General features: G+C 62.7%; 173 protein-coding genes, 5 tRNA genes and 1 pseudogene (1 of these 179 cut by a window edge). 78 read left to right on the top strand and 101 right to left on the bottom strand.

All coding sequences use genetic code 11. The features are described from left to right. Positions 1 to 121 precede the first annotated feature (121 nt). Positions 122 to 973 (top strand): pantoate--beta-alanine ligase, encoded by an 852-nt coding sequence (panC, locus tag EOA16_RS14105; RefSeq protein WP_127258797.1) that lies wholly within the window; start codon positions 122 to 124, stop codon positions 971 to 973. A 35-nt stretch (positions 974 to 1,008) separates the two neighbouring features. Here panC and EOA16_RS14100 read toward each other — a convergent pair whose 3' ends face one another. The 3 genes from EOA16_RS14100 to gatB form a co-directional block, all read right to left on the bottom strand. Continuing rightward, on the bottom strand, positions 1,009 to 1,353 hold the full coding sequence (locus EOA16_RS14100; protein ID WP_164754257.1) for a hypothetical protein: 345 nt from the start codon (positions 1,351 to 1,353) through the stop codon (positions 1,009 to 1,011). A gap of 83 nt (positions 1,354 to 1,436) precedes the next feature. Then, on the bottom strand, positions 1,437 to 1,925 hold the full coding sequence (locus EOA16_RS14095) for a GNAT family N-acetyltransferase (protein ID WP_127258795.1): 489 nt from the start codon (positions 1,923 to 1,925) through the stop codon (positions 1,437 to 1,439). Positions 1,926 to 1,929: 4 nt separating this feature from the next. Then, positions 1,930 to 3,429, bottom strand: coding sequence for an Asp-tRNA(Asn)/Glu-tRNA(Gln) amidotransferase subunit GatB (gene gatB / locus EOA16_RS14090; protein ID WP_127258793.1), 1,500 nt, complete (start codon positions 3,427 to 3,429; stop codon positions 1,930 to 1,932). Positions 3,430 to 3,710: 281 nt separating this feature from the next. Here gatB and EOA16_RS14080 point away from each other — a divergent pair, with 281 nt between their 5' ends. Next, positions 3,711 to 3,968: a YjhX family toxin gene (locus tag EOA16_RS14080; RefSeq protein ID WP_127258789.1), complete on the top strand. Its 258-nt coding sequence runs from the start codon at positions 3,711 to 3,713 to the stop codon at positions 3,966 to 3,968. A 46-nt stretch (positions 3,969 to 4,014) separates the two neighbouring features. Here the strand turns inward: EOA16_RS14080 and EOA16_RS14075 are convergent, their stop codons facing one another. Together EOA16_RS14075 and EOA16_RS14070 are read right to left on the bottom strand one after the other, a co-directional pair. Beyond that, complete coding sequence (locus EOA16_RS14075; RefSeq protein ID WP_127258787.1) at positions 4,015 to 4,446, bottom strand: CBS domain-containing protein; 432 nt, start codon at positions 4,444 to 4,446, stop codon at positions 4,015 to 4,017. Positions 4,447 to 4,533: 87 nt separating this feature from the next. After that, a complete protein-coding gene (locus EOA16_RS14070) occupies positions 4,534 to 5,295 on the bottom strand; it encodes a rhomboid family intramembrane serine protease (protein ID WP_127258785.1) in 762 nt (253 codons plus the stop codon). A gap of 389 nt (positions 5,296 to 5,684) precedes the next feature. Between EOA16_RS14070 and EOA16_RS14065 the strand changes: the two genes are divergently transcribed. The 3 genes from EOA16_RS14065 (at position 5,685) to EOA16_RS14055 (ending at position 7,992) form a co-directional block, all read left to right on the top strand. Then, complete coding sequence (locus EOA16_RS14065) at positions 5,685 to 6,317, top strand: PAS domain-containing protein (RefSeq protein WP_127258783.1); 633 nt, start codon at positions 5,685 to 5,687, stop codon at positions 6,315 to 6,317. A 182-nt stretch (positions 6,318 to 6,499) separates the two neighbouring features. Further along, a complete protein-coding gene (locus EOA16_RS14060; RefSeq protein WP_013531341.1) occupies positions 6,500 to 7,117 on the top strand; it encodes a PilZ domain-containing protein in 618 nt (205 codons plus the stop codon). A gap of 266 nt (positions 7,118 to 7,383) precedes the next feature. Further along, entirely contained in the window at positions 7,384 to 7,992 is a 609-nt protein-coding gene (locus EOA16_RS14055) for a transglutaminase-like cysteine peptidase (protein ID WP_127258781.1), read from the top strand. Positions 7,993 to 8,348: 356 nt separating this feature from the next. Here EOA16_RS14055 and EOA16_RS14050 read toward each other — a convergent pair whose 3' ends face one another. The 3 genes from EOA16_RS14050 to EOA16_RS14040 all read right to left on the bottom strand — a co-directional run bounded on the left by EOA16_RS14050 (position 8,349) and on the right by EOA16_RS14040 (position 10,721). Then, the gene (locus EOA16_RS14050; RefSeq protein WP_127258779.1) at positions 8,349 to 9,527 is read right to left on the bottom strand and encodes a hypothetical protein; all 1,179 of its coding nucleotides are present in this window, start codon (positions 9,525 to 9,527) and stop codon (positions 8,349 to 8,351) included. 305 nt (positions 9,528 to 9,832) lie between these two features. Then, complete coding sequence (locus tag EOA16_RS14045) at positions 9,833 to 10,360, bottom strand: gamma carbonic anhydrase family protein (protein ID WP_127258777.1); 528 nt, start codon at positions 10,358 to 10,360, stop codon at positions 9,833 to 9,835. A 19-nt stretch (positions 10,361 to 10,379) separates the two neighbouring features. Further along, positions 10,380 to 10,721, bottom strand: a complete 342-nt coding sequence (locus tag EOA16_RS14040) for a hypothetical protein (RefSeq protein WP_127258775.1) — start codon at positions 10,719 to 10,721, stop codon at positions 10,380 to 10,382. Between the two features lie 125 nt (positions 10,722 to 10,846). Here EOA16_RS14040 and EOA16_RS14035 point away from each other — a divergent pair, with 125 nt between their 5' ends. Beyond that, on the top strand, positions 10,847 to 11,572 hold the full coding sequence (locus EOA16_RS14035) for a hypothetical protein (protein ID WP_127258774.1): 726 nt from the start codon (positions 10,847 to 10,849) through the stop codon (positions 11,570 to 11,572). Positions 11,573 to 11,635: 63 nt separating this feature from the next. Here the strand turns inward: EOA16_RS14035 and EOA16_RS14030 are convergent, their stop codons facing one another. Both EOA16_RS14030 and cysE read right to left on the bottom strand, forming a co-directional pair. Further along, a complete protein-coding gene (locus EOA16_RS14030) occupies positions 11,636 to 11,839 on the bottom strand; it encodes a DUF3126 family protein (RefSeq protein ID WP_013531334.1) in 204 nt (67 codons plus the stop codon). Between the two features lie 149 nt (positions 11,840 to 11,988). Next, positions 11,989 to 12,837: a serine O-acetyltransferase gene (gene cysE / locus EOA16_RS14025; RefSeq protein WP_013531333.1), complete on the bottom strand. Its 849-nt coding sequence runs from the start codon at positions 12,835 to 12,837 to the stop codon at positions 11,989 to 11,991. A 147-nt stretch (positions 12,838 to 12,984) separates the two neighbouring features. Between cysE and EOA16_RS14020 the strand changes: the two genes are divergently transcribed. Beyond that, a complete protein-coding gene (locus tag EOA16_RS14020) occupies positions 12,985 to 13,602 on the top strand; it encodes a hypothetical protein (RefSeq protein ID WP_127258772.1) in 618 nt (205 codons plus the stop codon). Here the strand turns inward: EOA16_RS14020 and EOA16_RS14015 are convergent. The 4 genes from EOA16_RS14015 to EOA16_RS14000 are packed head-to-tail and all read right to left on the bottom strand — an operon-like array spanning position 13,595 to position 15,963. After that, positions 13,595 to 13,945, bottom strand: a complete 351-nt coding sequence (locus tag EOA16_RS14015) for a hypothetical protein (protein ID WP_127258770.1) — start codon at positions 13,943 to 13,945, stop codon at positions 13,595 to 13,597. The genes EOA16_RS14020 and EOA16_RS14015 overlap by 8 nt on opposite strands. Positions 13,946 to 13,992: 47 nt before the next feature. Continuing rightward, a complete protein-coding gene (locus EOA16_RS14010) occupies positions 13,993 to 14,760 on the bottom strand; it encodes an alpha/beta hydrolase (RefSeq protein WP_164754256.1) in 768 nt (255 codons plus the stop codon). Positions 14,761 to 14,780: 20 nt separating this feature from the next. Further along, the gene (locus EOA16_RS14005) at positions 14,781 to 15,341 is read right to left on the bottom strand and encodes a DUF192 domain-containing protein (RefSeq protein ID WP_127258766.1); all 561 of its coding nucleotides are present in this window, start codon (positions 15,339 to 15,341) and stop codon (positions 14,781 to 14,783) included. A gap of 25 nt (positions 15,342 to 15,366) precedes the next feature. Next, positions 15,367 to 15,963, bottom strand: a complete 597-nt coding sequence (locus tag EOA16_RS14000; RefSeq protein WP_127258764.1) for a cold-shock protein — start codon at positions 15,961 to 15,963, stop codon at positions 15,367 to 15,369. 216 nt (positions 15,964 to 16,179) lie between these two features. Here EOA16_RS14000 and EOA16_RS13995 point away from each other — a divergent pair, with 216 nt between their 5' ends. Together EOA16_RS13995 and EOA16_RS13990 are read left to right on the top strand one after the other, a co-directional pair. Then, positions 16,180 to 16,620, top strand: a complete 441-nt coding sequence (locus EOA16_RS13995) for a VOC family protein (RefSeq protein WP_127258762.1) — start codon at positions 16,180 to 16,182, stop codon at positions 16,618 to 16,620. 145 nt (positions 16,621 to 16,765) lie between these two features. After that, positions 16,766 to 17,059, top strand: coding sequence for a DUF2218 domain-containing protein (locus EOA16_RS13990; protein ID WP_127258760.1), 294 nt, complete (start codon positions 16,766 to 16,768; stop codon positions 17,057 to 17,059). An 8-nt stretch (positions 17,060 to 17,067) separates the two neighbouring features. Here the strand turns inward: EOA16_RS13990 and EOA16_RS13985 are convergent, their stop codons facing one another. Both EOA16_RS13985 and ilvA read right to left on the bottom strand, forming a co-directional pair. Next, positions 17,068 to 17,634: a DUF1697 domain-containing protein gene (locus tag EOA16_RS13985; RefSeq protein WP_127258758.1), complete on the bottom strand. Its 567-nt coding sequence runs from the start codon at positions 17,632 to 17,634 to the stop codon at positions 17,068 to 17,070. Further along, positions 17,631 to 18,887, bottom strand: a complete 1,257-nt coding sequence (gene ilvA, locus EOA16_RS13980) for a threonine ammonia-lyase IlvA (protein WP_127258756.1) — start codon at positions 18,885 to 18,887, stop codon at positions 17,631 to 17,633. Before ilvA ends, EOA16_RS13985 begins: the two co-directional genes overlap by 4 nt. Before the next feature lie 467 nt (positions 18,888 to 19,354). Between ilvA and EOA16_RS13975 the strand changes: the two genes are divergently transcribed. Further along, on the top strand, positions 19,355 to 20,428 hold the full coding sequence (locus EOA16_RS13975) for an alpha/beta hydrolase (protein WP_013531324.1): 1,074 nt from the start codon (positions 19,355 to 19,357) through the stop codon (positions 20,426 to 20,428). Positions 20,429 to 20,571: 143 nt separating this feature from the next. Beyond that, positions 20,572 to 21,735: an alpha/beta hydrolase gene (locus tag EOA16_RS13970; protein ID WP_127258754.1), complete on the top strand. Its 1,164-nt coding sequence runs from the start codon at positions 20,572 to 20,574 to the stop codon at positions 21,733 to 21,735. Between the two features lie 25 nt (positions 21,736 to 21,760). Here the strand turns inward: EOA16_RS13970 and ade are convergent, their stop codons facing one another. Further along, positions 21,761 to 23,578: an adenine deaminase gene (ade, locus tag EOA16_RS13965; RefSeq protein ID WP_127258752.1), complete on the bottom strand. Its 1,818-nt coding sequence runs from the start codon at positions 23,576 to 23,578 to the stop codon at positions 21,761 to 21,763. 147 nt (positions 23,579 to 23,725) lie between these two features. Between ade and EOA16_RS13960 the strand changes: the two genes are divergently transcribed. The 3 genes from EOA16_RS13960 to EOA16_RS13950 all read left to right on the top strand — a co-directional run bounded on the left by EOA16_RS13960 (position 23,726) and on the right by EOA16_RS13950 (position 25,704). Continuing rightward, a complete protein-coding gene (locus tag EOA16_RS13960) occupies positions 23,726 to 24,577 on the top strand; it encodes an alpha/beta hydrolase (RefSeq protein WP_127258750.1) in 852 nt (283 codons plus the stop codon). Positions 24,578 to 24,668: 91 nt separating this feature from the next. Further along, entirely contained in the window at positions 24,669 to 25,334 is a 666-nt protein-coding gene (locus EOA16_RS13955; protein ID WP_127258748.1) for an outer membrane protein, read from the top strand. A gap of 284 nt (positions 25,335 to 25,618) precedes the next feature. Beyond that, positions 25,619 to 25,704, top strand: a tRNA-Leu gene (locus EOA16_RS13950). Positions 25,705 to 25,812: 108 nt separating this feature from the next. On the opposite strand, the gene EOA16_RS33120 is transcribed toward EOA16_RS13950, so the two are convergent. Genes EOA16_RS33120 through EOA16_RS13935 form a run of 4 tightly spaced genes read right to left on the bottom strand, consistent with a single transcriptional unit; the run spans position 25,813 to position 28,986 of the window. Further along, positions 25,813 to 26,040 carry a hypothetical protein gene (locus EOA16_RS33120; protein WP_245455921.1) on the bottom strand — a complete coding sequence of 76 codons (228 nt, stop codon included), beginning with the start codon at positions 26,038 to 26,040 and terminating at the stop codon, positions 25,813 to 25,815. Beyond that, a complete protein-coding gene (locus EOA16_RS13945; protein ID WP_245455920.1) occupies positions 26,037 to 27,260 on the bottom strand; it encodes an aromatic amino acid lyase in 1,224 nt (407 codons plus the stop codon). The genes EOA16_RS33120 and EOA16_RS13945 overlap by 4 nt, the downstream gene beginning before the upstream one ends. A 26-nt stretch (positions 27,261 to 27,286) precedes the next feature. Beyond that, complete coding sequence (locus tag EOA16_RS13940; RefSeq protein WP_127258746.1) at positions 27,287 to 27,871, bottom strand: GDYXXLXY domain-containing protein; 585 nt, start codon at positions 27,869 to 27,871, stop codon at positions 27,287 to 27,289. Next, positions 27,868 to 28,986: a DUF2157 domain-containing protein gene (locus tag EOA16_RS13935; RefSeq protein WP_127258744.1), complete on the bottom strand. Its 1,119-nt coding sequence runs from the start codon at positions 28,984 to 28,986 to the stop codon at positions 27,868 to 27,870. The genes EOA16_RS13940 and EOA16_RS13935 overlap by 4 nt, the downstream gene beginning before the upstream one ends. 236 nt (positions 28,987 to 29,222) lie before the next feature. Between EOA16_RS13935 and EOA16_RS13930 the strand changes: the two genes are divergently transcribed. From EOA16_RS13930 to EOA16_RS13910, 5 genes are all read left to right on the top strand, one after another. Next, complete coding sequence (locus tag EOA16_RS13930) at positions 29,223 to 29,363, top strand: DUF1127 domain-containing protein (protein ID WP_013531315.1); 141 nt, start codon at positions 29,223 to 29,225, stop codon at positions 29,361 to 29,363. Positions 29,364 to 29,411: 48 nt separating this feature from the next. Further along, complete coding sequence (locus tag EOA16_RS13925) at positions 29,412 to 29,552, top strand: DUF1127 domain-containing protein (RefSeq protein ID WP_013531314.1); 141 nt, start codon at positions 29,412 to 29,414, stop codon at positions 29,550 to 29,552. A 388-nt stretch (positions 29,553 to 29,940) separates the two neighbouring features. After that, complete coding sequence (gene trmFO, locus EOA16_RS13920) at positions 29,941 to 31,353, top strand: methylenetetrahydrofolate--tRNA-(uracil(54)-C(5))-methyltransferase (FADH(2)-oxidizing) TrmFO (protein WP_127258742.1); 1,413 nt, start codon at positions 29,941 to 29,943, stop codon at positions 31,351 to 31,353. Between the two features lie 74 nt (positions 31,354 to 31,427). Continuing rightward, positions 31,428 to 31,730, top strand: coding sequence for a type II toxin-antitoxin system ParD family antitoxin (locus EOA16_RS13915; protein ID WP_127258740.1), 303 nt, complete (start codon positions 31,428 to 31,430; stop codon positions 31,728 to 31,730). Next, positions 31,702 to 31,935, top strand: coding sequence for a type II toxin-antitoxin system RelE/ParE family toxin (locus tag EOA16_RS13910; RefSeq protein ID WP_127258738.1), 234 nt, complete (start codon positions 31,702 to 31,704; stop codon positions 31,933 to 31,935). Before EOA16_RS13915 ends, EOA16_RS13910 begins: the two co-directional genes overlap by 29 nt. Positions 31,936 to 31,943: 8 nt before the next feature. Here the strand turns inward: EOA16_RS13910 and EOA16_RS13905 are convergent, their stop codons facing one another. From EOA16_RS13905 to yajC, 6 genes are all read right to left on the bottom strand, one after another. Continuing rightward, positions 31,944 to 32,894 carry a sterol desaturase family protein gene (locus EOA16_RS13905; RefSeq protein WP_206517336.1) on the bottom strand — a complete coding sequence of 317 codons (951 nt, stop codon included), beginning with the start codon at positions 32,892 to 32,894 and terminating at the stop codon, positions 31,944 to 31,946. Continuing rightward, on the bottom strand, positions 32,894 to 33,328 hold the full coding sequence (locus EOA16_RS13900) for a hypothetical protein (protein ID WP_127258834.1): 435 nt from the start codon (positions 33,326 to 33,328) through the stop codon (positions 32,894 to 32,896). Before EOA16_RS13900 ends, EOA16_RS13905 begins: the two co-directional genes overlap by 1 nt. Positions 33,329 to 33,404: 76 nt before the next feature. Beyond that, the gene (locus EOA16_RS13895; RefSeq protein ID WP_164754255.1) at positions 33,405 to 34,247 is read right to left on the bottom strand and encodes a phytoene/squalene synthase family protein; all 843 of its coding nucleotides are present in this window, start codon (positions 34,245 to 34,247) and stop codon (positions 33,405 to 33,407) included. 1 nt (position 34,248) lies between these two features. Then, the gene (locus EOA16_RS13890) at positions 34,249 to 34,692 is read right to left on the bottom strand and encodes an Mth938-like domain-containing protein (protein WP_164754254.1); all 444 of its coding nucleotides are present in this window, start codon (positions 34,690 to 34,692) and stop codon (positions 34,249 to 34,251) included. Next, on the bottom strand, positions 34,667 to 37,216 hold the full coding sequence (gene secDF / locus EOA16_RS13885; protein WP_127258732.1) for a protein translocase subunit SecDF: 2,550 nt from the start codon (positions 37,214 to 37,216) through the stop codon (positions 34,667 to 34,669). Before secDF ends, EOA16_RS13890 begins: the two co-directional genes overlap by 26 nt. Positions 37,217 to 37,267: 51 nt before the next feature. Beyond that, positions 37,268 to 37,606 carry a preprotein translocase subunit YajC gene (gene yajC / locus EOA16_RS13880; RefSeq protein WP_013531305.1) on the bottom strand — a complete coding sequence of 113 codons (339 nt, stop codon included), beginning with the start codon at positions 37,604 to 37,606 and terminating at the stop codon, positions 37,268 to 37,270. A gap of 277 nt (positions 37,607 to 37,883) precedes the next feature. Between yajC and EOA16_RS13875 the strand changes: the two genes are divergently transcribed. Next, positions 37,884 to 38,759 (top strand): ATP-binding protein, encoded by an 876-nt coding sequence (locus EOA16_RS13875; protein ID WP_127258730.1) that lies wholly within the window; start codon positions 37,884 to 37,886, stop codon positions 38,757 to 38,759. Positions 38,760 to 38,875: 116 nt separating this feature from the next. On the opposite strand, the gene EOA16_RS13870 is transcribed toward EOA16_RS13875, so the two are convergent. From EOA16_RS13870 to EOA16_RS13810, 13 genes are all read right to left on the bottom strand, one after another. Then, positions 38,876 to 40,384: a peptidoglycan DD-metalloendopeptidase family protein gene (locus tag EOA16_RS13870; protein WP_127258728.1), complete on the bottom strand. Its 1,509-nt coding sequence runs from the start codon at positions 40,382 to 40,384 to the stop codon at positions 38,876 to 38,878. A 197-nt stretch (positions 40,385 to 40,581) separates the two neighbouring features. Then, positions 40,582 to 41,235, bottom strand: a complete 654-nt coding sequence (locus EOA16_RS13865; RefSeq protein WP_127258726.1) for a protein-L-isoaspartate(D-aspartate) O-methyltransferase — start codon at positions 41,233 to 41,235, stop codon at positions 40,582 to 40,584. Then, positions 41,232 to 41,990, bottom strand: coding sequence for a 5'/3'-nucleotidase SurE (gene surE / locus EOA16_RS13860; protein ID WP_024503850.1), 759 nt, complete (start codon positions 41,988 to 41,990; stop codon positions 41,232 to 41,234). Before surE ends, EOA16_RS13865 begins: the two co-directional genes overlap by 4 nt. Next, complete coding sequence (gene serS / locus EOA16_RS13855) at positions 41,990 to 43,294, bottom strand: serine--tRNA ligase (RefSeq protein WP_127258724.1); 1,305 nt, start codon at positions 43,292 to 43,294, stop codon at positions 41,990 to 41,992. The genes surE and serS overlap by 1 nt, the downstream gene beginning before the upstream one ends. A 133-nt stretch (positions 43,295 to 43,427) precedes the next feature. Beyond that, entirely contained in the window at positions 43,428 to 44,294 is an 867-nt protein-coding gene (gene tatC / locus EOA16_RS13850) for a twin-arginine translocase subunit TatC (RefSeq protein ID WP_127258722.1), read from the bottom strand. Beyond that, positions 44,291 to 44,923 (bottom strand): Sec-independent protein translocase protein TatB, encoded by a 633-nt coding sequence (gene tatB, locus EOA16_RS13845; RefSeq protein ID WP_127258720.1) that lies wholly within the window; start codon positions 44,921 to 44,923, stop codon positions 44,291 to 44,293. Before tatB ends, tatC begins: the two co-directional genes overlap by 4 nt. Before the next feature lie 29 nt (positions 44,924 to 44,952). Next, positions 44,953 to 45,174, bottom strand: coding sequence for a twin-arginine translocase TatA/TatE family subunit (locus EOA16_RS13840; RefSeq protein ID WP_013531295.1), 222 nt, complete (start codon positions 45,172 to 45,174; stop codon positions 44,953 to 44,955). 169 nt (positions 45,175 to 45,343) lie between these two features. Next, positions 45,344 to 46,111, bottom strand: a complete 768-nt coding sequence (scpB, locus tag EOA16_RS13835; RefSeq protein WP_127258718.1) for an SMC-Scp complex subunit ScpB — start codon at positions 46,109 to 46,111, stop codon at positions 45,344 to 45,346. Beyond that, the gene (locus EOA16_RS13830) at positions 46,108 to 46,908 is read right to left on the bottom strand and encodes a ScpA family protein (RefSeq protein WP_050596706.1); all 801 of its coding nucleotides are present in this window, start codon (positions 46,906 to 46,908) and stop codon (positions 46,108 to 46,110) included. The genes scpB and EOA16_RS13830 overlap by 4 nt, the downstream gene beginning before the upstream one ends. 62 nt (positions 46,909 to 46,970) lie before the next feature. Next, positions 46,971 to 47,990, bottom strand: coding sequence for a beta-N-acetylhexosaminidase (gene nagZ, locus EOA16_RS13825; RefSeq protein ID WP_127258716.1), 1,020 nt, complete (start codon positions 47,988 to 47,990; stop codon positions 46,971 to 46,973). 131 nt (positions 47,991 to 48,121) lie between these two features. After that, positions 48,122 to 51,457 carry an SPOR domain-containing protein gene (locus EOA16_RS13820; RefSeq protein ID WP_127258715.1) on the bottom strand — a complete coding sequence of 1,112 codons (3,336 nt, stop codon included), beginning with the start codon at positions 51,455 to 51,457 and terminating at the stop codon, positions 48,122 to 48,124. 103 nt (positions 51,458 to 51,560) lie between these two features. Continuing rightward, the gene (gene argS, locus EOA16_RS13815; RefSeq protein ID WP_127258713.1) at positions 51,561 to 53,318 is read right to left on the bottom strand and encodes an arginine--tRNA ligase; all 1,758 of its coding nucleotides are present in this window, start codon (positions 53,316 to 53,318) and stop codon (positions 51,561 to 51,563) included. Positions 53,319 to 53,393: 75 nt separating this feature from the next. Next, positions 53,394 to 54,608 (bottom strand): deoxyguanosinetriphosphate triphosphohydrolase, encoded by a 1,215-nt coding sequence (locus EOA16_RS13810; protein WP_127258711.1) that lies wholly within the window; start codon positions 54,606 to 54,608, stop codon positions 53,394 to 53,396. Between the two features lie 90 nt (positions 54,609 to 54,698). Between EOA16_RS13810 and erpA the strand changes: the two genes are divergently transcribed. The 4 genes from erpA (at position 54,699) to EOA16_RS13790 (ending at position 56,642) form a co-directional block, all read left to right on the top strand. After that, positions 54,699 to 55,046 carry an iron-sulfur cluster insertion protein ErpA gene (gene erpA / locus EOA16_RS13805; protein ID WP_013531288.1) on the top strand — a complete coding sequence of 116 codons (348 nt, stop codon included), beginning with the start codon at positions 54,699 to 54,701 and terminating at the stop codon, positions 55,044 to 55,046. 1 nt (position 55,047) lies between these two features. Continuing rightward, positions 55,048 to 55,443: a VOC family protein gene (locus EOA16_RS13800; RefSeq protein WP_127258710.1), complete on the top strand. Its 396-nt coding sequence runs from the start codon at positions 55,048 to 55,050 to the stop codon at positions 55,441 to 55,443. Positions 55,444 to 55,459: 16 nt separating this feature from the next. Continuing rightward, entirely contained in the window at positions 55,460 to 56,254 is a 795-nt protein-coding gene (xth, locus tag EOA16_RS13795) for an exodeoxyribonuclease III (protein WP_127258708.1), read from the top strand. A gap of 70 nt (positions 56,255 to 56,324) precedes the next feature. After that, positions 56,325 to 56,642, top strand: coding sequence for a hypothetical protein (locus EOA16_RS13790; RefSeq protein WP_164754253.1), 318 nt, complete (start codon positions 56,325 to 56,327; stop codon positions 56,640 to 56,642). 49 nt (positions 56,643 to 56,691) lie between these two features. Here the strand turns inward: EOA16_RS13790 and EOA16_RS13785 are convergent, their stop codons facing one another. From EOA16_RS13785 to EOA16_RS13745, 9 genes are all read right to left on the bottom strand, one after another. Continuing rightward, positions 56,692 to 57,531, bottom strand: a complete 840-nt coding sequence (locus tag EOA16_RS13785) for a tetratricopeptide repeat protein (RefSeq protein WP_127258704.1) — start codon at positions 57,529 to 57,531, stop codon at positions 56,692 to 56,694. After that, positions 57,518 to 59,242, bottom strand: coding sequence for a dihydroxy-acid dehydratase (ilvD, locus tag EOA16_RS13780; protein WP_127258702.1), 1,725 nt, complete (start codon positions 59,240 to 59,242; stop codon positions 57,518 to 57,520). The genes EOA16_RS13785 and ilvD overlap by 14 nt, the downstream gene beginning before the upstream one ends. Before the next feature lie 305 nt (positions 59,243 to 59,547). Next, on the bottom strand, positions 59,548 to 60,798 hold the full coding sequence (locus tag EOA16_RS13775; protein ID WP_127258700.1) for an OmpP1/FadL family transporter: 1,251 nt from the start codon (positions 60,796 to 60,798) through the stop codon (positions 59,548 to 59,550). 357 nt (positions 60,799 to 61,155) lie between these two features. Next, a complete protein-coding gene (locus EOA16_RS13770; RefSeq protein ID WP_127258698.1) occupies positions 61,156 to 63,939 on the bottom strand; it encodes a valine--tRNA ligase in 2,784 nt (927 codons plus the stop codon). Between the two features lie 220 nt (positions 63,940 to 64,159). Further along, positions 64,160 to 64,981, bottom strand: a complete 822-nt coding sequence (locus EOA16_RS13765) for a PopZ family protein (protein ID WP_127258696.1) — start codon at positions 64,979 to 64,981, stop codon at positions 64,160 to 64,162. Positions 64,982 to 65,195: 214 nt separating this feature from the next. Then, the gene (locus EOA16_RS13760; RefSeq protein ID WP_127258694.1) at positions 65,196 to 66,587 is read right to left on the bottom strand and encodes a TolC family outer membrane protein; all 1,392 of its coding nucleotides are present in this window, start codon (positions 66,585 to 66,587) and stop codon (positions 65,196 to 65,198) included. A 182-nt stretch (positions 66,588 to 66,769) separates the two neighbouring features. Next, the gene (locus tag EOA16_RS13755; protein WP_127258692.1) at positions 66,770 to 67,438 is read right to left on the bottom strand and encodes a protein-L-isoaspartate O-methyltransferase; all 669 of its coding nucleotides are present in this window, start codon (positions 67,436 to 67,438) and stop codon (positions 66,770 to 66,772) included. 90 nt (positions 67,439 to 67,528) lie between these two features. Beyond that, positions 67,529 to 67,602: transfer RNA gene (locus EOA16_RS13750), tRNA-Cys, on the bottom strand. 446 nt (positions 67,603 to 68,048) lie between these two features. After that, entirely contained in the window at positions 68,049 to 68,306 is a 258-nt protein-coding gene (locus EOA16_RS13745) for a hypothetical protein (protein WP_127258690.1), read from the bottom strand. A 223-nt stretch (positions 68,307 to 68,529) separates the two neighbouring features. Here EOA16_RS13745 and EOA16_RS13740 point away from each other — a divergent pair. Both EOA16_RS13740 and EOA16_RS13735 read left to right on the top strand, forming a co-directional pair. Beyond that, positions 68,530 to 68,604 (top strand) — tRNA-Asn (locus EOA16_RS13740). A gap of 649 nt (positions 68,605 to 69,253) precedes the next feature. After that, complete coding sequence (locus EOA16_RS13735; RefSeq protein ID WP_127258688.1) at positions 69,254 to 69,499, top strand: hypothetical protein; 246 nt, start codon at positions 69,254 to 69,256, stop codon at positions 69,497 to 69,499. A 382-nt stretch (positions 69,500 to 69,881) separates the two neighbouring features. Here EOA16_RS13735 and EOA16_RS13730 read toward each other — a convergent pair whose 3' ends face one another. The 4 genes from EOA16_RS13730 to EOA16_RS13715 all read right to left on the bottom strand — a co-directional run bounded on the left by EOA16_RS13730 (position 69,882) and on the right by EOA16_RS13715 (position 71,691). After that, a complete protein-coding gene (locus EOA16_RS13730; protein WP_127258686.1) occupies positions 69,882 to 70,127 on the bottom strand; it encodes a hypothetical protein in 246 nt (81 codons plus the stop codon). Positions 70,128 to 70,334: 207 nt separating this feature from the next. Then, the gene (locus EOA16_RS13725; protein ID WP_127258684.1) at positions 70,335 to 70,634 is read right to left on the bottom strand and encodes a DUF982 domain-containing protein; all 300 of its coding nucleotides are present in this window, start codon (positions 70,632 to 70,634) and stop codon (positions 70,335 to 70,337) included. A gap of 43 nt (positions 70,635 to 70,677) precedes the next feature. Beyond that, positions 70,678 to 71,133 (bottom strand): hypothetical protein, encoded by a 456-nt coding sequence (locus EOA16_RS13720; protein WP_127258682.1) that lies wholly within the window; start codon positions 71,131 to 71,133, stop codon positions 70,678 to 70,680. A gap of 69 nt (positions 71,134 to 71,202) precedes the next feature. Continuing rightward, entirely contained in the window at positions 71,203 to 71,691 is a 489-nt protein-coding gene (locus EOA16_RS13715; RefSeq protein ID WP_127258831.1) for an Hsp20 family protein, read from the bottom strand. Positions 71,692 to 71,922: 231 nt separating this feature from the next. Between EOA16_RS13715 and EOA16_RS13710 the strand changes: the two genes are divergently transcribed. The 3 genes from EOA16_RS13710 (at position 71,923) to EOA16_RS13700 (ending at position 73,705) form a co-directional block, all read left to right on the top strand. After that, a complete protein-coding gene (locus EOA16_RS13710) occupies positions 71,923 to 72,354 on the top strand; it encodes a cupin domain-containing protein (protein ID WP_127258680.1) in 432 nt (143 codons plus the stop codon). 98 nt (positions 72,355 to 72,452) lie between these two features. Further along, a complete protein-coding gene (locus tag EOA16_RS13705; RefSeq protein WP_245455919.1) occupies positions 72,453 to 73,211 on the top strand; it encodes a copper homeostasis protein CutC in 759 nt (252 codons plus the stop codon). Further along, on the top strand, positions 73,208 to 73,705 hold the full coding sequence (locus tag EOA16_RS13700; RefSeq protein ID WP_127258678.1) for a GNAT family N-acetyltransferase: 498 nt from the start codon (positions 73,208 to 73,210) through the stop codon (positions 73,703 to 73,705). Before EOA16_RS13705 ends, EOA16_RS13700 begins: the two co-directional genes overlap by 4 nt. A 32-nt stretch (positions 73,706 to 73,737) precedes the next feature. On the opposite strand, the gene EOA16_RS13695 is transcribed toward EOA16_RS13700, so the two are convergent. The 4 genes from EOA16_RS13695 to EOA16_RS13680 all read right to left on the bottom strand — a co-directional run bounded on the left by EOA16_RS13695 (position 73,738) and on the right by EOA16_RS13680 (position 78,922). Continuing rightward, positions 73,738 to 74,760: an acyltransferase gene (locus EOA16_RS13695; RefSeq protein ID WP_127258676.1), complete on the bottom strand. Its 1,023-nt coding sequence runs from the start codon at positions 74,758 to 74,760 to the stop codon at positions 73,738 to 73,740. Positions 74,761 to 75,031: 271 nt separating this feature from the next. Then, positions 75,032 to 75,829: a xanthine dehydrogenase family protein subunit M gene (locus EOA16_RS13690; protein ID WP_127258674.1), complete on the bottom strand. Its 798-nt coding sequence runs from the start codon at positions 75,827 to 75,829 to the stop codon at positions 75,032 to 75,034. Between the two features lie 116 nt (positions 75,830 to 75,945). After that, complete coding sequence (locus EOA16_RS13685) at positions 75,946 to 78,294, bottom strand: xanthine dehydrogenase family protein molybdopterin-binding subunit (protein ID WP_127258672.1); 2,349 nt, start codon at positions 78,292 to 78,294, stop codon at positions 75,946 to 75,948. A 130-nt stretch (positions 78,295 to 78,424) separates the two neighbouring features. Then, positions 78,425 to 78,922, bottom strand: a complete 498-nt coding sequence (locus tag EOA16_RS13680) for a (2Fe-2S)-binding protein (protein WP_027039068.1) — start codon at positions 78,920 to 78,922, stop codon at positions 78,425 to 78,427. A gap of 263 nt (positions 78,923 to 79,185) precedes the next feature. Between EOA16_RS13680 and EOA16_RS13675 the strand changes: the two genes are divergently transcribed. Next, positions 79,186 to 80,370 (top strand): FIST signal transduction protein, encoded by a 1,185-nt coding sequence (locus tag EOA16_RS13675; protein WP_245455918.1) that lies wholly within the window; start codon positions 79,186 to 79,188, stop codon positions 80,368 to 80,370. A 15-nt stretch (positions 80,371 to 80,385) separates the two neighbouring features. Then, complete coding sequence (locus EOA16_RS13670) at positions 80,386 to 81,726, top strand: hybrid sensor histidine kinase/response regulator (RefSeq protein WP_127258669.1); 1,341 nt, start codon at positions 80,386 to 80,388, stop codon at positions 81,724 to 81,726. A 221-nt stretch (positions 81,727 to 81,947) separates the two neighbouring features. On the opposite strand, the gene EOA16_RS13665 is transcribed toward EOA16_RS13670, so the two are convergent. Both EOA16_RS13665 and EOA16_RS13660 read right to left on the bottom strand, forming a co-directional pair. Further along, positions 81,948 to 82,370, bottom strand: coding sequence for an SRPBCC family protein (locus EOA16_RS13665; RefSeq protein WP_127258667.1), 423 nt, complete (start codon positions 82,368 to 82,370; stop codon positions 81,948 to 81,950). A 660-nt stretch (positions 82,371 to 83,030) separates the two neighbouring features. Beyond that, positions 83,031 to 83,714: a response regulator transcription factor gene (locus EOA16_RS13660; protein WP_027039066.1), complete on the bottom strand. Its 684-nt coding sequence runs from the start codon at positions 83,712 to 83,714 to the stop codon at positions 83,031 to 83,033. A 175-nt stretch (positions 83,715 to 83,889) separates the two neighbouring features. Between EOA16_RS13660 and EOA16_RS13655 the strand changes: the two genes are divergently transcribed. The 3 genes from EOA16_RS13655 (at position 83,890) to EOA16_RS13645 (ending at position 86,395) form a co-directional block, all read left to right on the top strand. Next, on the top strand, positions 83,890 to 84,585 hold the full coding sequence (locus EOA16_RS13655) for a fumarylacetoacetate hydrolase family protein (RefSeq protein ID WP_127258665.1): 696 nt from the start codon (positions 83,890 to 83,892) through the stop codon (positions 84,583 to 84,585). A 4-nt stretch (positions 84,586 to 84,589) separates the two neighbouring features. Further along, positions 84,590 to 85,240: a maleylacetoacetate isomerase gene (gene maiA / locus EOA16_RS13650; protein ID WP_127258663.1), complete on the top strand. Its 651-nt coding sequence runs from the start codon at positions 84,590 to 84,592 to the stop codon at positions 85,238 to 85,240. 114 nt (positions 85,241 to 85,354) lie between these two features. Next, positions 85,355 to 86,395 carry a zinc-dependent alcohol dehydrogenase family protein gene (locus EOA16_RS13645; protein ID WP_127258661.1) on the top strand — a complete coding sequence of 347 codons (1,041 nt, stop codon included), beginning with the start codon at positions 85,355 to 85,357 and terminating at the stop codon, positions 86,393 to 86,395. Between the two features lie 18 nt (positions 86,396 to 86,413). Here the strand turns inward: EOA16_RS13645 and EOA16_RS13640 are convergent, their stop codons facing one another. Further along, positions 86,414 to 87,304 (bottom strand): DMT family transporter, encoded by an 891-nt coding sequence (locus EOA16_RS13640; protein WP_127258660.1) that lies wholly within the window; start codon positions 87,302 to 87,304, stop codon positions 86,414 to 86,416. A gap of 104 nt (positions 87,305 to 87,408) precedes the next feature. Between EOA16_RS13640 and EOA16_RS13635 the strand changes: the two genes are divergently transcribed. Both EOA16_RS13635 and cml read left to right on the top strand, forming a co-directional pair. Then, a complete protein-coding gene (locus EOA16_RS13635) occupies positions 87,409 to 88,812 on the top strand; it encodes a PLP-dependent aminotransferase family protein (RefSeq protein WP_127258658.1) in 1,404 nt (467 codons plus the stop codon). 234 nt (positions 88,813 to 89,046) lie between these two features. Continuing rightward, positions 89,047 to 90,243: a CmlA/FloR family chloramphenicol efflux MFS transporter gene (gene cml / locus EOA16_RS13630; RefSeq protein ID WP_127258656.1), complete on the top strand. Its 1,197-nt coding sequence runs from the start codon at positions 89,047 to 89,049 to the stop codon at positions 90,241 to 90,243. Positions 90,244 to 90,291: 48 nt separating this feature from the next. On the opposite strand, the gene EOA16_RS13625 is transcribed toward cml, so the two are convergent. Further along, positions 90,292 to 91,185 (bottom strand): LysR family transcriptional regulator, encoded by an 894-nt coding sequence (locus EOA16_RS13625; RefSeq protein ID WP_127258654.1) that lies wholly within the window; start codon positions 91,183 to 91,185, stop codon positions 90,292 to 90,294. A 128-nt stretch (positions 91,186 to 91,313) separates the two neighbouring features. Here EOA16_RS13625 and EOA16_RS13620 point away from each other — a divergent pair, with 128 nt between their 5' ends. Then, positions 91,314 to 92,786, top strand: coding sequence for an MFS transporter (locus EOA16_RS13620; RefSeq protein ID WP_127258652.1), 1,473 nt, complete (start codon positions 91,314 to 91,316; stop codon positions 92,784 to 92,786). Between the two features lie 24 nt (positions 92,787 to 92,810). Here EOA16_RS13620 and EOA16_RS13615 read toward each other — a convergent pair whose 3' ends face one another. From EOA16_RS13615 to EOA16_RS13605, 3 genes are all read right to left on the bottom strand, one after another. Next, a complete protein-coding gene (locus EOA16_RS13615; protein WP_127258650.1) occupies positions 92,811 to 93,308 on the bottom strand; it encodes a MaoC family dehydratase in 498 nt (165 codons plus the stop codon). Positions 93,309 to 93,489: 181 nt separating this feature from the next. Then, complete coding sequence (locus tag EOA16_RS13610; RefSeq protein ID WP_127258648.1) at positions 93,490 to 93,918, bottom strand: phasin family protein; 429 nt, start codon at positions 93,916 to 93,918, stop codon at positions 93,490 to 93,492. Between the two features lie 111 nt (positions 93,919 to 94,029). After that, positions 94,030 to 95,325: a DUF445 domain-containing protein gene (locus EOA16_RS13605; RefSeq protein WP_127258646.1), complete on the bottom strand. Its 1,296-nt coding sequence runs from the start codon at positions 95,323 to 95,325 to the stop codon at positions 94,030 to 94,032. A gap of 276 nt (positions 95,326 to 95,601) precedes the next feature. Between EOA16_RS13605 and rirA the strand changes: the two genes are divergently transcribed. Further along, positions 95,602 to 96,066 (top strand): iron-responsive transcriptional regulator RirA, encoded by a 465-nt coding sequence (gene rirA, locus EOA16_RS13600; RefSeq protein WP_109668725.1) that lies wholly within the window; start codon positions 95,602 to 95,604, stop codon positions 96,064 to 96,066. Positions 96,067 to 96,220: 154 nt separating this feature from the next. Here the strand turns inward: rirA and EOA16_RS13595 are convergent, their stop codons facing one another. The 5 genes from EOA16_RS13595 to hemP are packed head-to-tail and all read right to left on the bottom strand — an operon-like array spanning position 96,221 to position 100,357. Further along, the gene (locus tag EOA16_RS13595) at positions 96,221 to 97,012 is read right to left on the bottom strand and encodes a heme ABC transporter ATP-binding protein (protein WP_127258644.1); all 792 of its coding nucleotides are present in this window, start codon (positions 97,010 to 97,012) and stop codon (positions 96,221 to 96,223) included. Between the two features lie 6 nt (positions 97,013 to 97,018). After that, entirely contained in the window at positions 97,019 to 98,116 is a 1,098-nt protein-coding gene (locus EOA16_RS13590) for an iron ABC transporter permease (protein ID WP_127258643.1), read from the bottom strand. An 11-nt stretch (positions 98,117 to 98,127) separates the two neighbouring features. Beyond that, positions 98,128 to 99,036, bottom strand: a complete 909-nt coding sequence (locus EOA16_RS13585; RefSeq protein ID WP_127258641.1) for a hemin ABC transporter substrate-binding protein — start codon at positions 99,034 to 99,036, stop codon at positions 98,128 to 98,130. Positions 99,037 to 99,046: 10 nt separating this feature from the next. Next, positions 99,047 to 100,108, bottom strand: a complete 1,062-nt coding sequence (locus tag EOA16_RS13580) for a hemin-degrading factor (RefSeq protein ID WP_127258639.1) — start codon at positions 100,106 to 100,108, stop codon at positions 99,047 to 99,049. Between the two features lie 42 nt (positions 100,109 to 100,150). Beyond that, positions 100,151 to 100,357 (bottom strand): hemin uptake protein HemP, encoded by a 207-nt coding sequence (gene hemP, locus EOA16_RS13575; RefSeq protein ID WP_063172343.1) that lies wholly within the window; start codon positions 100,355 to 100,357, stop codon positions 100,151 to 100,153. A gap of 197 nt (positions 100,358 to 100,554) precedes the next feature. Between hemP and EOA16_RS13570 the strand changes: the two genes are divergently transcribed. The 4 genes from EOA16_RS13570 (at position 100,555) to EOA16_RS13555 (ending at position 104,682) form a co-directional block, all read left to right on the top strand. After that, positions 100,555 to 102,753: a TonB-dependent hemoglobin/transferrin/lactoferrin family receptor gene (locus tag EOA16_RS13570; RefSeq protein ID WP_127258637.1), complete on the top strand. Its 2,199-nt coding sequence runs from the start codon at positions 100,555 to 100,557 to the stop codon at positions 102,751 to 102,753. Positions 102,754 to 102,758: 5 nt separating this feature from the next. Then, the gene (locus EOA16_RS13565; protein ID WP_127258635.1) at positions 102,759 to 103,202 is read left to right on the top strand and encodes a hypothetical protein; all 444 of its coding nucleotides are present in this window, start codon (positions 102,759 to 102,761) and stop codon (positions 103,200 to 103,202) included. A gap of 85 nt (positions 103,203 to 103,287) precedes the next feature. Beyond that, on the top strand, positions 103,288 to 104,301 hold the full coding sequence (locus EOA16_RS13560) for a TonB family protein (protein WP_348630318.1): 1,014 nt from the start codon (positions 103,288 to 103,290) through the stop codon (positions 104,299 to 104,301). A gap of 66 nt (positions 104,302 to 104,367) precedes the next feature. Beyond that, positions 104,368 to 104,682 carry an antibiotic biosynthesis monooxygenase gene (locus tag EOA16_RS13555; RefSeq protein WP_023812250.1) on the top strand — a complete coding sequence of 105 codons (315 nt, stop codon included), beginning with the start codon at positions 104,368 to 104,370 and terminating at the stop codon, positions 104,680 to 104,682. 112 nt (positions 104,683 to 104,794) lie between these two features. Here EOA16_RS13555 and putA read toward each other — a convergent pair whose 3' ends face one another. Further along, positions 104,795 to 108,403, bottom strand: coding sequence for a bifunctional proline dehydrogenase/L-glutamate gamma-semialdehyde dehydrogenase PutA (gene putA / locus EOA16_RS13550; RefSeq protein WP_127258633.1), 3,609 nt, complete (start codon positions 108,401 to 108,403; stop codon positions 104,795 to 104,797). A gap of 163 nt (positions 108,404 to 108,566) precedes the next feature. Between putA and EOA16_RS13545 the strand changes: the two genes are divergently transcribed. Continuing rightward, a complete protein-coding gene (locus EOA16_RS13545) occupies positions 108,567 to 109,019 on the top strand; it encodes an Lrp/AsnC ligand binding domain-containing protein (protein ID WP_127258631.1) in 453 nt (150 codons plus the stop codon). Positions 109,020 to 109,022: 3 nt separating this feature from the next. Here EOA16_RS13545 and EOA16_RS13540 read toward each other — a convergent pair whose 3' ends face one another. Genes EOA16_RS13540 through EOA16_RS13525 form a run of 4 tightly spaced genes read right to left on the bottom strand, consistent with a single transcriptional unit; the run spans position 109,023 to position 111,369 of the window. Then, positions 109,023 to 109,337 (bottom strand): helix-turn-helix transcriptional regulator, encoded by a 315-nt coding sequence (locus EOA16_RS13540; protein ID WP_127258629.1) that lies wholly within the window; start codon positions 109,335 to 109,337, stop codon positions 109,023 to 109,025. Beyond that, a complete protein-coding gene (locus EOA16_RS13535; protein WP_127258627.1) occupies positions 109,334 to 109,657 on the bottom strand; it encodes a type II toxin-antitoxin system RelE/ParE family toxin in 324 nt (107 codons plus the stop codon). Before EOA16_RS13535 ends, EOA16_RS13540 begins: the two co-directional genes overlap by 4 nt. 55 nt (positions 109,658 to 109,712) lie before the next feature. Beyond that, on the bottom strand, positions 109,713 to 110,912 hold the full coding sequence (locus EOA16_RS13530; RefSeq protein ID WP_127258625.1) for a cytochrome c peroxidase: 1,200 nt from the start codon (positions 110,910 to 110,912) through the stop codon (positions 109,713 to 109,715). 7 nt (positions 110,913 to 110,919) lie between these two features. Further along, the gene (locus tag EOA16_RS13525; RefSeq protein WP_127258623.1) at positions 110,920 to 111,369 is read right to left on the bottom strand and encodes a FixH family protein; all 450 of its coding nucleotides are present in this window, start codon (positions 111,367 to 111,369) and stop codon (positions 110,920 to 110,922) included. Positions 111,370 to 111,520: 151 nt separating this feature from the next. Here EOA16_RS13525 and EOA16_RS13520 point away from each other — a divergent pair, with 151 nt between their 5' ends. Next, positions 111,521 to 112,441: a sugar kinase gene (locus EOA16_RS13520; RefSeq protein WP_127258621.1), complete on the top strand. Its 921-nt coding sequence runs from the start codon at positions 111,521 to 111,523 to the stop codon at positions 112,439 to 112,441. 110 nt (positions 112,442 to 112,551) lie between these two features. Here the strand turns inward: EOA16_RS13520 and EOA16_RS13515 are convergent, their stop codons facing one another. The 3 genes from EOA16_RS13515 to EOA16_RS13505 form a co-directional block, all read right to left on the bottom strand. Further along, positions 112,552 to 113,574, bottom strand: coding sequence for an aldose epimerase family protein (locus EOA16_RS13515; protein WP_127258619.1), 1,023 nt, complete (start codon positions 113,572 to 113,574; stop codon positions 112,552 to 112,554). Between the two features lie 92 nt (positions 113,575 to 113,666). Continuing rightward, positions 113,667 to 115,124 (bottom strand): NAD-dependent succinate-semialdehyde dehydrogenase, encoded by a 1,458-nt coding sequence (locus tag EOA16_RS13510; protein ID WP_027039039.1) that lies wholly within the window; start codon positions 115,122 to 115,124, stop codon positions 113,667 to 113,669. A 229-nt stretch (positions 115,125 to 115,353) separates the two neighbouring features. Continuing rightward, positions 115,354 to 116,301, bottom strand: coding sequence for an AEC family transporter (locus tag EOA16_RS13505; protein WP_127258617.1), 948 nt, complete (start codon positions 116,299 to 116,301; stop codon positions 115,354 to 115,356). A gap of 110 nt (positions 116,302 to 116,411) precedes the next feature. On the opposite strand from EOA16_RS13505, the gene EOA16_RS13500 reads away from it, so the two are divergent. The 10 genes from EOA16_RS13500 to EOA16_RS13455 all read left to right on the top strand — a co-directional run bounded on the left by EOA16_RS13500 (position 116,412) and on the right by EOA16_RS13455 (position 127,122). Beyond that, positions 116,412 to 119,432 carry a caspase domain-containing protein gene (locus EOA16_RS13500; RefSeq protein ID WP_127258615.1) on the top strand — a complete coding sequence of 1,007 codons (3,021 nt, stop codon included), beginning with the start codon at positions 116,412 to 116,414 and terminating at the stop codon, positions 119,430 to 119,432. 103 nt (positions 119,433 to 119,535) lie between these two features. Continuing rightward, on the top strand, positions 119,536 to 120,084 hold the full coding sequence (locus EOA16_RS13495) for a histidine phosphatase family protein (protein WP_127258613.1): 549 nt from the start codon (positions 119,536 to 119,538) through the stop codon (positions 120,082 to 120,084). A 226-nt stretch (positions 120,085 to 120,310) separates the two neighbouring features. Further along, positions 120,311 to 120,384 (top strand) — tRNA-OTHER (locus EOA16_RS13490). Between the two features lie 2 nt (positions 120,385 to 120,386). Then, positions 120,387 to 120,455, top strand: a tRNA-Leu gene (locus EOA16_RS13485). A 356-nt stretch (positions 120,456 to 120,811) separates the two neighbouring features. Then, positions 120,812 to 121,954 carry a slipin family protein gene (locus EOA16_RS13480; RefSeq protein ID WP_164754251.1) on the top strand — a complete coding sequence of 381 codons (1,143 nt, stop codon included), beginning with the start codon at positions 120,812 to 120,814 and terminating at the stop codon, positions 121,952 to 121,954. 235 nt (positions 121,955 to 122,189) lie between these two features. After that, positions 122,190 to 122,483 carry an acyl carrier protein gene (locus EOA16_RS13475; RefSeq protein WP_027029416.1) on the top strand — a complete coding sequence of 98 codons (294 nt, stop codon included), beginning with the start codon at positions 122,190 to 122,192 and terminating at the stop codon, positions 122,481 to 122,483. A gap of 56 nt (positions 122,484 to 122,539) precedes the next feature. Continuing rightward, the gene (locus tag EOA16_RS13470; RefSeq protein ID WP_127258611.1) at positions 122,540 to 123,730 is read left to right on the top strand and encodes a beta-ketoacyl-ACP synthase; all 1,191 of its coding nucleotides are present in this window, start codon (positions 122,540 to 122,542) and stop codon (positions 123,728 to 123,730) included. A 52-nt stretch (positions 123,731 to 123,782) separates the two neighbouring features. Beyond that, positions 123,783 to 125,060, top strand: coding sequence for a beta-ketoacyl-ACP synthase (locus EOA16_RS13465; protein ID WP_127258609.1), 1,278 nt, complete (start codon positions 123,783 to 123,785; stop codon positions 125,058 to 125,060). A 36-nt stretch (positions 125,061 to 125,096) separates the two neighbouring features. Further along, positions 125,097 to 126,125: a zinc-binding dehydrogenase gene (locus EOA16_RS13460; protein ID WP_127258607.1), complete on the top strand. Its 1,029-nt coding sequence runs from the start codon at positions 125,097 to 125,099 to the stop codon at positions 126,123 to 126,125. Positions 126,126 to 126,138: 13 nt separating this feature from the next. After that, positions 126,139 to 127,122 (top strand): lipid A biosynthesis lauroyl acyltransferase, encoded by a 984-nt coding sequence (locus EOA16_RS13455; RefSeq protein ID WP_164754265.1) that lies wholly within the window; start codon positions 126,139 to 126,141, stop codon positions 127,120 to 127,122. A gap of 61 nt (positions 127,123 to 127,183) precedes the next feature. On the opposite strand, the gene EOA16_RS13450 is transcribed toward EOA16_RS13455, so the two are convergent. Continuing rightward, positions 127,184 to 127,612: a L,D-transpeptidase gene (locus tag EOA16_RS13450; RefSeq protein ID WP_127258603.1), complete on the bottom strand. Its 429-nt coding sequence runs from the start codon at positions 127,610 to 127,612 to the stop codon at positions 127,184 to 127,186. A 40-nt stretch (positions 127,613 to 127,652) separates the two neighbouring features. Next, entirely contained in the window at positions 127,653 to 127,826 is a 174-nt protein-coding gene (locus tag EOA16_RS32625) for a hypothetical protein (RefSeq protein WP_164754250.1), read from the bottom strand. Positions 127,827 to 127,834: 8 nt separating this feature from the next. Between EOA16_RS32625 and EOA16_RS13445 the strand changes: the two genes are divergently transcribed. The 5 genes from EOA16_RS13445 (at position 127,835) to EOA16_RS13420 (ending at position 134,444) form a co-directional block, all read left to right on the top strand. Continuing rightward, positions 127,835 to 129,115: an acetylornithine deacetylase/succinyl-diaminopimelate desuccinylase family protein gene (locus EOA16_RS13445; RefSeq protein ID WP_127258601.1), complete on the top strand. Its 1,281-nt coding sequence runs from the start codon at positions 127,835 to 127,837 to the stop codon at positions 129,113 to 129,115. 162 nt (positions 129,116 to 129,277) lie between these two features. Next, positions 129,278 to 130,756 (top strand): ABC transporter substrate-binding protein, encoded by a 1,479-nt coding sequence (locus tag EOA16_RS13440; protein ID WP_127258599.1) that lies wholly within the window; start codon positions 129,278 to 129,280, stop codon positions 130,754 to 130,756. A gap of 255 nt (positions 130,757 to 131,011) precedes the next feature. Beyond that, a complete protein-coding gene (locus EOA16_RS13430) occupies positions 131,012 to 131,959 on the top strand; it encodes an ABC transporter permease (RefSeq protein ID WP_127258595.1) in 948 nt (315 codons plus the stop codon). Then, positions 131,956 to 132,825 carry an ABC transporter permease gene (locus tag EOA16_RS13425; protein WP_127258593.1) on the top strand — a complete coding sequence of 290 codons (870 nt, stop codon included), beginning with the start codon at positions 131,956 to 131,958 and terminating at the stop codon, positions 132,823 to 132,825. The genes EOA16_RS13430 and EOA16_RS13425 overlap by 4 nt, the downstream gene beginning before the upstream one ends. Next, complete coding sequence (locus tag EOA16_RS13420; protein WP_127258591.1) at positions 132,822 to 134,444, top strand: dipeptide ABC transporter ATP-binding protein; 1,623 nt, start codon at positions 132,822 to 132,824, stop codon at positions 134,442 to 134,444. The genes EOA16_RS13425 and EOA16_RS13420 overlap by 4 nt, the downstream gene beginning before the upstream one ends. Before the next feature lie 20 nt (positions 134,445 to 134,464). Here the strand turns inward: EOA16_RS13420 and EOA16_RS13415 are convergent, their stop codons facing one another. Beyond that, positions 134,465 to 134,896, bottom strand: a complete 432-nt coding sequence (locus EOA16_RS13415) for a TerB family tellurite resistance protein (protein WP_063172361.1) — start codon at positions 134,894 to 134,896, stop codon at positions 134,465 to 134,467. A 150-nt stretch (positions 134,897 to 135,046) separates the two neighbouring features. Between EOA16_RS13415 and EOA16_RS13410 the strand changes: the two genes are divergently transcribed. From EOA16_RS13410 to EOA16_RS13395, 4 genes and pseudogenes are all read left to right on the top strand, one after another. Further along, positions 135,047 to 135,832 (top strand): TSUP family transporter, encoded by a 786-nt coding sequence (locus tag EOA16_RS13410; RefSeq protein ID WP_127258589.1) that lies wholly within the window; start codon positions 135,047 to 135,049, stop codon positions 135,830 to 135,832. A gap of 52 nt (positions 135,833 to 135,884) precedes the next feature. Beyond that, positions 135,885 to 136,055: a hypothetical protein gene (locus EOA16_RS13405; protein WP_023812274.1), complete on the top strand. Its 171-nt coding sequence runs from the start codon at positions 135,885 to 135,887 to the stop codon at positions 136,053 to 136,055. A 101-nt stretch (positions 136,056 to 136,156) separates the two neighbouring features. Then, positions 136,157 to 136,987 (top strand): AraC family transcriptional regulator, encoded by an 831-nt coding sequence (locus EOA16_RS13400; RefSeq protein WP_127258587.1) that lies wholly within the window; start codon positions 136,157 to 136,159, stop codon positions 136,985 to 136,987. A gap of 71 nt (positions 136,988 to 137,058) precedes the next feature. Next, a pseudogene (locus EOA16_RS13395) lies at positions 137,059 to 137,477 on the top strand (VOC family protein). 18 nt (positions 137,478 to 137,495) lie between these two features. Here the strand turns inward: EOA16_RS13395 and EOA16_RS13390 are convergent. Further along, positions 137,496 to 138,968, bottom strand: a complete 1,473-nt coding sequence (locus EOA16_RS13390; RefSeq protein WP_127258585.1) for a cobyric acid synthase — start codon at positions 138,966 to 138,968, stop codon at positions 137,496 to 137,498. Further along, positions 138,968 to 139,582 (bottom strand): dimethylsulfonioproprionate lyase family protein, encoded by a 615-nt coding sequence (locus tag EOA16_RS13385; protein WP_127258584.1) that lies wholly within the window; start codon positions 139,580 to 139,582, stop codon positions 138,968 to 138,970. Before EOA16_RS13385 ends, EOA16_RS13390 begins: the two co-directional genes overlap by 1 nt. A 138-nt stretch (positions 139,583 to 139,720) precedes the next feature. Between EOA16_RS13385 and EOA16_RS13380 the strand changes: the two genes are divergently transcribed. Together EOA16_RS13380 and mmsB are read left to right on the top strand one after the other, a co-directional pair. Next, entirely contained in the window at positions 139,721 to 140,887 is a 1,167-nt protein-coding gene (locus EOA16_RS13380) for an isobutyryl-CoA dehydrogenase (RefSeq protein ID WP_127258582.1), read from the top strand. A gap of 25 nt (positions 140,888 to 140,912) precedes the next feature. After that, positions 140,913 to 141,797: a 3-hydroxyisobutyrate dehydrogenase gene (gene mmsB, locus EOA16_RS13375; protein ID WP_127258580.1), complete on the top strand. Its 885-nt coding sequence runs from the start codon at positions 140,913 to 140,915 to the stop codon at positions 141,795 to 141,797. Between the two features lie 329 nt (positions 141,798 to 142,126). Here mmsB and EOA16_RS13370 read toward each other — a convergent pair whose 3' ends face one another. From EOA16_RS13370 to EOA16_RS13335, 8 genes are all read right to left on the bottom strand, one after another. Next, the gene (locus tag EOA16_RS13370; protein WP_127258578.1) at positions 142,127 to 144,562 is read right to left on the bottom strand and encodes an FAD-dependent oxidoreductase; all 2,436 of its coding nucleotides are present in this window, start codon (positions 144,560 to 144,562) and stop codon (positions 142,127 to 142,129) included. 192 nt (positions 144,563 to 144,754) lie between these two features. Next, a complete protein-coding gene (locus EOA16_RS13365) occupies positions 144,755 to 145,399 on the bottom strand; it encodes a cytochrome c oxidase assembly factor Coa1 family protein (protein WP_127258576.1) in 645 nt (214 codons plus the stop codon). An 81-nt stretch (positions 145,400 to 145,480) separates the two neighbouring features. After that, the gene (locus EOA16_RS13360) at positions 145,481 to 145,786 is read right to left on the bottom strand and encodes a hypothetical protein (RefSeq protein ID WP_245455917.1); all 306 of its coding nucleotides are present in this window, start codon (positions 145,784 to 145,786) and stop codon (positions 145,481 to 145,483) included. A gap of 201 nt (positions 145,787 to 145,987) precedes the next feature. Continuing rightward, positions 145,988 to 147,367, bottom strand: a complete 1,380-nt coding sequence (locus EOA16_RS13355; protein WP_127258572.1) for an aspartate aminotransferase family protein — start codon at positions 147,365 to 147,367, stop codon at positions 145,988 to 145,990. A gap of 47 nt (positions 147,368 to 147,414) precedes the next feature. After that, positions 147,415 to 147,615: a hypothetical protein gene (locus tag EOA16_RS13350; RefSeq protein ID WP_245455916.1), complete on the bottom strand. Its 201-nt coding sequence runs from the start codon at positions 147,613 to 147,615 to the stop codon at positions 147,415 to 147,417. A 97-nt stretch (positions 147,616 to 147,712) separates the two neighbouring features. Continuing rightward, positions 147,713 to 149,785: a prolyl oligopeptidase family protein gene (locus EOA16_RS13345; protein WP_127258570.1), complete on the bottom strand. Its 2,073-nt coding sequence runs from the start codon at positions 149,783 to 149,785 to the stop codon at positions 147,713 to 147,715. Positions 149,786 to 149,853: 68 nt separating this feature from the next. After that, positions 149,854 to 151,026, bottom strand: coding sequence for an MFS transporter (locus EOA16_RS13340; protein WP_127258568.1), 1,173 nt, complete (start codon positions 151,024 to 151,026; stop codon positions 149,854 to 149,856). A gap of 112 nt (positions 151,027 to 151,138) precedes the next feature. Continuing rightward, positions 151,139 to 152,314, bottom strand: coding sequence for an MFS transporter (locus tag EOA16_RS13335; protein WP_127258823.1), 1,176 nt, complete (start codon positions 152,312 to 152,314; stop codon positions 151,139 to 151,141). Between the two features lie 342 nt (positions 152,315 to 152,656). Between EOA16_RS13335 and EOA16_RS13330 the strand changes: the two genes are divergently transcribed. The 4 genes from EOA16_RS13330 (at position 152,657) to EOA16_RS13315 (ending at position 158,787) form a co-directional block, all read left to right on the top strand. After that, on the top strand, positions 152,657 to 154,234 hold the full coding sequence (locus EOA16_RS13330) for a trimethylamine methyltransferase family protein (protein ID WP_127258566.1): 1,578 nt from the start codon (positions 152,657 to 152,659) through the stop codon (positions 154,232 to 154,234). Positions 154,235 to 154,369: 135 nt separating this feature from the next. Beyond that, positions 154,370 to 154,855 (top strand): DUF559 domain-containing protein, encoded by a 486-nt coding sequence (locus EOA16_RS13325; RefSeq protein WP_245455915.1) that lies wholly within the window; start codon positions 154,370 to 154,372, stop codon positions 154,853 to 154,855. Next, positions 154,852 to 157,422: an FAD-dependent oxidoreductase gene (locus EOA16_RS13320; RefSeq protein ID WP_127258564.1), complete on the top strand. Its 2,571-nt coding sequence runs from the start codon at positions 154,852 to 154,854 to the stop codon at positions 157,420 to 157,422. Before EOA16_RS13325 ends, EOA16_RS13320 begins: the two co-directional genes overlap by 4 nt. A 9-nt stretch (positions 157,423 to 157,431) precedes the next feature. Then, a complete protein-coding gene (locus tag EOA16_RS13315) occupies positions 157,432 to 158,787 on the top strand; it encodes a Xaa-Pro peptidase family protein (RefSeq protein ID WP_127258563.1) in 1,356 nt (451 codons plus the stop codon). Here EOA16_RS13315 and EOA16_RS13310 read toward each other — a convergent pair. Beyond that, positions 158,752 to 159,579, bottom strand: coding sequence for a PhnD/SsuA/transferrin family substrate-binding protein (locus EOA16_RS13310; RefSeq protein ID WP_127258561.1), 828 nt, complete (start codon positions 159,577 to 159,579; stop codon positions 158,752 to 158,754). The two genes, EOA16_RS13315 and EOA16_RS13310, sit on opposite strands and share 36 nt — an antisense overlap. Before the next feature lie 92 nt (positions 159,580 to 159,671). Beyond that, positions 159,672 to 160,682: a fatty acid desaturase gene (locus EOA16_RS13305; RefSeq protein ID WP_164754249.1), complete on the bottom strand. Its 1,011-nt coding sequence runs from the start codon at positions 160,680 to 160,682 to the stop codon at positions 159,672 to 159,674. Between the two features lie 230 nt (positions 160,683 to 160,912). Here EOA16_RS13305 and EOA16_RS13300 point away from each other — a divergent pair, with 230 nt between their 5' ends. Together EOA16_RS13300 and bmt are read left to right on the top strand one after the other, a co-directional pair. Beyond that, on the top strand, positions 160,913 to 161,770 hold the full coding sequence (locus EOA16_RS13300) for a helix-turn-helix transcriptional regulator (protein ID WP_023812292.1): 858 nt from the start codon (positions 160,913 to 160,915) through the stop codon (positions 161,768 to 161,770). 131 nt (positions 161,771 to 161,901) lie between these two features. Then, positions 161,902 to 162,924, top strand: a complete 1,023-nt coding sequence (bmt, locus tag EOA16_RS13295) for a betaine--homocysteine S-methyltransferase (protein WP_164754248.1) — start codon at positions 161,902 to 161,904, stop codon at positions 162,922 to 162,924. A gap of 16 nt (positions 162,925 to 162,940) precedes the next feature. Here the strand turns inward: bmt and EOA16_RS32620 are convergent, their stop codons facing one another. The 3 genes from EOA16_RS32620 to EOA16_RS13280 all read right to left on the bottom strand — a co-directional run bounded on the left by EOA16_RS32620 (position 162,941) and on the right by EOA16_RS13280 (position 166,136). Beyond that, positions 162,941 to 163,210, bottom strand: coding sequence for a hypothetical protein (locus EOA16_RS32620; RefSeq protein WP_164754247.1), 270 nt, complete (start codon positions 163,208 to 163,210; stop codon positions 162,941 to 162,943). 212 nt (positions 163,211 to 163,422) lie between these two features. Beyond that, positions 163,423 to 165,573 (bottom strand): VWA domain-containing protein, encoded by a 2,151-nt coding sequence (locus EOA16_RS13285; RefSeq protein ID WP_127258557.1) that lies wholly within the window; start codon positions 165,571 to 165,573, stop codon positions 163,423 to 163,425. A 2-nt stretch (positions 165,574 to 165,575) separates the two neighbouring features. Next, positions 165,576 to 166,136: an RNA polymerase sigma factor gene (locus EOA16_RS13280; RefSeq protein ID WP_127258555.1), complete on the bottom strand. Its 561-nt coding sequence runs from the start codon at positions 166,134 to 166,136 to the stop codon at positions 165,576 to 165,578. 155 nt (positions 166,137 to 166,291) lie between these two features. Here EOA16_RS13280 and EOA16_RS13275 point away from each other — a divergent pair, with 155 nt between their 5' ends. From EOA16_RS13275 to EOA16_RS13250, 6 genes are all read left to right on the top strand, one after another. Next, the gene (locus EOA16_RS13275) at positions 166,292 to 166,615 is read left to right on the top strand and encodes a metalloregulator ArsR/SmtB family transcription factor (protein WP_127258553.1); all 324 of its coding nucleotides are present in this window, start codon (positions 166,292 to 166,294) and stop codon (positions 166,613 to 166,615) included. Next, complete coding sequence (locus EOA16_RS13270) at positions 166,612 to 167,037, top strand: SRPBCC domain-containing protein (RefSeq protein WP_127258551.1); 426 nt, start codon at positions 166,612 to 166,614, stop codon at positions 167,035 to 167,037. The genes EOA16_RS13275 and EOA16_RS13270 overlap by 4 nt, the downstream gene beginning before the upstream one ends. Before the next feature lie 54 nt (positions 167,038 to 167,091). Further along, positions 167,092 to 167,313 (top strand): hypothetical protein, encoded by a 222-nt coding sequence (locus EOA16_RS13265; RefSeq protein ID WP_127258549.1) that lies wholly within the window; start codon positions 167,092 to 167,094, stop codon positions 167,311 to 167,313. 11 nt (positions 167,314 to 167,324) lie between these two features. Continuing rightward, positions 167,325 to 167,768 (top strand): DUF1801 domain-containing protein, encoded by a 444-nt coding sequence (locus EOA16_RS13260; RefSeq protein WP_127258547.1) that lies wholly within the window; start codon positions 167,325 to 167,327, stop codon positions 167,766 to 167,768. Positions 167,769 to 167,852: 84 nt separating this feature from the next. Then, positions 167,853 to 168,245 carry a VOC family protein gene (locus EOA16_RS13255; RefSeq protein ID WP_127258545.1) on the top strand — a complete coding sequence of 131 codons (393 nt, stop codon included), beginning with the start codon at positions 167,853 to 167,855 and terminating at the stop codon, positions 168,243 to 168,245. Positions 168,246 to 168,285: 40 nt separating this feature from the next. Continuing rightward, a complete protein-coding gene (locus tag EOA16_RS13250; protein ID WP_127258543.1) occupies positions 168,286 to 168,693 on the top strand; it encodes a DUF1801 domain-containing protein in 408 nt (135 codons plus the stop codon). Positions 168,694 to 168,695: 2 nt separating this feature from the next. Here EOA16_RS13250 and EOA16_RS13245 read toward each other — a convergent pair whose 3' ends face one another. The 6 genes from EOA16_RS13245 to EOA16_RS13220 all read right to left on the bottom strand — a co-directional run bounded on the left by EOA16_RS13245 (position 168,696) and on the right by EOA16_RS13220 (position 175,239). Then, positions 168,696 to 169,874: an NAD(P)/FAD-dependent oxidoreductase gene (locus EOA16_RS13245; protein WP_127258541.1), complete on the bottom strand. Its 1,179-nt coding sequence runs from the start codon at positions 169,872 to 169,874 to the stop codon at positions 168,696 to 168,698. A 109-nt stretch (positions 169,875 to 169,983) separates the two neighbouring features. Next, positions 169,984 to 170,721: a dienelactone hydrolase family protein gene (locus EOA16_RS13240; RefSeq protein ID WP_127258539.1), complete on the bottom strand. Its 738-nt coding sequence runs from the start codon at positions 170,719 to 170,721 to the stop codon at positions 169,984 to 169,986. A gap of 93 nt (positions 170,722 to 170,814) precedes the next feature. Next, positions 170,815 to 172,116, bottom strand: a complete 1,302-nt coding sequence (locus EOA16_RS13235) for an MFS transporter (RefSeq protein ID WP_127258537.1) — start codon at positions 172,114 to 172,116, stop codon at positions 170,815 to 170,817. Beyond that, positions 172,113 to 172,790 carry a FadR/GntR family transcriptional regulator gene (locus EOA16_RS13230; protein WP_127258535.1) on the bottom strand — a complete coding sequence of 226 codons (678 nt, stop codon included), beginning with the start codon at positions 172,788 to 172,790 and terminating at the stop codon, positions 172,113 to 172,115. The genes EOA16_RS13235 and EOA16_RS13230 overlap by 4 nt, the downstream gene beginning before the upstream one ends. A 74-nt stretch (positions 172,791 to 172,864) precedes the next feature. Then, positions 172,865 to 173,575 (bottom strand): 4Fe-4S dicluster domain-containing protein, encoded by a 711-nt coding sequence (locus EOA16_RS13225; RefSeq protein WP_127258533.1) that lies wholly within the window; start codon positions 173,573 to 173,575, stop codon positions 172,865 to 172,867. A gap of 89 nt (positions 173,576 to 173,664) precedes the next feature. Continuing rightward, positions 173,665 to 175,239, bottom strand: coding sequence for a trimethylamine methyltransferase family protein (locus EOA16_RS13220; RefSeq protein ID WP_127258531.1), 1,575 nt, complete (start codon positions 175,237 to 175,239; stop codon positions 173,665 to 173,667). A gap of 273 nt (positions 175,240 to 175,512) precedes the next feature. Between EOA16_RS13220 and EOA16_RS13215 the strand changes: the two genes are divergently transcribed. Continuing rightward, positions 175,513 to 175,713, top strand: partial view of a B12-binding domain-containing protein gene (locus tag EOA16_RS13215; RefSeq protein WP_126069400.1) — the 5' portion only. Its footprint extends 498 nt past the window's final position; 201 of the gene's 699 nt are visible here — the first part of the coding sequence; it begins with the start codon at positions 175,513 to 175,515; its stop codon lies beyond the right edge, outside the window.

The following is a 175,713-nucleotide window of genomic DNA, read 5'->3' as shown; positions in this document are numbered from 1 at the left end:
CAACGCCGCAGGTCTCATGCGGGCCCTCGAAGGGCGAGCACCACAGGCGGTCGTCACGGTGGCGCGGGACCAACGCCCAATCAGCTCTTAAACTGATTCAACGCAATCGTGAGGTTGCCTGATGAGCCAACCCGTCGTCGTCGACAGCGTTGCCGCACTTCGCGCGCAAGTCCGGGACTGGCGTCGCGACGGCCTTCGTGTCGCCATGGTGCCGACCATGGGCGCTTTGCATGACGGACACATCTCGCTGGTCAAGATCGCGCTCGAAAAAGCCGAGCGCTGCGTCGTGTCGATCTTCGTCAACCCGACGCAGTTCGCGCCGAGCGAAGACCTCGACAAGTACCCGCGCCAACTCGCCCGCGATCTCGACCGGCTCGGCGCGGCAAAGGCCGACCTTGCCTTCACACCGACGGTTGGCGAGATGTATCCCGCCGGCTTCGCCACGAAAATCTCGGTCGGCGGTCCCTCCGCCGGGCTCGAATCTGATTTTCGGCCGACCTTTTTCGAGGGCGTCGCCACGGTGGTGGCAAAGCTCCTCCTGCAGTCAACGCCCGACTGTGCGGTCTTCGGCGAGAAGGACTACCAGCAGCTTTGCGTGGTGAGGCAGCTCTGCGGCGATCTCGACCTGCCCGTCGAGATCATCGGCGCGCCAACGATACGCGACGCCCATGGTCTCGCCATGTCATCACGGAACGCCTATCTCGATGAGGCCGAACTGAAGATCGCCCGCCAGCTCAACGTGATATTGCGCAATACGGCTGCGGCCCTGGCGGCAGGCGCCGACCAGAACGATGCAACCGAAGAGGCCAGCCGCAACCTCATCGCCGCCGGCTTTCAAAAAGTCGACTATGTCCAGGCACGCGAAAGCCTGACGCTTGCGCCATGGCGTCGAAACCGCGAAGGGCGTCTTCTCGCGGCAGCATGGCTCGGCAAGACCAGGCTGATCGACAATGTGGGGGTTCCCGCTGCCTAGCGAGGCTCGATCCTCCCGGCGGATCGCTGCCGCGCCTAGCTCTGGCTCTTTTGTCCGCCGGCCCTGACGATCAGGTGTCCCGCGACGATCCCAACCACCCCGGCAAGGGCTTTCACCAATGCATCGATGAGGCGTGCATGGCGACCCGGATCAATGAGCTGAAGCAGTTCCAGCATGCCGGCGGTCACAGCCACGAAGATCACGACCTGATACAGTCGGTTGGGGAAGCCGACCGCCAGGGCGAAGCCCAACAGGACATAAGCCAGGGCACGCTCGACATTCGCTTCAGCAAGGTGCGGCCGCATCTGGATCGGCGACAAGGTCGCGAAAATGATGATGGCGAGCAGCGCCAGCGCTGTAATGCGGGACAGTTTGGTCATGCCCTTGCATATCCGTCGTTAGCCGGTACAGCAAACGCCGCGATGACGCATGGCCGGATCGCTCTATTCATCCCGATGGCAATCTATCCCAGCGGCTTCTCGAAGCTCATCGTCTTCATCCCCGAGGTCTCACTGGATTCCGCGGCGGTGCCGGCGGGCAAGAACCCTTTCGACCGATAGAAGGCGATGGCGCCGCCATTGGCCTCCTCGACCTCGACGCGCAGCGTTCGCGCTTCCGGAAAACTGGCCTCGACCTCGTCGAGCAGTGCCTGCCCGATCCCACGCCTTTGGCAGTCCGGATGGACGTAGAGCTGGTTCAACAAGATGACCTTCGCATCCGCGGTGGCGGCGGCGAAAGCCATGCCGCCGATCCGCTTGCCATTATCGGCCACCAGGAATTCCGAATTCGGCCGTGTCAGCCGCGAGCGGAGCGAAGCGATCGAGTGCCATTCATCGGTGATCTCGGTGACTTTGGCAGCGCCATAAATGGCGTCATAGGTCGCATGCCAGGTTTCCACCAGCAGCATCCGCACAGCGGCAAGGTCGCGTTCACCTGCGGTGCGGACAAACACAGTGCTACTCGATGCCCAGTTTGGCCTTGACGAGGTCGTTGACCGCCTGCGGGTTGGCCTTGCCGCCGGTCGCCTTCATCACCTGGCCGACGAACCAGCCGGCCATGCTCGGCTTGACGCGCGCCTGTTCGACCTTGTCGGGGTTGGCTGCGATCACCTCGTCGACAGCCTTCTCAATGGCGCCGGTGTCGGTGACCTGCTTCATGCCACGGCTTTCGACAAGCTGGCGCGGATCGCCACCCTCGTTCCAGACGATCTCGAACAGGTCCTTGGCGATCTTGCCGGAAATGGTGCCATCCTTGATCAGATCGATGACCGCACCAAGCTGCTCGGGTGAAACCGGAGCGTTCTCAATATCTTTTCCAGCCTTGTTCAATTGCCCGAGCAGATCGTTGATGACCCAGTTGGCGGCGAGCTTGCCGTCGCGGCCGGCGGCCACCTTCTCGAAATAGTCGGCGATCGGCTTTTCCGAAACCAGGATCGAGGCGTCATAGACGGACAGGCCGAGCGACGCGATCAGCCGCGCCTTCTTGTCGTCTGGCAGTTCCGGCAATTCCTTGGCCAGCGCATCGACATAGGCCTGGTCGAATTCCAGCGGCAAAAGGTCCGGATCGGGGAAGTAGCGGTAATCATGGGCTTCTTCCTTGGAGCGCATCGAGCGCGTCTCGCCCTTGACGGCGTCGAACAGCCGCGTCTCCTGGTCGATCTTGCCGCCATCTTCGAGAATGGCGATCTGCCGGCGCGCCTCGTAGTCGATGGCCTGGCCGATGAAACGAATCGAGTTGACGTTCTTGATCTCGCAGCGCGTGCCGAACTCGCCGCCCGGCTTGCGCACCGAAACGTTGACGTCGGCGCGCATCGAACCTTCGTCCATGTTGCCGTCGCAGGTGCCGAGATAGCGCACGATGGTGCGCAGCTTGGTGACATAGGCCTTGGCTTCGTCGGCCGAGCGCATGTCTGGCTTGGAGACGATCTCCATCAGCGCCACGCCGGAACGGTTGAGATCGACATAGGACATGGTCACATGCTGGTCGTGCATCGACTTGCCGGCATCCTGCTCCAGATGCAGCCGCTCGATGCCGACTTCGATGTCCTCGAATTCGCCCTGCCGGTCCGGGCCGACCGAAACGATCACGGTGCCCTCACCGACGATCGGCTGCTTGAACTGCGAGATCTGGTAGCCCTGTGGCAGGTCGGGATAGAAGTAATTTTTGCGGTCGAAGACCGACTTGTGGTTGATCTGCGCCTTCAGCCCAAGGCCGGTGCGGATCGCCTGCTTGACGCATTCCTCGTTGATGACGGGCAGCATGCCTGGCATCGCCGCATCGACGAGGCTGACATTGGCGTTGGGTGCCGCGCCGAAAGCCGTCGAAGCGCCGGAAAACAACTTTGCTTCCGAAGTGACCTGCGCATGGACCTCGAGGCCGATGATGATCTCCCAGTCGCCGGTGGCGCCCGGGATCAGGCGTTTCGCGTCGGGGGTGCGGGTATCGATGAGGGACATGGCGGCCTGCGAACTGGAATGATGGGAAGGTGCATTAATGCACATTCTGATGTGCAACTTCGCTAGTGCAAACCGCCAAAAGAGACAAGCGCAAAGCCACGGACTGGTCTTTTCAGCGGCTTTCGCCTAAAGGACGTCCTTTCCAATGGAGAGTGGATGTCCACTTACGCTCAGTCCCGGTAAGGCCCTGACCTCCTGGCGAGGCAGGGCAGAAAACCTGAAACCCCGTGCCGCGAAGCTTCGTGGCGGCGGTATTTTTTGTTTTCCCGGAAAACTCTCACATGGATATTTCGCGCACTGAACAGCGCATCCTGCACCTGCTCGCGCAGGGCGGACGCATTGAAATCGAAAAGAACGAGAAAAAACGGATCGCTTCCGCCAAATGCCTGACCCGCGATGGCTGGCATTATCCGGGCGTCGATCTCGACATGTTTCGAAAGCTGAAGCGGAAGAAGGCTGTTTCTTCGTCAGGTGGAGGACCCTACCGCATCACGCGGCGCGGGCTGGAACTCGTCCGCTCCGAACTTGACAACAGGTAAACCACGGCTCCGCCGGTCGGTTCTCCGGCCGGCGGTTTCTTCACGCTCAGGCGGTGGCGATGTAGGCCCTGATCTCCTCGGCCTCGCGCTCGACATCCTCGATCCGGCGCTTGACCACGTCACCGATGGACACGATGCCATCGAGCATGCCGTCCTTCTCCACCGGCAGATGACGGAATCTGCCTCGGGTCATGATCTCCATCACCTCGTTGACGGTGTGGTTTTCGTTGCAGATCTTCACTTTCGGTGTCATCGCCGAACGCACGGCGATATCCAGCGCGGCTCCACCTTCGCGGGCGACCACCCGGACGATGTCGCGCTCTGACAGGATGCCGACGATCTTGCGATCGCCATTGGTGATGACCAGCGCACCGATCTTGTGTTCTGCCAGGATGCGGATGGCTTCGCTCAGCTTTTCGTTCGGCCCGAGCGTCAACACGTCATGGCCTTTTCTCTCGAGAATTGCCTTAACCGTCATGGCGTCCTCCTCTGCTTTGTACGCCGGTTCCTGCCCTGACCGGCCTTCACGTAAGAGTGAACATCGTGCGCCGTGATCGGTTGCATTTCAAGTGCGGTGGTCGGTCGTCTCCCATTCGGGCGCCTGCCATCGCCTGTCGAACCAGCGCAGGCCGAAGAAGCCGGCGACGAAGCCGCCAATATGGGCCTCCCAGGCGATCTGGCCGTCTGCTCCCGGGGCAAAGCCGACAAGGCCGGTGGCGAGATTGATGATCATCCACATGGCGAGGAAGATCACGACACCGCGCAAGCGCAATACGAATCCGATCGGCAGCACAGGGCCGGCGAAGGCGGCCTTGCCGGCCGAACGGTCGGTGCGGAAGCCAAAACGCGCCGCAGCCCCCATCATGCCCGATATCGCGCCCGATGCGCCGACCAGCGGCGCCTCTCCGTACGGATGCACCGCCCAGAAAAGCGCGACCGAAGCCAGCCCGGTAACGGCAAAGAACAGCGCGAACCAGAGCGTGCCCAGGCGATTGGCCAATGGCGAGCCGAAGGCGGCGAGCCACACCATGTTGATGGCGATATGGGCAAGGCCGCCATGCATGAAGGCATAGGTGAAGGGCCGGGAAAACAGGAACCAGTCGAAGCCGTATTGGCCGGTGTAGAGAACAGGGATGAAGGCCCCGTCATACAGCAATGTCATCTGCTGGGATTCGCTCAACACATATTGCTGCAACAGATAGACGGCCACGCAGATGCCGATCACCGCCAGCACGACGGGCGGCAGGTTGAACACCGGCTCGCGCCGTCGGGGCTCGGGCGCGTCCTCGACCGGATCGACTTCCGAGGGAGTTACCGGTTCATTCATTTGAAAATGCACTCACTGCGGGATTTGGAATCCGAGCATCTAGATCACCGCGGACCGAACCGCAAACCGCGAATCGCTGGGCGCGAATCAAAAAAGAAGCCGTTCAAGGTTTCCCTTGAACGGCTGGTCGAGCCCCCTGCTCCCCTAAAACTCTTGACTGAAGTGCTGCCGATCGTCGCGAAACGACCGCTTCTGGAGTGGTTTTTATGTGCCATTGGGCTCGCTTCGATGCAATGTAAACCACTTGTTAACCTTAACGGCCCCGACCCGTGAACAAGTGTTAACGACGCTGGCACGCTTCCTGCTCCGCAACGCATGTAGGTCATCGGAGGGCGCCCTTCTGTTCACCGATGGGACATCAGACGACAGATTGCGCGGAGCAGCATAGTATGAACCAGAATGGATCGATCACGCTGTTCCAATATTGGAACCGCCTGCGTGATGGACGCCCTGCCCCGAAGCGTTCGGAGGTCGAACCAGCCGACATCAAGTCGCTGCTGGCCGACACCTTTATCCTGGAACGTGACACGCGTGGACAGGCGGTATTCCGGCTGGCCGGCACCAGGCTTTGCGCCTGCTACGGCCGCGAGCTCAAGGGGTTTTCCTTTCCATCGCTGTGGCGCGAGAAGGACCAGCGGCTCGTCTCGCGCCTGATCCATGGCGTCTTCGAGCAGAAATCGGTCGTGCTGATCAGCTATGAGGGCTTCAGCCGCAACGGGCGTTCCAACAAGTTCGAACTGCTTGCCCTGCCGCTGGACGGCGGCGTCGAAAATCCGCGCTGCCTGGGCGTCATCAGCGCCGTGGAGAAACCCTTCTGGCTGGGTGCCGATCCGATCACCGATGCGTTGATTGATTCGATACGTGTCATAGATCCGGAGAAGGAGCTTCTGAACAATCGCCCGGCGATCGATGTTCCCTCGCTCGTTCCCGATGAACTTGGGACACCCGAGACGATCTCGGCGCTCGGCCGGGCGCGCCGCATCCGCCATCTCGTCGTCTTCGATGGCGGGCGCGAGGAATAGTCCGCAATTTGCGGCCTGATGCACGTCGCCCAAAACTGCGCGGCCGTTTTGGCACAACGGCCTGCAAAAAAGGAAAACCCCTGAAGCGCCCGCTTTTCCCCTTTGTTAACCCGCTTTGTTGTACTTCTCTGATGAAGCTCCTCGCATCGGCGCGCGGGATGCCAAACGGGGTGTAGGCAGTCATGAGGTCAGCGGCGGTCGACTATGCGCCGTCCCAAGCTGAAAGGCGTAATTTTCAGCGTGTCCGGGTTAAAATTTACGGACGCTTCATGCTGGAAGACCGCACCGAACACCCCTGCCAGGTCGTCGACATGTCACCTGGCAATGTCGCGTTTCGCACCGACCGCATCGGCATGCCCGGCGAAAAAATCATCGCCTACATCGATCATATCGGCCGCATCGAAGGTGTCGTCACACGCACCTTGCAGGACGGTTTCGCGATGACCGTCATCGCGTCGGATCGCAAGAAGGACAAGCTGGCCGCGCAATTGACCTGGCTCGCCAACAAGCATGAACTCGACCTGCCGGAAGATCGCCGCCACGAGCGCGTCGCACCGCGCAATCCGACAAGCGTGCTGCAGCTCACCGACGGCCGCCAGTACCAGTGCCGTATCATCGACCTTTCGCTCTCCGGCGCCGCGGTCGAAATCGACGTCAAACCGGCAATCGGCATCCAGGTCATGCTTGGCACCATGCGCGGGCAGGTCGTGCGTCATTTCGAGGACGGCGTCGCCATCGAATTCGCTGTGATCCAGCGCCCTGAAACGCTCGATTCCGAATTCAACACACCACGCGCCTGAGCAGGCCCGACAGCAACACTCCAGGAACCGGCCCTTGCGGCCGGTTTTTTGTTTTCGACGTCATGACATGCTTCGGCCGCTCTTGGCGGGGGCCTGGGAGACTTCCGCGCCCGAGATGAGGGCACCAAGATCCAAACAATTTAATACTCAAATGATTCAAATTTTATGTTTATTCTACTGGAGTTTTACTCAATATCTACTTCGCGCTTTTGCGTCAAATAAATCCACATGTGGCAATGTCTCCGTCGAACGGGGAGACTACAACAATGAAGAAAACGAGGGGCAAGCTGTTGCTGGCGGCAATGGCGATGCAGCTTTCCGCTTGGGGATCAGCATATGCCGCGGGACCGGCCTATATGCACACCGGCGGACGCACCACCCAGCCTGTTGGTCATTATGAGTTCTGCCAGCGCATTGCTGGCGAATGCAGTGAACGGACCCCGAAGGGTCCGCCGGTCGAACTGACCCGCAAACTGTGGGCGACGATCGTCAACATCAACAATTCGGTCAACACCCGCATCAAGCCGCGCACCGACATGGAAAACTACGGTGTCGAGGAATATTGGGCCTATCCGGCCAATGGCTATGGCGATTGCGAGGATTACGCGCTGGAAAAGCGCCGCGAGTTGATGGATGCGGGCGTCCCCGCCGGCAATCTGCTGATGACGGTAGCGCGCCAGCCGAATGGCGACGGCCACGCGGTGCTGACCGTGCGCACGAGCCTCGGAGAATTCATCCTCGACAATCTGGAAACCAAGGTCCTGTCCTGGACGGATACCGACTATACCTATCTCAAGCGCCAGTCTGACCAGAATTCCGGCGTTTGGGTAACGATCAATGACGGCCGCTCCGACGCGGTCGCCAGCGTCCGCTGAGGACGCCGCCGCATGTCGCGGGGGATAGCGACATGTGCCTGGAACAGAGATCAAGCGCGTCGCAGCAGCGCGACACGCTTTACGAGAAACCCGGTCGAGTCCCCACCCTCCCCGTCCCCAACGACCGGGTTTAAGGAGCCGGCCCCGTCCCCGGGCCGGCTCCGCCATTTCTGGGATAAGACGAGGATATTCAAGAAATTTTCACGCACGCGAATCAAGCGGCCGGCGATGTCGGCAATATTAACCGGTCTTGTCGACAACTATTACACAAGAGAAAACATGTATTTTCCGCTCGACATCGAAATACCAATATATAAATTCTCTCGCCGGCACGGCGCATTGGGCGCCACGTAAATTTATTGAGCGCTTTTCCTTCGGACGCCCGTTAACAAGGCGCGAAGCGGAGCAGTTATACGCCAAGACCTGCTACTCAACAGCGCCCTCGCCTCACCGGTAGCCTGCTCAGCACGTGCGCTCTCAGCCGAAAGAGCTGTCCTAAGCTCTGCTATCTCAGCAACAGCCTGCGCAACGTGTGCACGTTCAGCCGAATTAGCTGTCCGAAGCTCCGCTATCTCACCGGCAGCCTGCGCGACGTGTGCACGTTCAGCCCAAAGAGCTGCCCGAAGCTCCGCTATCTCACCGGCAGCACCCGCGGTACGTGCGCTTTCAGCGGAAAGAGCTGCCTGGACCTCCGTTACCTTTCTTTCCGACTGCAAGGCGTCTTTTCGAACCCGCCCTAGCTCGCGCCGTAACGCGAGCATGTCTACCTCTTCAGGTCTCATCGATTGTGCCGCTCGGTGCGCTGATGCCGCATCAACGCGTCTTTCGTTTACGGTTGCCATCATTTCTTTGCCGACCCGTATCTTGGTGAGATCGGCTGTACGCGCATGCGCCTGGTAGGCCCGCTCGGCGGTTGTTCCATGTGGTAAGATGGGCCGGAGCGCATGGAGCAAATACTCCTTGTCCTCCACCATGCGCGGGAAAGCCAGAAAATGAACAGGCACCTCGGCTTCGGTTGCCCTCCACACCAAATTATGGAACGAAAAAGCGAGCAGCCGAGCCTGGTCGAGGGGATTAAGTGAATAGACCATGCCGCCAGGTGTTGTACCCCAAACCTCCCAGCTCCGGTCCATCTCCGCCATCCAGGGTGCGTGTTCGTGGATCGCACGCATTTCAAGTATCGCTCGACTGGCAGCAGCCTCCATCAAATCACGGACAGGAACCAAAATGGCGTCCACTGCAAGGCGCGGATTGCTCAGGATTTGCTCGATATGCTCCCCAATCCAAGGTGATTTCACGACATAGGGCAGCTCTGCCCCGCTGTAAGCAAGGTGTTCTTCCAAACCGGCACTTGCCAAATCGTCCCAGAAAGCTCCCGCCTCACCACGCCGCGATAGCGTGGTATCGAGCCCAAGTTCAGTCAAATAACGTACGAGGAAGCTGGTGCCGGCTCGACCCGTACCCGCGATCAACAGGTGGCGTGTCGACGGATGAACCGTTGCAGTTGGCGGTGTCCCGCCCCCTTGCTCCTCCATGTCTGGTTCTCCCGCCTGGATGGCCTGTTCTGCTAGTGTGACGATGAATGCGCCCGCTAGGTTTACCGCTGTACTGAAAAGGCTCCAACCGCGTCAAGCCAGCTTCATAATAGGCGGCGGGCAAATGGCGTCAGCGCAGACGGTATCGCGGCAGGATACAAGCTTGCTGCACACGCTGTTGCCTTAGAAGCCGCAATCCCGAGATTCGACACATTCTCAATATTCTTAGCCGCCTACGGTCTACGTGAATATCATGCGCCGATCTATTTGACCTCTGGGACAAATCGGCCATTTCTGGCGAGATCTCAGACCTTCTTCAGCCCCGCCTTGAAGCGCTTGCCATTGGCGACATAGTGCGCCGCCGAGCCGCGCAACCTGGCAATTGCCGCGTCGTCCAGCACCCTGATTGCCTTGGCCGGTGAGCCGACGATCAGCGAATTGTCCGGGAATTCCTTGCCTTCGGTAACCAGCGCGCCGGCGCCGACCAGGCAATTCCTGCCGATTTTCGCGCCGTTCAGCACGATGGCGCCCATGCCGATCAGGCTGTTGTCGCCGATCGTGCAACCATGCAGCAAGGCGCGGTGGCCGATCGTGCAGCCTTCACCGATCGTCAGCGGAAAGCCGGGATCGGTGTGCATGACCGTATGTTCCTGCACATTGGTGTCGGCACCGATGACGATAGGCTCGTTGTCGCCGCGGATGACGGCGCCGAACCAAAAGCCGGCATTGCGTCCGACCCTGACGTCGCCGATCAGCGTCGCATCGGGTGCGACCCAGTTCGAGTCCGCATCGGCGAAGCTGGGCTCTGTTCCATCGATCGCATAAAGCGGCATTTCTGGTCTCCGAATCGTCTCAAGCTGGCAATTCGGACCCTAGGAGACGGAGCGTCCATGAGGCAATGGCAAGCACGACGACGCCCAGCGCCAAGGTCCACGCAATTGCCGTGCAGCCGCAGGACATCAGCGCCAACGTTGAAATGCGGTGCTGACGCCGGGCATCGATGGCGTCGTTGACCAGCATGAAGGGTCCGGCACAGGCGGTGGCGAGCAGCGAGCGCAAGACATGTGACGGCGACACATAGGGTTCGGTGAAGGCGACCTTGCGGCCCGACACCAGTTCCATGGCCGATCCGGCAAGCCCGCAGGCCGTCAAGCCGACGGCAAAAGCAAAGAGTGTGAGTTCCAGCGGTCCCATCTTAACTTTCCGTTTACCATGAAATTGCACAGTCGTTCCATGCAGGCTGCAAGAGCCGTGCCGTGCGATGTGTGCCGCCAAGGGACACAGGAGACGGACAGGCGGCCCGAGATCCGAGGACTGAGATGAAGCAGGCAGCGCTCGCCAACGAACTCACCGTGGTCGATTCCAGGCTGATGAAGCGGGTGCTCTGCGGGTTCGCGGCGCTCGCCCTGTTGTCGGTGGCGATCAGCCTTGGCGGCAAATGGTTCGGTCATTCGATCGCCATGGCCGGATACACCGACGATGCAACGGTCTACCAGGTGGTGATCGGCAACAATGTCATCGCTGTCCCGGCCAACACTATCCGTTTCGCCCAGGCCCGGCGCGACGGCATTGCCTCACGGCTCGACCTCTATCTGCGCTATCCCCGGATGGACGGCTACAGCGAGGCGGCGCGGGACGATTTCAACCACACGGGCACCGTCAAGAACATCGTGTTCCTGTCCTTCGAACAGCAGATGATGTCGCGTGACATGAGTGGCCGCTTCACGCCGATCTACAGCGCGCTGATCACTCGACCCGGCACTGCCGGGCCTGGCGGCACGATGATCTATGGTTTCAACGAGAAATCAGGCTATTTGAACGAGGTGCTGGTTGTCGGCAATCGCCCCGGCAAGGAGCCGTTCGTGGCCCGCTGCCTGAGCGGGCAGAGTGCCGACCAATCGCTGGCGCCTTGCGAGCGCGACATCCAGGTCGGCGACGAACTCAGCCTCACCTATCGCTTCCCAAGGGAGTTTCTGGGCGATTGGCAGGCGCTCGATGCGGCAATCGCCACTGAAGCCGGGCGCGTTCTGAAGGCGGGACGCTAAGAACGCTTCAAGGGAACCGGCTGGCCGGCCGCATGGAGCCGACCGACCGCAAGATTTGCTGGCTCAGGCCAGATCGATGTCGAGGATCGCCATCGAAAAATTGTAGTCGCCGTCGTCCTCGTCCTTGAAGACGATGCCGAGGAATTCGTCGCCGACATAGACCTCGGCCGAATCGTCCTTGCGCGGCCGCGCCTTGACCTCGAGCTTGGGGTTTTGGAAGACGCGCTTGAAATAGGCGTCCAGCTTTCTGATTTCGTCCGGCTTCAACAGTCTTCTCCGATCATCGGGCTTGCTCGTTCGAACGCGCTTCTGGCACGTCGACAATGGCGATGTAAAGGCAAGCGGCCTGATAAGACGAGACAACCACCACTCATGCCGCGGCCGGAATCCGGCAGCAGGCAGCGGTCTCGCGAAAATCAGATGTCGAAGCTGACGACCTGATCCATCGTCTGCGACGGCAGAAGCTGGTCCATCTGGCGCGACGGCTGATCGCAGCCGGTCTCGCCGACGACGCGGGCCGGCACGCCGGCAACCGTCTTGTTGTGCGGCACTGGCGACAGCACCACCGAGCCTGCCGCGATCTTCGAGCAATGTCCGATTTCGATGTTGCCGAGGATCTTGGCGCCAGCACCGATCAGAACGCCGTAGCGGATCTTGGGATGCCGGTCGCCGCCGGCCTTGCCCGTACCGCCCAGCGTCACGCCATGCAGGATCGACACATCGTCCTCGATGACCGCGGTCTCGCCGACCACGAGGCCGGTTGCGTGGTCGATGAAGATGCCCTTGCCGATGCGGGCGGCCGGGTTGATGTCGGTCTGGAAGACCGAGGACGAGCGGCTCTGCAGATAGAGCGCAAAATCCTTGCGCCCCTGGTTCCACAGCCAATGCGCCAGCCGATGGGTCTGGATGGCGTGGAAACCCTTGAAATACAGCACAGGCATGATGAAGCGGTCGCAGGCCGGATCGCGATCGTAATAGGCCTGGATGTCGACACGCACCGTCGTCGGCCACTCCTTGTCGTCGGCCAGCATGGACTTGAACGTCTGGCGGATGAGATCGGAGCCGATGTCCTGGTGCGCCAGCCGCTCGGCCAACCGATGAATGACTGCTTCCTCCAGGCTGTCCTGGTTGAGGATGGTCGAATAGAGGAATGCAGCGAGCAGCGGGTCGCGGTTGACAGCCTCCATGGCCTCGTCGCGGATCGAACGCCAGATCGGATCGACCGGCTTCAATGCGCTGTGTCGGGAAATGCTGATGCTGTTCATCGCCGTCTCGTCCTGCGTCCTGCCTGGCTTGCCTGTCGTGCTTGCCTGTTGCCTGGCCGCACATATAAGCCAGATCATAGCACGATTGAACTCAATTTTCCTTAGTGCTTTGTCAAATGGATTTGGTTCGCGGGAATTCAAGCAGCCATGGAAAACGAACCCTTGATCGATGACGCGCTGAAAAGCGAGCTCTCAGGGCTCTACCGGGCACAGGGCCGCCACTACCACAACCTTGCCCATATCGAGGCGATGCTGGCGCTGGCAGGCGACTATCGAGAATTGCTCGGCGACCCCGGGGCGACCGAAGCGGCGATCTGGTTCCACGATGCCATCTATGACAGCAAGGCCAAGGACAATGAGGCGCAAAGTGCCGCCCTTGCCGAAAAAAAGCTGGCGGGCCGTTCAGATCCCTCACGCCTCAACCGCATCTCGGCAATGATCCTCGCCACCGCCACGCACCAGCTGCCGCCGTTCGACGACGCGGCGGCCACACGGGACGCAAGTCTTTTTCTGGATATGGACCTGTCGATCCTGGGTGCCGCGCCGGATGCCTTCGACGCCTATGAGCGCGCCGTGCGGCGCGAGCATCACTGGGTGGAGGAGCCGATGTGGCGGGCTGGACGCAGTGCGGTCCTGAAGAATTTCCTTGCCCGCCCGCATATCTTCCACACGCAAGAGTTTCGCCAACGCTTCGAACCGCAGGCTCGGCTGAACATAGCGCGGTCGCTGGCGGCCCTTTCTATCGGCCAAGGGACAATCACGTAAAAGCCCCTATTGTCGATGCCAGCATCGCCAGAATGGCTAGGCCCGCCATCACCGACAGCCCGTTGAGGATGATCCCCAGAACGCCAAGCGCGCGGCTGTCGTTCGAACGCACCAGCGCCATCACGCCGAAAACCGCGCCGGTGATGTGCGCCAGCGGAGCGGCGAGCAGAAACACCGCCATGAAGAAACCGGTGGCGATGTTCTGCGCAAGTGTCGAGGCGTCGTTTGGGATCGCCACCAGGATGGTTATTGCAAGTGCCCCTGCCGCGAACGCCGACAATGCCAGTATGACCGAACGTTGGCCGAGCCCGCCTTGCGCGACCGCGCCCGGCACGGCGGCCATGCTTCGTCCCCATTGTGGCATTATTGGCCGCTCCCCTCGCCGTCCGCTCAGAGCGGATTTTCGGCATAGAACTCCAGCACGCGCTGCTTGAAGGTCTTGTCCCCGACGGCCAGCATATGGTCACGGCCCTCGATGTGAAAGGCGCTCGCGTTCGGCATCAACGCTGCAAGCTCATTGGGCGAACCGCCAATGTCGTCCGTCGTGCCGACTGCGACCAGCGTCGGCTGGGCGATGCGGGCGATATCCTGCTCGCTCAGCAATTCTCGCGATTTGGCGATACAAGCGGCCAGCGCACGGCGATCGCTGCGGGTCTGGTCGGCGAAGGCGCGAAACGACCGGCCGCGCGGATGGCTGGTCGCGGCCGGATCATCCGCAAGAAGGGCCGCTGCAATAGGGTCCCAATCGCCAACGCCATCGATCATGCCGATGCCGAGACCGCCGAAGACCAGCGTCGCCACCTTGTCCGGATCGGACAGCGCCATGAATGCCGCGATGCGGGCGCCCATCGAATAGCCCATGACATGGGCGCGCTCGATGCCGAGATGGCCGAGCAAGGCAGCGGCATCGGAGGCCATCTTGACCGGCGTGTAGTCGGCCTCCTCATAGCTCTTCGACGACGAGCCGTGGCCACGGTTGTCGAAGGCGATGGCGCGGTAGCCGGCATCGTTCAGCGTCTTGAACCAGCCGGGCGACACCCAGTTGACATAATGGCTCGAGGCAAAGCCATGGATCATCAGCACCGGATCGCCCTCGCCCGATTCCGGCTGGCGGTCGAGGAAAGCAAGATCGAAGCCGTCATGGGTGAAAAACTGCATCAGCGACCCCGCTTGCGCACTCAACCGCCACCGCCACTGGGTGCATCGCCATTGTCGGCGGGCGGCATGCTCGGGCCGGACACCGTGCCCACCGCTGGATGGCGTAACAGGTCGCCATACTCGATGCCGTTCCTGGCTGCGGTGCCTGCCTTGAGTTCGAGCACGAAGCGCACCGGTACGCCTGGCGAAATGACGGCGTCTGATTGCGGCTCGCCGTGCTTGACCGCCCGGATCTTGCCATCCTGGCCGACAAAGATCAGATCAAGCGGCATCGGGGTGTTGTGCATCCAGAAGCCAACCTGCTGCTGGACGTCGAAGACGAACAGCATGCCGTGGTCGTCCGCCATGTCCTGGCGATACATCAAACCGGCCTCGCGCTCCGCGGCGGTGTCGGCGACTTCGATGGAAAAAGAGCGATCACCGCCTTTCGTCACCACGACCAGTGGCGCCGGATCGGCCGGAAGGATCATCGCCTGGCTGTCCGCCGAGGTCGGCTTTTCGGTATAGAAATAACCACCGGCGGCGGCGACGACAGCAATCGCGCACATCGCGCCCGCGGTCAGCCAGTTCCTGTAAGCCATTCGAGATCCTCGGCCGGAAATCGTCCTAGTGCGAGACCGGCAAGGTCCCCATATCGGGGTGAATTTCGGCGGCCATAAGGCCTTTGTCGCCGCGCCCGAAACGAACCAGCACGACCTGCCCCGGCCGAAGCTCGGTGATACCGTAACGGCGCAAGGTCTCCATATGGACGAAGATGTCCTCGGTCCCCTCGCCGCGGGTGAGAAAACCAAACCCCTTAGTGCGGTTGAACCATTTCACCAAGGCGCGTTCGAGACCGCTCTCCGGCGTCACCGCGACATGGGTGCGCTGCTCCTGCATCTCGGCCGGGTGCACCGCGGTGGTGACATCCATGGAGAGCACCCGGAAAGCCTGCAATCCGCGGTCGCCATGCTTGACGAGGCAGACCACGCGTGCGCCCTCCAGAGCCGTCTGGAAGCCGTCCCTTCGAAGACATGTCACATGGAGGAGGATGTCGCCCGAGATGCCGTCATCCGGCAGGATGAAACCGTAGCCCTTGGCCACATCGAACCACTTGATGGCCCCGGCCACTTCGAGCAGATCCGCGGCATCGCCGCCTTCGTCACGCTGCAAGGCGTCGCCGAGGGGTCCGTCCCGCCCCGTCAAAGAGGCCTTTTCCCCCATAAGAATGCCCCCTTTTTTCAAGAACACCGCAACTGATTCTTGCCAACAGATTAACACTGCGGCTTCCGGTGTGTGCAAGACCTGCCGTGCCTTTTTTCACGGTTCATTAGGGCAATACCGGATTTGTTCTTTGCCGGCATTGCGCGCACCGCACGATTGCCCTTTGACAGGCCCGACCCTATGTTGCGCCGCAACGCAATTTATCGAGGAAATCACATGCGCTATCTGCACACCATGATCCGCGTCGCCGACATCGATGCCTCGCTCGACTTCTACTGCAACAAGCTCGGCCTCAAGGAAGTGCGCCGCTACGAAAACGAGCAGGGCCGCTTCACGCTGATCTTCCTCGCGGCGTCCGAAGACGAGCAAAGCGGCATCGCCGACAAGGCACCGCTGGTCGAACTGACCTACAATTGGGATCCGGAAGACTACAAGGGCGGGCGCAATTTCGGCCACCTCGCCTATGAGGTCGACGACATCTACGGCACCTGCCAGCATCTGATGGACAATGGCGTCATCATCAACCGGCCGCCGCGCGACGGCAACATGGCTTTCGTCAAGTCGCCGGACGGCATTTCGATCGAGCTTCTGCAGAAGGGCCCGCCCAAGGCCAAGGCGGAGCCCTGGGCTTCGATGGCGAACACCGGAAGCTGGTAGCCGATCACGCTGTCTTGAGCGGACAATGCCAGACTGATGAGCCCGGTACCGTTTGGTTTTTCAGGGGCGGCGCCTATTTGTCTGGCTGAGGCGTCAGGCGTGGGCCGGCGCCCAGCCATGCAACAGGCGCTTGCCAGGAGAATTCATGCCGACCAGCCATGCCGACGTCGCCACCGAACATGCCAGCCGCTACCTGCAGCAGCTGTGCAAGCACTGGGCGCACAAATTCCCGGTCGAGTTCGATCCCACCCATGGCACCATCGATCTCTCAATGGGCCGTACCGTCATGGATGCCGATGCGGCGACGCTGCATATCACGGTGTCGACTGACGAAGCAGGATCGATCGAGCGCCTGGAAAGCGTTGTTGCCGATCACATCAAGCGCTTTGCTTTCCGCGAAGAACTGACCTTTGACTGGAAAACCGCTCCGGCAGCCTAGTTGGCGACTTACTTCTCAGCGGCCTGAGCGGCCATCTCCAGCAGCGCCTGCACGGAGCGCCAATTGCGCGCTGTGCCCGGCACTTTCAGCGTGCGCGGGATCAGCCCGGCAAACACCGATTTGCCCAGCCCGTCCGGTGCGCTGAGGTAGAGCACATCGCCCTTGATCTCGAAGCGTTCGGGGCCGGTGCACTTTTCGGTCAGCCGCGCCACCTCGTCCGCTGTCGGCTCGCGCTCCAGCACATAGGCGTGCAGCTTCGTGTGGTCCGCGGCAACTTCCGGGTACGGGTTTTCGTTCACCAGCCGCTCGAACCAGGAGAGATCGCGCACCATGATGCGCGAATGGAACCCCCATTTCTTCTCGAAGGCTGCTTCGAGCTGTTTCGCCAGTGCCGCCGCGTCGCCCTTCTTCGCCCGGAACACGGCATTGCCGCTCTGCACGTAGGTGGCGACGTCGGAAAAGCCGTGCCCCTCGAAGAACAACCGCAGCTCCGCCATCTTGACGATGCGGTTGCCGCCGACATTGATGCCGGAAAACAGCGCGACGAAGATTTTTTCTGCCTCCTTGCCGCTCATATGATGAACCCGGCCAGTGTCTCGTTGTCGGTGATGTCCTGATACTGGACGCCCTCGGCCTCGAACTTCGCCTTGAGCAGGTCGAAATTGCGGCGGTCCCTGGTTTCGATCCCGATCAGCACCGAACCGAAATTGCGCGCCGATTTCTTGAGATACTCGAAACGGGCGATGTCGTCGTCGGGCCCGAGCAGTTCGAGGAAGTCGCGCAGCGCGCCCGGCCGCTGCGGAAAACGGATGATGAAGTATTTCTTCAGGCCCTCGAAGCGCAACGCCCGTTCCTTGACGTCCGGCAGCCGCTCGAAATCGAAATTGCCGCCCGAAACCACGGCGACGATGGTCTTGCCCCTGATCTCCTTCTTGGAGAAATCCTTGAGCGCATCGATCGCCAGCGCGCCGGCCGGCTCGAGCACGACGCCTTCGACGTTGAGCATCTCGATCATGGTGGCGCAGAGCCGGTTTTCCGGGATCAGCCGCACCGCGTCGGCCGGAAAATCCTTGAGATGACGCAACGGCTCGCGGCCGATCTCGGCCACCGCGGCGCCATCGACGAAATTGTCGACCTTGGCGAGCTTGAGCCGTTTTCCCGCTGCGAGGCTCTCGCGCAGGCTCGGCGCGCCTGCCGGTTCGCAGAAGACGAAGCGTGCTTCCCTGCCCTGATCGGCGAAATAGTGGGTGACGCCCGCGGCAAGTCCGCCACCGCCGACCGGCAGCATGACGATATCGGGCATGCGGGCGCCCGGCATCTGGTCCGCGATCTCGTAGGCGACGGTTGCCTGGCCCTCGATGATGTCCTTGTGATCGAAGGGGGGCACCATATGGGCGCCGGAACTGTCGGTGAATTCCAGGGCAGCGCGATAGCAGTCGTCGAAGAAATCGCCGACCAGTCTGATCTCGATGAAATCGCCGCCGAACAGCTTGGTCTTGTCGATCTTCTGCTGCGGCGTCGTCACCGGCATGAACACGACGCCTCGCCTGCCGAAATGGCGGCAGACGAAAGCAAAGCCCTGCGCGTGGTTGCCGGCGGACGCGCAGACGAACAGTTCAGCCTCGTTGCCGGCCGCCAGTGTCTTGCGGAAGAAATTGAAGGCGCCGCGAATCTTGTAGGAGCGGACCGGCGACAGATCCTCGCGCTTCAACAGCACCCGCGCACCGGTCTTTTTCGACAGATAATCGTTTTCCTGCAGCGGCGTTTCGGGGAAGATCTGGCGGATCGCGGCGGCAGCGGCGGCAACGCGGGAAGAGAAGCTGTTCATCGGAAACCACCCTTGGGGAAAACCACCTTGCGTTGCATGCTGTCCACGGAGCTCTATCATTGATCGGGTTGCGGACGTTCGGTTGTTGAGCGCCGGGACCAGGTGCGGCGCGAGCCCGCCTATTGCATATCCGGCTACGCGGCGCCATCGTCCATCATGTGCGTCCTTCCGAGCGGAAATTTTACGGAATATTTTCAGCTACTTGTGGGTGCATTCTCATGTCCCCTCGCATCGGGCGGCTTGAAATGGCTATCTCTGCGGGAATTGGTAGACCGGCGGCGACGCCGCTCATTGCGCGCATCACGCAGGCGTTTCCCGCCATTTTGGCTTTCGCGCAACACTGCGATGGCCGCAGCGGGGCGCCGATCACATTTCGACTCGACAGGACTTAGTTCTGCCGCACTCTGCCTGTCCGGGAGGTATCGTAAGGATAGACAGGCCTTTCGGCCGGAGTTGGAAATTCAGGCGTGCCTTTGAAGAAGATTTTTACCGTTGTCCTGGCCTTGTTCGTCGCCGGCTGCGCCGGCCAGCAAACACAGGAATTGCTGGGCAGCGCCATGGTGTCCGCGCCGGTGACGGAGATCGCCGGAAACCACTCGATCTTCATCGCCACGACGCGCAAGAAATCCGACGATCCCAACAAGGTTTTCGACGGCGAACGGTCGGCGACGCTGAACTATGCCCGCGTCAACGTCACCGTTCCGGGGCTTCACAAGACCGGCCAGATCGAGCGCCGCTCGCGCGGCAAATCGGACGACCCGGCGAAGTACTTCATGGCGTCCGAAGTCGTCGGCTACGACACGCAGCCGAAATTCTCAAGCGCGCTCAACGCCGACATCGCGGCGCGCGGCGGCCGCGTCATGGTCTTCGTGCATGGCTACAACACCGGCTTCGATGCCGCCGTCTATCGCCTGACCCAGATCGTCCATGATTCCGGCTATCCCGGCACGCCCGTGCTGTTTTCCTGGGCATCGGGCGCCAGGACCACCGACTATGTCTATGACAAGGAAAGCGCCAGCGCTGCCCGCGACCAGCTGGAAGTGACGCTCAGGATGCTGGAGCAGTCCGGCGCGCGGCGCATCGACATCGTCGCGCATTCGCTCGGAACCTGGGTCACCATGGAAACGCTGCGCCAGATGGCCATCACCGGCGACCGCGATCTCGGCGGCAAGCTCGGCGACGTGGTGCTGGCCTCGCCCGACATCGATGTCGACGTGTTCAAGAGCCAGATGCGGCGCTATGGCAAACCCGACAAGCCGTTCATCCTGCTGTTGTCGGACGACGACCGCGCGCTGCGGCTCTCCGGCCTGATCGCCGGTTCACGGCCGCGCGTCGGCGACTACAAGGATGCCGCCGATCTTGCCTCCTATGGCGTGACGGTCGTCGACCTGTCCAAGGTCAAGGGATCGGACAGCTTCAACCATACGAAGTTCGCCGACAATCCGACGCTGGTGAAAATGATCGGCCAGCGGCTGCGCGAGGACGACGGCTTTGCCAGCGACCGTGACGTGACCGACCGCATCAGCCTGCTTGGCCAATAGGTGCGGTCCCGCGGTTTTCGCCGTGCCTGCCCGGCATCGCGGACGTGTGGGTTCACTTTGAACTGGACCGCGCCGGTCTCTGGCCTTATCGGAATAGCCAGCGACGTCACGCGTTTGACGTCCCCTTTTGCGGGAGCCTGCGTGTGACCGTGCGTTCGAAGAGCTACCTCGTCGTTGCATTGGCGCTCGCTCTCACCGGCTGCGCTGGCGGGAAAACGCACGACCTGCTCAACACGACGACGGTCTCGGTGCCCGCTTCCGACATCGCGGCCACGCATGAGATCTTCGTCGCCACCACCCGCCAGAGGGCAACCAAGGATCCGCGACAGGTGTACGACGGCGATCGCTCGCTGACCACCAGCTTTGCCCGTGTCGATGTCACCGTTCCGAAAAGCCATCAGGTCGGCGCCATCGAACGGGCCAAGGGATCCGCAAATAGCAATCCTGCCAAGGATTTTACCGCCAAGGACGTCACCTTCTACGAAGGCGCGCCACAGTTCGCCAAGGCGGTCGGCGCCGACGTTTCCATGCGCGGCGACCGTGCGCTGGTTTTCGTGCACGGCTTCAACAACGGTTTCGATGACGGCATCTACCGACTGACGCAGATCGCGCACGACACGAAATATCCCGGCACCCCGGTGCTGTTCTCATGGGCTTCGAGCGGCAAGACCACGGGTTACATCTACGACAAGGAAAGCGCCAACGCGGCGCGCGACGACCTCGAGGCGACGCTCCGGATGCTGGCCAAGACCAAGGTCAAAAGCATCGACGTTATTGCCCATTCGATGGGAACCTGGGTGACCATGGAGGCACTGCGCCAGCTCGCCATCACCGGCGACCGCGATCTCGGCGGCAAGCTCGGCTATGTCATCCTGGCCTCGCCCGACATCGATGTCGACGTCTTCAAGAAGCAGATGATCCGCTACGGCAAACCCGACAAGCCATTCGCCATCCTGCTCTCGGCGGATGACCGGGCTCTCAAGCTCTCGTCCCTGATCTCGGGCGACAAGCCGCGCGTCGGCGATTACGGCGATGCGGCCGACCTCGCCAGCTACGGCGTGTCGGTGGTCGATCTTTCCCAGGCCAAGGGCGGTGACCGCCTCAACCACGCCAAATTCGCCGACAACCCGATGCTGGTGCAACTGCTCGGCGACCGGCTGCGAGCACCGGCTGGCCTGGCCGCGGACGAACCCGACGCGACACAGCTCAACAATCTCGGCCAGGGCCTCGGCAAGGCCGTCGGCTCGGTCGCCGAGATCGTCATCACCACGCCGTTCAAGGTGCTGACCATCGCCACCGGCGGGTAAAGGAGCCGAGCGCCGACGGCTGATCTCAAACGAACAGATCGACCTTTTGGAAGGTCGTCACGTCGATCAAGCCGACGTCCGAAATCCTGAGTTCGGGAATGACGACCAGCGCCAGCAGCGAGTGCTGCATGTAGGCGTTGTTCAACGAACAGCCCATCTTGCGCATTGCCTCGGTCAGCTTCTCGGCCTTGGCCGCGACGATTTCCGCCCGCTCGTCCGACATCAGCCCGGCGATCGGCATTTCGACCAGCGCCAATTCCTTGCCCTTGGAGAACAGCACGACGCCGCCACCGACTTCGCCCAGGCGGTTTACCGCCAGCGCCATGTCCTGCTTGTTGGTGCCGACGCAGATGATGTGGTGGGCGTCATGCGCCACGCTGGACGCCATGGCGCAGTCGCCCATATAGCCGAAGCCGGAAACGAAGGCGTTGGTGACGCCGCCCGTGCCCCTGTGGCGCTCGACCAGCGCGATCTGGCAGATGTCGTTGCGGCGGTCCATGGCGACCAGCCCGTCCTCGACCGGCAGATCGGCCTCCAGCGCGCGCGTCGGCGCCTGGTTCTCGATGACGCCGATGACACGCACCCGCACCTCATTGGCGCCCTTGGGGGCGGCGATATCGAAGTCGTCGCCCTTCAGCTTCTTGCCGAGCTTGACGGTGTTCTTCGCCGTCTTCGGGTAATCATAGGCCGGAATGTCGATTTCGAGCTTGCCGCCCTTGGCCAGCCTGACGCCGCGTGCATAGACCTCGTCGATGGTCATTGCGGCGAGATCCGAGACGATCAGCAGGTCGGCCAACCGGCCCGGCGCGATCGAGCCGATCTCGCGCTCCAGTTTGAAATGCTGGGCGGTGTTGAGCGTCGCCATCTGGATCGCCGTCACCGGCTTCAACCCCTGTTGAATGGCGTGGCGCACCACGCGGTCCATATGGCCCTCCTGGACCAGCGTGCCGGAATGGCTGTCGTCGGTGCACAGGATGAAGTTGCGCGGATCGATGCCGCTCTCCGTCACCGCCTTGATCTGCGAGGCGACGTCGTACCAGGCTGAACCCAGCCGCAGCATCGCCTTCATGCCCTGGCGCACGCGGGCGATGGCATCCTCGGCGCGCGTGCCCTCATGATCGTCCTCGGGGCCGCCGGCGACATAGCCATGGAACGGCAGGCCGAGATCGCGCGAGGCATAGTGGCCGCCGACCGTCTTGCCTGCATTGACCGTCGCCGCGATCTCGCCCGACATGACAGGATCATTGGCGGCGACACCGGGAAAATTCATCACTTCGCCCAAGCCGATAATGTTCTCCCAGGTCATCGCTTCCGCGACATCGGCGACGGTCAGCTCGGCGCCGGCGTGTTCCAACCCTGGTGCCGAGGGCACGCAGGAGGGCATCTGCACATGCACGTTGATGGGCATGGCAACGGCCTCGTCATGCATCAACCGCACGCCGGGCAGGCCCAGCACATTGGCGATCTCGTGCGGGTCGATGAACATCGAGGTGGTGCCGTGCGGAATGACGGCACGGCAGAACTCGGTCACCGTCACCATGCCGCTTTCGACATGCATATGCGCGTCGCAGAGGCCGGGCACCAGATAGCGCCCGCCGGCGTCGACCACCTTGGTGCCCTGGCCGATGGCATGGCTGGCATTCGGCCCGCAATAAGCGAAGCGGCCGCCGGCAATGGCGATGTCGGTACCGGCGATGATCTCCCCCGAATGGACATTCACCCAGCGGCCGTTGCGCACGACCAGGTCAGCGGGCTTCCGCCCCATGGCGACATCGACCAGATGTGTCGCCATCTCGGTCCATGGTCTGGGTTTCGCGGGCCTTGCGGGCTTGGCTTTCGTCATTGGCGATTCCTCGATTGCGGCCAGTGTCGCAAATGTAGGCGGGCGCCGCCAGAGCCGTTGGTCCGACATCCGGCGGCAGGCCGGGCTTGTTGACTAATCCGGCTAAAACGCGATGCTGACCGCGGACCGAGCCATTTGAGGGAAAACATGACCCGTTTTTGGAAAGCGTTCGCCATCGTCATCTTATTCGCTGCGTCGACCACTTTTGCTGTCGCCGAGGAACGTTGGCAGACCTTGCCGGAGCCGGCGGCCATGCCCAAACCTGATCAGAGCGGATATGCGCCGGTGAACGGCATCCAGATGTACTACGCCGTTTTCGGCGCGGGCGACCCGGTACTGCTCATCCATGGCGGCCTCGGCCACGCCGATATCTGGGCCAGCCAGGTGGCCACGCTTTCCAAAACGCACAAGGTGATAGTCGCCGACAGCCGCGGCCACGGTCGCTCCACCCGCACCGAGCAGCCTTACGGCTACGACTTGATGGCGTCGGACTATCTGGCGCTGCTCGACTACCTGAAGATCGACAAGACCGCGCTTGTCGGCTGGAGCGATGGCGGCATTATCGGTATCGACATCGCACTGCATCATCCGGAGCGGCTGACAAGGCTCTTTGCCCAAGCCGCCAACGTAACCACCGATGGCCTCGATCCGGGCGTGATGACCAACAAGACCTTTGCCGCCTACATCGACCGTTCCGGCCGCGACTACAAGAAGATGTCGAAGACGCCGGACCAGTATGACGCCTTCGTGGCGCAGATGAGCCATATGTGGGAGAGCGAGCCGGCGTGGACCAAGGAACAGCTCGCTGAGATAACCACGCCGACGGCGATCGTGGCAGGCGACCATGATGAGGCGATCAAGCGCGAACACACCGAATACATCGCCTCCGTCATCCCGGGCGCGAAGCTGATCGTTCTGCCCAACGCCAGTCATTTCGCCATGCTGCAAGCGCCGGATGAATATAGCCAGGCTGTGCTGGACTTCATCGACGCCAAGTAGAGGATTCTGTGCGGCGACAGGGGGATTGCGATTGCGGCGAATGCGGTTATCCTTCTAGCGATCTTTCTGAATCATCATTTCGGGGAGTTCGATGCGTCGCCTGATGATCGCAAGTGCCGGTTTTCTTGCCGCTCTGGCCGCGCCGGCTTTTGCAGCCGACCCAACGGTCGGCTTGCCGATGACCGCGCCCGGCTTCGACTGGACAGGCTACTACGCCGGTCTGCAGGCCGGCTATGGCTGGGGCCAATCCGATATTTCAGTGACGGAAGGCGCGCCGTTTTCCATCACGCCCGACATTGACGGCGGTTTCATCGGCGGCCATGTCGCCGGCCTGTGGCAGTTCGACCAGGCGGTGCTCGGCGCCGAGGCGGACCTCAACTATTCCTCCATCGGCGGCACAGCGGAATCGGGCCTGGGAAGCCCATTTGGCACCGACATCAAGTGGTTCGGGTCGGTCAACGCCAAAGCTGGCTACGCCATGGATCGCCTGCTGGTTTACGGCATTGGCGGCGTTGCCTTTGCCGGCATCGAAACATCGCAAGTCGCAGGCCCGGCGTTCGCGAGCACGCGCACGAATGTCGGCTGGACCGTGGGTGCCGGCGTCGACTACGCGCTGACCGACAAGTTCGTCGTCGGCGCGCAGTATCGCTACTATGATTTCGGCTCCGAACACTACGAGGTGGCAGAACCTTTTAACGATCGCGATCAGAACGTGAAGCTGAATGCGGTCGGGATCAATTTGAGTTACAAGTTCTGAGCAGGGCCACAATCGCGACGCTGCCGGCCCAGGCAACCACCCAAGGGGCTCTTTCATGGAAGGGCGGCCGACGCTCCCAGTGGGCGGGGGGAATGGGTTGGGCCTGAGAGGCGCCGGCCTTGGCGGATGAAATCCACCACACAGGCATCCTACCACTACCCGCCGCGTCGATAATTCCGTGATCGCGCCAGTATCATCAAGTCGCCCGGTCTGTTTGCACGTTCGGCGCACGCTCAACAACACGACTTGACGGCCTGTGTCTGGCGTCTGAAAAGGGCTGGCCTGCGGACGTGGCGGAATTGGTAGACGCAAGGGACTTAAAATCCCTCGATCTCTGATCGTACGGGTTCGATTCCCGTCGTCCGCACCACCCTCCGCTCTTCGAGCTTCGGGTGGCGGGCCACCTGAAGCTCGGCAGGTTCGAACTTCATCCGTTCAGGCGCACCAATTTCACCGGCCACGCCTTGTTCCGGCATCTCTACGCCTCGAACACTTTCTCAGTGAACCATTCCGCCAACCTGGCAAGCTCCGGCCCCAGCACGCGATCGGCGCCGACAGGCGGCACGATAGCTCTGATTTGATCGACGAAGGAGCGCAGTGCCGGCGGCGGCGTGCGTTCGGTGACGTGCAGCGCCTGCGAGGCGATCATTGCCAGCATCGCCATGGCCGCATCGACGCAGCGGCCGGCGGTCGCTTCCTTGGTCATGCGAAGAACGCCGTCGTGGCGACGTCGTCCTGCCCCGCGCCGGCCGATTCCGTGCCCGGAATGAAGGTACGTTGCGCTGCCAGCTTGGCCTGTTCGAGATAGCCGGTGATCGCCATCGGCACATAGCCGACATTGCCATGGCCATCGCTGTCGGCTGAGTGACGTCCGGTCATCAGGAGATCCGGCAGCAGCGACACCTTGCCGTTGAGGAGTTTTGAGGCGTGGCGGTCGCAGAGCAGGCAGATATCGGCCCATATCGCCGCCAGATCGTCCAGCGCCGGCGTCGCCATGGCGTTGTGATAGCCGCCGGTGCTGATGCAACGGCCGAGCGGATGTGCATCGTCGGGCGGGATATAGACCGGATTGTCCGATATCGAGGCCAGCGACACATCGGCCGCCCGCTCGGCCAACGACAGCGCACGATGCGCCTGGCCGAGGACGCGCGGCACGATGCGGTAGCTGACCGGCGCCTGATAATTGCGTCGCCCATCGCCGGCGCCGACCAGAAATTCCCGCAAACCCTGCAGGGCTGCGGCCTCATGCTCATCGCCCCAGAGCGTGTCGAGGGAGGCGTCATAGTGTTCGAGCGGGGCACGAAACGCCTCGATCGACAGCGCGAACACCTGGTGCGCCATGCGAATGCGACGGCGCGCCGCGAGCGCTGCGTCGGCCACCAGAGCGGCAGCGCAAGGCGAGCCGTTGATGAGCGAGCCGCGTTCCTTGACCTCGAGGTCGAAGCGCGTCGAAAGTTCTGCAAACAAGGGGTAGAGCGCCAGGATCTCACCGGCGCCGCCCTGGCCGGAGGCCGGCACCGTCGGCATCGGCCCACCGTCGAGCATTGCGGCCACGGCAAGCGCGATGCGCGGCGTTGTGGCGGCGTTGCCCTCGATGAAGTTCGCCAGGCGGGCAAGCACGATCGCCCTGACCACGCGATCCGGCAAGGGATCGCCGAACGAGGTGGCGGCGGCAAACGCCTTGATGCGCGCATGGCGATCACGCTCGTCAGCTTCGAGCTTTCGGCTTGCCAATTCCCCCATGGCGGTTGTGACGCCGTAGATGACGGGTGGCGGATCGGATTCAATCAGCCTGAGAAACGAGGCGCGGCATTCGGCGATGCGCTGCAAGGCCTTCTCGCCGATCTCCACCGTGTCCTTCTTCCAGGCGACGCGGAAAACAGTGTCGAGGTTGATGTCATCACGCTTCGACAGGCAAACTGGCATGCTTCACACCACTGAAAATAAGGGACTTAGTAGAGTGGTTCCTCGAACAGCGTCTTGTCGCCGTCGACCAGCGCCTTGATCTGCGCGGTGCCGTCGCCGGCGAGCGCAAGACGGATGCCGAATGGCCGCACCCGCATGTCGTTCTGGATCGCCATCCCCTCGCCTTCCGGCAGATAGAAGCGCTCGATGCCGTAGTCCGGCGCGATGGTCGCCTCTTCGCCGCGAAGGTCCCAGCCCTCGGCGACGTGGCCTGATATATCGGCTTCGTCGGCCGCGGCCGGCGTTGGCGCCTTGCCGAACCAGGCGGCCGTCGGCTGCCAATAGCCGTCGGCGCCCTTCTTCAGGCGCACCACAATCGAGGTGTCGTCGCTTGAAAATTTGTCGGGCGGAATGTTGGCGATCATTTTCACCGGGATGCGCGAAATCTCGTAGCCCAGGATAATATAGTCGCCGCGCGGGAGGTCGCGCGGATCGACAGGTTCGATCTTCAGCAGCACTTCCTTGCCGTTGCGCAGGATCGCTGCCCGGCCCGCGATGATCCAGCTCAGGAAGCCGATCTGGACGAGCGCCAGCACCAGTGCCGAGATGACAAGCCTTTTCCCGGTGATCATGCCGTGGCTCCTTTGGCATCTGGGCCCTTCATGCGTTTTTCCACGCGGATGATGACGATCGCAAGGATGCCGAGCAGCACCGCGGCGGCCAGGAAGAAACCGGCCGTATCGAGTATCGATTGCAGGGTCACCACATAGATGATGGCAAGTTCGAAGGCGAAGCCAAGATAGGCAAGCCAGCGCAAACCGCGGCTCTCCCGTCCCGCCAGCACGATTGCGGCGACGATGCCGGCCAGCGCGATCACCGAAGCGAGGGCGAAACCGCTGTTGTAGGTGCTCTCGTCGGCGAGTTCGAACTGGATCATTGCGAGGCCGGTGAGGAAGCCGAGCAGTGCGTGCAAGGGCAAGCGGCCGCCGAGCTGCACGACCCGGTTGACCGGATCCGGCGCGAAGACCGAGGCCGCGAACAGCAGCGCCGAGACGACGACCAGCGGGATCGCCACCTGCAGCGTGTCGTGGTTGGTGACGAGCAGCACAAGATAGAACAGAACCGACAGGATGATCAGGTGGCGCGCCGCCTGGCTGCGGGTCCAGAACGAGACGGCAAACAGCACGATCGCCATGATCACGAAGGCATGCGGAAATTCGCTGCGGCTGTAGTAGTCGAAGCCTTTGAGGAACAGCCAGGCATCGGCGATACCGACCGAAGCGACCGTCAGCGGATTAGAACGCAGCGCAACCGCCGCCAGCGCCGTGCCGGCGCCCCAGGTGACCAGAGCCGAGGCCTCGTCGCCCGAGAGATGATACATCTGGCCGATCAGCGCGATCGAGCCCCCGAAAGCCGCAGCCGCCACGATCCACAGCGCTTCCCCGATCGCCGCATGGTTGCGCATCTTCAACAGCGCGCCGCCGACATAGCCGCCCAGGATGACGGCAAACAGTGCCAGAACGCGCGCCAGCCGCGGGATCGCGTCCCAATTGGCGGCGACGAAAATCAGGATGGCAGCGCCGAACAGCAAGGCAGCCATCATCGCCAGGATAGAGCCGAAGCTGAGCGACTTGCGCTCGTTGGCCTCGACGTCGCGCGAAAGCGAATCGGCAATGGCGGCGTCGATCAGCCCGGCCTGCAGCCAACGCGCAATATCCGCCCTGACCCGCGACGAATAGCTCGCCATGCTGCATCTCCCCCAGTTCGGTCTTTTTTTCAGCCGATCCGGTCAAACCGCTGACGCTACGGCATTTTCCGATTCGGGTTTCTTTGTGTCAGGTCCGTGAACGCTCGTTAATGCTGCATTGCACAATTTGCATTGCTGCCATGCAGCCATAGCGCTTTTAAATCGATATGGGTCCGCCTATTTATAGTTCGTACACAAACGGAATGATCCGCAAGAAAGACGAAACGAGAACTACCATGAACCTGATCCGCAACTACCGCAACTGGCGCCGCTACAGGGACACCGTGTCCGAGCTGAGCCGCCTGAGCAACCGTGAACTGACCGACCTCGGCATCAGCCGCAGCGACATTCCTTACGTCGCTCGCAAGGCGGTCTAATTCTTCGGACCGCGAATGGTCCGAACCAGTTTGAAAAAGAGAACGACAATGAACCTGATCCGCAACTATCGTAACTGGCGCGTTTATCGCGAGACGGTTACCGAGCTGGGTCGCCTTTCCAACCGCCAGCTGCATGATCTCGGTATCGTCCGCGACGAAATCAAGATCATCGCCCGCCAGGCGATCTAGACAGAATTTCGGCAAGGTCGACCTCCTCCCCGACCTTGACGGATACGGTCATCCCTTACCTCCTCCCAAGGGTTGACCACAAAAACGGCGCCCGCCGCACCTCCTCCCGCGGCGGGCGCTGTTTCCCCGGGCAAAGCGATTTTGCCCCAAAGGTTTCGCCCCTTTTCAAACGGCGAAAGGAATTTCGTCAAAGCCGACCTCCTCCCCGGCGATGACGAATACGGTCGGCCTTCACCTCCTCCCGAGGGTCGGCCCCAAAAACGACACCCGCCGGACCTCCTCCCCCGGCGGGTGTTGTTGTTTTCAGGGGGCGCTCCCATCAGCAGCTGTTTGCTCGCACCGCGCACGGCAATTGCAATCGCCGCACCAAGCGATTATTCCGGCGTTCATGAGCAAAAACCCAATCCACATCATCGGCGGCGGCCTCGCCGGTTCCGAAGCCGCATGGCAGGCAGCGCAGGCCGGCGTGCCCGTCATCCTGCATGAAATGCGGCCCGTTCGCGGCACCGATGCGCACAAGACCGACAGCCTGGCCGAGCTTGTCTGTTCCAATTCCTTCCGCTCCGACGATGCCGACAACAACGCCGTTGGCCTGCTGCACGCCGAAATGCGGCTGGCCGGCTCGTTGATCATGAGCGCAGGCGACGCCAACCAGGTTCCGGCCGGCGGTGCGCTTGCCGTCGATCGCGACGGATTCGCCGAGGCCGTGACGAAAAAAGTCGAAGCACACCCGCTGATCACCATCCGGCGCGAGGAAGTGCCAAGTCTGCCGCCGACGGATTGGGACCAGGCGATCGTTGCCACGGGTCCGTTGACCGCCCCCGGGCTTGCCCGGTCGATCGCGGAAGCGACCGGCGCCGATGCGCTCGCCTTCTTCGACGCCATTGCGCCGATCATCCATTTCGACACGATCGACATGAATACCTGCTGGTTCCAGTCGCGCTACGACAAGGTCGGGCCAGGCGGCACCGGCAAGGACTACATCAATTGTCCGATGGACAAGGACCAGTACCTTGCCTTCGTGCAAGCGCTGGTCGACGGCCAGAAAACCGAATTCAAGCAATGGGAAGGCACGCCCTATTTCGACGGCTGCCTGCCGATCGAAATCATGGCCGAGCGCGGTGTCGAGACGCTGCGCTACGGGCCGATGAAACCGATGGGACTGACCAACGCCCACAATCCTGATGTAAAAGCCTATGCCGTCGTCCAGCTGCGGCAAGACAATGCGCTGGGCACGCTCTACAACATGGTCGGTTTTCAGACCAAGTTGAAGCATGCCGAGCAGGTGCGCGTGTTCCGCACCATACCGGGTCTCGAAAACGCCGACTTCGCCCGCCTCGGCGGCCTGCACCGCAACACCTACATCAACTCGCCGACCTTGCTCGATGCTTCGCTGCAACTGAAGTCGCGTCCTGGCCTGCGTTTTGCCGGCCAGATCACCGGCTGCGAAGGGTATGTCGAGAGCGCTGCGATCGGCCTGCTCGCCGGCCGCTTCGCCGCCACTGAGCGGCTCGGCCATGCACCCTCGCTGCCACCGCTCACCACGGCTTTCGGCGCGCTGCTCAACCACATCACCGGTGGCCATATCGTCTCCGATGACGAACCGGGCAAGCGCTCGTTTCAGCCGATGAATGTCAATTTCGGCCTGTTCCCGCCCGTCGAGGCGCCGAAGACCGAGGGCAAACGCATGCGCGGCAAGGACAAGACCGTCGCCAAGCGGCACGCTATCACATCGCGCGCACGCGCCGATTGCCGGCAATGGTTGGGGTTGGCGGCGCAAGCGGCCGAAGCCGCGGAATAGACGGCTTCGCCTTCTGATTGGACCTCTGGCAGTAAGTAGGATACTATCCTACTTTATACATAAGAGAAGCATCCATGGAATCCGCCGAGAAACTGTCGGTCACCGTCACGCCCGCTATGGCGCGTATGATCCGCGAAAAAGTAGAGGACGGCTCCTTCGGTTCGGCCAGTGAAGTCATCCGTGCAGCGCTTCGCGCTTTCCAGCGCGAAGAGGAGGAACATGCCGAGCGCATGGCGTCGATCAGGGCGCGGGTGAAGGCATCGATCGAGGACACGAGGCCTGCTGTTCCGCTCGACGAGGCGATCGACCGTGTAAAGAGCCGGATTTCGCAACTGGCGAGAGAGAGCGATGATCCGGCGTCTCACCGTCGTTCTTAGCGAAAACGCGATCTCCGATCTGGACGCGATTGGCACCTACATCCTTGAGAACAGTGGCAGCGAAAACATCGCCAATGGTTTCGTGGATCGGATCAAGGAGCGTTGCCAGAGCGAGAGCGATGTCATTTGCATCGTCAACGTTTTCTACGGCGGTCGCGACTACGAAGCGCTGATGCGCGATGGCGGATCGAGCGAACCGTCCTGAGGCCATAGTTATTCGGCCGGTTCGACACTCGCCGCCGGCAGCCCCGGCTTGCCCGCCTCGCCGGGATTTCGCCTGACATAGGCGGCCTTCAGACTCTCCGAGGTTTCGCGCGAGCCGTCATGGCTCCAGCCTGGCGGCTTGATCAGATAATTCACGCGGTTGCTCAAGGTCAGACCCGGCGCAAAGGCGTCCCTGAACATGCCGATCCATTCATGGAATGCCACTTTCAGCGGATTGAAGGTGCCGAGATTCCTGACGATGCCATAGCGCGGCCGGTCTTCTTCCAGCTCCTCGACGAAGGTGCCGAACATGCGGTCCCAGATGATCAGCGTGCCGGCGTAGTTGGCGTCGAGATAGCGCGGATTGGTGGCGTGGTGGACGCGGTGGTGTGACGGCGTGTTGAAGACGAATTCGAACCAGCCCCACATTTTGCCGATCGTCTCGGTGTGGATCCAGAACTGCCAGACCAGGTTGAAGCCGAAGGTGAAGGCAATCACCGCGGGGTGGAATCCGAGCAGCACCGGCGGCTCCTGCAAAACGAACATGAAGGTGAACAGGCCGGTCCAGCTCTGCCGCAACGCCGTCGACAGATTGTAGTGCTGGCTGGAATGGTGGTTGACGTGCTCCGCCCACACCCAGCGCACCCGGTGCGCGATGCGATGATAGACGTAGTAGCGCAGATCATCGAGCAGGAAGGCGGCGAGGAACACCCAGACCGACAGGCCGAGATTGAAGACGCGGAATTGCCAGAGCCACAGCAGCGCCCAGTAGGACACGACGCCAAGCAGCAGCCCGGCAACGACATTGCCTGTGCCCATCATCAGGCTGGTCAAGGTGTCGCGCGTCTCGAACGAACCCTTGGCACGGCCGGTGCGCACCAGCCAAAGCTCGATCAGTATCGCGACAACGAAGAACGGGATGGCGAGCTGCGTGACTTGCGGGAAATCGTAGCTGTCCATCACGCGGCCTCCTTGGCGGAATTCGAATGTTGCGGCTCGAGCTTTTTCAGCAAGCCTTGCGCATCGGCTGCATCGGCAAAGCGGAAGCGGCCGCCCTTCCAGGTGAAATCGGCGAGCCGGAACAAGACCGTATTCACGTCTCCGGCGTTCAAAACCACGACATCTTGAGGCGTGACGATGCGGGTCAAGAAGCAGTCGCCGATGCAGTGAACGATACCGAAGCGCCCTCGCCCGATATCCAGAAACGCGGTCCCGGCATCTGTTGTCAGGCGGGCCGCCGCAACGATCTCGTCGGGAAAATCTTCGGCGAATCGGCTCACTGCGTGAGCGGCACTGCTGAGCGTCGCCGTCTTGCTGCCGCCGGTGAAATGCACCGCCGCAACCGACAGCGCGATGCCGAAGGTAACGATCGCTACCAATATGGGCAAGCTCATGAATCTCCTCCGGGCCGGCCTGTCGTTCTGCGGCAACAGTTTTGGCACGGAGACTTTAGCATGATTGACGTTTACGTCAAAGTGCGGGCCAGCCCTTGCTCGCGCGACGCAGCAGCAGCCAATGCCGGCGCAAGGCCGACAGCCGCGCCACGCCTTCGAGCGGCGAACCATTCTCCATTTTGCCGAGATAGGCACGTGACAGGGCGAGCGGCAGGAATGCAGGACGCAGCGAAACCGGCAGAGCCGGTGCGCCTTGCTCGAAGGCGGAAAGATGTTCCCGTGCCAGCGCCATCATCGCCGCCACCGCGCGTTTGGCGCCGGGTCCACCGTCGCCGGCAACGAATTCTTCCGGCGACGATCCCGCCGCCGCCAGAATATCGGCCGGGACAAAACATTGTCCGCGCCGGCGATGCAGCGGCAGCAGCAGCAGCAGGCCGGTCATCGCTTGCGCGCAGCCTGCCCTGCCCGCCAATTCGGCAAAGCGTGGCGCCTCGCCGGGATCGAGCACCATCGCCGCAAGCTGGATGAGTGCTGCGGCCGTCTCGCCGCAATAGCCCTCCAGATCGGTGCGCGACGGCACCGGGTCGTCGTAGAGGTCGAAGATGCGCGCATCGAGCATGTTCGCGAAGGCCGGCTTCGGCAGGCCGAATGTCGCTATGGTGGCATTCAAGGCTTCGGCTGTGGGATGGCCGGCGCCCGCCTCTCCGCCTGCGGCAATGACATCGCGCCACCATTGCAGCCGCACTTCGCCCGGCAGTGCCTCATGGATGCGATCGCGGATGCCTGATATCTCTGCATTGAAGGCGTAGAGCGAAAACAGCGCGTCGCGCTTGTCGTCCGGCGCGTAGAGCGCGGTCAGATAGCGGTCATGGTCGGCGACGCGCACCGCGTCCATGACGATTTCAGCGCTTCGAGACATGTCAATCGACGGCAATGAGCGCCGCAGCCACCGCGCGCTCTTCCGCCAGAAGGACATTGTAGGTCCGCACGGCGGCCCCCGTCGACATCGGGTCGGATGCAATGCCGGCGGCCTTCAGCGCGGCCCGCAATGCGGCGGGCAATGGCCTGAGATCCCTGCCCATGCCGACCAGCAGGATCTCGACCTTGTCGGCCTCGGCCAGCAGCCTGTCGAAATCCGCCACCGTCAGCACCAGAGGATCAGCCGGTTCCCAGCCATGGATGCCGGATGGCAGACAGAGCAGCGAGCCACGATGCGACATGTCGGCAAAACGGAACCCGCCATTGCCATAGGCTTCGATCGGTGCGCGGCCCGGAAAATGCGCCTCGCGGATGACGATGCCTTTGCTGGTCACCGTTATACCCCTTCGGGGCGACGCGTCAGGTCGCGACCGCCTTGCCGCCATTGACCGGCTTCTCCTCGTCGGCCGAAGCCTGCGGCCGCAGCTTGAACAGGATCAGCAGCGGTGCGGCGATGAAGATCGAGGAATAGGTGCCGAAGACGACGCCGAACAGCATGGCCATGGTGAACGAGCGGATCACCTCGCCGCCGAACAGCACCAGCGCCAGCAGCGCCAGGATCGTCGTCACCGATGTCAGCGTCGTTCTCGACAGCGTCTCGTTGATGGCGTTGTTCAGGAGTTGCGGCAGCGGCATGCGCTTGTATTTTCGCAGATCCTCTCGAACACGGTCATAGACCACGATCGTATCGTTCAGCGAATAGCCGATGATGGTCAGGATCGCCGCCAGCGATGACTGGTTGAACTCCAGCCCGGTGATGACGAAGAAGCCAAGAGTCATGACTACGTCGTGCACCGTCGCCACGATGGCGCCGACCGCGAACTGCCATTCGAAGCGAAACCAGACATAGACCAGGATGCCGAGCAGCGCGATCAGCATGGCGATCGTGCCTTGCTTGGCGAGTTCTCCGGAGACGGTCGGTCCCACCACTTCGACGCGGCGGAAGTCATAGGCGTCCTGCAGCTCGCCACGCACCTTGTCGATGACGGTCTGTTCGGCATTCTCGCCGCCATCCTGCGTCCCGACACGGATCAACACGTCATTCGGCGTACCGAACTGCTGGACCTGGACTTCACCGATGTTGAGTTCGGTCAGCCGCGCGCGGAGGTCGGCGAGGTCGGCATTGCCGCTCTTGGCCTGCACCTCGATCAGCGAACCGCCCTTGAAATCGATGCCGTAGTTGATGCCGACCGTCATGAACAACACAACCGACAGGATCGACAGCGCGCTTGACAGCGTGAACGTCCAGCGACGGATGCCCATGAATGGAATTTTCGTGCCGGGCGGGACGAAGGTCACCGGCGCGCGCGGCAGTTCCTTCGGGCGAGCCCGGCGCAGCCAGATCGAGACCAGCAGCCGGGTGAAGGTGAAAGCGGTGAAGACGGTCGTCAGGATACCGATGGCGTAGGTGATGGCAAAGCCCTTCACCGGTCCGGTACCGAGATAGAACAGCACCACGGTCGCGATCAGCGAGGTGATGTTGGAATCGACGATGGTCGCCAGCGCCTTGGTGAAACCGGTATCAATCGCCTGGATCACCGAGCGGCCGGCTCGTCGCTCCTCGCGGATGCGTTCGTAAATCAGCACGTTGGAATCGACCGCCATGCCGATGGTCAGCACGATACCGGCGATACCCGGCAAGGTCAGCGTCGCACCGAGCAGCGAGAGCACCCCGACGATCATCGCCACGTGCACCGCCAGCGCGATGTTGGCGAGGAAGCCGAGTAAACCGTAGGCGACGAACATGAACACGACGACAAGGATCGAGCCGATGATGCCGGCGACCTTGCCGGCATGGATGGAATCCTGGCCGAGGCCCGGACCAACGGTACGCTCTTCGATCACCGTCAGCGTCGCGGGCAACGCACCGGCGCGCAGCAGCACCGCAAGGTCATTGGCGCTCTGGGCGGTGAAATTGCCGGAAATCTGGCCGGTGCCGCCAAGAATCGGCTCACGGATCTGCGGCGCCGAAATTACCTGGTTGTCGAGGATGATGGCAAACAGCTTGCCGACATTCTGCGCAGTCGCCTGGCCAAAACGCGCCGCACCTTTCGAATCGAAGCGGAACGAAACCACCGGCTCGTTGTTCTGCGAATTGTATGTTGCCTGCGCATCGACGAGGTTTTCGCCCGAAACGATGACGCGGTTCTCGATCAGATACGGAACCGGCGGATCGTCCTGCGAATACAGCACCGACGAGCCGGCGGGCGGACGGCCGTTGAGCGCGTCCTGCACCGGCATCGACTGGTCGACCATCTGGAAGGTCAGCTTGGCGGTCTGGCCGAGGATTTCCTTCAGCCTTTGCGGGTCCTGAAGACCCGGCACCTGGACAAGGATACGGTCGTCGCCCTGCCGCTGCACGATCGGTTCGGTCGTGCCGAGTTCGTTGACGCGGCGTTCGACCACCTCGATCGACTGCGTCAGCGCGGTCGACGTGCGGTATTTGATGCCGGCATCGGTGACGTTGAACTTGAGCAGGCCGGGCTCGGAATCGTCGAGCGTCATTTCCTGGACGGAGCCGCCGGTGAACAGGCCGGCAGCGACCGGATCGGTCAGCGTCTTCAGCGCCGCCTTGGCGGCATCGAGCTGGGCGGGATCGGTGATGCGGACCTGCAGGGTCCGCCCCGTGCCGGCAAGGCCGGTATAGCCGATCTTGGCGTCGCGCAGCATTGTGCGGATTTCGTCGCGCGTCGTCTCCAGCCGGTCCTTGATCAGATCGTTCTGGTTCATCTCCAGCAGGATGTGCGAACCGCCCTGCAGATCGAGGCCGAGCGTCATCTGACGTTTCGGCACCCAACTGGGCAGTTGGGCCAAGGTGCTTGCGGGGATGAGATTGGGCGCGGCGAGGATCACCGTGATGGCCACGGCCACCCAGATCAGGATCATCTTGAAGCGCGAGAAATACAACATATGGCGTCGTCCGTCAGAGCGTGTCCGCGGATCGCTCCGCCTGAAATTGGATTATTTCTTGGCGTTCTGGTTGGCCACCGGCTCGCCCTTGACGCGCACATCGGCGATCGTCGAGCGCAGCGCCGTCACCTTCAAGCCATTGCCGAGGTCGACCTCGAGCTCGTTGTCGTCGATCACCTTGGTCACCTTGCCGACGAAGCCGCCGCCGGTGACGACCGTGTCGCCGCGACGGACGGCGGCCAGCATCTCGCCGCGCTTCTTCAGCTGCGTGCGCTGCGGCCGGATGATCAGGAAATACATGATCACGAAAATCAGGACAAACGGCAAAATGCTGATGAACATGTCGGGAGAAGCGCCGACGCCTTGGGCGTATGCCGGTGTCACGAACATCGAGGTACTCCTGAATTTTGAAAACAGCCGCCAATTTGGCGGCCCCTTGAAATTTGGCCGGAATATAGTCGGTAAAGTTGTCAATGCAACTGCGCGGCCGGCCAAATCGGCTGCTTTTCCGGCCTGTTGAGCCGTGTTAGAGCAGGATCGCGAAAAGCGCGAGCCGGTTTTTGGAAAAGATCACGCTCGAACAAAAGGTTGCAACCGGTTTTGTATCAGACGGAATCGGCCAGCTTCACGCCCCCACACGTCAAAAACGCGAAAACAAAAGACAACAATGACCGACAGCAGCATTGAAGCCTTGAACCAGAAACTCGACCGGCTGATCGAGGCGGTAAGTCGCCTTGCCCCGCCGCCGGCGCCCCAAACCGACCTCGGCGAGGCCGATTGTTTCGTCTGGCAGGCCGATCCGGGCTATCTGGAGCCGGTGCGCAAGGTCAATCGCGTCGACATCGGCCTGATCCGTGGCGTCGACCGCGTCCGCGACATCCTTGTCGACAACACCGAACGCTTCGCCGCCGGCTACGCGGCCAACAACGTATTGTTATGGGGGGCGCGCGGCATGGGCAAATCGTCGCTGGTCAAGGCCGTGCATGCGCAGATCAACGCCGAGGCCAAGTCCGACCTGCCGTTGAAGCTGATCGAAATCCACCGCGAGGACATCGACACGCTGCCGAAGCTGATGGGATTGCTGAAGGCGGCCCCCTTCCGCTTCATCCTGTTTTGCGACGACCTCTCCTTCGACCACGACGACACCTCCTACAAGTCGCTGAAGGCAGCGCTCGAAGGCGGCGTCGAGGGCCGCCCGGTCAATGTCATCTTCTATGCCACCTCGAACCGCCGCCATCTGTTGCCGCGCGACATGATCGACAATGAGCGCTCGACCGCCATCAACCCTTCCGAAGCGGTCGAGGAAAAAGTGTCGCTGTCCGACCGGTTCGGCCTGTGGCTCGGCTTCCACAAATGTTCACAGGACGAGTATCTCGACATGATCGACGGCTATATCAGCCACCATGGCCTAGTCATGGATTCTGAGCAGCTACGCGCCGAGGCGCTGGAATGGGCAACGACGCGCGGCAGCCGCTCGGGCCGCGTCGCCTGGCAGTTCACCCAAGACCTGGCCGGCCGGCTCGGCAAGCCACTCAAGGACTAAGTCGGGGAAAACAGCTGAAAAAGCCCGTTCCTTGCGGAACGGGCTGAGCCGGCGGGCGGACTGGAGGTCAGACATCCCGCAAATTGCTTTTTTTCTTCTATTCGAGAAACCCCCGACTATTCGAGATAGCCGGACGGATCGACCGGGGCCGAGTTCTTGCGCACTTCGAAGTGCAGCTTCGGCGAGTCCGTCGTGCCGCTCATGCCCGACAGCGCGATTTCCTGGCCGCGTTTGACCTTCTGGCCGCGCTGCACCTCGATCGAGCTGGCGTGGCCGTAGACGGTGACCAGCCCGTTCTCGTGGCGCACCAGAACCGTATTGCCGAATTCCTTGAGGCCGTCGCCGGCATAGATGACGACACCGTTCTCGGCTGCCTTGACCGGCGTTCCCGACGGCACGGCGATGTCGACGCCATCCTTGCCGGAGCCGAAACCGGAGATCACACGGCCGCGCACCGGCCAGCGCATCTTGCCGATGCCGGTGGCGTCGGGCGCGACGGCGTCGTCGTCTTCGGCCTGCTGGATGACCTTCGAATCCTTCTTCGGCGGCGTGTAGGACGCCAGCGTTTCCGACGGCGTGGTCTTTGCCGCGGGCTGCGTCGTGGCCGTCGTCACCGGATCGACCTTGGCCGGCTTGGCAGCGGCGACGGTCGCGGTTCCACCGGCCGGCACCTTCAGGGTCTGGCCGATCTTGAGCAAGCCATCCTGCATGCCGTTGGCCTGCTTGATGGCAACGACGCCGACACCGGTCTTCCTGGCAATCGAGGAAAGCGTGTCGCCCGACTGGACCGTATAGGTGCCAGCTGCATTGGTCGCCTTGGCCGCGGCCACCTGGGGCTTGGGCTCCTTGGGCTGGCTCGCGGCGGTCGACGTGTCGACCTGAGCGGCGGACTTGCCCTCCTTGAGCTTCGGCTGCTGCGGCAGGACGGCGACCTTGTCCGGCGCAGTGGCTGGCAGGTTGTGCTTGGTGTCTTTCGCCGGCTTGGCATCCGCGAGCTTCGGCTCGCTCTTGCTCGAATAGGCGTAGGCCGGGATGATCAGCTTCTGGCCGGTCTTCAGCCCCTTGGTCGCGCTCAGCCCGTTGACCTTCATGATCACGTCTGACGGCACCTTGTAGCGCTGCGCCAGGCCGCCGATCGTTTCGCCGTCCCTGACGACGATCTCGGTTGCATGCGGAGTGCCGGAAGCTGCCACGCGGGGTTCGTCAGGTTGCGAAACCTTGAAAGGCGACGCCGCCGGAGCGACGGTGCCGGTCGTGGTCCTGTCGACATGCGGTGCCGGGGCCAATGCGGTGCGCACAGGCTTCGATGCCGGCGCCTGCTGCGCCTGGGCAACGGGCGGCGGCAGCGGCCGCGTCGAAACCGGCTCGAGGCTGGAGCGGCTGACCGACTGTGTATGGCTGCCATCGAGTGGAGCGGCCGCGACATCGCCCGGATAGGGCTGCTGTACGGCATCCTGCTTGTTGATGATGGCGCGCTGATTGTTGGTCGAGGATGTAAAGACGTCGTCGACGCCATTGAACCGCGAAACCTGGGAACTGCACCCCGCAGCAGCACCCGCGACCATCAGTATGGCGCAGCCTCGCGCCAGATTGCGACCGTTTGTCTTCAAAACACTGAGTTGCATCGCACTACCCGCACATACCCGGTACAAACTAGGCATGATTAAAGCGCGTTAATGTTACTCGACGGTTAACCCCATGGAATCCGGCGCCATTTTTCTTAAAATATTAGAGAGCGAGCCGAGGGGAGATTTTCAGGTCAGGCCAGCCGGGGTCGAACACGGGCTCGCGGCGCGGCGCGGCCTGAACATCGACATCCGCGCTAGATGATAGCGGCGACACCGCGCAGGATCGGCTGCAGGCGAACGAGGCCGATGTCTTCACGCTCGAAACGGCTGCCGACCTTGGTCAGCTTGGCCAGCACCTGTTCGCCCTCTTCAGGGCCGATCGGAGCGATGACGATACCGCCGCTCGACAACTGGTCGAGCAGGAAGCGCGGCAGGCTGTCGAAGGCAGCCCAGGCGACGATGCGGTCAAATGGCCCTTCATTCGGCAGCCCGCCGGAACCATCGGCATGGCGCACGATCACATTGCCGATGCCGAGCGCCTCGAAGCGCTGCCGCGCCTGCTCGGCGAGCGTCTTGTAGCGATCGGTGGTGATGACCCGCGCGGCCAGCCGCGACATGACCGCCGAGGTGTAGCCCGAGCCGGTACCGACCTCGAGCACACGGTTGCCCTGCTCGATGGCAAGCGCCGCGATCACCGCCGCCTGCATGTCGGCGCCTTCGATCGCCTCGCCGCATTCGATCGGCAGCATGCGGTCCGACCAGGCGATGGAATGGAACTGAGCCGCGAGGAACCCGCGCCGCGGCGTCGCCTCGAAGGCCGCGATCAGCGCCTTCGGCACAGTACCCCGGCCGCGCAGGCGCAGCAGAAAGGCGGCAAAACCTTCGCGGTCATCGATCCCCTGGTTCATGCAAGCGCCTTGCTCAATTGGTCACGGATTTCATGCGCGGTCAGATCGAGCTGCAGCGGCGTCACCGACACCAGCCTGTTGCGCAGGGCGTAGAGGTCGGTGCCTTGCTTGCCTTCGACCGGCTCCCGGCCGAAACGCAGCCAGTAGTAAGGCAGGCCGCGCCCGTCGCGGCGCTCGTCGACCCACAGGCTGTGCACCAACTTGCCTTGCGAGGTGACCACCGTGCCGGCGACCTCCTCGGGCGTGCAGTTGGGAAAATTGACGTTGAGCAGCACGCCGTCCGGCAATGGCGTCGCGACAAGTTTCTTCAGCAGCGCCGGCGCCAGCGCCTCTGTCGTCTCGTAGGGCACGACGCGATCTTCGCCGACATAGCTGTAGCCCTGGCTGAGCGCGATCGAGCGGATGCCGAGCAGCGCGCCCTCCATGGCGCCGGCGACGGTGCCGGAATAGGTGACGTCGTCGGCGATGTTGGCGCCCGAATTGATGCCGGACAGGATCAGGTCGGGTGCGCCAGGCAGGATCTTCTTGACGCCCATGATGACGCAATCTGTCGGCGTGCCGCGCACGGCGAAATGCTTCTCGCCAATCTTGCGCAGCCGCAGCGGCTCCGAGATCGACAGCGAATGCGCATAGCCGGACTGGTCCTGCTCGGGCGCCACCACCCAGACATCGTCGGACAGCGTACGTGCGACGCGTTCGAGCGACGCCAGGCCCTCGGCATGAATGCCGTCGTCGTTGGTCAGGAGGATGCGCATTATTTCGCTTCGATCTTTTCCAGACCGCCCATGTAAGGTCGCAGCACTTCAGGAATGGTTACGCTGCCATCTTCATTCTGGTAGTTTTCGATGACGGCGATGAGCGCGCGGCCAACGGCTGTGCCCGAGCCGTTGAGCGTGTGCACGAAGCGGTTGCCCTTGCCGTCCCTGTCCTTGTAACGGGCGTCCATGCGGCGCGCCTGGAAATCGCCGCACACCGAGCAGGACGAGATTTCGCGATAGGCGTTCTGTCCCGGCAGCCATACCTCGATGTCATAGGTCTTGCGTGCGCCAAAGCCCATGTCGCCGGTGCATAGCGTCATGGTGCGGAACGGCAGGCCGAGCCGCTTCAGCACTTCCTCGGCGCATTGCGTCATCCGCTCATGCTCCGCGAGCGATGATTCTTGATCGGTGATCGAGACCAGCTCGACCTTGTAGAACTGATGCTGGCGCAGCATGCCGCGCGTATCGCGCCCGGCCGAACCCGCTTCCGAACGGAAGCACGGCGTTAGCGCGGTGTAGCGCAGCGGTAGCTTTTCATGCGCGGTGATTTCTTCACGCACAAGGTTTGTGAGTGGGACCTCGGCGGTGGGAATCAGGCCAAGCCTGCCCTCCCCGTGCGGCGTGAAGAACAGATCTTCCTCGAACTTCGGCAACTGGTTGGTGCCGAAGAGAACGTCGTCCTTGACCATCAGCGGCGGGATGACTTCTTCGTAGCCATGCTCGGTCGTGTGCAGGTCGAGCATGAATTGGCCCAGCGCGCGTTCCATCCGCGCCAGCCCGCTTTTCAGCACCGTAAAGCGCGAGCCCGACAGCTTTGCCGCGCGCTCGAAATCCATCATGCCGAGCGCTTCGCCGATCTCGAAATGCTCCTTCACCCAGTTCGGCCGCGTCGGCACCTGACCGACGATATGCTTGACGACATTGTCGTGCTCGTCCTTGCCGACAGGCACGTCGTCGAACGGCACGTTGGGCAGCACCGCTAGCGCATCGTTCAGCGCCTTGTCGAGCTCGCGTTCGCGCGCCTCGCCGTTCTGGATGAAGACCTTGATCTCGCCGACTTCGGCTTTCAGCGTCTCGGCCAAGGCGGCATCGCCCGAACGCATGGCGTTGCCGATCTCCTTCGACGCGGCATTGCGGCGCTCCTGCCTGGTCTGCAGCTCGGTGACGTGTTCGCGCCGCGCCTCGTCCGAGGCGATCAGCCCGTCGACCATGGACTGCGCCTCACCGGCCGACCACGAGCGCTTCACCAGCGCCTCGACAAGGGCCTTCGGGTTGTCGCGAATCCATTTGATGTCAAGCATGGTTTATCCGTCCTCAAGCTAGGCCAGAGGGCGTAAACCGCATCCACGATCGATGCAAGATGGACGGGGCGGCGACTGTCTTTTTCCGCCGCTGCTGGACATGGAGGCTGGCGTCGGCGTTCCTTGGCGCAACCTATGTCGAGGACGCGTCCGCCGGCTTCTTCTCGGCGACGTCTTCCGCCGCGTCCTGCTTCTCGCGCGCCACACGCTGCTTTTCCTGATCGCGCTCGATCAGCCGGGCAGCCCAGATGGAGACCTCGTAGAGAAGGATGGTCGGAATGGCCAGGCCGATCTGGCTCATCGGATCGGGCGGTGTCAGCACGGCCGCGACGACGAAGGCGATGACGATCGCCCATTTGCGCTTCTCGGCCAGCCCCTTGGACGACAGCATGCCGACACGCGTCATCAGGCTGGTCACCACCGGAAGCTGGAACACGAGGCCGAAGGAGAAGATCAGCGTCATGATCAGGCTGAGATATTCCGACACTTTCGGCAGCAGCGAGATCTGCACCTGATCGTCGGTGCCAGCCTGCTGCATGGCGAGGAAGAACCACATCACCATCGGCGTGAAGAAGAAATAGACCAGCGACGCACCCATCAGGAACAGGATCGGCGACGCGATCAGGAACGGCAGGAAGGCGTTGCGCTCGTTCTTGTAGAGGCCGGGCGCGATGAATTTGTAAATTTGCGTGGCAATCAGCGGAAAGGCAATCACCATGCCGCCGAACATGGCGAGCTTGACCTGGGTGAAGAAGAATTCCTGCGGCGCCGTGTAGATCAGCTCGACCTTGTGCGGATCGAGCCCTGCCCACTGCGTCGCCCATTTGAACGGGACGACCAGCAGGTTGAACAGCTTCTTGGCGAAGAAGAAACAGACCAGGAAGGCAACGAAGAAGCCGCCCAGCGACCAGATCAGCCGCCTGCGCAGCTCTATCAGGTGCTCCATCAGCGGCGCCGACGATTTCTCGATCTCGTCCTTTTCGGTGTCCGAAACGCTCACTTGGCGGCTCCCGCCGTCTTCTTGGCCGCCGGCTTCTTCGCCGCTGAAAGCTTCGGTTCGGCTTTCGCCACCGTCTTGGTCGCGATCGCCTTTGCCGGCGCAGGCTTGGCTGTTTTCTTCGCCGCAGACGCCTTCGGCGCCGCAACAGGTGCCGCCAGCACTGATGACGTCACCACCGATTCGTCGGTCATTGCCGGGAAAATCGGCGCTGCTGGCGCTGCTTCCGGCCCGTTGACGCCAGGCATGGTCGTTGCACCGTTCTTCAATGGCTCGGCCGCCTGCGGGGTCGAAGCGGCAGGTGTTGCCGGATCATCCGCAGGCTTCGGCTTCATCGCCGCATCGACGCCGGAGCGAACGTCGGCCGCGGCCTGTTCGAACGGATTGAGCTGCTTCCTGATCTCGGCCATCGGGCTGAGGCCCCTGAGTTCGTCGACTGACTTCTTGACGTCGTCGAGCTCAGCTTCCTTCAGCGCCTCGTTGAACTGTTTCTGGAAGTCGGACGCCATGGCGCGCAGCTTCGCCGTCGTGCGGCCGAAGGTGCGCAGCATATTGGGCAAATCCTTGGGTCCGACGACCACGATCATGACGATCGCGATGACCAGCATTTCGGTCCAGCCGACTTCAAACATGGCACTCTGTTCCGACTAGAACCTTGGGCTCAGCTCTTGCTGGCTTTTTCCTTCGCGGCCGCAACGGTCTCGTCGGCGCGATGTTCGACGGTGCGCTTGTCTTCGGCAACATCGTCGTCGGCCATGCCCTTCTTGAAGCTCTTGATGCCCTTGGCCATGTCGCCCATCAGCTCGGGAATCTTGCCGCGGCCGAACACCAAAAGCACGATCACCAGCACGATCATCCAGTGCCAAATCGAAAATGAACCCATAGCAAATCTCTCTCGAATGTTTTCCCTGGCGATGATCTATGCGTTTTCGCGTTGGGATTCAAACACAACTGCGACAGAGTTTATGAAAGGGTGGCGGATGTCACGCATTTTCGACGCGAAGGCCCGCTACGAATCCGCGCATCCTTATCAAGTTGGCCGCCAATGCCAGTCAATCTTCCGTGACGCGGGGCGTCAGCAGGCCGAGTTCCTCGAGATCGATATCGGTCAGCGCATCCTCGTCGTCGGTCAATGCGTCGGGATCGGCCGGCGGCTGCGGAATGGAGAAATTCGACGGCATGCGGCCCGAAAGCAGTCCGGCGCCCTTCAGTTCCTCCATGCCGGGAAGATCGCGGATCTCTTCCAGCGCGAAATGGTCGAGGAAGGTCTCCGTCGTGCCGTAGGTGACCGGGCGTCCGGGCGTCTTTCGCCGACCGCGCATGCGCACCCATTCCGTTTCCAGCAGCGTGTCGAGCGTGCCTTTCGAGGTTTCGACGCCGCGGATGTCCTCGATCTCGGCCCGTGTCACCGGCTGGTGATAGGCGATGATCGCCAGCACTTCGAGGGCCGCGCGGGAGAGCTTCCTTTGCTGGACGGTATCGCGGCTCATCAGGAAAGCCAGGTCGCCGGCGGTGCGGAACGCCCAGGCGTCGCCGACACGCACCAGATTGACGCCGCGCCGCGCATAGATCTGCTGCAGCTCGGCCATGGCCAGGACGATGTTGATGCCGTCAGGGAGGCGTGCCGCAAGCTGCTTTTCGCTGACGGGTTCGGCGCTGGCGAACACGATCGCCTCGGCCATGCGCACGGCCTCGGCCAGATGCAGCCGCTCGGCCGGGTTTTGTAGCTGCTGCTCGGCCGGATCCTGGGAAAGCGACTCCTCTTCGGGTTCATCGCCGACCTTGAACGGGACAACCGAAGCGTTGGCGCGTTCGCTCATGATGCCACCTCGACTGCCTTGATTGCCTGCGTGCGGCCGCGCAGGTAGATCGGCGCGAACGTCTGATCCTGCCGCACGTCCATCGTGCCGTCGCGCACCAGCTCCAGCGTGGCCGCAAACGAGCTGGCGATCGCCGTGCGCCGCTCCTCGGGGCTGGTCATGTATGCGATTAGAAAACTTTCCAGCGCCGTCCAGTCGCTTGCAGCCCCGACCAGGCGAGTCAGGATGTCGCGCGCGTCCTTGAGCGACCAGACGCCACGCCTGGCGATCGTCACATTGTTGATCGCCTGCTTCTGCCGCTGCTGGGCATAGGCGGTCAAGAGATCGTAGAGCGAGGCCGAATAGGCGTTACGCTTTTCGACGATGACCATTTCCGGCATGCCGCGCGCGAACACGTCGCGGCCGAGCCGGTTGCGGTTGACCAGGCGCGCCGAGGCGTCGCGCATGGCTTCCAGCCGCTTCAGACGGAACTGCAGCACCGCCGCCAGTTCCTCGCCGCTTTCGCCCTCGTCGCCGGGCTGCTTGGGGATCAGGAGCTTCGACTTGAGGAAGGCCAGCCACGCCGCCATCACCAGATAGTCGGCGGCAAGCTCCAGCCTGAGCGCCCTCGCCGTCTCGACAAAGGTCAGATATTGCTCGACCAGTGCCAGGATCGAAATGCGCGCCAGATCGACCTTCTGGGTACGGGCAAGATGCAGCAGAAGATCGAGCGGACCTTCGAAGCCGGCCACGTCGACGACCAGAGACGGGTCGCCGGTGACGCGTGAATCGTCATTCTCGGCCCACAGACGGTCCATCGGTGCGGCCTTTGCGGCCTTGCTTTCCAATGTTTCCGCCACTGCCTCTCACTTTCCCTTTGCTATGCCACCGCATCGAAGAAGGTGGCGAATTCGGCACGAATTTCGGTTTCTTCAACCGTGTCACGGTTGTTTATATAGGTCAGCGCCCGCTTTGCGCGCTCCAGCGACGTGCCCTCAAGCCCGGTGGTGCGCGATGCGATGCCGGCCATCTCCTCGAAAACGCCGTTGCAGTGAAGGACCAGATCGCAGCCCGCCGCAAGGATCGAGGCCGCCTTTGTCGGGAAATCCCCAGAAAGTGCCTTCATCGAGGTGTCGTCGCTCATCAGCAGTCCGTCGAAGCCGATTTCGCGCCGGATGATCTCGTCGATGACCTTGCCGGAGGTGGTCGCCGGATTGTTGGGGTCTATCGCGCTGTAGACGACATGGGCTGTCATCGCCATCGGCAGATGGCTAAGCTCCTTGAACGGGGCGAAATCATGCCGCTGCAGATCACTGAGCGATGCATTGACCACTGGCAGTTCGAAATGCGTGTCGGCAAAGGCACGTCCATGACCCGGAATATGCTTCATGACCGGCAGCACGCCGCCCGACATCAGCCCTTCCGCGGCTGCGCGGCCGAGCTCGATCACCGGCCGCGGGTCCTTGCCATAGGCGCGCGCGCCAATGACATCGCTCGCGCCTTCGATCGGCACGTCGAGCACCGGCAGGCAATCGGCTGTGATGCCGTAGCGCAGCAGGTCGAAAGCATGCAGCCGCGCCATCAGCCAGGCCGCCCGGGCGCCGGCATCATGATCGTCGCGCCACAGCGCGCCGAGCGCGCCGCCGGCGGGATAGTTCGGCGCCAGCGGCGGTCGCAAGCGCTGCACACGGCCGCCTTCCTGATCGATGAACACCAGCGCGTCCGGACGCCCAATGCAGTCCCGCATCTCGGCGACCAGATCGCGGATCTGTTCGGTCTCGCCGATGTTGCGCGCAAACAGGATGAAGGCCCACGGGCATTCATTGCGATAGAAATTGATTTCTTCGCGGGTGAGCGATTTCCCGGCACAGCCGAGGATCATGGATTTTGATTCGGTCATGTCGGCAGTTTAGGGCTTTGTGCAATCAAAGGGAATCGTCAGGGATTTATCCAGGGCAACGCCGGATCTGCTTTCCCCATGAAAAAGCCGGCGCGGTGGACCGCGCCGGCTTTAATTGGTTGGCTCCGGCTTTAGCGCGAGACGAAGCAGTTGCCGCCGGCGGCCTTGTAGCTGGTGCACAAATTGATGGCGTCATTGCGGGACTGGGCCGGAACGCGCACGCGGTAGAACGTGCCTTTGCCGGCGATCTCGGCCTTGACGATGTTGGCGGTGCGCCCGGCAAGCACGCTGCCATAGCGGCGCTGCAGATCCTGATAGCTGGACTGGGCGCTTTCGACGGTCGGCTGCGAGGCGATCTGCATCGACCACGAGCCACCGCCGGCCGCGGTCGATGCCGGATCGATGGACGCAACCTGATCGGGCTTGACCTCGCCCACGACGTCGACCGGCTGGTCGGACGGACGCTGCGGCGCGAGCGGAACCTTTGCCGGCGTGTTGGCCGATTGGGCCTTGGCCTCGGCCTTCGGCTTGGCCACCGGCTTGAGGGCCGGCTCGTCGTCCGTCTGGGCGGCGGCAGGCGCCACGGTGCCGGTCTGGTCCGCATCGGCTTGCGCCGCCGGGGCAACATGCTGCGGCGCCGGATCGACCGGCTCGGTAGCGGCCACTTGTGGAGCGGCTGGCGCCGCCGGATCTTCACGCGGCACCAGCGAACCGTCCGACTTGACCACCATGGTCCTCACCTTGCGCGGCGCAACGGCGACGACATCGGCATTTGTGCCCTTGTCGGCATCCTGCAGCACCTGCGCGATGCGGTCCTCGGACTTGGGCGCTGGCGCCGTATTGTCGGCCGAAGCGGCGCCGGCCATCGGCGCGGCATTGCCGACATCGGTTCCAGCGGTGGCTGCATTCTGGTCCGGCGAAAGATCGATGGCGCGGGCCGGGTCCTTCGCCTGCACGTCCACCGGCTCTTCGGTGTTGGTGACCAGCTTTTCCTGGACCGGCTCGGCCGGCTTTGCGCCCCTGACAGCATCATAGACCTTGTTGTCCTGGTTGGGCACCACAGCGCCGCCCGGATTCTCCGGCTTGACCTTGATCGGCGCGTTGTCGGCCTTGACGATGACAGGCGCTTCGCTGCCGCCCTTGCCGCCAAAGGACAGCGCAAAGGCACCGAGACCGCCCGCGACCGCGACCGCACCGACAATCGCGGCGATGAACAGGCCGCGTCCGCGCGACGGCCTCGCGGCCTCACGCTCGCCGAGCCCCGGAACAGCCATAGCCTCGTCAAGTTCGGGATCGTAGTCGAGTTCGTCGACGGTGAAATCGTCGGCTTGGGAAACCGGCTGGCTCCCTGGCAGACTGTCGAGGTCGAAGCCAGAGGCGTCGGCATAACCCGTGGGCGCCGCCGCGCGGGCAGACATGTCCATCGGCCGCGCCGCATAGGTCCGCGCTTCCGGCTCATAGCCCGACTTGATCCCATCATAGCCCGACTTGGCACCGTCATAGCCTGGCTTGAGGCTGTCATAGCCCGGCTTGAAGCCCGCGGCATAGGAGTCATCATCGTAAGATGCGCCGGCCACGTTGCCTGTGGGGGCGGCAGCAACCTCCACCGCGTTCATCTCGGAGAGAAGGCTGGAGAACTCGGCATCGAGATCGTCGTAGCCAGGCGACGCCGGCTGGTCTTCCTCGAAGTGCAGCTCGGGAATATCGAGATCGTCCGCCAGCGCCACGACACGCTCGGGCACATCGACCGTCTCGACATCGGGCATGTCTTCGTAACGCTCCGGCTGGCGCGATTGCGGCGCCGATACTGGGGCAGCGGGAGCCACGGCCTCGACAGGCTCGGACGAACGATAGGACGTCATGGCGGCGACGGCCGGCGCTGCGGCCATGGATGCCATCGAAGCGGCCGGCTGAGCGCTAAACGCAGGTTGTGCGCTGAATGACGGCTGCTGCGGAACCGGCGTCACGCGGCTCCACGAACGCGTCGGCTCTGTCGGTTGGGAACGCTCCGCAAGCCAATCGAGAGAATCCGCCGAATCGTCCCGGGGAGCGGCTTCGTCACGCGGATCAAGACCCTGGGCCAAAGCCGCGTCCAACGCATCATCGTCGAAATCGACATCGCCAATGGTGTCCGAATTCGGATCTTGGAGTTCATCAAGCATAAGATCGTCAATATCCGCGTCGGCCGCTTGCGCCGTGCCAACACGTCGATTCTGCTCAGGCGTGGATTCGTCAAGATCCCAGTCGAGGTCGCCGACAAGGTCGGCCGGTTCCTCAGCGGGCTCGGCAACAGGCGGCAAGGCAGCGACAGCCGGCTGAGCCGTGACAGGCTCGCTGGCCACCGGCGCCGTGCGGGAAGTCATGGCACCCAGCAGCGCATTCAACTCGTCTTCCAGGCTCCGTTCGTCCGCGATCGAGGCGTGCACCGCCGGCTCCGGCTGGACCGTAGCGGCAGCAACCTCGGCGATCGGCTCTTCGGCCGTCTCGGCAAGCGCGTCGTCCAAATTCAGGTCGAAAGCATCGTCCGACAGGCCTTCAGGGTTGGAAATCTCGCCTGTTGAGTCCGCAGCATCGGCAAGCACTTCATGCGCTTCCGGCTCGTCGAAGGCGGTCGGCTCATCCGCGCGAACGTCGAAATCCATATCGACATCGGCCATGCCATCGTCGAAATGGCCGGCAAAGCTCTCGTCGGAGATTGCCTTGCCGTCAAGCGCCGCCGCCCGCTCCGGCATGTCATGCTCGACGGGATCGGCCGCCATGAATGACTGTTCCGCCGCCGAATGGTCGTCGAGCATCAGCTCGTCTTCAAGCGACACTGCCACCGCATCGTCGAATTCGTCATCGGAGGCAACTGGCTCGACAGAAGCGGGCGTGTCGGCAACGGCGTACTGGGCTTCTTCGGTTCCCTCATCGATCCGAAGGTCCTGGTCGAGCGAGGCGGCAAGCTCGTCCGCCATCGACTGATCGTCCTCGAAGGGGGACACGTCCTCAAGCGAACCGGCGACGGCATCACTGAAATCAGACGCGAAAGCCGGCTCGACGGACGGCGCGGCTTCAGTTGCGACCGCATGGCTGGCGCCGGCGACGTGGTCGTCGATCTCAGCCATGTCCAGTTGGAAATCGTCGTCGAGCGACACCGAAAGCTCATCGTCCATCCCGCTGGCGTCAGCCGCTTCGAATGCCGGCTCATGCACGAAGCTCGGCTCATGAGTCTGCTGAGTCTGCACAACCGGAGCGGCGTCGCTGTCGTCAGCGCCGAACTCGCCCATCATTTCTTTCTCGAGATCGATATCGAAATCGCCCTCTTCGAGCCCGTGACCGGCGGCTGGGGCCTGCGGCTGGGCGGGCGACTGCGGCCTGACCGGCTGGCGCGGGTCGAATCCCATGATCCTGGTCAGTTCCGCGAACGGATCATCGTCAGCGATGTCGTTGTTGTCGGCTACTCTCAGGTGGGTTCTGTCTGCCATTATTGTTCCCGAACTCGCACTCATTCGGACGCCATGGACGTCGCGTAGGGTTGGCCCTTACCAGCGCAATGTGGGCAAAAGGTGACAGGTTATTTAGTCAAACCTAACGCATTTCGGTGGGCGCGGCGGCTCCGATCAACGTCAGGCCGGACGTCACAACGTCCGAAACAGCCTGCACCAGCCCTAGTCTGGCATGCGTCAATTGTCGGTCGTTAACCTTAACAAAACGTAAGTCCGGATTATCCGTGCCACGGTTCCAGTGTCCGTGGAAGCTGGAAGCCAGATCATAGAGGTAGAATGCCAGCCTGTGCGGCTCGAGCGCAAGGGCGGCGGACTCGATGAGACGCGGGTACTCGGCAAGCTTGCGGATCAGGCCGATCTCGCCCTCGTCGGTCAGCAATGCCGCCGCCGAGGCCAGGCTGTTGCGGTCGAAATTGGCTTCGCCCAGTTGCTCGCTCGCCTGCCGGAACACCGAATGGCAGCGCGCAGAAGCGTACTGCACATAGAACACCGGGTTGTCCTTGGACTGCTCGGTCACCTTGGCGAAATCGAAATCCAGCGGCGCATCGTTCTTGCGATAGAGCATCATGAAGCGGATCGCGTCGCGGCCCACCTCCTCCACCACTTCGCGCAACGTCACGAAATCGCCCGACCGCTTCGACATGCGCACCGGTTCGCCCTCGCGAAACAGCTTGACCAGATTGCACAGCAGGACAGTGAGCTTCACCTCGTCGCCGGCAATCGCCCGCGCCAGGGCTTCCAGCCGTTTGACATAGCCGCCATGGTCGGCGCCGAGCACATAGATCAGGTCGACGAAGCCGCGATCGACCTTGTCCTTGAGATAAGCGACGTCGGCGGCGAAATAGGTGAACGAACCATCGGACTTGACCAGCGCCCGGTCCATGTCGTCGCCCACCGCGGTCGAGCGGAACAGCGTCTGCTCGCGGTCCTCCCAATCGTCAGGTTTTTCGCCCTTGGGCGGCGGCAGCTTGCCCTTGTAGATATGGCCCTTCAGCGTCAGATCGTTGATCGCGGAGCGGATCTTCCTGGCATTGTCGGCGTGCAGCGTGCGCTCGGAGAAGAACACGTTGTGATGCACGTTGAGCATCGCCAGGTCCTCGCGGATCATCGCCATCATCGCATCGATGGTGCGGTCCTTGACGATGGCGAGCGCCTCGTCATCGGGCATCTGCAGAAGCGAGCGGCCGAATTCCTGGACCAGCGCCTGGCCGACTGGCACCAGGTAATCGCCGGGATAGAGACCGGCGGGTATTTCACCGATATCGTCGCCCAGCGCTTCGCGGTAACGCAGGAATGCGGAACGGCCGAGCACGTCGATCTGCGAGCCGGCGTCGTTGATGACATATTCCTTGGTCACGTCGTAACCGGCGAAGGCCATCAGATTGGCGAGCGCGTCGCCGACGACAGCACCCCGGCAATGGCCGACATGCATCGGCCCGGTCGGATTGGCCGAGACATATTCGACATTGGTCTTCCTGCCGCCGCCAACTGTCGAGCGGCCATAGCTGCGGCCCTCGCCGAGCAGTGCGGTCAGATGTGCCTGCCAGAAGCCGTCCTTCAGCCTGAGATTGACGAAACCGGGGCCGGCCACCTCTGTTGCCGCGACATCCTTGTCGTCGCGCAGCGCCTGCGCCAGCCTTTCGGCCAGCGCGCGCGGGTTCTGGCCGGTCGGCTTGGCCAGCACCATCGCCGCATTGGTCGCCAGGTCACCATGGCTGGCGTCGCGCGGCGGCTCGACGGCAATGCGGGAAAGGTCAGGCGAAACGCCATCTTTGTCTTTCAGATCAAGCGCTTCGACGGCTTTTATGATTCGCGCGGTGAAATCGGCGAAGATGTTCATTTGTGTGACTCTGAGGTCTGGCTCTTGCGGCTTTGCAGCGAATCCGGCTCGTTGGCCGGCAAAATCGAGCCCGCCCTAGCCCAATTCAGGCGTATGGTCAAACAAACGCCGGTGCTCCTTGAGCGCGTAGGTGTCGGTCATACCCGCCAGGAAGTCGGCGACGCTGCGCGCCTTGATGCGATCATCGGCCCGATCCAGCCCCTCGCGCCAGCCATCCGGCATGGCGCGCGGATCGGCGAAATAGGCGTCGAACAGATCCTTGACGATCTGCTCGGCATCCGCGCGCACCCGCATAACCTCCGCGTGCCGATAAAGATGCTTGTACAGAAAGGCCTTCAGTTCTTTCTCCAAGGCAGCCATTTCGGCCGAGAAAACCACCATCGTCTCGCCAGCTGCCCTCACCGCATCGGCGCTCCGCGGCCTGATGCGATCGAGATTGGCGGTCGTCGACTTGATCACGTCCTCGACCATGGCGGTGATCTGCCGCCGCATCAGCTCGTGGCCGGTGCGCACGGCATCGAGGGAGGGATAGCGTGCACGAACGCCTTTCAGGATGGTTCCCGGCAGCAAAACCGTCTCCAGCATGTCCAGCGTCAGCAGCCCTGCCCTCAAGCCGTCGTCGATGTCATGCGTGTTGTAGGCGATATCGTCGGCGATCGCCGCGCACTGCGCCTCGATGCCGGCGAACCGGTCGAGTTCGAGATCGTGCAGTTCGGAATAATCACGGATCGCCTGTGGCACCGGCCCTTTCAGACCCTTACCGTTGGCATCCGTCAGCGGCCCATTGTGCTTGACCAGGCCTTCCAGCGTTTCCCAGGTCAGGTTCAGCCCGTCGAATTCGGCGTAGCGCGCCTCCAGCCTTGTCACGATGCGCAGCGATTGTGCGTTGTGGTCGAAACCGCCCCAGGTGGCCATCTTCTCGTTCAGCGCGTCCTCGCCGGTGTGGCCGAAGGGCGTGTGGCCGAAATCATGCACCAGCGCCACCGCCTCGGCCAGATCCTCGTCGCCGCGCAGCGCACGTGCCAGGGCGCGCGCAATCTGCGCCACTTCGATCGAATGGGTAAGGCGGGTGCGGTAGTGATCGCCTTCATGGGCGATGAAGACCTGCGTCTTGTGCTTCAGCCGGCGGAAGGCCGTCGAATGGATGATGCGGTCACGGTCACGCTGGAATGGCGTGCGGGTCGGGCTTTCCACCTCGTCGAACAGCCGTCCGCGCGAGTTTGCCGGATCGCAGGCATAGGCGGCGCGTGGCCGATAGCCGAATCCGATGTCGCCCAACTCATTGGTCATGGCTGCTGCTGCCGCGTTTGACTTAGCCAGGTTGACTTGGCCCCTCGCGCTTCATACCTATCATGTGAAACCGAAAGCAAGGTGACGCCCATGGGCGCTGATGCCAAGACTGCCATGAAAGTCGATATGACCGAGGCCGCCGCCAAGCGGATCGCTAGGATTGTCTCGAACGAGGCCGGCAAGACGGCGCTGCGCGTTTCGGTCGAAGGCGGCGGCTGCTCGGGCTTCTCCTACAAGTTCGATCTGGTCGATACGCGCAACGACGACGACGTCGCCATCGAGAAGGACGGTGCCACGGTGCTGATCGACGATCTGTCGCTGGTCTATATGGGCGGCTCAGTGATCGATTTCGTCGACGATCTGATGGGTCAGTCGTTCCAGATCCGCAATCCGAACGCCGTCGCCTCCTGCGGCTGCGGCACGAGTTTCTCCATATAGAATGCCTGTTATCGGCGCGGTCCGTCAGATCGCGCTGTCGGCTGGCCGTGACCTCGACGTGACGCTGGCTTTCTGGCGCGACGTACTCGGCATGGCCGTCCATGCACGCTTCGATCCGCCGGGCATCGCCTTCATCATGGCTGGAGAAATCAGGCTGCTGTTCACCGACGGCGTACCGGCCGGAACCGTCTATCTCGACATATCGGGCCTCGATGACTTCCATGCTTCGGCGGTCGCGGCAGGCGTGCCCTTCACCGCGCCACCGACGCTTGTCCATCGCGACACGGAGGGCCAGTTCGGTCCAGCGGGAGAAAGCGAGTGGATGGCCTTCCTAAAGGACCCCGCTGGCAATACGATCGGTCTGGTCGAACGCCATCCGCCGCCAGAACCCAGCTAACAGCATCGAGACCGACATGAAAATCGTCACCTGGAACATCAACGGTGTCCGCGCCCGCATCGGCAACCTCACCCATTGGCTGACGGAGAGCGCGCCCGACATCGTCTGCCTGCAGGAGATCAAGTCGGTCGACGAGCAATTCCCGCGCGCCGAGATCGAGGCGCTTGGCTACAATGTCGAAACCCACGGCCAAAAGGGTTTCAACGGCGTCGCCCTGCTGTCGAAGCTGCGCTTCGACGAGGTGATCAGGGGCCTGCCCGGCGACGATGCCGATGAACAGGCGCGTTTCATCGAAGGCGTTTTCTCAACCGACAAGGGCGCCTTGCGCGTCGCCTCGCTCTATCTGCCGAACGGCAATCCCATCGATGACGAGAAGAAGTTTCCTTACAAGCTGTCCTGGATGGCGCGGCTCGAGCGCTGGGCCGAAGAGCGGCTGAGACTGGAGGAGGCTCTGGTGCTCGCCGGCGACTACAACGTCATTCCCGAGCCGATCGACGCGCGATTTCCGGAGAACTGGCTGGGCGACGCCCTGTTCCAGCCGCAGACGCGACAATCCTTCCGGAGGCTGCTCAACCTTGGTTTCACCGAGGCGGTGCGCGCGGTCACCGACGCGCCCGACACCTACACATTCTGGGACTATCAGGCCGGCGCCTGGCAGAAGAACAACGGCATCCGCATCGACCATCTGCTTTTGTCGCCGGAAGCCGCCAACCGGTTCTCATCGGCCTCGATCGAAAAGCATGTGCGTGCCTGGGAAAAGCCGTCCGATCACGTCCCGGTGGCGATCGATCTCGCGCTTCAGCCGGCCTGAGAGAACCCTCGCCGGGCACGTCTGCGCTGGACCTCATATAGCCACATTCCGGCGCTTGATGGGGATCAGCATGGCGGCAGGGGTTCCCATGACCATTCGATTTTCTCTTTGTCCGATCGGCCTGGCATTTGCCGTGGCCGCTCCTGCGGCGGCACTTGCCGACCAGGAATGCCTGGCCAACGGAAAATCCTACCAGCTTGGCCAGGTCGCCTGCCTGACGGTTGCCGACCGGAGCCATCTGGCCCGCTGCGACATGGTGCTCAACAACACCTCGTGGACGAAGATCGGGGATAGCTGCCCGGAAAACACGCTGGCGCCACACCCCCATGTCACGCCGATCTCGACGCCGGTGCCCAGCATGGTGCCGACAGAGCCGATCGAGAACTGATCACGATCGAAAATCGAGTGCTGCTGGTGAAGCTGACGCGGCCGCGAGACTACTGATCCGCGTTGTTGCCCTTGGTGAGGATATCATCGGCCAGCGAGATGGCGGTGCGTCGGTCGGCCTCGCCGGCGGTGGCAAATGCCTCTTCCTGCATGCCGCGGATCCAGGGCCGGTCAGCCGGCGGAGCGCGTTCGAGCGCTGCCGTCATCATCGCCAGGCCGCGAACGATCTTGCCGCTCTGGAACAACAGATGGCCCAGTGTCGCCTGTGCACCGGCATGGCCTTTCTCGGCGGCGAGTTGGAACCAGCGCCCGGCCTGCTTGACGCTGGCCTTCACGCCGCCCTCGCCCTTCAGGAACATCTGCCCCATCTCGAACTGCGCGTTCGGGTTGCGGTAGTTGGCGGCGGCGCGCATGTAATACTCCTGGGCCGCCACCTCGTTCTCGGTGACCGGGCTGCCGGGAATGCCCGTGCGCAAATAGTCGCCAAGCGCCACCAGCGCGTCGGAGACATAGCTTTCCTCAGGCGAGCCGGGCTCGACATCCTGGTCGACGATCTCGGAGAAGAACTTGAACGCCTCGTAGTCGTCGCGCGCCACGCCGTCGCCCTCGGCATACATGCGGGCAAGCTTCCAGGTGGCGCCGATCTGGCCGTTTTCGGCGGCGTATTTGTAGGCCTCGGCGGCCTGTTCCTTGTGGCCGTTCTTGTAGGCGGAGAAGCCGAACTGGAACACCGCCCAGGGGCTCGATTGCGGCTTCACCCCGGTCTTGTCGTCGAACACCTTGTCGTCGAAGGCCATGGCCTGGCCCACGGCGCCAAAGGTCGCGCCAAACGTGGCGGCTACGACCAGTGCCGAAAAGACAGACGACCTCAACAACTCAGATGTCCGCATAACAGTGTGTTTCTTTCGCACCGCCTGGATGGGTCACCGCGCCATCGCGCGCCGGCCCTACCGTCTGTGCATATTTCCATATCGCGCCCGACTGATAATCGGTCGCGCGCGCCTTCCATGTCTTTGCCCTCGCCGCCAGTTCGCTATCGGACAACGCCACGTCGATCGTGCCGTTCACCGCGTCGATCGAGATCACGTCACCATCCCTGAGCAGTCCGATCGGGCCGCCCACGGCCGCTTCGGGGCCGACATGGCCGATGCAGAAACCGCGTGTCGCACCCGAGAAGCGCCCGTCGGTGATCAGCGCCACCTTGCCGCCCATGCCCTGACCGTAAAGCGCTGCCGTCGTCGACAGCATCTCGCGCATGCCGGGGCCGCCGCGCGGTCCTTCGTAGCGAATGACGAGAACCTCGCCTTCCTTGTAGTTGCGATGCGTCACCGCCTCGAAACATTCCTCTTCCGAATCGAAGCAGCGTGCCGGGCCGGAGAACTTCAACTCCGCCATGCCCGCGACCTTCACGATCGCGCCTTCGGGGGCAAGGTTTCCCTTCAAGCCCACGACACCGCCGGTTTGGGTAATGGGTGTGTTGGCCGGGCGGACCACATCCTGATGCTCATTCCAGACAACGTGCTGCATGTTTTCGGCCAAAGTGCGGCCAGTCACGGTCATGCAGTCGCCATGCAGATAGCCGTGGTCGAGCAGCGTCTTCATCAGCAGCGGAATGCCGCCGGCCTCGAACATGTCCTTGGCGACATATTTGCCGCCCGGCTTGAGGTCGGCGATGTAAGGCGTCTTCTCGAATATCTTGGCCACGTCGAACAGGTCGAACTTGATGCCGGCCTCATGGGCGATCGCCGGCAGATGTAGTGCCGCGTTGGTCGAACCGCCGGTGGCCGAGACCACGGTCGCCGCATTCTCCAGCGCCTTCAGCGTGACGATGTCGCGCGGCCGGATATTTTTCGCAATCAGTTCCATGATCTTTTCGCCCGAGGCGAAATTGAACCGGTCGCGCATTTCATAGGGTGCCGGGGCGCCGCAGGAATAGGGCAGCGCCAGGCCGATCGCCTCGGCAACGGTGGCCATGGTGTTGGCGGTGAATTGGGCGCCGCAGGAGCCGGCCGACGGGCAGGCCGCCTGCTCGATTTCGAGAAGTTCGGCATCATCGATGGTGCCTACCGAGTGCTGGCCAACCGCCTCGAACACATCCTGCACGGTGATCTGGCGACCGCGATGGCTGCCGGGCAGGATCGAACCGCCATAGATGAAGATCGACGGCACGTTGAGCCGCACCATGGCCATCATCATGCCGGGCAGCGACTTGTCGCAACCGGCCAGCCCGACCAGCGCATCGTAGCAATGGCCGCGCATGGTGAGTTCGACCGAATCGGCGATGACCTCGCGCGACACCAGCGACGACTTCATGCCCTGGTGACCCATGGCGATGCCATCGGTGACGGTGATGGTGCAGAATTCGCGCGGCGTGCCGCTGGCGGCAGCGACGCCCTTCTTGACCACCTGTGCCTGGCGCATCAGCGAGATGTTGCAGGGCGCCGCCTCGTTCCAGCAGGAGGCGACCCCGACCAGCGGCTGCGCAATCTCGGCCGCCGACAAACCCATCGCATAGAGATAAGAACGATGCGGCGCACGCGCCGGACCGACGGTCACATGGCGACTGGGGAGCTTAGCCTTGGAGATGACTTTGGCGTCCATACTCTTCCTTGCCCCATCTTCCCTGCAAATGGGGCGGAGCGGCCTGCCCCTCGCCGAGCCTTTTGGCGCGTGTCCCGAGACAAGATCGAGGTGCGCCGGGTTTATGGCGGGAAATGGGCAATTTCCTCAGCCCGGCTTCCAGCGCAGGGGTTGTTCAGAAAGTGTTGCCAAAACGTCACAATAGCACGAGGTGGCCCCAGTGCGGCTTATATGCAACGCAGCTTGGATACCGTAAGCACCGGGAATACGCACTCAAACGAAAAAGGCCGGGCAATGCCCGGCCTTTTGTTATAATTTTCAAAGACTTAAAACTTGATCTTGATACCACCCGAAATTGCCGTGACCAGATCGTTGCCGAAGTCATAGCTGACTTCATTGCCGGCGATATAGCCTTTCTCGCCAATCACCGTCCCTGAGTGGCCACTGGTCAGCACACCGACCGCACCCGCCAGACGAACCTCAATGTTTGGCTTGGGTGTGAAGGCGACGCCGCCGCCCAATGTCCAGGTATCGGTCTGCGAGCCATAGCCATGCGAAGTGCCGCGATCCCAGGAAAGCTGGCCGGCGGCGCTCCACTGATCGTTGAACTTGTGGCCGATGCCGCCGGTAACGGTCCAACCGTCACGATACATCAAGTCGAGCGAAGTGACCTGAGCTGAACCAGAACCAGCACCGCCTGTAAAGCAAGCCGCGGCGGGAGTACCTACGACACAAATCGGAACACTCTGCAGCAGGCTCCAATTGACCCACTTGAGCGAACCAAAGGCAAGCCAGCCAGGCGCAATGCCTGACTGCAATTTCAATTCGACCGTATCCGGCATATATTCCGTCGCGCCATAGATCGGCAGCACCACGCTGCCAACATGCGTCAAATCCAGCGTGCCGGAGATGTTGTCGAGCTTGACCCGCGAATTGTAGACGAGACTCGCGCGCAGCGCGATCTCGGGGATTTCATAGGCGAGGCCGGCGCGCCAGCCCCAGCCGGTGCCTTTGAGATCCACCCGACCGGTTCCCTGGAAATCCGGCACCAGCGGCGATATCAGGTCTTGCTTGAAGCCATAGACTTCCTGGTAGTAGACGCCGCCGATGAAGCGAACCTGGCCTTTGCCGGCGTCCATCTTGTAGGAGCAGGTTGTGGCGTAGTTGTTGCTTTTGATGTCGGTTTCCATGTTGGACTGGGCACCGGCCCAAAGACCCGGATTTGTGTGCGCACCCCAAGGCTGGGAATAGTCGAACATACAGTCGACACCTTGGACGATCTGGGCCTTGACGCCGATCCGCGGCACCCAATAGCTCTCGCTGTCCTTCGCCGTGCTGCCCAGTGGAGTCAAATTGCCGTCGAGCGGGTTGGTGTCCACCGCATTCTTGAGCTTGCGTTGCGGCATCACATAGGTCGATTCCGCTTCGGTGGCGAACGGCGCCGGATCGAACAGAAGGTCGATGTCGTAGCCGCCGCGCTCGATGCCGCCGGCATGTGCCGCGTTCATCGCCGTCCCGATCAAAGCCAGCGAAAAGCACCCCGCCCCCAGCAGCGCTTTCAGTCGCAGAATAGTCATGAAATGTCCTCCCCGAATTCGAGTGCATCAAGCTAGAACCAATTCAGGTTAACGGTGCAACAACGAATTCAAGGACGTACATGTACACATTCGCCAGGCGCATTTTCGAGGAAATGCAACGGTATGCGGCAAGGTCGAAAAACGGTCCATGATGGCGGATCCGCTATCAAAAACAGAGCAAACCCGTCCAAAAAGGTTCGAAAACAGCGTTTTTTAAGCTCCGGGAGCCCCATTGTTACATTATGGCAACAATGGGGCTAAAACTTCCGTTTACGTCAACATTAACGCAGCGGAATGCTGATTTTCAAGGCGGAAAACCAGCAATTTAGAGAGGGCTAAAGTCTCGCGAATCTACCCTCAGCCGGCGTCGCGAACCCTGACCAACGCGACCGACAGCTTGTCCTGCGCATCGCGGTATTCGGCGAGCTTTTCACGCTCGGCATCGACGATCTCGGCCGGCGCGCTGGCGACGAACCTTTCGTTCGACAGCTTCTTGTGCAGGCGCGCGATCTCTTCGGTCACCTTGGCCAGCTCCTTCTGCAGCCGTGCAGCCTCGGCGGCGAGGTCGATCAGGCTGCCAAGCGGCAGGCAGATCGTCGCCTCGTTGAGCACGATCTGCGCCGAACCCTTGGGCGCGACATCGGCAAGCGAGATGTCGCCGACCCGCGCCAGCCGCTTGATCGCCGAATCCTCGCGAACGAGGCGCTCGCGTGTCACATCGTTGGCGCCCACCACGACGAGCGGTGCAATGGCTGCCGGCGGCACGTTCATCTCCGAACGCACCGAGCGGATGCCGGAGACGAGGTCGACCAGCCAATTGATGTCTGCTGCGGCCTCGGCGTCTTCGAAATCCGGCGACGGCCACGCGGCATGGCACAGCAGCGAAGGGCGTTGCTTGCCTTCGCCAGCGGTCTGCGCCCACAGTTCCTCGGTCATGAACGGCATCATCGGATGCAGCAGCTTGTAGATCTCGTCGAGCACGAAGGCGACGCAGGCTCGGCTTTCGGCCTTGGCCGCCTCGTCGGTGCCCATGAACACCGGCTTCAGCAGTTCCAGGTACCAGTCGCAGAACAGGTTCCAGACGAAGCGGTAGGCAGCGCCCGCCGCCTCGTTGAAGCGGTATGAGGTAATGCCGTCGGTGATCTCGCGCGCCGCCCGTGTCAGCTCGGTGAGGATCCAGCGGTTGACCGCCAGCTTGGCGTCGTTCAGCCAGAAATCATCATTGCGCGCCACCTCGTTCATCTCGGCAAAGCGCGTGGCGTTCCACAGCTTGGTGCCGAAATTGCGATAGCCGGCGATGCGCGCCGGGTCGAGCTTCACGTCGCGGCCCTGCGCCGCCATCACCGTCAGCGTGAAGCGCAGTGCATCGGCCCCGTATTCGTCGATGAGATCGAGCGGATCGATGACGTTGCCTTTCGACTTCGACATCTTCTGCCCGTTCTTGTCACGCACCAGCGCATGGACATAGACGGTGTGGAACGGCTCCTCGTCCATGAAGTGCAGGCCCATCATCATCATGCGGGCGACCCAAAAGAAGATGATGTCGAAGCCGGTCACCAGCACGTCGGTCTGGTAATAGGTCTTCAGCTCGGGCGTCTCATCCGGCCAACCCAGCGTCGAGAACGGCCACAGCGCCGACGAGAACCAGGTGTCCAGCACGTCCTCGTCACGGGTCAGGATCTCGCCCGGCTTGAAGTTCTCCAGCTTGTCCTCGACCCAGGCCTTCCACGGTCCTTCCAGCGCCAGATAGAATTCGATCGCAGCGCTCAGCGCCTCTTCCTCGGTCTTCTCGACGAAGACGCGCCCGTCCGGCCCGTACCAGGCCGGAATCTGATGACCCCACCAGAGCTGGCGCGAGATGCACCAGGGCTGGATGTTCTCCATCCAGTCGAAATAGGTCTTTTCCCAGTTCTTCGGCACGAAGTTCGTGCGTCCTTCGCGCACTGAAGCGATTGCCGGCTTGGCCAGTTCCGCCGCATTGGCATACCATTGCTCGGTCAGGAACGGCTCGATCGGCACGCCTCCGCGATCGCCATGCGGCACGGCGTGGCGATGCGGCTCGACCTTTTCGAGGAAGCCGCCCTCTTCCATCAACTCGACGATCTTCTTGCGCGCGACGAAGCGATCGAGGCCGTCGAGCTCGTCCCAGACAAGCTGGCGCTCCGGCGTCACCTCGATGCCGGCAAGGAAATCCTCATTATCCCTGAGGCTTACTGCCGCCTCCGTGGTCAGGATATTGATCGCCGGCAGCTTGTGGCGCTTGCCGACCTCGAAGTCGTTGAAATCGTGCGCCGGCGTGATCTTGACCGCGCCCGAACCCTTTTCCGGATCGGAATACTCGTCCGCCACCACGGGAATCCTGCGGCCAACGATCGGCAGGACGATGTTCTTGCCGACCAGATGCCGGAAGCGCTCGTCGTCGGGGTGCACGGCGACGGCGGTATCGCCCAGCATCGTCTCGGGACGAGTCGTCGCCACGGTGATGAAGGTTTTCGGGTTCTCCGGGTCGAAGGTTTCGCCCTCGATGGGATAGCGGAAGTGCCAGAGATTGCCGTTGACCTCCTGCTGCTCGACCTCGAGATCGGAGATCGCGGTGAGCAGCTTGGGGTCCCAGTTCACAAGGCGCTTGTCCTTGTAGATCAGCCCTTCCTTGTAGAGCGTGACGAACACTTCGAGCACGGCCTTGGACAGGCCTTCGTCCATGGTGAAGCGTTCGCGTGACCAGTCGGCCGAGGCGCCGAGCCGCTTCAACTGGTTGAAGATCGCGCCGCCGGATTCGGCCTTCCACTCCCACACTTTCTCGATGAACTGTTCGCGGGTCAGGTCGCGGCGATGGATCTGCTTTTCCATCAGCTGCCGCTCGACCACCATCTGCGTGGCAATACCGGCATGGTCCATGCCCGGCTGCCACAGGACATTCTTGCCGCGCATGCGCTCGAAGCGCACCAATATATCCTGCAGCGTGTTGTTGAGCGCGTGGCCCATATGCAGCGAGCCGGTGACATTCGGCGGCGGGATGACGATCGCGAAGGCTTCCGCCCCCTCCTCGGCCCCGGCACCGGCGCGAAACGCGTCGGCCTCTTCCCAGACTTTGGCGATCTTCGGCTCGACGGTTTTGGCGTCGTAGGTCTTTTCAAGCATGGGAAAATGGTCCGCGCTGTCGGGAGTTTTGCTGGTCCGGTGTAAATCGGAAGGTTTTGGCCAAGTCAACCGCAAGGGCTGTCTCGGACCCTCACAACCAGATAGGCGCGACCTTGGTCATTTCAACGGAAAGCGATCCGTCGTCCTGCCAACAAACGACTTCACCAAAAGAAACGGCGCCACGAAGGCGCCGTTTCTCCTGGGCGATGGGTATGGAGAACTACTGCGCCCCGCGCGCCACGCGCTCGATCTCCTCGCGCACCAGTCTTTCGACCAGTGTCGGCAGATTGTTGTCGAGCCAATCCTGCAGCATCGGCCGCAGCATCTCTTCGGCCATCTCGTCGAATGTCTTCTTGCTGCGGCTGGCAAACGCGTCGGAAAGCTCGCCAAAGGCGGCGGCGACCTGCCGGCCGGTGTGCTCGGAAACGATCGCCGGACGCGGCGCGTCGCTGGCCGCCACCGGCCGCACCACGCTTGCATCCGGACGAGGCGGCTCGACGACCGGTTCCGCGGCCGGCTCGTCCCCGAGATTGTCCACCGGCGGCTGGGCAACCGCCTTGGGGGCCTCGCCCCTGTCCGGCACCGCCGCCCTCGCCTGCTCGCCAACCGCGGCGATCTCGCGCCGCCAGTCGGCGACGTCGGCAGCAGGAACAGGACGCGATGCTGGTGCGTCGACCGCAGCCGGCTCGGCTGCAACGCGGGCGCTGACCTCGGCGAGTGTCATCGATGGCCTTGCCGAGGCGGGATCGGGGCGTACCGGCGTTTCCATGCGCGCAATCACCGGCTCGGCCGCCGGCAACTGTGCCTGGACTTCCGCCAGCGTGACCGGCTTCCTGACCTCGGGGGCAGCATGCAGGTCGGCACGGAATGCTTCCACATCGGGGGTCGCATAGGCGCTCGACGCGCGCTCCAGATCCTGGCTGAGCTCATCGGCGTCGCCCGGCTGCTTGCGGCCGCCGTCGCTGTCCTCAATGATCCGCCTGATGGAAGCCAGTATCTCTTCCATGGAAGGTTCGCGCTGTGCGCTGCTTGCCGTTGCCATCGTCACATCCGCCGCCCTTGTGACCCCTGTTGGGTTTTCCGCTCCGGCAGAGCCGGATCGAATCATGGCGACAGCGTAACCGACGGATCGCCGCACGAGAATCCCCAATCTGGGGACTTGTGGGATTTCAACAGATTAGCGCGATCTGAACTCGAGAGCCGCAGTGCGAAAGATCCTGCTCAAACGAGCAACACGGCCAGTCCTGGCCGACGCCTCAGCGGCCGTCCGGCGTGCGCAGGCCGTACCACTTGTCCTTGACCGCGTTGTAGTGCTCTTCGGGCTTGTATTTCGCTACCTGCAAGCCAAGGCGGTCGACGGACAGACGGCCGGTCGCCTGCAGGATGGCGTAGCTCGCCACCACCACATCATGTTCGTAACCGGCCTGGTTGATCTGGGCGGTGATGACCGTCGCCTGCGCGTTGAGGACGTCGAGCGTGGTGCGCTGACCGACATTGCGCTCTTCGATGACACCGTTCAGTGCCAGCTTCGCGGCCTCGATCACCTGCCTGTTGGCCGTCAGCTGCTGCTGCGCGGCGGTATACTCGGTCCAGGCGGCGGTGACGGCCTGGCGCACCTGGTCGCGGCTGACGTCGACCTGGATGCGGGCCTGGCTGAGCGATTCCTTGTCCTGGCGCACGATCGCCGAGGTGCGGCCACCCGAATAGATCGGGATGGTCAGCGTTGCCCCGACACTGGCCGAATTGGTCGTGCCATCCTGCGAACCGACGCCCGGCAAAGGCGAGGTATTGCGATAGGCGCTCGAAACGCCGGCGGAAGCCGACAGCTGCGGCAGCAGCGCGCCTTCGGCCGACTTCACCGAAAACGCCGCGGCGTCGACCAGATGCTGCGTGGCAAGGATGGCCGGATGCTCGTTCGAGGCCACCCCGACAGCGGCGGCGAGGCTCGACGGCAACAGCTTTGCCACCGGCGAAGCGCCTTTGAGCTTGCCCGGCTCGTCACCAACGATCTGGCGATATAGCGCCGCACTTGCCAGCGCCTGCGCCCGGGCAGCACTCAGCGACGCCACGGCGGCGGCGCGTGAAGCGTCGGCCTGGGCGACATCAGTGCGCGTGCCTTCGCCAACTTCGAAACGCGAACGCGCCGCGCGCGCCGTTTCGGTCAGGAACTGCAGGTTCTGCTCGGTCAGCACAGCGACCTGGCGGTCGCGAATCACGTTCATGTAGGCTTGGGCCGCACTGAACAGGATGCCCTCTTCGGTGTTGCGCAGGCTTTCGACGGAAGCGCGGACCTGCGCTTCGGCGGCAGCAACGTTGTTCCTGGTCTGAAAGCCATCGAACAGCATCTGGTTTATCTGGACACCAAAATTACCGGTGGTCAGCCGCACGCTTGAGTTGGTGCCGTTGAGATGGCTGCTCGAATAATCAATATCCGCCGAGCCGGTGACAATCGGGCGGTAGCCCGACTTGGCGATGGCGACACCCTCGTCGGTGACGCGAACGCCCGCGCGGGATGCATTCAGCGAAGAATTGTACTGATAGGCCTTTGCGAGCGCGCCGGAGATGCTTTCGGCCGAAGCGGCCAATGGGGACAGCATGGTCGCCGAAACGAGGACGGCGGTGAAAAGTGACTTGCGTAAAGACGGCACGGTTAAACCCTCATTCGTTTTCCATGGGAACCGCGCCGCGCCTGCTTCTCTCATTGATCAGCCGGCGCCGCGTGTTCGATGTTCCCTGCTGCTCACCCCCAAAGTGCCCCCAGTTTGGCATCAGCAGCGATCGTTCAAATGCAAGCGACCATGACAAAGCCTCTCCTGCAAGGCCAAATCATTCAGAATTCGAATGCACGAATGCGTTCAAACCCCGGTAGTGGCTTAATTGCCGCATTAAATGCACGTCTTCCGGTTACAACCCCCCCGGCCTTGAAAAAGAGACGAGCCACGCCGGAATTGCCCTGCCCTTCGACGGCGACAAGGCGGCCGCCTTCGGCGAGCTGGTCCAGCAGCGTCACCGGCACTTCCGCGACGCTGCCGCCGACAAAGATGACATCATAAGGCGCCTGGGCGGCATGCCCCTGCGGCAATGCGCCCTGAACGACGGTCACATTGCCGCAGCCCAGCGACGAAAGCGTCGACCTGGCGGTTTCCGCCAGCGCCGAATCACTTTCAAGCGCCACCACGGACCCGGCGAGCCGCGACAGGATGGCCGAGGCGTAGCCCGTTCCGCAGCCGACATCCAGCGCCGAATCGGTCGGGTTGATCTCGGCCAGTTGGATAAGCTTGGCCAACGGCGACGCTTCCATCAGGTAGCGCGCGCCGTCCGCGCCGGCGGCAATGCGAATGTCCTCGTCGATATAGGCGAGATCGCGCTGGGCGGCGCCGACAAACATCTCTCTTGGGACGACAAGCATTGCATCGAGCAGCGGGGCGCTGGTCACATCGGTGGTGCGGACCTGGCCGTCGACCATCTTGACGCGTAGTTCGGAGAAATCAGCGCTCATGTCCCAACCAGTCCGCTTGCCGCGCCAGAACCGCGGTCCATTGTGTCAGGAACTTCAGGCCCCTGCGCTGCCGCGCGGGGGCCCGGGCATTGGAGGCCTCGCCCGGAATCGAACCGGGGTGCAAGGATTTGCAGTCCTCTGCGTAACCACTCCGCCACGAGGCCTCATTGCTCCCGGCGTTCCACCCGGTTCCAATAGGTTGCGGCGAAAATGCCGTCAAGCGGCCACCGTGCATTCCGAACGGTTTCCTCGCGTCAGTCCGGACGGCATCCGGCGAATCAGCGGACCGGCCTGACCGCTCCATTAGCGGACAATCAAAGGTAGCCCGCCGGGAGAAGAAACTCATCGGCGGCCCCTGCGTTGGACATGGCAGGAGGAAGACCCATGCGCCGGACAATGGCAGCAAACACGAGTGCCTCGTCCGCCTGTCCCTGCCACAATGCGGAGAGCTTCTGCACTCCGCCATCGACGCCTGTCGATCGAAGGCGCGGGCAGCCTGTCGCCGCACGACAGGGCAAGGCTTGCCTCAGCCGCAGCGATTCTCAAGCAGGCCCGTGAGGCTCTGGAAGAGCACGCCGCCCGCCGAAACGCCACCTTGCGCTCTCGGTGGTCAATCGGGCCGGCGACGCCGTTCCCACCAGACGACAAAGCGGCGCCGGTGACGGCGAACCATGGCGAACTCATAGGACAGCACCAGCAATCCGAGCGGAACCATCCAGAAGCCGAGGATCGGCAGGAAACCGAGGATGCCGCCGATTGTCAGCAGGACACCGATGGTGATTCTGAGCCAGCGCGAGCGCGGCATCTTGAACTCACGCCCGAAAACCGAGATTTTCCGCGCCGGCATCTGGTTGTCTTGTGCTGTCATCGTCTCGAAAAACTGACCCGTTTGATTGTTCGCAAGCATACTGGAACCAAAGCCGCCGCCGCGCTTTCGGTTCCATACGCCTGCCAAGACGGCTAATATGAGGGCATCCGTCAGCGATTGCGAGAAACGCCTGCGCGAAAAAGCCTCGGAAAAATGTGAAAAGCTCCTTTGCAAAGCCGAAAAGGGCAGCTATAGGCTGCGCCACTCACATAAGAGCCCCCGTTCCCCGGTAGCTCAGTGGTAGAGCAACCGGCTGTTAACCGGTTGGTCGCTGGTTCGAATCCGGCCCGGGGAGCCAATTTCTGCTCATAACCAATTGAAATTGCCAGGAATCGCCACACGACTTGCGGGCTTTCCTAACCATTTTCCCATTCTGGCGCCGCGCAACGTGGGCCTTGCCGTCTTTATCGGCATTCATTGAAATTAGCTCGCAGCCACTATCGCAGTAGCCGCGCTGCTCCAGCGAATCGAGGATCTGGAATTAAGTCCGGCCAGCCATACCAGGTGATTGGCGCCTTGCTTCGGCAGTGCGGCCTGCATGAAACGGCCGAAGGCACTCGCGCACTCGATTACTTTTCGCGGATGTCTCTCAGTTCCAAGGGCTTGTAGAAGCGTTTGATGTTGCAATGGCCGCATCGGATGCGTGCCACCTGCCCCGCATTATGGGCATGCATTAACGTCCAAGGGCGCCCCCTTCTTGTCGCCGTTCGGATTGGGTGCCGGTGCCTCTCGCACGTCTCGCGGCGGCGGGTCGACATGTTCAAGCTCTGGCGGGGCTTCCTTGTCCCGACGTCGGATAGGTACCTTCTCCGGTTCGGGCTTCGATGGCGGTTCTTTGATCTTGCTCGGCATAATCGAGTTAACCGCACTGCTGGTCCCTTGTTCCCGTGGCAAGCCGAAAACCTGAATGCGTGGGGAACCGGGAACATCGAAGAGCGTTTTATCGCATGCTCAAGAAGATCGCCCTCGCCGCCGTGCTGGTTCAGGTTGCCGCGTTTTCGGCTCTCATCACTCAGACGGTGCTCTTCGCGTCCACGGCCACACAGGCCGCCAACGCGCAGCCCGATGACGCAGTCGCTGTCACCGCCGAGAAGGAACGGGACAAGCCGGCGCAGCCTGGTGCCGACCAATGCCCAACGCGGGTTGTGGCGAGCAAGGTTTTCACGAGGAACGTAATTACGGCGCAACGATAGTTCGCCGTCGATGCCGCCTATCCGTCGATCTCCCCAATTTAAGTCAGGGCAATGTGCTTGAAAGCGCAATGATTCCTGCTACTTGCGGCGTCGGGCGAGTGCGTTTGGGTTGGGCAAGAATTGGTAATAATCTCATCGAATATAGAATGCCTGCGCTGTCACGGCAGCGGCAGGGTTTTCGACTGCTCCAAATGGCATGCCTCAAACGGGCACTGCTGCCCGCAGGGAACCCATCGCGGTGGCTGCCCCGGAAAGACGAGCGCCTGCACGGAATGCGACGGCTTGGGGACGATGGCGGAGCCTCCGCTTAGAGCCGTGGCGTAATCTACGAGAGCGGCACATGCCGCCGATGGCGGCGCGGACGCGCCCGAACGAGAATATCTTACTCAGTTGGTGTTTCTGCGGGTGGCGGGGTCAAAACCGTGATGTCCATCCTGGCGATCTTGGATGCCGCGCGGCCTTGCGCACCGGCGTCCATATCGCCGCCTGCGGCAACCATGATTTTGGCCAGATGTCCCACGGCGTCCGCGCTGCGGCCCGGCGAAAATCCTTCGCCGGTTTGCGGCTTCCCCACTGCCGTTTGTTTTTCCGGCACATGCGCGTGTTGACTTACAATCACAAAAACCATTGAACCTCCTATGGTGACGCTTCGAACATTATATTAGCGTTGACTGTTGCGAGGCTGACCTTGCCAGCCCAAAACCCACACTCGGAGGGCTCGAACAAACGACCGAGCCCCGCCAAAGGTGAGCTGGTAGGGCAGCTCACCTTGTAGCGATGCGAAAACGGCAGCCATGCAGCCGGGCCACTCCGATAGCGCCGCCCCTCATCAAGGCTAAGCGGTTACCCCACCGTGACCTGACTTTGTGCCGTCCATCCAAGGGAATTGAGCAAGCGGGTCCTGCAAGATTCTGACGGATCTTGCGAAGCCGGCCACCGCATCGCGCGCCACCGTCATCGGAACCTGGCCGTTGTAAGCACGCTGGCAGGCTCGAAAGGCCGTTTCGAAAATCGGACCCCGCCTTTCCCTTGGCCACTCGTCGAAGAAGTCGAAGGCGTCGTCGAGGCACCCTATTTCTTGAATGAACTCGCCATTCTTAACCAGGACCGGTCGGTCGAACGTCCTGTCGCTCATGTAATCCTCCATTCTGCACGGTGGGTTGTTGCTGGTTCGGTCATCATGCGATTGCATGCTCCGGTTCGGCCAATATGCCGCCACCTCCACGCCCGGGCGGCACCGTTGCAAAGGCCGGGATTGGCGGCGGATCATCGTCGTCATCTCGCCAGGGGTGCCGCATCCAACCGAGGCGGCTCTTCCTGCGGCGCCGGTCGAAAGACAGGCTGACGGTGCCCGGCACCTTTGAAATACGCGATTCCCGCCCGGATTCGTCCAGGAAGCGGAGGGCGCGAAGTATCTCGCTGACTTCCACGATCGCGCCGTTGTCCAATTGCCGCAACGCGGGATTGTCAGGAACCGCATGAATGTCGGAAGCCCAGAAAGCGAGCAAAGCCCGCTTTGCGCCGACCGTCATCGTCTCCTCGCTCAGAACATCATCCGGTGTCCGCAACCCAGCGGGTTCCGCGGCAGAATTTTTCGGTTCGGGTTGGTGAAAACTGTGAGCTTCGGTTCTCATCTCCATTCTCCGCGATCTGTGCCTCCCGGCAGAACCGGGAGGCGGACCGTAGATTTAGGTTTCAGGGAATCAGGCGACCTCGCGTTGAGGCTCCGCATGCCAATCGACCGACTGCTTCTTGTCGGATTGCTCGAGCGAAACCGCTTTGGCTTCGGACCCTATCTCTATGCGCCGAGGCTTGAGTTCCTCGGGCACTTCGCGGATCAGGTCCACCGACAGCAAGCCATTCTCGAGGTTGGCCACCTTGACCTTTACGTGGTCGGCAAGTTTGAACACCTGCTTGAAGTTGCCCGTCGCCAAGCCGCGATGAAGGACCTCCCGATTTTCCTGATCGGGTTTCCTTTGGCCGATGACAGACAATTCGGGGCCGTTCTGCATGAGTTCGACCTCATCGAGCGCGAAGCCGGCGATAGCCATCGTAATGCGATAGTCGTTCTCGCCAATCTTCTCGATATTGTAGGGAGGCCAGTCAGAGCGCACGCTTTTTTCGAGCATATCGAAGAGACGGTCGAAGCCGACCGTCGTGCGGTAAAGAGGGGTATAATCAGAGCTTCTCATAGCCATATCCTCCGTGAGCAACATGGGTTACGAGGCCGTCGCAGCGTCGCCGCGACGCCAATATGTCGAGCCGAAGCCTCGACGGAAAACGATCTGGTAATCGTGTTTTTTTCCGTCAAGAGGGACGTCTAAATTTTTTTGGCCGGCAGGCAGATCCAGCGAGCTTGCCAAGGCGCTGCCTTGCGTGCTGGTGGCCACTGCGCGATGTTGACGCTAGGGGTGGAGCGAATCATGCGAAAAATTTTGACGTCCGGACTGCTGCTGGCGGCGGCCTTTTCCGCGAACCCGGTCCACGCGCTGGACAGCAGCGGCACGCCTGTCGTCGTGACCCCTCTTGCGTCGCGCACGACGACCGCGTCCGGCCAGCCGATCACGCTGCCGCAGAAGAACGTGCAGGTGCTGGTCTCGACCTACGACATCGCGCCGGGCGCGACCTTGCCTGTCCACAGGCACCCCTTTCCGCGCTATGCCTATGTCCAGGCCGGCACGCTGAAGGTCACCAATGTGGAGACCGGCAACAGCAACACCTACAAGGCTGGCGATTTCATCATCGAAATGATCGGCCAGTGGCATCAGGCCACCAATATCGGTGATATCGAGGTGAAGCTCCTGGTGATCGATCAGGTCGAGCAAGGCGCCAAGAATACGGAATTGCGTCAATAACCGCCAAGTCTGTGCCCGAAGGTGGAAGGCTGTTCGCGCTTTCGCAGCAACCGGCCCGGTGGTAGGGCTGGCTGAGAAACCATGGACTGGATCGCCCCTTGACCAAAGCTCTCCGCCTGCCGCTGATCGAAATCTGTGTCGAAGGCATTGACGGCCTTCTCGCGGCGCAAGCCGCCGGCGCCGACCGGGTCGAACTATGCGCCAGCCTTATCGAAGGCGGCATCACGCCGAGTCTCGGCACGGTCCGCGCCGCCATCGAGCAGGCAAGCGTGCCGTTTCACGTCATGGTGCGGCCGCGCGGCGGCGATTTTCTCTACAGTGAGACGGAATACGCCTCGATGCTGGCCGATGTCTCGGCACTGCGCGAACTCGGCGTGCCCGGCGTGGTGTTTGGCTGCCTGAACGCCGATGGCACCATGGACGAGGCGCGCATGAGCGAACTGACGCAGGCGGCTGGCCCCTTGAATGTCACCTGCCATCGCGCCTTCGACATGACGCGCGACCCGGCCGAGGCGCTCGAATCGCTGATCCGCAGCAAGGTCGGCCGCGTGCTGACCAGCGGCCAGCGTGACACTGCCATCGAAGGCTTGCCGCTGTTGGCGGATCTGGTGCGGCAGGCCGGCGACCGCATCGTCATCCTCGGCTGCGGCGGCCTGGATTTGCACAACATCGCCGAAGTGCGCAGCAAAACCGGCCTGTCCGAAATGCATTTTGCCGCCCTCAAGGATGTGCCGAGTGCCATGGACTACCGCAATCCCCATGTCGGCATGGGTGGCTCCGATCTCGATCGCGAGTACCGCAACACGCTCACCGACACACCGCTGGTGGCGGCAACGATCGCGGCAGCCAAGGCATGATCTCGACCCCTGCCCCGATAGCCCGTGTATCGGCCGCAGACGAAGCGGCGATCCTGGCGCTCAACAACGAGCATGCCGCAGAACTGTCGTGGCTGGAGGCTGAGCGGCTGTCCTTCCTGCTTGGCGAAGCGTTTTACACCAGGCGCATCGGCGATCTCGAAGCCTTCATCATGACCTTCGACCAGGACGCCCACTACGACAGCCCGAATTTCCTGTGGTTCCGCGAGCGCTATGAGCGCTTCGTCTATGTCGACCGGGTGGTCGTGGCGGCACGTGCGCGCGGCCGAGGCCATGCCCGCCAGCTTTATGAGGACCTGTTCGACCATGTCGCGCGCGCCGGCCACACGCTGGTCACCTGCGAGGTCAACACCGACCCGCCAAACCCCGCCTCGGATGCCTTTCACGCAGCCCTTGGCTTCACTGAGGCCGGCGATGCCGTCATCCATGGCGGCAAGAAAGCGGTGCGCTATTACGTCAGGTCATCGCAGGCATAGAAGGCGAGCGCCGCAAGACCGCCCTCTATTCATCACCAGTTGCGGTTGAGCCATTCGCGCGCCGGGCGCTCGATGAGGTAATAGCTGCACAGCGCGCAGACGAAGACGCCGGCGAGCATCGGGATCGGCGCGCTGCCTTGCTCATAGACGAATTTGTAAAACGGCTGTTGCCACAGATAGAGCGAATACGACCACAGCCCCAGCGTCGCCATCGGCCAGGAGGACAGCAATCCGGAAAAATACCGCGGGCTGAAATCGAGTGCGTTGACGGCCAGAGCCAGCAGCGGCACCGCGAAGAGATAGTGGATCGGCGTCGACACCTGATCCAGGAACAGGACAACGGCACAGAACGTTGCCACCAGGGCTACATGCTTGCCTCTCAAAAACGCCGGCAGCCTCCCATCGGCCTTGAGCAGGCAGATCGAAGCCGACAGCAGGATCGACGCGATGTGCACGTCGGTGCGCCAATAGGTGGTTTCGTAGTCCATCCCGAAGACCCAGTACGAAACCGCGCCGTTGGCCATGGCCAGCAAGGCCAGCGCCAGGAGCAGCACGACCACGCGAGAGCGGCTTGAGACGATGACGCTGATCAGCGCCAGGATGATGTAGGCGTGCTCCTCGATGCAGAGCGACCAGATATGGTCGAGCGCCCCCGCCCGCGTCACGAGAATGCCGGCATAATTGTAGGTGAATGTCAGCGCCGTCAGCGCCGCCTTCCATTTGAAGGCGATGAATGTGCCGGACAGCGCAATCATCGCGACGACTACGAATACCAGAAGAGCCGGATAGATGCGGGAGAAGCGGCGTTTGAAGAATTTTTTCAGCGGGTAGCGTTCGATGAACAGGATCTCGCCCATCAGCCGGCCGCTGAGCACGAAGAAGAATTCGACGCCCAGCACGCCAAGATTGATTCCGGGGACGGGAAAGAAATGGCCGATCAGCACCAGCGCGATCGAAAGCCCGCGCCAGCCGTCGAGATAGGCCAGTCTTGTTCTGGTTGATCTGATGGCGGCGGATCGGGACGGAACGACATGCGTCGCGGAAATGTCGGTCATGCCGATCCTCTCGCAATAGGTATGCGAAGGGTACGACGGTATATTCCGAACCCAGCTCGCATTCCCGCCCCAAATCCATATTGCAGTGCAATATGGATTTGTGCAAGTGCGAGGTTGCCGCCGGTGCGGTTCCAGGAAAGCAACGCCCGGATCTGCTTCAAACAAAGGATTGGCGCGCGGCGGCGATTCCATCAGGAACCGGACAATTGCGGGTTTCCGCACACGAAAAGGGGCCGCATTGGCCCCTTCTCCCTGTCCACAACTGAGCGTATCAGGCGTTGGCGGCAGCCACCGCGCGCTTGGCCATCACCGCGATCAGATTGGCGCGGTAATCGGCCGAGGCGTGGATGTCGGTCATCAAATTCTTGGCCGGCACTTTCACGCCGTCGAGTGCCGAGGTCGTGAAATTCCCGGCCAATGCTGCTTCGATCTCCTTCGAACGAAAAACGCCGTCGTCGCCGGCGCCGGTGACGGCGACGCTGACGCCATCCTTGCCCTTGGCCACGAACACACCGACGATGGCGTAGCGCGATGCCGGATTGCGGAATTTCTCATAGGCCGCCTTGGCCGGCGCGGTGAAGGTGACGGCGGTGACGATCTCGCCATCCTTCAACGACGTTTCGAACAGGCCCTTGAAGAACTTGTCGGCAGCGATCTCGCGCTTGTTGGTGATGATGGTGGCGCCCAACGCCAGCAGCGCCGCCGGATAATCGGCCGCCGGGTCGTTGTTGGCGATCGAACCGCCGATCGTCCCCTTGTGGCGCACCGCCGGATCACCGATCAGCGATGCCAGATGGGAAAGCGCCGGACAGGCCTTCTTCAGCTTCTCGTCATTGGCAACAGCGTGATGCGTGGTGGCGGCGCCGATGGTGACGGTCTTACCCGACACCCTGACACCCTGCAGCTCCGTGATCCGCGACAGGTCGACCAGGTCGGACGGCGCGGCAAGCCGCGTCTTCATCGCCGGGATCAGCGTCATACCGCCCGAAAGCAGCTTGGCGTCGCCGGTCTTGATCAGCTTGGCGGCATCGGCGACCGAGGCGGCGCGGTGATAGTTGACTGCGTACATCTGTCTTTCTCCCCTGGGTGAAAGAGCGAATAGAGAGTAGCGAATAGCGAATAGGATCTGTCCCGTCGCACCGCCTTCTCTGCCCTATTCGCTACTCCCTATTCGCTATTCGCTTTTCAGTGTTTCGTCGCGCGGATCGCGGCCCACACGGTGGACGGCGACGCCGGCATGGCGAGATCGTTGCTGCCTATGGCGTCGGTGATGGCGTTGATCACCGCCGGCGGCGAGCCGATGGCGCCAGCCTCGCCACAGCCCTTGATCCCCAACGGATTGCCCGGGCATGGCGTATTCGAGGTCGAAATCTTGAACGACGGCAGATCACCGGCGCGCGGCATGGTGTAATCCATGTAGCTCGCGGTCAAAAGCTGGCCACTATTGTCATAGTAGGCGCCTTCGAGCAGCGCCTGACCGATGCCTTGCGCCAGCCCGCCATGTACCTGGCCCTCGACGATCATCGGGTTGATGATGTTGCCGAAATCGTCGGCAGCGACGAACTGGACGATCTCGGTGACGCCTGTTTCCGGGTCGACCTCGACCTCGCAGATGTAGCAGCCCGCCGGAAAGGTGAAGTTCGACGGATCGTAGAACGCCGTCTCCTTCAATCCCGGCTCCATGCCGCCCGGCAGGTTGTGGGCGGTGTAGGCGGCGAGCGCCATCTGGAACCACGGCACGTTCTTGTCGGTGCCGGCGACCTTCAGCGCGCCGTTCTCGATGATGATGTCGCCTTCGTCGGCCTCGAGCAGGTGTGCCGCGATCTTCTTGGCCTTGGCCTCGACCTTGTCGAGCGCCTTGACGATGGCCGACATGCCGACCGCACCCGAGCGCGAGCCGTAGGTGCCCATGCCCATCTGCACCTTGTCGGTGTCGCCATGGACGATCGAGACGGAATCGAGCGGAACGCCGAAGCGCTCGTTGACCAGTTGCGCGAAGGTCGTCTCATGACCCTGGCCGTGGCTGTGCGAGCCGGTAAGCACCTCGATCGTGCCGACGGCATTGACGCGTACCTCGGCACTTTCCCAAAGGCCGACGCCCGCTCCAAGGCTGCCGACCGCCGCGGACGGCGCGATGCCGCAGGCCTCGATGTAGCAGCTCATGCCGATGCCGCGCAGCAGCCCCTTCTTGGCGGCGGCGGCTTTGCGCTTGGCAAAGCCGGCATAGTCCGACGCCTTCATCGCCGCGTCGAGCGAAGCCGCATAATCGCCGGCGTCATAGCACATGATGACCGGCGTCTGGTGCGGGAACGAGGTGACGAAGTTCTTGCGGCGCAACTCGGCGGGCGAGACGCCGAACTGGCGCGCGGCGGTCTCCATCATGCGTTCCATGACGAAGGTCGCTTCCGGCCGCCCTGCCCCGCGATAGGCATCGACGGGCGCGGTGTTGGTGTAGATCGCCTTCACATTAGCGTGGATGGCCGGGATGTTGTACTGGCCCGACAGCAGCGTCGCATAAAGATAGGTCGGCGTCGCCGATGAGAACAGCGACATGTAGGCGCCGAGATTGGCTTGGGTTTCCACTTTCAGGCCGAGGATCCTGTGGTCCTTGTCGAAAGCCATTTCAGCATGGGTGTGATGGTCGCGCCCATGCGCGTCGGTCAGAAAACTCTCGGTCCGGTCGGCCACCCATTTGACCGGCACGCCGGTCTTCTTCGACGCCCACAGGCAGACGATCTCTTCGGGATAGATGTAGATCTTCGAGCCGAAGCCGCCGCCGACATCGGGCGCAATTACGCGCAGCTTGTTTTCCGGCGCGACGTTGTAGAAGGCGCTCATCACCAGCCGCGCCACATGCGGGTTCTGCGAGGTCGTCCAGCAGGTGTAGTGATCCTCGGCCTTGTCGTAGTGGCCAAGGGCCGCGCGCGGCTCCATGGCGTTGGGCACCAGCCGGTTGTTGATGATGTCCATCTTGACGACATGGGCTGCCTTGTTGAAGGCGGCGGCCGTATCGTCGGCATTGCCGATGTCCCAGTCGAAGATCAGATTGTTGTCGGCTTCCGGGTGGACCTGCGGAGCGCCCTTGTCCATCGCCTTGGAGGCATCGACGACGGCCTTCAGCTCCTTGTAGGTGATCTCGACCGCCTCGGCGGCATCGCGAGCCTGGCCCTTGGTCTCGGCCACGACGATGACGACGGCATCGCCGACATAACGGACCCGGTCGAAAGCGAGTGGCGACCACGCCCCCATCTTCATCGGCGAGCCATCCTTGGAGTGGATCATCCAGCCGCAGATGAGGTTGCCGATGCCATCGGCCTTGAGTTCCTTGCCGGTCAGCACGCCGATCACGCCGGGCATGCCTTGGGCCTTCTTCACATCGATCTTCTTGATCTGCGCATGCGCGTGCGGACTGCGCACGAAGGCGGCGTGCTTCATGCCGGGAACCACCATGTCGTCGACATAACGGCCGGCACCCGTGATGAATCGTTTGTCTTCCTTGCGCGCGACCCGAGCGCCAACACCTTCAATGCCCATCAGAAATCCCTCCCGAAATGCTGAAATAGCGAATAGTGAGTAGCGAATAGGGAGCAGTGAAGATCGAGAGCCGCGTTCAGTCAGTGGAATACTGACTATTCGCTACTCCCTATTCGCTACTCACTTCATCTCACGCAGCCTGTTTCGCCTTACCCTTCGACCCCTTCATCGTCTTCGATGCGGCGAGGATCGCCTTGACGATGTTGTGGTAGCCGGTGCAGCGACAGATGTTGCCGTCGAGCTCGGCACGCACCGTGGCCTCGTCGAGCCCTTCGGGGTGGCGGCTGATCATGTCGGTCGCCGTCATGATCATGCCCGGCGTGCAGAAGCCGCACTGCAGCCCGTGATGTTCCTTGAAGGCGGCCTGCACCGGATGCAGGTCGGCGCCATTGGCCAGGCCCTCGATCGTCAACACGGTCGAGCCGGAGGCCTGCACCGCGAGCATCGTACAGGATTTGACCGCCTTGCCGTCGACGTGGACGACGCAGGCACCGCATTGCGAGGTGTCGCAACCGACATGCGTGCCGGTAAGACCGAGATTTTCCCGCAGGAAGTGAACCAGAAGTGTTCGGTCCTCGGCAGCGCCGCTGACCCGCTTTCCGTTCACCATCAACGAAACGTCCGACATGGTCCCTCCCTGGGTATCAACCTTGGTCATCACGTTGCCAACGCGACGTTGGCGCATCGGCCATGCGTTATTGGTACACCGCACATCGGACAAAAAACAGCACGTCGCAAACGCGGCACATTGTACTTTCGGTCATGGCCGCGCCCAAGCATGCGGTGCCGGTGGCCCCATTGCCAAACCGCCGATTGAAGGCAACAATGTCGGTCGACGCCCGCGCACCAGAAGCATGTAAAAACAGCCGCACAAAAAAAGCGTCGGAGGAAATGCGGAGAACATCGCTGGCCAATTCACGGACGCGCTATGCATGCGGCCTGTCGGCGCTCACCACGGACGAGCCCGACATGGAGGCGTTTGCCAAGGCGATCGCGCTGGAAGCAGCCGCCATCGACGCAGGCTTTGCCCTGCTGTTCTTTTCCCAGAGCCTGGTCGAAGCCAGCGCCCTTTCCCAGGCGCTCATGACCCACGCGCCGGCGCTCCACCACGCAGGTTGCTCGACTGCCGGCGAGATCACGCCGCAAGGTCTCGAGGACGGTCATGTGCTGGCCATGCTGCTTCCGTCCACCGCCTTCACCGCCGTTAGCGTGATGGTCGAAAATCTGTCCTCGTCGGGTATGGACAGGATCACCGGCGAGGTAGAGACCCTGCGGCGATCGCTGCGCGCGCACCTCGGTTGCGATCGGACCAAAGGCACTTTCGCGCTCTGCTTCATCGACGGGCTCTCCTATGCCGAGGAAGCGGTGAGTTCAGCCATCCACTGGGGCCTCGACGACATACCGCTGCTTGGCGGCTCCGCCGGCGACGATCTGAAATTCGAGACGACGCGCCTGATCTCGAACGGCAAGGTCACCTCCGACAGCGCCATCATCGTGCTGATATCGACCGAAATTCCCTTCCATGTCTTCAAGACCGACAATTTCGTTCCCACCGATGAAAAACTGGTGGTGACGGCTTCCGATCCCGATCACCGCATCGTGCGCGAGTTCAACGCCACCAATGCGGCGCAGGAGTATGCCGCGTCCGTCGGCATCGTCGCGCAGATGCTGACGCCACTGACCTTCGCCTCGCATCCCGTGGTGGTGAAGGTGGGCGGCCAATATTATTGCCGGTCGATCCAGAAGATGCATGCCGACGGCTCGCTGTCGTTCTTCTGCGCCATAGACGATGGCGTCGTGCTGTCGATCGCCCAACCAAAGGACATGGTCGAATCGACGCGCGCCGCCCTGCGCGACGTCGAGGAGAGGCTTGGCGGCATCGACATGATCCTGGGCTTCGACTGCGTGCTGCGCCGGCTGGACGCGCGCAATCGGCAGGTGTTTCGCGACATCTCGGAACTCTACCGGGTCAACAATGTCATCGGCTTCGGCACCTATGGCGAACAGTACCGGTCGATGCATCTGAATCAGACTTTTACCGGCATCGCCTTCGGCGAGCGCCAGGCGGCGGAATAGGACGGCGGAACAAAGATGCCGCTGAGGGACATAAACGATCTTGAAAAGCTGAAGAAGATCAACGCGGCACTGGTCAGCCGCGTCGAGCGCTCTATGGACCAGCAAGGCAACGCCTTTTCGCTGTTTCAGACCGCGATCTCGCTGGAAAACCGGGTGCGCACCCGCACCGAGGAACTGCACTCGACCTTGCGCCGGCTGGAGCAGTCGAACATCGACCTCAGCGCCGCCAAGGAAAACGCCGAACTGGCGAACCTGTCAAAAACCCGTTTCCTCGCCGCAGCCAGCCACGACGTGCTGCAGCCGCTGAACGCGGCCCATCTCTCGATTTCGGCGCTCGCCGAAGTTCAGACCAGCGACGAGGGCAAGAAACTGGTGCGGCAGGTCGAGCGCTCGCTGGAGACGATGGAGGATCTGCTGCGAACCCTGCTCGACATCTCCAAGCTCGATGCCGGCGTGGTGCAGCCCGACATAAGCGACGTCAGCCTGGAGGCGCTGTTCTCGTCGCTCCGCTCGGATTTCCTGCCGGTGGCGGAGATGAAAGGCCTGTCGCTGAAATTCCGGCCGGTCAATGCGGTGGTCCGCTCCGACCGCACACTGCTGCGCCGCATCCTGCAGAACATTCTCTCCAACGCGCTGGGCTATACCCGCTCGGGCGGCGTGCTTGTCGGTACCAGGCATCGCGGCGACACCATCCGCATCGACGTCGCCGATACGGGCTGCGGCATTCCCGACGACCAGCGCGAGGCGGTGTTCGAGGAATTCCACCGCGGCACCTCGCCGGCCAATGCCGAACTGGACGGCGGCGGTCTCGGGCTCGGGCTGGCCATCGTGCGCCGCATGGCCAGCGCGCTCGGCCATCCCGTGACATTTTCATCGAAGGTCGGGCGCGGCACGATCTTCCACATCGACGTTCCCGTCGGCATCGGCGCCCCGGCCGACGCCATCGCCAGCCTTGCCGACATGGAACGGCCACGCGGCTACGGCCTGTTCGGCACCAAGGTGCTGCTGGTCGAGAACGATGTCGAGGTGCTGCAGGCCATGACCTTCCTGCTCGAACGCTGGCAATGCCTGGTGCGGGCCGCGACCTCGACCGACGATGCGCTCGACATGCTCGGCGACACCGACTGGGTGCCCGACATCGTCATTGCCGACCAGCATCTCGACGGCGGCGATCTCGGCACCACGACCATCGCCGAAGTCCGCGACTATCTCGGCCGCGCCGTGCCGGCGCTGATCGTCACCGCCGACAGTTCCGAAGCCGTCGCCAAGGCGGCCCGCGCCGGCGGCATAGAACTGATGCGCAAGCCGCTAAAGCCGGCACAATTGCGGGCGCTGCTGGCGCATCTGCTGGCTTAGAGCCCCCTCACGCGCTATTTCGATCGTCTTGAAAGAGCGCGTTCTCCCGCAAATAAGTCTGTGGATATTCCTGATGTGACGGCTTGGTGTCGTATCTGCCAAGTGAAGGAGGAATATCTGTAATATATTGGATCGGGGGATTTCATGAACCGCTTGCTTCTTGGCGCGGATTTTCTTGCCGCTGGTGTATTCGGCGCAGATACATCTTTCATATCTTATGTTCAATGAGCTTTGAGCACCTGGGCGAGGTTCGCAATCATTTTCTCCCAAAGCTGTTGCGCGTCAGGCGGTCCGGCGCCGCTTGCCTGGAAATCCAAGTGAGAGCCTGACGCCCTGGGTGTGACCGTTACATCGATCTGCGCCAGACCGGCGAAGTGTTGGGGCACTGCCAACGTGAACGACAGGCGTGTTGGCGCCTCGCAAATCGCGTACCGACCATCATGCGTGATGATCTCACTACTCTCGTGTTCGACAATTGAAAAAGCGCCTCCCGCCCGAGGGTCGGTTTGTGCTTCGAGCGTATTCGTCGGCGATTTGAACAGCCAGCGCTCCATCATCGACGGATCTACCCACGCGGCAAATACCGCTTGGGGATCTGCGTCGAGATTGAGCGCAACCTTGGCTTTGACCTCCGCTGTCGACATTTTACAGCCTTCTCTAGAGTCTTAGAAAGCCCGGGCTTCGGGATTTGTTCCCCTGCGGGAACGCCTGACAGTGGGCCGCTTAAGGAACCATGTCCACAGGGTCCGCATTTGATGGACGGGGAAGATATCTCAATATAAGCAACTAGTTACGAGCAATATAAGCAACTAGTTACGAGGTGGTGTGTGCAAAAATCGCACACGAAAGGTCTGCTTCCCTTCTTTTTTCGTTCCCACGACGGGGCCGCCGACAGTCCTATCGGGACGCTCTTCTGCCGACGATATTGACCCGTTCCACCGCAGACGTTCGCTGCGGTACCCGTACCCCTTGTTGTCCAAAACGGCGTACTGGAAGCTTTTCGAACTTTCTGTTCGGTCGAACTGGCTCTCTTCAAAGCGACGCGCGTTCCAGGTTTGTGATCGGTGAAAGCAACAGGATCGCTGCTCATCACGGATAGCGTTGCGGGATACCGGCGATATTGTCGGCCATTCGGAGCTTCCGTGCTGTTTTGGGCGACCGCAGCGGTCAAGCGGCGGTGCCCGAGCACGTTGGCGTAAGGACGAGGGAATTACGGTGACAGTGCACTTTTTGCCCCATTCGCTCGATCATCGTTGAGCGTGGCGCCTGCGGAGTTACCCTCCCGTCGATGGGGAGGGTAAAACTCAAAACCCCGCCTGATCGCGAAACAGTTCCGCATTGTCCAGCTTCGAAACCTCGATCACCGCCTGCGTGCGGCTGTACACATTGAGCTTGCGCAGTATCTCCGAGACATGCGCCTTCACGGTGGTCTCTCCCACCTGCAGCTCGTAGGCGATCTGCTTGTTGAGCAGGCCCTGGCGCAGCATCTGCAGCACGCGCAGCTGTTGCGGCGTCAGCGTCGACAGGCGCTGCACCATGTCGGCGCGGTCGACGCTTTCGGCGTCCGGTGTGCGGCCCTCGTAGGTTTCCGGCACATAGATCGCGCCTTCCATCACCGAGCGTATGGCGGCGGCGAGGTCGCTCTTGCGCGCCGATTTCGGGATGAAGCCGGCAGCGCCATAGGACAGCGCCTCGGAAATGATCTTCGGCTCCTCATAGCCAGAGACGATCACCACGGGCAGGCGCGGATAGCGGGTCCGGAGTTGCAGCAGGCCGTCAAAACCGTGCACGTCGGGCATCGAGAGGTCGAGCAGCGCGAGGTCGAACGGCTTGGCATCGGCCAGAAGATCGAGCGCCTCGGTGATCGAGCGCGCCTCCACCGTGTCGACTTCCGGATAGGCCATCTGCACGGCGCTGTGCAGCGCCTCGCGAAACAGCGGATGGTCGTCGATGATCAGGAACCGGGCGCGATCGTGGGTTGCGGTCATGGGGTTCATTTCAGTTCGTGAGCGATTAGAATAACCTCGTCACCATGGTCAGATTATTGCCAAATAGTATATCGCCACCTCCGGCGGAAAGTGCCGCAGGCACTTTCTCGACCAAATCGCCTTGCCCGGGCGCCTAAATCGGTCGAATGTTCCGGCAACCAAGCAGAGACCCTTGATGACAGACTTCGTCCTTCCCCTGCCCGCAATCCCGTCTGTGGCCGTTGCGGACTCGTCCGAGCGTTTCGCGGTGCGCCGCATCTTCTGTGTCGGCCGCAACTACGCCGCGCATGCCCGCGAATTCGGCAATGACGAGCGCGATCCGCCCTTCTTCTTCACCAAGCCGGCCGACGCGGTGGTCGATTCCGGCACCGCTATCCCCTACCCGCCGCTGACGGCCAATCTGCACCACGAGATCGAACTGGTGGCTGCGATCGGCAAAGCCGGCTTCCGCATTCCCCGCGACAAGGCGCTGGACCATGTCTGGGGCTATGGCGTCGGCATCGACTTCACCCGCCGCGACCTGCAGGATGAGGCCAAGAAGGCCGCCCGACCCTGGGACTGGTCGAAGGCCTTCGACCGCTCCGCCCCTTGCGGCCCGCTGGTGCAAGCGCAGGATTCCGGCCACCCACAGAAGGGCCGCATCTGGCTCGCCGTCAACGGCAAGGTCAGGCAGGATGCCGACCTCGCCGAGCTGATCTGGCCGATATCGGACATCGTGTCGATCTGCAGCGAGGCGATGGAGCTGGAGCCGGGCGACCTGATCTTCACCGGCACGCCGGCAGGCGTCGGCGCGGTTGGCCCCGGCGACACGATGACCGGCGGCGTCGACGGCATCGGCACGATCGAAGTGACCATCGGCCAACCGAAGTGAGCGCATGAGCGAACTCGTCCTGCACAACTACTATCGCTCCTCCACCTCCTACCGGGTGCGGATCGCGCTGGAGATGAAGGGGCTGAGCTACGACTACGTCCCGCATCATTTGCGCCATGGCGAGCATCTGGAGCCCGCCTATCTCGCGGTCAATCCGCAAGGGCTGGTGCCGGCGCTGATCCTCGGCGATGGCACGCTGCTGACGCAATCGCTGGCGGTCATCGAATTCCTCGACGAGAGCAGCCCGGAACCACCGCTGCTGCCGAAGGGCCCGGCCGGACGGGCACGGGTCAGAATGCTGGCGCAGATGATCGCCTGCGACATCCACCCGGTGAACAATCTGCGCGTGCTGACCTCGCTGCGCACCCTGTTCGGCGCCGGCGACGAGGACGTCGTCAACTGGTTCCGCCACTGGGTGAACGAGGGTTTTCAGCCGCTTGAGAAGATCCTGGCCTCGTCGGCGGAGACCGGAACATTCTGCCATGGCGACGCGCCGGGTCTGGCTGACATCTGCCTCGCCGCACAGATTGCCAGCAATGCCCGCTTTGGCGTCGATCTGACGCCCTACCCGACGATCGCGCGCATCAACGCCGCCTGCATGGCGCTGCCGGCCTTCCAGAAAGCCGCACCCCAGAACCAGATCGATGCCGAGTAGGCTTCATCGGCCCACGCGTGGCGTCGGCGCCGGAGATCTGGCGGAATCGATTTCCGCTTGGCCGGACAGGGAATCGGCTATCGTTTCCCCAGCTGCAGCAGTGTGGAGTGACCGATGAAAGCCGTCGTCTTCGAAAAATTCGGCGAAGCGCCGACGATCCAGACCGTTCCCGATCCGAAGCCGGCCGCCGATGGCGTCGTCATCAAGGTCGAGGCGACCGGCCTGTGCCGCAGCGACTGGCATGGCTGGATGGGTCATGACGACGGCATCACGCTGCCGCATGTGCCGGGCCATGAACTTGCCGGCATCGTCGTCGCCGCAGGCAAGCAAGTTACACGCTGGAAGGCCGGCGAGCGCGTCACCGTGCCGTTCGCCGTCGGCTGCGGCCGCTGCTTCGAGTGCAATTCGGGCAATCACCAGGTCTGCGAGCACCAGACCCAGCCTGGCTTCACCGGCTGGGGTTCGTTCGCCGAATATGTCGCCATCGAACACGCCGACACCAACTTGGTGCGCTTGCCCGACGAGATGGAATTCGCCACCGCCGCCAGCCTCGGCTGCCGCTTCGTCACCTCGTTTCGCGCCATTGTCGACCAGGGCCGGGTGACGCCGGGCGAATGGGTCGCGGTCCATGGCTGCGGCGGCGTCGGCCTGTCGGCGATCATGATCGCCAGCGCCATGGGCGCCAATGTCATCGCCATCGATCTCACCGACGAGAAACTGGATTTCGCCAAAAAGATCGGCGCCGTCGCCACCATCAATGCATCTACGACGCCGAACGTGGTCAAGGCGGTCAAGCAGATCACCAATGGCGGCGCGCACATGTCGATGGACGCGCTCGGCCACCCTACCACCTCGTTCAATTCGATATCCAATCTGCGCCGGCGCGGCCGCCATGTCCAGGTCGGTCTGATGCTGGGCGAGCATGCCCGGCCGCAAGTGCCGATGGACAAGGTGATCGCCTTCGAACTCGAAATCCTCGGCAGCCACGGCATGCAGGCCTACCGCTACCAGGCGATGATGGACATGATCCGCAACGGCAAGCTGAAGCCCGAGCTGCTGGTCGGCAAGAGGATCAGCCTCGACGAGGCGCCCGCGGCCCTGATGGCGATGGGCGGCTTCGAGGGCATTGGTATTGGGGTGGTCACGAAGTTTTAGGCGAGGACGGCACCGTCGTCAGGCGATCGCGCGTCGTGGCAATTCCTGCTTCGCGAAGCGCTTGGCGCCGACGACGCAAAGCACCACGCCAAGCGTGACGACGACCATCAGCGAACTGACCTGCTCGTGCAGCAGCGTCGCCGCCAGCGCGAGACCGAAGAAGGGCTGCAGCAGCTGCAACTGTCCGACGGCGGCGATGCCGCCTTGCGCCAGGCCGCGATACCAGAACACGAAGCCGATCAGCATGCTGAACAGCGAGACATAGGCAAGCCCGATCCACGCACTGACGCCGACGCCGTCGAACGACGGCGGCATGGTCATCAGCGTCAGCACCAGCATGATCGGCAGCGACAGCACCAGCGCCCAGCAGATCACCTGCCAGCCGCCGAGCCTGCGCGACAACGCGGCGCCCTCGGCGTAGCCCAGACCGCAGGCGATGATGGCGGCAAGCATCAGGCCATCGCCGACCGGCGAGGCCGTCACGCCCTGCGTCAGGGCAAAACCCGCGACAAGCGCACTGCCGATGCATGAAAACAGCCAGAAGGCCGGGCGCGGACGGTCGCCGCCGCGCAGCACGCCGAAGATTGCGGTTGCCAGCGGCAGCAGGCCGACGAAGATGATGGAATGGGCCGTGGTGACGTGCTTCAGCGCCAGAGCGGTCAGCAAGGGAAAGCCGACAACCACGCCAAGGGCGACGATCACCAGCGACAGCAGATCGCCGCGCTCCGGACGTTTCTGCCGGAACAGGAGCAGCAGCGCCAAGCCAAGCAGTCCGGCAATCGCCGCCCGGGCCGAGGTCAGGAATGTCGGATCGAAATCCCTGACCGCCACGCGCGTTGCCGGCAGCGAGCCGCTGAAGATCAACACGCCGATGAATCCATTCATCCAGCCGCTCGCGGTCTTGTCCATCGTATGCTCCGTTTGTCGGCTCCGTATCGCGCGGAGCCGGTAGTATCGCCAGAGACAATGCGGTACAATTATGCAAAACTGTCATGGTCAGCAGAGCAGTACGGATGGACAAACAGACCACAGGAAGCGAGAGCAGCGGTACGCTGGTCGAAGGCGTCATGGCGACGATCCGCCAGCGGATCGCAGCGCGCAGCCTCACGCCGGGAGCGCAATTGCCGTCCATCCGCGCCTTTGCCAGATCCATGCGGGTGTCCAAATCCACCGTGGTCGAAGCTTATGAACGGCTTGCAGCCGAAGGCGCGATCCGCTCGCGGCCGGGCTCTGGCTTCTATGCCGCAGGATCGCTTGCGCCGCTGTCGCTGGCCGAGATTGGTCCCCGCCTCGACCGCGCGGTCGATCCACTCTGGATCTCGCGCCAGTCGCTGGAGGCCGGCGACGACATGCTGAAACCCGGCTGCGGCTGGCTGCCGGCCTCGTGGATGCCGCAGGCAGGCCTGCGCCGGGCACTGCGCACGGTGGCGCGTGCCGACGATGTCGCACTGGCCGATTACGGCACGCCGCTCGGCCTGCCGCCGCTGCGGCAATTGCTGGCGCGGCGCATGGCCGGGTACGGGATCGAAGCCTCGCCGGAGCAGATCATGCTGACGGAGTCGGGCACGCAGGCCATCGACCTTTTGTGCCGGTTCCTGATCGAACCCGGCGATACGGTGCTGGTCGATGACCCCTGCTATTTCAATTTTCATGCTCTGCTGCGCGCCCACAGGGCCAAGGTCGTCGGCGTCCCCTACACGCCGTCGGGGCCGGATATCGAGCTGTTCGCGCAGGCGCTCACCGAGCACCGGCCACGCCTCTACATCACCAATTCCGCCATCCACAACCCGACCGGCGCGGTGCTGTCGCCGGTCACCGCACACCGGCTGCTCAAGCTCGCCGACCAGTCGAATCTGACCATCGTCGAGGACGATATCTTCGCCGATTTCGAACATGCGCCGGCCCCAAGGCTCGCGGCCTTCGATGGTCTCAGCCGCGTTGTCCACATCGGCAGCTTCTCCAAGACGCTTTCGGCGTCGGTTCGCTGCGGCTTCATCGCCGCACCGCGCGACTGGATCGAGCCGCTGACCGACCTCAAGATCGCCACGACCTTCGGCGGCGGCCGGCTGGGGGCCGAACTGGTGCTGACGCTGCTCAAGGACGGCAGCTACCGCAAGCATATGGATTTGCTGCGGACCAGGCTTGCGCGCGCCATGGGCGAGACGAGCGCCCGCCTGAAGGCGATCGGCGTCACGCCCTGGATCGACCAGCCGGCCGGCCTGTTCCTGTGGTGCAGCCTGCCGGATGGCGTCGATGCGGCCGAAGTGGCCCGCCGCGCTCTGGCCGACAACATCGTGCTGGCGCCCGGCAACGCTTTCAGCCTGTCCGGATCGGCCAGCCGCTTCCTGCGCTTCAACGTTGCCCAATGCGCGGACGAGCGGATTTTCAAGGTGATCGAGGCGGCGATGGCGCGTTGACGCGACCAAGTTGATCCTGTTGCCTGGGCAATCTGTGGCTGCTAGTGAACGGCCAGCGCACTCGAGAGAATGTCCGCGCCATCATTTTTCCGGGATAGCGGTTATGGGAACCAGCAAGTCAGCAGACAAGTAAGCCGCAACAGCCCTTCGTTGTTGCGGCGGCCCGTCATTTCCCATCTTCAGTGAGAACGGCAGATCGCCGCCAAATGTACCCATTTGAGCGGACGTTTAATCATGCCTTGTCCAAAAAATCCGACATGGACCACTTCCCTGCCAGCAGCCATGGTGCTGATGGCGCCCTTCGATATCCTGGCCTCGCTGGCCATGGATATCTACCTCCCGATCGTCCCCGCGATGCCGGGAATCCTCAAGACATCGCCTGATGTCATCCAGCTGACGCTGAGCCTGTACATGATCTGCCTTGGACTTGGTCAGATCGTTTTCGGTCCGATTTCCGACAGGATCGGCAGACGTCCGGTGCTGATTGGCGGCGCGCTGCTGTTCGCAGGCGCTTCCTTCCTGCTCGCCGGCACCTCGCTGGCTACTGTCTTCGTTGTCCTGCGCATCGTGCAGGCCATCGGTGCATCCGCCGTTCTCGTTGCGACCTTTGCAACGGTTCGCGACGTCTATGCGCAGAGGCCTGAAAGCGCCGTCATCTACGGCCTGTTCAGCTCGATGCTGGCCTTCGTGCCTGCGCTGGGGCCGATTGCCGGTGCATTGATTGCCGACAATCTCGGCTGGCGCGCGATCTTCCTGACGCTCGGCGGTCTGGCCACGGCCGCCATATCAAACGCATGGCCGCAATGGCATGAAACACGCCCTTCGAATGGCGACGGCAGGCGCATGGCGTTTCGCCCCATTCTCTCCAGCTTAGCCTTCTGGACCTATACGCTCGGCTTCAGCGCCGCCATGGGCGCCTTCTTCGTGTTCTTTTCGACAGCGCCACGGGTGCTCATGGATCGCGCCGGCTTTTCACAACTCGGTTTCAGCCTTGCCTTTGCCACCGCGGCACTGGTGATGATCGTGACCACCCGCTTCGCCAAAAAACTCATTGCACACTGCGGCATCGCGGGCAGCGTCGTGCGCGGCATGGCGATGTTGCTGCTCGGCGCGGCACTGCTGGCATTCGGACAGATATTCGCGGCACCGTCCTTCGTGACATTCGTCGGCCCGATGTGGGTCATCGCCGTGGGCATCGTCTTCACTGTTTCGGTCACCGCGAACGGTGCACTCGAGGCTTTCGGCGATGTCGCGGGAACCGCCGTCGCGCTCTACTTCTGCATCCAGAGCCTTGTCGTCGGCATCCTCGGCACGCTGTTCGTCATCCTGCTCGGCGGAGACACGGCGTGGCCATTGGTGGGCTACTGTTCGGTCATGGCGACGCTCACACTAAGTGCGCTGAGGCATTTGCGGAAACGCCAAACCGAATAGGCGGGACGGATGGGAAGCCTGGGCCGCCGGCCGGGGCTTCCCATCACCTCACCGAGACGTCGCACAGACCTCCCGCACGCAGCCGCGCAACCAGCGTTGCGCCGGATCGGCATCGAGGCGCGGGTGCCACAGCATGGAGATGGTGACCTCCGCTGTGGCAACCGGTAGGGGAAAACTGTGCATGCCGGCGCGTGCGCCCTCGGTATGACGCTCGGGCACGCTGGCGATCAGGTCCGACGTGCGGGCCATGGCAAGGGCTGCCGAGAAACCGGAAACCATGCACACGACTGTCCGCTGCAGCCCGCGCAGGTTCAAAGCCTCGTCGATCGGCCCTTTCTCGCGGCCACGCCGTGAAACGCTGATGTGCCGGCCTGCGGCATAGCGCTCCGGCGTCACCGCGCCCTCGGTCAAGGGATGGCCCGTTCGCACGGCGCCAATGAAGCGGTCTCGAAGCAACGCCTGAATGCGCACCTCCGGTCCGGTCTCGCCGGCGACGCCTATGTCCAGGTCGATCGCCGCGTCGCGCAACGACATGACGTCCTTGTCGGACTTCGGTGCAAAGCGCAGCCGCACGCCGGGCGCATCGGCCTGGATACGAGCAACGAGGCGAGGTGCGAACTCTTCGACGAAGCTCTCATTGGTGCGCAGCGTAAAGACCCTGTCCAGGCTCGGGAGATCGAGCAAGGTGGCAGGGCGCAGGAGCGCCTCCGCATCCTGGACGACACGACCAGCCTGCTGTCGCAGTTCTTCCGCACGCGGCGTCGCCACAAGGCCGCGACCGGCGCGAACCAGCAACGGATCGCCCGTAGCCTCGCGCAGCCGCGCCAAAGTGCGGCTCATCGCCGAGGGGCTGAGCCGCAGGCGGCTGGCGGCGCGCGCCACGCTGCCTTCGGTCAGCAGGATATCGAGAGCGAACAGCAAATTGAGATCTGGGGATGTCATCCACAGATGATGGCATGATATGGCGCCAAACGCACGAATAAGATGCAAATGCTGCGCCTTCCGCCACATAGGCCAAGGGAATAGATCTCCAGCAGTTCCGGTTGTGGGACTGATGGAAGGAGATCGCCGTGGCAATCGCTGAGCAAAATCGGAATGAGTACGTGTCGGCGCAGCCACAAACCCAATCTGCCCGCTGGGCGCTGGCAAGCCTGTCGCTCGCCACGCTGCTGTCGTCGCTGGGAACCAGCATTGCCAGCGTCGGGCTGCCGTCGCTGATGCAGAATTTCAGCGCGACGTTCCAGGCCGTGCAATGGGTTGTTCTGGCCTATCTCCTCGCCATCACCACACTGATCGTCAGCGCCGGTCGGCTGGCCGACATGTTCGGGCGCCGATCCTTGCTGCTTGGCGGCATCGCGCTGTTCACATCTGCATCGGTGCTCTGCGGCCTGGCGCCGACGCTGTGGCTGCTGATTGCCGCGCGCGCCGTGCAGGGACTTGGCGCAGCGCTGATGATGGCGCTGACGCTGGCCTTCGTCGCCGAAACCGTGACCAAAGACAGAATCGGCGGTGCCATGGGTCTGCTCGGCGCCATGTCCGCGATCGGCACGACGCTTGGTCCCTCGCTCGGCGGCCTTTTGATCGCCGGCTTCGGCTGGCGGGCGATCTTCCTCGTCAATGTCCCGCTGGGTGTGCTCACCTTCGCTCTTGCCTGGCGTGCCTTGCCGGCACACAGCAAGACAGCGCAGCAGGTCGACCGAGGCGCGTTCGACGTCGTCGGCACCGCCCTGCTGGCCCTGACGCTGGCAGCCTATGCGCTGGCCATGACGCTGGGCAGAGGCAATTTCGGCACGCTCAACATCGGCCTGCTGATCGCTGCCGGCACCGGCGTTCTTCTTTTCGCTGCCGTGCAGGCGAGGGTGAACAACCCCTTGATCCGGCTTGCCAGCTTCCGCGACCTCCCGCTCAGCACCAGTCTGGTCATGAGCCTGATCGTCGCCACGGTGATGATGGCGACCCTGGTGGTGGCTCCGTTCTACCTCTCCCGCGGGCTTGGGCTGGATACCGCAATGGTCGGCCTCGTGCTGTCGACCGGGCCACTCGTCTCGACCCTGTCGGCGCTGGCGGCCGGACGCCTGACCGACCGCTTCGGCGCCCACGCGATGATGGTCGCAGGCCTGCTCAGCCTCACGACAGGCACGTTCCTGCTGTCGCTCGCCATGACCAAACTCGGCATTGCCGGCTATGTCGTTGCGATCACTGTCACCTGCGTCGGCTACGCCCTGTTCCAGACGTCGAACAATGCAGCCGTGATGACCGGTGTTGACGCCGGCCAGCGCGGCGTCGTCTCCGGCCTGCTCAACCTTTCGCGCAATCTCGGGCTGATCACGGGCGCATCGGTGATGGGCGCCATATTCGCCGTCGCATCGGCCGAAGGGCACGAAGGCATTGGTCTTCGGAGCTCGGAGGCCGCCGCCCGGGGAATGCAGGTCACCTTTCAGGCGGCGACGGTGCTTGCGCTGGTCGCGCTGTTCCTCGCGCTGCTCTCGGCCCGCGCCGAGTTCAAGCGGCAGAGGCTGGTGGAAGTATCACAAGACCTCTGATTTGCGCTTCCGGTGAACAGCCTCTCAGGCGCCTGCCCGCTTGCGGCGCTCATAGAGCATGACCAGCGTTTCCGCCGTCAAAGCAGGCTTTTCCTCGCCTTCGATCTCGACCGTGTTGGCGGCCTTCATCAGATACTGGCCGGGGCCCCTGTCCTCCATGGACAGCAGCGTGATGCGCAGTCTGATGCGGGCACCGACCCTGACCGGCGCCAGGAATCGTACCTTGTCGAAGCCATAATTGAAGGCGGCCTGCGTATTCTCGGGCACGATACCCATGCCGAGCGCCAGTGCGCCGATGATCGACAGCGTCAGATAGCCATGCGCGATCGTCGTGCGGAACGGGCTTTGCCGCCGCGCCCTTTCAGGATCGACATGGATCCATTGATGGTCGCCGGTGCATTCGGCGAACTGGTCGATGCGGTTCTGGTCGACCGTCGTCCAATCCGACACACCGAGTTCCTGCCCGGCCATCGTCCTCAACTGGTCGAAGGTCGGCGGCGTTTCAGGCCGTATTTCGTTCATTCCTGGTTTCCCGATCGCTTCCAGAGCCTCCGGACCACGAACTGACGGCCTCTGTCAATTCGCTCTGCGCGAATCCGTTCCGTCGATTTCGGCCACGCCGCCGGCGCAGTCGCAGGTCAAATCGGGCTTTCCGGGCTTCAGGGCGCTGCCGGCAGCAATGAGCCGGCCCCTGCCACATCGGCTACTTCTTCTCGTAGCCGGCGCGGATTTCCTCCATCGCCTCCTTGATGCGGCTGCGCAGGATGTCGACCGATTCGGTGCCGGATTTCTTGACCAGTTCAGCCACTTCGCCGGCATTCTTCAACGCGGCCTCGAAGGACTTTCTGGCAAACTCCGTCTGTTTTGCCATAAGTTCCTGCGGATTGCCCGGCGCCCTGTAGCTTTGCGCCATATCGGTGACCTCGCGCAGCGTATCCTGCAGCATCTCGCGCTGCCTAGACAACAGCGAGGTGGCGCCGGCGGCACCCGCTCGTGCCGATTTCTCCAGCGCTTCGAGGTTCTTGCGATGATGGGCGAGGATCGCCTCGACATCGACATTCGGCACCTTCAGGTCGCGGCCGAACCTGCCGAACATGTCCATGAAGGAATCGGATTCCGGTTGTTTTGCCATGCTTGTCTGCTCCCCTTTGCCGCGGATGCGGGCACCCTCGGATGGAGAATAACACTCGCGTGCCGTGAGTCCATTCGGACGCGGAGGAATGAGCGCCAGACTGGCCGCGCATCAATTCACGAGGAATAGCCGCTCGGCCAAATAGAGCACGACACCGGCGAGCCCGCCGATGATCATGCCGTTGAAGCGGATGTACTGCAGGTCCCGGCCGATGTTCATCTCGATCAGCCGCGTCAGTTGCGCAAGGTCCCAGCGTTTGACCTGGTCGGCGATGAATGTCGACACGCCGGCCTTCTGGCTCTCCACGAACGACGCCAGCGCCACCACGAACCCCTGGTTCATGTCGGCCCGGATCTGCGCATCGCCGGCAAGGTGGCGGCCGACTTCGACGAACATGTTGGCAAGATGTGCACGGATGACCGAATTCGGCGCCTTGGCATCCTGCTCGATGAACTGGCTGAGACTTGCCCACATGTCGCCGGCCAATCCCTTGACCTCCGGACGGGCCAGGAAGTCGCGCTTCAGCTTCTCGGCGCGCTTGGCGTATTGCTTCGATGTCCTCAGCTTTTCGATGAAGCTCTGCGCGAAACGGTCGAATTCGGCACGCATCGGGTGGTCGGGATCGGCCCTCACCTCATCGAGCAGCGAGCCCGCCGAAGCGACGATCTTCTTCAGGAGATAGGCGTCGGCGCGGAACAGGTTGAACAGCGACGGCAGTTCCTCGCGGATCTTTTCGCGCATCGTCGCCAGCGCCTGCTCGTCGTTAAGGAATCGGCCGATCACCTTGGTGAACTCGTCGAACAGTTTCTGGTGGCGGCGGTCGTCGGTCAGGGCCGAGAGCAGCTCGGCGGCCAACGGTGCCAGCGGCACCTTTTCGATCTGTTCGAGCATGCGGCTGGTGACGAAGCCGCGCAGGCCGGATTGTTCGACGGCGGCCAATGTCTGCGGCACCAGCCGCACGACGAAACGCGACAGGCCGGCGGCGCGCTCGGTATCGGCCAGCCAGTCGGCGACCAACGCCGAAAAATCGACCTCGGCGAGCTTTTCACGCACCGGTTCGGGCGCCAGGAAGTTGACCTGGATGAAGCGGCCGAGATTGTCGGCGATGCGGTTCTGGTTCTCGGGGATGATGGCGGTGTGCGGGATCGGCAGCCCCAGCGGTCGCCTGAACAGCGCCACCACCGCGTACCAGTCGGCCAGCCCGCCGATGGTCGCCGCCTCGGCAAAGGCAGCGACGAAGCCGAGCCACGGATGGATGTGCTCGAACGATTTGGCGACCGCAAACACCAGCACGCAAAGCGCCAGCGCGGCCGCCGCGAGGAATTTCGTCCGCCGCAACGCGGAAAGCTTGGCATCCGCTTCGGCATCGAAACGGACCGGCGCCAGGGGCGAAGCCGATTGTGACATGGGTGAGCCGCTCCTCGTCGATCTCAGCCTATTTAGTGTTCCGACGGCCGAAATACCCGCTACAGCGGGGTTTGCCCGGAATCTTCCCCGGCTGCGCACACAAAGTTGAGGAGAAAATTCATCTATTGCGTGAAGCCAGTCTGGAATTATTCCAAGGTATAGGCCATATTCCGCCGAGGCCAATGTGGCGAATCCGGAAATTCGGGTCAAAGCCGCATCAGCAAAAATTTCCAGATCTGGCGTGGTTGCACCGCACCAGTGCCTTGTGAGGACAAAATGCGGCTTACGCGCCAGACCAACTATGCCATGCGCATCTTGATGTATTGCGCGGCAAATGATGACCGATTGAGCCGTATTCCCGAGATCGCGGCCGCCTATTCGGTGTCGGAGCTTTTCCTGTTCAAGATCCTGCAGCCGCTGGTCGAGCACGGCCTCGTCCAGACCGTGCGTGGCAGGAATGGTGGCGTCAAGCTTGGCCGGGCGGCTGAAGCCATCAGCCTCTTCGATGTCGTGCGCGTGACGGAAGAGAGCTTCGCCATGGCCGAATGCTTCGAGAACGACGCCGCCGAATGCCCGCTGGTCGACAGCTGCGCATTGAATTCGGCCCTGCGCGAGGCGCTGAATGCGTTCTTCGCCGTGCTGTCGCGCTACACCATCGCCGATCTGGTGGCGGCGAGGCCGAATGTGCGCAACCTGCTCGGCATCGACATGCTGATGGAGCGCCGCGCCCCGGCTGCCTGAGCAAGTCTCACGGCGTTTGAGTTGGTCTGTTGAGATTCAGGTCAGGCCGAGTCGAGAATGATGGGTTCCGAGAACCGGAACGGAGCGTACGTTTGGGTACGTGAGTACCCGAAGCGCAGGAAACCGCCATTCGCAGGCCGGCCTCACCTGAATATCAATAGACCGCTGATTGCGGCAGGACGAACGGCACGTTGCCTGCCGGCAGCACGCCGACCCTGAGCCGGCAGTCGAACACTTTTTCGATCAGATCATCGCTCAGCACGTCCTGCGGCGACCCGGTGGCGGCCAGCCTGCCACGATGCATGACGAAGATCCGCTCGGCATACATGGCTGTCAGATTGAGGTCGTGCAGGATGGCGACCACGCCGCCGCCCCTTCTGGCGAAGTCGCGGGCAATGTTCATGATGATCAGCTGGTGCTTGATGTCGAGACTGGAAACCGGCTCGTCGAGGAACAGAAAGCGCGGCTTGCCGTCAAGCACCGGCGCCCAGACCTGGCACAGCACGCGCGCGAGCTGAACGCGCTGTTGCTCGCCGCCGGAAAGCTCCTGGTAGAAACGGCCGGCAAAGCCGTCGAGATCGACACGCGCCAATGCCCGTTCCGGCAACCGCGCATCCTCGCCCGGCAAGGCGCCCGAACGGCCGCCGACAAGACCAAGCTTGACCACTTCCCGCACGGTGAACGGGAACGACAGCGTCGTCGCCTGCGGCAGCACCGCGCGATGGACGGCCACCTCTACCGGCTTCATCGTCGAGAGATCTCGGCCGTTGAAGGCGACACGTCCGGTATAGGCGAGTTCGCCGGAGAGTGCTTTGAGAAAGGTCGTCTTGCCCGACCCATTGGGGCCGACGATGGCGGCGATCTCGCCGGGCCGTGCGTGGAAATCGACACCACTGACGATAGGCTTGCCGGCGATATCAACCGAAACATCCTTGGCCTCGATCATCAAGCCTCACAAATCAACCACGCCGCGCTTGCGCAGCAGGATCCAAAGGAAAAACGGCGCGCCCGCTATCGCGGTGACGATGCCTATCGGCAGTTCGGCCGGCGCAACGATGGTGCGTGCGACGGCATCGGCCAGAAGCAGCAGCGAGGCGCCGAGCAGCGCCGACGCCGGCAGCAGATAACGATTGTCCGGACCAATCAGCAGGCGCAGCAGATGCGGTACCACGATGCCGACGAAGCCGATGCCGCCGCTGACGGCGACGGATGCGCCGACCGCAGCGGAGACGCCGACGATAGCCGTGTATTTCAGCCGCTGCACCGGAATGCCGAGATGACCGGCGGTCGCCTCGCCCAGCGCTAGCGCGTTGAGGCCGCGTGCCAGGAACGGCATCGCCGCCAGCGCCAGCACGATGATCGGCCCTACCGACGCGATCTTCGCCCAGGTCGCGCCACCGAGCGATCCGAGTTGCCAGAAGGTCAGGTCGCGCAACTGGCGATCGTCGGCCATGAAGATGAGGATGCCGGTCAGCGCCATGGCGAGCGCCGCGAGCGCGATGCCGGCGAGCAGCATTGTGGCAACCGAGGTTTGCCCCCGCCGCGTCGCGACCTGATAAAGCACCAGCGTGGTGGCGAGCCCGCCACAGAAGGCCGCCAGCGGCAGTGCAAGCGTGCCGAGCAAGGATGTCACCGGAGCCAATATCGTCGCGCCGAGCACGATGACGGCAACCGCTCCAAGGCTCGACCCGGCCGAAACGCCGATCAGGCCGGGATCGGCGAGCGGATTGCGGAACAGCCCCTGCATGACCGCGCCGGAGACTGCCAGCGCCGCGCCGACCAGCATGCCGAGGATGATACGCGGCAGGCGGATATCGTAGACGATCAGGCTGTCGCGGGCACTCAATGCGGCATTCTGGGGCACGATGCCGAACAGCCAGCCGCCGATGACGTTGACGGCCGATGCGTCCGACGCCCCCGACGTCAGCGACAGAAAAACGGCAGCCGCGAGCCCCAGGCACAGCAGAAGGATGACGATTCGGGCGCGGCCCGACCGGTCGCCTTCGGACACGCTTGCCATCACCGGGCCGGCGATCGATTGATCGACCATGATCCGCCCGTTCAGTCCGTGACCTGCCCGCCATAAAGCGAGACAGCGAGGTCGTGGATGGCATCAGCCGTGCGCGGCCCGAAGCCGAGCAGATAGGCGCCGTCGACGCGGATCAGCTTGCGCGCCTTTCCGGCCGGCGTGGAGGCGATCGATGGATTGCCGAACAGTTCGTCGTCCGAGACCGGAGGCCCGGCATTGCTCATCATCAGGATCACGTCAGGCCTGGCGGTTATGATCGCCTCGTCGGACATCTGCTTGTAGCCGGAAAAGCCCTCGACCGCGTTGACGCCGCCAGCCAGCTTGACCATTCCGTCGGCCGCGGTCTCGTTGCCGGCCGCCAGGATCTTGCCGCCCTGTACCGACAGCACGAACAGGATGCGCTTGCGCTCCTTGATCGACGCCGTCTGCTTCTCGGCGGCCGTGAGCTTGGCATCAAGCTCCTTGGCCAGCACCTCGGCCTTAGCGTCGACGCCGAGCGCCTTGCCGATGATGCGGACCTTCTCGAGGATGCCTTCGTGGCTATAGTGCTCGGGCACTTCGATGAACGGCACGCTCGTCTTCTTCAAGACATCGACGGCTTCCTTGGGACCGCTGCCATGCAGCGCCAGGATGCCTGTCGGATTGACCGACAGCACGCCTTCCGGCGACAGCGCGCGCATGTAGCCGACATCGGGCAGCTCAAGCGCCGCTTTTGGGTACCGGCTGGTGGAATCGCGCGCCACCAGATGCTTCTCCTCGCCGAGCGCATAGACAATCTCGGTGATCGAGCCGCCAATGGCCGCTATCTTGGAGGGATCGGCAAACACGGCCGTGCCTTCAGTGGCGCCGACAGGTTGCAGCGCGACAAAAGCCAGAGAAACACCGGCCATCGACCCAAGGATCGATCCGCGCACAGCCGACAGTCCGGGGAAAAAACGCATCTTACTTTCCTCAGGCTACGGTCGGGCTTGGTATGCGCGGCAGGTTTTCCGCCAGGAAGCGCCAGTCGTCACGCTCGCTTTCGCCTTCATGGCGCTTGCCGAAGAACTGGATGATCATCTTGCCGTCGGAATCATAGACCTCGAGCGAGGTGACATGACCGTCCTTGGTCGGCTTGCGCACCGCCCAGATCTCTTGAATGTGGTCGGTGCGCAGATGCAGGTGGAAGGTTTCGTCCAGCACGTTGATCCACGGTCCCATCGGCTTGATCGATTTGATCGGCCCCGAATGGATCTGGATGCAGCCGCGGTTTCCCACAAAGCACATGATCGGCATCTCGCCCTCCGCAGCGTGATGGAACATGGCCCGGACGGCATCATTGTCGAGTTGCCAGGCATAGTCCTGCCCGACCAGGCGCACCGCCTGCTGGCGGCTCAGCTTCAGCGTCTTCAGCATGCCGAAGAACTGGTGCACATCGGTCAGCCGGCTCCAGCGGTCGCGCAGATCGCTAGGATTGGCGGCCGATTCGTCGCCATGGATCTCGTCATCGGGGAGTGGTCCGGAAATGTCGACAGTCGGTTCCTGGTTGGACGATTCGAGCGCGGCGACCAGCTTCTGATAGGCATAGAGGCTGGAGGCCGGCCGCAGATGCACCTTGTGCACGGCCTCACCTGCCGCGTCGAAGAACTGCAGGCTGCGGCGGATCTCGTCGCCGTCGCGCTTTTCGACGGCAAAGCCGTGCGCCCAGACTTTCGGGAAGATGCGCAGGTCGATGTTTTCGCCAAGCACCATGGCATTGTGGTTGCCGGTGACGACCTTGTCATAGACGCCGATCTTTTCGTGCACCGCGCTCTCATTGCGGGTCAGCGCCATGACCTCGCCGACGGCTTCGAGGCCGGTCAGAAGGTCGTTGACGCGCGGCTCGACGCGCACGACGCCGTCGCCGCAATGCGCGGCGACCAGTTCGGCTTCCGAAATGCCGAGCTGGGCGGCCAGATCACGCTCGCGCGTTTTCGGATTGTCTGTCCGTGCCCGCCGGATTTCATGCGGGGCGGGTTTTACGCGCTGGTCCATGTGTCGTCCCTGTTGCCATGCCTTGCTTGTTGAAAATGGGCCTTACTTGTTGAGAATGAGCTTGCCCTGGCGGGTGATCTTCAGCCGGTAGAGCGCGCCATGATGCTCGATGCCGATCTCGTGCTCGCCCTGGAACAGGGTGTTGCTGGAAAGGGTTCGTACCGCCAGCGGAACCCGGTCGAAACGGGGGGAGGCATCGTCGGAACGGCGGACGCGATAGCGAAAATCGTTGGGATTGTGGGTGTTCATCTGGATCGATCCCTTTCCTGTGCCGGGCGTCTGGCTGGGCGTTGCGTAATCCGATTCATTTCTTGACTTGAATAATCATGTTTACTAGTCAGTGCATACCGGATTAAATGAGTCAACATTTAAGACGCCGTACATGATCAAAAATGCCAGCCAGCCCCGTGCCAGCCAGCATGAAACCTGGACTTTGGAGTTGGGGCATGGGGTTGGTGACTTGGGAATGGCGTGGCCGGTCGGCGGCGAACGGCGCGGCGGCTTTGCTGGCAAGCGTGGCGGCGATTGCCTTGTCGGCGCAATTGGCCAACGCCCAGCAGACGGCGCAGCCGACAGATCAAACGAAGAAGGCTGAAGAGGAAGAGGCCGCACCGGGGGGAGCGACACTGCTCGACAAGATCCTCGTTATCAGCCGCACCGGCGAGACGGCAATCGAATCGCTGGCATCGGCCAGCCATGTCGGCCAGGAACAGCTCGACCGCCGAATGGCGACGACGCCCAACGAGATGCTGCTCGGCGTGCCCGGTGTCGCCGCCCAGGCCGACGCCAGGCGCGTCAGCACCAGCATCAACATCCGCGGCTTGCAGGATTTCGGTCGCGTCGCGGTCATCGTCGACGGCGCCCGTCAGAACTTCCAGCGTTCCGACCACGGCACGCAGTCGACCTTCTACATCGACCCCGAACTCGTCAAATCCGTGGATGTTATCCGCGGTCCTGTCGCCAACACCTACGGCTCGGGCGCCATCGGCGGCGTCGTCTTCTTCGACACCAAGGACGCCGGGGATTTCCTCAAGCCGGAAGAAACATGGGCCGGCTCCGTCACGGGACGCTATGAGAGCAACGGCAAGGGCTGGACATCAAGCGCATCCAGTGCCTACGGCCTCAACGAGAACTGGGATGTGCTCGGCAACATCGTCTACCGCAACTATGACGACTACAAGGATGGCGGTGGCGACACCGTCAAGGGCACCGGCTTCGATGTGCTTAGCGGCCTGCTCAAGACCACCATCCGGCCGACCGACAACAGTGAACTGAAGCTCGGCTGGGTCGGCTCAAGCGACGGCTGGAACGAGATCAGCGGCGGCGTGCCGGTTAACGACGTCGACCTGAAGTCGAACACCTTCACGGCGCGCTACAATATTACCGATGAGGACAAGAGCTGGCTCGATCTCCACATCAACACCTCCTACAACAAGACCAACCTCGATCTGACCAGCCTTGTCCCGCAAAACCGCTTTGATCCGGTCACCGGCCTTCCCGTTGTCTTGCCGGCGGGATCGCAGTCGACATTCGACGTTGGCACCACCGGCATCGACATCTGGAACACGTCCCGGTTCGAGACCGGCAATGTCGCACATGAATTGACCTATGGCGGCGACTGGGCTGGCGACAATGTCAAGACAGGCGGCACCGCCGGCGGCGACAGCTTCTACACGCCGTCGGGCAAGCGCAACGTCTCCGGCTCCTATGTCCAGGACAAGCTCGCCTGGGAGTGGCTCGAAGTCATTGCCGGGCTGCGTTACGACAATTACAGCCTCAAAGATGACACCCACGACATTTCTGGCGACAGGGTATCGCCGCGCATCACCGTCGGCGTCTCCCCGTTCGAATCCGCGAGCCTTGCCGGCCTTCAGTTTTATGGCACCTACGCCGAGGGCTATCGCTCGCCATCGATTACCGAGACGCTGATCAGCGGCAATCATCCGGCAGGCGTCAGCTTTCCGTTCCTGCCCAATCCCAATCTGCGGCCTGAGACCGGCAAGACGACCGAATTCGGCATCAACTACAAGCAGAACGATATCCTCGAGGCCGGCGACGCGTTCCGTCTCAAGGCGGCCTATTTCGACAATGATGTCGATGACTACATCGATGGCGTGACGCTGTCGGCATTCGACCCGACGAGCGGCTGCCCGTTCGGCCCCGGCATCCCGATCTGCTTCCAGTATCAGAATTTCGCCAAGGCCAAGATCAACGGCTTCGAACTGGAGGGCGTTTACGACGCGGCATGGGGCTATGCCGGACTTTCAGCCTCCATCATCAATGGTCATACGATATCGTATGAAGGCGACCGGGCGGATCTCGCCACGATCCCCTCATCCCAGGTCACCGCGCAGCTCGGCTTGCGCTTCCTCGAGGACAAGCTGACTGTCGGCGGCGAAGTGCAATACAATGGCAAGCCGAAGGGCAATCCGATCGCCGAGGACTATACGCTGGTCAATGCCTTTGCCAGCTACCAGGCGACGGACAATTTGAAGATTGATTTCCGCGCCGACAATCTGTTCGACGTCAAATACGCCAACCCGCTCAACGTCACGACCGCCGGCCAGCCGCCGCAGCCGGTCTTCGCGGCCTACGAGCCCGGCATAACGCTGAAGCTAGCGGCAACGATGCGGTTTGGAGGCTGATTGCCATGACGAGCTTGACGACATCCCTTCGTCTGCTGACCTCAACGCTGGCGATGTCGCTTGCGATGATTCCGGCGTGGGCGCAAGGGTCCGCGCCGGTCCCCGCGCTCAGCCTCGAACTCAATGGTGCGCAACCTTCCGACAAGGGTTGCCGCCTGACGTTCGTGGTCAACAACAATCTCGGCGCCGACCTGTCCAAGGCGGCGTTCGAGATCGCCTTGTTCAACGAGGCCGGCGTCGTCGACCGGCTGACCGTGCTCGACTTCAAGGAACTGCCGGTGGGCAAGACCAAGGTGACACGTTTCGATCTGGCCGGCACCGAATGTTCGAAAGTCAGCCGCGTGCTGATCAACAGCGCGACCGAATGCACCGGTACCGGCGTCGAACCGAACGCCTGCATGCGAAAGCTGAAGACAGGCACCAAGACCGGGATCGCTTTCGGAGTCTGATGTGGGACTGCATCCTGCATTCCCGCGAAACACCGTGGCGTGGCCGATTGCCCGCCACGGCCGGTTGCCGGCGAACGATCTTGATTTGACAATTCTGCTCTTGTCGCTGCAGGTCTCGCGGCGAGACATGCAGGATATCAACCCCCTCCCCGCAGCCAGCGTCGAGCTGCCGATAACGCCAATCGAGCCGCTCGCGCTGCCGCGGCCATCGGCCTGGAACCGCAAATGGACGGCGGCGGTCGTCGTCTCCTGTCTGCTCCATGCCGCGGTGGCGGCGGCTTTTCTGATCTCGCCTACGGGGATTTCCAACTTCCAAGATGCCGAGCAGCCGGAAGGCAGTGAACAGTCGGGCACCAACGTGGTCGGCAGCGCGCTGGACAAGGACCCGGCGGCAATAAGCGTTGCACTGGTGCCGAACCCGCAACCGGCCAAACCACAGCGAGCAACGCCGCCCAAGCCAACGCCGCCAACAGAGCCTTCTCGACCAGCCGGGGAAGCGGCAAAGCCGCCGACCAAGCCTTTACCGGAACCTGTTAAACAGCCAGCGGTGACGCCGGACATATTGGTGACCGGCGCCCCTCGCCCCGATGACCAGAGCGTGGCTCCCAAGGCCGAAACACCGGCGCAGCCGACCGTTCAGCCCGAGAGCACCGAAGTGCCCGTCGCGGTTCCAGAACAGCCGCCGATCCCCAGCGCCAGGCCAGATCCGGCGGTTGCCCCTTCAAAGACGGCGGGTGAGAAGCGAGGCACGGCGGATGGTCAGGACCGGTTGGCGCAGGCCGCCAGCAAGGGCAACAAGCAGAAAGAGGCAGGCAGTGCCGCGGAAGACAACTACCGCAGCGACGTCATCAGAAAGCTCAGCCGCGTCAATCGTGCGGTGCCGCCTTCGGTGCAATTGACCGCCCGCAACAATGCCGTCGTGACATTCGTCATCGGCAGCCGTGGCGGCATTGACGAGCTGCGCATTCTGCAAAGCTCCGGATCGCCAAATTTCGATCAGGTCGTGCTCGGCATCGTGCGCAAGGCGGCACCCTTCCCACCCATTCCGCCGAAGGTCGGCGACAGTCTTGTGTTCACCGGCGCGATCGGTCCGTTTTGAGAGCCCCGCCTCGCCGCTCGAACATCCGTCAATCATCACAGTTCACCAACATTGAAAGGAACCGCCATGTACATCGCCATGAACCGCTTCAAGGTGCAGACCGGCTCGGAGAACGATTTCGAAGCCGTGTGGAAGAACCGCGATTCCAGCCTCGCGGAGATGAAGGGTTTTCGGGAATTCCATTTGCTGCGTGGCCCTGTCAACGAGACCGAAGGCTACACGCTGTTTGCATCGCACACGGTGTGGGCAAGCCACGAGGATTTCATCGCCTGGACCAAGTCGGAGAATTTCCGCGCCGCCCATCGAAATGTCGGCACGACAAAAGTCCACTATCTCGGCCACCCTCAGTTCGAGGGTTTTTCGGTCGTCGAAGGCGCGTAATGCATGTCGCCCAAAAGTGGTCCCGGTTTTGAGACAACGACATGCATAAAAAGAGTTAGAACCATTCATCGTTTCCACGAAACGGTGAATGGCGCGTAACGACTGGTCGGGGTCAAGCCCCGGCCAGCAGGCTCGCATTGCCGCCGGCGGCGGTGGTGTCGACGCAGACAGCACGCTCATGCGCATAGGCCGCCGGGTTCAGCACTTCGCTGACCAGCGGCACGATCGGGCCTGAGCGGTCGGCGATGACCTTGCGCACGATGCGCGCGGCCTCGAGCGTACCGGAAAAAGCGACGACGTCGACGCGCAGCGAGCGCGCCTCGACCGGATCCGGCCGACCATCGATGGCGGCCAGCGGCAGGCCCTTGCCGGTCAGCGCGGAAAGGGCAGCCGGTGCGCCGGGCGCCACCGCCAGCACCGCATTGCCGGCGGCGAGTGCCTGGATCGTCTGCGCGAGCAGCGTGTCGCCATCAGGACCAAGGCACAGCACCCGTCCGCGTGGCGACAGCGACAGCGTGTTGGCCTCGCCGGTCGGTCCGGGCAGGTCGACCTGGCCGAAGTCGATGCCGGCGGCGGCACCAATGGCAGCGGCACCCTTGCCGCGCAGATGCTTCCTCAGAATGGCGATCCGGTCGGGCCGTGTCGACCAGCCGCCAAGCGTCGGATCGGGCAGATTGTCGGCAAGTTCGGTCGCCGTGACCTTATGGCCATCCTGCAAATGGGTGCCGGCCTCCGGGCCCTTGCGGAAGCGTCGGAGATAGTGCGGACCGCCGGCCTTGGGTCCGGTGCCGGAAAGCCCCTCGCCGCCAAAGGGCTGCGACCCGACGACGGCGCCGATCTGGTTGCGGTTGACATAGATGTTGCCGGCATGGATGCCGTCGACGAAATGCTGCACGCGGCCCTCGATGCGGGTGTGCAGCCCGAAGGTCAGCCCATAGCCCTTTCGGTTGATGGCGGCGATGACCGCGTCGATCTGATCGGCATCGAAGGTGGCGACATGCAGCACCGGCCCGAACACCTCGCGCTCCATGTCCTCGATACCCTTGACCCGGAAAACATGCGGCGCGACGAAGCGACCTTCTTTCGGTGCCTCGAGCTTGGCGATCAGCCGGCCCTGCAGACCCATCTTCGTGCAGTACTCGCGGATCGAGCTCTGTGCCTCGTCGTCGATGACCGGGCCGACATCGGTCGAAATCCGCCAGGGATCGCCGACATTGAGCGCCTCCATGGCGCCCTTCAGCATCTCCAGCATCTTCTTCTCGACGTCCTTCTGCACATAAAGCACGCGCAGCGCCGAGCAGCGCTGGCCAGCACTCTGGAAGGCCGAGGCCAGGATGTCGCGCACCGCCTGTTCGGGCAGCGCGGTGGAATCGACGATCATGGCGTTGAGGCCGCCGGTCTCGGCGATCAGCATGGCGTCGGGCGCGGCCGTCTCGGCCAATTGCTTCTCGATCAGCTTGGCAACCTCGGTCGAGCCGGTAAAGCAAACGCCGGCAATGCGCGGATCTGATGTCAGCGGCCCGCCGACCGATGGGCCGTCGCCCGGCAGAAGCTGGATGACATCTTCCGGCACGCCTGCCTCGCGCAGCAGTTCGACAGCGCGGAAGGCGATCAGCGGCGTCTGCTCGGCCGGCTTGGCGATCACCGAATTGCCGGTGACAAGTGCTGCGGCGATTTGGCCGGTGAAAATGGCGAGCGGGAAATTCCACGGCGAAATGCAGACGATGGCGCCGCGCGCTTGCGTGCCCGCCTCGGCATTGGCCGCCTCGGTAACGTAGTAGCGCAGGAAGTCGACAGCCTCGCGCACTTCGGCCACACCGTCGGCCAGCGATTTGCCGGCCTCGCGGGTAGCGAGTGCAAAGAACTCGACGGCATTGGCCTCATAGAGATCGGCGGCGCGGTTGAGGATGGCAGCGCGCTCGGCGACGGGGCGTTTTGCCCAGGCTGGCTGCGCTTCCACCGCAAAGCGCACGGCGGTCGCGACCTGCTTGGCAGCCGCTTCGCTGACCGTACCGACCATTTCGGAAGGCTTTGCCGGATTGACGATCGGACGCTGCTTGCCGTAGCCGGCAGCCCGCGTGATCGGCTTGGCGTGCCAGCGGTCGGGTCCCGCGAAGGCCGCCCTGGCCTTGTCGATCGCCGCCAGCGTCACCGTGTCGGTGATGTCGAATCCTCTCGAATTGCGACGGCCGGCTCCAAAAATCTGGGAAGGCCGGGCAATCGCCGGATTGGCTGCTGGACCCTGGTTCTCGACCGTTTCGAGCGGATCGCGCGCAATGTCCTCCGGCTCGACATCCTCGTCGGTCAACTGGTGCACGAAGGAGGAGTTGGCGCCGTTCTCCAGCAGCCGGCGGACCAGATAGGCCAGCAGATCGGAATGCGCGCCGACCGGTGCATAGATGCGGCAGCGTGTGCCTTCGGACCGGCGCACCGTCTCGTGCAGCGCCTCGCCCATGCCGTGCAGGCGCTGGAACTCGAAAGAGTCGCGATTGTCAGTCATCGACAGTATGGCGGCGACCGTATGCGCGTTGTGGGTGGCGAATTGCGGATAGATGCGGTCGGTCATGCCAAGCAGTTTCTTGGCGCAAGCCATGTAGGAGACGTCGGTGTTGGCCTTGCGGGTGAAGACGGGATAGCCGGTAAGTCCGAGCGTCTGCGCCCGCTTGATCTCGGTGTCCCAATAGGCGCCCTTGACCAGCCGCACCATGATGTTGCGGTCATATTTCTTGGCCAGCGCATAGAGCCAGTCGATGGCAAAGGCCGCGCGCGGCCCATAGGCCTGGACGACGACGCCAAAGCCGTTCCAGCCGGCGAGCTCCGGCTCAGCCAGCACCCGCTCGATGACATCGAGCGACAGATCGAGGCGATCGGCCTCCTCGGCATCGATGTTGAGACCCATGCGCGAATGGCGCGCGGCAAGCGCCAGCGACAAAAGCCGCTCGGCCATGACCGGCAGCATCTCTTCCTTCTGCGCCACCTCATAACGCGGATGCAGCGCCGAAAGCTTGACCGAGATGCCGTGGTTCTGCCTGATATCGGGACCGTTGGAGCCGGAATCGAGCGACGAAATCGCGTCGGCATAGGCCTTGTGATAGCGCAAGGCGTCGGCCTCGGTGCGGGCCGCTTCGCCCAACATGTCGAAGGAATAGAGATAGCCCTTCTGCGTCATCGGCCGGCCGCGCTTGACGGCTTCAGTGATGGTGCGGCCGAGCACGAACTGCTCGCCCATCTCGCGCATGGCGGCGGCCACCGCCTTGCGGATGACCGGCTCGCCCAGCCGCCGCACCATCGAGCGCAGCGTGCCCTCGATGCCGCCCTCGCCCTCATCGAGGACGCGGCCGGTCAGCATCAGCGCCCAGGTCGAGGCGTTGACGAAGATGGAGCTCGAACCGCCCGAATGGGCCGACCAGTCGTGTGGCGCGATCTTGTCGGCGATGAGGTCGTCCATCGTCTCGGTATCGGGCACGCGTAACAGTGCCTCGGCTAGGCACATCAGCGCGACGCCTTCCTTGGTGGAGAGACCATACGCCGAGAGGAAGACTTCCATCAGCCTTGGATCGGACGAACCGCGCACCGCCCGCACCAGATCGGCGGCCCGGGCCGAAATCGCGTCACGGTCTCTCCGGGAAAGCCCCGTCGCTTCAGCCAGCCGCTTCACGGCCTCGTCTTCGTCGGGCAGATAGTTGGCGCGGATCTGCTGACGGATGGTATCGAGCGGCATGGCGGTCCCATGGATCGAGCAAAAGGGAGCGGGCCGGCGGTCACCGGACCGAATGGCGCAAGCTAGCACAGCTGCGAAATTTCGACCGGTCCAAAGAAATCGACATTGAAGGTCATTCGATCTATCTTAATGGCTCAGAATTGACATGTAGACTGCATTTTCGATGACAGAAGACCAATTGGACCGCATCGACAGGAACATCCTGTCGGCGCTGGCAAGCGATGGCCGGCTTTCCATGTCCGAACTGGCGACAAAGGTCGGCCTGTCGAAGACGCCGGTGCAGGCGCGGGTGAAGCGGCTTGAGAAGGACGGCTATATCAGAGGCTACCAGGCGATCATCGACCGCGAGCGGATGGGCGAAGGCCATGTCGCATTCGTCCAGGTGAAATTGTCCGACACCAGATCCGCTGCGCTCGACGCCTTCAACCGATCCGTGCAGGCCGTGCCGGAGATCGAGCAGTGCCACATGATGGCGTCGAGCTTCGATTATCTGCTGAAGGTGCGTACCCGGGATATCGCCGCCTACCGTCGCGTTCTGGGCGAGCGCATCTCGGCTCTGCCCCATGTCGCACAGACCTCGACCTTCGTGGCAATGGAGACGGTGAAGGATCGGTAGAGGTCAATGACCGGTGCGCGACTTCGGCTCCGCTGGTTCGAAGCTGATGCGGAGTTTTGAACCAGTCGCCTTGGCGAAGCGCTGCAAGGTCCGGGTCGAAGGCATGTTTCGACCACTCTCCAAACGAGCAATTACGGCCTGTGTCGTCCCCATCGCGGTGGCGACCTCTTCTTGCGTCATGTCAGCCTCGCCTCGGGCCTTGATCAACGCTTCGGCGATTGCGAACTCCTCTTCCAAGGCTTCGTACTCGGCAACGAATTCCGGGTCCTTGAACCATTCCTTGGCGACGTCCTCAACGGGGATTGTTTTCCGGCTCATAGAACCTCCTTCGCTCGCTTAAGAGCCAACTCGATCTCGCTTCTTGGCGTCTTCTGGGTCTTCTTGGCGAACACTCGCACCACAACCACACGGCGCTCGGCCGCAGTCACATAGACTGCCCGGGCAATGCCATCTCGGCCCTTCATGCGCATCTCCCAAAGCCTACCTTCCAAGTGCTTGATGTATGGCTCGTGGACTTTCTGCAGCCCGTGCGCCTCGATCAAACGCGATATTCGCAGAAAGCTGGCCAAGATATCTTTCGGTTGATCCTCAAGCTCCCGTTTCACCTCAATATTGAGAAATACGACCGACCAGCTCATCGTATTATATATACCTTTTTTGCAATATTCCTTCAACCATTGATCGCTGGCTAAGTCATTCCGAAAGCGTCTTCAGGAAAACCACCAGCGCCGCACGCTCACGATCCGACAGTTCGAGCGGATGAACCTCGGATGTCCCCTCGACGCTGGGCACCGCCTTGGCATAGTGCGCCACCACCTCGTCAAGCGATGAAAACTGCCCTGCGTGCATATAGGGCGGCCGCGTTGCCGCTCCGCGCAGCGACGGCGTCTTGTAAGCGCGAACAAGCTCCGGCGCGTCCCTGACCATGAAGCGCAACTCGCCGCAGGCTGCGGCGGCGCCGTCGCGAAAAGCGCCGAAGCAGTTGAACGGGTCGGCATCGACTTGGCGCACGGCATCGATTCGGCCACGATCCGGCGGCAAATCCGCAACGGGCGGCACACCGGTGTTGTGAAAGCCGCTGTCGGTGAAGCGCGGGCCTTCATGGCAGGTCACGCAATTGGCCTTGCCGATGAACAGTTTCAGGCCAAGGATTTCTTCCCTGGAAAAGACCGCGTCGCCTTTCGTTTCGGCGCCGGTCGCCAGATCCAGCGCGAAGCGATCGAAGCGGGTCTGCGCCGGCTCGATCGAGCGTTCGAAAGCCGCGATCGCCTTGCCGATATTGGCGAAAACACGGTTGACGTCCTCGGCCTCGTCGTCGGGCATAGCATTCCATGCCGCCTTCTCGGCATCGGTGCCGAGCGGACTGGCATTGGCAGGTACCGTCGACAGGTCAGGCAGCGGTCCGAAGATGCGCTCATAGCGCTCACCGAAGCGCGCCTTGATGTAATGCGCGTAAGCGGTGCGGTTTCCCGCCTGCTCCAGTGGGTTTTCGAGCGGCGTCAGCGCTTGCGCCCACAGGCTGTCGCGGCGGCCGTCCCAGAAGAACCAGGGATCGCGCGCCACGCCGGCCAGCGGCATGGTACGCCGGTTGGTGTGGCCGACGCCGACCGCTTGCGGCAGGTCGTCCTGGAACTGGCGGTCGATCTTGTGGCAGGTCGAGCAGGACACTGTGCCGTCACGGCTCATGCCCTGATCGAAGAACAGCGTCGAGCCGAGTGCGGCGGCGGCCGGCACGTCGGCAAAACGGTTGGTGGTGTCGGGTTTCAGCGGCGGCAATGCCGACAGCGCCAGCGAGGCGATGGTCTTCTTCTCGGCGTCGGAAAAGTCAGGCTTGCCGCAACCGGCAAGGACAACGGCAACCATCAGCGCCAGAAAACGTGAAAGCCACCTCATTTCTTGCTCACAGAACCACGTTGAACAGCACCGTGTCGGAGCCGGCGGTGGCCGAAATGGCGAAATGCACCTGCCACCAGCCGCTCATGGTGAATTTCACCCCTTCGATCCGGTAGCGCCCGTCGCCGAGATAGTCGGTCGCCTGCGGGCTGGTTGGCAGGCCGTGACTGTGAAGCGGCATGCCGCCGGAAATCGCGATGGCGGCACCTTCCACCGGAACTCCTGCCTTTGTCTTCAAGGTCAGCAGCCAGGATTGCAGTTCGCCCTGCCGCACGACACCTCGCTCCGGCGCGAAGCTTGCCACGAACAGCGCGTTGGCGGTGTTCTTCGTCCGCGAGACATCAGGGCCGGCTGGCAGCGACGACCGCGGCGCCGTCAGGAAGACGACCGCGAGAATGCCGACCAGCAAGGCAGCCAGACCAAGACCCGCCAGAAGATAACGCCATATCGATGCCAAACCGGTTCCTCTTCTGCAGACAACGCTCTGCCGAACGGATCGCATCCCGCCAGCCTGTGGGAAAACGCTGTGGCGGAAAAAACCCTGCTTGCCAAGCATGGCGCTGCCGATGGCAAAAAGCTACAGCACCGAGATCACTGGAGGACTGTAGATGGCGGGAACCGGCGTCGCCTCGATCGGCGAATGCATGCTCGAACTGTCGGGCCAGACGGGACCGAACTGGCGCATGGGCTTTGCCGGCGACACGTTCAACACGCTGTGGGCGCTGCATGCGTTGAGCACCGAGCGGCCGGCAACCTATGTCTCGGCCTTCGGTGACGATCCCTTCTCGCAAGGCCAGATCGATTTCCTGGCCGAGAACGGCATCGGCATCGGCTCCAGCCCGGTCATAGCGGGCGCGCGGCCCGGCCTCTATGCCATCACGCTGACCGGGGCCGAGCGTTCCTTCACCTACTGGCGTTCCGATGCCGCTGCGCGGAAGCTCGCCTCAGACCCAGTTGCATTGTCGAAAAACCTGGGAAATCAGGCGCTTGTCTATTTTTCCGGAATCACTTTGGCAATTCTGGACGAGGCCGCGCGCGCGGTTTTGCTGGCGGCTGTCGCCAAGGCACGCTCGGCGGGTTCACTTGTCGCCTTCGACCCCAACTACCGGCCACGGCTCTGGCGCAATCGCGAAGATGCGCAGGCAGCGATCGTCGAAGCCCTTGCCGTCACCGACATCGCATTGCCGACCTTCCCCGACGAGCAGATGCTGTTCGGCGATGCAACACCGCAAGCCACAGCGAAGCGGCTCGGGCAACTCGTCAGCGAGGTCGTCGTCAAGAACGGCGAAGCGCCGGCACTGATTGCCCAAGCAGGAACGCTGCGCGAAGTCCCGGCGATCCATGTCGCCGCTCCCGCCGATACGACCGGCGCCGGCGATTCCTTCAACGGCGGCTATCTTGCAGCACGTCTTGCCGGGCACGACCCGCAGGAAGCCGCCAGCCGTGCCCATCGCGTCGCCGCCGCCGTGGTGCAGGTGCGCGGCGCGCTGGCGCCGTTCGAGATATTGCGAGCGGCATTCGAAGGCTAAGGTCTGAAAAACTAGCAATTCCAGGAAAAGTGTGAACGGTTTTCCGTCCGGAATTGCGTCAAAACAAAGAGTTGGAGCAGTTCACCGTTTCCGTGAAACGGTGAACTGCTCTAAGGCAGTCGGAACCTGTATTCCGTCACATGGTGGTAGATCGCGCCCGGCCACAGCGTCGCCTGTGGGAAATAGGGCCGGTTCGGCGCATCCGGCCACACCTGCGGCTCCAGGCAGAAACCGCAAAAGGCCTTATAATTTCGCCCTTCCAGCCCGGTTCGCGGGGTCACATACTGGCCGGTATAGAGCTGAACGCCGGGCTCGGTGGTCCAAACCTCCATCTCGACACCGGAACTGGCGCCTTGCGACCATGCCGCTTGCTTGAGCGGCCCGCGTGCCGAAGCGAGGCAGAAATTCTGGTCGTAGGGCAGCTGTTCGCCCTCGGTCTCCATGCGCAGCGGCCGCGCCTGGCGGAAATCGAACGGCGTGCCGTCAACCGGCTTGACCACGCCTGTGGGGATCATGTCGCCGTCGACCGGCAGATAGGCGCCGGCATTCAGCATCATCCTGTGGTCGAGAATGTCGCCGGCACCGCCGTCATCCAGGTTGAAATAGGAATGCTGGGTGAGATTGCACAGCGTCGGCTCCTCGCAGGTGGCCGTCAGCTCGACGCTGAGCGTGCCGGGGATCTTCAGCCGGTAGGTGCAGGTGACATCAAGCGCGCCGGGAAAACCCATCGTGCCGTCCGGGTCGTGCAGCGTCAGCGTGACGAAATCCCTGCCATGCAAGGAAACCGTCCACGGCCGGTGGGAATAACCTTGCGAGCCGCCATGCAGCGTATGCTTGTCGAGAAAGTTTTGCTCGGTCTGGTAGCGGCTGCCGCCAATGGTGAAGCGGCCGTCGCGGATGCGGTTGGCGTAGCGGCCGACGACCGCACCGAAGAAGGCCGTATCCGTCTCGTAGCCTTCCAGACTGTCATAGCCGAGCACCAGCGGCGCATCGTGCCCGGTCAGGCGCAGATCCTGGATGATCGCGCCCAGGCCGATGATGTTGGCTGTGATGCCGCCGCCCCTGATCGTGAAGCGACGCACCTGCTCGCCAGCCTGCGTCGTGCCGAAAACCTCGCCGTCCTTCATCGCCATGCCCGTAAATGCCAGTTGATCCAGAAGACTTCGGCTGGTTTTCCCGTGAGAGATGGGCAGGCCATTGGCCTCTCCATCTCAGGGATAGCCTATCAGAGGCCGAGGCCGCCGATGCAGACATATTTGGTGTCGAGATAATCCTCGATGCCCTGATGTCCGCCTTCCTTGCCGAGACCCGATTCCTTGACGCCGCCGAACGGCGCCTCCGGCGTGGTGATGAGGCCTTCATTGACGCCCACCATGCCGTATTTCAGCCCTTCCATAACGCGGAAGGCGCGGCCGAGATCGCCTGTGTAGAAGTAGCAGGCGAGGCCGAATTCGGTGTCGTTGGCGAGCGCGACGGCTTCCTCTTCGGTCTCGAACTTGAACACCGGTGCGACCGGGCCAAAGATCTCTTCCTTCATGAAGCGCATCTTGGGTGTCGCGTTGGCGATGACCGTCGGCTGGAAGAACGAACCGCCGAGCGCATGGCGCTTGCCGCCGGCGACGATCTTGCCGCCCTTGGATGTGGCGTCGGCGATCAGTTCCTCGACCTTCTCGACCGCCTTCTCGTCGATCAGCGGCCCCTGCTGCACGCCGTCCTCGAGGCCAGAGCCGACCTTCAGCCCGTTGCTGGCGGCAGCGAGCTTCTCGACGAACTTGTCATAGACACCTGCCTGGACAAGGAAGCGGTTCGTGCAGACGCAGGTCTGGCCGGAATTGCGATATTTGGCGGTGATCGCACCGGCAACGGCACGCTCGAGGTCGGCGTCGTCGAAGACGATGAACGGTGCGTTGCCCCCGAGCTCCATCGACACCTTCTTGACGGTGACCGACGACTTCTGGATGAGAAGCTTGCCGACCTCGGTCGATCCGGTGAAGGTGATCTTCGACACCAGCGGATTGGCGCAGATCTCGTCGCCGATCTCGCTGGCCGAACCGGTCAGGATGTTGACGACGCCCTTGGGGAAGCCGACTTCCTCGGCGAGCGCGCCCCAGGCGAGACCTGAATACGGTGTCTGCGACGCAGGCTTGACCACGGCGGTGCAGCCGGCGGCGAGCGCCGGGCCGAGCTTGCGGGCCAGCATAGAAGACGGGAAATTCCACGGCGTGATGGCGGCGATGACGCCGACCGGCTCCTTGGTCACCAGGATACGGCGATCCGCCCACGGCGACGGCACGACGTCGCCATAGGTGCGGCGGCCTTCCTCGGCGAACCACAATATGTATGCCGCGGCGGAGCCGATCTCGCCCTTCGATTCGAACAGCGACTTGCCCTGCTCGATGGTCAGCAGTTCGGCCAGCACGTCCTGATTGTCCATCATCGCGTCGTGCAGCTTGCGCAGCAGTTTCGAGCGCTCAAGCGCAGTCGTCTTGCGCCAGGTCTTGAAAGCTTCCGCGGCGGCTTCGATGGCGCGACGGGTCTCGGCTTTGCCCGACTTCGGCACGGTGCCGATCTTGAGGCCGGTGGCCGGGTTGTTGACGTCGACCGTCTGGCCGCTGTCGGCCTGCACCCATTCGCCATTGATGAGATTGGCCTGCCGCATGAAATGGCTGGTTTTCTGAAGCATGGTCTATCCTCCGTTTCGGCGCCCTGACGGGCCGGTCTGTGAATTCTTTGGCGAGCGTGCGCAATGGACTGAAGCCGGCATGCCGGAGCCACTGCTCTTTACCGAGGGCAAGGCCCGCAAGCAATCGCAAGATGGCATATAGGGGTTGGACCAGCCCGAGGCGAGAGCAGGCCAGACATATGCCATGCCGATCGCGGGGCGGCACTCATCTGAATATCGACATACCCTATCAGAAAACGTGGAGCACCACCGTCAGCCAGAAGGCGGTTGTAACAACCGCACTCGCCGTGGCGATGGTCATCTGGTTCGACGCCAGCGCCTGGCCGGTGTTGAACTGTACGGCGATGAGATAGGAATTGATGCCGGATGGCAGCGCCGCCACCACCACCGCCACCTTGGCCGTCAATGGCGGCAGGCCAAGCAGCCAGACCAGACCTAGAACCAGAGCCGGCATCAGGAACAGTTTCAGCACCGACAGCGCCAGCGCCGGTCGGATGTTACCGGAAATGCCGAATCGGCGCAGGCTGAGCCCCATGGCGAACAACGCCACTGGCCCGGCAGTGTCAGCCAGCGCATCGATCAGCCGCGTGGCAAGGTTCGGCAGCGGCGTGCCGGTTAGGCGCCATGCCAGCCCGGCCAGAATACCGATGATCAGGGGGTTGGTGAACAGTCTCCTCAGAAAGCTCTGGATGATGCGCAGCGGGTGTACGGGCTCACTGTCACCGCGGCCAAATATCTCGAACATGATGATCGAAGCCATCATCATGGTCGGCAGATGCACCGAAACGAGCAGCGACAGCACTTCGAATCCACTGGGCCCGAATACGCCGAGAACGAAGGGAATGCCCAGCAACACCACATTCGAGAAGGACGACGACACTCCACCGACGATGCCTGTGCGTGCGTCCCGCCCGAAGATCCGCGTCGTCACCAGATGGCCCGCAGCCCATGTCATGGCAACCGCGGTGAAGTAAGCGCCCCACAGCGACCAGGGCGCCACGCCATGGAAATCGGAATTCACCATCGTCCGAAACAGCAGCAGCGGCATCGCCACGTTGATGGCGAATTCGGAGATGCCGTCCCCGCTGGCCGGTTTCAGATAGCCGGTGAGCCCGGTGAGATAGCCGAGCGCGACGAGGCTGAAGACGAAAAGAACGGTTTCGGTGAGCGGCGACATTTTTCAGGGATAGGCGAGCCACGACCGCAGCGCAATCGCGCCCGAATTTGATCATGGTCCACTGGCAGCGTTATAGAGGTTTGGATCATCAGGGCGGGCACGAACGACAAATGACCTTTGTCGAAACCACAAAGCTTAATCTTTTGCGGCAGGCGTGGCTGACGGCTTTCGTCACGGCACTGCTTTGCCTGGCCACGACCGCGCTCGCAGTTGCCGAGACGAAAAGCCTGAAGGGCGTGGCGCTGATCATCGGCCAGTCGAATTACCTGCACATCGCCGCCCTGCCCAACCCCGCCAACGACGCCCGCGACATGGCCAAGATGCTGACCGACCTCGGCTTCGACGCCCGCAGCGTCACCGACCGCGACGCTGCAAAGCTGAATCGCGACCTGGAGCGGTTCACGGAAGATGCCGACGGCGCCGATGTCGCCTTCATCTATTATTCCGGTCATGGCATCGAGGCCGGCGGCGAAAACTATCTGGTTCCAGTCGATGCCGACGTCTCGTCGCTGAAGGATGCCGGCACCAGCCTTGTGCCGGTATCCGCCGTCATGGAGGCATTGAAAAAGACAGTGCCGGTGACGATCGTGCTGCTCGACGCCTGCCGCACCAATCCATTCCCCGCGGATGCAGTGGTACGGCGCTCACCGACTGCTTCCGCCTCGCCTATCGGTGCCGGCGGGCTGGAACCGGTGCGCGGCGCCAAGGCGCTCGGCAATGCGCCGGCGGCCGACGCGAGCCTGGGCACGGTGGTCGGCTTTGCCGCCGAACCGGGTCGTCCGGCGCTCGATGGCGCCGCCGGCGAAAACAGCCCTTACGCATCCGCCCTGCTGCGCCACCTCGCGGCGATGAAGGGCACCGAGTTCGGCTCGGTCATGCGCATGGTGACCGAGGAGGTCTATCTCGACACAAAGGCAAAACAGCGCCCCTGGGTCAATGAAAGCCTGCGCCGGCTGCTCTATTTCGGCGTCGCGCCGGCGGAGCCGACCGGCGACGACGGGCTGATCACAGGCGAAAGGCGCCAGCTCCTGCTGACGATTTCCGACCTGCCCGACACCAAACGGGCGCAGGTGGAATTGGCCTCGCTGCAGGAAGGCGTGCCGCTCGACGCGCTTTATGGCGTGCTGAAAGCGCTCGGCACGGAAAAAATCCCGGAAGATCCGACCGACCTGCAAAAGGTCCTCGACGCCCAGGCCGAGCGTCTGAAGAAGATGATGTCCGAGCGCGCCGCACTGCGCACCGACGATCCGGAGATCAAACGCCTTGTCGCCTCGGCCGACAAGGCGATCGGCCAGGGCGCCATCGTGACGGCGCGCAGATTCCTCGACGATGCCGTCGGCCGGGTCGAGCAGACCAACGATGCGGTCGATGAGGCCGAAGATCTCGTCAAGCAGAAGCGTTTTGCCGATGCCGCGATCTATGCCAGGCGCGCCGATGCCTCTGGCCTGGTGTTCGACTACAAATCCGCCGCCGGCGACTACGCCAAGGCGTTTTCGCTGGCCGAAAAATGGGACGACAGGCTGCGCTGGAACTACAAGAACCAGGAAGCCGAGGCGTTGAACGCCTACGGCTACGCCACCGGCGACCTCAATGCGCTGCAGCACTCCATCGAGGCCTATCGCACCATCCTGAACTTCATTCCCAATGGCGAACAGAATCGCGACTGGGCGATCACCCGCAACAACATGGCGGTGGTGCTGCAGACCATCGGCGAGCGCGAGACAGAGACCGCGCGCCTTGAAGAGGCAGCGCGGATCTTTCGCGATTCCCTTGTCGTGTTCGAGCGCGAGAAGGACGATCTCAACTGGGCCGCCGCGCAGAACAATCTGGCCAATGTGCTGTTGAAGATCGGCGAACGCGAGAGCGACCCGAAGCGCCTGAACGAGGCGGTGGTGGCGATGCGCGCGACGCTCCAGAAACGCCCGCGCGAAAAAGTGCCGCTCGACTGGGCCGCTTCGCAGAACAATCTCGGCCTAGCGCTGTACGCGCTTTCCGAGCGCGAGGCCGCCGGCGAACATCTGACGCAAGCCGAGGCGGCCTACCGGCTGGCACTTGAGGAGTACACGCGCGAAAAGGCGCCCGTTGAATGGGCAATGGTCGAGAACAATCTCGGCAACACGCTGGTGTCGCTCGGCATCCAACTCAACGACAAGGCGAAGATAAACGAGGCGGCCGACGCGTTCCGTGCCGCGCTCGAGGTGCGAACCCGTGAAACCTTCCCGGTTTCGTGGGCAACCAGCCGGCTCAACCTCGGCAACGCGCTGAGCGGTGTCGCCCGCTTCGATATGGGCACCGCCGCGCTGGAAGAGGCAGCTGCCGCCTATGACGATGCGCTGACGGTGTTTACCCGGCAGCGTTTCCCGATGGACTGGGCGTCGGCGCAGAACAATCTCGGTTCGATCTACCAGACACTTGGCCAGCGCACCCGCGACGCGGCCAAGCTGGAGCAGTCGGCGGCGGCGTTCCGGACCGCGCGGCAGGTCTATGTCAGACGGAAATTCCCGCAGGACTGGGCAATGAGCCACTACAATCTCGGCAACACGCTGCAGCTTCTCGGCGGCGTCACCGACAAGCCTGAACATTACGGTGAGGCCATTGCCGCCTACCGCGATGCGTTGCGCGAGTACAAGCGCGGGACGAACCCGCGCCAATGGGCGCTGGCCCAGGCCGGCCTCGGCTCGACGCTGCACTGGCTGAGCATGAGCAATGCCGACCCCAGGATTTTGCTGGAGTCCATCGCGGCCCGCCGGGCAGCCCTCGAAGTGCTCACCGTGGACGCGGCACCGGTCGACTGGGCCAACGCCCAGAACGGCATCGGCATGAGCCTGCTCAACCTCGGCAATCTCGAACGCACCGACAAATATCTCGGTGATGCCGAGGCGGCCTTCGCGGCGACGCTGAAGGTATTCACCAGGGAAAGCCTGCCCATGCAATGGGCCTTCGCGCAGAACAATCTCGGTGACGTCAGCTGGAATCGGGCCGGCTATGGTGGCGGCAAGGCCGAATATCAAAAGGCGATCGGATTCTTCGAGAACGCCAAGCAAGGCTTTACCGAAGCCGGCTACACGATCCCCATCCCGCTCACCGACCAGAAAATCGATCTGGTGAAGAAGCAGATGGCGAAGAAGTAGGTCTGCGCTTCCCGCCGACCGCGCCTTGTCTTTCGGCCGGCTTTACCGTCCCTATATGTCGTGCCACCGGAACCCATTGCCGGGAACCGGAGAAGGATAGCGGATGATTCGATTTGCCTTGGCGTTGTTCCTGCTTGTTGTTCCCGGCGTGGCGCACGCCACGGATGCAGGCTGGGCGCTGCTGCGCGATGGCGGGCATGTCGTGCTGCTTCGCCACGCCATGGTCACCGGCGCCACCGATCCGGCCAATTTCGACATCGGCAACTGTGCCACGCAGGTCAATTTGTCTGCGCGCGGCAAGCAGCAGGCGAGCAAGATCGGCGCCTTGTTCGCCGCCCGGGCGGCACCGATCGAGCGCGTGCTGTCCAGCCGCTATTGCCGCTGCCTCGACACTGCCCGTATCGCCTTCGAGGCCGAGCCGGAGCTGTTTGCACCGCTCGATCTCATGAAGGGCGACGAGACGCAGAAGGCCGCGCAGGTCGCCGCGATCATGAAGGAGATCCGCGCCTATTCCGGTTCCGACAATCTGGTCATGGTCACCCACCTGGAAAATATCGTGGCACTGACCGGTGTTTCGCCGCGCGAAGGCGAGGCCGTGGTCGTCGAACCGCAGGGCGACGGCCTGCGCGTACTCGGCCGCGTCACCTTCTGAGGCTTCCCACGCACCTTCGGCATTGGACCGGTGTTGCCGAAATGTCACCACTGAAAGAAGCCGCGAATTCGCCATGACGATGCCGCTTGCGACAACCCGTCGCAGGCGCTATAGGCGCGCTCCCGGTCACGAGAACCGAAGTGAGCACAGCGGTTGGAGCTTTCGTCTCCGCCCGTGCAGGCGGCATTGCCGCCCTGTATACGGCGCCGCTTTGGGGATTGGGATCGCGGATGTAGCTCAGCGGGAGAGCGCCGGATTTGGGTCCGGAGGTCGGGGGTTCAATTCCCTTCATCTGCACCACGGATAGCTCAGTTGGGTAGAGCATCAGATCGAGAATCTGACTGTCGAAGGTTCAAATCCTTCTCCATTGGCCTGATAAGCCAGCACCCTGCCAGGTGTTATCTGAAAAACGGTCCGGGGACTGGAATGCGAAGACTGGACGGATGAACCCGAGCCCTCGGGCGCGGATCATCCCAGCGTCTTTCGCCATCGGCTCGCGGCCAGGCCCGCGGTGACGATCAAGGCGCAGCGTCGCCGGCAAGGGAGGCCAAGGCTTCCGGCGCCCGCTTCGCTGCCACGCGATCCGCTCCCGAAGGCCCGCCACGGTTCGATGCCACCAGTCCCCGGATCATTCGTGCCCGGACTACGACGTGAAACGAGAAACGAAGGGAAGATCGACGCATGACGTGACGCCTCGCATGGGGCCATGCCCGACAGGAGTAAGACAATGACCATTCTCGACAAGGTTCTTGGGCGCGAGCGCGTCCTCGTAAGGGAAAACGAACGTGCCCTCACCCTCCACAAGGGGGAGATCAAGGCTGTCCTGCTGCCGGGTGAGCACTGGCTCGCCAACCGGCGCGGCAGCCTCGAAGTGTCTCGGCACGATCTGAAGAACCCGGAATTCGTTTCGGCATACGAGAAGGCGTTGTTCGACAAGCTCCCGGATGTGGCCGCGCGTCATTTCACCGTCGTTCGCACCGGGCGCACGGATGTCGCCGTCATCGAGCGTGATGGCAATCTGCACGCCGTGCTGGCGCCGGACCGCAAGCTGGTGCTGTGGACGGATGCCGGTCCGTGGAAGGTGACGCTGATCGACACGTCAGTCGATCTCGCCATCGATGCGGCGGTCATGCGCCGGCTGGGCCAGGCCCGGAAGGCGGAATTGATGTCCGTCCATCCGGTCGTCGATGGTCAGGCCGGACTGCTGTTCATCGACGGTGTCCTGGTTAGGACGCTGACGGCGGGCGTGCATGGCTTCTGGAACGTCGGACGCACGGTGCAGATCAAGGTCGTCGACCTCAAGCGCCAGTCGCTCGACGTTGCCGGGCAGGAAGTGCTGACCAAGGATCGCGTGACGATCCGAGTCAACATCGCAGCCGAATACCGGGTCGTCGATCCGGTCAAGGCGGTCAGCATGGTGAAGGACTTCTCCGAAGCCCTCTACCGCGCCCTGCAATATGCCTTCCGCAAGACACTTGGCGCGCTGACACTCGATCAGATCCTCGAAAAGAAGGTGACGATCGACGAAGAAGCGGCAGCCAAGGTCCGCGCCGACATGGCCGAGATCGGCGTGGAGGTCAGCGATATCGCCCTCAAGGATGTCATCCTGCCGGGCGAGATGCGCGAGATCCTCAACCAGGTGGTGTCGGCCGAAAAGCAGGCCGAGGCCAACATCATCCGTCGCCGCGAGGAGACGAACGCGACGCGTTCCCTCCTCAACACGGCCAGGGTGATGGCGGAAAACCCGGTGATGCTGCGGCTGAAGGAGCTCGAGGCGCTGGAGACCATCGCCGGCAAGGTCGAGCGGCTGACCGTTCACAACGGAACGGGCGGGCTGCTCAACGACCTGGTCAAGCTCCGCGATAGCTGATGCATGTCGCCCAAAAGTGGTTCCGGTTTGGGAAAACGACATGCATCGAAATAAGGCCTGACGTGGCGTCAACAGAAGGGCCGCCGGGTAAAACCGGCGACCCTTCTTGCGTTTCCTGGACACCCTACCCATCTGCGCCCGGCGTATCAGGCCTTTTCCTGCCGGGAAAAACCGATTAGACAGCGCCCAAACAAGATGCGGACAGATTCCGCCCGCAACCGAAGGAAAAGCCCCGTTGTCCACCACGAATTCCACCACGTTCGACAAAGTCGCCAAGATCATTGCCGACACCAGCGAGATCGATATCGACACCATCACACCCGAAAGCCACACGATCGACGATCTCGGCATAGACAGCCTCGATTTCCTCGACATCGTCTTCGCCATCGACAAGGAATTCGGCATCAAGGTGCCGCTGGAAAAGTGGACCCAGGAGGTCAATGACGGCAAGGCTTCGACCGACGATTACTTCGTCATGAAGAACCTGTGCGCCAAAATCGACGCACTGGTCGCCGCCAAGACCGCCTGACGTCAGTTGATCGCACGATCTTGACGCGCTCTGCCGCCTGACCCACAAAGCCGCCTATGAGCAGCCCCCGCGACGTCGTCATCACTGGTATCGGCCTTGTCTCCTCACTGGGGGAAGGTCCTGACGCCCATTGGCAGAAGCTGGCCCAGCCGGGCCCGCAGCCGGTGCTCGAAGCGACGCGCTTTGCGCCCTATACCGTTCATCCGCTGCCTGAGATCGACTGGAACCTTCAGATTGCCAAGCGTGGCGACCAGCGCCAGATGGAAACCTGGCAGAGGCTCGGCACCTATGCTGCCGGCCTTGCGCTGGACGACGCCGGCATCAAGGGCAATGACGAACTCTGCGCGACCATGGACATGGTTGTGGCCGCAGGCGGTGGCGAGCGCGACGAGGCGGTCGATGCCGCCATTCTCGCCGCTTCGGAAAGCCGCAATGACCGCGATGTGCTGCTCAACGAGAAATTGACCACCGAATTGCGGCCGACACTGTTCCTGGCCCAGCTTTCCAATCTGCTCGCCGGCAACATCTCCATCGTCCACAAGGTCACCGGTTCGTCCAGGACCTTCATGGGCGAGGAAGGTGCCGGCGTCGCCGCAGTTGAAACGGCCGCCGCACGCATCCGCTCGGGCCAGTCGACGCACATCCTGGTCGGCGGTGCCTTCCAGACCGAACATTCCGACATGCTGCTCGGCTATGAACTCGCCGGCTATCTGCATCGTGGCCCGTGGAAGCCGGTCTGGCAAAGACAGGGTGCCGAGGGCGGTGGCGTCGTGACCGGCTCCGGCGGCGCCTTCCTGGTGCTGGAACAGCGCGAACACGCGACAAGCCGTGGCCGAAAGATCTATGCCGAGCTTGGGCCGGTCGTCTCCGGCCGCGCCAGGCGCTCGCGCGGAGAGCTCGATGCCGAGATCGCCGCGCTGCTCAAGCAGGCGGCGCTGCCGAACGGCAAATTGCTGGCGCTGTCTGGTGCGTCGGGCGCGCATGCGGCGACATCAGCCGAGAAGGCAGCGCTCGATGCCAATCCGGCGATCGCCGCGCGCGGTTTCTCGACGCTGACCGGGCACATGAAGGAAGCACAGTTTCCTTTCGCCGTGGCGCTGGCGGCACTCGCTGTCGACCGCAAGGCCGCCTATCCTGTTTTTGATGCCGCAGCCGAGACGCCGTTCGAAGGCGTTCCCGCAGCCGTCCTTGCAACGGCGATCGGCTATCACCAATTCGAGGGCATGGCGCTGGTCAATGCCGCCTGAGGCGGTGTTTTCACGATCCATGCTGCAACGATAAAAGGTCGAGGGCTACCGGATGGCCAATCTGAACGATCATATGGGCAGGCCGATCGTCGCCGTCACAGGCATCGGCGTGGTGACCTCGCTTGGCGTCGGCAAGACGGACAATTGGGCGGCGCTGACCTCCGGCAAGTCGGGCATTCACCCGATCACCCGCTTTCCCATCGATCAACTGAACACCCGCATCTCCGGCATGGTCGATTTCCTGCCGTCGAGTTCGAAAGGTGCCAGCCCACTGACCTATGAGCTAGCCGAGCTTGCTGGCCTTGAGGCGGTGACCGAAGCCGGTCTAGATTCCAGCGACTTCGGCGGACCGCTCTTCCTCGCATCGCCGCCAGTCGAGCTCGACTGGGCCGAGCGCTTCTCGCTCTACAATTCTGACAAGGGCAAGGATGACACTGCCGCCGAACGACTGCTTCGGGTCGCGCGTAGCTTGAAAGAGCTGGATATTTTCGAGACCACCCAGTTCGGTTCGATCGCCGACCGCCTTGCCGACCGCCTTGGCACACGTGGTCTGCCGATCACTCTGTCGACGGCTTGCGCTTCAGGTGCCACCGCGATCCAGCTCGGTGTCGAGGCGATCCGACGCGGCGAATGCGACCGTGCGCTATCGATCGGCGCGGACGGTTCCGCGACCGCCGAGGCATTGATCCGTTTCTCATTGCTTTCAGCGCTCTCCACACACAACGACATTCCCGAAAAGGCATCGAAGCCCTTCTCCAGGGATCGCGACGGCTTCGTGTTGGCCGAGGGATCCGGGGCGCTCGTGTTGGAATCGCTTGAGACGGCATTGGCTCGCGGCGCGACTATTCTGGGCGTCCTCGGCGGTTGCGGCGAGAAGGCCGACGACTTCCACCGCACCCGCTCCAAGCCGGACGCTTCACCGGCCATCGCCGCGGTTCGCGCCGCTCTCGCCGATGCCGGCCTGAGTGAAGACGAGATCGACCACGTCAATGCCCATGGCACTTCGACGCCGGAAAACGACAAGATGGAGCATCTGGCGCTGTCGACGGTGTTCGGCGAGCGGATCGGCTCGATGCCGGTCTCGTCGAACAAATCGATGATCGGCCACACGCTGTCGGCGGCGGGCGCTGTCGAGGCGGCTTTCTCGCTGATGACGATGCGCGAAAGCGTCATTCCGCCGACCATCAACTATGACAATCCCGACCCCGCGATCGTGCTCGACGTGGTGCCGAACAAGAAGCGCAACGCCGAGGTCCGCACCGTTCTGTCGAACTCCTTCGGCTTCGGCGGCCAGAACACTTGCCTTGTCATGGCGCGGGAACCGGTCTAAGCGACCTTTTTCAGCCAGACTGAACCGACAGGCCCCATGCGCGCATTGCAACTTATAGAGGACCGCCGTCTTGAGACGGTGGACCTGCCGCCTCCTCCACCGCCGGCACTCGGCGAAGTCACGCTGCGCATCAAGGCGGTGGCGCTGAACCATATCGACGTCTGGGGCTGGCGCGGCATGGCCTTCGCCAAGCGCAAGCTGCCGCTGGTCGTCGGCGCGGAAGCCTCCGGCGAGGTCGAGGCGGTCGGTCCCGGCGTTTCCAGCCTGCTGCTCGGACAATTGGTGTCGATCTATGGCGCGCGCACCTGCGGCCTTTGCCGAGCATGTCGCGAAGGCCGCGATAATCTCTGCGAGCACGTTTCAGGCGTTCACGGCTTCCATCTCGACGGCTTCGCGCAGGAGAAGATCAACCTGCCGGCCCGCCTGCTGGTTCCTGCTCCGCCCGGCGTGACCGACATTGGTGCAGCGGTGGCGCCGGTCACCTTCGGCACAGTCGAGCACATGCTCTTCGACAATGCCAGGCTGCAGCCCGGCGAGACCATCCTCATCCATGCCGGCGGATCCGGCATCGGCTCGGCGGCCATCCAGCTGGCCAAGCGGATGGGCTGCACGATCATCACCACGGTCGGCTCAAACGACAAGATCGACAAGGCCAAGGCGCTCGGCGCCGACCATGTCATCAACTACCGCGACGACCGTTTCGAGGGCGTCGTGCGCAAGCTGACCAAGAAGAAGGGCGTCGACGTCGTCTTCGAACATGTCGGCGCCGACACCTTTGCCGCCTCGATGCTGTGCCTGAAGCGCGGCGGCCGCCTGGTGACCTGCGGTTCGACTTCCGGCGTGTCGACGCAGATCAATTTGATGCAGCTGTTCCAGCAGCAATTGAAGCTGCTTGGCTCCTTTGGCTGCCGCATGGAAAATATGGCCAACGCCATGCAGAAAATGGCGGCGGGACAGGTCGCACCCGTCATCGACACCGAAGTCGGCTTCGACGGTATCGATGCCGCGCTGAAACGCATGGAAGGCCGCGACGTGTTTGGCAAGATCATCCTGCGCGTCGGCTAGAGCCTTGACCTCTGTGTTCAAGAAGTTCCGCCGGGATCTCAAATTTCGCTACGGCAGGCAGCTGCGCCAGTTGAACTACTGGCTGGTGGCGCGGGCGGCGATGATGATCATCTCGGTCCTGCGCCTGCTGCCGGCCGACAGTGCGCTGAAATTCGCCGACCGCGTCGCACGCATGGTTGGCCCCCGGGTGGGACGCCATCAGGTTGCCGTCGACAATCTGCGCAAGGCCTATCCGGAAAAGAGCGAATCCGAGATCCAGGCGATCGCCTCCGACATGTGGGGCAACATGGCCCGTCTTGCCGCGGAATACATCTTTCTCGACGTCCTCTTCGACTATGACCCCACAGCCAGCAAGCCCGGCCGGGTCGAGGTCAAGGGAGCTGACCACTTCGTCGAAATCGCTGGCGAAGAGAGGCCGCATATCGTCTTCACCGGCCATCTCGGCAATTTCGAATTGCTGCCGGTGGCGGCGGCGACCTTCGGCATGAACATCACGGCGCTGTTTCGGCCGCCTAACAATCCCTATCTTGCCGACTACATCCTCTCGACGCGCCGCTCGACCATGGGCTCGTTGCTGCCATCCATGGCGGGCGCCTCATTCGCCCTGGCCGGTGTCCTGGAGAATGGCGGCAACATCGGCGTCCTTGTCGACCAGAAATTCACCAACGGCCTGGAGACGACCTTCTTCGGCCGGCCCTGCCAGAGCAATCGGGTGCTGGCCACCCTTGCCCGTCACTACGAGTGCGACGTCTACCCGGCGCGCTGCGTCAGGTTGCCAGGCAACCGCTTCCGGCTCGAAATCGAGGACAAGCTGACATTGCCGCGCACCGCTGACGGCAGCGTCGATGTCCACGCCACCACCCAGCGTCTCAACGACGTCGTCGAACGCTGGGTGCGAGAAGATCCCGGCCAGTGGATGTGGTTCCACAAAAGGTGGGAGATCAGCGGTGGGCGTCGAAAGCGACCGCAGCAGGCAAAAGCGGTCCCAAACGTTTGAGCAGAGCTGCTGGCGTGGGTGTTAGCCTTGCGCCAGCAGATAACAGCGAACCTGAATCGCCTCAGTTGGTGACGACAATGCGTGTGTTGCCGAAGCCCACTTCCCGCACCATCGAATAGAACGTTGCGGCATTGGCCGTGTGCAGCCTCACGCAGCCATGCGACGCGGGGCGGCCGAGCTGCCGGACGGCGCCGGTTCCATGGATGGCATAGCCGCCATGGAAGAACACCGAATAGGGCATCGGCGACATGTGGTATTTGCGTGAATACCACATCCTGGCCGTGCGCTGCGGCCGATAGGTGCCGCGCGGCGTGAAATAGCCGGTGCGGGCGGTGGAGACACTCCACCGGTAAACCGACGCGCCATATCTGACGGTCATCGTCTGCGACGACACGTCTATATTTGCAACGAGGCTGGCTGCCCAGCCCTGCCCCGAAGCACCGAACAGCATCGCAACAAACATGGCTGCCATGAGAACTGTCTTTTTCATGCGATCAAACCCCTTTGATTGCCCCTAACCTGCCTGCCCTCTAATTGTTTTTCATCTTTTTAATGGCAGATGCACGGGCTAACACACACACCTTGACCAATTCGCCAATCCAAAGCAGCGAATTTGAACGATTTCCCGCAATAGTTGCCGCAACGACACGCCGCACCGGCTTGACCGCCTGCGGGCTTGCAAAATCGCTGAGATCGCTGCTCAACTCTGCGCATGAACCAGCGACTCCTCCAGGCAATCGATGACAGGCGCGACGATGTCGTCGCGCTGACCGCCGAGCTGATCCGTTTTCCGACCATCAATCCACCTGGCGAGGCCTATCGGCCATGCGCCGAATATCTCGGCGCGCGGCTGAAGAAGAGCGGTTTCGAGACCGAGTTCATCCGCGCCGAAGGCACGCCCGGCGACACCGACCGCTATCCGCGCGTCAATGTGGTTGCCCGTTTCGACGGGAGATCATCAGGCGCCTGCGTCCATTTCAACTCGCATATCGACGTCGTCGAAGCGGGCGACGGCTGGACCGTCGATCCCTTCGCGGGCATCGTCAAGGACGGCAAGGTCTATGGCCGCGGCGCCTGCGACATGAAGGGCGGTCTTGCCGCCTCGATCATCGCCGTCGAAGCCTTCCTGGAAGTCTTCCCCGATTTTCCAGGCGCCATCGAAATATCCGGCACCGTCGACGAAGAGTCCGGCGGCTTCGGCGGCGTCGCCCATTTGGCCAGGCTTGGCTATTTCTCAAAACCCAGGGTCGACCATGTCATCATTCCCGAGCCGTTGAACAAGGACCGCATCTGCCTCGGTCATCGTGGCGTCTGGTGGGCGGAGATCGAGACCAAGGGCGAGATCGCGCACGGCTCGATGCCGTTTCTCGGCGACAACGCGGTGCGCCATATGGGCGCCGTGCTGCGGGCTTTCGAGGACGAACTGTTCCCCGCGCTCGACCGCAAGATGACGCGCATGCCGGTCGTGCCCGAAGAGGCAAAACGCTCGACCATGAACATCAATTCGATCCATGGCGGCCAGACCGAGGATTTCCGACCCGGCCTGCCCTCGCCCAACGTGCCCGATTCCTGCCGGCTGACCATCGACCGTCGCTTCCTCCTCGAGGAAGATCTCGACACCGTCAAAGGCGAAGTGACCGGTATTCTCGATCGACTGAAGCGCGAGCGGACAAAATTCGACTACGAAATACGCGACCTGATGGAAGTCTTGCCCCTGATGACCGAGCGCGACGCGCCGGTGGTCAAGGCGGTTGCGCAAGGCATCATGGCGATCTTCGACCGCGAACCCGACTATGTCATTTCGCCCGGCACCTACGACCAGAAGCACATAGCCCGCATCGGCCATATCTATGATTGCATCGCCTATGGGCCGGGCATTCTCGACCTCGCCCACCGGCCGGACGAATGGGTCGGCATATCGGACATGGTGGAATCGGCCAAGGTGATGGCGATAGGGCTCAACGTGCTGCTGCGCGGCACAGCCAAGGGATAAGGTGCGCACAGCGACAAGCTTCGACCCGCCGACGAGGCCGCCAGGACAAAAACATTCCCGGCCACGCCAACGGGCAGAACGAAACGCAATTTACTCCGTGGCGAAATCACGCTTCTATCGCCCGGGTTTGAGCACCTGTCTGAACGCATGGGGAGTTGCACGATGAAATTGTGGAAAACCATTCTGGCGGCCGCGGTGCTGTCGCTGGCCGCCGGCACCTCTGCGTTTGCCGCGCGAACCGATCTGGTCATCGGCATTCCCCTCGAACCCCCGCATCTCGATCCGACCGCCGGTGCCGCCGCGGCGATCGACGAGGTTCTCTACGCCAATGTGTTCGAAGGCCTGACGCGCATCGGGTCGAAGGGCGAGGTGCTGCCGGATCTGGCCGAAAGCTGGACCATTTCCGATGACGGCAAGGTCTACACTTTCAAGCTGCACACCGGCGTGAAATTCCACGACGGTACCGACTTCGACGCCAGCGACGTGAAATTCTCGCTCGATCGTGCCCGCGCAGACAATTCGGTCAACGCGCAAAAGGGCCTGTTCGCAGCCATCGACACGGTCGATGTGGTCGACGCGGCAACCGTCAAGGTCACGCTGAAGAACCCGCAGGGCTCGTTCCTCTACAATATGGGCTGGGGCGACGCGGTGATCGTGGCGCCCGAATCGGCCGACACCAACAAGGAAAAGCCTGTTGGTACCGGCCCGTTCAAGTTCCAGAACTGGGCCAAGGGATCGTCGATCACCCTGGTCAAATCAGACAATTACTGGGGCACACCGGCGTCCCTCGACAAGGCCGAATTTCGCATCGTGCCGGATGCCGCGGCCTATGTGCCGGCGCTGCTCTCGGGCGATATCCAGGCTTTCCCGTTCTTCGATGCCGACAGCGTCGCCCAGGTCAAGGACGACCCGCGCTTCAAGATTGTGATCGGCGCGACCGAGGGTGAGACCATCCTGTCGATCAACAACAAGAAGCCGCCTTTCGACAAATTGCAGGTGAGGCAGGCGATCTCCTACGCACTCGACCGCAAAGCGATCATCGACGGCGCCTCCGCCGGCCTCGGCGTGCCGATCGGCTCGCACATGTCGCCCGCCAACAAGGATTATGTCGACCTCACCGGCCGCTACCCGCATGATGTTGCCAAGGCAAAGGAATTGCTGAAGGAAGCGGGGCTGGAGAACGGCTTCAAGGCGACGCTGAAGCTGCCGCCACCCACCTATGCCAGGCTCGGCGGCGAGATCATCGCCTCGCAGCTTCGCGACGTCGGCATCGATCTCGAAATCATTCCGGTCGAATGGGCGCAGTGGCTGGATCAGGTGTTCACCAAGAAGGACTACGACCTGACCATCGTCTCGCACACCGAACCCAACGACATCGATATCTATTCGCGCAAGGATTATTACTTCAACTACGACAACCCGGCCTTCGACAAGGTGATTGCCGATCTCGGCGTCACCTCCGACGAAGCCAAGCGCAAGGAATTGCTGGGGCAAGCGCAGAAGATCCTGGCGGACGATGCCGTGGTCGGCTTTCTCTACGAACTCCCCAAGGTCGGCGTCTGGGACGCCAAGCTGCAAGGGTTGTGGGAGAACGCCCCGATCCAGGCCAATGATTTGACCAAGGTGAAGTGGAGCGAGTGAGGTCGGTCGGTCAAAGGCGCAAGGTGCACTCCGTCCCACCCCCCTCTGCCCTGCCGGGCATCTCCCCCTCAAGGGGGGAGATTGCGCTCTCGCCGCTGCTTTCGCCAATCATCTACGCAGTATTTGTGCCGCCGGCGCCGAAACTGCCAATCTCCCTCCTTGAGGGGGAGATGTCCGGCAGGACAGAGGGGGCGCCGTAGAACGATACGGCAGCCCGATCTTTGTGACAGACAACGCAGTGGTTCTTTCGCCCCCATGACCGCCTATCTCCTAAAACGCCTCGCTATCGCCATCGCCACGCTGGTGCTGGCTTCGATAGTGGTGTTCGCCGTGCTGGAGATCCTGCCCGGCGACCCGGCGCGGCTGATGCTGGGTCTGAACGCCAGCGCCGACCAGGTCGAATTGCTGCGCAACCAGATGGGCCTCAACGCGCCGCTGGCCTTGCGCTATCTGCACTGGGCCGGCGGCCTGCTTAGCCTCGATTTCGGCCGCTCCTACACCTATTCGGTGCCGGTCATCGATCTGGTGCGCGAGCGGCTGGCCGTCTCGCTGCCGCTGGCGCTGATTGCGCTCGCGCTTTCCACCATCATCGCGATTCCCGTTGGCCTGTTTTCCGCCAGCCGGCGAGGACGCGCCGGTGATACTGTGGCGATGGGCGCCGCACAGCTTGGCGTTGCCGTACCCAATTTCTGGTTCGCGCTGATGCTGATCTATGTCTTCGCCGTCTGGCTGCGTCTGGTTCCTGCCGGAGGCTTTCCCGGCTGGAGTGCCGGCGTCTGGCCAGCCTTGAAATCGCTGCTGCTGCCGGCGGTGGCGCTTGCCTTGCCGCAAGCCGCGATCCTGGCGCGCGTCACCCGCTCTGCGCTGATCGAGGTGCTGAACGAGGACTATATCCGCACCGCCCGCGCCAAGGGCTTGCCCCACCGAGCCGTGCTGTGGCGGCATGCACTGCGCAACGCCATGATCCCGGTGCTGACCATTCTGGGCCTGCAGTTCGCCTTTCTGCTTGCCGGCACCATCATCATCGAGAATGTCTTTTATCTGCCCGGCCTCGGCCGGCTGGTGTTCCAGGCCATCACCCAGCGCGACCTGATCGTCGTCGAAAGCGTCGTCATGCTGCTGGTCGCCGCCGTCATCGCCGTCAACCTTCTCGTCGACCTTTCCTATGCGGTGGTCGATCCGCGCCTGAGAAGCCGGCAATGACGCTGCACATCGACATCCCTGAGGAGACGTTCGGCAGCATCCTGGCCAAGGCATTTGGGAATACCGCCTTCGTTGCCGGTTTCGTCATCACCCTGCTGATCCTGGCAATGGCTGCAGTCTCTTATGCCTGGACGCCCTACGACGTCACAAAACTGGTGATATCGGACAAGACGCAGGCACCCTCGCTGGCGCACTGGTTCGGCACCGATCATTTCGGCCGCGACATCCTGTCGATGGTCATGGTCGGCGCCCGCAATTCGATTGCCGTGGCGCTGGTTGCGGTCGGCATCGGCATGGGCGTCGGCGTGCCGCTCGGCGCCTTTGCAGCGGCACGCGGCGGCCTCGTCGACGAAGCGCTGATGCGGCTGAACGATCTCGTCTTCGCCTTCCCGGCTTTGCTGTCGGCGATCATGATCACCGCCATCTTCGGGCCGGGTGCCGTCAACGCCATCATCGCCATCGGTATCTTCAACATCCCGGTCTTCGCGCGTGTCGCCCGGGCCGGCGCGCTGGCGATCTGGCCGCGCGAGTTCATTCTCGCCGCACGCGCCGCCGGCAAGAGCAGCGCGCAGATCACAATCGAACATGTGCTGCCCAACATCGCCACGCTGCTCCTGGTGCAAGGCACCATCCAGTTCGCTCTGGGCATCCTGGCCGAGGCCGGGCTTTCCTATCTGGGCCTGGGTGCGCAACCGCCAATGCCGAGCTGGGGCCGCATGCTGTTCGACGCGCAGACCCGCATGGTGGTGGCGCCATGGATGGCGATCTTTCCGGGCATGGCGATCGTTGTCGCCGTGCTGGGGCTGAACCTCCTGGGCGACGGCATCGCCGACATCCTCGATCCGAAATCGCGGCGGCAGCGATGAGCCTGCTCGACATCGAGAACCTGTCGCTGACCATCGGCGACACGCAGATCCTCAAGGGTGTGGAGCTTTCCGTCGCGCCCGGTGAGGTGATGGGGCTGGTCGGCGAATCCGGTTCCGGCAAATCGATGACCGCGCTGGCGGTGATGCAGCTTCTGCCCCATGCCGCGCGCGCCACCGGACGCGTCACATTCGACGGCATCGACATCCTCGCGGCAACCGAGGACCAGATGTGCGCGCTGCGCGGCGACGACATCGGCATGGTGTTCCAGGAGCCGATGACGGCGCTCAATCCGGTCAAGACCATCGGCGAACAGGTTGCCGAAGGCATACGCTGGCACACCAGGGCCAGCCGCGCCGAGGCCGAAGACCGGGCGCGAAAAATGCTCGACCGTGTCGGCTTGCCCGAAGCGAAATTCCCGATGTCGCGCTACCCGCACGAACTGTCAGGCGGCCAGCGCCAGCGCGTCGTCATCGCCATTGCTTGCGCGCTGAAGCCGAAGCTGCTGATCGCTGATGAACCGACGACGGCGCTCGACGTGGTGCTGCAGGCACAAATCCTCGACCTGCTGCGCGACCTCGTCGCCGAAAGCCGCATGGGCCTGCTCCTGATCTCGCACGACCTCGCCGTGGTCATCGAGATGGCCGACCGCATCACCATCCTGCGCCACGGCGAGGTGATGGAGGCCGGCGACACGGCGCGCACGCTGTCCGAACAGCTCCACCCCTACACGCGCCAGTTGGCGCAGGCCTCGATGCATGTGCCGGCGCGCGCCAGGCCGCATGGCATCGAGACGGCCCGACCTTTGCTCGAGGTCGAGGGCGTGACCCGCGACTACCCAGGCCGGCGCACCTCGCTGTTCAAACGGGCGCCAACGATCCGCGCTGTCGACGACGTCTCCCTGTCGATGGCGCCGGGCCAATCGGTGGCGCTGGTCGGGCGCTCCGGCTGCGGCAAGTCAACGCTCGCCCGCATGATCCTGGCGCTGGACCGGCCAAGCTCGGGCACGATCCGGTTTCGAGACGAGACCATCACCGGCAAGAGCGAAGCCGAACTGAAGCCGGCCCGGCGTGACATGCAGGTCGTCTTCCAGGATCCCTATGGCTCGTTCGACCCGCGTCAGAAGGTCGAAAAACTGGTCGCCGAACCCCTGCATGTGCTGGAGAAAAAGCCGACAAGCGCCGAGCGCCGCGAAATGGTGGCGCATGCGCTGCACGAAGTCGGCCTCGGCATCAGCGACTTGGACAAGTACCCGCATGAGTTTTCCGGCGGCCAGCGCCAGCGCCTGTCGATCGCCCGCGCCATCATCACCCGTCCGAAACTGGTCGTCGCCGACGAGCCGGTCTCGGCGCTCGACGTCTCGATCCGCGCCCAGATCCTCGATTTGTTCGCCGAGCTCAACCAGAAGCTCGGCATCGCCTATCTCTTCATCACCCACGATCTGACCGTGGCCCGCGCCATCACGGACGAGGTGCTGGTCATGCATGACGGCAAGATCGTCGAGCGCGGCAAGACGAGCGAGGTGCTCGACCACCCGCAGTCCGAGGCTGCCAAGGCGCTTGTCACCGCCGCCCCTGATTTGCACCGGGCAATCGCGAAGCGGCTGCGAGAGCAAGGCTGATCAGGAGAGAAGGCGCCCAATCACTCCTGCGGCTTCACCACATCGACCGGGCTGATATCGAGCAGGTCGAGCGTGCGGCGCAGCAGTCGGATCTCGCTCTCGGCCAGTTGCGAATCCGCCTTGGCGATCTCCGCCATATGTTTGGCCAATTGCCGGCGCCGTTCGACGTCGAGGTCGCGGAACAGTGCGATCGCCTGTGAGCCATTGGTCTCGTAGCCGAACTCATTGAGATATTCGATGACGCTGTCGATGCTGCTTTCCTGAATGCCGAAGGCGTCCTTGCAGATGCGCCGGAAGGCAACCATCTCGCTCTCGCTGACCGACCCGTCGGCCAGGATCATGCGAAACAGCATCAGCAGTTCCGCCGACAGGACCGGATCGTCCGCCACCTTGCGCACGCCGGGGTCGCCGTCGAAGATCTGACGTATCTGGTCCAGCAATGCGAATGCCATCAGGAGCCTCTTTCCGGGTTGACTACACACAAACACAAATCCAAGCGCGATGCGCTTGGATAGAAGTAGCGCGGAATCGATCTTGCGCAAACAGGGCGGCCGTGGTCGAACGCTCGATATTTGAGCCGGCCGGACACCTCCATACCCCAGATGATCGACCTTAGTATCCAGACCGTCGCCATGCTCGCCTTCGCCGCCTTTGCCGCGGGCTTTGTCGATTCGATCGCCGGCGGCGGCGGGCTGATCACCGTGCCGGCGCTGCTGCTTGCCGGCTTCACGCCGGTCCAGGCGCTCGCCACCAACAAACTACAAGGGATGTTCGGCTCGGGCTCGGCGACCATCCACTATGCATCGAAGGGTCATGTCGACCTCCGCCGGCAATTGCCGTCGGCGCTTCTGGCCCTTGTCGGAAGCGCCGTCGGCGCCTTGCTGGCAACGATCGTGCCGGGTGACATTCTGCGGGCCGCGCTGCCCATCGTGCTGATCGCCATCGCGCTCTACTTCGCGTTCAAGCCCAATATGAACGATGTCGACCGGGCCGAGCGCCTGTCGCCGTTCCTGTTTGGACTGACCCTGGTGCCTGCGATCGGCTTCTACGATGGCTTGTTCGGACCAGGTGCCGGCTCCTTTTACATGCTGGCTTTCGTGGCACTTGCCGGCTACGGCGTGCTCAAGGCGACGGCCCATACCAAGCTGCTCAACTTCGCCTCCAACATCGGCGGCTTCATCGTCTTCGCGGCCTTCGGTGTCGTCTATTGGAAGATCGGCCTGATGATGGGCATTGCCCAGTTCATCGGCGCCCGCGTCGGCGCCAGTCTGGCCATGCGCATCGGCGCAAAACTGATCAAGCCGCTGCTGGTGATCGTGTGCCTGGCGCTTGCTATGAAGCTGCTGGCCGACCCGGCGAACCCGCTGCGGGCCCTGATTGGTGTGTGATCACGTGCCCTGATAGAATGCTGCTGTTCGAATCATGTTGGAGGAGCCACACATGAATCTTAGCGCACCTACGCAGATCGTTTTTATCATTTCCGTTGTTATCGCCATCATCGGCGTCCTCGCCGCGCTTGGCGTTCTTGCATTCATTCCACTCGCATCGGTGTGGATCGTGCTTATTGCTTTCATCGTGCTTGCCGGCGGCTGCTTGATGCGCGGCGCCTGACCATTTCCCTTGAAGTGGGGACGAGGAGCGCCCGGCCAAAAGCCGGGCGCTTTTGATTCCGGCCCCGGGTCTGCTAGATTTGACCGGCGCAAGGATGGCCGATGCCAGTCGAGATGCAACCCCGGGAAGAGCAGGACCGGTCCGCCGCTGGGCGGTTCGAGATGCGCCGACGCCTGCCCGATCCTCGACTTCAGGGCATTGTGTCGGACATTTGCGGCTATCGCGAAATGGCCCCCGGCCATATGCGCAACGTCGAATACGCTTCGCTCACCGTACCGCTGGTCATCAGCTTCGCCGAACCCTTCGCCATCGGCCTCGGCAAGGCGCCCGGCGACAATGACCGCTTCGCCAGTTTCGCCGCCGGCCTTTTTGCCGGACCGGTGGTGATCGAATCCTTCGGCGGCGCCTGCTGCATCCAGGTCAACTTCACGCCGCTTGGAGCACGCCGTTTCTTCCGCCTGCCGATGAGCGAACTGACAGACAGCATGGTCGTCCTCGACGACGTGCTTGGCGCGCAAGGCATGGCGCTGCGTGAACGGCTCGGCAACGCACCGGACTGGACGACGCGTTTCGACATAGCCGAAGCCTTCGTCACCGCCCGTCTCGAGAATGCTGCAGAAACACCGCTCGAAATCGCCTGGGCCTATGACCGCATCATCACATCCGGCGGCCGGACCCGCATTGCATCGCTTGCTGAAAGACTGGGCTGGAGCCGCAAACATCTCGCCGGCAGTTTTTCCAACGCCATCGGCATGGGCCCCAAGACACTGTCGCGCATCGTCCGCTTCAACCGGGCGCTCGGCCTGTCGAGGCAGATCATCGCCAACTGGGCCGATATCGCAGCCGGTTGCGGCTATGCCGACCAGGCACATCTGGTGCGCGAATTCCGCGACCTCGCCGGCGAGACGCCAACCGCGCTTTCAGTCAGGTAACATTTCTTCAAGACCCTGGAACGGCCTTCGATCACAGTGGGATATCGACCAACCCCATTGAAGGAGTTCCCATGCCCACCACCACTGAAGCGCCCCGCCTCTATCCCGCTTTGCGCTACAAGAACGCGGCAAAGATGATCGACTGGCTGAGCGAAGCCTTTGGCTTCAGCGTCCATGCCCGCTATGGCGAAGGCGATGTCGTGCACCATGCCGAATTGGTCTTCGGCTCCTCGATGATCATGCTGGGCACGGTGCGCGACGACGACTACGGCAAGATGGTCGGCGAACCCGGCTCAGGCGGCGGCAAGTCGATCTACATTGCCGTCGATGATGCGGATGCCGCCTATGCCAAGGCCGGGAAGGCCGGCGCCACGATCATCCAGGAATTGACCAACCGCGACTAGGCAGCCGCGAGTTCATCTGCCGCGACCCGGAAGGCAACGTCTGGTCCTTCGGCACCTACTGGCCGAAGGTTGGCGAGAAGGCCTAAGCCAATCTGTGCCGGGAATTACCGCGCCAGCCCAAAAATCGCATCGCAGTCGAGATGGGTCTCCAACTCGGCTGCGACCTCGTCCAGCGCCCGCTCGACTTCGGCCCGATAGTCGATGCCGCCGCCCTTGATGCCTAGGCTTTCGAGGAATTTGCCGCGAAAGCCGTCAGCGCCGAACAGGCCATGCATATAGGTACCCAACACCTTACCGTCGGCCGACACCGCCCCGTCCTCGATGCCATCGATGACGGCGGAAGGCCGCAGCGTATCCGGTCCGGTGGTGCGGCCGAGATGGATCTCGTAGCCTTCGAGCGGCAGGTCGTATTGTACCGAACGGGCGCTGACGTTGCGCACCGTCTTTTCCGGTTCCATCACCGTTTCGACGTCGAGCAGGCCGAGCCCTTCGGCTTCGGTAATGCTGCCTTCGATGCCGTCGGGATCGCGCACCATACGGCCGAGCATCTGGAAGCCGCCGCAAATGCCGACGACATGGCCGCCGCGCTTGCGGTGCGCGAGCAGGTCGCGATCCCAGCCGTTCTCGCGGAACTTCAGAAGATCGCCGATGGTCGACTTCGAGCCTGGAATGACCACCAGACCGGCAGCGGCGGGCAGCGGCTTTCCCGGCGGCACGAACACCACCTCGACCTGCGGTTCGGCCTTGAGCGGGTCGAGATCGTCGAAATTGGCGATGCGGCCAAGCATCGGCACGGCCACCTTCAGCGCGCGCGCTTCGCCGGACGCCAGCCGTTCCAGCACCACCGAATCCTCTGAAGGCAACCGCCCTGCTGCCTTCAGCCACGGTACGATCCCAAAACAGCGCCATCCCGTAAATGTCTCGATCGACTTCAGGCCGTCGTCGAACAGCGAAACGTCGCCGCGGAACTTGTTGATGAGGTAGCCGACGATCATGCGCCGGTCCTCTTCCGGCAGGATCAGATGCGTGCCGGCGACCGAAGCGATGACGCCGCCGCGATCGATGTCGCCGACCAGCACCACAGGCACATCGGCGCGCGTGGCAAAGCCCATATTGGCGATGTCGCGGCTGCGCAGGTTGATCTCGGCCGGCGAGCCGGCGCCCTCGACGATCACGAGATCGGCGCCCTCGCAGACCTTGCCCCAGGAGTCCAGCACGGCATCCATCAGCCGGCCCTTCATGGCCTGGTAGTCGCGCGCCCGCGCTTCGCCGAACATTTTGCCCTGCACGATGACCTGCGCGCCGACATCGGTCTGCGGCTTCAGCAGCACCGGGTTCATGTGAACCGATGGCGCGACACCGCAAGCGATCGCCTGCAGCCATTGCGCGCGGCCGATCTCGCCGCCGCCGGCTTTATCGCCGGGGATATCGGCAACGGCGGCGTTGTTCGACATGTTCTGCGGCTTGAACGGCCGCACCTTCAACCCACGCTTCTTTGCCGCACGGCAGAGGCCGGCGACCAGCACCGTCTTGCCGACATCGGAACCCGTGCCTTGCAGCATGATCGCTTTGGCCATCAGCCCCTGCCCTGCGCCACGGTTCCGGTGATGTCGGATTTCTGCGCCAGCGGCCCGCCACGCCAAATGTAGAGCGCCAGCAATGGGTCTTTGCCTGTACGCATGGCGTGATTGACGTTGGACGCGTGGTGGACGACCTCGCCGGCCGTGCGCATGCAAAAGCCGCTCTCGCCCATGCGCCATTCGGTGCCGCCGGTCAGCGGAATGTAGATTTCTTCAGCGACGTGATGGTGATCGGGATAGACGATATCGGGTCCAAGGATCAGCAGGCCGGCGGCGACCGCATCATTGGCGAAGTGGCCTCGGGTGCCGAACACTTCCAGCCAGCCGTAATTATCGATGAACTCTTTTCCGAAGTCCGCCTCGTCATAGGTCTGCCCCCAGCGGAAATCATTCCGACGCTCGGCAAGCAGTTGCACCAGCGGCTTGGCATCCGGCGGCGCCAGTTCGGCGGCGCGACCGAGATGGCGCAGGCAGGCGAGCGGATGCGGCTCCAGCGTGCTGGCCGGCATGTCCCAGCCTATCCGCGCCACGGCATCGCGCACCAAGGCGTGATCCACGGACGCAAGGTATGCGCGGAACCGATCCAGCAGTTCATCGAATTTTGTCGTCACATCGTGCTCCGGACATGCATTGATGCACAGCCGCTCCGCAGAGGGTCGGGTTGCGCGGCGGCATCATTGGTCTAGATTGGTGCGCGCGCAAAGCCAAAAACGACAGGCCAACAGGTCGAAGATATTAGGGAGCACGCCATGGACGCCGCGGTCGATGCGAGCACCAGCCAGTTCGAACTCAACGAGGAGCAGCGCGCCATCCAGGAGATGGCGCAGGCCTTCGCCGCCGACCGAGTCGCGCCGAACGCGCTCGACTGGGACCGCAACAAGCATTTCCCGGCCGACGTGATCCGCGAGACCGGGCCGCTCGGGCTCGGCGGCATCTATATCAGGGACGATGTCGGCGGTTCGGCACTTGGCCGGCTCGATGCCGTGCTGATCTTCGAGGCGCTTTCGCACGCCGATCCGGCCTTTTCGTCCTTCATCTCGATCCACAACATGGTGGCCTCGATGATCGACCGTTTCGGCAATGACGAACAGCGCCAGCGCTTCCTGCCAAAGCTGACCTCGATGGAATGGCTGGCGAGCTACTGCCTGACCGAGCCAGGCTCCGGCTCCGACGCCGCGGCGCTCAAGACCCGCGCGGTGAAGAGCGGCGGCGACTATGTCCTCAACGGCACCAAGCAATTCATCTCGGGCGCCGGCGACAGCGATCTCTACGCCGTCATGGTGCGCACCGGTGCCGACGGGCCGAAAGGCATTTCCACCATCGTCGTGCCCAGAGATGCGCCAGGCCTCTCCTTCGGCGCCAACGAACACAAGATGGGCTGGCACATGCAGTCGACCCGCCAGGTCATCTTCGAGGATTGCAAGGTGCCGGCGGAAAACCTTTTGTCCGGCGAAGGCACCGGCTTCGGCATTGCCATGGCCGGTCTAGACGGCGGCCGGCTGAACATATCAGCCTGTTCGCTGGGCGGCGCGCAGTCAGCACTCGACAAGGCACTTTCACACACCGCCGAGCGCAAGGCCTTCGGCTCGAAGATCAACCAGTTTCAGGCTTTGCAATTCAGGCTGGCCGACATGGAGACCGAGCTGCAGGCAGCGCGTATCTTCCTTTATGCCGCCGCCTCGAAACTCGACCGCAAGGCGCCGGATGCCGGCAAATGGTCGGCGATGGCCAAGCGCTTCGTCACCGACACCGGCTTCAACGTCGCCAACGATGCGCTGCAACTACTCGGCGGCTACGGCTACCTGCATGACTACGGCATCGAGAAGCTGGTGCGGGACCTGCGCGTGCACCAGATCCTCGAAGGCACCAACGAGATCATGCGCGTCATCATCGCTCGGGCGCTGATTGGCCGCTGAGATCACCAAAATTCGGAGAGAGACAATGACGACGATCGCCTTCATCGGCCTCGGGAACATGGGCAATCCGATGGCTGCCAATCTTGTCAAGGCGGGGCATGCGGTGAACGGTTTCGACCTCATGCCGGAAAACCTCACCGTCGCCAAGGAACATGGCGTGACGATCATGGCGAATGCCTTGGCCGCGGTGAAGGATGCCGACGTGGTGATCACCATGCTGCCTGCGGGCAAGCATGTGCTGTCGGTCTATGTGGACATCGCGTCCAAGGCGAAAAAAGGCGCGCTGTTCATCGACTCCTCGACCATCGACGTCGAATCGGCGCGCAAGGCGCATGCCATTGCCGCCAGGCACGGCCTACTGTCCATCGATGCGCCCGTCTCGGGCGGCACCGGGGGCGCCGCGGCCGGCACGCTGACCTTCATGGCGGGAGGCTCCGATGACGCCTTTGCAACTGGCGAGCCGATCCTGAAGCCGATGGCCGGCCGCATCGTCCATTGCGGCGGCGACGGCGCCGGCCAGGCGGCAAAGATCTGCAACAACATGATCCTCGGCATTTCGATGATCGGTGTCGCCGAAGCCTTCGTTCTGGCCGAAAAACTGGGCCTGTCGCATCAGGCGCTGTTCGACGTCGCCTCGACCTCCTCCGGCCAATGCTGGTCCTTGACCACCTACTGCCCGGTGCCCGGGCCGGTGCCGACTTCGCCCGCAAACAGGGACTACAACCCAGGATTTGCCGCAGCACTAATGCTGAAAGACCTGAGGTTGTCCCAGGAAGCCGCGCAAGGTGCGGGTGCTGTAACGCCGCTTGGTGCCGAAGCAGCTCAGCTCTATGCCTTGTTCAACGCCCAGGGACATGGCGGCGTCGATTTCTCCGGCATAATTAATTTTCTCAGGGGTAACCCAGCGTAACCCACGGATTTGGCGGGTTTTTCCGGTTTCCGTCGGTGAAAAAAATGCAAATTTAGATTTGCTTAAGCTCTCGATAACTCCGCGGTAACGATGTCCCTATAAAACGGATTGCGAGGCGGACATATCTCATCCGCCCGGCGCTCCGGATCAGGTCTCGCGTACCGGAGCCCGTAAGTTTCGACAAGTGCCATAAGTTTCGCAAAGTGTTTGTGTAGCGAAGCGCCATGCGTATCTGGCAAAACCGCGTTCCCGATGGAGCGCGGTTTTTGCGTTTTGCCCTGCAGCACGTTTCGAGACATCGACCTACCCGGATTGAACTTCGGGATGCCTCACATGCGCCCGCGGGCGCCTTCCGGATCATAGGGCGAGTCGGCGATCACCTTTGCCGCGCGGCGCTCGCCGAGGATCGAAACCTCGAGCTCGATACCGGGCAATACAAGGTCCAGCGGCAGCAGCGCGAGTGCGATGTCGTGACCAAAAGTATAGGAGTAGCCTGCCGACGTGACGTGGCCGACGAGTTCGCCTTCGCGGTAGACGCCCTCGAAGGCGAACGCGCTCGCATCGTCCGTATCAATCGACAGCGTGGCGATCCGGCGTGTGACCTGCTTCTGTTTTGCGACCAGTGCCGCCCGGCCGATGAAGTCCCCCTTGTCGAGACTGACGAAGCGCTCGAGGCCGCTTTCCCAGGCAGATAGTTCGAGATTCATATCGCGATACATGGCGCGGTAGGATTTATCGAGACGAAGCGATTCCAGCGCTTGAAGTCCGACCAGCCTCAGCCCGTGTGCCTCTCCCGATGCCAGGAGCGCATCCAGCAAATGCCGCTGATAGCAGAGCGGATGATAGAGTTCCCATCCCAGTTCGCCCGAATAGTTGACGCGCAGCAGCCGCACGTCGCTGGCCATGCCGACGGTGCCGGATTGCACGCTGAACCATGGGAAGGCCTCGTTGGAGAGGTCGATCTCCGTCAGCGGCTGCAATATGTCGCGCGCTTTCGGCCCAACCACCGTGAAGCTGCCGCGATCCTCGGTGACGTTGCGCAGCTGCACGCTGCCGTCTTTCGGCAACACCCGGCCGAGATCGTCAAGGTTCCAGCGCTCGGCGCGCGGCGTCGATATGAGGTAGAACAGGTCGCGCTGCAGCCGCGCCACCACATACTCGGCCTGCACGCCGCCGGCCGGCGTCAGGTGATGGGCAAGAGCGACACGACCGGGACGCGGCAGCCTGTTGGCCAGGATTCCGTCGAGCCAGTCCCTTGCGCCCGGCCCGCTGACCTCGAACTTGGTCATGGGTGTCATCTCGACCAAGCCAGCGGCCTGGCGGACAGCCTGGACCTCTGCGGCGACGTGGTTCCCCTTTGGGGTCCAGCGCCAGCTGTAGACGTTGCGCGCTTCGATACCGGCAGGCGCAAACCAGCTCGGCATCTCCCAGCCGTTCAACACATCCCATACCGCACCGAGCTGGTTTAGACGGTCATAGGACGGGGCCGTTTTCTGCGGTCGCGCCGCCGGCATGTCCTGGCCAGGATAGTGCTGTGCGGCGTGGGTGCCCCAGGCTTCCCGGACCTTGGCCCGGGTCCAGTTCTTGTTGGCATAGTGGCCGAACCGGCGGGGATCCAGTTCCGCCGTGTCGATGCTGCTGCCACCCTCCACGATCCGTTCGGAGAGGTAATAGCCAATCGCACCGCCCCAAAGGATGCCCCCAGGCACCCCTTCGGCGAGCCAGACATTCTCCAGGCCCCACGCCTGCCCCATCAGCGGCAGTTCATCGGCCGTCATCTGGAACGGGCCTCGCACATTCCGCTTGATGCCGGCGCGTCCGAGCGCGGGAACCAGTTCGGTCGCGCGTTCCCAGTTCCAGGACACAGCGTCGAAGTCTTCATCGAGCAGATCGGCACCGAACCATTCCGGAACGCCGTTTTCGGCGAACAGCTTGAGCTGTTCGGTGCGCTCATAGGGACCGAACATCAGCCCGTCCCCCTCTTCGCGCAGATAGCCCTCGTAACCCTCGTCCCTGAGGATCGGCATCTCCGGAAGACCAAGCCGTTTGCGTTCCACAATTTCGGGAACCGCCTCGGTGATCCAGTACTGATGCAGGATCGGGATCGCGGGAATGTCCAGGCCCAGCATGGCGCCTGTCTGGCGTGCGTAATTGCCGGTCGCAAGGATGACATGTTCGCAAACGATATCACCGCGCGAGGTCTTGACCTTCCACTCGCCGCTCGGCATCCGCTCGAAACCCACGACCTCGGTATCAAGATGGATCTTCGCGCCGAGGTCGCGTGCACCCTTGGCCATCGCCTGGGTGACATCGGCCGGTGCAATGTGGCCGTCATCGGGATGGTAAAGCGCGCCCAGCATGCTGTTGTTGTCGAGCAGCGGCCAGATCTCCCGCGCTTCCGCGGGCGATACGATCCGGGCTCGCACACCCTGGACTTCGGCGACGTCCATATAGCTTCTGTACTCGTCCAGCCTGTCGCGCGTGTTGGCAATGCGCAGTTGCCCGCATTTGTGCCAGCCGACGTTCTGGCTCGTTTCGGCCTCCAGGCCCTCATAGATTTCGATCGACCTGGCGATCATGCGGCCGACATTGCGGCTGCGCGCGTAAGAGGGGATGAGCCCCGCGGCATGCCATGTCGACCCGGCCGTAAGCTGTGTTCGCTCCAGCAGCGCCACATCGGTCCAGCCGCGCTTTGCCAGGCCGTAGAGAATGCCGGCACCCACACAGCCGCCACCGATCACGACCGCACGAACAGAACTCACCATATGCGCGTGCCCTTGTATGAAATTGCCACCGGTCCACATGAACGCATCCGCATACTGTCAGACAGCATCCGGCTTTTCAGCACATTTCCTTGTCTGAAGCGCAGCAGAGGTCACCCGCCTGTTGGGCCACAAGGCCAGCCGAACCGTCAGCCGTCACGCCGCCTATAGGCTGCGATTTTGCGTTTTTCCCAGCTATATTCCGATTGCCGCATTCGGGATCGGGACATGATCTTCGTTGATCAGCACGATCGGTGCATCGGCTCCTTCGACCCTGACGACCAGCAGGCGCAGGCTCCATGTGCCGGCTGTCCGGACAGCGGTCGAATAGGCCGTGCCCTTGCCCTTGGCGCCGTGGACGGGAATGCCGAACTGGGCGTCACCAGCCCCATTCGCATTGACGTTGAGTTGGCCGCCGACCCAGAAACTGTCGGTCAAATCATAACCCAACGCCCCCTTGACGCGGTCGTCGGCGCGAAGCCTGTCCATCGTCATGTGATAGGCATCGCTGCCTTTCAGGACGTAGGGAATGCTGCCCACCATCGTCGCGCAGCCGCCGATCCCGACCACCCAGACGGCAAGGCCGGCGATTGCCCAGTTGCGTTGCGTCTTGCGAAACTGTTCCGCGTCACGCCAGGCGCGGTTCTGCCAGGCCCAGCGGCTGCCGCGTGCGCCCAGCACGATGATCATGACGATGTTGACGACCGGGATCAGCGCCAGCAGCGCGATGAAGGTGCTGTTGCCGATGCCCCAGATCCAGTTGAGGAAGAAGGCGCCCCAGTTCCAGCGGTCGAGTTCGGCTGGAATTTCAGCCGGCTGGTTGAGCGGTTGTCCGGCCATCGTGTCCCCCATCGGTAACGTACCGACCGATTCTAGCGCATACGCTCCTCGATGCGCAAAATCAAAGTTCTGCAGCCTCGGTCAGGTCTTGTTGGACAGCCGCCGAAAATTTGCTTTCACAGCACGGCTTGCCGGCTTCAGCGCGGCGCTGATCGAGCGCTCCGCCGCGACACCGTTGAACAGCGATGGCGTGCGGCCGGAAAAGAGTTCCGGCCAGAACCGCGATGCCGATTGCAGGAAAGACATTTGTGCCGCAAACGCGCCTTCGGCCATAGCGGCGGTCTTCTCGTTTACTGCACACGCGGTCTCCGTGCTCCATGGCTGGCTGCTCCCGCCATCCATGGCCATCAACGGCAGCCGCATCATCGCCACCAGCGGCGCCAGCATCAGGTCGCCGCCGATGCTGGCCGCTTCTTGCGTCCGTCGGCTCTTGCCGGTCTTTCTCATGGAAATAACCCCTTGTGGCGGCCGAATCAGCCGCTGCCCCACACACTACGCGCTTGTGATGGAATTCGTTCCCTCGCCCCTTCAGCATGGTCTCACGGCTGGGCGCTCCCGCCGAGGAGCGCCCAGCCGAGGGGTCGAGTTCTACCGCTTGCGAAGATCGGCTTGCGCCAGATCCAGCGCCTTCGAGATGCGGTCGCAGGCCATATCGATCGTATCGCGGGTCCAGATCAGCGGCGGCGACAGGATCATCGTGTCGCCGGTGGCGCGCAGCATCATGCCATTCGCGATGGCGTGGTCGCGCACAGTTACCGCCGCACTCCCAGCCGGAAGGAACCGTTCCTTGGTCGCCTTGTCCTTGACGATCTCGATCGCGCCCATCAGTCCGATCGAACGTACCTCGCCGACCAGATCATGTCCGGCAATGCGTTCCTGCAACGCCTTGGCGAAATAAGGACCGGTATCGTTCCGGACGCGCTCGACCAGCCCTTCCCGCTCGATGATCTCGAGGTTCTTCAGCGCCACGGCACAGGCCACCGGGTGCCCGGAATAGGTATAGCCGTGATTGAACTCGCCGCCCTTTTCGACCAGCGTCGAGGCGATGCGGTCGCCAACCAGCAATGCCGACAGCGGCTGATAGCCCGAGGTCAGCGCCTTGGCGGTGGTGATCGTGTCGGGCTCGATGCCGAGCGTCTGGGCGGCGAACCACTCGCCGGTGCGGCCATAGCCGGTGATGACCTCGTCCAGCATCAGCAGGACATCGTATTTGCGGCAGATGCGCTGCACTTCCGGCCAGTAGCCGACCGGCGGTATCTTCACGCCGCCCGCCCCCATGACCGGCTCGCCGATAAAGGCGGCAACCTTGTCGGCTCCGGCTTCGAGGATGGCATCCTCGACGGCCTTGGCCGCGCGCAGGCCGAAATCATGATCGCTCTCGCCAGTCAGCGCCAGCTCATAGGCATAGGGCATCATCACATGGACGATGTTGGGCACCGCACCGTTGAGCTGCTTGTGCATACCATCCATGCCGCCGAGCGAGGTGCCGGCAACGGTCGAGCCGTGATAGGCCATCTTGCGCGAGATGATGCGGTTCTTCTCCGGCTGGCCTTCCAGCACCCAATAGTGGCGCACGAGACGTAGCGCCGTGTCGTTGGCCTCCGAGCCCGACGAACCATAGAACACCTGGTTGACGTGCTTCGGCGCGATCTCCGCCAGCTTCTTGGACAGCAGCACTGGCGTCGGCGTCGAGCATTTGAAGAAGGAGTTGTAGTAAGGCAGTTCCTTCATCTGGGCATAGGCGGCCTCGGCCAGCTCGTCACGGCCATAGCCGATGTTGACGCACCACAGCCCGGCCATGCCGTCGAGGATTTCAGCCCCCTCGGAATCGTAGATGAAAGGGCCGTTGGCATGGGTGATGATGCGCGACCCGGCCCCGCGCATTTCCTTGTGGTCGGTGAACGGATGCAGATGATGCGCGGCGTCGATCTGCTGAAGCTGCTTCAGCGAATAATTCTGATAGGTCATGTCTGATCTTCCCTCTGGATTCTATCCGGCAAGCCGGGGCGAATGCTTCAGAGGCGGAGAGGTGGCGAATAGCCGATGCGGGCACACAGCCGCAAAAGCTCGGCGCGCAGCGTGCGCGGTGACGGTGTCACCGCGACCCGCAATGCGCGAGCCTCAAATGCGTCAACCAACATCCTGACGAGAGCCATGGCTGGCACCTTAAGCAATTCCAGGAAAAGTGTGAAACGGTTTTCCTGGGAAAAGCGCATAGCGCTTTCCCCTTAGGGAATTGCGTCAAAACAACAGAGCGAGCAAAGGATCATCGAGGTGAACCACCCTTTGCGCCGGCAACGCTTGGCCTGCCGGTTATGCCGTCCCGCCCAGCGCCCTCTGCAGGAAGACATATTTCATCGCCGTCTGCGCCGCCTGCGGCCGGCGGTCGCCACGCCCGCCATGACCGCCCTCGGTCTCCTCGAAGAACAGCGTCCTGGCATGACCGGCTTCCTGCAGGCGGGCGGCCATCTTGCGCGCATGACCGGGATGGACCCGGTCGTCCGCGGTCGAGGTGGTCAACAGCACCGGCGGATAGGCGGTAGCGGCGTCGACATGCTGGTAGGGCGAGTAGGCGGAAAGCCACTTCGCGTCTTCCGGTTTCGACGGATCGCCATATTCGGCCATCCACGAGGCGCCGGGCGGCAATTCGGTGTAGCGCAGCATGTCGAGCAGCGGCACCTCGATGATGACGGCGCCGAAAAGCTCGGGATGCTGCGTCAAGGAAACGCCGGTCAGCAAGCCGCCATTCGAACCACCCTGGATGCCGAGTGAGCTTGCTGTCGCGATGCCGCGCTTGACGACATCCTGCGCGACCGCTGCGAAATCGTCGAATCCGTTCTGGCGATTGCCCTTCAGCGCCGCCTGATGCCAGGCCGGGCCGAACTCGCCGCCGCCGCGGATGCAGGCCTGCACATAGGCATTGCCCTTTTCCAGCCACAGCCTGCCGCGCACGCCGGCATAGCCGGGCAGCAGCGGCACTTCGAAGCCGCCATAGCCGTAGAGCAGCGTCGGCACCGGACCCTTCTGGCCCCGCCGCCTGACGACGAAATAGGGGATCATCGTGCCGTCCTTCGACCGCGCCTCGAACTGTTCCGAGATCAGCGGCGAGGCATCGAAACGCGCCGGCTGCGACTTCACGGTGGCGAGCGTCTCGCCATTGTCGTCAGACCAGATGATCGAGCTCGGCGTCAGGAAATCGGTGAAGGAGAAGGAGACGGTCGAGCCGAAATGCTCGGCATGGCTGATGCCGACATTGCCGTTCTCGGGCAGCGCAACCGGTTTCAGCGACCAGCTACCATCCTTGCGCTCGCAGACGATGACCTTGCCGCGCACATTGTCCATCAGGTTGATGAACAGGCGGTCTTGCGTACGGGCCATGCCGGCGATCGACACGCGATAGGCCGGCTCGAACAAGGTTTCCACAGGTCCGAGCGCGCCGGTCTCGGCCCAATGCGCGATATCGAGCGAATAAAGGCCGTCGGGCTTGCACAATGTGCCGTCGGGCGCCGTCCATGGGCTGCGCACGCCGAACACGAGCTGATCCCTGAATATTGCCGTATCGGTCATGTCATCCGGCAGCGGCAGCTGTTTGTTTTCGCCGGAAGGCAGCCGCAGGAAGATGTGCGAGGCGAAGAAATTCAGCGTCCGGGCCAGGATCAGATAGCGTCTGTCGCCATCGAACTCGACGGCGGCGCCAACGGCGAGATCCTCTTTCTGCGCCTCGAAGATCGGCGTCGCCTCTTCAAGCTTGGTGCCGCGTTTCCAGAGCTTGATCACGCGCGGATAACCGGAGTCGGTCTTGTCGGACTCTTCGAACGCGGCGGAAACAATCACGGTGTCTTTGTCCAGCCAGCTGAAGCCCGACTTCGACGCCCGCGCGTGAAACCCATCTTCTACGAACGATTTAGTTTCGATGTCGAATTCACGCATCTCGCTGGCGTCGCCGCCATCCGGCGACATCGAGACCAGGCAGAGATTGAAGTCCGGATAGAGCCGGCTGGCGCCGCCAAAAACCCATTTTATCCCCTCCTTCGCCGCAAGCTGGTCGAAGTCGAGGATCGTTTCCCATTCCGGCTTCTCAGTCTTGTAGGAAGCGACCGTCGTGCGGCGCCAGAGGCCGAGCACATTGGTCTTGTCCTGCCAGAAATTATAGACATGGCCGGCAATGGCGGCGCCAACCGCGATGTTGTCCTCGGCCGTCATCAGGTCGAGCGCGGTCTGGAACGACGCCTGATAGGACGGATCACCCTGCAGCTCGCCAACGGTGACCTCGTTCTGGCGATGCACCCAGTCGAGCGACTGGGTGGCTGTCCTGTCCTCCAGCCAGAGGAAGGGATCGTCGATCATGGGGGCGGAATTCGGCGTCTGGGTGGCAGGCTTGGTCATGAGATCTCCGATAAACGCGTTGCTTTGAAAAAGCCAACGCTGATAGGCCGTATCGATATTCACAATATTCAGCGCACAATTGAGGCTTTCCGCCGACCAGCAAGGCTCGCAATTGCCAGCGCCAGGCACAGCACCCCAAGCGTGATCGGCAGCCCGCCGGCGCCCAGAATATCCATGGCGCCGCCCGCCAGCGGCGGCACGGCGATGCCGCCGACGCCCCACATCAGCGAGAAGGCGGCATTGCCGGCAACCAGTGTCGAGCCGGTAAAGCGCTCGCCGAGCTCGATGATCGACATCGTGTAGATGCCGTAGGAAACCGCGCCCCAGACAAAGATCATCGGCCAGATCAGGGGCGACTCGATGAGAAGCGGAAGCAGGACGCAGCCGAGCACCGTGATCGCGACGCAGGCAAGCCGCACCAGGCGCGCGGAAAGCCTTTCCGCCAAAAGGCCGAGTGGCACCTGCATGGCGATGTTGCCAGCAATCATCACCGACAGCAGCGCCGACATGCGGGTTTCGGTGATGCCGTGATGGGTGCCATAGACCGGCAGCAACGCCAGCGCGCCCTGTTCGAAGCCGGCAGCGACTATGACGGCAAATAAAAGCAGCCACGCCAGCGGCACGAAACCCAGGACGGAAACCTGATGCCCGGCCTCGTCGACCTTGGGCAAACGCGGCAGCACCAAGCCCAGGCAGATGCCGCACAGCACGAAGGCGGAGACGCCGACGAGGAAGGGCGGCCAGCCCTCAGTGCCGACTGCAAGCAGGCACAGTGGCCCGGCCGCGAAACCGGCCGAGATGATCGTCGAATAGACACCCATGACGCGCCCTCGCCGGGCCGGCGGCGCCAGCGCGATGACCCAGATCTCGCTCAGCACATAGAGCGGGTTGGTCACCACGCCGATCAGGAAGCGCAGGGGAAACCACAGATAGACATTTTGCGTCCAGCCGATCAGCGCCAGCACGACAGCCGAAAAGGCCGCACAGGTAAGCGCCGTGCGCCCTGCCCCGAACCGCCGCGCCAGCGCCGGGATCAATGGCGACGACAGGATGAAACCAATCGGCGTCATGGCGGCCGACAAGCCGATCATCGCTGGCGAAACGCCCTGGCGCTGCAGGATGAAACTCAGCAGCGGATAGGACAACCCTTGCGCGATGGCGAACACCGAGACGGTCACGATCACACCGGTGATACCAGCCCATTGCATCGTCTCGTTCTTGTTCGATTCAACCAAATTCATTGTGCGCACCGCTATCGAGGCTGCAGGATTAGCGATTGAGCAACGTGGTGGTAAGCCCCTGGCGGGCGAAAACCGCTTGCTCCAGACAGTGCCTGTCAGGAGCTTGGGCTTGTCAGGAAGTTCGGCGCACGGACGACCGGTACAGCGCGAACATCACCAGCACCGCGTCGAGGCCGGCGATCACGACCGGCAGGCCGAGCGGGCCGATGCCTTGCATGAGCAGGCCCGCGCCGGGCGGGCCGACGATACCGCCGACGCCCCACATCAGCGCAAAGGCCGCGTTGCCAGCGACCAGCACAGAGCCCTTGAACCGGCTGCCGAGCTCGACCAGCGCCATTGTGTAGACGCCGTAGCCGACTGCGCCCATCACCAGCAGCACCACCCAGATCAGCGGCGTCATGATCAGCAACGGCAGCAGGGCCGCGCAGGTGGCGGTCGCCAGAGCGCAGACGATGATCATGGCGCGGCCGCCAAAACGCTCCGCCAGAAGGCCGAGCGGAATCTGCAGCAGGATGTTGCCCAGTGACAGCGCCATCACCAGCGAGGCCAGCACGGCTTCGGCCAGACCATAGCTGGCGCCGAAGACCGGGACCAGCGCATACGTGCTCTGCTGCACCGCCGCCGAGACCAGCACGGCAAGCAGCAGCGCCGGTGCCATTTTGGCAAAGCCGACAAGGCCGCTGGCAGGCTGGCCGTCATCCTCGAAACCGGTGAGCTTTGACGAGACGGCGTGCAGGATCACCGCGCAGAGCGTGAAGCCGGCGACACCGACAAGGAAGGGCGCCCAGCCCGACGTGCCCAGCAGGGTCAACGCGAATGGCCCGGCCGCGTAGCCGGCGCCCATCAGCGTGTTGAACACGCCCATCACCCGGCCGCGCCGCGACGGCGGCGCCAGCGATAGCGCCCACACCTCGCCAAGGATGTAGAGCGGGTTGATGACCACGCCGATGATGAAGCGGATGACGAACCAGGCCACCCAATCCTGCAGATAGCCGATCGCGAGGAAGCAGAGCGCGCCGATCAGCGAGGAGCCGACCGCCAAATTGCGTGCACTGACCAGCCGCACCGCCGCCGGCACGAACGAAGCCGACAGAATCAGCCCGAGCGGCATCATCGCCGCCGACAGGCCGATCAGTGCCGGCGACATGCCTTGCTTCTGCATCAGCAGCGTGAACAGCGGCGAGCTCAGCCCTTGCGCCGCGCCGAACATGGCCAGCGCCGCGGTGACGCCGGCAAGCGCTGCCCACTGCGTTCCCGCTTCGCCTTCGCTCGAGCCGGTCGCGACCATGCTGATGCGGTCATCCATATCAAGTGCTGGCCGTCAGGCCGGCAAGCCCGATTAATAAGGTGTGTTGAGATTCAGGTCAGGCCGAGTCGAGAACCACTGTTCGCAGGCCGGCATCACCTGAATATCAGCACACCTTAGCTACCGGTTCGATCCGGAGACAGGAAGGGCCGGATGACGAAATCCGCTTGCGCCAACGGGCCAACGCAATCAAGCCGATGTCGCAGCCGCGCGCCTGCCGTTCCGGCATGTCGCTTCCCTCGCCCTAGTGGTCGCCGCCTCCGCAATGGCTGGACAGCCGCCGGTCCATTATGCCGCCCGTTATCGCATCGTACGAGGACCATCATGACCGCCGCCCTACAACCCCTGGAACCGGCATTGGCCGGCGATCGCGCCCGTCGCGGCGGCCGCGCCGGAAAGCGCGCCAGCGGCTCGGCCGCGTTCGAGCAGCCGGCTTTCCGCCAGCTGAAGAACCCGCTGACGCCGACCAGGCTGGTCTCGGACGACGAGCTGGAATCGATCCACCTCGCTTCCTTGCGCGTGCTGCGCGAAATCGGCGTCGACGTGCTGCATGACGAAGCCCGAAGTATCATGAAGGCGCATGGCGCCGACGTGCGCGACGGCTCAGAGCGGGTGCGCTTCGACAGCGACATGATCCTCGAACTGGTGTCGCACTGCCCGTCGGAGTTCACCATCCATGCCCGCAACCCGGCTCACAATGTGGGCTTCGGCGGCAACAATGTGATCATTTCGATGATGGCGTCGGCGCCCAATTGCTCCGACATCGATCGCGGCCGCCGGCCCGGCAACCAGCAGGACTACCGCAACTTCTTAAAACTCGCGCAGATGCACAACATCCTGAACTGCACGGGCGGCTACCCGGTCGAGCCGACCGATATCCATCCGTCCGTCCGCCACCTCGAATGCATCCGCGATCTCAGCGTGCTCACCGACAAGGTGTTCCACATCTATTCGCTCGGCAAGGAACGCAATGTCGACGGCATCGAGATCGCCAGGATCGCGCGCGGCGTCAGCCACGAACAGATGCTGGAAGAGCCGTCCGTCTTCACCATCATCAACACCAATTCGCCGCTCAAGCTCGACGTGCCGATGATGGAAGGCATCATCCAGATGTCGAGCAAGGGCCAGGTCGTCGTCGTGACGCCGTTCACGCTTTCGGGGGCCATGGCGCCGGTCACCATCGCCGGCGCGCTGGTGCAGCAGAACGCCGAAGCGCTGTCCGGCATCGCCTTCGCCCAGATGGTGCGCAAGGGCGCCCCCGTCGGCTATGGCGGCTTCACCTCCAATGTCGACATGAAGTCCGGTTCACCGGCCTTCGGCACACCGGAATACATGAAGGCGCAGCTCGTTGGCGGCCAGCTTGCCCGCCGCTACAACATCCCCTACCGCACCTCCAACACCTGCGCCGCCAACACGGTCGACGCGCAGGCGGCATACGAGAGCGTGTTCTCCCTGTGGGGTGCCATCCAGGGCGGCGGCAATCTGATGATGCATGCCGCCGGCTGGCTCGAGGGCGGCCTGCGCTGCTCCTACGAGAAGACCATTCTGGACATCGACCTGCTGCAGATGGTGGCCGAATTCCTGACCCCGCTCGACCTTTCCGAAGAGGCGCTCGGCTTCGACGCCATCCAGTCGGTTGGTCCGGGCGGCCATTTCTTCGGCACCCAGCACACGCAGGACCGCTACAAGACCGCCTTCTACTCGCCGATCCTCTCCGACTGGCGCAATTACGAGACCTGGGCGGAAGCCGGCTCACCGACAGCGCTCGAAAAGGCCAACAAAGTCTGGAAGGAGCGACTTGCGTCCTATGAAGAGCCCTATATGGACCCGGCCATCCGCGAGGAACTTAACGCCTTTGTCGACAAGCGCCGGTCCGAGGGCGGCGCGCCGACCGATTTCTGATCAATGTTGTTGATGAACAGTCGACCCCCACTCAGTCGTCCTGCACTCGACACCTCTCCCCCGATCGACGGGGGAGAGGAAAGGCGCGAGCTTATGCCGGCTAGCGCCCTTCCTCTCCCTCCGGAGGGGGGAGAGGTGGCGTCGCGAAGCGGCGACGGAGTGGGGGAAGCCGTTCATGAAATGCGAAGTCGTCGAAAGACAGGCACAACTCAGCGAGCGAGAAAACTCAGGCAAGGTGATAATCAAGCCGAAGCGCTGCTTTGGCTTGAGTTAAAAGCCCGCAAGCTTGGCGGCTACAAGTTCACGCGACAGTTCCCTATCGAACCATACTACGCAGACTTCGCCTGCCGCGAAAAACGGCTTGTTGTTGAAGTCGACGGACACCAACACGCCGGCAGTTCATATGACCGCCGACGCGACGACTTCATGCGCGCTGAGGGCTATTCGATCCTGCGTCTTTGGAGCCATGACGTCCTGCAACACCGTACTTCCGTCTGTGAAACCATCCTCGCCGCGCTTGACGGCAGGCTCGCCGAGAACATCGCTGCATCCGACCTCCGCTTTGTTTTCACACCGCGCTCACCCGATTCAATCTCTTCAAAAACGGACCTATCTAGATGAAATCTCATGTAAAAGCGGTTGTCATCGGCGGCGGCGTCGTCGGCTGCTCGGTTCTCTACCATCTAGCCAAGGCCGGCTGGACCGACATCATGCTGATCGAGCGCTCGGAGCTCACCTCCGGCTCGTCCTGGCATGCGGCGGGTGGCTTCCACACGCTGAACGGCGACCCCAACGTCGCCAAGCTGCAGGCCTATACGGTGCAGCTCTACAAGGAGATCGAGGAAATATCAGGCCAATCCTGCTCGCTGCATTTGACCGGCGGCGTGATGATGGCCGATACGCCCGAGCGCATGGACTTCCTGCGCCTTGCCCACGCCAAGGGCCGCTATCTCGGCATGGACACCGAGCTGATTACCCCGTCCGAGGCCAAGGCGATGTTCCCGCTGATGGACGAGACCAACTTCGTCGGCGCCATGTGGGATCCGGTCGAGGGCCATCTCGATCCCTCGGGCACCACTATCGCCTACTCCAAGGCGGCCAAGAAGCTTGGCGCCGAGATCGTGCTGCGCAACCGCGTCGTCGAGCTGACGCAGGAGGTCGACGGCACCTGGAACGTCGTCACAGAACAGGGCACGGTGAAGGCCGAGCATGTCGTCAATTGCGGCGGCCTGTGGGCGCGCGAAATCGGCCGCATGGTCGGCGTCGAACTGCCGGTGCTGGCCATGGAGCACATGTATTTGCTCACCGAGCCGATGCCGGAGGTCGAGGAATTCAACAAGTCGACTGGCCGCGAAATGATCGGCGTGCTCGACTTCAAGGGCGAGATCTACACCCGCCAGGAGCGCAACGGCATCCTGCTCGGCACCTATGAGAAGGCCTGCAAGCCGTGGTCGCCGGTCAACACGCCTTGGGATTTCGGCCACGAATTGCTGCCGCCCGACCTTGACCGCATCGCTCCCTCGCTGGAAATCGGCTTCAAGCATTTTCCCGGCATTGAGAAGGCCGGCATCAAGCAGATCATCAACGGCCCCTTCACCTTCGCGCTGGATGGCAACCCGCTGGTCGGCCCGGTGCAGGGCCTGACCAATTTCTGGTGCGCCTGCGCCGTGATGGCCGGCTTCAGCCAGGGCGGCGGTGTCGGTCTGGCGCTGTCGAACTGGATGGTCCATGGCGATCCCGGCTTCGACGTCTGGGGCATGGATGTCACCCGCTTCGGCGAATGGGCCGGCCTGCGCTACACCAACGCCAAGGTGCGCGAGAACTATTCGCGCCGCTTCTCCATCCGCTTCCCCAATGAGGAACTGCCGGCGGCACGCCCGGCGCAGACGACGCCGCTCTACGACACGATGCTGGCCAACAATGCCGTCATGGGCGACAGCTGGGGACTTGAGACACCGCTATGGTTCGCACCTGAAGGCAAGGAACCCAGGGACATCGTCTCCTTCCACCGCTCCAACGATTTTGGGCCGATCGGCGAGGAAGTGCGCGCCACGCGTGAGCGCGTCGGCGTCACCGAGATCGCCAATTTTGCCAAATACGAAGTCTCGGGACCCGCGGCCGAGGATTTCCTCAACCGGCTGATGACCAACCGCATGCCGAAGACCCGCCGCATCGTGCTGACGCCGATGCTCAACGAGTTCGGCAAGCTGATCGGCGACTTCACCATCGCCAAGGCAGCAGAAGACCGCTTCATGATCTGGGGTTCCTCGGCGGCGCAGAAATACCACATGCGCTGGTTCGAGAAGCACCTGCCGAAGGACGGAACGGTGCGCATCCACCGCTTCGACCAGGCCCTGGTCGGCCTATCGATCGCCGGGCCGAAATCACGGGACTTGCTGCAGAAACTGGTCGATGTCGACGTCTCGACAAAAGCCTTCCGCTTCATGGATTTCCGCGAGATGGCGGTTGGCGGGGCGCCCTGCATGGTCAACCGCATCACCTACACCGGCGACCTCGGCTATGAAATCTGGATGGCGCCGGCCTACGAGCGCCTGGTTTATAAAGCGATCAAGGACGCCGGCGAGGAATTCGGCCTTGTCGATTTCGGCATGCGCGCGCTGCTCTCCATGCGCCTCGAAAAGAATTTTCCGACCTGGTTCCGCGAGTTGCGGCCGATCTACGGACCGTTCGAAGGCGCGATGGACCGCTTCATCAAGCTCGAGAAGAACGATTTCATCGGCCGCGAGGCTGCCGCCAAGGAACAGGCCGAGGGTCCGAAACTGCGCCGCGTTTCCTTCATCGTCGATGCCGCCGACGCCGACGTCATGGGTGACGAGCCAATCTGGGCCAAGGTCAGCAAGGATTACGGCACGGTGGAAAAGCCGCATGGCTATGGCGCGCCGCGCTTCGACAAGGGCGGCAGGGAAATACGCGGCTCCAAGGCTGCCGAAGGCGCTTCCGCCGTGCGCGGGATCGTCGATGGCGACTGGCGCGTGGTCGGCTGGGTCACGTCGGGCGGCTATGCCCATTATGTGCAGAAGTCGATGGCACAAGGCTACGTGCCGGCGGCTCTTGCCGAGGACGAAAGTGCCGGACTGTTCGAGATCGAGATCCTCGGACACCGCCGGCCGGCCCGCATCAACGTCGAAGCGCCCTTCGACCCGAGCGGCGAGAAGATGCGGACCTGAGGTTCGACCATGGACAGCGCGGGGCCGAAGGGCAGCTTTGGCCGCCATCGCAAGATCATGCCGTTCGAGCCAGGCTCGATCGAGGCCCTGCGCGACGCCTCCCGCCAGAAGGCGGCTTCGCTCAACCAGCATGTGCTGGGCTATGGCGCGCAGGCTGAGGCTGAATGGGCCGCGGCAGGCATTGCCGCGCCCGATCTTCCCGCGATGCGTCAATACCGGCTGGAGCGTATCCGCGCCGAGTTGAAGCGGCGCGGCTATGCAGGCGCCATGCTCTACGACCCCGTCAACATCCGCTACGCCACCGACAGCACCAACATGCAGTTGTGGGTGGCGCACAACCCGACGCGGCATTGTTTTGTCGCCACCGACGGGCCGGTGGTGCTGTTCGACTATTTTTCCTGCGAGCATTTGTCCGACCATTCCGGCGTCGTCGACGAAGTGCGGCCGGCGGTATCGTGGATGTATCTCTATAGCGGCGAACTGACGGAGCAAAAAGTCCGCCGCTGGGCAGCTGGGATCGCCGATCTGTTGAAACAACATGGCGGCGGCAACAGCCGCATCGCCGTCGACCACATCAACCCGGAAGGCGTCGAGGAACTGGCTCGCCTCGGCATTTCCATCGGCAATGGCGAAGCGGTGATGGAGAATGCGCGGCTGATCAAATCGCCGGACGAAATCCTCGCCATGCGTCGCGCCATTGTCGCTTGCGAGGCAGCGATGGGCGAGATGGAACAGGCGCTGAAGCCGGGCATTTCCGAAAACGAGCTATGGGCGGAGCTTCATCGCGGCAACGTCGCGCGCGGCGGCGAATGGATCGAGACCCGGCTGCTGACGTCAGGCCCACGCACCAATCCGTGGTTCCAGGAATGCTCGTCGCGCAAGATCGAGGCTGGCGATCTCGTCGCCTTCGACACCGACCTGATCGGCCCCTACGGCTTCTGCGCCGACCTCTCGCGCACATGGCTGTGCGGCGATACAACACCGACCGATGAACAGCGCGACCTGTTCCGCATCGCCGCCGATCAGATCGCCCACAACACGGCTCTGATGCAGTCCGGCATCTCGTTTCGCGACCTCGTCGAACGCTCGGCCGTGCCGCCGGGTGACTGCTTCCCGACGCGCTATGGCGTGCTCTATCACGGCGTCGGACTGGCGGACGAATACCCGACCTTGCCGCATGCCAGCGACTGGACATCGGACACGCCGGACGGCGTGCTGGAACCGGGCATGGTGCTGTGCGTGGAAAGCTATATCGGCCGGCTTGGCGGGCGCGAAGGCGTCAAGATCGAGGAACAGATCCTGATCAGCGAGACCGGCAACGAACAGCTCTCAACCTACCCGTTGGATACGAGGCTGCTCGGTTAGTCCGGCAATGGCCTCACGCAGCGCCTTGACCGTCTTTTCCGGCGTCGCTGCGGCGGTGATGTAAGGTAGGCCTTTGCGCCGCCCGGTCCAGCCGACGACCGCCACCTTTTTCGCCGCCGGCTCGAAGCGTTGCGCCAGCGCCCAGCTCTCGCAGTCGATCGCTGCGACATCGGCCTTGCGCTCCGCGACGGCGATGATCGAGCTGCGATGGCCTCCGCTTTCGCTACGCGTTGAAAAGATGTCCAAGCCTTCGCCGGCCGCTCGCAGGTCGCGCGTCAGCGCAATGGTACCCGACATGGAATCGAGGCTGTTGAAGGTGAAGCGCTTGCCGCGGATCAGATCGAGCGGGATGAGAGCGCTGCCATCCGCAGGCGATCGAACTTCCGGCCCCTCGCTTCTCCGCATCACCAGAGCGCTCGAATAGAGCTCGCCCTGCCCGCCTTCATAGGCGTCGTAACTGGGCTGGCCGATCACCTGCACGTGCCTGGAAAGGCCAAGTTCCATCGGCCCCCAGCAGGTCTGCGCGAACAGCAGCGCCGGATGCAGCCATAATCTATGGAAATCGAATTCATCCGGCGGCAATGTCGCGGGATCGGGCGCAACGAGTTTCCCCTCAGCATCACGAACTCCGCCCGGCACCGGCGGCAGGTCACCATTGCGCCGTACGACGGATTGCGGTGCGTCGATGCCCTTTTCCCGGAAAGCATCGCGCAACCGCGCCCATTGCGCGTCGACTTCATCGCGCACTTCAGGCCAATCATACATCGGCAACGCCGCTACCAATTCACTCATGCCGATATCAAATCATCATGTCTGGAAAAAGGATCGCGAAAACGCGGCGTCCAGTCAGAATTGGCCGACATGGATTCCGAGTAGACCGGGAATTATTCCTTCGGCGGCTCGGCGGGAACCGGCGCACTGCCGAGCCCGCTGATGCTGCGCGCCCTGATGCGCGGCTTGAAGGCCCTGCCCGGCTCCGGCGCACGCCGCAACGCCGGATGCACAATCGGCTCCTTTGCCTTGAACGCATAGGCTTTGATCAGCGCGAAATAGTTCGGATAGGCATAGCCATTGTTCATCCGCAGCCATTCCTCACGGCGGTCACGAAACAGCTTGGGCAGCTTGTACCAGGCCACGGTCGGGGTCTTGTGATGGACGAAGTGCAGATTGTTGTTGAGAAACAGGAACGACAGCGGCGAGCGCTCGACGATCACCGTGCGGCCTTCCGGATGTTCTGACCATTGATGCTCGGCGAACGTACGGATCGAGATCAGCGACTGGCCGAGCCAGACCGGCACCAGAATGTAAAGCCACAGCGGGATGCCGAAGCCGAACTGGACGATCGGCAGCACGACAGCCAGCCCGATCGCATGCAGCAGCCAGGCCTTGCGGATCGCCTTGTCGCCGGCGATCACCTGTTTGGCATCGTCGATGAAGAAGCCGACGCAGGACAGCCACGGGCCGAGCACGAAGCGGCCTGCCATGGTGTTGTTGATCTTGAGCAGGAATTTCATCGTCGGCGGCAGCTCCTCATGCTGCCAGAGCGCCTGATAATAGCTTTCAGGGTCATCGAGCGGGTCGGTCAGCCGCTCGTCGGCGTGGTGACGCAGATGGATTGTCTTGAAACGGCGGAACGGCCAGACCAGACCGATCGGCAGGAATACAAAGGCTTCATTGACCCACGCGTTGCGTGTCGGATGACCGTGCAGCACTTCGTGCATGATCGACGACTGCAATGCGGCGGTGAAGGCGAGGACGGCGAGCGCCAGGACGGGATAGGTGGGCCAGAGCAGGAAACCGGTGGCGAACCATGCCGCGTAACAGAAGAAAGCGAGAACCACGGTAGGCCACTCGATGGCCGGTACGCTGTGTCGCCTGATGCTCTGGCTCGTCATGCTATCGACCACTGTCCCTCAGTCGCCGGAACCCCAATTGGCTCCTGACAGCATAGTGTCAGGAGAAATGATTCCACTCAACGAGACAAAGTGCACAAACTGTTGCGATTGCGCATTTCTAACCGCACATGTTATACATTGTAAACAGACTTAGGGATTCATTTACGCCTGGCGCAGCCCTCCGCGCGGCTTCGGCGCAAATTTTTCCTCAATCCAGGTGGAGCACGCACATGGACAAGCGCGACCTGTCGACGATCTTCCGCGAACGGCTGAAAATGCTCTTGACACGCTCCGACCTGAACCAGTCGGCCTTCGCGACCGCGGTCGGCATCGACCGCTCGGCGCTATCGCAACTGCTGTCGGGCGCCTCGACGCGCCTGCCTCGCGCCGAAACGCTGCTCAACATCGCCGCCGAGTTCAAAGTGTCGCTCGATTGGCTTCTCGGCCTCAGCCAGGACGAGGGTCTCACCGGCGAAATCCGCGAGAGCCTGGAGATCGAGGAGGCACCGGACGGTTTCGACCGCACGCTGCTGGCCAAATGGCATGCCGAGGCGGCCGGCACCAAGATCCGCTACGTGCCTGCCGGCATTCCCGATCTTCTGCGCACCGAGGCGCTGGTCGACTACGAAGCCGGCATCACCAACAAGAGCCGCCTAGCGCAGGCCGGCGAAACCCAATACCGCATCGACTACAACAGGCGGCCGGAAACCGACATGGAAGTCTGCATGCCGCGCCACACGCTGGAGATCTTTGCCCGCGGGCTGGGTGTCTGGGACCGTTTCCCGGAAGCCGACCGGCGCGCCCAGCTGCTGCACATGGCGACGCTGCTCGACGACCTCTACCCGACCTTCCGGCTGTTTCTCTATGACGGGCGGATGCGCTATTCGATCCCCTACACCATCTTCGGTCCCTATCGCGCCGCCATCTATGTCGGCGACATGTATCTGGTGCTCAACGCCACCCAGCCGATCCAGACGCTGATCCAGCACTTCGACAATCTGATCCGGGCCGCCGACATCAATGCGCACGAGGCGTCCGGCTTCGCGCACAGGCTGGCCGGCATGTCGTTCCCAACCGGCACTGTCTGATCTCTGGCAACGATGATCCCTCGGACAGAAACCGGCCTCCGCATTGGTGGCCGCGCTGCCGCTATTTCATTGACTACACATAAAGACTTCTTTATATCCTTATTTGAATTCGAAACATGAAGGCCAATCCGATGACGACCACCAACCCGATCGATGCGCTGCTGGCTGAAAAGGGCGTGCTGCTGGCCGATGGCGCCACCGGCACCAATCTGTTCGCCATGGGTCTGGAGGCTGGCGAGGCACCCGAGCTGCTGAACGAGACGGCGCCCGACACCATCACCAGCCTGCACCAGAATTTCGTCGATGCCGGCGCCGACATCATCCTCACCAACTCGTTCGGCGGCACCCGTCACCGCTTGAAGCTTCATCATGCGCAGGATCGCGTGCATGCTTTGAACAAGCGCGCCGCCGAACTTGCGCGCGCCGTCGCCGACAGAGCCGGCCGCAAGGTCATCGTCGCCGGTTCGGTCGGCCCGACCGGCGAATTGCTGGTGCCGCTTGGCGCCATGACCTATGACGAGGCGGTCGACGCCTTCGCCGAGCAGATTGAGGGTCTCAAGGAAGGCGGCGCCGAAGTCGCCTGGATCGAGACGATGTCGGCTCCAGACGAGATCCGGGCCGCCGCCGAGGCTGCCATCCGCGTCGGTCTGCCCTACACCTACACCGGTTCCTTTGACACTGCCGGCCGCACAATGATGGGTTTGCTGCCGAAGGATATCCACGGCGTCACCGACGGGCTGTCGCAGGCACCGCTCGGCGTTGGTGCCAATTGCGGTGTCGGCGCATCCGACATCCTGGCCTCGCTGCTCGACATGACCGAGGCGAAGCCGGAAGCGACGGTGATCGTCAAGGGCAATTGCGGCATTCCCGAATTCCGCGGCACCGAAATCCATTATTCCGGCACACCCGAACTGATGGCCGACTATGTGCGCCTCGCCGTCGATAGCGGTGCAAAGATCATCGGCGGCTGCTGCGGCACCTCGTTCCAGCACCTTGCCGCAATGCGCAAGGCGCTCGACGCCCACACCAGAGCGGATCGTCCGACGGTTTCAGCGATCGTCGAGCGCATCGGTCCGATGCGCAACAAGGTCGCGACGGAAAACACCGCCGAGACCAGCGAAGCCCGCCGCGAGCGCCGCCGCAGCCGGGCCTGACCCCATCGGTTTTCGATTATTCGCTGTTATCGGCGTAGCTCGACAGCGCCGACTTGAAGTCGACCACATTGTCGCCGCGCATCGTCATAAGCGCGCCCGAAGCGCTGGGGTCGGTGATCTGTTCCAGCATGACGCGAAAGCGGTCGTTGGTCAGCGCCGACAGGGCGGTGTGGCGCGCCTGCGCAACATCATCGCTGATACGCCTGGATTCCGATGATGGGCCAGATGAAGCCGCCGAGGCGTCCCGTGCCGGCGGTGCCGGGTTGGCGATAATCCTGATCTGCAATTCCGGCTCCCTCAAGCCCAGTACACCCGTCCTGTGTAACAAGGAGGGGGTTGCGATCCGGTACCGGAAATGCGGCGCAATTTAACGACCCGGAGATTCTCCGAAAAAGGCCGGCAAGGGAATGAACCCCTCGCCGGCCTGCCTCACCCGCCCGTAGGTCGGTTTCCCCTGTCAGAACGATCCCATCTGAAAGAAACCGGCCGTCATCACCACTACCGGTTACCGCCCAGCGCCGAGGCAAGGCGCACTAGCGAGAGAAACTCGGACCTGTACCCAAACGGGTCGGCTCCTCGAGCGGCAGTGGCAATCTCCATGATCTTGTCGTAACCGAACTTCGCGGTCGCGTCCTCGTCGCGCAGCTTCTGGCCGAAGGCCGCGACCGCGACGGAGAAGCGCTGGTCGGTGCTGGCCTGGTCGAAGGACGAAATCTCGTTGGCCGAAGTCACCGGCGTGGTGATCAGCTTCGAGACGTCTTCATTCGGCAGCTTGTAGCGGATCTTGACGAAGGCATATTCGCCCGCATTGGCGACACCGCCATTGTCCACCGACGCCTGGCCGTAGCGCAGCGGATCGATCTGCTCGCCGCCGCTGCCCTTTGGTGTGATCTCGTAGATCGCGGTGACGGAATGGCCCGAGCCGATATCGCCGGCATCGACGCGGTCATTGTTGAAATCCTCGCGGTTCAACGCCCTGGTCTCGTAGCCGATCAGGCGATATTCCGAGACCTTGTTCGGGTTGAACTCGACCTGGATCTTCACGTCCTTGGCGATGGTGAACAGTGTCGAGGACGCATCCTCGACCAGCACCTTCTCGGCCTCGGCCAGCGTGTCGATATAGGCGGCGGTGCCGTTGCCGTTCTGTGCGATGGTCTGCATCATCTGGTCGTTCAGATTGCCGCGGCCGAAACCAAACACCGACAGGAAGACACCGGTCTTGCGCTCGCTTTCGATCAACCGCTTCAAATCGTCGTCATCAGTCTGACCAACATTGAAGTCGCCGTCGGTGGCGAGCATCACCCGATTGACGCCATCCTTGACGAAGGACTTTTGCGCCAGCCTGTAGGCCTCCTTGATACCCGCCTCGCCGGCCGTGCTGCCGCCGGGCGTCAGATTGTCGATGGCACCGAGAATCTTGTCCTTTTCGGCTGCCTTGGTCGGCTCCAGCACTGTGCCGGCGTCACCGGCATAGGTGACGATCGAGATGGTGTCGTCGGCCCTCAGCTTGCTGACCAGCAGCCGGAAAGCCGATTTGAGCAGCGGCAGCTTGTCCGGCTCGTCCATCGAACCCGAGACATCGATCAGGAAGACCAGATTGGCCTTTGGCTGCTCGGCCGGCTTGACGTCAAACCCCTTGATGGCGACGTGCATCAGCCTGGTCTGCGTGTTCCAAGGCGTCGGCATGACGCTGACGGTCGAGTTGAACGGCGTCGAAGCCGACTCCGGACCCTTCCAGTCATAGGGGAAGTAGTTGATCATCTCCTCGAGGCGCACCGTATCGGCCTGCGGCAGATAGCCCTGCTTCAACGAGCTGCGCACGAAGGAATAGGAGGCTGTGTCGACATCGATCGAGAAGGTCGAGACCGGATCTTCTAGTGCTGCATGCACCGGATTGGTCTTGAAATCCTCGATGCGGTCGCGGTTTTCCGGTTGCGGCTGCATCTGGTCGGCCGGCAAGGTCGACGGCGGCTGCACCATCAGCTTGGACTCGGCCGGCATGCGGGCGGCCCGGGAGGTGCTGGGCGCGCTTGTGGTGCCGTCCAGCGCAAACTCGCCCGTCGGGGCTGGCGCAGGAGGTGCAATGTTCGTGATCAACCTTCCGGCGCCGGCGGCATCCTGGCGGGGAGCGCCCGTCGCCGATTCCTGCTGTGCCGCACCGCCGGCGACGGTCGATTCGGATTTCGACGGCGAAGCTGGCGCCACAAGCGCATCGGTGGCGTCGCGGCTTTCCACATCGGCGTCGGCCTTCTTGTCCTTCTCCAGCCCGGTCGGAGCCGGCTTCGGCTGAGCGGTCGTTGGCTTCACCGCCGCCGGCTTGTCGGCAAGCGTCTCGGTGATTTTCTCGTCGCCGCCGAATTTCGGCGGCTGTTCCCTCAGCAGATGGAAGGTGGCGTATCCGGCGATCGGCAGGGCGACGAGCCCAGCAAGGGCCGGCGTGGCAATGAGTTTCTTTTGCATGATCTCGCTCCAGAGCTTTTGTGCTCGCTCTGTGAGACGAAGCCCGCCAACCGATCCTTGGGTAACGGCAGAAATATTTTCCTGATCGTAGGCGCGCAGGGCGGCCTCGAAGGCGCGGGCCTTGGCATCCTGGGCGGGCGCCGGCGCCGCTATATCGCGCAATCTGTTGAGTTCGTTGTCGTCGACCATGGTCACACTTCCCCGGCCGAGCGCATCAGCGTCTTCAGCCGTTTCTTCGCTTCATGGATGTGCCAGGAAACCGTCGTCTCCGAGATCGCCATCGCCTCGGCGGCGGCCGCGTGGCTCAACCCTTCGCCATAGACCAGCAGCACCGCGTCGCGCTGCTTGTCCGGCAATTGCCGCACCGCTGCCCACAGCGCTTCGGCCGGGTCTTCCGGTTCGGCGAAAGCCTCACCCGAGATCAAGGCATGGACGCCATAGGCCTCGGTCTTGACCGTCTCGCGCGCGGTCTTTCGCATCATGTCGCGCGCGGCGTTCAGGGTCACGGAATAGAGCCATGTCGTGAAAGCGGCGCCGCCGCGATAGTCGCGGATCGCCTTGCCCAGCCGGACACAGACTTCCTGGGCAATGTCTTCGGCATCGGCCTTCCTGCCGCACCAGCGATAGGCGGCGCGATAGACGAAGTCGTAGTGACGCTCCAGCAATGTGCTGAAGGCCCTCCTGTCTCCGCCCTTCGCCCGCCCGATCAGTTCGGCGTCGGAGGCTTCGCTCTCATCCAGCATCATCGCCATCATTTGCCTGTTGGACGAAGGCTAATGGCTAATCCTTGGGGCAATGGAAAGATTTTTTTGGAAACCGCCGAATCGTGACCGCCAACACCCCGCTTGACACATCCATACCTCGGTGGTTATACGTCAATCAATAGCCACCGGGTTATTGATCCCAGATGACGAACGCTCACGATGTCCTCTTCAGAACGCTCTCCGATCCGACGCGTCGCGCGATCTTCGAGCGCCTATGCCAGCAAGGCGAGCAGACGGTCGGTGCCCTGACGGCTCAATCAGGGGTCTCTCAGCCGGCGGTGTCGAAGCATCTCGGCGTGCTCAAGCAAGCCGGGCTGGTGCGCGACCGCCATGAGGGACGGCAGAACCATTATAGCGCCCAACTCGCGGCACTTTCCCCACTGACCGACTGGACGAACCAGATGAATGCCTTCTGGCAGAGCCGGTTCGACGACCTCGAAAATTTGCTCAAAAGAATGGACCAATGACCAACATCGCGACCGAAACGCGCTCCGTCATCGTCGAACGTGAGATCCCCTATCCGCCGGAAAAAATCTGGCGCGCGCTGACCCAGCCGCATCTGATCGAGGAATGGCTGATGAAGAACGACTTCAAGCCAGTCGTGGACCACCGTTTCAATCTGCGAAAGGAACCGCAACCTGACGTGAGCATTGTTATCGACTGTCAGGTAACAGCCGTCGAGCTGAACAAGACACTGTCCTACACGTGGCAGGCCTATGGCCTTGAAAGTGTCGTCACCTGGACTCTCCTGCCGACCAGCACGGGCACCCGGTTGCGTATGGAACAGTCCGGCTTCCGGCCGGATCAGGAGCAGGCGTATCGGGGCGCGGCGAGCGGGTGGCGGCAGTACTTTACGAATCTGAGTCAGGTCCTGGCGCGGATAGATTGAAACCCGCCGGTGCGGATCAGTGGTCCGCGTCGGCTGTTTTGACAGGAGGAGCTATTGGACTGGAACATGTGGGTTCGGCAAATTCATCGCTGGCTGTCGATCGTCTTTACGCTGACCGTCATCGCCAACTTCGTCACCATGGCATTCGGGCAGCCTCCCGCCTGGGTGGTCTACTCGCCGCTCCTGCCGCTCTTCCTGCTGCTGTTCAGCGGCCTGTACATGTTCGTGCTGCCCTATGTCGCCAAGGGCCGCGGCGCGCAGCGTGCCGGCGGATAGGAGTGGGCAGAATGGCCAGGACACAGGGACAATCGACCAAGGCCAAGGCCGCGCCAGTGCTGCTCTCGGGCGGCAACCCGCAAATCGCCAAGGGTGACGGCGACAGCCCGGTGCAGGCGTATATCGCTGCGATGCCTGGCTGGAAGCGTGGCCTGGGCGAGCGCCTCGACGCGCTCATCGTGCGCAACGTGCCTGATGTGCGCAAGGCCGTGCGATGGAACTCGCCCTTCTACGGCATCGAAGGCCAAGGCTGGTTCGTGTCGTTTCATGTCTTCACCCAGTACGTGAAGGTGACCTTCTTCAGCGGCATGTCGCTGCGGCCGATACCGCCCGGCGGCACGGCGAAGAGCAAGGATGTGCGCTGGATTGACATCCGCGAAGACGACCAGTTTGACGAAGCGCGGATGGCGGAATGGATCAAGCAGGCCGCCGCCCTGCCCGGCTGGATCCCGTAGCGGCCGCAGCGACGACTGCGAGCAAAAATTCAAATTCTTTCCTGCCGAAAGGGCGGGACCGAAGACGACAGAGGAGAAGTAGCGATGAAGATCAAGCTGACCAGCGTGTATGTGGACAACCAGGAAAACGCACTGCGCTTCTACACCGACGTGCTGGGCTTCACCAAAAAGGCCGATTTCAGCAACGGAGCTTTTCGCTGGCTGACCGTGGCCTCGGCCGAAGAGCCTGATGGAACCGAGTTGCAGCTCGCGCTGAACGACAACCCGGCCGCCAAGGCCTATCAGGAAGCCATCTTCAAGCAGGGTCAGCCCGCGGTCATGTTCTTCACCGACGACGTCAAGGGCGACTACGAGCGCATCAAGGCGAAAGGCGGCGCGTTTATCAAGCCGCCGACCGAGGTGACCGGCTCGACCATCGCCCAGCTGAACGACAGCTGCGGCAACCTCGTTCAGATCACCCAACTGGCGCGCTGGTGACAGGCAGCGGTTGAACGCATTGAGGCACAGGAGACACCCAATGACCCCCTCGCAACAGATCGACCAGCTGATCGCCGGCCTCTCGGACTGGCGCGGCGAAATGCTCGCCGGCATCCGCAAGACCATCCTTGCAGCCGACCCGGATATCGTCGAGGAGTGGAAGTGGATGGGCAGCCCGGTATGGTGCCTCGACGGGAACATCGTGGTCGGCAACGCCCACAAGGATAAGGTGAAGCTCACCTTTTCCCATGGCGCCAGCCTGCCGGACCCCGACAGACTGTTCAACAATGGTTTTGGCGGCAAGGTGTGGCGGGCTATCGATGTGTTCGAGGGCGACACGCTGAATGAGAGCGCTTTAAAAGAACTCGTCCGTGCGGCCATCGATTACAACCACGCCAAAAAGAAGAAGAAGGCGCCTGCGGTTGCCGGGGCGAAGCCAAGGACGTAAGTCTAGGCCGCCTGCCCCGCCACCCAGCCCGACGACCACGCCCACTGGAAATTATAGCCGCCCAGCCAGCCCGTGACATCGACGGCTTCGCCAATGACAAAAAGGCCCGGCACGGATTTCGCCTCCATCGTCTTCTGGTCGAGTCCGTTGGTGTCGACCCCGCCGAGCGTCACTTCGGCGGTGCGGTAGCCCTCTGAACCGGCAGGCTTGATGCGCCAGTCATTGACCGCGGCGGCGACAGTTCTGATCTGGGCGTCGGAAAGATCGGCGAGGTTGCCGTCGATCCCGGTGCGCTCGGCGATCGACTGTGCGAGCCGCTTCGGCAGATGGTTTGCCAGCACCGTCTGCACCGCTTGCCGCCCATTGCCGCGCTTGGCGGTACGAATGAGGTCCGCCACGTCAACCCCAGGCAGCATGGCGATGCGGATTTCATCGCCCTCGCGCCAATAGGAAGAAATCTGCAGGATGGACGGTCCGCTGACGCCGCGATGCGTGAACAGCATCGCTTCGGAAAACCGCGTCTTGCCGCAGGCGACTTCCGCGTCGACGGCGTTGCCGGCCAGCGGCGCCAGCCGCTCCAGAGTGTTTGCGTCGAAGGTCAGCGGCACCAGCGCCGGCCGCGTTTCGACAATGGCAAGGCCGAACCGTTCGGCAAGCTCGTAGCCGAAACCGGTCGCCCCGATCTTGGGGATCGACTTGCCGCCGCAGGCCACGACCAAGGACTGGCAGCTAATTGTGCCGGTGGAGAGGCCGAGCACAAACCCCTCCTCGGTTTTGCGGACATCCTCAACCTTGGTCGAGAGCGCCAGCTCCACGCCCCTGCCCTGCATTTCCGAGACCAGCATGTCGATGATCTGGCGTGCCGAGCCGTCGCAGAACAGCTGTCCCAGCGTCTTTTCGTGATAGGCGATGCGATGGCGTTCGACGAGGGCGATGAAATCGCGCTGCGTATAGCGGCTGAGCGCCGAAATGCAGAAATGCGGATTGCCCGAGAGAAAATTCTTCGGGCTGGCATGGATGTTGGTGAAGTTGCACCGGCCTCCGCCGGAGATGCGGATCTTCTCGCCAGGCAATGCCGCATGATCGAGGATCAGGACCGAACGGCCGCGCTTGGCCGCCTCCACGGCGCACATCATTCCGGCGGCACCCGCACCGATGATCACGACATCATAGAATTGCATCAGGCTGTTCGTTCCCGCTCGACCGGCTCATTTGCGGTCGCGCCACTTGTGCTGCCTGATAGCGCGAACGGAACGGGCCGCCAACAGGCAAGAACAGCCGAACGGGGGCTCAGATTAGTGTTTCGGCAAACAGCGTCGTCAATCGCTTCCAGTGGCGTTCCGCGCCGGCGGCATTGAAAACGCTATGATCGGGTACGCACCAGCCATGCGCCATGCCGGCATAGTTCTCGATGACGTGGTCGACTTCCGCGACCCTGAGCGCCTCGGCCAGCCGCGCCGACTGTTCCGGGGGGAAACTCCTGTCGACGCCGGACGTGCCGACATAGACGCGCGCCTTGATGGAGGCTGCCTTGCGATGCGGGCTGTCGGCGGCGTCGCTGGCTAGATTGCCGCCATGGAAGCTTGCCGCCGCCCTTATCCTGTCGCGATAGGTTGCGGCGGCATTCAGTGCCCGGCCGCCACCCATGCAATATCCGACCGTGCCGATCGGCCCAGTGATTCCTTCCGCCGCAAGCGCATCGAGGAACGCACCGCTGTCGCTGATGGTCATGTCCTGCGTCGTGCCGGTGACCAGCGCCATCAGCGGGATTTTGGTCTTTTCCTCGGCGAAGGCGGTCTTGGCGTCGAACGGCCCATAGGGTGCATTGCGGTAGAACAGGTCCGGCACCAGCACCGCATAGCCTTCATTCGCCAACCGCTCGGCCATACTGTCGAGCGCCGGCCGCGGACCGAAGGCGTCCTGATAGAGAATGACGCCGGCCTTGGCCGGAGATGTGTTTGCCGAGCGGAAAAGCCCTGCTTTGGCAACGCCATCCCTGGTCTTGATCTGAAGATCCTGTTTCGTCATCGCCCACTCCGTTCGATTGATGCGCGATACATATCCGGCCAAGCCGATACGGCAAGGCGTTCCCTGAACCTGACAGGATTGCGTGACGCGCTATCAGTCGTCGACTCGCACGGTCCGTGCGCCCACATGCAGCGCGCGGCCGGCACCGAGCCCCATGATGGCGGCGCCAAGCCCGAGCGCGACGAATAGCAGGGCCGACGCCGAAAAACTACCGGTCCAGCCACGGATCAGACCCACCAGCAACGGGCCAGATGCCGCCAGCACATAGCCGACGCCTTGCGCCATGCCTGAAAGATGCGCGGCGACATGCGGATCCGGCGAACGCAGCACGATCAAGCTCATGGCAGCCGCAATCAGGCCACCCTGCCCGATGCCTTGCAGGACCGCCCAGAACAGCACCGTCGAGGTCGGTGCGAAGAGAATGCCGAGCAGCGCAATCACTGCGGTGGCGACGAGCGCCACATTGATGCCGCGCTGGTTCTTCAGCCGCATCGCAAAAGACGGCACGGCGAGGCAGGTGATGACCTGCGCCATCACCGACACCGAAACCATGGCGCCGGCGGTGGCCGCATCGAAGCCGCGCTCGCGCAGGATCGGCGCCAGCCAGCCGAAGATGCAATAGGCAAGCGCCGACTGCAGGCCCATGAACAGTGTCACCTGCCAGGCCAGGCGATCGCGCCAAAGCCCGACGACGCGAAACCCTTGATGGCTCACCCGCCGACGGCTGCCCAACGCCTGCGGAATCCAGATCAACAGCACGACCAGCGTCGGCACCGCCCAGGCCGCGAGCGCTCCCGACCATGAACCCGTGACAAAATGCTCGATCGGCAGCGTGAAGCCGGCGGCGGCGGCCGAGCCAGCGCAGAGCGCCATGGTGTAGAGCCCGGTCATGACAGCGGCCCTGTCGGCGAAATCGCGCTTCACCAAGCCGGGCAGCAGCACGTTGCCGATGGCAATGGCAGCGCCGGCCAGAAAGGTGGCGACAAACAGCAACGGAACCGATTCGAACCAGCGCAGCCCAGTTCCCAGAACCAGCAGCGCGAGCGCGCCAAGCAAGGTGCGCTCGGCTCCATAGCGTTGGGCCAGTTTCGGCGCGAAGGGCGCGAACAGACCGAGGCACAGGACGGGCAGCGTCGTCAGCAGGCTGGCGCCGGTCGTCGACAGCCCGGTTGCCTGCATCACCTCGGGCAACAGCACCGACAGGCTGGAAAACAGCGGCCGCAGGTTGAAGGCGATCAGCACAAGGCTCGCGCCGAGCACGACACGCGCGACACGGCTGCGCAGATCAGGCGGCTGCGGCACAGGCAGGCTGTCGGCTTCCGCATCGATAAGCTCTAGCCCCTGGATGGCCCCGGATTGCGGCTTCGGGTCAGACTGACGGAAACTCTGGTTCATTGCGAAAGCAGTCTTTCAAGTTGGGCAAGCACCGGCGCCATGAAGGCGCGGACGGCGGCAACGGCGCGCTCGGGATCGCTCGCGGCAATGGCGTCGACGATTGCCGCATGTGCCTGGTGGTCCGGTTCTGGCAGATCGCCGTCGATGGTGGCATGGATGGTCTCGGTGATGGCGGCGGTGAAGAAGTCGTAGAGCTCCATCATCGCTTTGTTGCCGGACGCTCCGACGACCGATTTGTGGAAAGCGAGATCGCGCCGGATGAAGGCATCGCTTCCGCCGTCCGCGACGGTGCCGCGTTCGGCAAGCAGTTGCCGCATCCGCTCGAGATCGGCCGGCGTGTGGCGCAAGGCGGCAAGCCGCGCGGCCTCGAGGTCCAGCGCTGCCCGCGCCTCCCACTGATCGCGCAGACCGCTGCGTTTGACCCGGTCGAGCGCGGCAGAGGTATCGACGGCGGAGCGCACATAGGTGCCCGAGCCCTGGCGCGTATCCAGCAATCCCTGCGAGACCAGCACCCGCACCGCCTCGCGCACCGTGCCGCGGCTGACCGACAAAAGATCGGTCAGGGCCGCCTCATTGGGAATACGCTCGCCGACGCCCCAGCGGCCGCTGACGATCTCCGCACGCAGGCTGCTGGTGGCGCTGTCGGTGAGATTGGTTCTGGTAGCAGGTTGCATCGGCCTATTCATCAAGTCATCAGATGACTTGATGAATAGGCTTGCTGCCGTCAGCCGTCAAGCTACTGCCCGGATCAGGGCTGCGTTTCGATTAGGTCCACCGCCGCAAAGCTTGCCATGTGAAACCCTTGGACCTCCGGCGGATAGCGATAGGCCGTCCCATAGGGACAGGCATTGCGATCAAGGCAACCGCCGCTGCGGCAGGGTTCGCCATTCGCTCCCCGCACATGCGCCAGGCAGGATTGATAAGCGAATCCTTGCGCGGAATAGGCCTCGACCGGGCAGGATTTCAGGCAAGGTTTCTCGACGCAGCTGTCGCAAAGATGAGGCCCCGACTCAGCGGCTTGAACCGGAAGCTCGTCGTCGAACAGCAGCGCACCGCGATAGGCATGCCATAGCCCGTAGTGCGGATGCATGAGGATGCCGAGCGGCGACGGCTTCAGCCCCTCCGCCCGCATCGCCCATTGCTGGAACGGCAGATAAGGCTTGTCGGAAGGCGAAACGGCCCTCGCCCCGAATGTCTCCGCCACGGCGCCGATCACTTCGTGCGACCATGTGTCGAGTGGATTGGTGATTGCCTGTGGCTGTTGCTCCCGCCAACGCAGGAAATGCGGCCAGGGTGCCGCGCCCGCCTGCCCTACCAGCAGGAGGGCCGCTGCCGGCGCACCCGATGATCCCGTTGGCGGCGCATCGACTGGAGCAAAATTGAACCCGCCACGAAGAACAAGGCCGTTGGCGTGAAGCGCCGCAGCAATGCGGTCAACGCTGCCGGCAGGCGCAATCATTCCTTCTTGACCGGATCGGAGAACGCGCTCCGCCAGACTTCCTTGTGGATGATGTTGGCGACTTTAGCCCCGCCTGATTCGGGCTCCTTTCAAGTGAAGGCGTCGGGCATCGACCCCTTCTTCTTGGCGATGAAGTCCTTCAGGGCTTCGTCGATGCTCGGATCAAGATACGGCGCCTCGTAAGCCTCCAGCCAGCGACGGGCAAGTTCGTTGGCGCGCTGCGGCGCTGTCTTCTCGCCCTCAGCCAGCCACTGCTCATAGGAATTGTTGTCGGCGATGTTGGAGCGGTAGAACGCTGTCTGGAAATTCGCCTGGGTGTGGTCGCAGCCGAGATAGTGGCTGCCCGGTCCGACCTGGCGGATGGCGTCCATCGCCTGGCCGTTTTCCGACAGATCGACGCCCTCGGAGAATTTCTGCGTCATGCCGAGCTGGTCGATGTCCATCATGAATTTTTCATAGCAGGAGGCCAGCCCGCCCTCGAGCCAGCCGGCCGAGTGCAGCACGAAATTGGTGCCGGCCAGGATGGTCGAGTTCAGCGTGTTGGCGCTCTCATAAGCCGCTTGAGCATCCGGAACCTTCGACGCGCAGAGCGAACCGCCGGTGCGGAACGGCAGGCCAAGACGGCGGGCCAGCTGTGCGGCGCCATAGGAAACCAGTGACGGCTCCGGCGTGCCGAAGGTCGGCGCGCCCGACTGCATCGAGATCGACGAGGCGAAGGTGCCGAACAGCACCGGCGCGCCCGGCCGGATCAGTTGCGTGAACGACGCGCCGGCCAGCACTTCGGCCAGAACCTGCGTCAGCGTGCCGGCAACCGTCACCGGGCTCATTGCGCCGGCAAGGATGAACGGCGTGACGATGCAGGCCTGGTTGTGGCGCGCATAGACTTTCAGCGCGCCGAGCATGGTCTCGTCGAACACCATCGGCGAGTTGGCGTTGATCAGGCTGGTCAGCACCGTGTTGTTCTCGACGAAATCGTCGCCGAACACGATCTTGGCCATGGCTACGGTGTCTTCGGCGCGTTCCGGTGCGGTCACCGAGCCCATGAACGGCTTGTCGGAATATTTGATGTGGCTGTAGATCATGTCGAGGTGGCGCTTGTTGACCGGCACGTCGACCGGCTCGCACACCGTGCCGCCCGAATGGTGGATCGACGGCGCCATATAGGCGAGTTTTACGAAATTCTGGAAATCCTCGATCGTCGCGTAACGCCTGACGCCATCGAGGTCACGCACGAAGGGCGGACCGTAGACCGGCGCGAAAACGGTGGCATTGCCGCCGATCTGCACCGAGCGCTCGGAATTGCGGGCGTGCTGGGTGTAGACGGACGGCGCAGTCTTCAGCAGCGAACGGCACAGACCCTTCGGAAAGTGCACGCGCTCGCCCTTGACGTCGGCGCCGGCCTCTTTCCACAGTTGCAACGCTTCCGCATCGTCGCGGAAGATGATGCCGATCTCTTCGAGCACCGTGTCGGTGTTCTTCTCGATCAGCGCCAGGCCTTCCTCGTCCAGCACCTCGTAAACGTTGATCTTGCGTTTGATGTAGGTGAGCTGCGTGCCCGGACCGCCGCCGGAACGTGCTGCCCGCCGCGCAGCAGCACCGCCGCTGGCGCCGCGCCCACGTCGCGCATTGGACGCTTCCTGATCGACTGCCGCGTGTTCGCTCATGGTGGTTCTTCCCTGAATCTGTTCTTATCTGGAATCCATAGCGGCTGCCTCGCCGCTTCTTGCCAGATCGTAGCCATGCACCCTATTCGAAACGGCCCGCCAGCGCCAACGCCTGTCGCAAAATCGACAAGAATTCCAAGAGAGTTACGGTCGCTTTCCTTTTGCGGGAAGTCGCAAATCAGCTATGGCTACATGCCCTCAGCGGGTTAGGTAATGAACGCGAAGATGTGTGCCTTGCGACATGGTCGCGATGCCGGCAGGAGCTCGATACAAATGTCCGACGACGAGATCATCCTTTCCGAACTTTCCGACGACGAGTTGGTGCAGCAGATGCACGACGATCTCTATGACGGGCTGAAGGAAGAGATAGAGGAAGGCACCAACATCCTGCTCGAGCGCGGCTGGGTGCCCTATAAAGTGCTGACGGAAGCGCTGGTCGAAGGCATGCGCATCGTCGGCGAGGATTTTCGCGAC

This window comes from Mesorhizobium sp. M7A.F.Ca.US.008.03.1.1, from assembly GCF_003997495.1.
GTDB lineage: Bacteria > Pseudomonadota > Alphaproteobacteria > Rhizobiales > Rhizobiaceae > Mesorhizobium.
Note: the sequence above shows the minus strand (reverse complement) of the source record. Positions and strands in the feature narration are given on the sequence as shown.

Excerpts from the sequence above, each read along its gene's own strand:
- surE (WP_024503850.1), bottom strand. The coding sequence starts at position 41,990 with ATGCGCATCCTCCTGACCAACGACGACGGCATTCATGCCGAGGGCCTG.
- EOA16_RS13925 (WP_013531314.1), top strand. The coding sequence starts at position 29,412 with ATGAACCTGATCCGCAACTATCGTAACTGGCGCGTTTATCGCGAGACG.
- ade (WP_127258752.1), bottom strand. The coding sequence starts at position 23,578 with ATGACGAAAGCCAAGCCCGCAAGGCCCGCGAAACCCAGACCATGGACC.
- EOA16_RS13910 (WP_127258738.1), top strand. The coding sequence starts at position 31,702 with ATGATCCGGCGTCTCACCGTCGTTCTTAGCGAAAACGCGATCTCCGAT.
- EOA16_RS14040 (WP_127258775.1), bottom strand. The coding sequence starts at position 10,721 with ATGGGACCGCTGGAACTCACACTCTTTGCTTTTGCCGTCGGCTTGACG.
- EOA16_RS13945 (WP_245455920.1), bottom strand. The coding sequence starts at position 27,260 with ATGCCAGTTTGCCTGTCGAAGCGTGATGACATCAACCTCGACACTGTT.
- EOA16_RS14020 (WP_127258772.1), top strand. The coding sequence starts at position 12,985 with ATGGAAAACGAACCCTTGATCGATGACGCGCTGAAAAGCGAGCTCTCA.
- EOA16_RS13930 (WP_013531315.1), top strand. The coding sequence starts at position 29,223 with ATGAACCTGATCCGCAACTACCGCAACTGGCGCCGCTACAGGGACACC.
- EOA16_RS13730 (WP_127258686.1), bottom strand. The coding sequence starts at position 70,127 with ATGGTTTTTGTGATTGTAAGTCAACACGCGCATGTGCCGGAAAAACAA.
- EOA16_RS13230 (WP_127258535.1), bottom strand. The coding sequence starts at position 172,790 with ATGCAACCTGCTACCAGAACCAATCTCACCGACAGCGCCACCAGCAGC.
- EOA16_RS13430 (WP_127258595.1), top strand. The coding sequence starts at position 131,012 with ATGACCGCCTATCTCCTAAAACGCCTCGCTATCGCCATCGCCACGCTG.
- cysE (WP_013531333.1), bottom strand. The coding sequence starts at position 12,837 with ATGAACAGCATCAGCATTTCCCGACACAGCGCATTGAAGCCGGTCGAT.
- ilvD (WP_127258702.1), bottom strand. The coding sequence starts at position 59,242 with ATGGACGCCAAAGTCATCTCCAAGGCTAAGCTCCCCAGTCGCCATGTG.
- EOA16_RS13260 (WP_127258547.1), top strand. The coding sequence starts at position 167,325 with ATGGCCAGGACACAGGGACAATCGACCAAGGCCAAGGCCGCGCCAGTG.
- erpA (WP_013531288.1), top strand. The coding sequence starts at position 54,699 with ATGGGCGCTGATGCCAAGACTGCCATGAAAGTCGATATGACCGAGGCC.
- EOA16_RS13235 (WP_127258537.1), bottom strand. The coding sequence starts at position 172,116 with ATGAACCAGAGTTTCCGTCAGTCTGACCCGAAGCCGCAATCCGGGGCC.
- argS (WP_127258713.1), bottom strand. The coding sequence starts at position 53,318 with ATGAACATCTTCGCCGATTTCACCGCGCGAATCATAAAAGCCGTCGAA.
- EOA16_RS13240 (WP_127258539.1), bottom strand. The coding sequence starts at position 170,721 with ATGACGAAACAGGATCTTCAGATCAAGACCAGGGATGGCGTTGCCAAA.
- EOA16_RS13915 (WP_127258740.1), top strand. The coding sequence starts at position 31,428 with ATGGAATCCGCCGAGAAACTGTCGGTCACCGTCACGCCCGCTATGGCG.
- EOA16_RS13695 (WP_127258676.1), bottom strand. The coding sequence starts at position 74,760 with ATGACCGACATTTCCGCGACGCATGTCGTTCCGTCCCGATCCGCCGCC.
- EOA16_RS13480 (WP_164754251.1), top strand. The coding sequence starts at position 120,812 with ATGACCATTCTCGACAAGGTTCTTGGGCGCGAGCGCGTCCTCGTAAGG.
- EOA16_RS13700 (WP_127258678.1), top strand. The coding sequence starts at position 73,208 with ATGATCTCGACCCCTGCCCCGATAGCCCGTGTATCGGCCGCAGACGAA.
- EOA16_RS13445 (WP_127258601.1), top strand. The coding sequence starts at position 127,835 with ATGAACCAGCGACTCCTCCAGGCAATCGATGACAGGCGCGACGATGTC.
- EOA16_RS13735 (WP_127258688.1), top strand. The coding sequence starts at position 69,254 with ATGCTCAAGAAGATCGCCCTCGCCGCCGTGCTGGTTCAGGTTGCCGCG.
- EOA16_RS13450 (WP_127258603.1), bottom strand. The coding sequence starts at position 127,612 with ATGAAAAAGACAGTTCTCATGGCAGCCATGTTTGTTGCGATGCTGTTC.
- EOA16_RS33120 (WP_245455921.1), bottom strand. The coding sequence starts at position 26,040 with ATGACCAAGGAAGCGACCGCCGGCCGCTGCGTCGATGCGGCCATGGCG.
- nagZ (WP_127258716.1), bottom strand. The coding sequence starts at position 47,990 with ATGACCGAATCAAAATCCATGATCCTCGGCTGTGCCGGGAAATCGCTC.
- EOA16_RS13900 (WP_127258834.1), bottom strand. The coding sequence starts at position 33,328 with ATGAGCTTGCCCATATTGGTAGCGATCGTTACCTTCGGCATCGCGCTG.
- EOA16_RS13720 (WP_127258682.1), bottom strand. The coding sequence starts at position 71,133 with ATGAGAACCGAAGCTCACAGTTTTCACCAACCCGAACCGAAAAATTCT.
- EOA16_RS13990 (WP_127258760.1), top strand. The coding sequence starts at position 16,766 with ATGCCGACCAGCCATGCCGACGTCGCCACCGAACATGCCAGCCGCTAC.
- EOA16_RS13645 (WP_127258661.1), top strand. The coding sequence starts at position 85,355 with ATGAAAGCCGTCGTCTTCGAAAAATTCGGCGAAGCGCCGACGATCCAG.
- EOA16_RS13305 (WP_164754249.1), bottom strand. The coding sequence starts at position 160,682 with ATGACGAGCCAGAGCATCAGGCGACACAGCGTACCGGCCATCGAGTGG.
- EOA16_RS13285 (WP_127258557.1), bottom strand. The coding sequence starts at position 165,573 with ATGGTCGACGACAACGAACTCAACAGATTGCGCGATATAGCGGCGCCG.
- EOA16_RS13415 (WP_063172361.1), bottom strand. The coding sequence starts at position 134,896 with ATGGCATTCGCATTGCTGGACCAGATACGTCAGATCTTCGACGGCGAC.
- EOA16_RS13580 (WP_127258639.1), bottom strand. The coding sequence starts at position 100,108 with ATGGACCAGCGCGTAAAACCCGCCCCGCATGAAATCCGGCGGGCACGG.
- EOA16_RS13365 (WP_127258576.1), bottom strand. The coding sequence starts at position 145,399 with ATGGCCGGACAACCGCTCAACCAGCCGGCTGAAATTCCAGCCGAACTC.
- EOA16_RS14070 (WP_127258785.1), bottom strand. The coding sequence starts at position 5,295 with ATGAATGAACCGGTAACTCCCTCGGAAGTCGATCCGGTCGAGGACGCG.
- EOA16_RS13840 (WP_013531295.1), bottom strand. The coding sequence starts at position 45,174 with ATGGGTTCATTTTCGATTTGGCACTGGATGATCGTGCTGGTGATCGTG.
- EOA16_RS14005 (WP_127258766.1), bottom strand. The coding sequence starts at position 15,341 with ATGGCTTACAGGAACTGGCTGACCGCGGGCGCGATGTGCGCGATTGCT.
- EOA16_RS13470 (WP_127258611.1), top strand. The coding sequence starts at position 122,540 with ATGAGCAGCCCCCGCGACGTCGTCATCACTGGTATCGGCCTTGTCTCC.
- secDF (WP_127258732.1), bottom strand. The coding sequence starts at position 37,216 with ATGTTGTATTTCTCGCGCTTCAAGATGATCCTGATCTGGGTGGCCGTG.
- EOA16_RS13420 (WP_127258591.1), top strand. The coding sequence starts at position 132,822 with ATGAGCCTGCTCGACATCGAGAACCTGTCGCTGACCATCGGCGACACG.
- EOA16_RS13505 (WP_127258617.1), bottom strand. The coding sequence starts at position 116,301 with ATGTCGCCGCTCACCGAAACCGTTCTTTTCGTCTTCAGCCTCGTCGCG.
- EOA16_RS13565 (WP_127258635.1), top strand. The coding sequence starts at position 102,759 with ATGACGAGCTTGACGACATCCCTTCGTCTGCTGACCTCAACGCTGGCG.
- EOA16_RS13765 (WP_127258696.1), bottom strand. The coding sequence starts at position 64,981 with ATGGCAACGGCAAGCAGCGCACAGCGCGAACCTTCCATGGAAGAGATA.
- EOA16_RS14000 (WP_127258764.1), bottom strand. The coding sequence starts at position 15,963 with ATGGGGGAAAAGGCCTCTTTGACGGGGCGGGACGGACCCCTCGGCGAC.
- EOA16_RS13350 (WP_245455916.1), bottom strand. The coding sequence starts at position 147,615 with ATGCGCTTTTCCCAGGAAAACCGTTTCACACTTTTCCTGGAATTGCTT.
- EOA16_RS13820 (WP_127258715.1), bottom strand. The coding sequence starts at position 51,457 with ATGGCAGACAGAACCCACCTGAGAGTAGCCGACAACAACGACATCGCT.
- serS (WP_127258724.1), bottom strand. The coding sequence starts at position 43,294 with ATGCTTGACATCAAATGGATTCGCGACAACCCGAAGGCCCTTGTCGAG.
- EOA16_RS14075 (WP_127258787.1), bottom strand. The coding sequence starts at position 4,446 with ATGACGGTTAAGGCAATTCTCGAGAGAAAAGGCCATGACGTGTTGACG.
- EOA16_RS13995 (WP_127258762.1), top strand. The coding sequence starts at position 16,180 with ATGCGCTATCTGCACACCATGATCCGCGTCGCCGACATCGATGCCTCG.
- EOA16_RS13380 (WP_127258582.1), top strand. The coding sequence starts at position 139,721 with ATGGACGCCGCGGTCGATGCGAGCACCAGCCAGTTCGAACTCAACGAG.
- EOA16_RS14060 (WP_013531341.1), top strand. The coding sequence starts at position 6,500 with ATGAGGTCAGCGGCGGTCGACTATGCGCCGTCCCAAGCTGAAAGGCGT.
- EOA16_RS13360 (WP_245455917.1), bottom strand. The coding sequence starts at position 145,786 with ATGCTGGCGCCGCTGGTGGCGATGATGCGGCTGCCGTTGATGGCCATG.
- EOA16_RS13320 (WP_127258564.1), top strand. The coding sequence starts at position 154,852 with ATGAAATCTCATGTAAAAGCGGTTGTCATCGGCGGCGGCGTCGTCGGC.
- EOA16_RS13905 (WP_206517336.1), bottom strand. The coding sequence starts at position 32,894 with ATGGACAGCTACGATTTCCCGCAAGTCACGCAGCTCGCCATCCCGTTC.
- EOA16_RS13520 (WP_127258621.1), top strand. The coding sequence starts at position 111,521 with ATGGCGGGAACCGGCGTCGCCTCGATCGGCGAATGCATGCTCGAACTG.
- EOA16_RS13810 (WP_127258711.1), bottom strand. The coding sequence starts at position 54,608 with ATGACCAATGAGTTGGGCGACATCGGATTCGGCTATCGGCCACGCGCC.
- EOA16_RS13865 (WP_127258726.1), bottom strand. The coding sequence starts at position 41,235 with ATGAACCAGGGGATCGATGACCGCGAAGGTTTTGCCGCCTTTCTGCTG.
- EOA16_RS13615 (WP_127258650.1), bottom strand. The coding sequence starts at position 93,308 with ATGAACGAAATACGGCCTGAAACGCCGCCGACCTTCGACCAGTTGAGG.
- EOA16_RS13515 (WP_127258619.1), bottom strand. The coding sequence starts at position 113,574 with ATGGCGATGAAGGACGGCGAGGTTTTCGGCACGACGCAGGCTGGCGAG.
- EOA16_RS13500 (WP_127258615.1), top strand. The coding sequence starts at position 116,412 with ATGACCTTTGTCGAAACCACAAAGCTTAATCTTTTGCGGCAGGCGTGG.
- EOA16_RS13555 (WP_023812250.1), top strand. The coding sequence starts at position 104,368 with ATGTACATCGCCATGAACCGCTTCAAGGTGCAGACCGGCTCGGAGAAC.
- EOA16_RS13670 (WP_127258669.1), top strand. The coding sequence starts at position 80,386 with ATGCCGCTGAGGGACATAAACGATCTTGAAAAGCTGAAGAAGATCAAC.
- EOA16_RS14035 (WP_127258774.1), top strand. The coding sequence starts at position 10,847 with ATGAAGCAGGCAGCGCTCGCCAACGAACTCACCGTGGTCGATTCCAGG.
- EOA16_RS13465 (WP_127258609.1), top strand. The coding sequence starts at position 123,783 with ATGGCCAATCTGAACGATCATATGGGCAGGCCGATCGTCGCCGTCACA.
- EOA16_RS13510 (WP_027039039.1), bottom strand. The coding sequence starts at position 115,124 with ATGCTTCAGAAAACCAGCCATTTCATGCGGCAGGCCAATCTCATCAAT.
- EOA16_RS13665 (WP_127258667.1), bottom strand. The coding sequence starts at position 82,370 with ATGTCGACAGCGGAGGTCAAAGCCAAGGTTGCGCTCAATCTCGACGCA.
- EOA16_RS13540 (WP_127258629.1), bottom strand. The coding sequence starts at position 109,337 with ATGAGCCGGAAAACAATCCCCGTTGAGGACGTCGCCAAGGAATGGTTC.
- EOA16_RS13610 (WP_127258648.1), bottom strand. The coding sequence starts at position 93,918 with ATGGCAAAACAACCGGAATCCGATTCCTTCATGGACATGTTCGGCAGG.
- EOA16_RS13495 (WP_127258613.1), top strand. The coding sequence starts at position 119,536 with ATGATTCGATTTGCCTTGGCGTTGTTCCTGCTTGTTGTTCCCGGCGTG.
- maiA (WP_127258663.1), top strand. The coding sequence starts at position 84,590 with ATGAGCGAACTCGTCCTGCACAACTACTATCGCTCCTCCACCTCCTAC.
- EOA16_RS13940 (WP_127258746.1), bottom strand. The coding sequence starts at position 27,871 with ATGATCACCGGGAAAAGGCTTGTCATCTCGGCACTGGTGCTGGCGCTC.
- EOA16_RS13370 (WP_127258578.1), bottom strand. The coding sequence starts at position 144,562 with ATGGTGAGTTCTGTTCGTGCGGTCGTGATCGGTGGCGGCTGTGTGGGT.
- EOA16_RS13660 (WP_027039066.1), bottom strand. The coding sequence starts at position 83,714 with ATGACCGCAACCCACGATCGCGCCCGGTTCCTGATCATCGACGACCAT.
- EOA16_RS13955 (WP_127258748.1), top strand. The coding sequence starts at position 24,669 with ATGCGTCGCCTGATGATCGCAAGTGCCGGTTTTCTTGCCGCTCTGGCC.
- EOA16_RS13895 (WP_164754255.1), bottom strand. The coding sequence starts at position 34,247 with ATGTCTCGAAGCGCTGAAATCGTCATGGACGCGGTGCGCGTCGCCGAC.
- EOA16_RS14050 (WP_127258779.1), bottom strand. The coding sequence starts at position 9,527 with ATGGAGGAGCAAGGGGGCGGGACACCGCCAACTGCAACGGTTCATCCG.
- gatB (WP_127258793.1), bottom strand. The coding sequence starts at position 3,429 with ATGTCCCTCATCGATACCCGCACCCCCGACGCGAAACGCCTGATCCCG.
- EOA16_RS13310 (WP_127258561.1), bottom strand. The coding sequence starts at position 159,579 with ATGAGTGAATTGGTAGCGGCGTTGCCGATGTATGATTGGCCTGAAGTG.
- EOA16_RS13640 (WP_127258660.1), bottom strand. The coding sequence starts at position 87,304 with ATGGACAAGACCGCGAGCGGCTGGATGAATGGATTCATCGGCGTGTTG.
- EOA16_RS13715 (WP_127258831.1), bottom strand. The coding sequence starts at position 71,691 with ATGAGAAGCTCTGATTATACCCCTCTTTACCGCACGACGGTCGGCTTC.
- trmFO (WP_127258742.1), top strand. The coding sequence starts at position 29,941 with ATGAGCAAAAACCCAATCCACATCATCGGCGGCGGCCTCGCCGGTTCC.
- EOA16_RS13675 (WP_245455918.1), top strand. The coding sequence starts at position 79,186 with ATGCGGAGAACATCGCTGGCCAATTCACGGACGCGCTATGCATGCGGC.
- yajC (WP_013531305.1), bottom strand. The coding sequence starts at position 37,606 with ATGTTCGTGACACCGGCATACGCCCAAGGCGTCGGCGCTTCTCCCGAC.
- EOA16_RS13280 (WP_127258555.1), bottom strand. The coding sequence starts at position 166,136 with ATGGCGATGATGCTGGATGAGAGCGAAGCCTCCGACGCCGAACTGATC.
- EOA16_RS13245 (WP_127258541.1), bottom strand. The coding sequence starts at position 169,874 with ATGCAATTCTATGATGTCGTGATCATCGGTGCGGGTGCCGCCGGAATG.
- hemP (WP_063172343.1), bottom strand. The coding sequence starts at position 100,357 with ATGAACACCCACAATCCCAACGATTTTCGCTATCGCGTCCGCCGTTCC.
- EOA16_RS13605 (WP_127258646.1), bottom strand. The coding sequence starts at position 95,325 with ATGTCACAATCGGCTTCGCCCCTGGCGCCGGTCCGTTTCGATGCCGAA.
- tatB (WP_127258720.1), bottom strand. The coding sequence starts at position 44,923 with ATGTTTGAAGTCGGCTGGACCGAAATGCTGGTCATCGCGATCGTCATG.
- EOA16_RS13680 (WP_027039068.1), bottom strand. The coding sequence starts at position 78,922 with ATGTCGGACGTTTCGTTGATGGTGAACGGAAAGCGGGTCAGCGGCGCT.
- EOA16_RS13585 (WP_127258641.1), bottom strand. The coding sequence starts at position 99,036 with ATGCGTTTTTTCCCCGGACTGTCGGCTGTGCGCGGATCGATCCTTGGG.
- EOA16_RS14045 (WP_127258777.1), bottom strand. The coding sequence starts at position 10,360 with ATGCCGCTTTATGCGATCGATGGAACAGAGCCCAGCTTCGCCGATGCG.
- EOA16_RS13250 (WP_127258543.1), top strand. The coding sequence starts at position 168,286 with ATGACCCCCTCGCAACAGATCGACCAGCTGATCGCCGGCCTCTCGGAC.
- EOA16_RS13275 (WP_127258553.1), top strand. The coding sequence starts at position 166,292 with ATGACGAACGCTCACGATGTCCTCTTCAGAACGCTCTCCGATCCGACG.
- EOA16_RS13355 (WP_127258572.1), bottom strand. The coding sequence starts at position 147,367 with ATGACCTATCAGAATTATTCGCTGAAGCAGCTTCAGCAGATCGACGCC.
- EOA16_RS13745 (WP_127258690.1), bottom strand. The coding sequence starts at position 68,306 with ATGACAGCACAAGACAACCAGATGCCGGCGCGGAAAATCTCGGTTTTC.
- EOA16_RS13770 (WP_127258698.1), bottom strand. The coding sequence starts at position 63,939 with ATGCTTGAAAAGACCTACGACGCCAAAACCGTCGAGCCGAAGATCGCC.
- EOA16_RS14015 (WP_127258770.1), bottom strand. The coding sequence starts at position 13,945 with ATGGCCGCCGTGCCGGGCGCGGTCGCGCAAGGCGGGCTCGGCCAACGT.
- EOA16_RS13625 (WP_127258654.1), bottom strand. The coding sequence starts at position 91,185 with ATGACATCCCCAGATCTCAATTTGCTGTTCGCTCTCGATATCCTGCTG.
- EOA16_RS13960 (WP_127258750.1), top strand. The coding sequence starts at position 23,726 with ATGACCCGTTTTTGGAAAGCGTTCGCCATCGTCATCTTATTCGCTGCG.
- EOA16_RS13935 (WP_127258744.1), bottom strand. The coding sequence starts at position 28,986 with ATGGCGAGCTATTCGTCGCGGGTCAGGGCGGATATTGCGCGTTGGCTG.
- EOA16_RS13545 (WP_127258631.1), top strand. The coding sequence starts at position 108,567 with ATGACAGAAGACCAATTGGACCGCATCGACAGGAACATCCTGTCGGCG.
- putA (WP_127258633.1), bottom strand. The coding sequence starts at position 108,403 with ATGCCGCTCGATACCATCCGTCAGCAGATCCGCGCCAACTATCTGCCC.
- EOA16_RS13685 (WP_127258672.1), bottom strand. The coding sequence starts at position 78,294 with ATGGGCATTGAAGGTGTTGGCGCTCGGGTCGCGCGCAAGGAAGACAAA.
- panC (WP_127258797.1), top strand. The coding sequence starts at position 122 with ATGAGCCAACCCGTCGTCGTCGACAGCGTTGCCGCACTTCGCGCGCAA.
- EOA16_RS13410 (WP_127258589.1), top strand. The coding sequence starts at position 135,047 with ATGATCGACCTTAGTATCCAGACCGTCGCCATGCTCGCCTTCGCCGCC.
- EOA16_RS13300 (WP_023812292.1), top strand. The coding sequence starts at position 160,913 with ATGGACAAGCGCGACCTGTCGACGATCTTCCGCGAACGGCTGAAAATG.
- EOA16_RS14055 (WP_127258781.1), top strand. The coding sequence starts at position 7,384 with ATGAAGAAAACGAGGGGCAAGCTGTTGCTGGCGGCAATGGCGATGCAG.
- EOA16_RS13775 (WP_127258700.1), bottom strand. The coding sequence starts at position 60,798 with ATGACTATTCTGCGACTGAAAGCGCTGCTGGGGGCGGGGTGCTTTTCG.
- EOA16_RS13330 (WP_127258566.1), top strand. The coding sequence starts at position 152,657 with ATGACCGCCGCCCTACAACCCCTGGAACCGGCATTGGCCGGCGATCGC.
- EOA16_RS13785 (WP_127258704.1), bottom strand. The coding sequence starts at position 57,531 with ATGCGGACATCTGAGTTGTTGAGGTCGTCTGTCTTTTCGGCACTGGTC.
- EOA16_RS13755 (WP_127258692.1), bottom strand. The coding sequence starts at position 67,438 with ATGAGCGCTGATTTCTCCGAACTACGCGTCAAGATGGTCGACGGCCAG.
- EOA16_RS13425 (WP_127258593.1), top strand. The coding sequence starts at position 131,956 with ATGACGCTGCACATCGACATCCCTGAGGAGACGTTCGGCAGCATCCTG.
- EOA16_RS13460 (WP_127258607.1), top strand. The coding sequence starts at position 125,097 with ATGCGCGCATTGCAACTTATAGAGGACCGCCGTCTTGAGACGGTGGAC.
- EOA16_RS13255 (WP_127258545.1), top strand. The coding sequence starts at position 167,853 with ATGAAGATCAAGCTGACCAGCGTGTATGTGGACAACCAGGAAAACGCA.
- EOA16_RS13315 (WP_127258563.1), top strand. The coding sequence starts at position 157,432 with ATGGACAGCGCGGGGCCGAAGGGCAGCTTTGGCCGCCATCGCAAGATC.
- mmsB (WP_127258580.1), top strand. The coding sequence starts at position 140,913 with ATGACGACGATCGCCTTCATCGGCCTCGGGAACATGGGCAATCCGATG.
- EOA16_RS13335 (WP_127258823.1), bottom strand. The coding sequence starts at position 152,314 with ATGGTCGCGACCGGCTCGAGCGAAGGCGAAGCGGGAACGCAGTGGGCA.
- EOA16_RS14010 (WP_164754256.1), bottom strand. The coding sequence starts at position 14,760 with ATGCAGTTTTTCACCCATGACGGCTTCGATCTTGCTTTCCTCGACCGC.
- EOA16_RS13635 (WP_127258658.1), top strand. The coding sequence starts at position 87,409 with ATGGACAAACAGACCACAGGAAGCGAGAGCAGCGGTACGCTGGTCGAA.
- EOA16_RS13830 (WP_050596706.1), bottom strand. The coding sequence starts at position 46,908 with ATGGACCGTCTGTGGGCCGAGAATGACGATTCACGCGTCACCGGCGAC.
- ilvA (WP_127258756.1), bottom strand. The coding sequence starts at position 18,887 with ATGAACAGCTTCTCTTCCCGCGTTGCCGCCGCTGCCGCCGCGATCCGC.
- EOA16_RS13220 (WP_127258531.1), bottom strand. The coding sequence starts at position 175,239 with ATGAGCGAACACGCGGCAGTCGATCAGGAAGCGTCCAATGCGCGACGT.
- EOA16_RS13440 (WP_127258599.1), top strand. The coding sequence starts at position 129,278 with ATGAAATTGTGGAAAACCATTCTGGCGGCCGCGGTGCTGTCGCTGGCC.
- EOA16_RS13345 (WP_127258570.1), bottom strand. The coding sequence starts at position 149,785 with ATGACCAAGCCTGCCACCCAGACGCCGAATTCCGCCCCCATGATCGAC.
- EOA16_RS13400 (WP_127258587.1), top strand. The coding sequence starts at position 136,157 with ATGCCAGTCGAGATGCAACCCCGGGAAGAGCAGGACCGGTCCGCCGCT.
- EOA16_RS13985 (WP_127258758.1), bottom strand. The coding sequence starts at position 17,634 with ATGAGCGGCAAGGAGGCAGAAAAAATCTTCGTCGCGCTGTTTTCCGGC.
- EOA16_RS13870 (WP_127258728.1), bottom strand. The coding sequence starts at position 40,384 with ATGCAACTCAGTGTTTTGAAGACAAACGGTCGCAATCTGGCGCGAGGC.
- EOA16_RS14100 (WP_164754257.1), bottom strand. The coding sequence starts at position 1,353 with ATGACCAAACTGTCCCGCATTACAGCGCTGGCGCTGCTCGCCATCATC.
- bmt (WP_164754248.1), top strand. The coding sequence starts at position 161,902 with ATGACGACCACCAACCCGATCGATGCGCTGCTGGCTGAAAAGGGCGTG.
- EOA16_RS14080 (WP_127258789.1), top strand. The coding sequence starts at position 3,711 with ATGGATATTTCGCGCACTGAACAGCGCATCCTGCACCTGCTCGCGCAG.
- EOA16_RS13655 (WP_127258665.1), top strand. The coding sequence starts at position 83,890 with ATGACAGACTTCGTCCTTCCCCTGCCCGCAATCCCGTCTGTGGCCGTT.
- EOA16_RS13530 (WP_127258625.1), bottom strand. The coding sequence starts at position 110,912 with ATGAGGTGGCTTTCACGTTTTCTGGCGCTGATGGTTGCCGTTGTCCTT.
- EOA16_RS13710 (WP_127258680.1), top strand. The coding sequence starts at position 71,923 with ATGCGAAAAATTTTGACGTCCGGACTGCTGCTGGCGGCGGCCTTTTCC.
- EOA16_RS13725 (WP_127258684.1), bottom strand. The coding sequence starts at position 70,634 with ATGAGCGACAGGACGTTCGACCGACCGGTCCTGGTTAAGAATGGCGAG.
- EOA16_RS13390 (WP_127258585.1), bottom strand. The coding sequence starts at position 138,968 with ATGGCCAAAGCGATCATGCTGCAAGGCACGGGTTCCGATGTCGGCAAG.
- xth (WP_127258708.1), top strand. The coding sequence starts at position 55,460 with ATGAAAATCGTCACCTGGAACATCAACGGTGTCCGCGCCCGCATCGGC.
- EOA16_RS13590 (WP_127258643.1), bottom strand. The coding sequence starts at position 98,116 with ATGGTCGATCAATCGATCGCCGGCCCGGTGATGGCAAGCGTGTCCGAA.
- EOA16_RS13225 (WP_127258533.1), bottom strand. The coding sequence starts at position 173,575 with ATGATTGCGCCTGCCGGCAGCGTTGACCGCATTGCTGCGGCGCTTCAC.
- EOA16_RS14065 (WP_127258783.1), top strand. The coding sequence starts at position 5,685 with ATGAACCAGAATGGATCGATCACGCTGTTCCAATATTGGAACCGCCTG.
- EOA16_RS13595 (WP_127258644.1), bottom strand. The coding sequence starts at position 97,012 with ATGATCGAGGCCAAGGATGTTTCGGTTGATATCGCCGGCAAGCCTATC.
- EOA16_RS13875 (WP_127258730.1), top strand. The coding sequence starts at position 37,884 with ATGACCGACAGCAGCATTGAAGCCTTGAACCAGAAACTCGACCGGCTG.
- scpB (WP_127258718.1), bottom strand. The coding sequence starts at position 46,111 with ATGAGCGAACGCGCCAACGCTTCGGTTGTCCCGTTCAAGGTCGGCGAT.
- EOA16_RS13340 (WP_127258568.1), bottom strand. The coding sequence starts at position 151,026 with ATGAATTTGGTTGAATCGAACAAGAACGAGACGATGCAATGGGCTGGT.
- EOA16_RS13790 (WP_164754253.1), top strand. The coding sequence starts at position 56,325 with ATGGCGGCAGGGGTTCCCATGACCATTCGATTTTCTCTTTGTCCGATC.
- EOA16_RS13405 (WP_023812274.1), top strand. The coding sequence starts at position 135,885 with ATGAATCTTAGCGCACCTACGCAGATCGTTTTTATCATTTCCGTTGTT.
- rirA (WP_109668725.1), top strand. The coding sequence starts at position 95,602 with ATGCGGCTTACGCGCCAGACCAACTATGCCATGCGCATCTTGATGTAT.
- EOA16_RS13690 (WP_127258674.1), bottom strand. The coding sequence starts at position 75,829 with ATGTACGCAGTCAACTATCACCGCGCCGCCTCGGTCGCCGATGCCGCC.
- cml (WP_127258656.1), top strand. The coding sequence starts at position 89,047 with ATGCCTTGTCCAAAAAATCCGACATGGACCACTTCCCTGCCAGCAGCC.
- EOA16_RS13270 (WP_127258551.1), top strand. The coding sequence starts at position 166,612 with ATGACCAACATCGCGACCGAAACGCGCTCCGTCATCGTCGAACGTGAG.
- EOA16_RS13535 (WP_127258627.1), bottom strand. The coding sequence starts at position 109,657 with ATGAGCTGGTCGGTCGTATTTCTCAATATTGAGGTGAAACGGGAGCTT.
- EOA16_RS13890 (WP_164754254.1), bottom strand. The coding sequence starts at position 34,692 with ATGGCGGCAAGGCGGTCGCGACCTGACGCGTCGCCCCGAAGGGGTATA.
- EOA16_RS13570 (WP_127258637.1), top strand. The coding sequence starts at position 100,555 with ATGGGGTTGGTGACTTGGGAATGGCGTGGCCGGTCGGCGGCGAACGGC.
- EOA16_RS13800 (WP_127258710.1), top strand. The coding sequence starts at position 55,048 with ATGCCTGTTATCGGCGCGGTCCGTCAGATCGCGCTGTCGGCTGGCCGT.